The 228,217-nt window shown below is 60.5% G+C and carries 215 protein-coding genes, 2 tRNA genes and 3 pseudogenes (2 of these 220 running past the window's edge); 142 read left to right on the plus strand and 78 right to left on the minus strand.

The genetic code is table 11. The annotated features are described in order from the left end of the window. The 11 genes from arnC to AYR47_RS22500 all read left to right on the plus strand — a co-directional run. Positions 1 to 347, plus strand: partial view of an undecaprenyl-phosphate 4-deoxy-4-formamido-L-arabinose transferase gene (gene arnC / locus AYR47_RS22450; protein ID WP_061436935.1) — the final stretch only. Its footprint begins 679 nt before the window's first position; 347 of the gene's 1,026 nt are visible here — the last part of the coding sequence; its start codon lies beyond the left edge, outside the window; its stop codon occupies positions 345 to 347. A gap of 2 nt (positions 348 to 349) precedes the next feature. Then, positions 350 to 2,341: a bifunctional UDP-4-amino-4-deoxy-L-arabinose formyltransferase/UDP-glucuronic acid oxidase ArnA gene (gene arnA / locus AYR47_RS22455; protein WP_061436937.1), complete on the plus strand. Its 1,992-nt coding sequence runs from the start codon at positions 350 to 352 to the stop codon at positions 2,339 to 2,341. Beyond that, on the plus strand, positions 2,341 to 3,225 hold the full coding sequence (gene arnD, locus AYR47_RS22460) for a 4-deoxy-4-formamido-L-arabinose-phosphoundecaprenol deformylase (RefSeq protein WP_016974728.1): 885 nt from the start codon (positions 2,341 to 2,343) through the stop codon (positions 3,223 to 3,225). The genes arnA and arnD overlap by 1 nt, the downstream gene beginning before the upstream one ends. Continuing rightward, the gene (gene arnT, locus AYR47_RS22465) at positions 3,222 to 4,877 is read left to right on the plus strand and encodes a lipid IV(A) 4-amino-4-deoxy-L-arabinosyltransferase (protein ID WP_061436939.1); all 1,656 of its coding nucleotides are present in this window, start codon (positions 3,222 to 3,224) and stop codon (positions 4,875 to 4,877) included. The genes arnD and arnT overlap by 4 nt, the downstream gene beginning before the upstream one ends. Further along, positions 4,874 to 5,221, plus strand: a complete 348-nt coding sequence (gene arnE / locus AYR47_RS22470) for a 4-amino-4-deoxy-L-arabinose-phosphoundecaprenol flippase subunit ArnE (RefSeq protein WP_033902882.1) — start codon at positions 4,874 to 4,876, stop codon at positions 5,219 to 5,221. The genes arnT and arnE overlap by 4 nt, the downstream gene beginning before the upstream one ends. After that, positions 5,218 to 5,619: a 4-amino-4-deoxy-L-arabinose-phosphoundecaprenol flippase subunit ArnF gene (gene arnF, locus AYR47_RS22475; protein ID WP_061436941.1), complete on the plus strand. Its 402-nt coding sequence runs from the start codon at positions 5,218 to 5,220 to the stop codon at positions 5,617 to 5,619. The genes arnE and arnF overlap by 4 nt, the downstream gene beginning before the upstream one ends. Continuing rightward, positions 5,616 to 6,995: a UDP-glucose dehydrogenase family protein gene (locus AYR47_RS22480; RefSeq protein WP_016974732.1), complete on the plus strand. Its 1,380-nt coding sequence runs from the start codon at positions 5,616 to 5,618 to the stop codon at positions 6,993 to 6,995. Before arnF ends, AYR47_RS22480 begins: the two co-directional genes overlap by 4 nt. A gap of 3 nt (positions 6,996 to 6,998) precedes the next feature. After that, positions 6,999 to 8,621: an ArnT family glycosyltransferase gene (locus AYR47_RS22485; protein ID WP_033902885.1), complete on the plus strand. Its 1,623-nt coding sequence runs from the start codon at positions 6,999 to 7,001 to the stop codon at positions 8,619 to 8,621. Between the two features lie 172 nt (positions 8,622 to 8,793). Continuing rightward, a complete protein-coding gene (locus AYR47_RS22490) occupies positions 8,794 to 9,504 on the plus strand; it encodes an HPP family protein (RefSeq protein ID WP_033902886.1) in 711 nt (236 codons plus the stop codon). 141 nt (positions 9,505 to 9,645) lie between these two features. Continuing rightward, the gene (locus AYR47_RS22495) at positions 9,646 to 10,749 is read left to right on the plus strand and encodes an enoyl-CoA hydratase/isomerase family protein (protein ID WP_061436944.1); all 1,104 of its coding nucleotides are present in this window, start codon (positions 9,646 to 9,648) and stop codon (positions 10,747 to 10,749) included. A 3-nt stretch (positions 10,750 to 10,752) separates the two neighbouring features. Continuing rightward, a complete protein-coding gene (locus tag AYR47_RS22500; RefSeq protein WP_061436946.1) occupies positions 10,753 to 11,904 on the plus strand; it encodes an acyl-CoA dehydrogenase family protein in 1,152 nt (383 codons plus the stop codon). Positions 11,905 to 11,958: 54 nt separating this feature from the next. On the opposite strand, the gene AYR47_RS22505 is transcribed toward AYR47_RS22500, so the two are convergent. Genes AYR47_RS22505 through AYR47_RS22520 form a run of 4 tightly spaced genes read right to left on the minus strand, consistent with a single transcriptional unit; the run spans position 11,959 to position 15,845 of the window. After that, on the minus strand, positions 11,959 to 12,732 hold the full coding sequence (locus tag AYR47_RS22505) for an enoyl-CoA hydratase (RefSeq protein WP_061436948.1): 774 nt from the start codon (positions 12,730 to 12,732) through the stop codon (positions 11,959 to 11,961). An 11-nt stretch (positions 12,733 to 12,743) separates the two neighbouring features. Next, the gene (locus tag AYR47_RS22510; protein WP_061436950.1) at positions 12,744 to 13,871 is read right to left on the minus strand and encodes an acyl-CoA dehydrogenase; all 1,128 of its coding nucleotides are present in this window, start codon (positions 13,869 to 13,871) and stop codon (positions 12,744 to 12,746) included. Positions 13,872 to 13,880: 9 nt separating this feature from the next. Then, positions 13,881 to 15,065, minus strand: a complete 1,185-nt coding sequence (locus AYR47_RS22515) for an acetyl-CoA C-acyltransferase (protein ID WP_033902891.1) — start codon at positions 15,063 to 15,065, stop codon at positions 13,881 to 13,883. A 12-nt stretch (positions 15,066 to 15,077) separates the two neighbouring features. Continuing rightward, positions 15,078 to 15,845, minus strand: a complete 768-nt coding sequence (locus AYR47_RS22520) for an SDR family NAD(P)-dependent oxidoreductase (protein WP_033902892.1) — start codon at positions 15,843 to 15,845, stop codon at positions 15,078 to 15,080. Between the two features lie 200 nt (positions 15,846 to 16,045). Between AYR47_RS22520 and AYR47_RS22525 the strand changes: the two genes are divergently transcribed. From AYR47_RS22525 to AYR47_RS22545, 5 genes are all read left to right on the plus strand, one after another. Further along, entirely contained in the window at positions 16,046 to 16,939 is an 894-nt protein-coding gene (locus tag AYR47_RS22525) for a bestrophin family protein (protein ID WP_033902893.1), read from the plus strand. Positions 16,940 to 17,009: 70 nt separating this feature from the next. Beyond that, entirely contained in the window at positions 17,010 to 18,068 is a 1,059-nt protein-coding gene (locus AYR47_RS22530) for a tetratricopeptide repeat protein (protein WP_033902894.1), read from the plus strand. Positions 18,069 to 18,212: 144 nt separating this feature from the next. Further along, positions 18,213 to 19,712 carry an ATPase domain-containing protein gene (locus AYR47_RS22535; protein ID WP_061436952.1) on the plus strand — a complete coding sequence of 500 codons (1,500 nt, stop codon included), beginning with the start codon at positions 18,213 to 18,215 and terminating at the stop codon, positions 19,710 to 19,712. Continuing rightward, a complete protein-coding gene (locus tag AYR47_RS22540; RefSeq protein WP_061436954.1) occupies positions 19,712 to 21,382 on the plus strand; it encodes an ATP-binding protein in 1,671 nt (556 codons plus the stop codon). Before AYR47_RS22535 ends, AYR47_RS22540 begins: the two co-directional genes overlap by 1 nt. A 103-nt stretch (positions 21,383 to 21,485) precedes the next feature. Next, positions 21,486 to 26,168 carry a hypothetical protein gene (locus tag AYR47_RS22545; protein ID WP_061436956.1) on the plus strand — a complete coding sequence of 1,561 codons (4,683 nt, stop codon included), beginning with the start codon at positions 21,486 to 21,488 and terminating at the stop codon, positions 26,166 to 26,168. 36 nt (positions 26,169 to 26,204) lie between these two features. Here the strand turns inward: AYR47_RS22545 and AYR47_RS22550 are convergent, their stop codons facing one another. The 5 genes from AYR47_RS22550 to AYR47_RS22570 all read right to left on the minus strand — a co-directional run bounded on the left by AYR47_RS22550 (position 26,205) and on the right by AYR47_RS22570 (position 32,778). Further along, the gene (locus tag AYR47_RS22550) at positions 26,205 to 26,582 is read right to left on the minus strand and encodes a response regulator (protein ID WP_003217591.1); all 378 of its coding nucleotides are present in this window, start codon (positions 26,580 to 26,582) and stop codon (positions 26,205 to 26,207) included. Between the two features lie 78 nt (positions 26,583 to 26,660). After that, positions 26,661 to 27,854: a hybrid sensor histidine kinase/response regulator gene (locus tag AYR47_RS22555; protein WP_033902897.1), complete on the minus strand. Its 1,194-nt coding sequence runs from the start codon at positions 27,852 to 27,854 to the stop codon at positions 26,661 to 26,663. After that, a complete protein-coding gene (locus AYR47_RS22560) occupies positions 27,848 to 28,453 on the minus strand; it encodes a chemotaxis protein CheB (protein WP_033902898.1) in 606 nt (201 codons plus the stop codon). The genes AYR47_RS22555 and AYR47_RS22560 overlap by 7 nt, the downstream gene beginning before the upstream one ends. Beyond that, entirely contained in the window at positions 28,450 to 29,280 is an 831-nt protein-coding gene (locus tag AYR47_RS22565; RefSeq protein WP_012724198.1) for a CheR family methyltransferase, read from the minus strand. Before AYR47_RS22565 ends, AYR47_RS22560 begins: the two co-directional genes overlap by 4 nt. Beyond that, positions 29,281 to 32,778 (minus strand): response regulator, encoded by a 3,498-nt coding sequence (locus tag AYR47_RS22570; protein WP_061436958.1) that lies wholly within the window; start codon positions 32,776 to 32,778, stop codon positions 29,281 to 29,283. Positions 32,779 to 33,017: 239 nt separating this feature from the next. On the opposite strand from AYR47_RS22570, the gene AYR47_RS22575 reads away from it, so the two are divergent. The 13 genes from AYR47_RS22575 (at position 33,018) to AYR47_RS22635 (ending at position 47,979) form a co-directional block, all read left to right on the plus strand. Continuing rightward, the gene (locus AYR47_RS22575; protein WP_033902900.1) at positions 33,018 to 33,383 is read left to right on the plus strand and encodes a response regulator; all 366 of its coding nucleotides are present in this window, start codon (positions 33,018 to 33,020) and stop codon (positions 33,381 to 33,383) included. A 191-nt stretch (positions 33,384 to 33,574) separates the two neighbouring features. After that, positions 33,575 to 34,357 carry a hypothetical protein gene (locus tag AYR47_RS22580; RefSeq protein WP_061436960.1) on the plus strand — a complete coding sequence of 261 codons (783 nt, stop codon included), beginning with the start codon at positions 33,575 to 33,577 and terminating at the stop codon, positions 34,355 to 34,357. A gap of 63 nt (positions 34,358 to 34,420) precedes the next feature. Then, complete coding sequence (locus AYR47_RS22585; protein WP_061436962.1) at positions 34,421 to 35,821, plus strand: DUF1254 domain-containing protein; 1,401 nt, start codon at positions 34,421 to 34,423, stop codon at positions 35,819 to 35,821. Positions 35,822 to 35,919: 98 nt separating this feature from the next. Then, a complete protein-coding gene (locus AYR47_RS22590; RefSeq protein ID WP_420492074.1) occupies positions 35,920 to 36,942 on the plus strand; it encodes a hypothetical protein in 1,023 nt (340 codons plus the stop codon). Positions 36,943 to 36,954: 12 nt separating this feature from the next. Next, positions 36,955 to 37,929: an AAA family ATPase gene (locus tag AYR47_RS22595; RefSeq protein WP_061436963.1), complete on the plus strand. Its 975-nt coding sequence runs from the start codon at positions 36,955 to 36,957 to the stop codon at positions 37,927 to 37,929. Then, a complete protein-coding gene (locus AYR47_RS22600) occupies positions 37,926 to 38,849 on the plus strand; it encodes a DUF58 domain-containing protein (RefSeq protein ID WP_061436964.1) in 924 nt (307 codons plus the stop codon). Before AYR47_RS22595 ends, AYR47_RS22600 begins: the two co-directional genes overlap by 4 nt. Then, positions 38,846 to 39,301: a DUF4381 domain-containing protein gene (locus tag AYR47_RS22605; protein WP_061436965.1), complete on the plus strand. Its 456-nt coding sequence runs from the start codon at positions 38,846 to 38,848 to the stop codon at positions 39,299 to 39,301. Before AYR47_RS22600 ends, AYR47_RS22605 begins: the two co-directional genes overlap by 4 nt. Next, positions 39,288 to 40,280: a vWA domain-containing protein gene (locus AYR47_RS22610; protein ID WP_061449471.1), complete on the plus strand. Its 993-nt coding sequence runs from the start codon at positions 39,288 to 39,290 to the stop codon at positions 40,278 to 40,280. Before AYR47_RS22605 ends, AYR47_RS22610 begins: the two co-directional genes overlap by 14 nt. Further along, entirely contained in the window at positions 40,267 to 41,721 is a 1,455-nt protein-coding gene (locus AYR47_RS22615) for a vWA domain-containing protein (RefSeq protein ID WP_208603911.1), read from the plus strand. The genes AYR47_RS22610 and AYR47_RS22615 overlap by 14 nt, the downstream gene beginning before the upstream one ends. Continuing rightward, complete coding sequence (locus AYR47_RS22620; RefSeq protein ID WP_033902908.1) at positions 41,718 to 42,767, plus strand: BatD family protein; 1,050 nt, start codon at positions 41,718 to 41,720, stop codon at positions 42,765 to 42,767. Before AYR47_RS22615 ends, AYR47_RS22620 begins: the two co-directional genes overlap by 4 nt. After that, a complete protein-coding gene (locus tag AYR47_RS22625; protein WP_061436967.1) occupies positions 42,764 to 43,765 on the plus strand; it encodes an HAD family hydrolase in 1,002 nt (333 codons plus the stop codon). Before AYR47_RS22620 ends, AYR47_RS22625 begins: the two co-directional genes overlap by 4 nt. Before the next feature lie 76 nt (positions 43,766 to 43,841). After that, the gene (locus AYR47_RS22630) at positions 43,842 to 45,428 is read left to right on the plus strand and encodes an arylsulfatase (RefSeq protein WP_033902910.1); all 1,587 of its coding nucleotides are present in this window, start codon (positions 43,842 to 43,844) and stop codon (positions 45,426 to 45,428) included. 58 nt (positions 45,429 to 45,486) lie between these two features. Further along, on the plus strand, positions 45,487 to 47,979 hold the full coding sequence (locus AYR47_RS22635; RefSeq protein ID WP_061436969.1) for a fused MFS/spermidine synthase: 2,493 nt from the start codon (positions 45,487 to 45,489) through the stop codon (positions 47,977 to 47,979). Positions 47,980 to 48,022: 43 nt separating this feature from the next. Here the strand turns inward: AYR47_RS22635 and AYR47_RS22640 are convergent, their stop codons facing one another. Then, on the minus strand, positions 48,023 to 48,691 hold the full coding sequence (locus AYR47_RS22640) for a DUF3313 domain-containing protein (protein ID WP_033902912.1): 669 nt from the start codon (positions 48,689 to 48,691) through the stop codon (positions 48,023 to 48,025). 172 nt (positions 48,692 to 48,863) lie between these two features. Between AYR47_RS22640 and AYR47_RS22645 the strand changes: the two genes are divergently transcribed. Further along, on the plus strand, positions 48,864 to 51,056 hold the full coding sequence (locus AYR47_RS22645) for a tetratricopeptide repeat protein (RefSeq protein WP_061436971.1): 2,193 nt from the start codon (positions 48,864 to 48,866) through the stop codon (positions 51,054 to 51,056). 20 nt (positions 51,057 to 51,076) lie between these two features. Here the strand turns inward: AYR47_RS22645 and AYR47_RS22650 are convergent, their stop codons facing one another. Further along, positions 51,077 to 51,571, minus strand: coding sequence for a hypothetical protein (locus AYR47_RS22650; RefSeq protein ID WP_033902914.1), 495 nt, complete (start codon positions 51,569 to 51,571; stop codon positions 51,077 to 51,079). 166 nt (positions 51,572 to 51,737) lie between these two features. Here AYR47_RS22650 and ccoN point away from each other — a divergent pair, with 166 nt between their 5' ends. The 3 genes from ccoN (at position 51,738) to AYR47_RS22665 (ending at position 54,156) form a co-directional block, all read left to right on the plus strand. Then, the gene (ccoN, locus tag AYR47_RS22655) at positions 51,738 to 53,165 is read left to right on the plus strand and encodes a cytochrome-c oxidase, cbb3-type subunit I (protein WP_033902915.1); all 1,428 of its coding nucleotides are present in this window, start codon (positions 51,738 to 51,740) and stop codon (positions 53,163 to 53,165) included. A gap of 1 nt (position 53,166) precedes the next feature. Next, on the plus strand, positions 53,167 to 53,376 hold the full coding sequence (locus AYR47_RS22660; RefSeq protein WP_033902916.1) for a cbb3-type cytochrome c oxidase subunit 3: 210 nt from the start codon (positions 53,167 to 53,169) through the stop codon (positions 53,374 to 53,376). Between the two features lie 90 nt (positions 53,377 to 53,466). Beyond that, positions 53,467 to 54,156: an aspartate/glutamate racemase family protein gene (locus tag AYR47_RS22665; protein ID WP_061436974.1), complete on the plus strand. Its 690-nt coding sequence runs from the start codon at positions 53,467 to 53,469 to the stop codon at positions 54,154 to 54,156. Here AYR47_RS22665 and AYR47_RS22670 read toward each other — a convergent pair. The 4 genes from AYR47_RS22670 to AYR47_RS22685 form a co-directional block, all read right to left on the minus strand. Next, positions 54,153 to 54,665, minus strand: coding sequence for a GNAT family N-acetyltransferase (locus AYR47_RS22670; protein WP_038851527.1), 513 nt, complete (start codon positions 54,663 to 54,665; stop codon positions 54,153 to 54,155). The genes AYR47_RS22665 and AYR47_RS22670 overlap by 4 nt on opposite strands. Before the next feature lie 61 nt (positions 54,666 to 54,726). After that, positions 54,727 to 55,791, minus strand: coding sequence for a DUF1176 domain-containing protein (locus AYR47_RS22675; RefSeq protein ID WP_061436976.1), 1,065 nt, complete (start codon positions 55,789 to 55,791; stop codon positions 54,727 to 54,729). Between the two features lie 53 nt (positions 55,792 to 55,844). Further along, a complete protein-coding gene (locus AYR47_RS22680) occupies positions 55,845 to 56,984 on the minus strand; it encodes a glycerate kinase (RefSeq protein WP_061436978.1) in 1,140 nt (379 codons plus the stop codon). Between the two features lie 91 nt (positions 56,985 to 57,075). Next, a complete protein-coding gene (locus AYR47_RS22685) occupies positions 57,076 to 58,182 on the minus strand; it encodes a sugar diacid recognition domain-containing protein (RefSeq protein WP_033902921.1) in 1,107 nt (368 codons plus the stop codon). 162 nt (positions 58,183 to 58,344) lie between these two features. Between AYR47_RS22685 and AYR47_RS22690 the strand changes: the two genes are divergently transcribed. Beyond that, entirely contained in the window at positions 58,345 to 59,655 is a 1,311-nt protein-coding gene (locus AYR47_RS22690) for an MFS transporter (RefSeq protein ID WP_016974773.1), read from the plus strand. Between the two features lie 13 nt (positions 59,656 to 59,668). Here AYR47_RS22690 and AYR47_RS22695 read toward each other — a convergent pair whose 3' ends face one another. Next, the gene (locus AYR47_RS22695) at positions 59,669 to 60,373 is read right to left on the minus strand and encodes an SDR family oxidoreductase (protein ID WP_061436979.1); all 705 of its coding nucleotides are present in this window, start codon (positions 60,371 to 60,373) and stop codon (positions 59,669 to 59,671) included. 101 nt (positions 60,374 to 60,474) lie between these two features. Between AYR47_RS22695 and AYR47_RS22700 the strand changes: the two genes are divergently transcribed. From AYR47_RS22700 to rarD, 3 genes are all read left to right on the plus strand, one after another. After that, entirely contained in the window at positions 60,475 to 61,377 is a 903-nt protein-coding gene (locus tag AYR47_RS22700) for a LysR family transcriptional regulator (protein WP_061436981.1), read from the plus strand. A 79-nt stretch (positions 61,378 to 61,456) separates the two neighbouring features. After that, positions 61,457 to 62,467, plus strand: coding sequence for an aldo/keto reductase (locus AYR47_RS22705; RefSeq protein WP_033902924.1), 1,011 nt, complete (start codon positions 61,457 to 61,459; stop codon positions 62,465 to 62,467). 258 nt (positions 62,468 to 62,725) lie between these two features. Beyond that, positions 62,726 to 63,607: an EamA family transporter RarD gene (gene rarD, locus AYR47_RS22710; RefSeq protein WP_061449472.1), complete on the plus strand. Its 882-nt coding sequence runs from the start codon at positions 62,726 to 62,728 to the stop codon at positions 63,605 to 63,607. A gap of 55 nt (positions 63,608 to 63,662) precedes the next feature. Here rarD and hppD read toward each other — a convergent pair whose 3' ends face one another. Both hppD and AYR47_RS22720 read right to left on the minus strand, forming a co-directional pair. After that, the gene (gene hppD, locus AYR47_RS22715) at positions 63,663 to 64,739 is read right to left on the minus strand and encodes a 4-hydroxyphenylpyruvate dioxygenase (RefSeq protein ID WP_033902925.1); all 1,077 of its coding nucleotides are present in this window, start codon (positions 64,737 to 64,739) and stop codon (positions 63,663 to 63,665) included. A 245-nt stretch (positions 64,740 to 64,984) separates the two neighbouring features. Next, positions 64,985 to 65,908 carry a DMT family transporter gene (locus tag AYR47_RS22720; protein WP_156487822.1) on the minus strand — a complete coding sequence of 308 codons (924 nt, stop codon included), beginning with the start codon at positions 65,906 to 65,908 and terminating at the stop codon, positions 64,985 to 64,987. A 77-nt stretch (positions 65,909 to 65,985) separates the two neighbouring features. Between AYR47_RS22720 and AYR47_RS22725 the strand changes: the two genes are divergently transcribed. From AYR47_RS22725 to AYR47_RS22735, 3 genes are all read left to right on the plus strand, one after another. Beyond that, entirely contained in the window at positions 65,986 to 66,855 is an 870-nt protein-coding gene (locus AYR47_RS22725) for a LysR family transcriptional regulator (protein WP_061436983.1), read from the plus strand. A gap of 97 nt (positions 66,856 to 66,952) precedes the next feature. Beyond that, on the plus strand, positions 66,953 to 68,494 hold the full coding sequence (locus tag AYR47_RS22730; protein ID WP_061436985.1) for an EAL domain-containing protein: 1,542 nt from the start codon (positions 66,953 to 66,955) through the stop codon (positions 68,492 to 68,494). Between the two features lie 198 nt (positions 68,495 to 68,692). Next, positions 68,693 to 69,058: a histone-like nucleoid-structuring protein, MvaT/MvaU family gene (locus AYR47_RS22735; RefSeq protein ID WP_033902930.1), complete on the plus strand. Its 366-nt coding sequence runs from the start codon at positions 68,693 to 68,695 to the stop codon at positions 69,056 to 69,058. 112 nt (positions 69,059 to 69,170) lie between these two features. On the opposite strand, the gene AYR47_RS22740 is transcribed toward AYR47_RS22735, so the two are convergent. Further along, the gene (locus AYR47_RS22740) at positions 69,171 to 69,707 is read right to left on the minus strand and encodes a DUF4946 domain-containing protein (RefSeq protein ID WP_033903037.1); all 537 of its coding nucleotides are present in this window, start codon (positions 69,705 to 69,707) and stop codon (positions 69,171 to 69,173) included. 196 nt (positions 69,708 to 69,903) lie between these two features. On the opposite strand from AYR47_RS22740, the gene gloA reads away from it, so the two are divergent. Next, positions 69,904 to 70,425 (plus strand): lactoylglutathione lyase, encoded by a 522-nt coding sequence (gloA, locus tag AYR47_RS22745; RefSeq protein ID WP_016974784.1) that lies wholly within the window; start codon positions 69,904 to 69,906, stop codon positions 70,423 to 70,425. 50 nt (positions 70,426 to 70,475) lie between these two features. Here gloA and ahpF read toward each other — a convergent pair whose 3' ends face one another. From ahpF to AYR47_RS22760, 3 genes are all read right to left on the minus strand, one after another. Next, positions 70,476 to 72,041 carry an alkyl hydroperoxide reductase subunit F gene (ahpF, locus tag AYR47_RS22750; protein WP_061436987.1) on the minus strand — a complete coding sequence of 522 codons (1,566 nt, stop codon included), beginning with the start codon at positions 72,039 to 72,041 and terminating at the stop codon, positions 70,476 to 70,478. 129 nt (positions 72,042 to 72,170) lie between these two features. Then, positions 72,171 to 72,734, minus strand: coding sequence for an alkyl hydroperoxide reductase subunit C (gene ahpC / locus AYR47_RS22755; RefSeq protein ID WP_010210361.1), 564 nt, complete (start codon positions 72,732 to 72,734; stop codon positions 72,171 to 72,173). A 144-nt stretch (positions 72,735 to 72,878) separates the two neighbouring features. Next, the gene (locus tag AYR47_RS22760) at positions 72,879 to 73,805 is read right to left on the minus strand and encodes a site-specific integrase (RefSeq protein WP_061436989.1); all 927 of its coding nucleotides are present in this window, start codon (positions 73,803 to 73,805) and stop codon (positions 72,879 to 72,881) included. A gap of 170 nt (positions 73,806 to 73,975) precedes the next feature. Here AYR47_RS22760 and AYR47_RS22765 point away from each other — a divergent pair, with 170 nt between their 5' ends. Further along, positions 73,976 to 74,983 carry a DNA-binding protein gene (locus AYR47_RS22765; RefSeq protein WP_061436991.1) on the plus strand — a complete coding sequence of 336 codons (1,008 nt, stop codon included), beginning with the start codon at positions 73,976 to 73,978 and terminating at the stop codon, positions 74,981 to 74,983. On the opposite strand, the gene gorA is transcribed toward AYR47_RS22765, so the two are convergent. Next, positions 74,984 to 76,342 carry a glutathione-disulfide reductase gene (gene gorA / locus AYR47_RS22770; protein WP_061436993.1) on the minus strand — a complete coding sequence of 453 codons (1,359 nt, stop codon included), beginning with the start codon at positions 76,340 to 76,342 and terminating at the stop codon, positions 74,984 to 74,986. A gap of 105 nt (positions 76,343 to 76,447) precedes the next feature. After that, entirely contained in the window at positions 76,448 to 77,287 is an 840-nt protein-coding gene (gene galU, locus AYR47_RS22775; protein WP_028616217.1) for a UTP--glucose-1-phosphate uridylyltransferase GalU, read from the minus strand. A 307-nt stretch (positions 77,288 to 77,594) separates the two neighbouring features. Here galU and AYR47_RS22780 point away from each other — a divergent pair, with 307 nt between their 5' ends. The 11 genes from AYR47_RS22780 to AYR47_RS22830 all read left to right on the plus strand — a co-directional run bounded on the left by AYR47_RS22780 (position 77,595) and on the right by AYR47_RS22830 (position 86,412). Next, entirely contained in the window at positions 77,595 to 77,780 is a 186-nt protein-coding gene (locus tag AYR47_RS22780) for a hypothetical protein (RefSeq protein ID WP_033902935.1), read from the plus strand. 509 nt (positions 77,781 to 78,289) lie between these two features. Further along, the gene (locus AYR47_RS22785; protein WP_033902936.1) at positions 78,290 to 78,811 is read left to right on the plus strand and encodes a fimbrial protein; all 522 of its coding nucleotides are present in this window, start codon (positions 78,290 to 78,292) and stop codon (positions 78,809 to 78,811) included. Positions 78,812 to 78,861: 50 nt separating this feature from the next. Further along, positions 78,862 to 79,419 carry a fimbrial protein gene (locus AYR47_RS22790; RefSeq protein ID WP_033902937.1) on the plus strand — a complete coding sequence of 186 codons (558 nt, stop codon included), beginning with the start codon at positions 78,862 to 78,864 and terminating at the stop codon, positions 79,417 to 79,419. 19 nt (positions 79,420 to 79,438) lie between these two features. After that, complete coding sequence (locus AYR47_RS22795) at positions 79,439 to 82,042, plus strand: outer membrane usher protein (protein WP_082781527.1); 2,604 nt, start codon at positions 79,439 to 79,441, stop codon at positions 82,040 to 82,042. Beyond that, positions 82,039 to 82,797: a fimbria/pilus periplasmic chaperone gene (locus tag AYR47_RS22800; RefSeq protein WP_033902938.1), complete on the plus strand. Its 759-nt coding sequence runs from the start codon at positions 82,039 to 82,041 to the stop codon at positions 82,795 to 82,797. Before AYR47_RS22795 ends, AYR47_RS22800 begins: the two co-directional genes overlap by 4 nt. A gap of 21 nt (positions 82,798 to 82,818) precedes the next feature. Then, positions 82,819 to 83,391 carry a fimbrial protein gene (locus AYR47_RS22805; protein ID WP_033902939.1) on the plus strand — a complete coding sequence of 191 codons (573 nt, stop codon included), beginning with the start codon at positions 82,819 to 82,821 and terminating at the stop codon, positions 83,389 to 83,391. Between the two features lie 10 nt (positions 83,392 to 83,401). Continuing rightward, on the plus strand, positions 83,402 to 83,896 hold the full coding sequence (locus AYR47_RS22810; RefSeq protein WP_061436994.1) for a fimbrial protein: 495 nt from the start codon (positions 83,402 to 83,404) through the stop codon (positions 83,894 to 83,896). 13 nt (positions 83,897 to 83,909) lie between these two features. Then, entirely contained in the window at positions 83,910 to 84,389 is a 480-nt protein-coding gene (locus AYR47_RS22815) for a fimbrial protein (RefSeq protein WP_033902941.1), read from the plus strand. Between the two features lie 11 nt (positions 84,390 to 84,400). Further along, the gene (locus tag AYR47_RS22820) at positions 84,401 to 84,949 is read left to right on the plus strand and encodes a fimbrial protein (protein WP_033902942.1); all 549 of its coding nucleotides are present in this window, start codon (positions 84,401 to 84,403) and stop codon (positions 84,947 to 84,949) included. Positions 84,950 to 85,013: 64 nt separating this feature from the next. Continuing rightward, positions 85,014 to 85,985 (plus strand): fimbrial protein, encoded by a 972-nt coding sequence (locus AYR47_RS22825; protein ID WP_033902943.1) that lies wholly within the window; start codon positions 85,014 to 85,016, stop codon positions 85,983 to 85,985. 145 nt (positions 85,986 to 86,130) lie between these two features. Beyond that, on the plus strand, positions 86,131 to 86,412 hold the full coding sequence (locus AYR47_RS22830; protein ID WP_033902944.1) for a hypothetical protein: 282 nt from the start codon (positions 86,131 to 86,133) through the stop codon (positions 86,410 to 86,412). Between the two features lie 9 nt (positions 86,413 to 86,421). On the opposite strand, the gene AYR47_RS22835 is transcribed toward AYR47_RS22830, so the two are convergent. The 4 genes from AYR47_RS22835 to AYR47_RS22850 all read right to left on the minus strand — a co-directional run bounded on the left by AYR47_RS22835 (position 86,422) and on the right by AYR47_RS22850 (position 88,816). Further along, on the minus strand, positions 86,422 to 86,652 hold the full coding sequence (locus tag AYR47_RS22835; protein WP_038850956.1) for a hypothetical protein: 231 nt from the start codon (positions 86,650 to 86,652) through the stop codon (positions 86,422 to 86,424). Positions 86,653 to 86,728: 76 nt separating this feature from the next. Beyond that, positions 86,729 to 87,643: a c-type cytochrome gene (locus AYR47_RS22840; RefSeq protein WP_061436996.1), complete on the minus strand. Its 915-nt coding sequence runs from the start codon at positions 87,641 to 87,643 to the stop codon at positions 86,729 to 86,731. Then, positions 87,640 to 88,287, minus strand: coding sequence for a c-type cytochrome (locus AYR47_RS22845; protein ID WP_033902947.1), 648 nt, complete (start codon positions 88,285 to 88,287; stop codon positions 87,640 to 87,642). Before AYR47_RS22845 ends, AYR47_RS22840 begins: the two co-directional genes overlap by 4 nt. A 175-nt stretch (positions 88,288 to 88,462) precedes the next feature. Further along, on the minus strand, positions 88,463 to 88,816 hold the full coding sequence (locus tag AYR47_RS22850) for a hypothetical protein (RefSeq protein WP_033902948.1): 354 nt from the start codon (positions 88,814 to 88,816) through the stop codon (positions 88,463 to 88,465). 214 nt (positions 88,817 to 89,030) lie between these two features. On the opposite strand from AYR47_RS22850, the gene AYR47_RS22855 reads away from it, so the two are divergent. From AYR47_RS22855 to ada, 4 genes are all read left to right on the plus strand, one after another. Then, positions 89,031 to 89,333 carry a DUF1883 domain-containing protein gene (locus AYR47_RS22855; RefSeq protein WP_003191319.1) on the plus strand — a complete coding sequence of 101 codons (303 nt, stop codon included), beginning with the start codon at positions 89,031 to 89,033 and terminating at the stop codon, positions 89,331 to 89,333. Positions 89,334 to 89,358: 25 nt separating this feature from the next. Continuing rightward, complete coding sequence (locus AYR47_RS32730; RefSeq protein WP_016974793.1) at positions 89,359 to 89,526, plus strand: hypothetical protein; 168 nt, start codon at positions 89,359 to 89,361, stop codon at positions 89,524 to 89,526. A 4-nt stretch (positions 89,527 to 89,530) separates the two neighbouring features. After that, complete coding sequence (alkB, locus tag AYR47_RS22860) at positions 89,531 to 90,196, plus strand: DNA oxidative demethylase AlkB (protein ID WP_061436998.1); 666 nt, start codon at positions 89,531 to 89,533, stop codon at positions 90,194 to 90,196. Positions 90,197 to 90,271: 75 nt separating this feature from the next. Beyond that, positions 90,272 to 91,318 carry a bifunctional DNA-binding transcriptional regulator/O6-methylguanine-DNA methyltransferase Ada gene (gene ada, locus AYR47_RS22865; RefSeq protein WP_061437000.1) on the plus strand — a complete coding sequence of 349 codons (1,047 nt, stop codon included), beginning with the start codon at positions 90,272 to 90,274 and terminating at the stop codon, positions 91,316 to 91,318. Here ada and AYR47_RS22870 read toward each other — a convergent pair. After that, positions 91,315 to 91,893, minus strand: a complete 579-nt coding sequence (locus AYR47_RS22870; protein ID WP_033902951.1) for a CGNR zinc finger domain-containing protein — start codon at positions 91,891 to 91,893, stop codon at positions 91,315 to 91,317. The two genes, ada and AYR47_RS22870, sit on opposite strands and share 4 nt — an antisense overlap. Positions 91,894 to 92,066: 173 nt before the next feature. On the opposite strand from AYR47_RS22870, the gene AYR47_RS22875 reads away from it, so the two are divergent. The 8 genes from AYR47_RS22875 (at position 92,067) to AYR47_RS22910 (ending at position 100,391) form a co-directional block, all read left to right on the plus strand. Continuing rightward, positions 92,067 to 92,945 carry an alpha/beta fold hydrolase gene (locus tag AYR47_RS22875; RefSeq protein ID WP_208603912.1) on the plus strand — a complete coding sequence of 293 codons (879 nt, stop codon included), beginning with the start codon at positions 92,067 to 92,069 and terminating at the stop codon, positions 92,943 to 92,945. Between the two features lie 109 nt (positions 92,946 to 93,054). Continuing rightward, complete coding sequence (locus AYR47_RS22880) at positions 93,055 to 94,116, plus strand: NAD(P)H-dependent flavin oxidoreductase (protein WP_061437003.1); 1,062 nt, start codon at positions 93,055 to 93,057, stop codon at positions 94,114 to 94,116. Between the two features lie 113 nt (positions 94,117 to 94,229). Continuing rightward, positions 94,230 to 94,988: a molybdate ABC transporter substrate-binding protein gene (gene modA / locus AYR47_RS22885; protein ID WP_016974799.1), complete on the plus strand. Its 759-nt coding sequence runs from the start codon at positions 94,230 to 94,232 to the stop codon at positions 94,986 to 94,988. Then, the gene (gene modB, locus AYR47_RS22890; RefSeq protein ID WP_033902954.1) at positions 94,989 to 95,669 is read left to right on the plus strand and encodes a molybdate ABC transporter permease subunit; all 681 of its coding nucleotides are present in this window, start codon (positions 94,989 to 94,991) and stop codon (positions 95,667 to 95,669) included. Positions 95,670 to 95,674: 5 nt separating this feature from the next. Continuing rightward, positions 95,675 to 96,754, plus strand: a complete 1,080-nt coding sequence (modC, locus tag AYR47_RS22895) for a molybdenum ABC transporter ATP-binding protein (RefSeq protein WP_033903039.1) — start codon at positions 95,675 to 95,677, stop codon at positions 96,752 to 96,754. A 78-nt stretch (positions 96,755 to 96,832) separates the two neighbouring features. Continuing rightward, positions 96,833 to 97,870, plus strand: coding sequence for a DNA topoisomerase IB (locus AYR47_RS22900; RefSeq protein ID WP_061437005.1), 1,038 nt, complete (start codon positions 96,833 to 96,835; stop codon positions 97,868 to 97,870). Between the two features lie 124 nt (positions 97,871 to 97,994). After that, entirely contained in the window at positions 97,995 to 99,617 is a 1,623-nt protein-coding gene (locus tag AYR47_RS22905) for an ATP-binding cassette domain-containing protein (RefSeq protein WP_061437007.1), read from the plus strand. Positions 99,618 to 99,686: 69 nt separating this feature from the next. Continuing rightward, positions 99,687 to 100,391, plus strand: coding sequence for a YoaK family protein (locus AYR47_RS22910; RefSeq protein ID WP_033902957.1), 705 nt, complete (start codon positions 99,687 to 99,689; stop codon positions 100,389 to 100,391). Positions 100,392 to 100,537: 146 nt separating this feature from the next. Here AYR47_RS22910 and AYR47_RS22915 read toward each other — a convergent pair whose 3' ends face one another. From AYR47_RS22915 to AYR47_RS22930, 4 genes are all read right to left on the minus strand, one after another. Further along, positions 100,538 to 100,891 (minus strand): hypothetical protein, encoded by a 354-nt coding sequence (locus AYR47_RS22915; protein ID WP_061437008.1) that lies wholly within the window; start codon positions 100,889 to 100,891, stop codon positions 100,538 to 100,540. A 172-nt stretch (positions 100,892 to 101,063) separates the two neighbouring features. After that, a complete protein-coding gene (locus AYR47_RS22920) occupies positions 101,064 to 101,375 on the minus strand; it encodes an AzlD domain-containing protein (RefSeq protein WP_016974806.1) in 312 nt (103 codons plus the stop codon). Continuing rightward, a complete protein-coding gene (locus AYR47_RS22925) occupies positions 101,372 to 102,067 on the minus strand; it encodes an AzlC family ABC transporter permease (RefSeq protein WP_061437010.1) in 696 nt (231 codons plus the stop codon). The genes AYR47_RS22920 and AYR47_RS22925 overlap by 4 nt, the downstream gene beginning before the upstream one ends. Positions 102,068 to 102,138: 71 nt before the next feature. Further along, the gene (locus tag AYR47_RS22930) at positions 102,139 to 102,354 is read right to left on the minus strand and encodes a hypothetical protein (RefSeq protein ID WP_005788169.1); all 216 of its coding nucleotides are present in this window, start codon (positions 102,352 to 102,354) and stop codon (positions 102,139 to 102,141) included. A gap of 177 nt (positions 102,355 to 102,531) precedes the next feature. Here AYR47_RS22930 and AYR47_RS22935 point away from each other — a divergent pair, with 177 nt between their 5' ends. The 10 genes and pseudogenes from AYR47_RS22935 to AYR47_RS22980 all read left to right on the plus strand — a co-directional run bounded on the left by AYR47_RS22935 (position 102,532) and on the right by AYR47_RS22980 (position 111,706). Then, positions 102,532 to 102,888, plus strand: a complete 357-nt coding sequence (locus AYR47_RS22935; protein WP_033902961.1) for a metalloregulator ArsR/SmtB family transcription factor — start codon at positions 102,532 to 102,534, stop codon at positions 102,886 to 102,888. Positions 102,889 to 102,907: 19 nt separating this feature from the next. After that, a pseudogene (locus AYR47_RS22940) lies at positions 102,908 to 104,192 on the plus strand (arsenic transporter). A gap of 2 nt (positions 104,193 to 104,194) precedes the next feature. Continuing rightward, positions 104,195 to 104,665, plus strand: a complete 471-nt coding sequence (locus AYR47_RS22945) for an arsenate reductase ArsC (protein ID WP_033902963.1) — start codon at positions 104,195 to 104,197, stop codon at positions 104,663 to 104,665. Between the two features lie 11 nt (positions 104,666 to 104,676). Then, a complete protein-coding gene (arsH, locus tag AYR47_RS22950) occupies positions 104,677 to 105,363 on the plus strand; it encodes an arsenical resistance protein ArsH (protein ID WP_061437012.1) in 687 nt (228 codons plus the stop codon). 50 nt (positions 105,364 to 105,413) lie between these two features. Continuing rightward, positions 105,414 to 106,205 (plus strand): helix-turn-helix transcriptional regulator, encoded by a 792-nt coding sequence (locus AYR47_RS22955; protein ID WP_061437014.1) that lies wholly within the window; start codon positions 105,414 to 105,416, stop codon positions 106,203 to 106,205. 74 nt (positions 106,206 to 106,279) lie between these two features. Then, positions 106,280 to 106,891, plus strand: a complete 612-nt coding sequence (locus AYR47_RS22960) for a LysE family transporter (RefSeq protein ID WP_033902967.1) — start codon at positions 106,280 to 106,282, stop codon at positions 106,889 to 106,891. Between the two features lie 318 nt (positions 106,892 to 107,209). Then, on the plus strand, positions 107,210 to 107,503 hold the full coding sequence (locus AYR47_RS22965; protein WP_033902968.1) for a hypothetical protein: 294 nt from the start codon (positions 107,210 to 107,212) through the stop codon (positions 107,501 to 107,503). Positions 107,504 to 107,738: 235 nt separating this feature from the next. Further along, a complete protein-coding gene (gene mgtA, locus AYR47_RS22970) occupies positions 107,739 to 110,453 on the plus strand; it encodes a magnesium-translocating P-type ATPase (RefSeq protein WP_061437016.1) in 2,715 nt (904 codons plus the stop codon). A 65-nt stretch (positions 110,454 to 110,518) separates the two neighbouring features. Beyond that, positions 110,519 to 110,866 carry a DUF2493 domain-containing protein gene (locus AYR47_RS22975; RefSeq protein ID WP_025999705.1) on the plus strand — a complete coding sequence of 116 codons (348 nt, stop codon included), beginning with the start codon at positions 110,519 to 110,521 and terminating at the stop codon, positions 110,864 to 110,866. A gap of 18 nt (positions 110,867 to 110,884) precedes the next feature. Next, a complete protein-coding gene (locus tag AYR47_RS22980; RefSeq protein WP_033902970.1) occupies positions 110,885 to 111,706 on the plus strand; it encodes a hypothetical protein in 822 nt (273 codons plus the stop codon). Here AYR47_RS22980 and AYR47_RS22985 read toward each other — a convergent pair. Continuing rightward, positions 111,703 to 112,392: a tellurite resistance TerB family protein gene (locus tag AYR47_RS22985; protein WP_033902972.1), complete on the minus strand. Its 690-nt coding sequence runs from the start codon at positions 112,390 to 112,392 to the stop codon at positions 111,703 to 111,705. The two genes, AYR47_RS22980 and AYR47_RS22985, sit on opposite strands and share 4 nt — an antisense overlap. Before the next feature lie 125 nt (positions 112,393 to 112,517). Here AYR47_RS22985 and AYR47_RS22990 point away from each other — a divergent pair, with 125 nt between their 5' ends. After that, positions 112,518 to 113,045, plus strand: coding sequence for a DinB family protein (locus tag AYR47_RS22990; RefSeq protein ID WP_033902974.1), 528 nt, complete (start codon positions 112,518 to 112,520; stop codon positions 113,043 to 113,045). Here the strand turns inward: AYR47_RS22990 and AYR47_RS22995 are convergent. Continuing rightward, on the minus strand, positions 113,017 to 113,490 hold the full coding sequence (locus tag AYR47_RS22995) for a GFA family protein (protein WP_061437018.1): 474 nt from the start codon (positions 113,488 to 113,490) through the stop codon (positions 113,017 to 113,019). The genes AYR47_RS22990 and AYR47_RS22995 overlap by 29 nt on opposite strands. Before the next feature lie 195 nt (positions 113,491 to 113,685). Here AYR47_RS22995 and AYR47_RS23000 point away from each other — a divergent pair, with 195 nt between their 5' ends. Further along, positions 113,686 to 113,967: a hypothetical protein gene (locus tag AYR47_RS23000; RefSeq protein ID WP_061437020.1), complete on the plus strand. Its 282-nt coding sequence runs from the start codon at positions 113,686 to 113,688 to the stop codon at positions 113,965 to 113,967. Here the strand turns inward: AYR47_RS23000 and AYR47_RS23005 are convergent, their stop codons facing one another. The 4 genes from AYR47_RS23005 to AYR47_RS23020 form a co-directional block, all read right to left on the minus strand. Then, a complete protein-coding gene (locus AYR47_RS23005) occupies positions 113,968 to 114,615 on the minus strand; it encodes a DsbA family oxidoreductase (protein WP_061437022.1) in 648 nt (215 codons plus the stop codon). Between the two features lie 172 nt (positions 114,616 to 114,787). Further along, entirely contained in the window at positions 114,788 to 115,156 is a 369-nt protein-coding gene (locus AYR47_RS23010) for a hypothetical protein (RefSeq protein ID WP_061437024.1), read from the minus strand. 159 nt (positions 115,157 to 115,315) lie between these two features. Then, a complete protein-coding gene (locus AYR47_RS23015) occupies positions 115,316 to 116,761 on the minus strand; it encodes an MFS transporter (RefSeq protein ID WP_061437028.1) in 1,446 nt (481 codons plus the stop codon). Between the two features lie 84 nt (positions 116,762 to 116,845). Beyond that, positions 116,846 to 117,211, minus strand: coding sequence for a nuclear transport factor 2 family protein (locus AYR47_RS23020; RefSeq protein WP_237142500.1), 366 nt, complete (start codon positions 117,209 to 117,211; stop codon positions 116,846 to 116,848). Between the two features lie 234 nt (positions 117,212 to 117,445). On the opposite strand from AYR47_RS23020, the gene AYR47_RS23025 reads away from it, so the two are divergent. Beyond that, the gene (locus AYR47_RS23025; protein WP_061437030.1) at positions 117,446 to 118,300 is read left to right on the plus strand and encodes a LysR family transcriptional regulator; all 855 of its coding nucleotides are present in this window, start codon (positions 117,446 to 117,448) and stop codon (positions 118,298 to 118,300) included. A gap of 91 nt (positions 118,301 to 118,391) precedes the next feature. Here the strand turns inward: AYR47_RS23025 and AYR47_RS23030 are convergent. After that, a tRNA-Leu gene (locus tag AYR47_RS23030) sits at positions 118,392 to 118,478 on the minus strand. Between the two features lie 214 nt (positions 118,479 to 118,692). Between AYR47_RS23030 and AYR47_RS23035 the strand changes: the two genes are divergently transcribed. Then, the gene (locus AYR47_RS23035) at positions 118,693 to 119,043 is read left to right on the plus strand and encodes a DUF2388 domain-containing protein (RefSeq protein WP_061437031.1); all 351 of its coding nucleotides are present in this window, start codon (positions 118,693 to 118,695) and stop codon (positions 119,041 to 119,043) included. A gap of 17 nt (positions 119,044 to 119,060) precedes the next feature. On the opposite strand, the gene AYR47_RS23040 is transcribed toward AYR47_RS23035, so the two are convergent. Next, positions 119,061 to 119,390, minus strand: a complete 330-nt coding sequence (locus tag AYR47_RS23040) for a hypothetical protein (RefSeq protein ID WP_061437033.1) — start codon at positions 119,388 to 119,390, stop codon at positions 119,061 to 119,063. A 77-nt stretch (positions 119,391 to 119,467) separates the two neighbouring features. Between AYR47_RS23040 and AYR47_RS23045 the strand changes: the two genes are divergently transcribed. Continuing rightward, positions 119,468 to 120,073 carry a cysteine hydrolase gene (locus AYR47_RS23045; RefSeq protein WP_033902986.1) on the plus strand — a complete coding sequence of 202 codons (606 nt, stop codon included), beginning with the start codon at positions 119,468 to 119,470 and terminating at the stop codon, positions 120,071 to 120,073. 53 nt (positions 120,074 to 120,126) lie between these two features. On the opposite strand, the gene AYR47_RS23050 is transcribed toward AYR47_RS23045, so the two are convergent. From AYR47_RS23050 to pstS, 7 genes are all read right to left on the minus strand, one after another. After that, positions 120,127 to 120,543, minus strand: a complete 417-nt coding sequence (locus tag AYR47_RS23050; protein WP_061437035.1) for a hypothetical protein — start codon at positions 120,541 to 120,543, stop codon at positions 120,127 to 120,129. A 99-nt stretch (positions 120,544 to 120,642) separates the two neighbouring features. Continuing rightward, a complete protein-coding gene (locus AYR47_RS23055; protein WP_061437037.1) occupies positions 120,643 to 121,236 on the minus strand; it encodes a hypothetical protein in 594 nt (197 codons plus the stop codon). Then, positions 121,236 to 121,934 (minus strand): hypothetical protein, encoded by a 699-nt coding sequence (locus tag AYR47_RS23060; RefSeq protein ID WP_033902989.1) that lies wholly within the window; start codon positions 121,932 to 121,934, stop codon positions 121,236 to 121,238. Before AYR47_RS23060 ends, AYR47_RS23055 begins: the two co-directional genes overlap by 1 nt. Positions 121,935 to 121,961: 27 nt before the next feature. Continuing rightward, a complete protein-coding gene (gene pstB / locus AYR47_RS23065; protein ID WP_033902990.1) occupies positions 121,962 to 122,723 on the minus strand; it encodes a phosphate ABC transporter ATP-binding protein PstB in 762 nt (253 codons plus the stop codon). A 76-nt stretch (positions 122,724 to 122,799) separates the two neighbouring features. Next, positions 122,800 to 123,693 (minus strand): phosphate ABC transporter permease PstA, encoded by an 894-nt coding sequence (pstA, locus tag AYR47_RS23070; RefSeq protein ID WP_033902991.1) that lies wholly within the window; start codon positions 123,691 to 123,693, stop codon positions 122,800 to 122,802. Beyond that, positions 123,693 to 124,658: a phosphate ABC transporter permease subunit PstC gene (pstC, locus tag AYR47_RS23075; RefSeq protein ID WP_016978032.1), complete on the minus strand. Its 966-nt coding sequence runs from the start codon at positions 124,656 to 124,658 to the stop codon at positions 123,693 to 123,695. Before pstC ends, pstA begins: the two co-directional genes overlap by 1 nt. 73 nt (positions 124,659 to 124,731) lie before the next feature. After that, positions 124,732 to 125,760, minus strand: a complete 1,029-nt coding sequence (gene pstS / locus AYR47_RS23080) for a phosphate ABC transporter substrate-binding protein PstS (protein WP_016978033.1) — start codon at positions 125,758 to 125,760, stop codon at positions 124,732 to 124,734. A 186-nt stretch (positions 125,761 to 125,946) separates the two neighbouring features. Here pstS and ppk2 point away from each other — a divergent pair, with 186 nt between their 5' ends. After that, positions 125,947 to 126,864 carry a polyphosphate kinase 2 gene (ppk2, locus tag AYR47_RS23085; protein ID WP_025999860.1) on the plus strand — a complete coding sequence of 306 codons (918 nt, stop codon included), beginning with the start codon at positions 125,947 to 125,949 and terminating at the stop codon, positions 126,862 to 126,864. On the opposite strand, the gene AYR47_RS23090 is transcribed toward ppk2, so the two are convergent. The 4 genes from AYR47_RS23090 to AYR47_RS23105 form a co-directional block, all read right to left on the minus strand. After that, positions 126,861 to 127,979, minus strand: a complete 1,119-nt coding sequence (locus AYR47_RS23090; protein WP_156487823.1) for an acyl-CoA dehydrogenase family protein — start codon at positions 127,977 to 127,979, stop codon at positions 126,861 to 126,863. The two genes, ppk2 and AYR47_RS23090, sit on opposite strands and share 4 nt — an antisense overlap. A 13-nt stretch (positions 127,980 to 127,992) precedes the next feature. Beyond that, positions 127,993 to 128,667 (minus strand): GNAT family N-acetyltransferase, encoded by a 675-nt coding sequence (locus AYR47_RS23095; protein WP_208603913.1) that lies wholly within the window; start codon positions 128,665 to 128,667, stop codon positions 127,993 to 127,995. A 225-nt stretch (positions 128,668 to 128,892) separates the two neighbouring features. Further along, positions 128,893 to 130,956, minus strand: a complete 2,064-nt coding sequence (gene treS / locus AYR47_RS23100; RefSeq protein WP_061437043.1) for a maltose alpha-D-glucosyltransferase — start codon at positions 130,954 to 130,956, stop codon at positions 128,893 to 128,895. Positions 130,957 to 131,042: 86 nt separating this feature from the next. Continuing rightward, positions 131,043 to 131,801: an AraC family transcriptional regulator gene (locus tag AYR47_RS23105; RefSeq protein ID WP_033902995.1), complete on the minus strand. Its 759-nt coding sequence runs from the start codon at positions 131,799 to 131,801 to the stop codon at positions 131,043 to 131,045. Between the two features lie 186 nt (positions 131,802 to 131,987). Here AYR47_RS23105 and AYR47_RS23110 point away from each other — a divergent pair, with 186 nt between their 5' ends. The 12 genes from AYR47_RS23110 (at position 131,988) to AYR47_RS23165 (ending at position 150,440) form a co-directional block, all read left to right on the plus strand. After that, positions 131,988 to 133,607 (plus strand): APC family permease, encoded by a 1,620-nt coding sequence (locus AYR47_RS23110; protein ID WP_061437045.1) that lies wholly within the window; start codon positions 131,988 to 131,990, stop codon positions 133,605 to 133,607. Positions 133,608 to 133,621: 14 nt separating this feature from the next. Beyond that, positions 133,622 to 134,548 (plus strand): 4-hydroxyproline epimerase, encoded by a 927-nt coding sequence (locus tag AYR47_RS23115; RefSeq protein WP_061437047.1) that lies wholly within the window; start codon positions 133,622 to 133,624, stop codon positions 134,546 to 134,548. A gap of 42 nt (positions 134,549 to 134,590) precedes the next feature. After that, entirely contained in the window at positions 134,591 to 135,538 is a 948-nt protein-coding gene (locus AYR47_RS23120; protein ID WP_061437049.1) for a dihydrodipicolinate synthase family protein, read from the plus strand. A 61-nt stretch (positions 135,539 to 135,599) separates the two neighbouring features. Continuing rightward, positions 135,600 to 137,171 carry an aldehyde dehydrogenase (NADP(+)) gene (locus AYR47_RS23125; protein WP_061437051.1) on the plus strand — a complete coding sequence of 524 codons (1,572 nt, stop codon included), beginning with the start codon at positions 135,600 to 135,602 and terminating at the stop codon, positions 137,169 to 137,171. A 3-nt stretch (positions 137,172 to 137,174) separates the two neighbouring features. Next, positions 137,175 to 138,413, plus strand: coding sequence for an NAD(P)/FAD-dependent oxidoreductase (locus AYR47_RS23130; RefSeq protein WP_061437053.1), 1,239 nt, complete (start codon positions 137,175 to 137,177; stop codon positions 138,411 to 138,413). A gap of 234 nt (positions 138,414 to 138,647) precedes the next feature. Then, complete coding sequence (locus tag AYR47_RS23135; protein WP_237142501.1) at positions 138,648 to 141,275, plus strand: LuxR C-terminal-related transcriptional regulator; 2,628 nt, start codon at positions 138,648 to 138,650, stop codon at positions 141,273 to 141,275. A 165-nt stretch (positions 141,276 to 141,440) separates the two neighbouring features. After that, positions 141,441 to 143,519, plus strand: coding sequence for a hydantoinase/oxoprolinase family protein (locus tag AYR47_RS23140; RefSeq protein WP_061437055.1), 2,079 nt, complete (start codon positions 141,441 to 141,443; stop codon positions 143,517 to 143,519). Positions 143,520 to 143,531: 12 nt separating this feature from the next. Beyond that, positions 143,532 to 145,190, plus strand: coding sequence for a hydantoinase B/oxoprolinase family protein (locus AYR47_RS23145; protein ID WP_033903002.1), 1,659 nt, complete (start codon positions 143,532 to 143,534; stop codon positions 145,188 to 145,190). A 47-nt stretch (positions 145,191 to 145,237) separates the two neighbouring features. Continuing rightward, positions 145,238 to 146,128: a hypothetical protein gene (locus AYR47_RS23150; protein ID WP_033903003.1), complete on the plus strand. Its 891-nt coding sequence runs from the start codon at positions 145,238 to 145,240 to the stop codon at positions 146,126 to 146,128. Between the two features lie 32 nt (positions 146,129 to 146,160). Beyond that, on the plus strand, positions 146,161 to 146,979 hold the full coding sequence (locus AYR47_RS23155) for an aspartate/glutamate racemase family protein (RefSeq protein ID WP_033903004.1): 819 nt from the start codon (positions 146,161 to 146,163) through the stop codon (positions 146,977 to 146,979). Positions 146,980 to 146,999: 20 nt separating this feature from the next. Beyond that, positions 147,000 to 148,358, plus strand: coding sequence for an MFS transporter (locus AYR47_RS23160; RefSeq protein WP_033903005.1), 1,359 nt, complete (start codon positions 147,000 to 147,002; stop codon positions 148,356 to 148,358). A 150-nt stretch (positions 148,359 to 148,508) separates the two neighbouring features. Then, complete coding sequence (locus AYR47_RS23165; protein ID WP_061437057.1) at positions 148,509 to 150,440, plus strand: avidin/streptavidin family protein; 1,932 nt, start codon at positions 148,509 to 148,511, stop codon at positions 150,438 to 150,440. A gap of 72 nt (positions 150,441 to 150,512) precedes the next feature. Here AYR47_RS23165 and AYR47_RS23170 read toward each other — a convergent pair whose 3' ends face one another. From AYR47_RS23170 to AYR47_RS23185, 5 genes are all read right to left on the minus strand, one after another. After that, on the minus strand, positions 150,513 to 151,427 hold the full coding sequence (locus AYR47_RS23170) for an ADP-ribosylglycohydrolase family protein (protein WP_061437059.1): 915 nt from the start codon (positions 151,425 to 151,427) through the stop codon (positions 150,513 to 150,515). Between the two features lie 34 nt (positions 151,428 to 151,461). Further along, positions 151,462 to 152,469 (minus strand): GlxA family transcriptional regulator, encoded by a 1,008-nt coding sequence (locus AYR47_RS23175; protein WP_061437061.1) that lies wholly within the window; start codon positions 152,467 to 152,469, stop codon positions 151,462 to 151,464. Positions 152,470 to 152,783: 314 nt separating this feature from the next. Further along, positions 152,784 to 153,392 (minus strand): LysE family translocator, encoded by a 609-nt coding sequence (locus AYR47_RS23180; RefSeq protein ID WP_033903009.1) that lies wholly within the window; start codon positions 153,390 to 153,392, stop codon positions 152,784 to 152,786. 269 nt (positions 153,393 to 153,661) lie between these two features. Then, entirely contained in the window at positions 153,662 to 153,817 is a 156-nt protein-coding gene (locus tag AYR47_RS32735; RefSeq protein ID WP_167351267.1) for a hypothetical protein, read from the minus strand. Positions 153,818 to 153,940: 123 nt separating this feature from the next. Further along, positions 153,941 to 154,405, minus strand: a complete 465-nt coding sequence (locus AYR47_RS23185) for a hypothetical protein (protein WP_033903010.1) — start codon at positions 154,403 to 154,405, stop codon at positions 153,941 to 153,943. 237 nt (positions 154,406 to 154,642) lie between these two features. Here AYR47_RS23185 and AYR47_RS23190 point away from each other — a divergent pair, with 237 nt between their 5' ends. Then, complete coding sequence (locus AYR47_RS23190; RefSeq protein ID WP_061437064.1) at positions 154,643 to 155,443, plus strand: S1 family peptidase; 801 nt, start codon at positions 154,643 to 154,645, stop codon at positions 155,441 to 155,443. Positions 155,444 to 155,450: 7 nt separating this feature from the next. Here AYR47_RS23190 and AYR47_RS23195 read toward each other — a convergent pair whose 3' ends face one another. Next, positions 155,451 to 156,161 carry a CerR family C-terminal domain-containing protein gene (locus AYR47_RS23195; protein ID WP_061437066.1) on the minus strand — a complete coding sequence of 237 codons (711 nt, stop codon included), beginning with the start codon at positions 156,159 to 156,161 and terminating at the stop codon, positions 155,451 to 155,453. A 99-nt stretch (positions 156,162 to 156,260) separates the two neighbouring features. Between AYR47_RS23195 and AYR47_RS23200 the strand changes: the two genes are divergently transcribed. Genes AYR47_RS23200 through AYR47_RS23220 form a run of 5 tightly spaced genes read left to right on the plus strand, consistent with a single transcriptional unit; the run spans position 156,261 to position 161,174 of the window. Continuing rightward, positions 156,261 to 157,370 (plus strand): HlyD family secretion protein, encoded by a 1,110-nt coding sequence (locus AYR47_RS23200; RefSeq protein ID WP_061437069.1) that lies wholly within the window; start codon positions 156,261 to 156,263, stop codon positions 157,368 to 157,370. Next, positions 157,363 to 158,931: a DHA2 family efflux MFS transporter permease subunit gene (locus tag AYR47_RS23205; protein ID WP_082781529.1), complete on the plus strand. Its 1,569-nt coding sequence runs from the start codon at positions 157,363 to 157,365 to the stop codon at positions 158,929 to 158,931. Before AYR47_RS23200 ends, AYR47_RS23205 begins: the two co-directional genes overlap by 8 nt. Beyond that, positions 158,928 to 160,349, plus strand: a complete 1,422-nt coding sequence (locus tag AYR47_RS23210; protein ID WP_061437071.1) for an efflux transporter outer membrane subunit — start codon at positions 158,928 to 158,930, stop codon at positions 160,347 to 160,349. Before AYR47_RS23205 ends, AYR47_RS23210 begins: the two co-directional genes overlap by 4 nt. A gap of 39 nt (positions 160,350 to 160,388) precedes the next feature. Further along, entirely contained in the window at positions 160,389 to 160,919 is a 531-nt protein-coding gene (locus tag AYR47_RS23215; protein WP_061437075.1) for a GNAT family N-acetyltransferase, read from the plus strand. Next, a complete protein-coding gene (locus tag AYR47_RS23220; RefSeq protein WP_061437078.1) occupies positions 160,920 to 161,174 on the plus strand; it encodes a hypothetical protein in 255 nt (84 codons plus the stop codon). A gap of 38 nt (positions 161,175 to 161,212) precedes the next feature. Here AYR47_RS23220 and AYR47_RS23225 read toward each other — a convergent pair whose 3' ends face one another. The 3 genes from AYR47_RS23225 to pvdQ form a co-directional block, all read right to left on the minus strand. Beyond that, positions 161,213 to 161,410 carry a hypothetical protein gene (locus AYR47_RS23225; protein ID WP_038844587.1) on the minus strand — a complete coding sequence of 66 codons (198 nt, stop codon included), beginning with the start codon at positions 161,408 to 161,410 and terminating at the stop codon, positions 161,213 to 161,215. A gap of 208 nt (positions 161,411 to 161,618) precedes the next feature. Continuing rightward, positions 161,619 to 161,692, minus strand: a tRNA-Cys gene (locus AYR47_RS23230). Positions 161,693 to 161,904: 212 nt separating this feature from the next. Beyond that, positions 161,905 to 164,190: a bifunctional acylase PvdQ gene (pvdQ, locus tag AYR47_RS23235; protein WP_061437080.1), complete on the minus strand. Its 2,286-nt coding sequence runs from the start codon at positions 164,188 to 164,190 to the stop codon at positions 161,905 to 161,907. A gap of 237 nt (positions 164,191 to 164,427) precedes the next feature. Between pvdQ and AYR47_RS23240 the strand changes: the two genes are divergently transcribed. After that, positions 164,428 to 164,808, plus strand: a complete 381-nt coding sequence (locus tag AYR47_RS23240; protein ID WP_033903021.1) for a fe2+ zn2+ uptake regulation protein — start codon at positions 164,428 to 164,430, stop codon at positions 164,806 to 164,808. 6 nt (positions 164,809 to 164,814) lie between these two features. On the opposite strand, the gene AYR47_RS23245 is transcribed toward AYR47_RS23240, so the two are convergent. From AYR47_RS23245 to AYR47_RS23270, 6 genes and pseudogenes are all read right to left on the minus strand, one after another. Continuing rightward, positions 164,815 to 165,003, minus strand: a complete 189-nt coding sequence (locus tag AYR47_RS23245; RefSeq protein WP_010210250.1) for a hypothetical protein — start codon at positions 165,001 to 165,003, stop codon at positions 164,815 to 164,817. Between the two features lie 111 nt (positions 165,004 to 165,114). Beyond that, positions 165,115 to 165,861 (minus strand): ABC transporter permease, encoded by a 747-nt coding sequence (locus AYR47_RS23250; protein ID WP_420492075.1) that lies wholly within the window; start codon positions 165,859 to 165,861, stop codon positions 165,115 to 165,117. Positions 165,862 to 165,872: 11 nt separating this feature from the next. After that, a complete protein-coding gene (locus AYR47_RS23255) occupies positions 165,873 to 167,072 on the minus strand; it encodes an ABC transporter substrate-binding protein (protein WP_061437085.1) in 1,200 nt (399 codons plus the stop codon). Beyond that, positions 167,059 to 167,862, minus strand: a complete 804-nt coding sequence (locus tag AYR47_RS23260) for an ABC transporter ATP-binding protein (RefSeq protein WP_061437087.1) — start codon at positions 167,860 to 167,862, stop codon at positions 167,059 to 167,061. Before AYR47_RS23260 ends, AYR47_RS23255 begins: the two co-directional genes overlap by 14 nt. After that, positions 167,859 to 168,920 carry an acyl-CoA dehydrogenase family protein gene (locus tag AYR47_RS23265; protein ID WP_061437089.1) on the minus strand — a complete coding sequence of 354 codons (1,062 nt, stop codon included), beginning with the start codon at positions 168,918 to 168,920 and terminating at the stop codon, positions 167,859 to 167,861. Before AYR47_RS23265 ends, AYR47_RS23260 begins: the two co-directional genes overlap by 4 nt. A 33-nt stretch (positions 168,921 to 168,953) precedes the next feature. After that, positions 168,954 to 169,515 (minus strand): annotated as a pseudogene (locus AYR47_RS23270) (carboxymuconolactone decarboxylase family protein). 102 nt (positions 169,516 to 169,617) lie between these two features. Between AYR47_RS23270 and AYR47_RS23275 the strand changes: the two are divergent. Beyond that, a complete protein-coding gene (locus AYR47_RS23275) occupies positions 169,618 to 170,523 on the plus strand; it encodes an AraC family transcriptional regulator (RefSeq protein ID WP_033903026.1) in 906 nt (301 codons plus the stop codon). Here the strand turns inward: AYR47_RS23275 and AYR47_RS23280 are convergent. Continuing rightward, entirely contained in the window at positions 170,520 to 171,431 is a 912-nt protein-coding gene (locus AYR47_RS23280; protein WP_033903029.1) for a LysR family transcriptional regulator, read from the minus strand. The two genes, AYR47_RS23275 and AYR47_RS23280, sit on opposite strands and share 4 nt — an antisense overlap. Positions 171,432 to 171,549: 118 nt before the next feature. Here AYR47_RS23280 and AYR47_RS23285 point away from each other — a divergent pair, with 118 nt between their 5' ends. The 20 genes from AYR47_RS23285 (at position 171,550) to AYR47_RS23380 (ending at position 197,342) form a co-directional block, all read left to right on the plus strand. Then, a complete protein-coding gene (locus AYR47_RS23285) occupies positions 171,550 to 172,545 on the plus strand; it encodes an aldo/keto reductase (RefSeq protein WP_061437091.1) in 996 nt (331 codons plus the stop codon). 132 nt (positions 172,546 to 172,677) lie between these two features. Beyond that, entirely contained in the window at positions 172,678 to 174,672 is a 1,995-nt protein-coding gene (locus AYR47_RS23290; RefSeq protein WP_033903031.1) for a methyl-accepting chemotaxis protein, read from the plus strand. A gap of 81 nt (positions 174,673 to 174,753) precedes the next feature. Continuing rightward, positions 174,754 to 175,212, plus strand: a complete 459-nt coding sequence (locus tag AYR47_RS23295) for an SRPBCC family protein (RefSeq protein ID WP_033903032.1) — start codon at positions 174,754 to 174,756, stop codon at positions 175,210 to 175,212. A 97-nt stretch (positions 175,213 to 175,309) separates the two neighbouring features. Further along, the gene (locus AYR47_RS23300) at positions 175,310 to 175,756 is read left to right on the plus strand and encodes a DUF411 domain-containing protein (protein ID WP_061437093.1); all 447 of its coding nucleotides are present in this window, start codon (positions 175,310 to 175,312) and stop codon (positions 175,754 to 175,756) included. Further along, positions 175,753 to 176,196 (plus strand): YqaA family protein, encoded by a 444-nt coding sequence (locus AYR47_RS23305; RefSeq protein WP_061437094.1) that lies wholly within the window; start codon positions 175,753 to 175,755, stop codon positions 176,194 to 176,196. Before AYR47_RS23300 ends, AYR47_RS23305 begins: the two co-directional genes overlap by 4 nt. Positions 176,197 to 176,240: 44 nt before the next feature. Beyond that, positions 176,241 to 177,242, plus strand: coding sequence for an alpha/beta fold hydrolase (locus AYR47_RS23310; RefSeq protein WP_061437096.1), 1,002 nt, complete (start codon positions 176,241 to 176,243; stop codon positions 177,240 to 177,242). A gap of 26 nt (positions 177,243 to 177,268) precedes the next feature. Beyond that, on the plus strand, positions 177,269 to 178,222 hold the full coding sequence (locus tag AYR47_RS23315) for a D-2-hydroxyacid dehydrogenase family protein (protein ID WP_033901999.1): 954 nt from the start codon (positions 177,269 to 177,271) through the stop codon (positions 178,220 to 178,222). A gap of 522 nt (positions 178,223 to 178,744) precedes the next feature. Next, the gene (gene glgA, locus AYR47_RS23320) at positions 178,745 to 180,298 is read left to right on the plus strand and encodes a glycogen synthase GlgA (RefSeq protein WP_082781530.1); all 1,554 of its coding nucleotides are present in this window, start codon (positions 178,745 to 178,747) and stop codon (positions 180,296 to 180,298) included. Positions 180,299 to 180,318: 20 nt separating this feature from the next. Further along, positions 180,319 to 182,064, plus strand: coding sequence for a malto-oligosyltrehalose trehalohydrolase (treZ, locus tag AYR47_RS23325; protein WP_033896519.1), 1,746 nt, complete (start codon positions 180,319 to 180,321; stop codon positions 182,062 to 182,064). Then, a complete protein-coding gene (gene malQ / locus AYR47_RS23330) occupies positions 182,061 to 184,145 on the plus strand; it encodes a 4-alpha-glucanotransferase (protein ID WP_061437109.1) in 2,085 nt (694 codons plus the stop codon). Before treZ ends, malQ begins: the two co-directional genes overlap by 4 nt. Beyond that, the gene (locus AYR47_RS23335; RefSeq protein ID WP_061437111.1) at positions 184,142 to 186,877 is read left to right on the plus strand and encodes a malto-oligosyltrehalose synthase; all 2,736 of its coding nucleotides are present in this window, start codon (positions 184,142 to 184,144) and stop codon (positions 186,875 to 186,877) included. Before malQ ends, AYR47_RS23335 begins: the two co-directional genes overlap by 4 nt. A 24-nt stretch (positions 186,878 to 186,901) precedes the next feature. Further along, positions 186,902 to 187,174, plus strand: a complete 273-nt coding sequence (locus AYR47_RS23340; protein WP_033896523.1) for a DUF2934 domain-containing protein — start codon at positions 186,902 to 186,904, stop codon at positions 187,172 to 187,174. 119 nt (positions 187,175 to 187,293) lie between these two features. Beyond that, positions 187,294 to 189,453, plus strand: a complete 2,160-nt coding sequence (gene glgX, locus AYR47_RS23345) for a glycogen debranching protein GlgX (protein ID WP_061437113.1) — start codon at positions 187,294 to 187,296, stop codon at positions 189,451 to 189,453. A 1-nt stretch (position 189,454) separates the two neighbouring features. Then, on the plus strand, positions 189,455 to 190,453 hold the full coding sequence (locus AYR47_RS23350; protein ID WP_033896525.1) for an acyl-CoA dehydrogenase: 999 nt from the start codon (positions 189,455 to 189,457) through the stop codon (positions 190,451 to 190,453). Next, positions 190,450 to 191,208 (plus strand): PIG-L deacetylase family protein, encoded by a 759-nt coding sequence (locus tag AYR47_RS23355; RefSeq protein ID WP_061437115.1) that lies wholly within the window; start codon positions 190,450 to 190,452, stop codon positions 191,206 to 191,208. Before AYR47_RS23350 ends, AYR47_RS23355 begins: the two co-directional genes overlap by 4 nt. Then, positions 191,205 to 191,804 carry an SAM-dependent methyltransferase gene (locus AYR47_RS23360; protein WP_061437117.1) on the plus strand — a complete coding sequence of 200 codons (600 nt, stop codon included), beginning with the start codon at positions 191,205 to 191,207 and terminating at the stop codon, positions 191,802 to 191,804. The genes AYR47_RS23355 and AYR47_RS23360 overlap by 4 nt, the downstream gene beginning before the upstream one ends. Further along, positions 191,801 to 192,460: a glycosyltransferase gene (locus AYR47_RS23365; protein WP_033896529.1), complete on the plus strand. Its 660-nt coding sequence runs from the start codon at positions 191,801 to 191,803 to the stop codon at positions 192,458 to 192,460. Before AYR47_RS23360 ends, AYR47_RS23365 begins: the two co-directional genes overlap by 4 nt. A 179-nt stretch (positions 192,461 to 192,639) precedes the next feature. Continuing rightward, positions 192,640 to 193,401, plus strand: a complete 762-nt coding sequence (locus AYR47_RS23370) for a PIG-L deacetylase family protein (protein ID WP_033896531.1) — start codon at positions 192,640 to 192,642, stop codon at positions 193,399 to 193,401. A 248-nt stretch (positions 193,402 to 193,649) separates the two neighbouring features. Then, the gene (locus AYR47_RS23375) at positions 193,650 to 196,169 is read left to right on the plus strand and encodes an autotransporter family protein (RefSeq protein ID WP_061437119.1); all 2,520 of its coding nucleotides are present in this window, start codon (positions 193,650 to 193,652) and stop codon (positions 196,167 to 196,169) included. A gap of 138 nt (positions 196,170 to 196,307) precedes the next feature. Then, on the plus strand, positions 196,308 to 197,342 hold the full coding sequence (locus tag AYR47_RS23380) for an alpha/beta fold hydrolase (protein WP_061437121.1): 1,035 nt from the start codon (positions 196,308 to 196,310) through the stop codon (positions 197,340 to 197,342). Here AYR47_RS23380 and AYR47_RS23385 read toward each other — a convergent pair. Together AYR47_RS23385 and AYR47_RS23390 are read right to left on the minus strand one after the other, a co-directional pair. Then, positions 197,320 to 198,747, minus strand: coding sequence for an amino acid permease (locus AYR47_RS23385; RefSeq protein WP_061437123.1), 1,428 nt, complete (start codon positions 198,745 to 198,747; stop codon positions 197,320 to 197,322). The two genes, AYR47_RS23380 and AYR47_RS23385, sit on opposite strands and share 23 nt — an antisense overlap. A 58-nt stretch (positions 198,748 to 198,805) precedes the next feature. Further along, positions 198,806 to 199,840: a histone deacetylase family protein gene (locus tag AYR47_RS23390; RefSeq protein ID WP_061437126.1), complete on the minus strand. Its 1,035-nt coding sequence runs from the start codon at positions 199,838 to 199,840 to the stop codon at positions 198,806 to 198,808. Positions 199,841 to 199,961: 121 nt separating this feature from the next. Between AYR47_RS23390 and AYR47_RS23395 the strand changes: the two genes are divergently transcribed. The 4 genes from AYR47_RS23395 (at position 199,962) to AYR47_RS33200 (ending at position 205,308) form a co-directional block, all read left to right on the plus strand. Then, positions 199,962 to 200,459 (plus strand): Lrp/AsnC family transcriptional regulator, encoded by a 498-nt coding sequence (locus AYR47_RS23395; RefSeq protein ID WP_033896536.1) that lies wholly within the window; start codon positions 199,962 to 199,964, stop codon positions 200,457 to 200,459. A gap of 81 nt (positions 200,460 to 200,540) precedes the next feature. Continuing rightward, on the plus strand, positions 200,541 to 201,269 hold the full coding sequence (locus AYR47_RS23400; RefSeq protein ID WP_061437136.1) for a CPBP family intramembrane glutamic endopeptidase: 729 nt from the start codon (positions 200,541 to 200,543) through the stop codon (positions 201,267 to 201,269). Positions 201,270 to 201,479: 210 nt separating this feature from the next. Continuing rightward, positions 201,480 to 203,648: a TonB-dependent siderophore receptor gene (locus tag AYR47_RS23405; protein WP_061437138.1), complete on the plus strand. Its 2,169-nt coding sequence runs from the start codon at positions 201,480 to 201,482 to the stop codon at positions 203,646 to 203,648. A gap of 166 nt (positions 203,649 to 203,814) precedes the next feature. After that, positions 203,815 to 205,308, plus strand: coding sequence for a methyl-accepting chemotaxis protein (locus AYR47_RS33200; protein WP_061437140.1), 1,494 nt, complete (start codon positions 203,815 to 203,817; stop codon positions 205,306 to 205,308). On the opposite strand, the gene AYR47_RS23415 is transcribed toward AYR47_RS33200, so the two are convergent. Next, positions 205,305 to 206,069, minus strand: coding sequence for a sulfite exporter TauE/SafE family protein (locus AYR47_RS23415; RefSeq protein WP_156487824.1), 765 nt, complete (start codon positions 206,067 to 206,069; stop codon positions 205,305 to 205,307). The two genes, AYR47_RS33200 and AYR47_RS23415, sit on opposite strands and share 4 nt — an antisense overlap. An 85-nt stretch (positions 206,070 to 206,154) precedes the next feature. Between AYR47_RS23415 and pdxR the strand changes: the two genes are divergently transcribed. Beyond that, the gene (pdxR, locus tag AYR47_RS23420; protein ID WP_033896541.1) at positions 206,155 to 207,630 is read left to right on the plus strand and encodes a MocR-like pyridoxine biosynthesis transcription factor PdxR; all 1,476 of its coding nucleotides are present in this window, start codon (positions 206,155 to 206,157) and stop codon (positions 207,628 to 207,630) included. Here the strand turns inward: pdxR and AYR47_RS23425 are convergent. Further along, positions 207,614 to 208,279 carry a TIGR02466 family protein gene (locus tag AYR47_RS23425; protein WP_061437142.1) on the minus strand — a complete coding sequence of 222 codons (666 nt, stop codon included), beginning with the start codon at positions 208,277 to 208,279 and terminating at the stop codon, positions 207,614 to 207,616. The genes pdxR and AYR47_RS23425 overlap by 17 nt on opposite strands. A 246-nt stretch (positions 208,280 to 208,525) precedes the next feature. Here AYR47_RS23425 and AYR47_RS23430 point away from each other — a divergent pair, with 246 nt between their 5' ends. From AYR47_RS23430 to AYR47_RS23440, 3 genes are all read left to right on the plus strand, one after another. After that, entirely contained in the window at positions 208,526 to 209,863 is a 1,338-nt protein-coding gene (locus AYR47_RS23430; RefSeq protein WP_061437144.1) for an MFS transporter, read from the plus strand. Between the two features lie 71 nt (positions 209,864 to 209,934). Beyond that, a complete protein-coding gene (locus AYR47_RS23435; RefSeq protein WP_033896544.1) occupies positions 209,935 to 210,387 on the plus strand; it encodes a thiol-disulfide oxidoreductase DCC family protein in 453 nt (150 codons plus the stop codon). Next, positions 210,384 to 210,788, plus strand: a complete 405-nt coding sequence (locus AYR47_RS23440; RefSeq protein ID WP_061437146.1) for a DoxX-like family protein — start codon at positions 210,384 to 210,386, stop codon at positions 210,786 to 210,788. The genes AYR47_RS23435 and AYR47_RS23440 overlap by 4 nt, the downstream gene beginning before the upstream one ends. Here AYR47_RS23440 and AYR47_RS23445 read toward each other — a convergent pair. Next, the gene (locus tag AYR47_RS23445; RefSeq protein WP_033896546.1) at positions 210,742 to 211,860 is read right to left on the minus strand and encodes a saccharopine dehydrogenase family protein; all 1,119 of its coding nucleotides are present in this window, start codon (positions 211,858 to 211,860) and stop codon (positions 210,742 to 210,744) included. The genes AYR47_RS23440 and AYR47_RS23445 overlap by 47 nt on opposite strands. 80 nt (positions 211,861 to 211,940) lie before the next feature. Continuing rightward, positions 211,941 to 213,107, minus strand: a complete 1,167-nt coding sequence (locus tag AYR47_RS23450) for an MFS transporter (RefSeq protein WP_061437147.1) — start codon at positions 213,105 to 213,107, stop codon at positions 211,941 to 211,943. Positions 213,108 to 213,201: 94 nt separating this feature from the next. On the opposite strand from AYR47_RS23450, the gene AYR47_RS23455 reads away from it, so the two are divergent. After that, positions 213,202 to 214,095 (plus strand): LysR family transcriptional regulator, encoded by an 894-nt coding sequence (locus tag AYR47_RS23455; RefSeq protein WP_061437149.1) that lies wholly within the window; start codon positions 213,202 to 213,204, stop codon positions 214,093 to 214,095. 22 nt (positions 214,096 to 214,117) lie between these two features. Here the strand turns inward: AYR47_RS23455 and AYR47_RS23460 are convergent, their stop codons facing one another. Further along, positions 214,118 to 215,014, minus strand: coding sequence for a LysR family transcriptional regulator (locus AYR47_RS23460; protein WP_061437151.1), 897 nt, complete (start codon positions 215,012 to 215,014; stop codon positions 214,118 to 214,120). 152 nt (positions 215,015 to 215,166) lie between these two features. Between AYR47_RS23460 and AYR47_RS23465 the strand changes: the two genes are divergently transcribed. Beyond that, the gene (locus AYR47_RS23465; protein ID WP_033896550.1) at positions 215,167 to 215,820 is read left to right on the plus strand and encodes a hydrolase; all 654 of its coding nucleotides are present in this window, start codon (positions 215,167 to 215,169) and stop codon (positions 215,818 to 215,820) included. A 45-nt stretch (positions 215,821 to 215,865) separates the two neighbouring features. On the opposite strand, the gene AYR47_RS23470 is transcribed toward AYR47_RS23465, so the two are convergent. Then, positions 215,866 to 216,657, minus strand: coding sequence for an NAD(P)-binding domain-containing protein (locus tag AYR47_RS23470; RefSeq protein ID WP_061449477.1), 792 nt, complete (start codon positions 216,655 to 216,657; stop codon positions 215,866 to 215,868). Positions 216,658 to 216,774: 117 nt separating this feature from the next. Between AYR47_RS23470 and AYR47_RS23475 the strand changes: the two are divergent. The 6 genes and pseudogenes from AYR47_RS23475 (at position 216,775) to AYR47_RS23500 (ending at position 220,022) form a co-directional block, all read left to right on the plus strand. Then, positions 216,775 to 217,132, plus strand: a pseudogene (locus AYR47_RS23475) (VOC family protein). 44 nt (positions 217,133 to 217,176) lie between these two features. Continuing rightward, positions 217,177 to 217,815 (plus strand): hypothetical protein, encoded by a 639-nt coding sequence (locus AYR47_RS23480; protein ID WP_033896552.1) that lies wholly within the window; start codon positions 217,177 to 217,179, stop codon positions 217,813 to 217,815. 58 nt (positions 217,816 to 217,873) lie between these two features. Next, positions 217,874 to 218,422 (plus strand): ATP-binding protein, encoded by a 549-nt coding sequence (locus AYR47_RS23485; protein WP_061437154.1) that lies wholly within the window; start codon positions 217,874 to 217,876, stop codon positions 218,420 to 218,422. 66 nt (positions 218,423 to 218,488) lie between these two features. Further along, positions 218,489 to 219,109, plus strand: coding sequence for a LysE family translocator (locus AYR47_RS23490; RefSeq protein ID WP_061437156.1), 621 nt, complete (start codon positions 218,489 to 218,491; stop codon positions 219,107 to 219,109). Positions 219,110 to 219,112: 3 nt separating this feature from the next. Then, the gene (locus AYR47_RS23495) at positions 219,113 to 219,505 is read left to right on the plus strand and encodes an ester cyclase (protein WP_061437158.1); all 393 of its coding nucleotides are present in this window, start codon (positions 219,113 to 219,115) and stop codon (positions 219,503 to 219,505) included. 34 nt (positions 219,506 to 219,539) lie between these two features. Then, positions 219,540 to 220,022, plus strand: coding sequence for a VOC family protein (locus AYR47_RS23500; protein WP_033896558.1), 483 nt, complete (start codon positions 219,540 to 219,542; stop codon positions 220,020 to 220,022). Here the strand turns inward: AYR47_RS23500 and AYR47_RS23505 are convergent. After that, positions 220,019 to 220,915 (minus strand): SGNH/GDSL hydrolase family protein, encoded by an 897-nt coding sequence (locus AYR47_RS23505; protein WP_061437160.1) that lies wholly within the window; start codon positions 220,913 to 220,915, stop codon positions 220,019 to 220,021. The two genes, AYR47_RS23500 and AYR47_RS23505, sit on opposite strands and share 4 nt — an antisense overlap. A gap of 208 nt (positions 220,916 to 221,123) precedes the next feature. Between AYR47_RS23505 and AYR47_RS23510 the strand changes: the two genes are divergently transcribed. The 5 genes from AYR47_RS23510 to AYR47_RS23530 all read left to right on the plus strand — a co-directional run bounded on the left by AYR47_RS23510 (position 221,124) and on the right by AYR47_RS23530 (position 227,652). Beyond that, on the plus strand, positions 221,124 to 222,518 hold the full coding sequence (locus AYR47_RS23510; RefSeq protein ID WP_061437161.1) for a hypothetical protein: 1,395 nt from the start codon (positions 221,124 to 221,126) through the stop codon (positions 222,516 to 222,518). A gap of 307 nt (positions 222,519 to 222,825) precedes the next feature. Continuing rightward, positions 222,826 to 223,674 (plus strand): 4-hydroxy-tetrahydrodipicolinate synthase, encoded by an 849-nt coding sequence (gene dapA, locus AYR47_RS23515; protein WP_061437163.1) that lies wholly within the window; start codon positions 222,826 to 222,828, stop codon positions 223,672 to 223,674. Between the two features lie 125 nt (positions 223,675 to 223,799). Beyond that, complete coding sequence (locus tag AYR47_RS23520; RefSeq protein WP_082781531.1) at positions 223,800 to 224,972, plus strand: alpha/beta hydrolase; 1,173 nt, start codon at positions 223,800 to 223,802, stop codon at positions 224,970 to 224,972. 140 nt (positions 224,973 to 225,112) lie between these two features. Next, positions 225,113 to 226,489, plus strand: coding sequence for a pyridoxal-phosphate dependent enzyme (locus AYR47_RS23525; protein WP_061437166.1), 1,377 nt, complete (start codon positions 225,113 to 225,115; stop codon positions 226,487 to 226,489). After that, on the plus strand, positions 226,486 to 227,652 hold the full coding sequence (locus AYR47_RS23530) for a cystathionine gamma-synthase (RefSeq protein ID WP_033896563.1): 1,167 nt from the start codon (positions 226,486 to 226,488) through the stop codon (positions 227,650 to 227,652). The genes AYR47_RS23525 and AYR47_RS23530 overlap by 4 nt, the downstream gene beginning before the upstream one ends. A gap of 90 nt (positions 227,653 to 227,742) precedes the next feature. Here AYR47_RS23530 and AYR47_RS23535 read toward each other — a convergent pair whose 3' ends face one another. Beyond that, on the minus strand, positions 227,743 to 228,217 hold the 3' portion of the coding sequence (locus AYR47_RS23535) for an OsmC domain/YcaO domain-containing protein (protein ID WP_061437168.1). Its footprint extends 1,724 nt past the window's final position; only the last 475 of its 2,199 coding nucleotides appear in the window; its start codon lies beyond the right edge, outside the window; it ends in the stop codon at positions 227,743 to 227,745.

Consider the following 228,217-nt stretch of genomic DNA (forward strand, 5'->3'; position numbering starts at 1 on the left):
TGACCACCACCCCGCTGCGCCTGCTCTCCATCGTTGGCTTCAGCCTGGCGGCCTTGGGCATGCTGTTTGCCCTGGCGTTGATCGTCATGCGCCTGGCCTTTGGTGCCGACTGGGCCGGCGACGGCTTGTTTGTGCTGTTCGCGGTGCTGTTCGTGTTCACCGGCGGCCAGTTCATCGGCATGGGCCTCTTGGGTGAATACCTGGGCCGCATGTACAGCGATGTGCGCGCCCGCCCACGCTTCTTTATCGAAAAAGTGCTGCGCAACCAACCGGCAGCACCGGCTCCCGTGGTCGTCGTTGACGGCCTGGTGTCTTCCCATACCTCTACTTCTGCTGATCAGGTCTAAACATGAGTTCAAAAGCTGTTGTATTCGCGTACCACGACATTGGTTGTGCAGGCATTGAAGCGCTGCTCAACACCGGTTACGAAATTGCTGCTGTGTTCACCCATGCCGACGACCCGAAGGAAAACAACTTCTACGGTTCCGTTGCCCAACTGTGCGCACGCAACGGTATCCCGGTGCACGCGCCGGAAGACGCCAACCACCCGCTGTGGATCGAGCGCATCGCCAAGTTGAACCCGGACTACATTTTCTCGTTCTACTACCGCAACCTGCTGAGCGAACCCCTGCTGGCCACCGCCCGCAAAGGTGCATTCAACCTGCACGGCTCGCTGCTGCCCAAATACCGTGGCCGCGCCCCGGCCAACTGGGTGCTGGTCAACGGCGAAACCGAAACCGGCGTGACCCTGCACCGCATGGTCAAGCGTGCCGATGCCGGCGCGATCCTGGCCCAGCAGAAAGTCGTGATCGACCGCACGGATACCGGCCTGACCCTGCACGCCAAACTGCGCGAGGCCGCCAGCAACCTGCTGCGCGATGCCCTGCCGCAACTGGCCCAAGGCAAATTGGCTGAAACCGCCCAGGACGAAAGCCAGGCCACCTACTTCGGTCGCCGTACCGCTGCCGATGGCAAGCTGGAGTGGAAGAAACCGGCTGAAGAACTGTTCGACCTGGTGCGCGCCGTAACCCAACCCTATCCGGGCGCCTTCTGCGCGGTGGGCGAGCACAAGTTGATCGTGTGGCAAGCCGAAGTGGTCAAGGGCAACGAAGGCCTCGCGCCGGGTCGTGTGATCAGCGTCAACCCGCTGCGCATTGCCTGCGGTGAAGACTCCCTGGTGGTCAAGTTCGGCCAGCGCAACGACAACGGCCTGTACCTGGCCGGTCCTTCCCTGGCCAACGAATTGGGCCTGGTCGACGGTTCCGTGCTGCGTGGCGCCGAGTCCGGCCGCAAACCGCGCCGTACCCGCGTGCTGATCCTCGGCGTGAACGGCTTTATCGGTAACCACCTGTCCGAGCGCCTGCTGCGTGACGACCGCTACGAAGTGTACGGCCTGGACATCGGCTCCGACGCCATCGAGCGCCTGCGCAGCCACCCGAACTTCCATTACGTGGAAGGCGACATCAGCATCCACACCGAGTGGATCGAGTACCACATCAAGAAGTGCGACGTGGTCCTGCCGCTGGTGGCCATCGCCACCCCGATCGAATACACCCGTAACCCGCTGCGTGTGTTCGAGCTGGACTTCGAAGAAAACCTCAAGCTGGTGCGCTACTGCGTCAAGTACAACAAGCGCGTGATCTTCCCGTCGACCTCCGAAGTCTATGGCATGTGCCAGGACCAGTACTTCGACGAAGACACCTCCAACCTGGTGGTCGGCCCGGTCAACAAGCAACGCTGGATCTACTCGGTCTCCAAGCAACTGCTGGACCGTGTGATCTGGGCCTACGGCGCCAAAGGCCTGAACTTCACGCTGTTCCGTCCATTCAACTGGATGGGCCCGCGCCTCGACCGCCTGGATTCGGCGCGTATCGGCAGCTCCCGTGCGATCACCCAGTTGATCCTGAACTTGGTGGAAGGCACGCCGATCCGCCTGTTCGACGGCGGCGAGCAAAAACGCTGCTTCACCGACATCGCTGACGGTATCGAAGCCCTGGCGCGCATCATTGATAACGACAACGACGCGTGCAATGGCCAGATCATCAACATCGGTAACCCGGAAAACGAAGCCAGCATCCGTCAACTGGGTGAAGAGCTGCTGCGTCAGTTCGAAGCGCACCCGCTGCGTGGCAACTTCCCACCGTTCGCCGGTTTCCGCGATGTCGAGAGCAAGGCGTTCTACGGCACCGGTTACCAGGATGTGGCCCACCGCAAGCCAAGCATCGAAAACGCCAAGCGCCTGCTGAACTGGGAGCCGACCGTGGAGATGAGCGAAACCATCGGCAACACGCTGGACTTCTTCTTGCGCGAGGCCATGCTCGAAATCGCGGACAAGAAGTAATGCAGGCAGGTCTTCGCATTGACGTCGACACCTACCGCGGCACCCGTGAAGGTGTGCCACGGTTGCTCGAATCCCTGGATGAAGCGGGGGTTAAAGCGACGTTCTTCTTCAGTGTCGGGCCGGACAACATGGGGCGCCACTTGTGGCGTCTCATCCGCCCGCAGTTCCTGTGGAAGATGCTGCGTTCCAATGCCGTCGGCCTGTATGGCCTGGATATCTTGCTGGCTGGCACCGCCTGGCCAGGCAAGCCGATCGGCCGGGACCTGGGGCATTTGATGCGCCAGGCCAAGGCCGCCGGGCATGAGGTGGGCCTGCATGCGTGGGACCACCACGGCTGGCAGGCCAACACCGGGCGCTGGAGCGAGGCACAGCTGATCGAACAGATCCGCCGTGGCGTCGACACCTTGAATGACATTCTCGGCGAGCGCATCGACTGTTCGGCCGCCGCCGGTTGGCGTGCCGACGAGCGCGTGGTGCAAGCCAAGCAAGGCTTCAATTTCCGCTACAACAGTGATTGCCGGGGCACCAGCCTGTTTCGTCCAACCTTGGCCGATGGCAGTGCGGGCACCCCACAAATTCCGGTGGACCTGCCGACCTTCGACGAAGTCGTCGGGCCGGTGGTGGCTGCCAAAGACTTCAACACGTTCATCCTCGACCGCTTTGCCGCGTCGAAGCTCAACGTCTATACGATCCACGCAGAAGTAGAAGGGATTCTGATGGCCAATGATTTTCGCCAGTTGCTCGCCCAGGCAGGGCAGCGCGGCATCGACTTCAAACCGCTGGGCGACTTGCTGCCGGCCGACCTGACCACCCTGCCCCAGCAACAGCTGGTGCGCGGCGCCTTGCCCGGCCGCGAGGGTTGGCTCGGAGTGCAACAGGCATGATCCGCCGTTGGGCCCTGCCCCTGCTCCTGTTGGCGTTTGGCGTGTTTTACCTGTTGCCGCTTGCCACCCATGGCCTGTGGATTCCGGACGAAACGCGCTACGCGCAGATCAGCCAGGAAATGCTGCTGACCGGCAAGTGGGCGTCGCCGCACTTCATGGGCATTCGTTACTTTGAGAAACCGGCGGCGGGCTACTGGATGATCGCGCTGGGCCAGGCGATCTTCGGGCAGAACCTGTTCGGTGTGCGCTTTGCGTCGGCCTTGAGCACCGGCTTGAGCATTGTGCTGGTGTACCTGGTGTCACGCCGGCTGTGGAATGACCCGCAAAAAAGCCTGATCAGCACCGTGCTGTACATGAGTTTTGTCAGCGTGGCGGCCCTGGGCGGTTATGCCAACCTCGATCCGCAGTTCACCTTCTGGGTGAATCTGACCGGCGTGGCCCTGTGGTTTTGTTTCGACAGTGCCACCCGCAATGGGCGACTCGCTGCCTGGGCGCTGTTGGGGTTTGCCTGCGGCATGGGCTTTATGACCAAGGGTTTCCTGGCGTGGCTGCTCCCCGTATTGATCGCGCTGCCCTATGCGATCTGGCAAAAGCGTTTCCGTGAGCTGCTGGGTTATGGCCTGGTCGCTGTGGTTGTAGCAATTGTCGTCAGCCTGCCGTGGGCGCTGGCCGTGCACCTGCAAGAGCCCGACTACTGGAACTTCTTCTTCTGGCACGAGCATATCCAGCGCTTTGCCGGCGACGATGCGCAGCACGCCGAGCCGTTCTGGTATTACCTGCCGCTGCTGGTTGCGTTCTGCCTGCCGTGGGTGGCGTTGTTGCCGTCCACGCTCAAACAGGCTTGGCAGGACAAGCGCAGCGCAAAGATCGGTTTTGTGTTGCTGTGGCTGCTGATGCCCCTGGCGTTCTTCAGCCTGGCCAAGGGCAAGCTGCCCTCGTACATCGTGCCATGCCTGCTGCCGTTGGCGTTGTTGATGGGCAATACCCTGGCCGACAAATTGGCGCAGGGCCGTTATCGGGCATTGCGTATCAATGGCTGGCTGAACCTGATCATTGGCATAGTGGTGCTGCTGGCGCTGAGCTGGTTCCAACTGAAAAAGCCGGTGTACGAGCACGGGCAGGAAACCCTCAGCCTGGTGCTGGTGTTCACCTTCCTGTTTGCCTGGATCCTGGTCAACCTGTTGCAAGCCGCGCGACCTCTACGCCTGTGGGCCGCGCCGGTACTCGGCAGTTGGCTGATGGTGGCCTTGTTGCCTGCCGCATTGCCGCATTCGGTGGTCTACAACAAGACACCTGACCAATTCATCATCGATCACCTGCAGGAACTGCAGCCAGCCACGGCCCTGCTGAGCAATGACCTCGGCGCGGCGTCGGCCTTGTCTTGGCGCCTGGCACGCCCGGACGTGACGCTCTACAACACCGTCGGCGAAGTCAAATACGGCCTGGCCTACCCAGACGCCACGCATCACAAGATTGACACCACCCAAGTCCAGCAGTGGATGAGCGAGGCGCGCAAGCAAGGCCCGGTCGGTGTGGTGATGCGCGTCAAAGGTGACGATGAAATCGCTGAAGTGGCGCTGCTGCCCAATGACGGCAAGCGGTATGAGCAAGGCAATATCGTGATCCTGATCTTCCCGCAGGTGACGCCTTGATCACCCTGCTGCTGTTATTGGCCGCGTGCCTGCTGACCTGCATGGGCCAGGTGTCGCAGAAATTCGCCGTGGAAAGCTGGCGCGATGTGCCCCAGGGCTGGGCGCTGAAGCTGCGTTCGCCGTGGCTGTGGTCGGCGCTGATGTGCCTGGGCCTCGGCCTGCTGGTGTGGCTGCTGGTGTTGCAGCGCCTGGAAGTGGGCATCGCCTACCCCATGCTCAGCCTGAACTTTGTGCTGGTCACCCTGGTGGCGCGGTTTGTCTTTCATGAGCCCATCGACAGCCGTCATTGGCTGGGCGTGGCGCTGGTGATCGGTGGTGTCGTGTTGTTGGGGCGCCACGTATGAGCCGGGTCCAAGGTTTTGCCCTGGCGTTGGGCAGTGTCGGCCTGGTCAGTACTGCCCAGTTGGGCATGCGCTGGAGCATGACGCGCTTGCCGCTGCCCAATGAGTGGCTCAGTGCACAGATCGATCTCGGCGCCCTCGGCGTGGTGAGCCTGGCGATCCTTGCCTACGCGCTGTCGATGCTCTGCTGGCTCGGCGCGCTCAAGCACCTGCCGCTGGGCCGCGCCTATTCATTGTTGAGCATCAGCTACGCGCTGGTGTACCTGCTGGCGGCCAGCCTGCCGGTGTTCAACGAACACTTTTCCGTTTCAAAAACCCTGGGGGTGGCCTTGGTCATCCTCGGTGTGCTGGTTATCAACTCTCGTCGTGCTAGCGCTACAAGTCCCAGGAATGCCCCATGAAAATCAGTGTATTTGGTAGTGGTTACGTCGGTCTGGTGCAGGCCACCGTATTGGCCGAAGTCGGTCACGATGTCATCTGCATGGACGTTGACAAAAACAAGGTCGAATCTTTGCAGAAAGGCCATGTGACGATCTTCGAGCCGGGGCTGGCGGCGATGGTCAAGGAAAACCTGGAAAGCGGGCGACTGCACTTTACTTATGACGAGAAGCTCGCGGTCGAACACGGCGAAGTGCTGTTTATCGCCGTGGGCACGCCGTCGGACGAAGACGGCTCGGCTGACCTGAAGTACGTGCTGTCGGTGGGCGATGCGGTCGCTCGTCATCGCAAGGAGCCGGTGATCCTGGTGGAAAAATCCACTGTGCCTGTCGGTACCGGCGACACCCTGCGCGCGCATATCGAAAAAGCCCTGCACCTGGCGGGTCGTCACCTGGAGTTCGATATCGTCTCCAACCCGGAATTCCTCAAGGAAGGCTCGGCCGTGGCCGACTGCCGCCGCCCGGACCGCATCATCATCGGCTGCGAGCGCGAAGAAGTGCGCGAGGTGATGCGCGACCTGTACGCCCCGTTCAACCGCAACCACGACCGCATCATCTTCATGGACCTGCGCAGCGCCGAGCTGACCAAATACGCCGCCAACTGCATGCTGGCGACCAAGATCAGCTTCATCAACCAGATCGCCGAGCTGGCCGAACACCTGGGCGCGGACATCGAAGCCGTACGCCTGGGGATCGGTGCCGATTCGCGTATCGGCTACCACTTCATCTACCCCGGCTGCGGCTACGGTGGTTCGTGCTTCCCCAAGGACATGCGCGCCCTGATCCACAGCGCCAAGCAAGCCAACTGCTCCAGCGACCTATTGGAAGCAGTAGAAGCCATCAACCAGCGTCAGAAGAGCAAGTTGTTCGAACGTATCAACGCGTTCTTCAAGGGCGACCTGCGCGGCAAGACCTTTGCCCTGTGGGGCCTGGCGTTCAAGCCGAACACCGACGACATGCGCGATGCGCCGAGCCGCGTACTGATGGAAGCCTTGTGGGCGGCCGGCGCCAACGTGCGCGCGTTCGACCCCGAAGCCATGCAGGAAACCCAGCGCATCTACGGCGATGATCCACGGCTGATGCTGATGGGCACCCCGGAATCCACCCTGGGCGGCGCCGATGCGCTGATCGTCTGCACCGAATGGCAGCAGTTCAAGGCGCCGGACTTCGACCTGATCCACCAGCGCCTGAAAACCCCGGTGATCTTCGACGGCCGCAACCTCTACGACGGCGAGCGCCTGGCGCGCAAAGGCTTCCAGTACTACCCGATCGGCCGTGGCGACTCCTGCCAGTTGCCGATTCCGCAGCAGCAGTGGTTGCCGCAGGTCGTGGAAGCCTGAGACGTGAACAAAGATCGACCGCCCCTGTTAACCCCAACGATCCGCCGCCAATCCCTCGGTTTGGGATTGCTGGCGTTGTTGCTGTTCATCGCCGGCAGCTGGCACCAGGCGATTATCGGCTTCGATTCCCGCTTCGTGCTGTTCGCCCAGGAGATGCTGCGCCATGGGCCGGGATTCTTCCCGACCACCTACGGCCAGCCTTATGCGGATTACCTGGCCACGTCGACGCTGCTGACGTGGTTGTTGTCCTTGCCGTTCGGCCAAGTCACCAGCCTCACGGCCTGGTTGCCCACGGCGATGGCCTCGGCGGTGATCGTCATGCTGGTGTATCGCCTGACGGCGCCCTACTCCCAGCGCTGGGGCCTGCTGAGCATTGCGATCCTGTTGCTGAGCAGCACCTTCATCAGCGAAACCCGCGCGGTGTCCCTCGACCAGATGTTGGCCGCCATCGCCTTGGCGGTGTTCTACCTGGGGTATGCCCACGATCACTTTGGGGCCGGTAAACGCCTGCATTGGCTGTATCTGCTGCTGATTATCGGCTTTGCCGTGCGCGGGCCGATCGGCTTGGTCATTCCCACGGGCGTGTTGTGCAGCTATTACCTGATCAACCGCCAATGGCGGCAACTGTTCAGCTTCGGCTTGCTTGCACTGGCGTTGTTGGTGGCCTGTGTCGGCTTGCTATTGCTGATGGCCAAGCTGAGTGGCGGCGAGCCGTTCATGCAGGACGTAATTCGCATGCAGTTCCTCGGGCGCATGGACGGCAGCGAAGGTTCCAGCGGTGTGCTGTATTACTTCACCAGCTCCCTGGGCAACTATGCCCTGGCGTATCCGATGGCTGTGCTGGTGCTGTTAGCCATGCTGATCAGCGGGCGGCGGGCGCCTGGGCCAGCGTTGCAGCTGGTGTGGTACTGCGCGGCCGCCGGGTTGCTGGTGATGCTGGGCTTGTCGATTCCCCAGGCGAAAAAAGCGCGCTATGTGCTGCCGATGCTGCCCATGGCGGCGATGATTGCGGCGTATCCGTTCCAGGTTGCACACGGGCGGTTGTTTGCCGGGTTGCGCGGATTGATGCTGGGTATCTGGACGTTGTTGCCGACACTGTTGATCGCAGGGTTGCTGTTCGCACGGCCGCGTTATCCGGAACAGTTGAGCCATCTGGGCTGGGTATTTGGTGTGCTGGGTGGGCTGCAAGTCGTGGCACTGCTGGCGCTGCTCAAGACACAACTGCGTACGGTCGGACCGGCGTTTGCCGCGGTACTGGCCGTATGGGCCACCTACATCATGGTGGTCGAACCGCTGGAGCGCAGCGTCTACGACACCCGCACCTTTACTTTGCAAGTGCATGAACAGGTGATGCAGCAAAAGGCACCGGTGGTGTTGCACGGCCTGGGCAAAGACGCCAAGGCCATCAAGTACATGGTCAACCTCAATTGCGACCAGGTGCCGTTGTTCACTCAGCAGGCGGCCGACCTCAAGCCCCTCCAGGGGCCCGCGTGGCTGGTGATGAGCGAGGCAGACTATGAAGGCTTGACGGACCCACGCTTGCGTTCCATCACGCCGACCTTGGCCGGCGAATTTGATCGTAACCCTTATGTGCTGCTGCATTTGGAAAAAAGCCCACAACCCTGAGGCTCAACTTCATTTTTTTTGCACTCAACCTTCATTAATATGCATTGGCGCCCTGTTCACCGGGGCGGCACACTGCATGCGTTCCTTCCCCCAAATGTTGGAACTTTCAAAGGGCTTTTCCGGGCAACCAGACAAGCCTTTTTTTTGCCCGCTGTTTATGGATCCCCCTTCAATGCTCGCTCGCTGGTTCCCCGCTGCTATCAACACCCGCCCCACGGAATGGAGCCGTGCCGCCATCGGCATGGCCCTGGGCACGCTGTTCAGTGTCTGGCTGTGCTCACAAGTGTTTGGGATGGAGGTGGCGCTGCACCTGCTAGGCCCGCTTGGGGCTTCGGCGGTGTTGTTGTTCGCTGTTTCGTCCGGCGCCCTGGCGCAACCCTGGTCAATTATCGGCAGCTACCTGTGTGCCGGTGTCGTGGCGCTGCTGGTGGCTCGCGTCCTGGGCCCTTCATTGGGAGGCGCGTGCCTGGCGGCGGGCATGACCGTGGTGCTGATGTGCTGGCTTCGCTGCTTGCATCCGCCGGCCGGCGGCTTGGCCATGACGCTGGTGTTGGCCGACCCCGCCTCCGCCGCCCTCGGTTGGTATGAGTTGGGCGCGGTCTTGCTCGGTGCTGGCGCGCTGCTGGCCTGTGCGCTGGCTTACAACAACGCCACTCGCACGCGGTATCCCAAAGGCGCCGCTGAAGCTCCAACGCTTCCCTTGAATAACCCTGATGCCGCTCAAAACCCCGCCATTACTGCCGCCGATTTGAAGCTGGCGCTGGCCGACATGGAGCAGTTCTACGATGTGGAGCCCACGGAGCTGGAACAATTGATCCACGCCGCAGAAACCCACGCGCGACGCCGCAGCATTGGTGAAGTCCTGGCCAGCCGGGTGCCTTGAGCCCATCGTCCCCTCGCTGCATAAATGCAAAAACGACCTGCAGGATTCACGGTTGTACTGGGCAAATTTGCACTGGTACGATCACGAGAAGGTTCGTCCGCGAACATCTTGATAAAGAACAATAAAAGCAGGGAGTTATCGATGACTGCTCAGGTTTCATCCGAGGCAAGCCACGCAGAAACACTTCAGGACGAAGTCCTCGCCGAGGTCCGTAACCATATCGGCCACCTCACCCTCAATCGCCCCGCTGGCTTGAACGCCATTACCCTGAACATGGTGCGCAGCCTGGCGTCCCAACTGCAGGCCTGGGCCGATGACCCGCAGGTGTACGCCGTGGTCCTGCGCGGCGCCGGCGAAAAGGCCTTCTGTGCTGGAGGCGATATCCGTTCGCTGTACGACAGCTTCAAGAACGGCGATACGCTGCATCAGGACTTTTTCGTCGAGGAATACGCACTGGACCTGGCCATCCACCATTACCGCAAACCGGTACTGGCACTCATGGATGGATTTGTCCTGGGCGGCGGCATGGGCCTGGTGCAAGGCGCTGACTTGCGCGTGGTCACCGAGCGCAGCCGCCTGGCGATGCCGGAAGTGGCCATCGGTTACTTCCCTGATGTGGGCGGCAGCTACTTCCTGCCGCGCATTCCGGGTGAGCTGGGGATTTACCTGGGCGTCACCGGGGTGCAGATCCGCGCAGCCGACGCGCTCTACTGCGGTTTGGCGGATTGGTATCTGGAAAGCAACAAGCTGGCCGATCTGGACCAGAAGCTTGACCGCCTTCAGTGGCACGACTCGCCACTCAAGGACCTGCAAGGCGTGCTCGCCAAGCTGGCCGTGCAGCAACTCCCCGACGCACCGCTGGCCGCCTTGCGCACGGCCATCGACCATTTCTTCGCACTGCCGGATGTGCCGAGCATCGTCGAGCAGCTGCAGCAAGTCACCGTCGGCGACAGCCATGAATGGGCACTGAACACCGCCAACCTGATGCTGACCCGTTCGCCCCTGGCCATGGCTGTGACCCTGGAGATGCTGCGTCGCGGCCGGCGCCTGCCCCTTGAGCAATGTTTTGCCCTGGAATTGCACCTGGACCGCCAATGGTTCGAACGTGGCGACCTGATCGAAGGCGTGCGCGCCCTGATCATCGACAAGGACAAAGCCCCGCGCTGGAACCCACCCACCCTGCATGGACTGGCTCTCAGCCATGTAGAAAGCTTCTTTCATCACTTCGAGAAGGTTGCGAACTAAGCCATGCAAGACATTGAATACACTGAAGAACAAGTGATGATCCGCGACATGGCGCGCGACTTTGCCCGTGGCGAAATCGCGCCCTACGCCCAAGCGTGGGAAAAAGCGGGCTGGATCGACGATGCCCTGGTCGCCAAGATGGGCGAACTGGGCCTGCTGGGCATGGTGGTGCCGGAAGAATGGGGCGGCACCTATGTCGATTACGTCGCCTACGCCCTCGCCGTGGAGGAGATTTCTGCCGGCGACGGCGCCACGGGCGCGCTGATGAGTATCCATAATTCAGTGGGTTGTGGTCCGATCCTCAACTACGGCACAGAAGCGCAAAAGCAGACATGGTTGGCGGACCTCGCCAGCGGCCAGGCGATTGGCTGCTTCTGCCTCACCGAACCCCAAGCGGGTTCCGAAGCCCACAACCTGCGCACCCGCGCCGAGCTGCGCGATGGCCAGTGGGTGATCACCGGCGCCAAGCAATTCGTCAGCAACGGCAAGCGCGCCAAACTGGCGATCGTGTTTGCCGTGACCGACCCGGAACTGGGCAAAAAAGGCATCTCGGCGTTCCTGGTGCCCACCGCAACAGCGGGCTTCGTGGTGGACCGCACCGAACACAAGATGGGCATCCGCGCGTCCGACACCTGCGCCGTCACCCTCAACCAATGCACAGTGCCCGAGGCCAACCTGTTGGGTGAGCGCGGAAAAGGCCTGGCGATTGCCCTCTCCAACCTGGAAGGTGGACGCATCGGCATTGCCGCCCAGGCGCTGGGCATCGCCCGTGCCGCGTTTGAGGCAGCATTGGCGTATGCGCGTGATCGCGTGCAGTTCAACAAGGCGATCATCGAACACCAGAGTGTGGCCAACCTGCTGGCCGACATGCAGACCCAACTGAATGCCGCACGCTTGTTGATCCTGCATGCCGCGCGACTGCGCAGTGCCGGCAAACCGTGTTTGTCGGAAGCTTCCCAGGCCAAGCTGTTTGCCTCGGAAATGGCCGAGAAAGTCTGCTCCTCAGCGATGCAGATTCATGGCGGGTACGGCTATCTGGAGGATTATCCGGTGGAGCGTTACTACCGGGATGCGCGGATCACGCAGATTTACGAGGGGACCAGCGAGATTCAGCGGATGGTGATTGCTCGCGAACTGAAAAATTACCAGCTGTAACCTGACACGCTACACAACAACGGTGGGAGCTGGCTTGCCAGCTCCCACATGCGCTTACTTGTCCTTGAACTCCGGCGCACGCTTGGCCACAAACGCTGCCATACCTTCCTTCTGATCCTGCGTCGCAAACGCCGCATGGAACACCCGGCGCTCAAAACGTACGCCTTCCGACAGGCTCACTTCAAACGCACGGTTCACGCTTTCCTTGACCATCATGCTGATCGGCACCGACTTGCCGGCGATCAGGGTCGCCACTTTCAGCGCTTCTTCCAGCAGTTCATCGGCGGGCACGATCCGCGCGACAATCCCGCAGCGCTCCGCTTCTACGGCGTCGATAAAACGCCCGGTCAGGCACATTTCCATGGCCTTGGCCTTGCCCACGGCGCGGGTCAGGCGCTGGGTGCCGCCCATGCCCGGCAGTACGCCGAGGTTGATTTCCGGCTGGCCGAACTTGGCGCTGTCGCCGGCCAGTATGAAATCGCACATCAGCGCCAGCTCACAGCCGCCACCGAGGGCGAAGCCATTCACGGCGGCGATGATCGGCTTGCGGCGGTTGGCCACGCGGTCACTGTCGCTGAACAGGTCATCAAGGTAGATCTGCGGGTAGGTCAGCTCGGCCATTTCCTTGATGTCGGCACCGGCGGCGAAGGCTTTCTTGGAACCCGTCAGCACGATACAGCCGATTTCCGGGTTGGCTTCCAGGCCATCCAGCGCCTGGTTCAATTCGCTGACCAGTTGCGCATTCAGGGCGTTCAAGGCATGTGGGCGATTGAGGGTAATCAGCCCGACGCGGCCTTGGACGTCGAGCAAAATGGTTTCGTAACTCATGTATCGGCTCCTTAGAGATTGCGTGAGATGACCATGCGCTGGATATCGCTGGTGCCTTCGTAAATCTGGCAGACCCGCACGTCGCGGTAGATCCGCTCCAGGGGGAAGTCGCTCAGGTAACCGTAACCGCCCAGGGTTTGCAAGGCGGCCGAACAGACTTTCTCGGCCATTTCCGAGGCGAACAGCTTGGCCATCGAGGCTTCTACCAGGGCCGGCTTGCCGCTGTCACGCAGCGCAGCCGCGTAATGCACCATCTGCCGGGCGACCGCGATTTGCGTGGCCATGTCCGCCAGGCGGAAGGCCACGGCCTGGTGTTCAATGATCGGTTTGCCGAAGCTTTCACGCTCGCGGGCATAGTCGCGGGCCGCTTCAAAGGCGGCGCGGGCCATGCCCACCGCTTGTGACGCAATACCCACGCGGCCGCCCTCAAGGTTGGCCAGGGCAATCTTGTAGCCTTCGCCCTCCTCCCCGAGACGGTTGGCGACCGGAACCTTCACGTCTTCGAACAAAATCTGGCACGTATCGGACGCATGCTGGCCGAGCTTGTCTTCGACCCGCGCCACGCTGTACCCCGGCGAATCGGTCGGTACGATGAATGCGCTGATCCCACGCTTGCCCGCCGCAGGGTCGGTCACCGCAAATACAATCACCACCCCGGCGTTCTGCCCGGAGGTGATGAACTGCTTGCAGCCATTGAGTACGTAATGATCACCTTCCAGGCGCGCGCGGGTTTTCAAACTGCTGGCATCGGAACCCGCCTGGGGTTCGGTCAGCGCGAAGGCGCCGAGCATGGCGCCGCTGGCCAGGGGTTTGAGGAACTGTTCTTTCTGCTGGTCGTTGCCAAACTTGAGGATCGGCACGCAGCCTACCGAGTTGTGCACGCTCATGATGGTGGAGCAGGCGCCGTCACCGGCGGCGATTTCTTCCAGGGCCATGGCGTAGGCCAGGTAGCCGGTGTCGCAACCGCCCCACTGTTCCGGCACCAGCATACCGAAGAAGCCCAGCTCGGCCATTTCACCGATGGCTTCCTTGGGAAAGCGATGCTCGCGGTCCCATTCGGCGGCAAAGGGTTTCAGGCGTTCCTGGGCAAATTGCCGGGCGGCGTCGCTGATTTGCAGTTGTTCGTCATTGGGCAGCATGGTCAGTCCTTAGTACAGGCATTCAACGGCCATGGCCGTGGCTTCACCACCGCCGATACAGATGGCGGCGACGCCACGCTTGAGGCCGTTCTGGCGCAGGGCCGACAGCAGCGTCACCAGGATCCGCGCACCGGACGCACCGATCGGATGGCCCAAGGCACAGGCGCCGCCGTGGATATTGACCTTGGCGTGGGGGATTTCCAGCTTGCTCATGGTCACCAGGCTGACCACGGCGAAGGCTTCGTTGATCTCGAACAGATCCACTTCTTCCAGGTTCCAGCCGGTTTTGGTCATCAGCTTGCGGATAGCGCCCACCGGCGCCACCGGGAACAACCCTGGTTCATCGGCAAACGCCGCATGCCCATGAATCACGGCCAAAGGCTTGAGACCCCGTTTTTCAGCCTCGGACTGGCGCATCAGCAGCAAGGCTGCCGCGCCATCGGAAATCGAGCTGGCGTTGGCCGCCGTCACCGTGCCGCCTTCGCGGAACGCGGGTTTCAGGCTGCCGATCTTGTCCAGCTTGGCCTTGGGCGGTTGCTCATCATGCAGGATGGTTTTCTGTTCTTTGCCCACGGTGACCTGTACCGGAACGATCTCGGCGGCAAAATGGCCGTGGGAGATCGCTTCCTGCGCGCGGGTCAGGGACGCGATGGCGAACGCGTCCTGGGCCTCGCGGGTAAAACCGTTGTGCAGGGCGCAGTCCTCGGCAAAGGTGCCCATCAGGCGGCCTTTGTCGTAGGCATCTTCCAAGCCGTCGAGGAACATGTGGTCCAGCACCTTGCCGTGGCCCATGCGGTAGCCACTGCGCGCGCGGTCGAGCAGGTACGGCGCGTTGGACATGCTTTCCATGCCACCGGCTATCACCACGTCGACGCTGCCAGCCAGCAGCGAATCATGGGCCAGGATCGCGGCTTCCATGCCTGAGCCGCACATTTTGTTGAGGGTGGTGCAGCGCGTGGCTTTATCCAACCCTGCGCCTAACGCTGCCTGGCGTGCTGGCGCCTGGCCGAGGCCGGCAGGTAGTACGCAGCCAAACAGCACTTCATCTACGGCATCGGGAGCAATACCGGCACGTTCGACGGCGGCGCGGATCGCGGCAGAACCCAACTGCGGCGCAGTCAGGCCCTTGAGGTCGCCCTGGAAGCCACCCATGGGCGTGCGCACGGCGCTGACAATAACGATGGGATCGGTCATGGAAAATCCTCCTTATTTGGCTGCCATACGCAAGGCACCGTCGAGACGGATCACCTCGCCATTGAGCATGCTGTTTTCAATGATGTGCCGCACCAGCGCGGCGTATTCGGCGGGTTTGCCCAGGCGTGGCGGGAATGGCACGCCAGCCGCCAGGGAATCGCGGACTTCCGGGGTCATACCAGCCATCATCGGCGTCTCGAAAATGCCCGGCGCGATGGTCATGACGCGAATGCCAAACCGCGCCAGTTCGCGTGCGGCCGGCAGGGTGAGGCTGGCGATGGCGCCCTTGGACGCGGAATACGCGGCCTGGCCAATCTGACCGTCAAACGCGGCAACGGAGGCGGTATTGATGATCACACCGCGCTCGCCGTCGGGATTCGCCTCGGTGTCGGCAATGGCGGCGGCCGCCAGGCGCAGCAGGTTGAAGCTGCCGATCAGGTTGACGTTGATCACCTGGGCAAAGCTGGCCAGGCCGTGGGGGCCGTTCTTACCGAGGATTTTTTCGCCACGGACCACCCCGGCGCAGTTCACCAGCCCATGCAGCCCGCCAAACGCAGCAACGGTGGCCTGCACGGCGGCTTCGGCGGCCGCTTCCTGGCTGATGTCCGCCACGGCGCTGCGGGCATTCTCGCCCAGCTGCTGGGCCTTTGCGGCCACGGCCTCGGCGTTGAGGTCTACCAGCATGACCTTGGCGCCTGCCGCTACAAGCATTTCAGCGGTGGCCGCACCCAGGCCAGAGGCGCCGCCGCTGATCAGGAAGATCTTGTTTTCAATCTGCATTGTTATTCTCTTTAACAGTCCGAATCGTCGAAATAGTCGCCCCAGAGCGCCACTGCGGCAATGGTCAAAGCCCTCAACCTGCCTGACTGGTTTGGCCAGTCATCGACCGCGCCGATCAGCCGGTCAGCCCAAGCGATTGGACGGGCACACTGCAGGCTTCTACTCTGATGGGCTGCGCCACCCAAGAAGCCCGCCCCTGAATGATAGTCCGACCCAAACCCAACCTCCTGGGCATCCTGTTTTCCCTCAAGGGCTCGATTGCCAAGCGCATCGCCCTGCGCAGTTTGCTGGTCACCCTCTTGGCCTCGGTGATCGTGCTGGTGGAAACCCTGCACCCGGCGTACTTTTCCAAGGTCAATGCCACGCCGTTCACCTTGCTCGGCCTGTCGTTGTCGATCTTCATGAGTTTTCGCAACAACGCCTGCTATGACCGCTGGTGGGAGGGCCGCAAGCAACTGGGGCAGATGATCATCGACGTGCGCTCGTTGATTCGAGAAACCCAGGTGCTGCGCGATCCGGCCGAGCGTGCGGGTTTGCTGCGCAGCCTGTGTGGGTTTGCCCATGGTCTGGTCGCCCGGCTGCGTCATGAAGATGAAGCCCTGGCCATCAAGCCGTGGAGTCAGGTCCAGGCCAGCCACCCCAACTTGCCCGATAACGTGCTGCAACAGGTCGGCGCGCGGTTTTCCGTATTAGCCGAACAAGGCGTGATCAGCGAATGGCGCTACACCCAACTGGAGACGCGCCTGGTCAGCCTCAGCCAGGTGCAGGCGTCCTGCGAGCGGATCAAGAGCACGCCGCTGCCCTTCCCCTATACCTTGTTGCTGCATCGCACCATTTACCTGTTCTGTATCCTGCTGCCGTTTGCCATGGCCGAGCCGCTGGGCTGGCTGACGCCGGTGTTTACCGCCATTGTCAGCTACACGTTTTTCGGCCTCGATGAAATCGGTGATGACCTGGAAGACCCGTTCGGCTTTGACGAAAACGACCTGCCCTGCAATGCCCTCCTGCGAACCTTGGAGCGCGAAGTGTTGGCAGCCCTCGACGAAACCGACCTGCCGCCGCCCCTGGAGCCGGTGGAATACGTGCTGACCTGATGCGGGTTTGACACCTGCCGTGGTCTGACCGAAGCTGACGGCTTTGCTGCCCACGCTTTCGGACGCCTGCATGTCAAAGTCACGCCGTTACTCCATCGTCGGCCTGTGCGCCCTGCTGTTGATTGTGCTGATCACTTGGTATTTCTCTCGCTCCACCCCGGTGGCTGTAGCGCCCGCCATCGCCCATGGTTACTCCAAGGCCCTGAAACAGGCGCGTAACGGCGAACCGGGTGCCGCGCGTGTGCTGTACCAGCAACTGGGCCGGCCGGACCTGTCGCCCGGACGTCGCGCTGCGTTGCATGCTGAATTACCCAACTACCCCAGCCCCCAAGCGCTGAAGCTGGCAGACAAAGACCTGGCCAGCGAGTCGTCCCTGGTGCGCGAAGCCGCCATCCACAGCATTGTCGGCCTGGTGCCCACCGGTCAACGCACGCTGTTGCTCGGGCCGGTACTGGACGACCCCGAGCAGGACGTGCGGTTTGCCGCCGCCAATGCCCTGCTTGGCCTGTCGCCCGATACGTTGGGCTTGTACTTCGGGCCCTTGCAGCAGGTCCTCGATGAGTTCGTGAAGAAACTCAAGGCCCAGCCCGAATCGGCCGAAGGCTGGATTCAACTGGCGCGCCTGTACATCCACAGCGCCCTGTTGCCGGAGGCGCAAAATGCCCTGGAACAAGCCATGCGCCTGCAACCGGACAATCTGCAAGCGGTGGTGGCGCAGATTGAATTGCTGGATAAACAGGGCAAGACGGAAGAGTCCCGCCAGCTGCTGGCGCGCCAATTGGCCGCGCACCCTGAGTCAGCCTATCTGCAGCATGCCTTGGGCATGTGGCTGTTGCATCACGGCGAGCGGCCGTACGCGCTGCTCGGCCTGTCCAAGGCGGTGGAGCTGGAACCGGACAATCAGGATTACCGCTACGACCTCGCCACCACGCTGCATGCCCAGCAAGAGCTGGAAGCCGCCCAGCGCCAACTGGAGGAAATCATTCAGCGTCACCCCGCCAATCGCAAGGCCCGCGTGCTGCTGATCAATTACTGGAAGGAAAGCGGTCAGTTGCAGAACGTCCAGGTTCTGCTCGCGCAGCTTGAGCAACAGAATCCGGATGATCCGGCGTTGCAACAAGGTCTGTAGGTTCAGGCTAAAAACTTGTAAACCCAAGCCACCGTTGTACAAATTTTACGAAACGTTGAACCGCTAAAGGCCACTACGGTCAAGTAAATATGGCGCGCCAACACAGGTGCGCCCCTCTATTTGAACGTGACCTGAGGGCACTCCTTGTCTACATCCAATGAGCTGTTCAGTGAAAAGGCCGCCACCGGCATCGAAGGTCTGGATGACATTCTTTCCGGGGGGCTATCGCGCAGCCACCTGTTCCTGCTGGAAGGTGAACCAGGCACCGGTAAAACCACCGTCGCCCTGCATTTTCTGCAGGCGGGTGCGAAAAACGGTGAGACTTCGTTGTACATCACCTTGTCCGAGACCGAACGTGAACTGCGTCAAGGTGCCAAGTCCCACGGCTGGGACCTGGACGAGAATATCCATATCTTCGAACTGACCCCTCCGGAAAGCCTGCTCAACGCGGAACATCAGCAAAGCCTGCTGTATTCCTCTGACCTGGAATTGGGCGAAGCCACGCGGCAGATCTTCGAGGTGGTTGAGCGGGTCAAGCCGACCCGTGTGGTCGTCGACAGCCTCTCCGAAATCCGCCTGCTGGCGCAGAGCTCTTTGCGTTATCGGCGGCAGATCCTGGCGATCAAACATTACTTTGTGCGTTATGACGCCACCGTACTGCTGCTGGATGACCTGACCACCGAGTCCCTCGACAAGACCGTGCACAGCGTCGCCCACGGCGTGATTCGCCTGGAGGAGCTGACCCCCAACTACGGCGCCGAACGTCGCCGGGTACGGGTGGTGAAGTACCGCGGCCAAAAATACCGTGGCGGCTTCCATGACTTCACCATCATGCAAGGCGGCGTGCATGTGTTCCCGCGCCTGGTCGCGGCCGAGCATCGTGGTGGCTACAACCGCGAGACCCTCACCAGTGGCATCCGCGAGCTGGATTCGTTGTTGGGCGGTGGCATCGAGACCGGCTCTAGCAGCCTGATCCTGGGACCTGCCGGTACGGGCAAATCGCTGATCTCGATGATTTTCGCCGCCGCCGCCGTGGCCCGTGGCGAAAAGGCCGCGCTGTTTATTTTCGATGAAGAGCTGGGCCTGTTGTTCGAACGCATGAAGAACATGGGCATCGACCTGGCGGCCTTGCAAGCCACCGGCAACCTGCTGATCGAGCAAGTGGACGCCGCTGAACTGTCGCCCGGCGAGTTCTCCCACCGCGTCCGGCGTTGCGTCGATGATGGGGGCATCAAGACCGTGGTCATCGACAGTATCAACGGCTATCAGGCTGCAATGCCGGAAGAGAATGCGCTGATCCTGCACATGCACGAACTGCTGCTGTACCTCAACCGCCGTGGTGCCGCCACCTTCATGACCGTCGCCCAGCATGGCTTGGTGGGCGATATGCAGGCGCCGGTAGACATCACCTACCTGGCCGATACCGTGATCCTGCTGCGTTACTTTGAAGCGATCGGTGAAGTGCGCCGCGCCATCTCGATAATCAAAAAGCGTACTGGCTCCCATGAGTCGACAATCCGTGAATACCGCATCGGCAGCCGGGGCATGACCGTCGGCGAGCCTTTGAACAACTTCCAGGGGGTCCTGCGCGGCATTCCCACCTACATGGGCGCGGGCTCGCCCCTGCTTAAGGACATGGGCTAGTGGCGGCCGTTACGCCTGTCTCCGAGCGCGCGATCATCCTCGCGCCGTTGGGACGTGACAGCTCGCTTGCACTGATGATGCTCAATGAGGCCGGCTACAGCGGCATCATTGCCAGTGACCTGGGCATGCTGTGTGAGGCGTTGGAACACGGCAGCGGCTTGCTGATCATCGCCGCCGAAGCGCTGCGCGGCGCTGACCTGGACCCGTTGCTGGAGCATTTGCACCAACAACCCGCCTGGTCAGACTTGCCTATCGTTCTGATGACCCACCACGGCGGCAGCGAACAGAACGGTTCATCCCAGTTCAGCGGCTTGCTGGGCAACGTGACGTTCCTGGAGCGTCCGTTCCACCCTGTGACGCTGATCAGCCTGGTCAGCACCGCCCTGCGCGGGCGTCGTCGGCAATACGAAGCCCGCGACCGCCTGATCGACCTGAGTGAAAGCGAACTGCGCCTGCAGCGCACGCTGGAGACTCTGGAGCAACAGGTCGAGGAACGCACTGCCCAACTGCGCCACAACGAAGACGCCTTACGCCAGTCCCAGAAGATGGAAGCGGTCGGCCAGTTGACCGGCGGTATCGCCCATGACTTCAACAACATGCTCACCGGCATCATCGGCAGCCTGGAGCTGCTGCGCAGGCGCGTGTCCCGAGGCAAACTGGACGACCTCGACAGCCTGATCGACCTGGGCGTGACCTCGGCCAACCGTGCTGCGGGCCTGACTCACCGTTTGCTGGCGTTTTCCCGTCGCCAGTCCCTTGATTCCAAACCCGTGGAGATCAACCAACTGGTGACCTCGATGGGCGAATTGCTGCAACGCAGCATCAACGAGAGCATCGCCCTGGATATGCGTCTCACCGGCCAACTCTGGACCGCCGAGGCCGACCCCAATCAACTGGAAAGCGCCCTGCTCAACCTGGTGATCAATGCCCGTGACGCCATGCCCAGCGGCGGCAGCCTCACCGTGGAAACCACCAACCGCCACCTCGACAGCGTCTTCACGGCCGCCTATGGCACCTTGAAACCCGGTGACTACGTTGAACTGAGCGTCAGCGACACCGGCTGCGGCATTCCGGAAAGTGTGATGGGGCGCGTGTTCGATCCGTTCTTCACCACCAAGCCGATCGGCCAGGGCACGGGCCTGGGGTTGTCGATGATCTACGGGTTCGCCCGCCAGTCACATGGTCATGTCACCATTCACAGTGAAGTCGGCAAAGGCACGACAGTCAGCCTGTTTCTGCCTCGATTCATTGGGGAAGTCGTGGCCGATGTGGCGGCCGATGCAGCGCTGCTGCCCTTCGCCAATGCCGGAGAAACGGTACTGATCGTCGAGGACGACCCTGCGGTGCGTGTATTGGTCGGCTCAGTGCTTAAGGAGTTGGGCTATGGGTTTATCGAAGCGGGTGATGCTGATACAGCCGTGCCGATCATCGAGTCGGACCATCGCATCGACCTGATGATCAGCGATGTTGGCCTGCCGGGCATGAATGGCCGCCAACTGGCGGAAATCGGCCGGCAGATCCGGCCAGAGCTCAAGGTATTGTTCATCACCGGTTATGCCGAACATGCGGCGGTGCGGGGTGGGTTTCTGGATCCCGGCATGCAACTGATCACCAAGCCGTTCACGTTCGATTTGTTGACCGCGAAAGTTCGGGAAATGATCCAGCAATAAAACGTGATATGTCTGGCAACAGCTACACACATTAGGATTGGAATCGTTGTTGTGGTTATGAATACAAACACTCTGGTATTCATACATCCCGACGAGCGAACCTATGACCGTTGCCGGCCCAATCCATACAGCGCCCCGCCACCTGCCATTGACCCAATTTCAGCAGCGCCCCCTCACGCAAGCGCCCCTTGCTGCCAGTAGCCAACCCATAGAGTCTCCCCCGCCTCAAGGAAACACCCGCAGCCAAGGCGATCTGGAGCTGTCAAAACACTACGGAATAACGCTGGCCAAGTCCTTGGATGAACATGATCAAGACGGTCAGGTGTCGCCCATTCCAGCCAACTCGGCGTTCGGTCAATGGTGGGCGCAGCTGAGACGTGCGTTCCAGGCGCCCGATATCACGCAATGGATGAATGATCGCGGCATTGACCCAGATTCGGTGGAAATCAATCCAGGCGAGGGACAAGTCATGTTCCGGCTCAAACGCCTGCTGGACCCGCGGCAAGTCATACACACTGTAGGACAGGACGATGCGCAGTGGGCGGCCGCGAGCCGCCACCTCATGATGGCCGCACACGTTATTGCTGCCGGTTCGTATTTTGCGACATTCAAGCCGCCTCAGGCCAAGACCAGCAACATTGCACCGATGGTACTGATCGGTCATTTCTACAGAGAACGCAATGTTTCGCCTCTCCCAACACCCCAGGAGCGTGTCGCGGACTTTGCGGCCGGGAAAGGCTTTCCTGTGATCAACGATCCAGCGTTCGCAGAGCTGCGCGCCCAGCGCGACGAAGACACCTTGGCACAGCAAAAAGCCTTGCTGGGTAACGTGCACACCCGACGCAATGTCGCTGAAACATTGAAGACATTGCTCGCGGGACTGGAGTCGGGCACGGCTGAGATCTCGACCTATCTGACGGACTACCATGCATTGGTCCATCCCGACAGTGATTCTGAATATGCGGGCACCACACCCAGTCTCGAACAGATATTTATCAGTAATGGCTGGGATATTCCAACCGATCACGCCCAGTTGGAAAATGTTGTACAGGCGTTGATAACGCCATCCCCCGTACGTCCCGAGCATGACAACTACGCGGGTGCGCTCGACTGGCCGCTGCCCGCAGACAACCTCACACGGCTGGAACTAACGGCAGACCTGCGTCAGGGGGCCTTTGGCGATATCGACATTCCGCCATTCGCCAACGTGCTTGAATACCTGCTGGATAAGGCAGTCATCGCGCCTGAGGCGCTGAGCAATCCGCGTCAGTTGCTCGATCGCCTGATCAACTCGCCAAAAGGCCGTGCGCTGGGTCAAGCGATTCAAGCCCGGTTTATTAACAGATCCGTCAGCGGCAGTGCGAATGATTGGTTGCTGGCGGCCATGAGCGCCGATCCACAGCACGCGCAGCAAGGCGATAAACGCAATATCGCGGGGTTTTTGCTTACAGATGCCAGAAATGGTGCGTACACGGCCTCAGAGATTGTGCTGACACTGACTGATCACTTGCTTGACACCGGCAGGTCCTCTTCCTACGAAAAAGCTCAGCTTTTGGCACACCTGCTGCTGTCCTCTCAGGCCCCGGAGTTGCTGGTCAAGGGGATCCCCGATGCGGTGAAGTTCGGTACCCATAGCTGGGTCAGTTTCGCTACCGCAGTTTCACGCATCGAGGCGAGCGCGCCGGGGGCTACGGCGGCTATGACGTATGCGCAAGTGATGCTCGCCGCCGACATCGCGCCGATCAGCCTTGAGCAGCGCCAGGTCGAGTACCAGGCGCAACAACAGGCGCTGAAGGATTGGGCGGTCGTCAACGGGATGGAGTTTCCTGTGTCCGATGAGGCCATGCTGGCGGTGCGCAAGGCATTTGATCAACACATCAGCGAATTGAGTGCGGCGTCTGCCGCCCATTCGAGGGTAATGCCCGATGTGAAGCAAAAAGGATTGCAGGAACTGGCAAAGGCCTTTCCTGATATGGCGCCCACGCTCTTTGAGAAAAAGTGCATCGAGTTGAAACGTCAGCACCTGGATTTCCCCGGCCCCTACTCGTTGCTTGATCTGTATATGCACGACGGCGCGCAGGGGACGCCGGGTTTTTATGATGGGATTACGCGGGACACGGCCGACAGCGCAAACCCGTGGATCTCGACGTCAACCGATGTCGATCTCGACACAATACTGCCCGTTCTGATCGATCTTCCGCATTTGAAAAACGACTTCAGGGTCGCCTTCCCCCTTTACGCCGACGGCATCAACAAGAGCGTGGCGACCCAAGTCAAACAGCTTGTATCGACGCAAAGCCTGGAACACCGGCGCAACTTCGAGTTTGGCAAGATCACATTGGCCAAACAAGTCATCACCGAGCATGAGGCCTTCAGCCGCAACGTCGTGAAAAGCAGGACGACCGTGTCTGAGGGCCATAGCCTGCTGGTGAGGACCGAACGCGAGGGTAAGGTCAATATCTACGAAATAGATATCAAGCAGAACAAGATCCTCCACCGCGATGACTTGGGAGACTTTGATGTCTCGCAGCAAGAAGGATCTGTGACGTACCAGGGGGTTGTGCCCTCAGGCACCTATGACAGCGGCATTGCCGATGAAACCAAAGGTGCATCGGGCATACCCAATAGCTTCAGCAGTGACCGCACGTCCTACATTGCTGCAGCGATGGTGAAAGAGGTGAATATCGATGGCCTCAAGAAAGCCGCCCAAGGGCTGACCACATTCGATACTGAAGTGCCCTTTTACAAGACCGCCACTGAGTTCATGCTAAATTTGATTCCGCTGAGGTCCGCGATCAAAAACTTCAGTGAGGGTAACTACGGTGAAGGCATTATCGACCTGACCATGGACGCTTTCGGTTTCATGCTTGGGTTGGGGGCCGCAGCCAAAGGCGCCAAGGCCCTCCAGCTGGGTGCCTCTGTCGCCAGCAAAATCGCCCGAGGAACAAAAATTGTCGGGCGCGCAGCGATCAGTACGCTCAATCCTCTGGACGGCTTGGGTAATCTGGCGGTTCGATCAGCCAAGGCCGGAGCAAACGGCTCCGTCTATTCCTACCGTTGGCTACGCGGCAGTATCGACAGCTATGACCTGCTCAAGGCCAGCAAACGCTTCGACGCCAGTGCCATCGGGACATTCAAGCTGCAAGGTGCCGTTGTTGAAGGGCCCGCCGTGCTCAGCGGCGGTAAATGGCACGCTTTCGATACCGCCAGCGGGCAGGCGTTTGGCAAGTCGCTGGATGACTTCGTGCCCAGTGCACGACTGGAAACGAACCGTTTGGGAGGCTGGGAGACGACGAGGGATGTCAGCAAGCTCGATGACAATGTTGTAAACACTTGGAAAAAGGCTGTTCGTAAGCATCGCGAAGGAGACGAGAGGGAAGCATTTGAAAATGGCTACAGCTCTGGAACCCTGGCAAGTGTACCTAGGCTATCAAAGTCCTCAAAAATTGCGGACCTGATCAAGTTGGGCGGTAACCAAAACCTGACCGCCCTTCAGGCAGGTGTCTTGATGCGCAGATACGACGATCTCGCCTACGCGTTCGCTCATCGTGGTGTGGCCCGTTTCATCGACAATATAGAACCGCGCTTCGGCAGTGTGACGCCCATGCCGCAAGTGGTTTACTTCAGCCAGACATCCCAACTGTCCGAAGGACAATGCGCGGCACTGGCGCGCACATTCGCGAGCGCTATGGCCGAGGGCAAGGATCATCTGCTGATCAAGAACATGTACACCGCAGCGGCTTTTCCCACAGACCCCACTTCCCGACGGTTCATGGAATCGCTGCGCAAGCTTCAGGTCCAGGTAGGTGGCGAAACGGCCTTCCACGCCGGCAAAGTCCCTCGCTTGGAGACCTATCAAGAGATGGTAAAGGGATTGGCCGATTCCGCGGTTTCAAAGTCGGTGATGATTGACTCTCCGGGCCACGCAATGGCCGCCGGCGTCAAAATCGATGGCGATGTCAAAAGCTTTTACTTTTATGACCCCAACCACGGTGTCGCAACGTTTTCGAGCGCGGCGGACATGGAAGGAGGCCTCAAAAAGCTATTTCACGATAAAAAAATGAATGTGCAGTATAAAACCCACGCCAACGATTCAAACACACTGAAGTTCAAGGTATTTGATCATGACGATCAGTGGCAGCAGAAAAACAGCGTGTTCGGTCCGGAGTTCAAGAAACTGTATGAGGCGCAAATTATTCCGTCCGCCGCGCCGCATCCTCTCAGTCACCAGCAATTGAAGATGAACTGGGAGAAACTGCATGCAGACCCGGACAATCATGCGCTGAACTGTTATCAAGCGTCCCTGCGTGTCGGGCAGGCTGAAAAGACGCTCTCTCCCAAAGTATTCGATGCCGTTACCGACACAACGAACGGTAGTGACGGCATCAATTATTCAACCCGCTACCTTGAGCTCATGGAGGTCAAACCAGGCAACTTGAAAGATCAATTCAACCCGGCCGAGATTACCGAGTCTGGGTTTCTCAATTTCAAGCACTCCACACCCAATGGTCAGTTCGGTCATACCGTCTACATCCAGAAAACCAGTAGCAATGAGTTGATGCTGTTCAATACGAACAACCTGGACCTGGATGCGGCAATGGTGAGGAATGACAACCCGCCCCAGCTCAGTGGCGCAATGACGGTTTACAACCTTGGCAATGGCAAACACAAAGGCCTGCAGAACTTCATCGACGGATTTAATGGAAATGCAGGTTGGCAGTTCGCCTTTACCCCGGCCAGCGTGCTCAATGCCAACGTCAACAAACTAAAGCCATCACCCCTTTGAAAACAGCGGCGTCGCAACGGGAGGACGCCGCCTCTTTCAAGCCAACAACCGCTGGATATGCTCTTGCAGCGTATCCAGGTCAAACGGCTTGGCCAGGATCGGTGCATTGCGCGTGATCGGGCTGTTGCAGTCGAGGATTTCCTGGGGGTAACCGCTGATGAAGATCACTTTCAGCTCAGGGCGCAATTTGATCGCCGGCTCGGCGATCTGCACCCCGGAAATCCCGCCGGGCAGGCGGTAATCGGTGACCATCAGGTCCAGGTGCGGCTTGGTCGCGAGGATTTCGAAGGCCTGCTCCCCATCAATCGCCTTCAACACCCGATAGCCCAGGCCGGCCAGGTATTCACCCAGCACAAACATAATGGATTCGTCGTCCTCGACGATCAGAACGACATCTTGTGCATCTTCACTCATGGGAAGCCTTAGTCCGGTCAATTGCTGCAATTACGACCATGGGGTCACGCAGAGGTTGCGTCGAGGTGACGATTGAATTCATGCCGAGGCCTGCAACGGCAGGCATACCCGAAACAAGGCGCCCTCACCTATCTGGCTCTCTACTTCGATAGTGCCACCATGGGCCGCAACGATCTGCTCGGAAATGAACAGCCCGAGACCCAGGCCTGCAGCCACTTGGCTGGCGGACACGCGCTCAAACTGTTGAAAAATGCGCTTCTGGTTCTCTTCGCTGATGCCGATCCCATGGTCGCGCACTTCCACCCGTGCCTCGCCATGCTCGCTGTACACACGCACTTTTACCGGACTTTTGGCCCCGTAACGCAGTGCATTGGTCAGCAGGTTGGTCACCACTTGCTCGATACGGAACTCGTCCCAGTTGCCTTCGACCGGGCCGTCGGCGGCCAGTGTCATGGACGAATCCGCCGCAGCTACTTGAGGCGCAAAGTTTTCCACCAGGTTGCTCACCAACTGCGTCAGGTCGAAGCGCGCCGGACGTATCGACAGTTTGCCGGTGCGGATACGCGAGACATCGAGCATGTCTTCGATCAGGCGGATCAGGCTCTGGATCTGGCGCTCATCGCGGTCGACCATGGCGTGCATCTTGTCCAGGGTGAATGCGGCGGCGTTGTCACGGGCCAAGTGCATCTTGCGCAGCTGGGTTTCGAGAATGAGGCCGTTGAGGGGCGTACGCACTTCGTGGGCGACGATCGACATGAAGTCATCCCGCATGCGCACGGCCTGCTCCAACTCAGCCTGAGTGGCCTGCAGGCGCGTGAGCAGCAGTTCCTGCTCGCGGCGGCTGCGCTCAAGGGCTTCGACCTGTTGCTTCATGGCTTTGCTTTGGCGGAACAGGTCGACAAACACGTTGACCTTGCTTTTCACCGCATGGATATCCAACGGCTTGTGCAAAAAGTCTACCGCGCCGCTTTCATAGCCCTTGAAGGCGTAATTGAGCTCGCGGCCGGCGGCGCTGACGAACACAATCGGGATGTTCTTGGTCTTTTCGGTACCGCGCATCAATTCGGCCAGCTCGAAACCATTCATACCGGGCATCTGTACATCGAGAATCGCCATGGCGAACTCATGCTCCAGCAACAGGGACAAGGCTTCGTCGGCGCTCAATGCCTTGAACACCTGGCGGTCCTCGCGCTTGATCAGCGCTTCAAGGGCCAGCAGGTTTTCCGGCAGATCGTCGACGATCAGCAGTTTGGCCTGGACAGTACTTAACATGGGGAATATTCCAGGGAAGCCAGCAATGAGCCAATGTGGCTCAGCGTCAGAATGTGGTCGGGTGTGTGCAACGCCAAGGCTGCGCGGGGCATGACGGCAACGCGTGCTTCTGTGGGCTCTTGCACCACAGTGGTTCCACCGTGTTGCTTGACGTGAGCCAGGCCGCGCGCGCCGTCATGGTTGGCGCCGGTCAACAGAATGGCCAGCAGGCCCGTGCCGTAGGCATCGGCGGCGGATTCGAAGAGGAAATCAATCGCCGGCCGCGAATGGTGCACGCGGTCTTCCTGGCTCAGGGACAGGCTGCGGTCGTGTTCCACCGACAGGTGATAGCCAGGGCCGGCAAAATACAATGTGCCCGGCTTGATCACTTCCTTGTCACGGGCCTCCACTACAGGCATGGCCACGCGGCGGTCGAACACTTCGGCTAATTGGCTGCGACGCTCGTCCGGCAGGTGCAGGACGGTAATGATCGGCAAGCCAAAATCGGCGGGCAGCTCGGCGAATATCGTCAGCAACGCCTCCACGCCACCGGCGGAGGCGCCGATGACGATCGCTTCTATGCCCCGGACCGATGCCGGGCTGGCAGCCGCTTGATTCATAGTTTGCGGTAGATCCGTTCCTGTTTGACCAAGGGTTCGAACTGCTTGCCGTACGCGGAGAAATCCAAGGTCTCTTTGCTGCCCAGCACCAGGAAGCCGCGATGACACAGCGACTCATGGAACAATCCAAACGCACGATCTTGCAATTTTTTATTGAAATAAATCAGTACGTTACGGCACGAAATTAATTGAGTCTCTGAGAATACACTGTCGGTTGCCAAGCTGTGATCGGCAAAGGTGACATTCTCGCGCAGCGTTTTATCGAAGATCGCGTAATCGTAAGCCGCGGTGTAGTAGTCGGCAAATGAACGTTGCCCACCGGCCTGCTGATAGTTGGCGGTGTAGGCGCGTACGTTCTCCAGGGAGAAGATGCCCTGCTTGGCCTTGTCCAGCGACGCCGGGTTGATGTCGGTGGCGTAGATGATCGTACGCTCCAGCAAACCCTCCTCGCGCAGCAGGATCGCCATGGAGTACACCTCCTCGCCCGTGCTGCAGCCGGCGATCCAGATTTTGATCGACGGATAAGTCTTGAGCAGCGGCACCACTTCCTGGCGGATCGCCAGGAAGTGCGACGGGTCGCGGAACATCTCGCTCACTGGAATCGTCAAGAACTGCAACAACTGCATGAACGCCGCGGGGTCGTGCAGCACGCGCTCCTGCAAGGCGGAGATGGTCGCGCAATCAAACTGGCGCAGGGCGTGGGCCACGCGCCGCTTCACCGACGCCCCGGAGTAATCCCGGAAGTCGTAGCTGTACTTGAGGTAAATCGCCTCGATCAACAGGCGCAGCTCAATATCGCTGCTTTTTTCCAAAAAACTTCGCTCCACTTAAATGCGTTCCATCTTTGGCAACCAGACGCGAATCAGTGAGAACAGACGGTCAAGATCGATCGGCTTGGCCAGGTAATCATTGGAGCCCGCTGCCAGGCAGCGTTCCTGATCGTCCTTCATGGCCTTGGCCGTCACCGCAATGATCGGCAGCTTCTTCCAGCGCGGGTCCTGGCGGATCAAGGCAGTGGCCTCGTAACCGTCCATTTCCGGCATCATCACGTCCATCAACACCAGGTCGATATCATCGACTTCATTGAGTTTATCGATGGCTTCACGGCCGTTACGCCCGATCACCACCACGGCGCCTTTGTGCTCCAGGGCGCTGGTCAGGGCGAAGATGTTGCGTACATCGTCGTCCACCAGCAGGATTTTACGCCCCTCGAAGACCTTGTCGCGGCTGCGCGCGGTCTTGAGCATCTTCTGGCGGTCATGGGACAGCTGGGATTCGACTTTGTGCAGAAAGAGTGTGACTTCATCCAGCAGGCGCTCCGGCGAGCGGGCGCCCTTGATGATGATCGAGCGCGAATACTTGCGCAGCTCGGCCTCTTCATCGCGGGTCAGGTTGCGCCCGGTGTAGACGATCACCGGCGGGAACGAGCAGATATCTTCAGTCGCCATGCGCTTGAGCAGCTCGTTGCCGAGCATGTCCGGCAGCTTGAGGTCGATGATCATGCAGTCGTAGATATTCGTGCGCAGCAGGTCCAGGGCGGCCTGGGCGTAGCCGACGTCGGTGATCTCGATGTCATCGTCGCCGATCAGGCGGGCAATGCTGTCGCGCTGCAGGTCATCGTCTTCCACCAGCAGCACACGCTTGACCTTCTGGGTCAGCTTGGCTTCCAGGCGCGCAAACACGTCCTTGAGTTCTTCGCGGGTGGTCGGTTTGACCGCATAACCAATGGCGCCCATGTGCATGGCGGCTTCGACGCGGTCTTCCACGGAAATCACATGCACCGGGATGTGCCGGGTGTTGGCGTGTTCTTTCAGGCGTTGCAGCACCGTCAGCCCGGAATGGTCCGGCAGGCGCATGTCCAGCAGGATCGCGTCGGGGACGTATTCTTCGGCCAGGCTGTAGCCTTCGTCCGCGCCGTGGGCCACCAAGCAGTTGTAGCCCAGCTCGTGGGCCAGGTCGAAGAGGATGCGGGCGAAGTTGGGCTCGTCTTCCACTACCAGGATGCATCGCGTGGTGAAGGGTGCCTTGTCGCGGTCGTCGGCAAAGCGCGGGATCTGCTGGGTGTCGGCCACCGGCAATGGCGACACCTTCACGGGCGTCGGCGCAGGCGCCACCACGACTTGGCGCGGTTGCTCGATGGGGGCAGCGTCTTCTTCGCGCTCGACATACTGTTCCGGCAGGACCAGCGTGAAAATACTGCCTTTGCCTGGCTCGCTGGTCACGCTGATGTAGCCTCCCAGCAAGGTCGCCAAATCACGCGAAATCGACAGGCCGAGGCCCGTGCCGCCGTAGCGACGGTTGGTGGTGCCATCCGCTTGGCGGAAGGCTTCGAAGATGCTTTCCTGCTGGTCCGGCGCAATACCGATGCCGGAATCGCGCACGGTAAAGGCAATGCCCTCCCCCGGTGCACGGGACACCGACAGGCTGACTTCGCCCTGTTCGGTGAACTTGACCGCGTTGGACAGCAGGTTCTTGAGGATCTGCTCCAGGCGCTGGCGATCGGTGAACAGCATGCCCGGCGCGCCTGCCTGCACTTCCACTTGGAAGCCCAGCTTGCGATCCGCCGCCAGCGGTTCGAACATGCCACGCAGGCCATCGACCAGACGTGCCACGCTGGAATTTTCCGGACGCATTTCCAGCTTGCCGGCCTCGACCTTGGAGATATCCAGGATGTCGTTGATCAGGTTGAGCAGGTCATTGCCGGCGGAATAGATCGACTCGGCAAACTTGACCTGTTCGGCGCTGAGGTTTTCCTGGGGGTTCTCCGCCAGCAATTTGGCCAGGATCAGCGAGCTGTTCAGCGGTGTGCGCAGCTCATGGGACATGTTGGCGAGGAATTCGGACTTGTACTTGCTGGAACGTTGCAACTCGTCGGCACGGTCTTCCAGTTCGAGCTGCGCCTGGCTGAGTTCAGCGTTCTTGCGGTCCATGGCGTCGCGTTGCTGGGCCAGGGTTTCGGTCTGTTCGGCCAACTGCTCGTTGGTCTGCTCCAATTCGGCCTGTTGGGTTTCCAGGTGGGCCTGGGATTCCTTGAGGATGCGCGATTGTTCTTCAAGCTCTTCGTTGGCGGTCTTGAGTTCTTCTTGCTGCACTTGCAGCTCTTCGTTGAGCTGCTGAGTCTCGGCCAGCACTTCCTGCAGGCGCTGGCGATAACGGGCGGCTTCGATGGAGGTGCCGATATTCCCGGCGATCAGCTCCAGCAGCTCGACGTCACGTTCTTCCAGAGGACGCAGGAAGCCCAGTTCGATCACACCGTTGACGCGGTCATCGTCACTGGTCGGCATCACCAGCACGCTGCGGGTCGAACCTTCGCCCAGGCCGGAGCTGACCTTGAAGTAGTCCACCGGCACATCGTCCAGGCGAATCAGGCGATCCAGCTGGGCTGCTTGCCCAACGATGCCCTCGTCGCTGTAGATCGACTGTTCCTTCTGCTCCTGCTCGCGGGAGAAACCATAAGTGGCGACACGTTTGAGCCCGCCGTGCTCTTCACGCACGTACAGCGCGGCGACGGCTGAGCCCATGTACTGGGCAAAGAATTGCAGGATGTTGCGGCCCAGCATGTTCAGCGTGAGCTGGCCGAGCACTTGTTCTGCCAGTTCAGTCTGGCCGTTACGCAACCACGCTTGTTGCTCCAGGCGCCGTGCAATCTTCTGTTGCGACGCGAGGTTTGCGCTGTAACTCTCTGATAATGAAATTAAATTCTTACGCCCAATGTATGCCAGAAAACCACTCAGGCCGAGCACAAATGCCAGGTACAGGGTGACGCTGACCACGGTAGTGCGGGTGACTTCTTCATTGCGGGTGATGCGGAACTGCTGTTCCATCGCCACAGCGTCGTCGTATTCCTTGCGGATCTCGTCCGTCAGGCGCTTGCCACGACCCGCCTTGACTGCGCTGCGGTAGTCACCGCTCTCACGCTGCATATCAATCATCGACTGAGCGTATTTGTTCCACTCGATTTGCAGGGCTTCCAGGCGCTTTAAACGATCCACTTGCTGCGGGTTATCCGACACCAACTCCTGCAAATTACGCAAATCGGCAATGATGCGCGGCTTGGCCACCTCGTAAGGGTCGAGGAAATGCTCGTCACCGGTGATCAGGAAACCGCGCATGCCGGTCTCAAGGTCCACCGTCAGCTTGGACGACTCATTGAGGTTATTGATCACCCGGTCGGTGTGTTCGACCCACTGGATCACCGTCAACAGGTAGGTGATCAGGCAGACGAAAAACACCGCACTGAGCACGCCTACACCCAGGGGCAGCGCGACGTTTCGGCTCAGGAGGTTACGAAAGCTCTTTTCATCGACGGACGACGCAGGGGTCATGGGCATGCCTTGGCCAAGTGTGGAAAAACCGGGAGTTTGCCCCAAAGTGGCATCCAAGACCATTTTTCTGGAACGGTTTTGTACTGATTCCTACAAAAGAACAGGCTATTCTCCCTGGTCTTTTCTATCGCATTGTTTTTACGGCCCGCGGGAACTTGTCATGAGTGCGCGCTTACTCAAGGAAGAGGCCTGTCAGAACGGCCGCGTGTAAACCTCGCCTTTTTTGGGAATTCCATATTATGTCCGCAGTCACCTCCACCATCCTTGTCGTCGAAGACGATGCCATCGTGCGCATGCTGATCGTCGATGTCCTGGAGGAGTTGGAATTCAGTGTCTTGGAGGCTGCCGATGCTGAAGAAGCGCTGGCAGTGGTGCAAAACGCCGCTCAGGTGATCGACCTGATGATGACCGACGTCGGCCTGCCGGACATGGACGGCAAGCAACTGGCAACCAAAGTGCGTGAGTTGCGCCCTGCACTGCCCATCCTGTTCGCCAGCGGTTATGCCGAAAATATCGACGTGCCTGCCGGCATGCAGGTGATCGCCAAACCGTTCTCGATCGATCAATTACGCGACAAAGTCAAATCGATGCTGCCCACCGCCTGACCCCTCTTTCGTGCATGGCCGCCCAGCCAGGGCGGCCATTTGCCGCCTTTTACACACGTCTGAAACGTCCCTCCCCCCGCAACTAATTCGTTTGGATGGCTAGCGCGTCTGAATTTAGCTGCTAGCTTCAACCGACATGCCCTGTAGGTATTAATCACAAGGGATAGTCACCCAGGTATGGGGGAGCGCACATGTTAGGGTCACCGTACGCGTCGGCATTGATGCTGGCTGTTTTCGCACTGCCTGCCTTGGCGGATAACGCCGAGACGGCCAACAAGAGCAACAACCCCCTGAACCTCGCGCCAGGCGCCAACCTGCAGGACTACTACACGCCGCGCCTGTACGACAGCAACGCCCACACCAACGACCTGTTGTTGCGCGGCACCCTGCCGATTGCGCCGTCGGATTTCATCGGCGTGCCGCAACTGCTGCGCGCCACACTCCCCCTCAGCACCCGCCCCGATCCACATACCGGCTACAGCACAGGCATTGGCGACCTGAACCTGTTCGATATCTTCCTGCTCAAGACCGACGGCGTGCAGCTGGGCATTGGTCCGCAAATCACCGCCCCCACCGCCGAACATGACGAACTGGGCACCGGCAAATGGCAGGCCGGCCTGGCGGCAATCGCCATCGACGCTTCGCCCAGGGGATTATTGGGCGCGCTGGTGCAATACCAGAGCTCATTTGCCGGCGATCGCGACCGCCCGCACGTCGAGAGTGCAACTTTCCAGCCGTTTATCATTCATAACCTGCCGAAAGGCTGGTACCTGCGTTCCACGGGCACTTGGACCTTCGATTTGAAGAACGACACCCACTACATTCCCATCGGGTTTGGCGCGGGCAAGGCCTGGAAAGCCGGGAGCAACATCGTCAATGCCTTTGTCGAGCCACAGTGGACGGTAGCGCGCAAAGGTGACGGTTTGCCCCAGTTCACCTTGTTCGCAGGGATTAACGTGACGTTCGGCAAATAAACCGGTTAACTCGGCGGTTTCATCCCACGCCCTCAAAAAAGATCTCTGGAAGGACGCAACAACATGATTGGAAAACCGACGCGCCTGCTGTTGGCGAGCCTCTCGATACTCATGAGTACCGGCGCCTGGGCCGACTTCACGGCCACTCCGAGCGAGGCCCGGGCGATTGCCAAGGAAGCCTATCTGTATGGCTTTCCGGTGGTGGAAATGTACAAGACGCTCTACACCCAGGCCGTTGACAAGGGCGGTGCCAACTTCAAGGCGCCGTTCAACCAGATCGGCAACACCGCGCAAGTGTTCACCCCCAAGGACACGGCGTTCGTCACCCCCAACTCCGACACGCCCTACTCGTTCGTCTGGATGGACCTGCGCCGCGAACCCCTGGTGCTGACCCTGCCCAAGATCGAGGACAACCGCTACTACTCGGTGCAGTTGATCGACCTGTACACGCAAAACTTCGCTTACCTGGGCACCCGCAGTACCGGCAACAACGGCGGCCATTACATGATCGCAGGCCCGGACTGGAAGGGTCAGCAGCCCGTGGACGTGGATCGAGTGGTCTACAGTGAAAGCAATATCGCCTATGCCCTGTACCGCACGCAGTTGTTCGACGACAAAGACTTGGGCAAGGTCAAGCAGATCCAGAGCGGCTACAAAGTCCAGGCGCTGAGCAGTTATGTGAAGCAGGCCGCGCCGGCCAAGGCGCCAAAGATCGAATGGCCCAAGCCAATGGCGTCCATGACCGAAGGCCCGCAGCTGTTCCGCTACCTGAACTTCATGCTGACCTTCGCCGCGCCCCAGGACAGCGAAAAAGACCTGCTGGCGCGTTTCGCCAAGATCGGTATCGCCCCCGGTGCGCCGTTCAAGCTCAAGGGCTTGACCGCCGAACAACGCAAAGCCCTGGAAGACGGCATCTCCGATGCGCGCGCTGAGTTTGCGGCGTTCAAGAAGGATAAGGTCGACACCCACCAAGTCAGCAGCGGTGACCTGTTCGGCAGCCGGGATCGCCTGAAAAACAACTACTTGTACCGCTACGCCGGTGCCGACATGGGTATTTTCGGCAACTCCACCGATGAAGCCGCGTACCTCAGCTACTTCGTCGACAGCGAAGGCAAGCCGGCCAATGGCGCACGCCACAGCTACACCGTGCACTTTGCCAAGGACCAACTGCCGCCTGCCGACGCGTTCTGGTCGCTGACCATGTACGACGCCAAGACCAAGCTGCTGGTGCCCAATCACAAGAAACGCTACCTGATCAACTCGCGGATGTTGCCCAACCTCAAGCGTGATGCCGATGGCGGCCTGACCTTGGCCCTGCAACACCACGAGCCACCTAAAGCCGAACAGAGCAACTGGTTGCCGGCCCCACCGGGCCCGTTCTACGCGGTATTGCGCATTTACCTGCCCAAGCCTGAGGTCGGTAATGGTCAATGGAAACTGCCACCCTTGACCCCGCTCAAGTAACACCACGTGCCCGGCCGCAACAGGGTTAGGCCGGGCACGTAACCCCCTGATATCAGGCCGATACAAGGATGGATGACGCCATGATTTCACGTGCACGTATGCATGGGTTTTGCGCCGTGGGCATTCTTGCCAGCTGCGGCGTATCAGCCGCCGGGTTGCCGGAGCTAGGCAGCACGTCTAACGCGACCAAAGCTGATCCCGAAACCTGCCATCGCCTGCAACAGGACTTCGACATTGACCTCAAGCAAGTGGTCAAGGCCGGTTGCGACCCTTCGACCGAACAAATCGCCAAGCTGATGGACAACCCGGTGGGCAACCTGGTGCTGTTGTTCAACCAGTTCGACTACAGCGCCCTCAAAGGCCCGCACAGTAACGGCACGCGTTACCTGGGCAAATACAGCTTCATGCCGACCTTCCCGATTGCCCTGGGCGAGGACTGGAACCTGATCAACCGCCTGCCGGTGAGTTATGTGAGTGCGCCGGTCAACGCCAAGGTGGGCAACCTGATCGGCATGAGCCCCTACGGCGTGCTGACAGACCGCGACTTCCCGTCGGTGGTCAACGATCCATTCGACCGCACCTCAGGCTTTGGCGACCTGGCCTATGTGGGCGTGTTCTCGCCCAAGCAACCGGTGCGGTTTGCCAACGGCGGCAAGATGGTCTGGGGGTTTGGCCCGACGGCGATGTTCCCCACCGCTGAAAAGGACGTGCTGGGCACCGGCAAATACGCCCTGGGGCCGGCATTTGTCGCGGCATACCTCGGTGAAGACTGGACGCTCGGCGTCTTCCCCCAGCATTGGTGGTCGGTCGGCGGCGACGCCCAGCGCAAGGACGTGAGCCTGACCAACATCCAGTACTTCATCCAGCGCGCGATTCCCGGCCCCGGCCAGTGGCGGGTGGGCATGACGCCCAATATCACCGTGAACTGGAAGGCCGAAAGCGGCAACAAGGTCAACTTCCCCATCGGTATCGGCGCCGGGCGCATCGTCAATTTCGGCAAGTTGCCAGTGCGGATTTCCGGTGAAGTGCAGTACTCGGTGATTCACGCCGACGACCTGATCAGCAGCCGTTGGAACTTCCGCCTGTCGTTTATCCCGGTGATCCCTACTTTCATGCTGTGAACGAGGTGTGCAATGACCGCACTCAATGATTTGAACGCCCTGCAAGCGAGCATGGCCGAAAGCGTGCTCGGCCAGGACCAGGTGATCCGCCAGATCCTTCTCGGCCTGCTCGCCAACGGCCATCTGCTGCTGGAAAGCCTCCCTGGGCTGGCCAAAACCCGCACAGTCAAGGCCCTGGCCCGGCACCTGGACGCCAAGATGAGTCGCATCCAGTTCACTCCGGACCTGCTGCCCTCGGACATCACCGGCGCCGAAGTACTGCACCAGGTCGATGGCCAGAACCAGATCCGGTTCCAACCCGGCCCGCTGTTCGGCAACCTGATCCTCGCCGATGAAATCAACCGCGCACCGGCCAAGGTCCAGGCGGCCTTGCTGGAAGCCATGGAAGAACGGCAAATCACCGTGGCCGGCGCCAGTCACCCTCTGCCGGAACTGTTTATCGTGGTGGCCACGCAAAACCCCATCGAACAGGAAGGCACTTACCCACTGCCGGAAGCCCAGATGGACCGCTTTGTGATGAAGCTGTTGCTGGACTACCCCAGCGCCGCCAACGAAAGCCAGGTGTTGCGCCTGTTGCGCGAAGAAGAACAGGCGTCAGTTACCCAGGCGGTCCAGGGCTTTACCTTGGCGCAGGAGGTGATTTTTGCCGCACGCCAGGAAGTCAGCGCGATCCAGGTGTCGCCGGCCATCGACCGCTATCTGATCGATCTGATCAACGCCACCCGCCACCCCGCCGACTACGACGCCGACCTGGCGCGCTGGATCAGCCTCGGCGCCAGCCCCCGTGGCGGCATTGGCCTGGACCGCTGCGCGCGGGCCGATGCCTGGTTGCAAGGCCAGGCCTTTGTCACGCCGGACAACGTGCAGGCCGTCGCCCATCCGGTGCTGCGCCATCGCCTGCAATTGAGTTATGACGCGGTGGCGGATGGCGTGACGGCTGATCAGGTGCTTGACCGGCTGCTCAGCAAAGTGGCGATTCCCGCATGAACGCCGACGGGTTTGTCTACGTCAGCCTGGCGCAATTGATGGCCTTGCAGTTCCAGGCCCGCGACCTGAGCTTTGTCGCGCGTCAGCCCCAGGGCAGCATCCTGGCGGGTAACCATGCGTCACGCCTGCGCGGCCGAGGCCTGAATTTCGATGAGTTGCGCCGCTACCAGCCGGGCGATGACCTGCGTCATCTGGATTGGCGCGCGTCGCTGCGCACCGGCAAACCGGTGGTGCGCACCTTTACCGAAGAGCGCGACCGCCCGGCGCTGATCGTGGTGGACCAGCGCATGTCGATGTTTTTCGGCTCGGTGCGCAGCTTCAAATCCGCCGTCGCCGCAGAGTTGGGCGCGCTGGCGGCGTGGATGGTGTTTAACGCCGGGGATCGGGTCGGCGGCCTGGTGTTCAACGACCAGCGTGTCGACAGTGTGGCGCCCTTGCGCAGCCGCAAACGCGTGGAAGCCTTGTGCAGTCACATCGCTCAGCAAAATGCCGAGTTGACGGCGAGTAATCCCGACCATGAAGGCGATGGCCAGTTGGACAAGGTCTTGCAGCAATGCCTGGCCGTGGCCGGGCACGACCACCTGATCTGCCTGGTCAGCGATTTTGCCGGCGCCGGGCCGCGTACCTTGCAACTGATGCAGCAACTGTCAGCGCACAACGACGTGATCGCGTTGCAGGTGTATGACCCGTTGGCACTCAATGTGCCCAGCCGTGGACAGCTGCGGGTCACCCAGGGCCAGTTGCAGGTGGAACTGGCGGTGGACCAGCGGCAGGTGCGCCAACCCCTGGGGGATTTTCTCGGCGGACGCTTGAAGGATGTCGCTAACCTGCTGCGCCGCAGCCAAGTACCACTGCTGATGATCAGCACCGCCCTGCCCGCCGCCGATCAGTTGCGCAGTGAACTGGGGAAGCGTCGGTGAGCCGTCACGTGCCAAGCATCGAGCAACTCACGGAGTTGAGCTTGCCTGCGCCGGTCAGTTACTGGCCGCAGACCTGGGGCTGGGGCGTGTTGCTGGGCGTTGTGGTGCTGGCGTTGCTGGTGCTGGCAGGCCGCAAATGGTTGCGCTGGCGGCGTGATGCCTACCGGCGTGAAGCGCTGGTGCGGCTGGACACCTTGGAAGACCTGCGCGAGCTGCCCGAACTGCTCAAGCGCGTCGCGCTGTCGATGCCGCTCCCTGTGGAAGAACAGCAACGTATCCCGACCTTGCATGGCGCCGAGTGGCAAGCCTTCCTGCAACGCCACGCCAGAGGTCCGATTCCCGACGACCTCGCTCAACGGCTGGCCCAGATGGCCTACGGCACAGCGTCGCAGGACCCGCAACTGTTGGCCCAGTGCAAGGCCTGGGTGGAGCAACACCATGTGGCAGCTTGACTATCCCTGGCTGCTATTGATGCTGCCGATGCCGTGGTTGGCCTACCGCTACCTGCCGGTGTATCGCGAAGCGCGCAGTGCGGTGCGCGTGCCGTTTTTCGGCGGCATGCGCCAGGCGGTCGGTGAAGCGTCTAACCGCAGCGCCCGGACTCATCGCAGCCAGTTGCTGCTCAATCTGCTGGTGTGGGCGTTGCTGGTGCTGGCGGTCGCCCGGCCGGTCTGGGTGGAAAAACCCATCGAACGCCAACAACCGGTGCGCGACCTGATGCTGGCCATCGATATCTCCCAATCCATGGAAACCGAGGACTTTACCGACGCCAACGGCCACAAGATCGACCGCCTGGCCGCCGTCAAACAGGTGGTGCATGGCTTTATCCAGCAGCGCAAGAACGACCGTATCGGCCTGATCCTGTTCGGCAGCGGCGCCTACCCCCAGGCCCCCTTGACCCTCGACCATGCCAGCCTATCGCTGTTATTGGACGACAGCGGCATCGGCATGGCCGGGCCGAACACCGCTATCGGCGACGCCATTGGCCTTGGCCTCAAGCTGCTGGACCAGGCCCATGAACCGGAAAAAGTGCTGATCCTGCTCACCGATGGCAATGACACCAGCAGTGCAATCACTGCGGACCACGCCGCCGACATGGCCGCTGCCAAGGGCGTGATCATCCACACCATCGGCATCGGCGACCCGCAGGCCAGCGGCGAAGCCAAGGTCAACCTCAACGCCTTGCAAGACATTGCCAGCGCCACCGGCGGGCATTACTTCCGTGCCGAGGACCGCGACAGCCTGGATCAGGTCTACGCCACGCTCGACAGGATCACACCGCATCAGGTGAAAACCCTCAGCCATCAGCCCAAGCGCGACCTGTTCTGGTGGCCGCTGTGTGCCGCGCTGATCGTGTTGGTGGTGTATCACCTGATCGCCGCGATGTGGCCGCATCGATGGAAACGGGAGCGTGCTGATGGACTTCAGTGACCTCCACTTTCTGCGTCCTGCCTGGCTGTTGTTGACGATTATGGGCGTACTGCTGCCGTGGGTGTGGCAGCGCAGCCGTGATCTGCAGCGCCGCCTGCGCGGCACGATCGCCCCGCACCTGTTGCCGCATTTACTGCTCACGCCGAACGATCCCCATCGCCTGCGCCCGGTGCATTTAGCGAGTGCGTTGCTGGTCGTCGGTGCCTTCGCCGCTGCGGGACCGACCTGGCAGCAGGACCGCCCGGATTTCCTTGAGAACCGTGCACCGCTGATCATCGCCGTGGACCTGTCAGCGTCCATGGACACCGCCGATGTGCCGCCCACGCGCCTCACCGCCGCCAAACACAAGCTGCATGACCTGGTCGAGCGCCGCAAAGGCGCGCGCACCGCGTTGCTGGTCTACGCCGGCAGCGCCCATCTGGTGTTACCGCCCACCGATGATCCGGCCTTGCTCGATACCTTCATTCAGGCATTGGGCACCGACTTGATCAGCAAGAGCGGCAAGGATCTGGCCGGCGTGATCGAACAGGCCAAGCGCCTGTTGCAGCAATCGCCCGGCACCTTGCTGCTGGTGACGGATGGCGCCGATGTCGCCCAACTGCCCGCCCTCAAGGACAATGCGCTGCAAATCCTGATCCTGGCCCTTGGCAGCAGTCCTACGCTCAAGCCATTGGCCTCGGCCCTGAAGGCACCGCTGGGCAGCCTGACCCTGAATGACGATGATCTGGACTGGATCGAACTGCACGCCCAGCAGCACTTCCAGAACGTCGACGAGCAGCAACGTCTGTTGCAATGGAAAGACGCCGGCTATTGGCTGTGCTGGCCGTTACTGCTGTTGGCGTTGTTGAGTGTGCGCAAGGGCTGGAGCCTGAACTGGACGGCAGTGGTGCTGCTCGGCCTGCTGCTGCCGCCGACGCAAGCCGAGGCCAATCCGTTCATGACGCCCGATCAGCAAGGCCGCTGGGCCTTCGAGCACCATCATTACCCGCAGGCCGCCGCGTTGTTCGTCGACCCTTACTGGAAAGGCATCGCCGCCTACAACGCCGCCGATTACGAGCTGGCCCAAACCACCTTCGCCGCCCTGCATACCGCGCAAGCAGCGTTCTATCTGGGCAATATCCATGTGCGTCGCTTCAAGTTCGATGACGCCATCGCGGCCTATCAGCAAGCCTTGCGGTTGCAACCCGACTTCCCCGAAGCCACGGCCAACCTGGCCCTGGCGATTGCGCTGAAAACAGACACCGAAAGCGCGGCGAACAACACGCCGCAGGTCAAGCCGGATGAGATCAAGTTCGATAAAGCGCCGGGCAAGGGGCAGAGCAAAGCGATTCAGACCCAACAGGCGAATAATGACGCCCTGTGGTTGCAGAACCTGACCACGTCACCGGCCAACTTTCTGCGCCGCAAATTCAGCTTGCAAGACCAGGAGGCGCGACCATGAAGCGCTACTGGGGCGTGTTGCTGTTGGTGTCGGGGCCGTTATGGGCGGCCGAACCGCAATTACGGGTGAACGCGCAATTGATCCCCGGTGCATCAGTCGTCGTGGGCGAGCAGTTGCAGGTACAGGTGGATGTGCTGACGGATACCTGGTTCACCGCCGCCGCGACATTGCCGGACCTGAAACTGGCGGGCGCGCGCGTACAGCAACCGGGGGGCGAGGCCGAGCACACCACACAGGTGATCGACGGGCAAACCTTCTACGGGATGCGCTACGCCTACCTGATCACGCCGACGACGGCGCAACACTTCAGCGTGCCCGCGCTGACGGTGAGTGCCCAACCGGGCCAGGCCAGCGCGCCATTGAGTGCGCAGAGTGCGCCGCTGACCTTCGAGGCCGTCCAGCCGTCAGGGTTTGCGCCCGGCGAGCCCGTGTTGGTCGCCAGTGGCCTGCGCTTGAACCAGACACTTGCGGCCGGCGATCTCAAGGTTGGCGACAGCGTGACCCGTACAGTGACCCTTCAAGCCGACAACACGCCAGGGCTGTCGCTGCCACCGCCTGCTGCGGCTGACATCAGCGGGCTGCGCCGATACCCGCAGGCGCCTGCCATCAGCAACCTGGATGACGGACGCGGCACCGTCACCGGCGGCCAACGCATCGATCACTTGGTGTATCGCGTGGAAAAAGGCGGCCATTACACCCTGCCCGCCCTCCAGCTGAAATGGTGGGACAGCCGCAACCATCGCCTGCAAATCGCGCAGTTACCCGCGCTGACATTCAAGGCCCAGGCTACCCGCGCCTACACGCCGACCTTTTCCGTCACCGACGACCTCAAGGCGCTCGGGCAGCACGCACGCTGGCAGCTGTCGCGGCATTTGCTGGGATGGATGGCGGCCATCGTCGTGCTGGTGCTGGCGGCTTATCTGATCCGTACCCTATGGCCCCGCCTGCGGTCATTGTGGCGAAAGGCATGGCCAGCATTGCGCTGGGCCTGTCGTCAACTACGCTTGGTTCCACTGAACCCTCGTCACGAAAAGGACTTCCCATGACGTCGCTGCGTTCTGCCCTGCCCCTTCTCCTCCTCTTGAGCCTGCCTGCCCTGGCGGCCGATCCGCTGCCGTCATGGAACGAAGGCCCGAACAAAAAGCAGATCATTGAGTTCGTCCAGGTGGTGACCGCCGAAGGCTCCAAGGACTACGTGAAGCCCGCCGAACGCATCGCCGTGTTCGACAACGACGGCACGCTGTGGACCGAGCAACCGGCGTACTTCGAAGTGCTGTTCGCCTTTGACGAGGTCAAGCGCCTGGCGCCGCAGCATCCGGAATGGAAAACTACGCAGCCCTTCCAGGCCGTGCTCGAAGGCGACCACAAGGCCCTTGCCGCTGCCGGCATGGACGGCTTGTTGAAAATCATCGGCGCCACCCACACTGGGGTCAGCACCGAAGCCTTCATCGACAACGCCAGGAACTGGCTCAAGCAGGCCCGTCACCCCAAGACCGGCAAGCCGTTCGACCAGATGATCTACCAGCCCATGCTGGAAATGCTCGACTACCTGCGCAGTCAGCAATTCAAGACCTACATCGTCTCCGGGGGCGATACCGCCTTCATGCGCGCCTTCGCCGAAGAGGTGTATGGCGTGCCGCCTGAGCAGGTGATCGGCTCCAACTTCGTCACCCAACTCCAGCTCAAGGACGGCAAGCCGCAAGTGCTGCGCACCGCCAAGCTGGCACACAACGACGACGGCCCAGGCAAGCCGGAAAGCATCGACGCCATCATCGGGCGTCGGCCGATCCTGGCCTTCGGCAACTCCGACGGCGACCTGCAAATGCTGCAATGGACCGCCGCCGGCCCTGGCAAACGCTTGATGGGCCTGGTGCATCACACCGATGCCCAGCGCGAATGGGCCTACGACCGCAATTCTCAGGTGGGGCGCCTGGACAAGGCACTGGACCTGGCCAAGCAACAGCAGTGGACCGTGGTGGATATGGCAAGCGACTGGGGCCGTATCTATCCGTTCGATCCAGCTGTGCAAGTGAAGGTGCAATAAGAAAAGACGTCGCGATGGACTGTTAAAAACGTTGGTCGCAGGCAATGCGACTCAAGCCCTAAAAGGAGCAAGTCTTATGACTCGCATACGTAAGTGGCTGCCGAAACTCGCCCTGGTGGCGGTTTCGGTGATCGGCGCCTCGGCATCCGCCTGGGCGGCCGAAAAGCCGAATATCCTGGTGATCTTCGGCGATGACATCGGGCAAACCAATATCAGCGCCTATTCCATGGGCGTGGTTGGCTACAAGACCCCGAATATCGACCGTATCGCCAAAGAAGGCATGATGTTCACCGACTACTACGCGGAGAACAGCTGCACCGCGGGGCGTTCGTCCTTCATCACTGGCCAGACGCCGTTGCGCACGGGCCTGTCGAAGGTGGGCGCCCCCGGTGCATCGGTGGGTTTGCAAAAACGCGATATCACCATTGCCCAGGCGCTTAAATCCCTGGGGTATGCCACCGGGCAATTCGGCAAGAACCACTTGGGCGACAAGGACGAATACCTGCCGACCAACCACGGTTTCGACGAGTTTTTCGGCAACCTCTATCACCTCAACGCCGAGGAAGAGCCGGAACGTCCCTATTGGCCCAAGGACGATGCGGAGTTCGTCAAGGCTAACTCCCCGCGCGGGGTGATCCACAGCTTCGCCGATGGCAAGATCGAAGACACCGGCGCCTTGACCACCAAGCGCATGGAAACCATCGACGACGAAACCACCGCGGCGGCCCAGGCGTTCATCAAGAAACAAGCCGAAGCCAACAAACCGTTCTTCGTGTGGATGAACACCACGCGCATGCACTTGTTCACCCATGTACGCGAATCGATGAAGGGCCAGAGCGGCATGCCCGGCAACGAATACGCGGACGGCATGGTGGAGCACGACGGTGACGTGGGCAAACTCCTGCAAACCCTCGACGACCTGAAGATCGCCGACAACACCATCGTGGTCTACACCACCGATAACGGGCCGAACCAGTTCTCTTGGCCGGACGCGGCGACGACGCCGTTCCGTAACGAGAAGAACTCCAACTGGGAAGGTGCCTATCGAGTGCCGGCGATGATTCGTTGGCCGGGCAAGATCAAGCCCGCCGAGGTCTCCAACGAGATGTTCTCGGGCATGGACTGGTTCCCCACGCTGCTGGCCGCAGCCGGTGACAGTGACGTGAAAGGCAAGTTGCTCAAGGGCTGGGCTCCCGTGACCGGAGGCAGCAACTTCAAGGTGCATCTGGATGGGTTCAACCAACTGCCCTACCTGACCGGCCAAGAACCGAAGGGCGCACGCGACGAGTTCTACTACTTCAACGATGACGGGGTCTTGGTGTCCGCGCGTTTTGGCAACTGGAAGGCGGTGTATTGCGAACAGCGGGCACCGGGTGGGTTCAAGGTGTGGAGCGAGCCGTTCGTGTGCCTGCGGGTGCCGAAGATCCTCAACCTGCGCATGGACCCTTATGAGCGGGCTGATGTGGTCTCCGATCAGTATTACGACTGGAGCACCAAAAACGTCTATCTGGTCGCGGTGGCGGTGACCAAATCGGCCAAGTTCCTCGAAACCTTTATCGAGTACCCGCCCAGCCAGAAACCGGCCAGCTTCAGTATCGACCAGATTCGAGCGGGCGTGGATGCGAAGATTGCCGAGAAGATGAAAGCGCAACCTGCGCCATAGTGATCCAAGGCCGCCCACTCGGGCGGCCTTCTTTAGGGTTGATAGAAGGTTCATCGCAATGTTGTCACGCACCGCCAGCAAGCCCATTGAAACCACCGCAACCCTCTCGATCCTGATCCCCGCCCTCCTCCTGTTCCTCTCCGGCGGTGCGGCCTTGGTGTATCAGGTGCTATGGATCAAGCAACTGTCCCTGGTGGTGGGCGTCGAGGTGTATGCAATTACCGCTGGCATCAGTGCGTTTTTTGCCGGGCTGGCATTGGGCGGCTGGCTGTTCGGACGTTTGGCGGACCGCTTCGCGCGGCCGCTGTTGTTGTATGCAGGTCTGGAATTACTGGTTGCTTTGCTCGGGGTGGGCGCAACGCTGGCCCTGGGCGTGGCGGCCGAACCGTTTGCCTGGTTGGAACACCGCATTGGCCTGCTGGCCTGGGCGTTGCCGTTTGCCCTGGTCGGGCTGCCGGCGGTGTTGATGGGCGGCACGTTGCCGGTACTGGTGCGCTCGCTGGGCATCGACGCCAAGGGCTTGAGCCAGGCGGGTGGACGCCTCTACGCGGCCAACACCGCCGGGGCGATTGTCGGGACGTTGCTCACGGCATTTGTATTGATTGCCCAGTTTGGCGTGCGCAGCAGTGCGCTTGTGGCGGCGGCGTTGAATCTGCTCGCTGCGGTGGGGGCAGTGTTGGCGGTGCGTCATCAAGCGCCTGTTGAGATCGCGCCGGCGCGCCTTGTGCAACCGGCGCGACTGGCATTGGTGCTGTACGCCATCGCCGGTGGCGTTGCCCTCGGGTATGAAGTGGTGTGGTCGCAGTCCATCGTGCAATTCATGAGTACCCGCACGTATGCGTTCGCCGTGGTACTTGCCACCTACCTCACCGGGTTGTTCATCGGCAGCCAGTTGATGTCAGGTCGTGTAGAACGTCTTCGCGATCCCTGGGGCGTGTTCGGCCTGCTGATCGCGGGTGCAGGCTTGGTGGCGCTGCTGGAAATCGCCCTGTTGGGGCGCTGGCTGGTACTGCTGCAAACCCAGGCTGAAGCACTGGTGCTGGGCCTGGGCGCAAGCGAACTGCCGGGCATGAGCGCACGTTTTGCGGTGGCGGCACTGTGCATCGTGTTTGTGCCGACCTTGCTGCTGGGCGCAGCGTTTCCCGTGGCGTTGCGCTTGAGTGTGGGCAATCGGCATGTCGGCCGTGACGTCGGCGCGGTGGTGGCCTTCAACACCTTGGGCGGGATTATCGGGGTGATGCTGTGCGGCTTTGTGCTGATCCCGTGGTTGGGGTTGGTACGGACCTTGGGCGTGTTGGCGGTGGTGGCTGGCGTCGTGGGGTATCTGGCGGTACGCCGTGGCCAGGGTGTTAAAAAAGGTCGGCGGCAAGCGGTGATTGCACTGGGGTTGGTGTCGCTAGCGGTCGCACTGCTGACCCCAATGGATCGCTTGGCCAAATTGCTGCCTGGTGCACGCAACGCCAGCCTGGCGTTTTACCAGGAAGGCCGTGGCGCGACGGTGGCAGTCGTTACCCAGGGCCAAGGAGCGCGGGCGTTTCAGCGGCTGTATATCCAGGGCGTCTCCAACACGGGAGACGCCATGCCGTCGCTGCGTTATATGCGGGTCCAGGCGCTGTTGCCGCTGCTGATTCACAACGCCGAGCCCAAGTCTGCACTGGTGATCGGCTTCGGCACCGGCATCACGGCGGGTGCGCTATTGCGCTATCCAGGCCTGGAACATCGGGTGGTCGCTGAACTCCTGCCAGCGGTGGTGCAAGCCGCCCCCTTGTTCAAAGGCAACTTCAATGCCGCCAGCGATCCAGGCATCGACTTGCGCTTGCGCGACGGTCGCCAGGAACTGCTGCGCAACCCGCAAGCCTACGACCTGATCACCCTGGAACCCCCGCCACCCTCCGCTGCCGGCGTGGTGAACCTGTATTCCCAGGACTTCTATGACTTAGCGGCGACGCGCCTCGAGAAAAACGGCTTGCTCGCCCAATGGCTGCCGCTGCCGACGCAAAACATCGACGACTCCCGCGCCTTGGTGCGCAGCTTCCTCAACGTGTTCCCGTACGCGTCGCTGTGGACCAGCGAGTTCCATGAGATGCTGCTGGTGGGCTCCCTGGAGCCGATCACCCTGGATGTACAACGCATACGCCAACGATTTGAGGATCAGGGCGTGCGCAGCGCCCTGGCGGACGTGGGTATCGATTCGGCGGCGACTCTGCTGGCAACCTGGGTCACTGATCGCCAGGGCCTTGAACGATTTGCCGGGGATACGTTGCCGGTCACCGACGATCAACCGCGCATTGAGTACGCGCCGTGGGTGCGCAGCAAGGAAATCACCCGCGTACTGCCGGCCTTGCTCGATCTGCGCGTGCCCGTGCCGCTGATCCATGCGGATGAGACTTTCGCTCGCACACTGGCTGCCGAGCAGCAACGCCTGATGCAGTTCTACCGCGCCAGCCTGCATGCCTACGACGGCGACCGGGATGCCTGGGGGCGGGATATGCGAGAGGTCATACGCGGGGACGGCGCCAATCCCTATTTCCGTTGGTTTGGCGGTCAGTGAAGCGGTGGTGAGGGCGCGTAGGCCCTCACCTCTTAAGGACTTTCTAGTGTTTGAGCTTGACGTATGACTGATGCAAGTCCGACGCCCAGCCGTCGATCACGCTTTTCACATCGTCGGCCTTCATTACCTGGGACTCATTGGCCAGCGGCTTGCCAGTGCCTTTGCGCACCACCTGAGCGATCACCTTGCCGTTGGCGCCGTCGAGGAACTGCGCCTCGGTGCCCAGGGTGGTTTCCTGGTCACGATGGCCGGACGCGGTGCTGACCGTCGCGACGACCAGCGCTACGGGGATGTATTCATACGGAGCAAGGCCTTCGGTCTTGCTGCTCACGGCGGTGATCGCCGCCCGCACGACGATGACACCCGGCCCGGGCGCATTGGCCAGCGGCAAGGATTTTTCCAGCTCACGCTTGAGCGCCTGGTTGTAATAGGTGTTGATGCCGTTCAGGGTGCTTTCCGGGATTTTCGCGGTAGCCTGGGGCTTGGGGTAGAACTGGGTCGGTTCGACGAACACCGCGTGGTAGCGGCTGAGGTCCAGCTTGGGATCGACCCAACGCATCACCTCGGCTCCCGAAGGCGACTTGGCTTCCTTGAGTTGGCTGTAGTCGGAGAGAAAGCCGGAGTACTCATCCGGTGAAGTGACCTTGCTGGCACAACCTGCCATGGCGACCGACGCCACGCACAGCGTGCTGATCATTAGCCTTAGTTTCATCATTGAACTCCCTGGCGATCATCATCGAAACAGTGAGCTGTAGGTATAGCCAATCCTGGGGAATTAACCTCATTTGCGCGGCCTGTTTGACAGACCAGCACCCAGCGTCAAAGCTGCACAGAGCTTAAGCGCGCCAATAGAGCGTCCACGCATCAAGACAACGGAAGTCGGAATGCCCAAGCCAAAAAAACAACACGCCGCGCCCCACCGTGAATCACCCCGTCGCTACCTCTACCCCGTTTTGATTGTGTTGCTGTTGTTGGCCATGGCAGGGGTCTGGTTCTTCCTGCAGGCCAGTACGCCTCGGTTGCCGACGCCGGTGGTAGCCGCCAAGCCGGTGGTCATGCCCCCGGCCACCCTGGTCGATGAGCAACAGTGTCAAGGCTGCCACCAAGCCCAGGCCAAGGATTGGCAAGGCTCGCACCATCAACTGGCGATGCAATTGGCCACGCCGCAGACCGTGCCGGCGGACTTCAACGATGCGAGCTTTACCGGCGAAGGTGAGACCACGCGGTTCTTCCGCCGGGGCGATGATTTCTGGGTCAACACACCAGGCAGCGACGGCAAGCTGGCCGACTTCAAGGTGGCCTACACCTTTGGCATCGCACCGTTACAGCAATACCTGATCGACGTCGGAGGCGGTCGCCTGCAAGCCCTCGGCGTGGCTTGGGATACCCCACAAAACCGCTGGTTTCACCTGTATCCCGGCCAGGGCGTGAACTTCAAGAACCCGCTGCACTGGAGCAAACCCAGCCAGAACGCCAACTTCATGTGCGTGGAATGCCACACCACTGGCTACAAACGTAATTTCGATGCACAGAACAACACCTTCGACAGTCAATGGAACAGCCTCGGTGTCGGCTGCCAGGCGTGCCATGGCCCGGCGTCCAACCACCTGCAATGGGCCGCGAAAAAAGGCGACCTGCTGCACGCAGGCTTCGCCGTGGACCTCAAAGACAAGGACGCCACCGTCGAACTGGAAACCTGCGCCCGCTGCCATGCACGCCGTGCGCCCCTGGGCGATGGCTATACCGTGGGCAAACGCCTGATGGACGACTACCTGCCCAGCGTGCTGACCCGTGAGCTGTATGCCCTGGACGGCAAAATCAAGGATGAGGTGTTCGAACACGGCTCCTTCGCTCAAAGCAAAATGGCCGAGAAAGGCGTGCGTTGCAGCAACTGCCATAACCCCCACAGCAATGAACTCAAGGCGCCAGGCAATGCGGTGTGCCTGCAATGCCATAACACCGCCGGTAAAACCTCGATCACCACAGTGGATGGGCGCGGGCTACAGGCCAAAAACTACGATTCTCCTGAACACACCGGTAAACCGGGCGCGTTCTGCGTTGACTGCCATATGCCAGGCAAAGTCTATATGGGCAACGACTTGCGTCATGACCACAGCTTCAGCATCCCTGCCGGGGCAAGGGATGTACTCAAGGCACCCACTTACGCCGAGAGCATGGTGTTGATTCGCGGCGGCCAAACCGGTGCGGCCCAGGCGCTGTATGACCAACTGGCTCGCAACAATCTACCGGCCATCCAACGCGCGACGCTGTTGGTCGAACTGCCCAACTATCCCAGTGAACAGGCGTTGACACTGGCGACCAAGGACCTCCTCCACCCTGCCCCGCAAGTGCGGGAAAGTGCCGTGCGTGCCGTCAGCGCCCTGCTGCCGCCAGCGGAACGCGTCACCCTGTACGCGCCCTTGCTCAGGGATCCCGTGCGCGCCGTGCGGATCATTGCCGCGCGGGACTTGTTGAGTGTGCCCGGCCAAGGGCCCGCCTGGGACAGCGCCATCGCTGAATACGAACAGGTGCAATCAAGCCTGCTGGAGCGCGCCGAAGCCAACCTCAACCTGGCGATGCTCTACCAGGCCAGCGGCCGTGGCGACAAAGTGGAAGCGCAATTGCGCACGGCGCTGCTACGCGACCCGGATTTCTTCCCGGCGCTGGTCACCCTGGCGCAGTGGCTGGAAGCCAACGGCCGTACGCCAGAAGCACGCGGCCTGATTGCTGATGAGTTGGCCCGGCACCCAGACGCCGCACTGTTACAGCACACCCAGGGCTTGATGCTGATTCGCTCGGGCGACACGGCAAAAGCCATGCCCCACCTGCGCAACGCCGCCCGCCTGGAGCCTGCCAACGGTCAGTTCACCTTTGTGCTGGCGGTGGCGTTGCATGACAGCGGCCGTGTCGACGAAGCCTGCCAGCAACTGGAAAACCTGCTCAAGCGCCAGCCGTATCACCGTAATGCGCGGCTGTCGTTGATCCAGTACTACCTGGAAAACGGTCAGGAGCCCAAGGCGCAGGTAGTGATGCAACGTTGGAAAAAGCTCAACCCTGGTGATCCAGCGCTTAAATAAACTTGCCCACAACCGACAGTTCAGACACGTTCGCGTGGAATCAGGCTCTGCAACTGCGAGGCCAGGAAATTCGCGTCGAAGCCAAAGGTGTCCGGGTCTTTCAGGCCATTGGTCTTCTTCCACAACCAATCGTTTTTGTCCGCCGGCAGCACCAGCGAAACGCTGCCGTGGCGTGCAGCGGTCAAGCCCATGACCGATACGGAGATCAACCCGCCCACACCCATCACGTCCGGCACGAATTCCACCGGTTTACCGGTGATATTCACGGTTAGTTTCTCGGTCTTGAACGTCGATGTCTCCACCGGCACGCTGGGCCCGCTGGCGACATAGGCTTCACGATGCACCTCCAGCAAGCCGATCGTCTTCACCGGCGCAAGCCACTGCTCAATCTGGCCGAACAATTCATCGAGCTTTTGCGTCCAACGGGCTGACTGCACATCGAATTGCTGTTTTTTATGCGCTTCGCTGTCGGCGTAATGACGAAGCATCTCGCCCAGTTGCTGTACATCGTCCATTGCGGATTTCCTTGGGTGAGCCAGGTTGCGAAGCCTGATCATGGCAGATGCAGTCGTTCAACGTACGGCTTAAAACTGATCCGCAACAATGAGGTTTTACTGAGCCTGTTTTGTTTTGCCCACGCTTCCTACAGTGCCGCCACTTGGAACCGTGGGAGGACTGAGCATGAGCACAGCAACAATCGGGCAGGCCTATAACTATAAAGTCGTCCGCCAATTTGTTATCGCCACTATCGTCTGGGGCGTGGTGGGCATGGCCATGGGCGTGTGGATCGCCTCGCAACTGGTGTGGCCGGAAATGAACCTGGACCTGCCCTGGACCACCTTTGGCCGTTTGCGGCCCTTACACACCAGCCTGGTGATCTTCGGTTTTGCCGGCAGCGCGCAGTTTGCCGCCAGCTACTACGCGGTACAGCGCACCTGCCAGGTGCGCTTGTTTTCCGACAAGCTGGCAGCCTTTACCTTCTGGGGCTGGCAGTCAGTGATCGTGATCATGCTGATCAGCTTGCCGCTGGGCTACACCACCACCAAGGAATACGCCGAGATCGAGTTCTCCGGCGCGGTGTGGATGGCTGTGGTTTGGGTGGCCTATGCCATTGTGTTTTTCACCACCGTGGTGCGACGCAAAACCCAACATATTTACGTGGGCAACTGGTTTTTCGGCGCCTTTATCTTGGTGATCGCCATGTTGCACGTGGTCAACCACTTGGCGATCCCGGTGGATTGGTTCAAGTCGTACCCGGTGTATTCCGGGGCCACCGATGCGATGGTGCAGTGGTGGTACGGACACAACGCCGTAGGGTTTTTCCTGACCACCGGTTTTTTGGGGATGATGTATTACTTCGTGCCGAAACAAGTCGGACGCCCGGTGTACTCCTATCGTCTTTCCATCGTGCACTTCTGGGCGTTGATCACCCTGTATATCTGGGCTGGCCCGCATCACCTGCACTACACCGCCCTGCCGGATTGGGCGCAGTCATTGGGCATGGCCATGTCGCTGATTCTGCTGGCACCGAGCTGGGGCGGGATGATCAACGGCATGATGACCTTGTCCGGCGCCTGGCATAAGTTGCGCACCGACCCGATCCTGCGGTTCCTGGTGCTGTCCCTGGCGTTCTACGGCATGTCGACGTTCGAAGGGCCGATGATGGCGATCAAGACCGTCAACGCCCTGTCCCACTACACCGACTGGACCATCGGCCACGTACACGCCGGGGCCCTGGGATGGGTGGCGATGATCACCTTTGGCTCGCTGTACCACATGATCCCCAAAGTGTTCGGGCGCGAGCAGATGCACAGTGTGCCGCTGATCAACCTGCACTTCTGGCTCGCGACTATCGGCACCGTGCTGTACATCGCGTCGATGTGGGTCAACGGCATCACCCAAGGCCTGATGTGGCGGGCGGTCAACGATGACGGCACCCTCACCTATTCCTTTGTCGAAGCCTTGCAGGCCAGCCATCCGGGGTTTGTGGTGCGGTTTGCCGGGGGCGTGTTCTTTCTTACGGGGATGGTGCTGATGGCCTACAACACTTGGCGCACGGTGCGAGTCGCGGACGTGAAAATGGCGCAGCGCGATGCGCGGATCGCCTGAGATGTGGGGCCTGCTGATGGTGGTGTGCCTGTACGGCGCGGTGGAGTATTGCCTGCGCGGCCAGTCGGACAAAAGCCTGGACGACGCCAGCCTGATGCCCTTTGCCGATGACCCGGAGGTGGCGCGGCGCGTGGAGCGGGCGACCGGCAAGCGGATCAACGCGGTGGCACCGGAGGAAGCCAAGCCGGGTTGGATCAACCTGGACATGTGAAACTGCACCGGTCATTTCGCGGCCAACTGCGTATGACTAATCCCCGGCCGATGGGTAAGGTGAAGCGACTTTCGTTGTCAGGAGCATCGCATGCGCACCATCGGCCTTATCGGCGGCATGAGCTGGGAGTCCAGCGCCGAGTATTACCGCATCATCAACCAGCGCGTGCGCGACCAGCTCGGCCCGCTGCGCTCGGCGCAACTGTTGATGTACAGCGTGGATTTCGGCCCGGTGGAACAGGCCCAGCACGCCGGCCGTTGGGATGACGCCGCGCTGATCCTCGAAGATGCCGCGCGCCGTCTGCAAGCCGGTGGCGCCGAGTGTGTGGTTCTGTGTACCAACACCATGCATTTGGTAGCGCCGCGCATTGAAGCGGCGGTGTCGATTCCGTTCCTGCACATCGCCGATGCGGCAGGTGCAGCGGCAGTAGAGGCCGGCACGCTGACCGTCGGCCTGCTCGGCACCGCGTTTACCATGGAGCAGGACTTCCTCAAATCGCGCCTGGCGGCCCAGGGCCTGACCGTGCTGGTGCCCGAGGCGGACGAGCGCCAAGCCGTGCACCGGATTATCTATGAGGAGTTGTGCGTCGGCGTGATCAGCGATGCGTCACGCAAGGTCTACCAAGCGGTGATCGAGTCCCTGGCCGCACGCGGCGCCCAGGCGATCATCCTCGGTTGCACGGAAATCAGCCTGTTGATCAAGCCCGAGCACAGCGACCTGCCGCTGCTGGACACCACCGAGCTGCATGCGCAGGCTGCGGTGGCGTTTGCCCTGGGCTAAGCCGACTGGCGCAGGCGCGCCATGCTGACGGTGTCGACAAACTGGCCGTCACGCAGCGCGTAGTCGCGCAACACGCCTTCGACCTCAAAGCCGAACTTGCGGTACAGCCTCTGTGCCGCTTCGTTGTCGGCGTACACCGTGAGTTCCACCCGGCGCAGGTTCATCCAGTTGTCGGCCACGTCCAGCGCGGCCGTCAGCAGGCGCGAGCCAACCCCTTTGCCCTGCCACGCCGTGGCCACGCCCATGCCGAATGAACCGACATGGGCCTGGCGTACCCGCAGGTACTGTTCCAGGCCAAGCTGGCCGATCACCTCCCCCCCGTGCACGGCCACCAGTTGCAGGCGCCGCTCGTTGTCCTGGACCAGTTTATTACGCCACGCCTCGACCGACTGGAAAGGCATTTGCAGCACCTGACGGCACACGGCCGGTTCGTTATAGAGCGCAGCGACGCCTTCAAGGTGGGCCTCAGTGAAGCGCTGGATCACGATATGGGGTTCAGGTGTGTGCATTGCGTTTCATCCTTTGAAAAACAAGTGGCCGGCCAGTGTAGAGGCGCTGTGGGCCCGATGGCTAGGGTGCTGGCATGGTCGTCCACAACGCTGGCCAATCACCGTAGCCGACCCCGGTGCAGCGCGGCATTCTGTGGAACTCGCTGAGCTGGAAACGCTTGCCATCGAACACCCAGGAAGCCCCGCCGCCGCAATCACCGATCCCACGCTGCTTGTAGAAATAACTCAGGGTTCCGGACGCTTCGTCATACCCGACCGAGCCTTGCAGCGCGGCGTCTTCCAGGGGCAGCGGTTGCAGGTCCATTGGCGTTTGCTTGTAAGGCGCCTGGCGCTCACGGCTGCTCACATCGAACTCGCAGTTATAGGCCGCACAGTCATAACGCGTCACCGTCATGGCCTGTTGCGCTGTCAGCGCGCCAACTTTTGCCTCGGGCTCGCCTTCCTCAGGCTTCACGGCCTGCAAGGCAGCAGCCACCAGGCCAGCCTGCTCCTGGGCAGTCAGCGGCGGCGCCACTGCAAACTTGCGCAGCACCGGCGCCGGCACGCGTGGCGCAACCTCACTGGCGGCGCCCTTTCCGGGCCGTGCCAGAGCCGTCACGTTGTCCACACGGCCCTGCACGGCATCCATCAACAGCAACGAAGCACTCAGCCCGCTGAGCGACACATGTGCCGCCTCATCGCCCGGTAACTGCAAACGCTGGCCATTGCGCAAGCGTTGCAACCAGCGCCGCGCGGCCGCCTCCTCGATCACCCCGAAGGACTGCACCTCGGGGTCGCCGCCCTGGTCATCCAGCTCGACGTGCAAGTCCTGCGTCAGTTCCAGGCCCAGCGGCTTGCCATCCAGCAGTAAATCAGACAGGTCCACCTCCTCGCCTCGATGGTCAAAACGCAAACGCAGATAGCCTTGAGGACCGGCCTGGTGCCAGAGGTGCAAGGTCAGCGAGCTGTAATCCTCTTCATCGACGCCACTCGGCGCACTGAGGGCGTGGCAATTGCGCAAGTTGTCGCAACCGATGACCCACTGCTTGATCTCCCGCAGCAGCGGGACCGTTTCGGTAGGAGGTTGAGCGAAGGCTGGGGCGGTGGCGCCTGTCAGAAACAGAGCCAGGAGTGCGGGGCGCAGCATAGGGACTCTCCGTGTCGAAAAGGCGCGGATTGTCCCATGCCTGGGGTTTTACGTCAGCGCCGTGTTGCCACGCGCCATACCCGCGCAATATCCGCCGCCCGCTCCTGCAATAAACGCGGTGCCTCGCTGCATGCCTGTTCCAGGCTCATCGGGCCGCAAGGCAAGGCAAAGGCGGCGTCTACGCCGTGGGCGTACATCTGTTCGTAGCCATCACCCAAGGTGCCGGCAATCACGATCACCGGTACGTTGTGTTGTTGGGCAATGCGTGCCACGCCGAACGGGGTTTTTCCGCGCAGGGTCTGGGCGTCGAAGCGGCCTTCGCCGGTGATCACCAGGTCGGCGCCACGTACTGCTTCATCCAGGCCGACCAGCTCGGCCACCACGTCGACACCCGCGCGGAACTGCGCGCCCAGGAAGGCCTTGGCGGCGAAGCCCAGGCCGCCCGCTGCGCCGCTGCCAGGTTCGTCGCGTACATCGTTGGGCAGGACCTTGGCGCAGTGGTCGGCGAAGTGGCCCAGTGCAGCGTCCAGCTGTTGGACTTGCTCGGGGTTCGCGCCCTTTTGCGGGCCAAAAATCGCGGAGGCGCCGTGGGGGCCGCACAGCGGGTTGTTGACGTCGGCGGCGATTTCAAAGCGTACCTGGGCCAGGCGTGGGTCGAGGTTTTCAAGGTTGATCTGTGCCAGGCGGGCCAAGGCCAGGCCACCGGGCGGGAGTGCCTGGTGTTCGGCATCGAACAGTTGCACGCCGAGCGCCTGCATCGCCCCTGCGCCGCCATCGTTGGTGGCACTGCCGCCAATCGCCAGGATGATGCGCTGGGCGCCGGCATCCAGGGCGGCGCGGATCAGTTCGCCGGTGCCATAGGTGGTGGTTTTGCAGGCGTCGCGCTGGCCCGTTGGGACCAGTTGCAAACCGCTGGCTTCAGCCATTTCGATGATTGCGGTGTGGCTGTCGGCCAACCAGCCCCAATGCGCTTCAACTGCGACACCCAGCGGGCCGCGTACGGTGTGGTGAAGCAATTCGCCATTACAGGCGGCCAGCACCGAATCCACCGTACCTTCACCGCCATCCGCCATCGGGCACTGGATCAAATGCGCATCCGGCCAGACCTGGGCCAAGCCGGCCGCGATGGCCTGGGCGACGCCTTCGGCACTCAGGCTGTCCTTGAACGAGTCGGGGGCGATGATGATTTTCATGGGCTTTCTCCGGTTTTTATAACGCCCATGCTGCCAGTTGCCACGGCCGATGACGCCGGTCCGATGCACAAGTACCGCGGCGCTTTGTTGTTCATTCCGACAAAGGCTGGGGCAGCAGCTGTACGCCCAGGTAGAGCGCGAGCATGCCGTCCAGGGTCAAGGGGTCGACGCCACTGAGTTCGGCAATCCGTTCCATGCGGTAACGCAGGCTGTTGCGGTGAATACCCAGGGCATCGGCACAGGCCTGGCTTTGCCCGTCGTGTTCACACCAACTGCGCAATGTGGCTTGCAGCTGACCATTGCTGTCCTTGGCCAGCACTTTGCGCAAAGGGTTGAGCAGTTCGTCGAGCGCATCGTCATTGCGATGGCGCCAGAGCATCACGGGCAAGCGATAGCGATTGAGGGTCAACAGGCGCGACTGCGGCAGTACATCACGGCCATAGGCGAGCAGATCACCCACGCGTCGATAGCAACGGCGCAGCCCGGCCAGACCATCCGCTTGCCCGCCCACGGCGACACGCAGGATGTTCCAACCGAGACCTTCGAGTTTTTCCAGCAAACGCGGGTTGTCGACCGGCACTGCCGCTGGCCGGCACCACAGCAATGAGTATTGCGCCGAGCTGACACACCAGCTGTCCGGATAACGCGAGGTCAGCCAGGCACTCAGGGCTTCCGCCGATTGCCCTGCGCCCAGTTCAAACAGGTACGGCGTGCGTGCCAGTTGCGGCTTGAGCCCCAGTTGCTGCGCTTCGTCCACCAGGCGCGGCGAATCGCCAGCTTCCGCCAACAGCAAGGCCAGCAGATCATCACAACGCTGGCGCCGCCATTGTTGCTCGGCCTGCTGGTGGCGATGGCTGACCAGCATCTCGGCGGTCATGCGCACCAGTTCGGCGTAAGTGCGCAGGCCTTCGGGTTCGCCGGTGATGCCAAGCACGCCGATCAGGCGCCCGTCGTGCAGCAACGGCAGGTTGATGCCCGGTTGCACGCCCTTGAGGTGCTTGGCGGTCTGGCCATCAATTTCCACCACGCGACCATTGGCCAGCACCAGTTGTGCGCCTTCATGGCGGGTGTTGATGCGCTCGGGCTCGCCGCTGCCGAGAATCAGGCCTTGGCTGTCCATGACGTTGACGTTGTAGGGCAGGATCGCCATGGTCCGATCGACGATATCCTGCGCCAGGTCATGATCCAGCTCGAACATGGGGCTAAATTCCTTGAAAGCGATGGGTTGTTCATAGGCACAGCGCAAAGCCGGGTTCGCTGTGCGCAAGCACAAAGACAGCAGCCTGCCAGGTGGCCGAGACTCAGTGGGCGATCAACGTTACCCTCGCATCGCGAAAAATCATAATAAAGAGAGACTGCCATGTCACAGAGCGCCACGACCCCACTGGCCACCGATGACGATAAAAACGCCATCTACAAGCGCATTACCCTGCGCCTGATCCCCTTCATTTTCATCTGCTATCTGTTCAACTACCTCGACCGGGTAAACGTTGGCTTTGCCAAGTTGCAGATGCTCGATGCGTTGAAATTCAGCGAAACCGTATACGGCCTCGGTGCCGGGATCTTCTTCATCGGCTACGTGCTGTGTGGCGTACCGAGCAACCTGGCGCTGACCAAGTTCGGTCCACGGCGCTGGATTGCGTTGATGATGATCGTCTGGGGCACGCTGTCCACCTGCCTGCTGTTCGTCACCACGCCGACACACTTCTACACCTTGCGCCTATTCACCGGTGCCGCCGAAGCGGGCTTCTTCCCCGGCGTGGTGCTGTACCTCTCGCAGTGGTTCCCGACCTTCCGCCGTGGGCGGATCATGGCGCTGTTCATGTCGGCGATCCCGGTTTCCGGGTTGCTCGGCAGCCCGTTCTCCGGCTGGATCCTCAACCACTTCGCCGCTGGCCAAGGCGGCCTCGCGGGCTGGCAGTGGATGTTCCTGCTGCAAGGCATCCCGACCGTCGTGCTGGGCGCCCTCGCCTACTTCCTGCTCAGCGACAGCTTTGCCAACGCCAAGTGGCTCAAGCCCCACGAACGCGCAGTACTGGAAGCCGATCAGGCGACCGACCTGGCGAACAAGCCGAAGACCACCACCGATTCCCTCGCGGAGGTGTTCAAGAACCCTGCCATCTGGGCGTTCGGCCTGATCTACTTCTGCATCCAGAGCGGCGTGTACGCCATCAACTTCTGGCTGCCGTCGATCATCAAGAACCTGGGGTTCAGCGATAACCTGGTGATCGGCTGGCTGAGTGCGATCCCTTACCTGCTGGCGGCAGTCTTCATGTTGCTGGTGGGCCGCTCCGCCGACTTGCGCAAGGAGCGTCGCTGGCACTTGGTGGTGCCGATGCTGATGGGCGCTGTCGGCCTGGTGATCGCAGTGAACTTCGCGACCACACCGGCCATTGCAATCCTCGGCCTGACCATCGCCACCATGGGCGCCCTCACCGGCCTGCCGATGTTCTGGCCGGTGCCGACCGCCATGCTCAGTGCCGGCGCGGCGGCAGGTGGCCTGGCGTTGATCAACTCCATGGGCCAGATGGCCGGCTTCCTCAGCCCGTATATCGTCGGCTTTGTGAAGGATGCCACCGGGTCCACGGACGTGGCGTTGTACCTGCTGGCGGCGGTGATCGTGGCCGGTAGTGTGTTGGCGCTACGAATGACGCGCACCCTGAAGGCTTAAAACGCTCCAGCCATCAGAGCAGACCGCCGCCGTCGATATCAATGACGGCGCCGGTCATAAAGCCATTTTCCATGACCAGTACATACCCGGCCCCAACCTCCTCCGCCTGCCCCACTCGCCCCACCGGCAGCGCACCGCCGGCCTTGGCAAACATCGCCAAGCGCTGATCGTCTGCAAGCCCGGCATAGGCCGGCGTATCAATCACCCCCGGACTGATCGCATTGACCCGGCGTGGCGCCAGTTCCTTGGCCAATTGCTTGACCAGCGCTTCGGTCGCAGCGTTGATACCGGTCTTGATGAATTGCCCCGCCACGGATTTACGCCCCAATTGCCCGGAGGTCAGGCTGATACTGCCGTGCTCGCTCAAAAATGGCAGTGCCAACTGGATGGCCCGCAGTGAGCCCCACAGTTTTACGTTGAAGTTTTCCTGGGCTTCGCTCAGGTCGGTTTCGATCAAGGTCTTGGCGCGTACGCTCGGCCCCGAGGTGTAGACCAGGTGATCAAAGCGCCCCACCGTTTCGTACAGGCGTTGCAGGGAAGCTGCATCAGTGACGTCAACCGGCTCGCTGCGCAAGCCGTTTTCTACGCCGGGCACCAGGCGCCGCCCGGCCAACACCACCTGCGCACCCCGCGCGGCAGCAGCCTTAGCCACGGCGGCACCGATGCCGCTGCTGCCGCCGATCACGATGACGGTTTTGCCATTGAGGGAAGAAGTCATGGAAGAGATTCCTGATTGAGAAAGTGAGTGTTTATCTTCCCAGCTTGGCAATCCGCGAAAAATCCCGGTAAAACGACAAGATCTTTAAAGGATTTTTACAAATGAGCTCGATCCTCGATCTTGAAGTCTTCGTGCGCACCGCCGATACCGGTAGCTTGTCCGCCGCCGCCCGTGGCCTGGGCTTGACGCCGGCGGCAGCGAGCATCGCCCTCAAGCGCTTGGAAACCCGCCTGGGTATTCGCTTGCTGGCACGCTCCACGCGCAGCATGCGCCTGACCGAGGAAGGCCGGCGTTACCTCGACAGCGTGCGCGTGGCACTGGCAGCGCTGTCCGAAGGCGAACAAGCGCTCAAACAGCAAAGCCAGGGCTTGAGCGGGTTGCTGCAACTGGCCGCGCCGTCGGATTTCGGGCGCAATGTAGTGCTGGGCTGGCTGGACGAGTTCAAGGCGGAGCACCCGAATATCCGCCTGCAGTTGATGCTGAACGACAGCAATGCCGACCTGTTCCGCGAAACCGTGGACATCGCCCTGCGCTTTGGCGTGCCCCAGGACTCCAGCCTGGTTGCTTTGCCGATTGCCCCAGATCACCACCGCGTCGCCTGCGCCAGCCCCGCTTACCTGGCACGCCACGGCACACCGCGCGAGCCTATGGAATTGTCCGGACACAGTACGCTGCGGTACATGCGCCAGGGCCAGGTGAGTAAGACGTGGCGGTTTCGCCAGGGTGATCAGCTACAGGAGGTCGAGGTGTCAGGGGATTTCCTCAGCAACGACGGTGAAATCGTCCGCCGTTGGGCGCTTGGCGGGCATGGTATCGCCTACAAGGCCAGGCTCGACGTGATCGGCGATATCGCGGCCGGTCGACTGGTGCCGCTGTTTGAGGATTGGCAAGGCGAGCCTGCCCCGTTCAACCTGATGTGCCCTCACCGCCTGCAGGTGTCGGAACGGGTGAAGGTGCTGCATCGATTTCTACAGGCACGTTGCCAGGCGTTGCTGGGTTCATGAAGAAACGCGCGCGGGGCTTGTCCCAGAGCGGCTGAGTCTGGTATTGCAGGGGTACATTTCCCGCCTTGAGGAGTTATCCATGATTTACCGCACATTGGGCCAGTCCGGGTTGAAGGTCAGCGCCTTGACCCTGGGCACCATGATGTTTGGCGAACAGACCAACACCGAGGACTCGCTGCGCATCATCGACAAGGCCTGGGACCAGGGCATCAATTTTATCGACACGGCGGACGTCTACACCGGTGGGCGTTCCGAGGAAATCGTCGGCGAAGCCATTGTGCGCAATCGCCAGGATTGGGTGGTGGCATCCAAGGTCGGCATCGGCCCGGCGGACGGCTTGCCCAACCGCAGCGGCTTGAGCCGCAAGCGTATTTTCAATGCGCTGGAAGCCAGCCTGACACGCCTCGATACCGACTACCTGGACATTTACTACCTGCACCGCGAAGACCACAATACGCCGCTGGAAGTGACGGTGTCGGCGATTGGCGACCTGATCCGCCAGGGCAAGATCCGTTATTGGGGCCTGTCCAATTATCGTGGCTGGCGCATTGCCGAGGTGATTCGTGTGGCGGAGCGCCTGGGCGTCGACAAGCCGGTGATCAGCCAACCGCTTTACAACATCGTCAACCGCCAGGCCGAGGTGGAGCAGATTACCGCGGCAGCCGCCTACGGCCTCGGCGTGGTGCCTTACAGCCCACTGGCCCGCGGCGTGCTCAGCGGTAAATACGCCCCGGACGTTACCCCCGAGGCCGGCAGCCGCGCGGCGCGCCAGGACAAACGCATCCTGGAAACCGAATGGCGTGTGGAGTCGCTGCGCATCGCCCAGCAGATCCAGCAGTACACCCAAGGACGTGGCGTAGGGATTGTTGAGTTTGCGATTGCCTGGGTATTGAACAACTCGGCGGTCAGTTCGGCGATTGTCGGGCCGCGTACCGAGGCGCAATGGGACGCTTACATCGGCGCGCTGGAGGTGAAGATCAGCGCAGAAGATGAGGCGTTTATCGATTCGCTGGTGACGCCAGGGCATTCGTCCACGCCGGGGTTCAATGATGTCGGGCATTTTGTATCGGGGCGTGTGGCGCACCTTTAAGCCTGAAAAACTGGTGTGGCGAGGGAGCTTGCTCCCGCTGGGTCGCGAAGCGGCCCCGGCTTTTTTGAAAGACTGGGGCTGCTACGCAGTCCAGCGGGAGCAAGCTCCCTCGCCACAAGGTTTGATCTGAACCAGTACTCCGCGATAAGCCCTCTGAAAAACGCCCCAAAACAGCGCAACCTTCTCCCGCCAAAAAGCTCCATAATCCCCTCCTGAAATTCCCCTTCTTTTGTATCAATGGTTTTTCGCGAGGACAGTGTGTCTAAAGGTGTTGTTTTATCGGTCTTGGCCTCGGTGCTGTTTGCCGTGATGTATTACTTCACATCATTGCTCACGCCCTTGAGCGGGCTGGAAATTTTCGGCTGGCGCATGTTGCTGACCGTGCCGTGCATGACAATTTTCATGATCGTCAGCGGCGAATGGCGGCGCGTGTGGGAGTTGGTACAGCTGTTGGCGGCCAAGCCGCGTTTGATTGCGGGTGTGTTGTTGTCTTCCGCGTTGTTGGGCGTGCAATTGTGGCTGTTCATGTGGGCGCCGCTGAATGGGCGCAGCCTGGATGTGTCGGTGGGTTACTTCCTGTTGCCGCTGACCATGGTACTGACCGGGCGCCTGGTGTGGGGTGAACAGCTGTCCTACCTGCAACGGATCGCCGTGTTTTTTGCCGCCCTCGGTGTACTCAACGAGTTATACCAGGCTGGTGGATTCTCTTGGGCAACGCTGGTGGTGATCATTGGTTATCCGGTTTACTTCATCGTGCGCAAATACCTCAAGACCGACCATCTGGGCGGGCTTTGGCTGGATATGGCGCTGATGCTGCCGGTGGCCTGGTGGTTTGTGCAGAGTGGCGAGCAAGGCTTTGCGGTCATGGATGCCCACCCGAAACTGTACGCACTGATCCCGACGCTGGGGCTGATCAGTGCCTCGGCGCTGGTGAGCTACATCATCGCCAGCCGCTTGCTGGCGTTCAGCCTGTTCGGGTTGCTCAGCTACGTTGAGCCGGTCCTGCTGTTAGGCGTGGCGCTGATCTTGGGTGAAGGGATCAAGGGTGGCGAATGGTTCACCTACATCCCGATCTGGCTGGCGGTGATGGTGCTGGTGTTTGAAGGCTTCAAACACTTGGTGCGCCAACGCAAAGCCTGATGCGCAGGCAATAAAAAGCCCGGCCGGGGTCGCCCTCGGCCGGGCTTTTCTACGCTTAGTCGGCGGTCAATACACCACGACGCACCTGGTCGCGTTCGATGGACTCGAACAGCGCCTTGAAGTTGCCCTCGCCAAACCCATCATCGCCCTTGCGCTGGATGAATTCGAAGAACACCGGGCCCATCAGGGTTTCCGAGAAAATCTGCAGCAGCAGGCGCTTGTCGCCTTCCACCGAAGAACCGTCCAGCAGAATCCCGCGTGCCTGCAATTGATCCACCGGCTCGCCGTGGTTCGGCAGGCGGCCTTCGAGCATTTCGTAATAGGTGTCCGGCGGTGCGGTCATGAAGCGCATGCCGATCTTCTTCAACGCGTCCCAGGTCTTGACCAGGTCGTCGGTGAGGAACGCCACGTGCTGGATGCCTTCGCCGTTGAACTGCATCAGGAACTCTTCGATCTGCCCTGCGCCCTTGGACGACTCTTCGTTGAGCGGGATGCGGATCATGCCGTCCGGCGCGCTCATGGCCTTGGAGGTCAGGCCGGTGTATTCGCCCTTGATGTCGAAGTAGCGCGCTTCACGGAAGTTGAACAGTTTTTCGTAGAAGTTGGCCCAGTAGGCCATGCGACCGCGATAAACGTTGTGGGTCAGGTGGTCGATGACCTTGAGGTTTGCACCGACCGGGTTGCGCTCCACGCCTTCGAGGTATACGAAGTCGATGTCATAGATCGAGCTGCCTTCGCCAAAACGGTCGATCAGGTACAGCGGTGCACCGCCGATGCCCTTGATCGCCGGCAGGTTCAATTCCATCGGGCCAGTTTCGATATGGATCGGTTGGGCACCGAGTTCCAGGGCGCGGTTGTAGGCTTTTTGCGAGTCCTTGACGCGGAACGCCATGCCGCACACCGATGGGCCATGTTCGGCCGCAAAGTAGGAGGCGATGCTGTTGGGCTCGTTGTTGAGGATCAGGTTGATCTCGCCCTGGCGGTACAGGTGCACGTTCTTGGAGCGGTGGGTCGCGACTTTGGTAAAGCCCATGATCTCGAAGATCGGCTCCAGGGTGCCCGGCGTCGGCGACGCGAATTCGATGAATTCAAAGCCCATCAGGCCCATTGGGTTTTCGTATAGATCTGCCATGGTGGCACCTCATCATTCTTGTAATAGACACAGTATTAGTGGCGAGCAAGGATGAGGTTGCAGGGTGGCGCACAGGAAAGGCCTCGCACGCTGCGGGCGAGGAAGTCACCAAAGATGAGGGGGGAGCCGAGTAGCTTCATGGGGTCATCAGTCTCTGACGGCTTAGGCTTGCGTGAGCGCAAGTCCATATTCTTGTATGCGTAAATCGATTCTACACAGCGTAACCACGTTTGTCCGTACTCTTATCAAATCCCCATTGCCCTCGCGCGTGCAAGGGGTTTGTTGCACAGGTAGATGCCCAGCAGGATCAGCGCACCGCCGGTCAGCATGGAAAGGGTCAACTGTTCGTCCAGCAACAAGGCGCCACAGATCACCGCTGTCAGCGGATTCAGCGCGATGAAGACGCCGGAGCGCGTCGCGCCGATACGCCGGATGCCATCGTAGTAGCCGATATAGGCCAGCGCCGAACCCAGCACGCCGAGGTATATCAGGCTCAGCCCTTGCGCGAGATGCACGCGGCCCATCGCCTCCAGCGTAAAGCGCCCCATGACCAGTGTGGTGACGGTCAGCATGAGCGTGCCCAGCAGTATCGACCACGTAACCGTCTGCAGCGGCCCCAGGCTCTGATTCAAACCACGGGAAAACAGTGAGTAGATGCCCCACCCCGCGACACACCCGAATATCAGCACATCCCCACGCCAAGTGCTGGTTGCGTCGTTAAATACCTGGGGGTTGCGACTGACGATGACCACGGCGGCCCCCGCCAGACACAGCACGATCCCTGCGATTTTGCCGACACCGAGGCGCTCCTTGAACAACCACCAGGACGCCAGGCCGATCACCGCCGGGTTCAGCGCCACGATCAATGAAGCGCGCGACGCGTTGATGAACTGCAACCCGTAGAAGAAACACAGGTTGTAGAAAAAGATGCCGAAGAAACCCAGCATCGCCAGTTGCAGTAGCTGCCGAGGGTTTGGCCGGACCAACCGGATGCGTGCCAAGCCCAGGAAGGCCAGCAACGCCAGGCTGGCCAGCGCAAACCGCAGGCTGGCCGCCAGCAAAGGGTCGAGCGTCCCGCTCAGGTAGCGACCGGCCACAAAGGTGCCGCCCCAGATCATGGTGACGGCGGCCAGCTTCATATAAGTGATGCGATCTGAACTTGAATGCACGGGACAGGGCTCTGATGGCTTGAGATTGCCTGCATTCTTCTGGTAATACGGTGTCATCGTAAAATGAGTGATTACTCATGACCCTGACTCAACTCGAAATCTTCTCACTCGTTGCCGAGCTGCAAGGCTTTACCAGCGCCGCGCACCGCCTCGGCATCAGCCAATCAGCGGTCTCTCACGCCATCAAAGGCCTGGAGCAGGAACTGGGGGTGACGCTGTTCAGGCGCCATCAGGCTCAGGTCGAACTCAGCGACATCGGCACGCAGTTGCTGGGGCGTGCACGGGCGATGTTGGGGCTGGCCAACACGCTGCAACAGGAAGCGGCGGATGCGCGCGGCATGAAACGCGGGACACTGCGAATCGGCTCATTCGGCCCCACCTCCTCGACCTACTTGCTGCCGAAGATCCTCAACCGGTTCCGCCTGGAGTATCCGGGCATTGAAGTCCACGTGGACGAAGGACCCGACAGGCAGGTCATCCAATGGCTCGACGAACGCCGGATCGATGTTGGTTTCGTGGTGCTCGACCAGGAACGCTTCGACACTTTCCCACTGTTCGAGGACCAGATGGTCGCACTGCTGCCGGCCGAGCATAAGCTGGCTGCCCGTGAACACGTGAGCCTCAAGGATTTGTGCAGCGATCCTTTCGCGCTGACCGAGGCCGGCTCTACTGAATTGGTGATGCGCCTGTTCAACCAGGCGCGGCTGACCCCGAAGGTACGTTATCGCTGTTCGCAATTGCTGAGCACCCTGGAGACCGTCAGTCGGGGTGATGCGGTCAGCGTGGTGGCACAGGCCTCATTGCCGGCTGGACGCGATCCTCGGTATGTACAGCGCGCATTATCTCCCCGTGTGCTGCGCCAAGTTGGCCTCGCCGTGCTCGACCGACGCCAGTCTTCCCCTGCTGCACTCGCCTTTATTCGCATTGCCCAAGGCCTGGAGCTATAGCGGCGCATACTGGCCAAATGGCTAGGCTCGCGAGCTTATTTCAGTCGAGCCATCTATCATCGACTCAATCTGATCCCTGTAACAGGCCGTTCACCCCATGCCCCTGACCGTCAACGGCCCGCGAAAACGCGCCACTCGCTACTTGATCACCTCGCTGAGTGCGCTGCTGCCGATTGCGCTTGGGGTCGTGATCCTGCACTGGCAAGCCGAACGTACCTTGCAGCAAAGCACGGCCCAGACCGCCCAGGAGGCGGTGCGCCAATTCGACCTGATGCTCGACAACACCGCACTTGCCGCCAAGGCCTTGCTGCCACTGGCGGGGCAACCCTGTGATAACGGCGCACAACTGGCCCTGCGCGAACAAGTCACACGTCGCCCGTTTGTGCGTGCGACCACCCTGTCCTGGCAAAAAAACATCTATTGCAGCTCGTTGTTTGGCAGCAACTACGAATCGCCGGTCAACCCGGATGATTACGTAGATGGCCGCTTATGGCTGATGAACGGCAACCCGGTGACACCCGATACCGCGCTGCTGGTCTACCGGTTGGTTGAGGGCGACAAGGCGGCTTTTGCGTCGATTGATGGCTACCACCTGACCAACGCCCTGCGCCTGATCAGCCGATACGCCCACCTGGTGCTGCAAGTGGGCCCCAATTGGCTCGGGGCTGATGGCAAGGTGCATGACACTGCGGTGCCAGCGTTCGCAGTGGCCCACCATCACTTGGCGTCCGCACGCTATCACTACAGCGTCGACGCAGGCATGCCGTCCGGTGAAGTGTGGCGCTACATGCAGGCCCGATACCCGGCAATGTTCAGCCTGATCGTGTTTTTTGGCGTGCTGGCAGGCCTTTTGGCGCACTGGCTGCAAAAGCGCTCATCGGCACCGACTCACGAATTGCAGCGGGCATTGGGCGCCAATGAATTCATTCCGTATTTCCAACCGGTGGTCCGAGGCGATACTCGCGAGTGGGCGGGATGTGAAGTGCTGATGCGCTGGCAACACCCTAAAGAAGGCCTGGTACGCCCTGACCTGTTTATCCCCCTGGCCGAGCATTCGGGTCTGATCGTACCGATGACCCGCGCCCTGCTGCGCCAGACCGCCGCGCAACTGGCGCCCTATGCGGCGCGTTTCAGCCCTGGGTTTCATATCGGCGTGAATATCACCGCACGCCATTGCCAGGATTTGGCCTTGGTGGATGACTGCCGTGAGTTTCTGGCCGCCTTTCCCGTGGGCCAGGTGACGTTGGTGCTGGAGTTGACCGAGCGCGAGCTGATCGTGCCCACTGACATTACCCGCCAGCTGTTCGACGCCCTGCATCAACTGGGGGTAATGATCGCTATTGATGACTTCGGCACCGGCCACTCCAGCCTGGGCTATTTGCGTAACTTCAATGTCGACTACTTGAAGATCGACCAGAGTTTTGTCGCCATGATCGGTGCAGATGCACTCTCGCGGCATATTCTCGACAGCATCATTGAACTGTCCGGCAAACTCGATTTGGGCATTGTTGCAGAAGGTGTGGAAACGCCTGAACAGTCCGATTACCTGGCCGCTCAAGGCGTGGATTTCCTGCAGGGTTACCTGTTTGGAAAGCCTTTGCCGTGCGATGAATTTATTAAATCACTGGCCAGCCATTGAATAGCCATGCACTACCTGCTCTGAAATAATGTTATTTAGACAAAAGACATGATTTACTCGTAGCAAATTAACTACTACAATTTTTCCAGCCTGTGCAGAACTCGCGGGACGGCTTCTTTCTTGAGTCGCCTTAAAGCGCTTGGCTTATAGCTTTGTCTGCAGTTGATATCAGCCAAACACACTATTGGAGTACCTATTTTGTCCAGACTCGCCGAATTTCGCGCAGCCGAAAAAGCCCTTCAAGAGCAGCTTGCCCAGCTGGAATCCCTGAAGAACGACGCCGGCCTGAAGAAAGAAATCGAATTCGAAGAAAAGCTCCAGGGCCTGATGAAGACCTACGGCAAAGGCCTGCGCGACATCATTTCCATCCTTGATCCAAACCCGGGCAAGTCCAGTGCTACTGCCGTCAGCGCACCAAAACAGCGCCGCGCACGTGTGGTCAAGGTTTACCAGAACCCGCACACTGGTGAGCTGATCGAAACCAAAGGTGGCAACCACCGCGGCCTCAAGGCCTGGAAAGAACAGTACGGTGCAGCCACTGTAGATTCCTGGCTTCGCGGCTGATTGCACGGCACTAACAAAGAGCCCCGCTTATGCGGGGCTTTTTTAATTCTGCGGTTCGAAAGCGAACTTAAATAACGTTTCATTATGTTCACAATCGACAGGCATTACACACTTAAAGTTTCAGGCTATCGCGCACCGAACTGACCTCATCCTTGCTTGCTTCGTACGCCTCGGCCTGCCCTGCGTATGAAAAAACATAGGCCTTATCGGCATCAACCGCGCCCACCAATGTTTGCGAAAGCACGTGACGCCCATTTTCGGTTATCACACAAGTAGTTTCCAACGCCTCAAGACGGCTCAATGTTGTAGGGTGCATCTTGCTGCACACACTTTGATAACCGCCCTGGGCAAAATCTTTCTGGATGGACTTGCGCATCTCCAGCAATACACCTTGAAGATTAACCTTATGCCCCGCTTCAATCGGTGTACCGGTCAACTCCATTACCATCAAGGTCGTGCCATTTTCATCATTCTTGATTGCACGCTGGCGCGACACCGCCTGGGGTTTAACAGGTGCTTCATCATCCGGTACCACCTCTTCAACCTGCCAGCCACTGGGCCAGTGAATTTCGGGGTCCGCCGCCAGTACGCAGGAACTGCCGACCAACAAACACACAGCGCTCAACAGCGGTTTACGAAATGCGATCATTGCGAAAAATACCCAAGGTTCAAGCGTCAAAGTTTGAGCCCCGGCGCCCCTGTGTCGCAAGGCCTGCATGGGCTTTTTCATTTGGCGCCTGGGGCGAGCCTTGCGTATCATGGACCGGCTGCACGGATGCCAGCCGCAAGCCAAGGAACCGCTCACATTTCAGAGCTGCGTTTGCCCCATTTTTTCTGGAGGGCCCATGAGCCTGCACGAACTGAACACTTTCCCGGGCGTTACCGCCCAACCGGACACCGCCACCACGAACTTCGTGTTCAACCACACCATGCTGCGGGTCAAGGACATCACCAAGTCGCTGGACTTCTACACCCGCGTCCTGGGTTTTTCCCTGGTTGAAAAGCGCGACTTCCCGGAAGCCGAATTCAGCCTGTACTTCCTGGCCCTGGTGGACAAATCCCAGATCCCGGCCGATGCCGCCGAGCGCACCCAGTGGATGAAGTCGATCCCAGGCATCCTGGAGCTGACCCACAACCACGGCACCGAAAACGATGCCGACTTTGCCTACCACAACGGTAATACCGACCCGCGTGGCTTTGGCCATATCTGCATCTCGGTGCCGGATATCGTCGCTGCCTGCGAACGTTTCGAAGCCCTGGGCTGCGACTTCCAGAAGCGCCTGAGTGATGGCCGCATGAAGAGCCTGGCCTTCATCAAGGACCCGGACGCGTACTGGGTCGAGATTATCCAGCCCGCACCGCTGTAACGAAAAAACCCCATGATCACTCATGGGGTTTTTCATTTCCGGCTCCGGATTTACGCCGGGGCGGAAGTCCGGATCAAGTGATCGAAAGCGCTCAGGGAAGCCTTGGCGCCCTCGCCCACTGCAATCACGATCTGCTTGTACGGCACCGTCGTCACGTCGCCGGCGGCGAATACGCCTGGCAGTGAAGTCTCACCCCGCGCATCGACGATAATCTCGCCGCGTGGCGTCAGTTCCACGGTGCCTTTGAGCCAATCGGTGTTGGGCAGCAAACCGATCTGTACAAAGATCCCTTCCAGATCGATGGTCTTGAACTCGCCGCTGTCGCGATCCTTATACGCCAGGCCGGTGACTTTCTGGCCATCGCCTTTCACTTCGCTAGTCAACGCACTGGTGATCACGTCAACGTTCGGCAGGCTGTAGAGCTTGCGTTGCAGCACGGCGTCGGCGCGCAATTTGCTGTCGAACTCAAGCAAGGTCACGTGGCTGACGATACCGGCCAGGTCGATGGCCGCCTCAACGCCGGAGTTACCACCGCCGATCACCGCCACACGCTTGCCCTTGAACAGCGGACCGTCGCAGTGTGGGCAGAAGCACACGCCTTTAGCCTTGTATTCCTGCTCGCCCGGCACACCCATTTCGCGCCAGCGGGCGCCGGTGGCCAGGATCACGGTCTTGGACTTCAGGGTCGCACCGCTTTCAAAACGAATTTCGTGCAAGTCGCCGGCGTTTTTCGCAGGCACCAGGCTGCTGGCGCGCTGCAGGTTCATGATGTCCACGTCGTATTGACGCACGTGGGCTTCCAGTGCGCTGGCCAGTTTCGGCCCTTCGGTCTCTTGTACCGAGATGAAGTTCTCGATGGACATGGTGTCCAGCACTTGGCCGCCAAAACGCTCGGCAGCAACGCCGGTACGGATGCCTTTACGTGCAGCGTAGATCGCGGCCGCAGAACCGGCTGGGCCGCCGCCGACGACAAGTACATCAAAGGCGTCTTTGGCGCTGATTTTCTCGGCGGCTTTTTCAATGCCACTGGTGTCGAGCTTGGCAAGAATCTCTTCCAGGCCCATACGGCCCTGACCGAAGTTCACACCGTTCAAGTAAACACTCGGTACCGCCATGATCTGGCGCTCGTCGACTTCAGCCTGGAACAGCGCGCCGTCGATGGCGACGTGGCGGATGTTCGGGTTGAGCACGGCCATCAGGTTCAGCGCCTGGACCACGTCCGGGCAGTTCTGGCAGGACAGCGAGAAGTAAGTCTCGAAGCTGAACTCACCTTTGAGGGTGCGGATCTGTTCAATGACTTCGACACTGGCCTTCGACGGGTGGCCACCGACTTGCAGCAGGGCCAGCACCAACGAAGTGAATTCATGGCCCATCGGGATGCCGGCGAAACGCAGGCTGATCTCGGCACCTGGGCGGTTGATGGAGAACGACGGCTTGCGCGCATCATCACCATCGGTTTTCAGGGTAATCAGCGTCGTGAGGCTGACCACATCCTGCAAAAGGGCAAGCATTTCCTGGGATTTCGCACCGTCGTCGAGGGAGGCGACGATCTCGATCGGCTGGGTGACCCGTTCCAGGTATGACTTCAACTGAGCTTTAAGATTGGCGTCCAACATACGGGCGATTTCCTATAAATTTCGGTTTATTGCAGACAAAAAAACGCCCGAGCGAATCTCGCCCGGGCGTTTTGGGGGGCGGATGCAGCTTAATTCAGTGCGGAATACCGCCCTTGAGACTTCACAGACTTAGATCTTGCCGACCAGGTCCAGGGATGGAGCCAGGGTGGCTTCGCCTTCTTTCCACTTGGCTGGGCATACTTCGCCTGGGTGGGCAGCAACGTATTGAGCGGCCTTGATTTTGCGCAGCAGCTCGGAAGCGTCACGGCCAACACCGCCGTCGTTCAGCTCAACGATCTTGATCTGACCTTCTGGGTTGATCACGAAAGTACCGCGGTCTGCCAGGCCAGCTTCTTCGATCAGTACGTCGAAGTTGCGGGAGATGGTCAGGGTTGGGTCGCCGATCATGGTGTACTGGATCTTGCCGATGGCTGGCGAAGTGTTGTGCCAGGCAGCGTGGGCGAAGTGGGTGTCGGTGGAAACGCTGTAGATCTCGACGCCCAGCTTCTGGAATTCGGCGTAGTTGTCAGCCAGGTCTTCCAGCTCGGTTGGGCAAACGAAGGTGAAGTCGGCTGGGTAGAAGAACACAACGGACCACTTGCCTTTCAGGTCGGCGTCGGACACATCGACGAAGTTGCCGTTTTTGTAGGCGGTAGCTTTGAACGGTTTTACTTGGCTGTTGATGATAGGCATCGTTGACTCTCCGTCAGGTTTGTAGAAGGGCTTAGTAAGTTGATGAGGTGAATCCTACCCACTCTCTCGACCGATGGCTCATTGGCAAACCTGATGCTGACGATTGGTTTTCCCTATCAGGTGACTGTATTAATAGAAGAAATCTCAAAGCAGCGGTTGCGTCGCCAGGGTCATGCCAAGAAAGGGCGTCGCTTCAACATAGCGCATGGCGGATTTCATGTCGCTCCAGCCGACGTAACTCATCAATGACTTCAAATCCCAGCCACTGCGGTGAGCCCACGTGGCAAACCCACGGCGCAGCGAGTGACTGGTGTAGTGCTCGGCGGGGATGCCGGCGCGCCTCAGCGCCTGGCGCAGCAACGGGATCACACTGTTGGGGTGCAACCCCTCCTCCCCCAGGTTGCCCCAACGATCAATGCCGCGAAACACCGGGCCACGCACCAATGCCGAGGCGCTGAGCCATTCGCTGTAGGCCTGCACCGGGCACAGGCGCAGCAACGCCGGGGTGTGATAGGTCTTGCCGAGGTTGTCACGGTCGCTTTTGCTGCGCGGCAGATACAGGCTGATCCCGGCACCGGGCGTCGCCTGCACATGCTCAATCTCGAGCCGACACAGTTCATCGCTGCGAAAGCCGCGCCAGAAGCCCAGTAGAATCAGTGCAGTGTCGCGCTTGGCGCGCAGTAGCCGAGGCAAGTCGTGGGCCGCGTCTTTCGCCTCGTTTTCAAGGGAAGCCACCACCTGTTCAAGGTGTTTGAGTTGCAAGGGCTCGGCTTGCTTCTCCCGCACCGGGTGTACGGCACGGATGCCCTTCAGCACCTTACGCACCACCGGCGCCTTGGTCGGATCGGGAAAGCCCTGACTCGTATGCCACTGCGCCAGTGCCGAAAGCCGTAGCTTCAGCGTGTTGACCGCCAAGACGCCGGCATGTGCTACCAGATAACGCGCCACGCTGTCGCTGGTCGCGGGCAGGAACCCTCCCCAGCTCACTTCGAAATGCTCGATGGCCGCACGGTAACTGCGTCGCGTGTTATCGCGGGTGGCGGCGTTGAGGTAACGATCCAGATCGCTCATGAGAGGCCTATTCGTACTGCTGGCGGTGGCTTTCACGGGTCCAACCCGCATGACACGGGATAATACGCCAATATCCCATCTGTTAAATCATGAATTCAAACGATATTTTATTCATGATATAGTATGTATATACATAATACGTACCACAGTACTAAATCGACGGAGACCCCATGGCTCGCGGCGGCATTAATAAAGCGGTAGTTCAAACGGCACGCCTGGCGATCCTCGCTCGCGGCGAAAACCCCAGCATCGACGCTGTACGCATCGAAATGGGCAACACCGGCTCGAAAACCACGATTCATCGCTATCTGAAGGAGCTGGATGAGAGCGAAACCCGAGTCACCATCACCGAGGCCCCCATCGACGACGAGCTTGGCGAGCTGGTGGCGCGCCTGGCGCAACGCCTGAAGGACAAAGCCCAGGAGCCTATAGACCTGGCTTTGGCGCAGTTCGAGCAACAGAAAGGCGCCCTGCTCGCCCAGCTGGAGTCCCTTGATGAAACCCATGGTCAACTCAAGCAACAATTTGATATCCAGGCCGCCGCCCTGGCAGAAGAAAGCGCGGCCCTGCAAACCACCAGCACCAGCCTGCAGACCGAACAAACCCGTAACGCCGGGTTGAGCCAGGCGTGCAGTGATTACGAGCTACGGATCAACGACAAGGACGAGCAGATCCGTTCGCTGGAAGAAAAGCACCTGCACGCAAGGGACGCTTTGGAGCATTACCGTAATGCGATCAAGGAGCAGCGCGAGCAGGAACAGCGTCGCCATGAAGGCCAGTTGCAACAGGTACAGGCAGAATTGCGCCAGGCCCAGCAGAGCGCCATGGTGCGTCAGGATGAAATCACCCAGCTGCATCGCGACAACGAGCGGCTGCTGATCGAGCATCGGATGACATCGAAAGAGTTGACGGCGCTGCAGGAACAATCCCGCAAAGACCAGGCCCAGCAGCTCAAGCTGAGCGAACAGGTGAGCCTGATTGACAGCGAGCGCACCCTGCTTCAGGAGCGCCTGCGCGTTGCCGTGCTGGAAAGTCAGTCACGCCAGGAAGCGTTGACCGAACACCAGCACTCCAACAAAACCCTGGAATTGGAACTGATCAAAGCCCAGGCCAGTATCGAGGCATTGCGCCTGGCGGCCGCCGTTGCGAAGGCGCCAGAGGCAACGCCCGAGCGCTGATCAGCTCGCCACAGGCGTGCGCATGGTGACGAACTCTTCCGCCGCCGTAGGGTGCACGCCGATGGTGTCGTCGAAATGCTGCTTGGTCGCGCCCGCCTTGAGCGCGATCGCCAGGCCCTGGACGATCTCGCCAGCATCCGGGCCGACCATGTGGCAACCCAGCACCTGGTCGGTGTCAGCGTCGACCACCAGCTTCATCAGGGTTTTTTCCTGGCACTCGGTCAGGGTCAGCTTCATTGGCCGGAAACGGCTTTCGAAGATCTGCACTTTATGGCCCTTCTCTTTCGCCTCTTCTTCAGTCAGGCCAACCGTGCCGATGTTGGGCAGGCTGAACACCGCCGTCGGGATCATGGCGTAATCCACCGGACGATATTGCTCAGGCTTGAACAGCCGACGCGCCACGGCCATGCCTTCGGCCAGGGCCACCGGTGTCAGTTGCACACGACCAATCACGTCGCCGATGGCCAGGATTGACGATTCGGCGGTCTGGTACAGATCGTCCACTTCGACGAAACCACGCTTATCGAGCTTCACGCCGGTGTTTTCCAACCCAAGGTTGTCCAGCATCGGGCGGCGACCCGTGGCGTAGAACACACAGTCCGCTTCCAGCACGCGACCGTCTTTTAGCGTGGCTTTGAGGCTGCCATCGGCTTGCTTGTCGATACGCTCGATATCGGCATTGAATTGCAGGTCGAGGCCACGCTTGGTCAGCTCTTCTTTCAGATGTGTACGCACCGAACCGTCGAAGCCACGCAGGAACAAGTCACCGCGATACAGCAGGGTTGTCTGTGCGCCCAAGCCATGGAAAATCCCTGCGAACTCGACGGCAATATAGCCACCACCGACCACCAGTACACGCTTTGGTAATTCCTTGAGGAAGAACGCCTCATTGGAGCCGATAGCGTGTTCACGCCCTGGAATCTCCGGAATCTGCGGCCAGCCACCCGTCGCGATGAGGATGTGCTTGGCGGTAAAGCGCTCGCCATTGATCTCGACTTGATGCGCATCTACCAGGCGCGCATGCCCTTCATGCAGCGTCACACCACTGTTAACCAGCAGGTTGCGGTAGATGCCATTGAGGCGATTGATCTCGCGATCTTTATTGGCGATCAGAGTGGCCCAATCAAAATTCGCCTCGCCCAGTGACCAACCAAACCCGCTGGCCTGATCAAAATCCTCGGCAAAGTGTGCGCCATACACCAACAGTTTTTTCGGCACGCAGCCGACGTTGACGCAGGTACCACCCAGGTAGCGGCTTTCCGCCACGGCCACTTTGGCACCAAAGCCTGCGGCAAAACGCGCCGCACGAACACCGCCGGAACCGGCGCCAATCACATACAGGTCAAAATCGTAAGCCATTTCACTCTCCTCGGCAGGCAACCAGCATACCGACTTACATGGGGCTGAAAAACGAAAAAGCCACCCGAAGGTGGCTTTTTTGGAACAGGCCGCTTACAGCGTGAATCAGTAAGCCTTGCCAGTCTTGTAGAAGTGCTCGTAGCAGAAGTTGGTCGCCTCGATGTAGCCTTCAGCGCCACCGCAGTCGAAACGCTGGCCCTTGAACTTGTAGGCAATGACGCAGCCGTCTTTAGCTTGCTTGAGCAGAGCGTCGGTGATCTGGATTTCGCCGCCCTTGCCTGGCTCGGTTTCTTCGATCAACTTGAAGATGTCCGGGGTCAGGATGTAACGGCCGATGATCGCCAGGTTCGACGGGGCATCTTCCGGCGCTGGCTTTTCAACCATGTCACGTACGCGGATCAGGCCATCGCCGATTTCGTCGCCCGCGATCACGCCGTATTTGTTGGTTTCCTGTGGGTCCACTTCCTGGACTGCCACGATGGTGCAACGGTATTTCTTGTACAGATCAACCATCTGCTCCAGAACACCCTTGCCTTCCAGATTGACGCACAGGTCATCCGCCAGCACCACGGCGAACGGTTCGTCGCCGATCAGCGGGCGGCCAGTCAGGATGGCGTGGCCGAGGCCTTTCATCTGGGTCTGGCGGGTGTAAGAGAACGAGCACTCGTCCAGCAGCTTGCGGATGCCGACCAGGTATTTTTCCTTGTCGGTGCCCTTGATCTGGTTTTCCAGCTCATAGCTGATGTCAAAGTGGTCTTCCAGCGCGCGCTTACCACGGCCGGTCACGATGGAGATTTCGTTCAGACCGGCATCCAGTGCCTCTTCGACGCCGTACTGAATCAGTGGCTTGTTCACCACCGGCAGCATCTCTTTGGGCATGGCCTTGGTCGCTGGCAAGAAGCGAGTGCCGTAACCGGCTGCTGGGAACAAGCATTTCTTGATCATATGGGTCCTTACAAAGGGCTGTGCGTACGGAATTCGGCGCAGTCTAATCAGGCCGCAGTCACCTTACAATGGGTCCTGCTGGCGTTGCGATGTCATCATAGAGAAAAAATGTCGGCGTAAGTTCCGCTGGTCTCGCGAAGAGCCTCCACACCGGCACGGCAAAAACTGCCTGCACCTCAGGATTTCAAAGGGCTGCACCCTTTTTAGCACGCTTTTGCACCCAGGACACTGACCTAGAATAACCTGCGCGCACCTGCCGCATTTGGCGCTATCATTACGCCCTTGAATCACACCATGAGATTGATAGATGTCAGAACCAAAAGGCGTAAACGGCTACTTGATCACGAAGCGAGCGGACGGCTGGCACCTGATCAACTTCCACGGTGACAGCGTCGCCGGGGTCTTCCCCACCGAGAGCCAGGCGATCGCCGTGGCCGAAGTGTTTGTGGACGAAGCAGGCCATGCGTCGAGCAAACGACCGAAAACCAAGTAAGTTCTGCTGCCCTGTCATCAAGCCCCGTTCACCGGGGCTTTTTTGTGGGCGCTCATTTCATGCAAGCGGCCCGCTGAAACCGCGCCGTGGCCGTTACATAGCGACATCTATCGATGTTTGCATCATTAATCTCTGTAATTCTATTCTTACAGAAATCATAACGTTCAAAACACCCTCTCCCTTAATGATGGTAGTCCATCTCTTACAGCTAATTATTGTTTTTTGGCAAAATGCCATATCCCTCTTACACATCCTGACATAACCGGCTACGCAACTAGGCGAATCAGGCGACTTACTTTTGTCCACGCAAACCCAACAATGGCCTGAGTTCGAACGCCGCTGAAACTTGCAATGCAAATAGTTGGAAAAATCAAATTCCTCCTCACTGCAACTTGGTCGGCGTCGAACCAAGTTCCCTGCGTGCTTTACATGTCAGTAATGAACGGTAGGTGCACACCTGCCTGCGGGGTTTCTTTATGACGTTCATTAATATAGATGGGTCTTAGCTGATGAAAACTGAAATCAAAACTGCACTGTTGTCTATTGGGCTGCTGATGGGGTCGATGTCCGTCGCGCAAGCCGCAGATGGCACTATCACCTTCTTAGGATCGGTCCACTCAGGTGCTTGTTCTATCAAGCCAGACTCTGTCGATCAGTCCGTTCATCTGGGTGCAATCGCAAAACATCAATTGCAAACGGGAGGCAAGTCCGAAGCCCGCCGCGTATTGATCGAGCTTGAAGGTTGCGATCTCACCGGCCTGACCGACAACACCGTAACCACCACCTTCACGGCTGCGCCATCGTCCGTTGTTCCGGGTGCAATCGGCACCGTGGGTGGCGCGGGCAACATCGGCATCATGATGACCCACGGCAGCAAACTCGTTGAATTGGGTGTACCTACCACCCCTCAGGCCATCGTCGCTGGTGATAACACGTTGGAGTTCGGGGCCTACGTTCAAGGTGCAGCGACGGGCAACGTCGTGCCTGGCGATTTCAGTGCGACCACCAATTTCACCCTGGCTTATCAGTAAGCAATTCCCCCCCGCCACCAACGTGGCGGGGGAACTGATGGGAGATAACGGTGAAAACATTAATAAGCCTCGCAATTACCTCTTCGTTGGCGGTCATCAGCCCCGGGGTTGTCGCGAAGACATCCGGTCAGGGCGATGGAGTGGTCACGCTGGGTGGAGAAGTCATTGACTCGGCGTGCGGGCTGGAACTGGCGAGTGCCGACCAGTCCATCGAAATGCCACCCGAACCTATTGGCCGGCTTTTGCGCAACACGATCGGCGAGCCGCATCCCTTCCAACTGCGCCTGGTCAATTGCTCATTGACTCGCCCGGACCCTCTGCGCCCTGGGTTAACGCTGCCCGACTGGGAGCATCTGCGCGTGACATTTGACGGGGCCAGCGACCGGCAAGGCCGCTCATTCGCCGCCGCTGGGCTTTCCCAGGGGGTCGCATTTCATATCTGGGATTCGCTTGGCCAGGAGAGTGTTCCAGGTGAGCCGATGCCGCTGGTACCCCTGAATGAAGGCGACATGACCCTTCACTACACGGTCCGCCTGATCGGTAACGGATTGCAACTGATGCCTGGGGATCACCGCGCGGCAGTGCGGTTCAAGTTGGAATACTTCTGAACATTGATGGGTTGCTTTCATGTTGAATGCGTCGAAGATCAAACATTCGCTCTGCCCTACCCTGTTTGGAGGGTTGATATCCGTGGCGGGCACTGCATTGGGTGCAGGGGATATCGAGTTCAATACTGACGTTCTGGATCTGAGTGATCGCACTAATATTGACTTGTCCCAGTTTGCCCGCAGCGGCTTTATTCTGCCCGGCACTTATTCAATGGTGGTGCAACTAAACAACCAGCCACTGCCTGAACAATCCGTCGCATTTTACCCTCCCGATAACGATCCCAAAGGCAGTGAAGCCTGCTTGTCTCCCGCTATCGTGGAGCAATTGGGCCTGAAGGAATCCGGCGCCACTGAGTTGACTTGGTGGAAAGGCGGGGAATGCCTGGATATCCGGGCGCTGCCCGGCATGGAGGTAAGGGGTGACCTGACCACCAGCACGCTGAACATCAACCTGCCGCACGCTTACCTTGAGTACAGCGCGATCAACTGGGATCCGCCTTCACGTTGGGATGAAGGGATCCCTGGGCTGCTGCTCGACTACAACATGACGGCACAAACCAGCCACCAGAGGAATGACCGCACCCGCAACGACGTCAGCGGTAACGGCACGTTGGGAGCCAACGCCGGCGCTTGGCGCCTGAGGGCGGATTGGCAGGGCCGGGTCGACCAGGACCGCGAGGCGTCGGCCAGGCGTTCGCGTCTGGAATGGAGTCGTTACTATGCCTATCGCGCCATTCCATCGCTGAAGGCACGTCTGGTACTGGGAGAAAACTACCTGTATTCGGACCTGTTCGACAGCTTCCGTTTTACCGGCGCTGCACTCAACTCCGATCAGAGTCAACTGCCACCGAATCTGCGCGGTTATGCACCGGAGGTGGTCGGCGTCGCCAAGACCAATGCAAGAGTCATCATCAGCCAGCAGGGCCGCGTACTGTATGAAACCCTGGTGGCCGCGGGACCTTTTCGTATCCAGGACCTGAATGACGCGGTGAGCGGCAAGCTCGACGCGCGGGTAGAGGAACAGGATGGTTCGGTCCACACCTCCCAGATCGATACCGCTGGCGTACCTTACCTCACTCGCCCTGGCCACATCCGTTACAAGGTCGCGGCGGGACGACCGTCCAATCTTCAATATGGCGCGGATGGCGACTTCTTCACTACCGGGGAGTTCTCATGGGGCGTCAGCAATGGTTGGTCGCTGTTTGGCGGCGCAATTACCGATAACAACTACCGCGCGTTATCGGTTGGGGTAGGTCGTGACTTGTTGTCATTCGGCGCCCTCTCGCTGGATACAACCCAGGCCCAGGCCAATGTCTGGAATGACACACTGTCGGGCAAATCCTACCGCCTGCAATATTCGAAGCACTTCGAGCAGTACGACAGCCAGATAACCTTTGCTGGCTATCGGTTTTCTGAACAGAACTACTTGAGCATGAGCGAATACCTCGATGCGCGTCATTACGGCAGGAACGGTGAACTCGCCGGGCGCTACAGGTACGACGAATACACAGAAAGTTGGAAGCCTATTGGTGGCAGTAAAGCCTTGTATACCGCGACGATCAATAAGCAATTCCGCGATTTGGGCACCACCGTTTACTTGAGTTACAACAAACAGACTTATTGGGAACGCGCGGCCACGCAACGTTGGAACTTGGCGGTATCGCGTTACTTTAATCTTGGGACGGTCAAAAACATGAGCCTGTCCCTGAACATACACCGGACCCTGGACTACAACTACAAGGATAACGGCGTTGCATTGACCGTCAGCCTACCGTTGGGGAGGACCGGTACGTTGTCGATGGATGCCGATAGAACCCGTGGCGATAACGGTTTTTCAACGCGCTACAGTGATCGCCTGGATGAACGTAACGGCTACCAACTCAGTGCCAGTGACAAATCTGTCAGTGGTTACCTGAATCATATCGGTGACCAGGCGGACATCGATCTTGCGGCCAGTCAGCAAAGGGACGGCTACAGCACGTTGAGTGTGTCTGCGCGTGGCGGCGCTACGCTTACGCCCCAAGGGGCAGCCCTGCATCGGGCCAACAGCATGGGTGGCACTCGGCTGATGGTCGACACCGGCGGCGTGGCTGATGTTCCGGTGCGCGGTTACGGCGCACCGACACGCAGTAACGCCTTTGGCAAAGCAGTCATTTCCGACATTGGCAGCTATCAGCGGATGGCCGCGAGCGTCGACCTGGAAAGTTTGCCCAGCAATGTCGAAGCCACCCAATCCGTCACGCAACTCACACTGACCGAAGGCGCCATCGGCTATCGATCCTTGCCTGTGATTGCCGGCGAAAAAGCCATGGCTGTGCTGCGTCTGCCGGACGGCAGTGCACCGCCGTTCGGTGCGACGGTGAAGAACCTCAAACAACAAGACACCGGCATTGTGAATGATGGCGGCAACGTCTACCTGAGCGGTATCCAGCCTGGCGCTCAGATGACCGTCAGCTGGGGAGGTGCAGAGCGATGCACCCTCACCCTCCCTGCCGTGTTACCCGCTGATGCCTTGACTGACGCGCTGCAACTGGGCTGCCGAATGGTAGCCAATGATCAATCCCTGCCCGAGCAAGAAACGTTGACCGGGAAGCGTACCAATACGGAGAAAACATCCTCATGAAGCTGAATACGCGTCTTACCCAAGCCAGCGCGTGGCTGGCCCTGGTCTTGAGCCAGAGCTCCAACGCCGCGATTGGCCTGGATCGTACCCGAGTGATTTTTGATGGTGGCAAAGATGCCACCAGCGTAAGCATCACCAATAACAACACCCAGTTACCGTATCTGGCTCAGGGCTGGATCGAAGACGAAGCCGGTGAAAAAATCACCAGCCCCTTGATCGTGCTGCCGCCGGTCCAACGTGTGGAACCCGGCAAACAAAGCCAGGTAAAGGTTCAGGCGTTACCGGCGGCCAAATCGTTGCCCCAGGACCGAGAGACGGTCTACTACTTCAATTTGCGAGAAATTCCGCCACGCAGTGACAAAGCCAACACCCTGCAAATTGCGCTGCAGACCCGGATCAAACTGTTCTACCGGCCGCAAGCCATTGCGCCCAGCCAACAGGACTTGTCCACCCCCTGGCAGGAAAAACTCACCCTCACCCGCGATGGCGAGCGTTACCAGGTGAATAACCCGACGCCTTACTACGTGACGCTGGTGGATGCGCGCAGCACCAAGGACGGCAAGACCGTGTCGGGCTTCGAGCCACTGATGGTCCCACCAAAAGGCAAGTTGACCCTGGGCGTCACCGCCAAGGCGCTCGGCACCACCCCGCATCTGGCTTACGTAAATGATTACGGCGGACGTCCATTGATGGCCTTCACCTGCAGTGGCAACACCTGCACGGTGAATGCACAAACCTCCCCCTCAAATCAGTAGCACCAGCCGCTGGAGAACACCATGAAGTGGCACATTGTGAAGGGCTTAGGCGGACTGTTATTGGCCGCGCCATGGGTCGCACAGGCCGAGGACGTCGAGGGCATGAACGGGATGCTGAACATTTCCGGGAGCATGCATGAAATCCCCTGCGCGCTGGAGATGAATTCACTGCATCAAACCATCGACCTTGGCGCCGTATCAGCCAGCCAGCTGCAACGCCCCGGCGATCAAGCAAGGCCTGTGGCATTCCAATTGCGGTTTGCCGATTGCCAGCGCACCGCTGGCACCATCCGCAGCGAACGCACGGGCAACCTGACGTGGAGCGCCTTTCAACCGGTGCTGTCGGTCATGTTTGTTGCCCCTGCCGATGCCGATGACCCAAGGCTCGTCAAAGTGCAGGGCATAACAGGAATGGGCCTGCGCCTGGCCGACGCTCTGGGACGCGATGTACAGCTGGGATCGCGGGGTGAACCGCTGTTTTTGCCACTGGGCAGTAACACCCAGACCTGGACTGTTCAGCCCACACGCACCACCGCACCGCTGACCAGCGGCGCGTTTCGTGCCGTGGTGGATTTCAAGCTCAATTATGAGTAAGGGCGTGACAATGGCTAAGCCAACCGGCCCATGGGCCGTTCTTATCAGTGGCGGCCTGTTTTTGGCCGTCAGCCAGGGTGTCAAGGCCGACACCAACCTGACTATCCGTGCGGTGATTATCGCACCACCGCCCTGCGTGATTAACAGCGGCGCCACACTCGACGTGCCATTTGGTAATGACCTTCAGACCTCACGGGTTGACGGCATCAATTATCGTCGGGGGGTGCCTTACACCGTCACCTGCAATTCACCTGTCAGCAACGCGATGAAGCTGGAACTCAAGGGCACGGCCGCTGCGTTTGACAATCGTGTGCTGATGACCCGCAAACCGGACCTGGGGGTAAAGCTGTTCGTGAATGGCGCTGATTGGCCAATCAATACCCCCGTGAACTTTACCCACCCGAACTTTCCGGTGGTACAGGCGGTGCCGGTCAAACGCGCGGGCAGCACCTTGACCGGAGGGGCCTTTGATGCGGCCGCCACCCTGGTGGTCGATTATCAATGAAGAGGAATAATCAATGACTGGTTGGCAGCAGCGAGCGTTGCTCGCCTTGTGCTCCCTGGGCCTTTGCGGTGGCGCGATGGCGAACCTGACGTTCAGCGGAACGCTGAATGAACCACCGCCTTGCACCATTGATGCAGGCAACACGATTGAAGTCGACTTTGGCGATGTGGGCGTAAAGCGCGTAGACGGCGTGAAGTACCGCAAAGCGGTGCCTTACACCATCAACTGTGGCGCAGCCACCCTGCCCTGGGCGCTGAAGTTGAGTGTCAACGGCACGCCGACGGCATTTGATGGCGCGGCGGTGCAAACCAACGTATCGGCGCTGGGGATTCGGCTCTTCCAGAACAACGTGCCATTTCCACTCAATACGCCAATGGACATCGTCCTCTCGTCTCCGCCGAGATTGGAAGTGGTGCCCATCAAACAACCGGGCGCAACCCTGCCCCCCGCACCGTTTTCAGCAGTGGCCACGCTGTTGGCTGAATACGAGTAGGAGCCGCGTCGATGCGACATGAAATGGATCATAAACGAGGGGCATGCGCCTGGCTGGCGTTACTGCTGAGCTTCGGACTGACGCCCAATGCGGATGCTGCGGACAACCTTCGCTTCAAGGGCAACCTGGTGGAAGAGGCCTGCACGATCCGCCCAGGCGACGACGCAATCACCCTGGAACTCTGGGACGTGACCAGCAAGCACCTCTACCTCAATACGCGCACCCAGGGAAGGGGCTTCAAGGTGCACCTGGAGAACTGCGACACCACGATTGGTGACACGGTCACCATCCTGCTCGGTGGCACGGAAAACGTGAAGCTGCCGGGGTTGTTCGCACTGGACGGTGGCAGCGGCGCAACGGGAATCGGCCTTGGCATAGAGACACCGGACAACAAGCCTTTCCCCGTGAATACCGTCAGCGACAAACAGGTGTTGAGCACTGGCAGCAACGTCATCGAGCTCAAAGCCTATGTGCAGGGCGAGCCGGATGCGATCAGGGATCAGACCATCGGGCACGGCCGGTACACGGTGACCTCGACTTTTACGCTGGACTATCCGTAACAGTCCCAGACAAAACTCAAATCTCTCCTGAGTAATTCCAGTAGAGAGGCAACGAGAGATCAACATGAAACGACTTTATGGCGCCATGGTGCTGCTTGCCTTGGTGGGTATTACAACAAATGTGAACGCTGCCCAGTGCCGGGTCAATGGCGGCCCGTGGCAACAAGTGGACACTGGCGGCACGCTGCCCCTAGAGGTTCCCGTAACCGTCCAATTAGGTTCTGACACAAGCCGCATCCTTCTGGAAGGCGTAAGGCTTGAGTGCAGATTCACGCCTTATCCGGGTTGGCCATCCCATTACGAAGACTACTGGTCAACATCGGTCCTAGCCGGGCCAGCCTGGACACCCGGTCCTAAATTTGTCAACCAGGGTACAGGTTTAAGAATAAACGGGGGGTACTACAACACCCCAGTACCGACCAACATTCGAATTGCAACCATGCCCAATAACGCCATCGGTGTTGCCGTCAACGTGACGCCTTACATCCTGAATCGCAACGATCCGGCGAACCCGATCAACGTCGTCATAAATGACATCCTTGGCACGTTGCGCCTGAGCCAGACAAACAATTATGACTCAGGTAGGGCAGGTCTTTCGCTCGTATACAGGGCCGCCAACAATTTCTCCATCTCTCCCTCAACCTGCACGATCAACAATAACAACCCCATTGAGGTCAACTTTGGCAACGTCCACCAACGACAAATCGGTACGGATCCGCTGACAACGCCTATCCAGAGCAACCGCAGGCTCACCTACTCATGCCCGAACGCCGGGATCACCACGCCTATCACCATCACTTATAAAGGCAACGCGACGTCGTTCGACAACCGCCTGCTGCTGATGACCAACCCGAATGTCGGCACAGCGATGGTCCGGGCGGGGTCTGCGGTGGCTGTGAACGGCAGGTTCCTGACCCAGATCACCAACAGTGTCGGAGGGGATGACGTGACGTTTTCCCTGGTTCAGCGACCGGGCTCGCTGCCTGCCGCGGGGCCTGTGACTGGGAGCGGCGTACTCGTGATGGGAGTTCCGTGACACAGAAAAACCGCTGAGGGCAAGAGCGCGCAGTTGCGAAGTGTATTTCTGTGACTGCGCACAGTGTGGCATTTCGCTATAATTCTGCGCCAACGCCCCACGACCGTGTCAGCGTCCCCTCCCACACCCTCGACGATGAACCCCTATGAACAAGTTTCTGGCACTGACTGCAGTCCTGGCGCTCGCCGGGTGCACCACCACGTCTGACGTCTACCTGAAAAACGGTGAGCAAGGCCTGACCATCGACTGTTCCGGCGAGGCCAATTCCTGGGCCAGTTGCTACGAAAAGGCCGACGCCTCATGTGCCGGCACCGGCTACCGTATCGTCGGCACCGAAGGCACGCCGTCGCTCCAGGAAAGTGACAAGACCCTGGGCAAGGACGTGGGCAACTTCAAAAGCCGCAGTGTGGTCGTCGTGTGCAAGTGAGCGTCATGCTCACAGCTGAATATCGGCAAACTTGATACCCAGGCCCCGGATGGTCTCCACCAGGTCATCCAGCCGCTGGAACGACTCGACTTCGTCCTGATCGTCCACCAGGAAAAAACTGCGGCCGCCGCTTTTTTTGAAAAATACGATCCACTCGCCCAAGTCGGCCGGGTTCTGGATGATGTGCGTCGCTGATATCTGGCCTTCGGCCTGGCGAGCCCTGACGTGTTCACGCTTCATGAATAACTTCCCAAAAAGACAAATGCCGCACAGACCGAGGGTTTGCGCGGCATTTTTGCATTGATCGGGTAACAGTTTAACGGATGCCCTGCCCGATCAACACGCCTTCTACGGTTTGGCCGTAGAGATTGACGCCGTCATTGGCGTGGAACTTGAGCCGGGTTTTCTCCACGGAACCGTCAACCAGGCGCGGATCCTGCGGCCGTTCATGGCTGTTGACATAGGCGGCCACGTCCCAGGCTTGCTGGTCACTCAAACTACCGCCCTTGCCCAGCGGCATGTTGTGCTTGATGAAGGACGCCGCCGTATTGATGCGGTGCATGCCCGCGCCCCAGTTGTAGGAGTCTTTACCCCACAACGGCGGCATCACATAGTGGTCACCGACCTTCTGGCCCTGCCCTTCGGCGCCATGGCAGACAGCGCATTGGCCTTCATAAACCTGGGCGCCCTGCCTCAAGTCGTAACCCTTGGCCGGTTGCGCAACGTCCGGATAGCCGCGCCCCGGCAATTCAACACCCAGTGGCGCCTTGCTCGCCAACCAATAAGCGTAAACCGAGAGCGCGGTGATCTCGGGGCTATCTGCGGCTGGAGGTGTGCCGCCATTCATGCTGAACTGGAAGCAGCCCTGCAATCGCTCGGCAAAGGTGTTGACCTTGTCGTTTTTCTTCCGATAGGCCGGGTACATCGGGTAGGCAGCCCACAAGGGCGCCGAGTTGGCGAGGCGGCCCTGGTCCAGGTGGCAGTTGCTGCAGTTGAGTCCGTTACCGACATAGTTCGGCGCCAGACGTTTGGTATCCACGAACAGCGCGTAACCCTCCTTCACCAGCTTGCCGTAGGCGTTGTCGGGCAGTTCGCTTTCTTGAGGAGGCTGGAATGGGCTGGCCGCAGCGTGGCTGGCAGGTTGCAACTGCGATTGGTCCTCCATGGCGATCGTGGCGGCGTGGACCGAGGTTGGACCCAACAGGCCCAAGGCCAATATCAACGGGTTCATGGCTTGGCCTCCAGTTTCAGCGAGGCGAAATACTGGGCCACGCCCTGCACTTCTTCTGCCGTAAGGGACTTGGCGATGTGCCCCATCAAGTCATTCGGATCATTGTGGCGGGTGCCGCTTTGCCAAGCCGTCAACTGCGCTTCCAGGTAAGCGGCGGGTTGGCCGGCCAGGGGTGGGAACGCGTCGCCGACGCCTGTCCCTGCTGGGCCGTGGCAACTGGCGCACGCCGGAATCTGCCGCTCCCAGGCGCCCTGTTGTGCGAGCTTTTGGGCGGCGTTGATCGGCATTTCGCTGCGATAGACCACCTGGGGAACAGGAGCCGGCATTGCCGCCAGCACCTGGCTGACCGCCTCTATTTCGGCATCCGTGAGCGCATTCGCCAACGGTTGCATCACCGGATTCGTACGGCTGCCACTTTTAAAGTCTTCCAGCTGTTTGCGCACATACGTCGCGGGCAATCCCGCTAATCGGGGAAAGCCAGCTGCGGCCATCCCCGCGCCATCGGCACCATGACAGGCTATACAGGGCATGGCGCCCGGCTGCGAACCGCCCTCGGCAAAGATTTTTCTCCCCTCCAGCGCATGGGCATTGCCCAATAACAGCATCAGCGCACTGCCCATCAGTACTCGTTCCAGAGACATCATCACGGCTCCATTTTATAGTTATATGCTTAGACGCTTACGGCATAAGCCTACAAATGGTAGGGGAATGACCCCGTCGCGACAACTCCAAAAACACAGCGTAAAAAAAGCCCGGCATTACGCTTACGCGGCCAGGCTTTTTTATCGGATTGGAAGTCGCTGGGTTGAAGAGGCCAGATCAGCCGGAAATGCAGTCCTCGCCAGCCTTCTTCACATCACCCGGACGGATCGGCACATTGGACATGCTCTCGTAGAGCTTGATGCTGCTACCGCTGGAGCGCTCATCGATCTCGAAGATCGCTGAAGGGTCGGCGGAAAACTTCTGCGGCACAATCACCTGCACACCGCCATCCTTATGCGGTTCGATCTGCGACGGCCGACGGGTCGCAGAGAGTTTTTTCACCACACACGCGGCATATTCCTGGGGTTTCTTCCCGGAAATGACGGCCAGGGTCGGAGGGGTCTGCTTGATATCTGCAACCGAAGCACACCCACCAATCGCCAGGGCCAGAACCAACACACTCCACTTCATACACAAACCTCCGATAAAGACCCTACGACAGCGGGGATGGTAATTTTCTCCCGCCCACGTAGGATTTATCCCTGATAACTCGGTAAATAACTGTTTTAAATTGTCGACGTCATTGAAGACGGGCCGATAATAAACGCGCTGGGGCTGATAAACTCCATCTTAACCTACGTATCGTTCTGATTTTTCAGAAAAAGCCCTTCTGGAGCCCCCACCCATGAAATTCATCCACCAGCGTGAGCACCTCAACGAGGGCGACATTGTCGTCATCGAATGCTCGCAGACTTGTAATATTCGTCTGATGAGCGACGCGAATTTTCGTAGTTTCAAGAATGGCGGCCGTCATACCTATCACGGCGGTGCCTTCGATAAGTTTCCCGCCAAAATCACCGCACCGAGCACCGGGTTCTGGAACATTACCCTGGACGTCGTCACGCGCCGCGCCATCAGCGTGACCCGCAAACCCGCGTTGTCCCACAAGATCCGCATCGTGCGTCGCACCAGCTCCAAGCTGAGCTGATCCGCACACTTCACAGGAAATAGCCGTGAACACCACTACAAAATACGTGATCAAGTACAAGCTCAACGGCGAACGCCGTTTTGAGTTCGCCCAACTGCAGACCAACAGCGTAGAAGAAGCCAAACAAGCCCTGGCGAAAATTCACGATGCCAGTGATGAAATCACCGACATCAATGTGAGCAAGGCGCTGTAAGCCGATGCCCGGCCCCACCGCTGACCTGTTTGCCGACGACGCCCTGCAGCAACCCCCAGGGCGTGAGCAAATTGGCGAGCAGTCCTACGTATTACGGGGCTATGCCCTACCTTGGATTGAGCACGTTCTGCCAGAACTACGGCGTGTTCTGGCTCAATCACCGTTCCGGCAAATGGTCACACCCGGCGGCTTTACCATGTCGGCGGCATTGAGCAGTTGCGGCGACCTGGGCTGGACCACCGACACCTCCGGCTACCGCTACTCGCCGCTCGACCCGCGCAGCCAACAGCCATGGCCGCAGATGCCAGACGTTTTGCGTCAATTGGCGGTGCAGGCGGCGGCAGAGGCCGGCTTTCCCGACTTTGCCCCCGACGCCTGCCTGATCAACCGCTATGTGCCTGGCGCCAAGATGTCGCTGCACCAGGACAAAAACGAACGTCGCTATAGCGAGCCGGTTGTATCCGTGTCACTCGGCTTGCCGGCGATTTTCCTGTTTGGCGGACATGAGCGCAGTGACAAAACCCGCAAAGTCTCGCTGTTCCACGGCGACGTGGTGGTGTGGGGCGGCGTGGACCGCTTGCGCTTCCACGGGGTGATGCCGATCAAGGAAGGCGTACATCCGGTCATGGGCCCGCAACGCATCAACCTCACGTTTCGCGCCGCCGGCTGATTTGACCGCAAGCTTCAGAGTGCCAGGTGTGCATGGCGCGATTAGTCTGAATGGAATCCGTCAAGAGTACCGAGCATGACCAACGAACAAGACCCCCGCTGGGCGGCCATCCTCGCCCGAGACCCCAAGGCCGATACGTTGTTCGTCTATGGTGTAAAAACCACCGGTGTGTACTGCCGCGCCAGCAGCGTTTCACGCTTGCCACGCCCTGAAAACATCGAGTTCTTCGACACCCCCGCGCAGGCCGAGGCCGCCGGGTATCGCGCCAGCAAACGCGTAAGCGCAGACCAGACCCAGTTGGTTGCGCACCATGCGCAACTGGTGGCGGACGCGTGCCGGCATATCGAACAGGCGGACACTGCGCCCAGCCTGCATGTGCTGGCCACGCAAGCCAACCTGAGCCCGTTTCATTTTCATCGTGTGTTCAAAGCCGTCACCGGCCTGACCCCCAAGGGCTATGCCACTGCGCACCGTTCGCGCAAGGTACGCGATGGGCTCAAAGGCTCGCACTCGGTGACCGATGCCTTGTATGACGCAGGCTTCAACTCCAACAGCCGCTTTTATGAGTCGGCTGACCAGCTGCTTGGCATGAAACCCAGCGACTACAAAGCCGGAGGGACTAACTCGGCGATCCTGTTTGCCGTCGGGCAGTGCTCGCTGGGGGCGATTCTGGTGGCACAAAGTGCGCGTGGCGTGTGCGCGATTCTGCTGGGGGACGACCCTGACAAGCTGGTACGCGATCTTCAGGATCAATTTCCCAAGGCGGAACTGGTAGGCGCCGACCAGCGCTTCGAGCAGTTGGTCGCGCAGGTCGTGGGCTTTATCGAAGCGCCTGCGCTCGGCCTGGACCTGCCGTTGGACTTGCGCGGCACCGCATTTCAGGAGCGGGTGTGGCAAGCCTTGCGCGATATTCCAGCGGGAAGCACGGCCAGCTACGCGCAAATAGCCGCGCGAATCGGTGCGCCGAAGTCGTTCCGCGCGGTGGCTCAAGCCTGTGGCGCGAACAGCCTCGCGGTCGCCATTCCTTGCCACCGGGTGGTGCGCAGTAATGGCGACCTGTCGGGCTACCGCTGGGGTGTAGAACGTAAGCAGCAGTTGCTGGAGCGTGAGAGCAAGGCTTAACCCAACTTGCGCTTGCGAAACTCAGCAACTTTGTGTCGGTTGCCACACAGCGCCATGCTGCACCAACGGCGTTTATGCGCCTTGGTGCGGTCGTAGAACCACAACACGCATTCGGGATGTTCGCAGGTGCGGATCAGGTTGAAATCCCCGTCTACCAGCAAACGCGCTGCGGCTTCTGCAATCATCGAGAGAAATTGCTCCGGGGTCTGCTGCTTGCGCTGACGCTCAACGCGTAACTCCCCCGACGCCGGCCAAGCCAACTGCGGATGGCTGACGGCCTTGCGCAAAAAGCCATTCAGCGCGGCGGGATCGCCCCGCGTTCCCTCCTTGCGCGACTCCAGCAATACACGGATTACCTCGCGCAGTTCCCGGCCCACCCGAAGCAATGCGCCCGGTTCAAATGCAGGCACCTGCCCTTCCTTCACCCACTCCAGGCGCACCAGCCAACGCTCGACATCGGCATCGGACTGCCAGAAGTCGTGGGGTTGCGCGTCCACATTGGCGCGCGTGTTGAGCATGTCCAGCACCGGGTCATCGGCGAGGACATAAGGCTCAAGGGGGGCAGGGATAGTCATGGTCATTCCTCTTATAAGCGTCGACATAGTAACCGCTATCTAAGCACACGGATAGTTACACACGACAAAATTGAAACCTCTATAAATAGTTTGACAGGTTACTTATTTGAGCGCAGATTTTGAAAACGGTAACCCGTATATCCATCCAATCAAGTTACAAAGGCACCTTCATCATGACCACTCCAACCTCCGTCGTTCACTACCGCCATGTCGATGCCGACGGCGTAAGCATGTTCTACCGCGAAGCCGGCGACCCCTCGGCGCCGGTCATGTTGCTGCTGCATGGCTTCCCCAGTTCTTCGCATATGTACCGTGACCTGATCCCGTTGCTCGCTACGCGCTTTCGGGTAATCGCTCCGGATTTGCCGGGATTCGGTTTTACCGAGGTACCAGCCGAGCGCGACTACCACTACAGCTTCGATAACCTGGCGATCACCGTCGGGCATTTTGTCGACGCGCTGGAATTGACGCGGTACGCGTTGTACGTCTTCGACTACGGCGCACCCGTAGGTCTGCGCCTGGCAGTGGCACACCCTGAACGGGTCACCGCACTTGTCTCGCAAAACGGTAACGCCTACCTGGAAGGCCTGGGGGATGCCTGGGCACCGATTCGCGCCTATTGGGCCGAACCAAGCCAGGCCAACCGCGAGGTGATCCGCAATGCGGTCATCAGCCTTGAAGGCACGCGCTACCAATACCTGCACGGTGTCCATCAGCCCGAACTGGTTGCGCCGGAGTCCTACATGCTCGACGTACTGCTCATGCAGCGCCCCGGCAATGACGAGATCCAGTTGGACCTGTTCCTCGACTATCGCAACAACCTGACGCTGTACCCGGCGTTCCAGGCCTTCTTCAGGGCCAAACAGGTGCCGACGCTGGTGATCTGGGGCCAGAACGATCCGTTCTTCATCCCACCAGGGGCTCACGCCTACCAGACCGACAACCCGAACGCGGTGGTGGAACTGCTCGACACCGGCCACTTCGCCCTGGAAACCCATGCGGCCCACATCGCCGAACGGATTCACGCGGTACTGGGCGACGCCATCAACTGATGGCACACCACGAAACGTGCCGTTCGTCCAGTGAATAAAACAGAGTGGCCGGGGCACATGGGCCCTGTTAAAACAGCGTAAAGCCTCACTAACGCTGGAGAGACATCCCATGAGCACCTGGCCAGACACCCGCATTATCGACCTGCTGGGGATCGAACTGCCCATCATCCAGGCGCCCATGGCCGTGGGTACGACCACGGCCATGGTCATCGAGGCCAGTAAAGCCGGGGCGCTGGGCTCATTGCCGGCGGCTGCACTGAGCCTCGCGCAATTGCGCGAAGCCCTGGCCGCCATCCGTGAGGCCAGCCCGCGCCCGATCAACGTCAACTTCTTCTGCCACCAACCGCCAGCCCCCGACGCTGCGCGTGATCGGCGCTGGAAGGACTTGCTGGAACCCTACTACCGCGAATTGGGTGCCGATTTTGAAGCGCCGACGCCTGTGTCCAACCGCGAACCGTTTAACGAAGCGGCTTGCCAAGTCATCGAGGAATTCTGTCCCGAAGTCGTCAGTTTTCACTTCGGCCTGCCGGAAAAAGCCCTGCTGGATCGGGTAAAAGCCACAGGCGCGAAGGTGTTGTCCTCGGCCACCACGGTGGAAGAAGCGATCTGGCTGGAGCAGCACGGCTGCGACGCAATCATCGCCATGGGCAGTGAAGCGGGCGGCCATCGTGGCTTGTTTCTCAGCGATGACCTCAATACCCAGATAGGCCTGTTCGCCCTGCTGCCGCAAGTGGTTGACGCCGTGAGCGTGCCGGTGATTGCCGCCGGGGGAATCGGTGACGCACGCGGAATTGTCGCGGCCTTTGCCCTGGGCGCCTCGGCGGTGCAAATCGGTACGGCTTACCTGTTTACACCTGAAGCCAATGTCACCCCTTCGCACCACCACGCACTGCGCCATGCCCAGGCCAGCGAAACCGCACTGACCAACCTGTTCACCGGTCGCCCGGCACGGGGCATCGTCAACCGTGTGATGCGTGAGTTGGGCGCAATCAACCCAGCAGCTCCGGCCTTCCCCACCTCCGGCGGCGCGTTGATACCGCTCAAAGCCAAGGATGAAGCAGGTTTCAGTAACCTGTGGTCTGGCCAGGCACTGCGCCTGGGCAAAGACACCACCACCTATGAGTTGACGCGTGAACTGGCGCAGCAGGCGCTGGCCAAACTCAACCCATAGAACCTGTGGCAACTTTGCACTGTACCGGCAATGGCCAACCGCTATATATTCCCATACATAGCGGTTAAGCCTTCTACCTATAACAAGCCGTACACCCTCAAAGGAGCTGCTTCATGACGATTCACGCCTCACGCCTGGCCATCCTGGTCGCTGCCCTCGCCTTCGGTTCGGCCCACGCCGATGAAGTCCAGGTGGCCGTCGCCGCCAACTTCACCGCACCGATCCAGGCGATTGCCGCCGATTTCGAAAAAGACACCGGCCACAAACTGGTCGCAGCCTACGGTGCCACCGGCCAGTTCTACACCCAGATCAAGAATGGCGCGCCGTTCGAAGTGTTCCTGAGCGCCGACGACACCACCCCGCAAAAGCTCGAAACCGAAGGCGACACCGTCAAAGGCTCGCGCTTCACCTACGCCGTCGGCACCCTGGCGCTGTGGTCGGCCAAGGAAGGTTACGTCGACGCCAAAGGTGAAGTGCTGAAGAAAAACGAGTTCAAGCACCTGTCGATTGCCAACCCGAAAGCCGCGCCATACGGCCTCGCCGCTACCCAAGTACTGGCCAAGGAAGGGCTGACCGAGAAGGTCAAAGACAAGATCGTCGAAGGCCAGAACATCACCCAGGCCTACCAGTTCGTGTCCACCGGCAACGCCGAGCTGGGCTTTGTGGCCTTGTCGCAGATCTACAAAGACGGCAAAGTCACCAGCGGTTCAGCGTGGATCGTTCCAGCAGCCATGCACGACCCGATCAAACAAGACGCAGTGATCCTCAACAAGGGCAAGGACAGTGCTGCTGCCAAGGCACTGGTTGACTACCTCAAGGGGCCTAAAGCTGCTGCTGTCATCAAGTCCTATGGTTACGAGCTGGCCAAGTAAATGCCGTTATCGAGTGCCGATTTTTCCGCTATCTGGTTGACCATCAAACTGGCGTCACTGACTACCGTGATCCTGCTGGTCATCGGCACTCCGATTGCCCTGTGGTTGTCGCGCACCCGCTCCTGGTGGCGCGGCCCCATTGGCGCCATCGTCGCGTTGCCGTTGGTGTTGCCACCGACGGTGATCGGTTTCTACCTGCTGTTGACCATGGGCCCTAATGGCTACTTCGGCCAGTTCACCCAATGGCTGGGCCTGGGCACCCTCACCTTCAGCTTCGCCGGGCTGGTCATTGGCTCGGTGATCTATTCCATGCCGTTTGTGGTGCAGCCGTTGCAAAACGCCTTCTCCGCCATCGGCACACGCCCGCTGGAAGTGGCCGCGACCTTGCGGGCCAATCCTTGGGACACATTCTTCACAGTGATTTTGCCCCTGGCGCGGCCAGGGTTTATCACCGCCTCCATCCTGGGTTTTGCGCACACCGTCGGAGAATTCGGCGTGGTGCTGATGATCGGCGGCAACATCCCGGACAAGACCCGGGTGGTGTCCGTGCAAATCTACGACCACGTGGAAGCCATGGAATATGCTCAGGCCCACTGGCTGGCCGGCTCGATGGTGGTGTTCGCGTTCCTGGTGTTGCTGGCGCTGTATTCCAGCCGTAAAACCAAGATGGGCTGGAGTTGATGTCGATGATTGATGTACGCCTGAAACTTGAGTACTCGGGCTTTGCCCTGGATGTGGACTTGCACTTGCCCGGTCGCGGTGTGACGGCGCTGTATGGGCATTCCGGTTCCGGCAAGACCACGTGCCTGCGTTGCATCGCCGGGCTGGAGCGCGCCGAAGACGGTTTTATCCAGATCAATGATGAAGTCTGGCAAGACAGTCGCAACAGGTTGTTCGTACCGCCCCATAAACGCGCGCTGGGCTACGTGTTTCAGGAGGCCAGCCTGTTCCCTCATCTGTCGGTGCGGGCCAACCTGGAGTTCGGCCTCAAGCGCATTCCTCGTCAGCAGCGCCGTGTGGATATGGCCCATGCCACCGAGTTGCTGGGCATCGGCCACCTGCTCGATCGCCATCCCCAGCACCTTTCCGGCGGTGAGCGCCAGCGCATCGGCATCGCCCGCGCCTTGCTCACCAGCCCCAGTCTGTTGTTGATGGACGAACCCCTGGCAGCCCTCGACAGCCAGCGCAAAAGCGAGATCCTGCCGTACCTCGAACGCCTGCACGATGAACTGGATATCCCGGTGCTGTACGTCAGCCATGCCCAGGATGAAGTAGCGCGCCTGGCCGACCACATCGTCTTGCTCAGCGACGGCAAGGCCCTGGCCAGCGGCCCCATCGGCGAAACCCTGGCGCGGCTCGACCTGCCCCTGGCGCTGGGTGACGATGCAGGGGTGGTGATCAACGGCGCGGTCAGCGCCTACGACGACCACTATCAGTTGCTCACCCTGCAACTGCCTGCCAGCGCCTTGCACATGCGTGTGGCCCATGCACCGCTGGCCGTGGGCAAAGCGTTGCGTATCAAGGTGCAAGCGCGGGATGTGAGCCTCAGCCTGCAAGCGGAGGAGCACAGCAGCATCCTCAACCGCTTGCCGGTGACGGTTACCCAGGAGATTTCGGCGGACAATAACGCCCACGTGCTGGTGCGACTGGACGCGGGTGGGACGCCGTTGCTGGCGCGCATCACGCGGTTCTCCCGCGACCAACTGCAACTGCACCCCGGCCAGAGTCTCTGGGCGCAAATCAAGGCCGTCGCGGTGTTGGCGTAAGCAACCTTTTGGCACGACCGCACACCGCTGCGGTCCATCAGACATACCGGCCTGATTTGTTGCCAAGGAACCCGCCTCATGTCCGACTCTGCGCTACCCCGCGACCTGCATTACGTTGACGACACCCAGCCCGGCATCCGCCGCAAGACGCTGCGGGGCAAGTTCCAGTATTTCGACCCCAAGGGTGAGCGCATCCACGACGCCGACGAGATCAAGCGCCTGAACGCCCTCGCCGTCCCGCCGGCTTACACTGACGTGTGGATCTGCGCCGACCCGCGCGGCCACCTGCAGGCCACCGGCCGCGACGCCCGTGGACGCAAGCAATACCGTTATCACCCGCGCTGGCGCGAAGTGCGGGACACCGACAAGTACTCGCGGCTGCAGGAATTTGGCAGTGCACTGCCGAAATTGCGCAAACAGCTCGAAGCGCAAATCGCCGAACCCGGATTTACCCGCGAAAAGGTGCTGGCCACCGTGGTGACGCTGCTCGACGCTACGCTGATCCGCGTCGGTAATACCCAGTACGCCCGCGACAACAAGTCCTATGGATTGACCACCCTGCGCACCCGCCATGTGGATGTCAAAGGCAGCGAAATCAAGTTCCAGTTTCGCGGCAAGAGCGGCGTCGAGCACCAAATCAGCGTTAAAGACCGGCGACTGGCAACCGTGGTCAAACGCTGCCTGGAATTGCCGGGCCAGAACCTGTTCCAGTACCTCGATGAAGACGGCGAGCGGCACACCGTCAGCTCCCACGACGTGAATGACTATCTGCACAGCCTCACCGGCGCCGATTTCACCGCCAAGGACTACCGCACCTGGGCCGGCACTGCCATGGCGCTGGCCGTGTTGCGGGAGTTGGAGTGGCAGCCTGAGTCCGATGCCAAAAGGCATGTTGTGTCGATGGTCAAGGATGTCGCCAAACAGCTTGGCAACACCCCAGCGGTGTGCCGCAAGTGCTACATCCACCCTGCCGTGCTGGAGCATTTCAGCCTCGGCGAACTCTCCAAGCTGCCCAAGCCGCGCATCCGCAAAGGGCTCAAGGCCGAAGAAGTGGCCTTGGCGATGTTTCTTGAGCAACTGGCGGCGCACTTGCCGAAAAAAGCCAAGACGGGTTAGGCTTTGCCTCCCTTCTGATCCGCAGGACGACCGCCGACGTGAACCACTAAGCCTTCCAAAATGTATCTGCAACGAGCCGCCTGGCGCGCTTGTTGGCCTGTCCGACATTTTTTTGGAGGTGCTGATGACTGACGTCAACCGGCTGCCCGTCCTTGTTTCCCTGCAACACTTGAGTTTCCAGTTCGCCAATGGCGAGACCTTGCTGGATGACCTGACCCTGTCCATCGATCACACACCCACCGGCATTGTGGGGCGCAATGGTCGCGGCAAAAGCATTCTCGCCCGGTTGATCGCGGGGCTGCTGCCACCCTCCTCCGGATCGCTGAATGGCCCTGGCCGTGTGATCTACGTGGCGCAGAGCATCACGGTTGCGCCAGGGGAGACGGTCGCCGATCTCACCGGGACCGCAGTGATATTGGCCGCCCTTGAACGCATGGTTCGAGGCGCCGCACGGATCGAAGATCTGGAGTTGATCGACGACCGTTGGGACCTGGCCGAGCGTTTGCGCAGCGCCCTGGATGGCGCGGGGCTGGCGCAGCTGTCCTTTGATACCCCTGCCGACCAACTCAGCGGCGGCCAGTTGGCCAGAGTCGCGATCATCGGTGCGCTGCTGGCCGCGCCGCCGTTGCTGGTGCTCGATGAGCCCACCAACCACCTCGACAGCGATGGTCGCGCCTGGCTGCTGCGTGTGCTCGACGCTTGGCGGGATGGCCTGGTGGTGGTCAGCCATGATCGGCAATTGCTCAACGCCATGGCGCGCATCATTGAACTGTCGCCCCTCGGCGTAAACGTCTATGGCGGCAACTACGATGCCTATCGGCTGCAGCGTGATGCCGAACAACAGGCCGCCAGCGCCGCGCTCGACCATGCACGCCTGGAGCGCAGTCGCGAACGGCGGCGGCTGCAAAAAGACCACGACAGCCTGCAACGCAATGCCGCGCGCTCACGCAAGCATGCAGAAACCGCCAACGTCGACCGCTTCACCAAGGCGCGCTGGAAAGGTGCCGCCACCGAGATCGTCAGCACCGTGCGTAGCGCGCATTGGCAACATAAACACGAACTGGATGCCCAGGTGCGCCAGGCTTATGAACGGGTCGAAGATGAAACGCCGACCTTGTTGGCATTGCCCGCCTCAGCGGTGCCCAACGGGCGACAGGTGCTGTCGTTGGTGGACGCACAGTTACCGTGGCTGCCGTCGACCTGTCTGAATGTGCATCTTGCAGGTCCGGTGCGCGTCGCCGTACGTGGGCCCAACGGCTGCGGCAAGTCCACGTTGCTGAAGGTACTGGCCGGTCAATGGCAGGTCGTCGCGGGTGAATGCAACCTGCCTCTGCCCTGCGCCTACATCGATCAACACCTTGCGTTGCTGGACGATCAACGCTCCATCGTTGAACAGCTCAACCTGCTCGATACACCCCTGGCCGAAGCCGAACTGCGCACGCGCCTGGCGTTGCTGCAACTGGATGCCTTGCGCGTCACCCAACCCACCGGGCAACTCAGCGGCGGCGAACGCTTGAAAGCCGCGATGGCGATTGCCTTGTGGCGCGAAGTACCGGCGCAACTGCTGTTACTGGACGAACCGACCAACCATTTGGACCTGGAGTCGGTGATGGCTTTCGAGCAAGCGCTGCAAGGTTTCAATGGGGCGATGGTGGTGGTGTCCCATGACGCGACGTTCCTCCAATCGATCAAGCCCACCCATTTCCTGGATTGGCACGACACAGGTTGGTCGCTGGAGCCTGTCTGAGGTCATTGCACCGACGCGTAAAGCGTCCTACGGTAGTGGCCGGATAATCTCATCGAGGAACCCGACCCTATGCTGCCATCGCCTCGCAAGCCTTACGCCAATGCTGCACTCGCCCACCGACAGCGTTGGCGTGGCCGGGTCGGGCTGATGCTGGTGGCCAGTCTTTCAGTTCTGGCGGGGATGACCGATGCCATCGGCTTCATGGCGAGCGGCGACTTCGTTTCATTCATGAGCGGCAACACCACGCGCCTGGCGGTGGCGATCAGCGCGGGTGATCTTGGGCTGACCGGGCGGCTGTTGTTGCTAGTAGCAACATTTGTGGTCGGTAACGCACTGGGTGTGCTGGTCAGTCGACTCAGCCGTCGTCATGCCCTGCCTTTGCTGCTGTGTATTGCGGCGTTGTTGTGCGGTGCGGCATGGCTGCCTTTCGCTGACACACTGCTCGCGCTGCTGGCGGCAATCATTGCGATGGGCATGCTGAATGCGGCTGTGGAAGAGGTCAACGGACTCCCCGTAGGGCTGACCTACGTCACTGGCGCGCTGTCACGCTTTGGTCGTGGGCTGGGACGCTGGTTGCTCGGAGAACGACGCACGGGCTGGCGCGTGCAGTTGATCCCATGGACCGGCATGTTCGTGGGCGCGGTGATTGGCGCATTGCTGGAGCAGCAGATGGGCTTGAAGGCGCTGATGGTCAGCGGCGTGTTGGCGGGTTTGTTGGGGTTGCTGTCACTGAAGATTCCCCGTCGCTGGCACCTGGGTTACATGCCGCGTTGAAGAAAAGGAGGGATGCTCGCCCGACGTTTAGGCCTCGACGTCCGTGTACTGGTAAAGAGCCATCATGTCGGGCGAGCGGGTGAATCATAAGCTAATGCCGGGCGGCTGTCGTGCCAGGCATTTCCTAAATCGACTAAGGCAATGGATTACAGGCAGGTCGCGAGTGCAGCCAAACGACGCTTGGCGGGCATATTGTCTTCTGCGGCGTAGTACTTGATGGAGGAGCCGGCACCCGCGCTTTGCACGTCGACGAAGTAATCGCCAGCGGTGGTGTAGACGGTGTAGCCGCCCGCCGCGATCGGCTCCTTGAAGCCACCGGCATCAACGCCGAACACGCTTTCGTCCTGCCAGCCGAACTGCACGCATTCGGCAACAACCAGGGTGGCCTTATCCGAAGCCAGGGTCTTGTAGGGCGTGCCTGCGCGCGCTTCTTTCATCTTCGAACCCGCGCAACCGGCCAGGGCCGCCAATACCAGTGCGCCAATTACCACCTTGTGCATGCCATTGCTCCGTTGGAAAAAAACGCGACTGTACCATTGCCACAGTCTCTACTGACGGCTGTATGAACTTTGTTTCACTGTAAAGAGAGCAGGCGCCGCCTATAGTGGCGACGCTCATTTTTAGAAGTCTCCCTTCGGCCCGCTCTCCCGCGGGCTTTTTTTCGCCTGGGTTTTAGAGCAACCAGCGGAACAGATAGAACAACGCCATGCTCAGCAACACCGTGACCAGCACATTTCTCGTCCAGAACATCAACGCCACTGCGCTGATACCCGCCAACAGGTAGGGGTTGGCCGGACTGAGATTCAGATGATGGTCCGCCAGGAAAATGATCGGCCCGCAAATCGCCGTGAGCATGCCGGGCACGGCAAACCCAAGAAACTCCCGCGCGCCACGGTTGAGGCGCACCGGCAGGCGCGGCTCGATAAACAGGTAACGGTTGAGAAAAACCGCCAGGCCCATTATCACAATCATCAGGAAGATCATGGCTGCCCTACTCCCAATCGCTTGCAGGCGTAACCCGCGCTCATGCCCAACAGGCCGGACACCACCACCGCCGATTCCCAGTGCAGGAAGCTCAACCACACCGAAAACAGCAGTGAGACCGCCACGCAGACCACCGTGGGAATATCCCGCACCACCGGCGTGATCAACGCGATGAAGGTGGCGGCAATGGAAAACTCCAGCCCCAGTTGATCAAGGCCGGGAATGCTTTTGCCGAGCACAATGCCCGCCAGGGTGAACAGGTTCCAGGCGATGTAGAACGTCAGCCCGACGCCTAGCGCATACCAACGGTTAAAGGTCTCGCGGTCGTAGTGGTTGACCAGTGCGAAGAATTCGTCGGTCAACAGAAAGCCCAGGCTGATACGCCAGCGGGTCTTGAGGGGAGAAAGGATTGGCCGCAGGTGCATGCCATACAGCAGATGCTGGGAGGTCAGCAGCAAGGTGGTCAGCACGATGGAAATCAGGCTGGCGCCAGTCTTGACCATCCCAATGGCAACCAGTTGCGCCGCACCGGCAAACACGATGGCGGATAAGCCCTGGGCTTCCAACGGGCTGAATTGCGCATCGATGGCCATGGAACCGGCCAGCAGGCCCCAAGGCGCGCAGGCCAGGGACAAGGGAATAACGGCAATGGCGCCGCGAGCAAAGGCGTAATGAGGTAAGGCAGTAGGCATGGAAACGGCTCATCGACAGACAGTCGACAAGCATGCCAGCGCAACAACGAGCTTGTCTTGAACGATCTTGCTCAGGCGAGCCTGACCGACACCTGCTCCACCGAATCACGCGCTTCGCGCAACTCATAGGCATCCTGGTTGAGCCTGTGAATGGTATTGAGCAGACGCTGGCGCAGCACTTCATCGCCGAGTTTTTCGACGGCGCGCATCAGGTCGAACGCAGCGGTTTCGTTATTTTCCGCGACGGAATCGAGGGTCTTGCGCAGGTTGCGAGTGGCACGGGTCACGCGGGGTCTTCCTTCATCAGCAATGGGCAGGCACTTTAGGACATTCGTGTTTCATTTTAATTTCAAACACTTGTGGCGGATTTCAAGGCATTTGATCCATATCAATTGAAACAGGGTTTGACTGATACATATGGAAATACGTATATTCGGATAACCATATATATAAAGGCCTTGGCCATGTCGGACTCCCTCTCCCCGCCCACCCTCTTCAAATGCCTGGCCGATGCCACCCGTGCCCGCCTGACATTACTGATCCTGCGTGAAGGCGAACTTTGCGTGTGCGAACTGATCCATGCCTTGGACGACAGCCAGCCGAAAATCTCCCGGCACCTGGCGCAACTGCGCAGTTGCGGGTTGCTGCAGGACCGTCGTCAGGGTCAGTGGATCTACTACCGCATCAACCCCGCGTTGCCCGAGTGGGTGACGCAGGTGCTGCACACCACCTTGCAAGCCAACCAGCCATGGTTGCACAGCGACGCACAGCGTCTGGATGCAATGGGCGACAGACCACAACGGGCCAGCACTTGCTGCTGAGCCATCGGAGCCTTTATTCATGCTTGTCGCAATTGCCATTTTTATCTTCACCATCGTCCTGGTCATCTGGCAACCCAAGGGTCTGGGCGTTGGCTGGAGCGCCACGATGGGCGCGATCCTGGCCCTGGCCTGCGGCGTGATCAGCCTGGCTGACATTCCGGTGGTGTGGCACATCATCTGGAATGCTACGGGGACCTTTGTCGCGCTGATCATCATCAGCCTGTTGCTTGACGAAGCCGGCTTCTTCGCCTGGACCGCACTCCACGTCGCACGCTGGGGACGTGGACGAGGCCGACGCTTGTTTGCCTATATGGTGCTGCTCGGCGCCTTGGTCTCGGCGCTGTTCGCCAACGACGGCGCGGCACTGATCCTCACGCCCATCGTAATGTCGATGCTGCTGGCGCTGCGCTTTTCTCCGGCGGCCACCCTGGCGTTCGTCATGGGCGCAGGTTTTATCGCCGACACGGCGAGCCTGCCGCTGGTGGTGTCGAACCTGGTGAATATCGTCTCGGCGGATTACTTCAAGATCGGCTTCAACGAATACGCCGCCGTGATGGTCCCAGTGAACTTCGTCAGCGTTGCGGCCACACTGGCGGTGCTGCTGTGGTTCTTTCGTCGTGATATTCCGCAGACCTACGACCCGGGCCGACCTCGCAGACCCTGCCAGTGCCATCCACGACCGCGCGACGTTCCGCGCCGGCTGGTGGGTGCTCGGCATCCTGCTAGTGGGCTGCTTTGCCCTGGAACCACTGGGTATCCCGATCAGCGCGATTTCCGCCGTGTGCGCCGTGCTCCTGCTGGTGATCGCCGCCAAGGGCCACAAGATCTCCACGCGTAAAGTGCTCAAAGAAGCACCCTGGCAGATCGTGATCTTTTCCCTCGGCATGTACCTGGTGGTCTACGGCTTGCGTAACGCCGGCCTCACCACCTACCTGGCCACCTGGCTCGACACTTTCGCCACTTACGGCGTGTGGGGCGCGGCCATGGGCACCGGCGTGCTGACGGCACTGCTGTCATCGGCGATGAACAACCTGCCGACCGTGTTGATCGGCGCGCTGTCCATCGAGTCCAGCCATGCCGTGGGCGTGGTCAAGGACGCGATGATCTACGCCAACGTGATCGGCAGCGACCTGGGCCCGAAAATCACCCCTATCGGCAGCCTCGCTACCTTGCTGTGGCTGCACATCCTGGCGCGCAAAGGCATCACCATCACCTGGGGCTACTACTTCAAGGTCGGCATTGTGCTGACCTTGCCGGTGCTGTTGATCACCCTCGCCGCCCTTGCCTTGCGACTGAGTATCTAACGATGAAAGTCCTGTTCATGTGTACCGCCAACAGCTGCCGCAGCATCTTGTCCGAAGCGATGTTCAATCACCTGGCGCCGGAAGGTTTCGAGGCGATCAGCTCCGGCAGCTTTCCCAAGGGCCAGGTCCTGCCGCGCAGCCTGAGCACCTTGCAGGCCGCCGGCATCAGCACCGACGGCTTGTACAGCAAGGGCAACGACGCGTTCGAAGACAGCCCGCCGGACGTGGTGATTACCGTATGCGACAAGGCCGCCGGCGAAGCGTGCCCGGTGTATTTCGGGCCAGCGGTAAAAGCGCACTGGGGGTTGGAAGACCCATCGGATGTACAGGGCGACGATGCGAGAGTGCAGGCGGCATTCGACGCCACGCTGAAGACCATTGCCACTCGCTGCCGGGCGTTTTTTATCCTGCCGTTTGCCGAACTCAGCCCAACTGAACTCAAGGCAGAACTCGCTCGAATTGCCGAGCTGTAATCGGAGGCCCCATGACCACCCTGCCCAACCTGGACCTGTCGCTGTTCCCGTCAAACGCGGACGGCTCGTCCCAACCACCGCGTATCCTGCTGCTCTACGGATCGACCCGAGAGCGCTCGTTCAGCCGCCTGCTGGTGGAAGAAGCCGCGCGCCTGTTGCAGCACTTCGGCGCGCAAACGCGCATCTTCAACCCCAGCGGTTTACCACTGCCGGATGACGCCCCCAGCGATCACCCCAAGGTACAAGAACTGCTGGAACTGATGCAGTGGTCTGAAGGCCAGGTGTGGTGCTCGCCCGAGCGCCACGGTTCAATGTCAGCGGTGTTCAAGGCACAGCTCGACTGGGTGCCGCTGGCCCTTGGCGCGGTGCGCCCGACCCAAGGTAAAACCCTGGCGGTGATGCAGGTGTCCGGCGGCTCCCAGTCCTTCAATACGGTTAATCAGTTGCGCGTGCTGGGGCGCTGGATGCGCATGTTCACCATCCCCAATCAATCCTCGGTGCCCAAGGCCTTCATGGAGTTCGACGATCAGGACCGCATGAAACCTTCCATCCTGTACGACCGCGTGGTCGATGTAATGGAGGAACTGGTGAAGTTCACCTTGCTGCTGCGCGAACGCCCGGACCTGGTAGACCGCTATTCGGAGCGCAAGGAAAGCGCCGACGAACTCTCGCAGCGTGTCAATCAACGGTCGATTTGAGCCCGCTTGCCAGCGTATGCTCGTGCCTGTCTCCTGACCGAGTTGAATCGATGAGCGCCGTGCGACACGCCTGGCTGGGCCACTATGAAATCAGCAGCACCGCCTGCACCGGCCTGACCTTTGCCCGCCATAGCCATGATGAATGCGTGATCGGCGTGAACCTGCTGGGCGAAGAGAAAGTCTGGCTCGACCGTCGGGAATTCAACGCCGGGCCCGGCTCCATCACCTTGTACAACCCCGGCCAGATTCAGGGCGGCGGCGCGGCGGACGGCGCGCCCTGGCACTTTGTGAGCCTGTACGCCACGGCGGATCAATTAGCGGCGGACGTTGGGCTGGGGCACTTGGAGTTTGATCGTTCACTGTGCTTCCAACCCGACCTTGCGCTGCGACTGGCGCCGGCGATCAAGGGCGCGTTGAGTAACGACACGCTGGTTCGCGAACTGAATGAAGAGGCGTTGGTGCTGCTGTTGGGGGAAGTGGTGAATATCAGCGGTGTGCGTCTGCCAGGCAGCACCGGCACCGGCAAGCCTCTGATCAGTCGCGCCCAGGAACTGCTTTCCGAGCAACTGCATCAACCCTTGACGCTGGACCACCTTGGCGCTGAAGTGGGCCTCTCCAAATTCCACCTGCTGCGCGCCTTCCAGAAAGAAACCGGGCTGACGCCCCGTGAGTGGGCCATGCAACTGCGCACGCGCCGCGCCAAGGGCCTATTGCGCAACGGCATGGCCGCTTCCGAGGTCGCTCATCAGCTGGGCTTTGCCGATCAAAGCCACCTCAATCGGCACTTTCGCTCCGCCTACGGCATCACGCCGGGCCTTTATCAAAACGCTGTTAAACGCTGAACAGCGCAATCTGGTCCAAGACACCGCCTCGGCTCATCCTCACACTGCCTGCCATCTCTTGAAGGAATGTGGGCATGTTGACGATCTTCTTTTACGCAGTGGTATTCGGTTTTGTGTTCTGCCTCTCACCCGGCGCGGTGTTGGCAGAGACTTTGCGCCGTGGCTTGCTGCACGGCTTCACACCGGCCCTGCTGGTGCAGTTTGGCTCACTGGTGGGCGATGCGGTGTGGGCAGTGATCGGCCTGACCGGGATCGCTTTGCTGATCCAACATGATGCCGTGCGCGTGCCGCTGACGGTGGTCTGTGCGGTGTACCTGGCCTGGCTCGGCATTCGCAGCCTGATCGACGCCTGGAAGCTACCTGAGTCAGACGATGCACCCGCCAGCACTCGGCAAAACGCACTGGCCACCGGGGCGGCGATCTCCCTGGCCAACCCGAAAAACATTGTTTACTGGGGCGCGTTGGGCAGCGCGTTGTCGGGCATCGTCGGCACCACGCCCAGCCACGGGCAGACGCTGATGTTCTTTGCTGGGTTCATGCTCGCGTCGGTGTTGTCGTGCTTTCTGATCGCGGGGCTGGTCAATATGTTGCGCCAGAACGCGTCACCGTTGTGGCAACGTATCAGTTATGGCACCTGTGGCGTGGTATTGATCTATCTGGCCGTTCTGGCCGCACAGGGTATCTAAAGTTATATACCCACTAACTTTCGAATGCCGATTATCTGAATGAACTCTGAACACCGGACAATTTAATTAATCATGCGTTGACATTTTGTAACCGTCTGAGTAGATTGCCCGTGCCTGCAACTGGGGCCTTTTTTAAACCTCACAAAAGAAGCCAATGGACACAGTATCTAGTCGCTGTCCGAGCACCGCTTACGCGGGCATCGGGCGCCAAACCCAGAATATGACAGGACTCGCCTCCCCGGTCCGGTAAGCTGCGCTAGAGCTCGATGCTCCACCGTAACTGCCTCGCCGGTCGCCTGTCCGGTCCCGAGGTGTGTTATGACCTTCCAAGCCTTTGTTTTGCCTGATGTACGCACACTAGCGGCCGCCCTGCGCGCCAAGCTGTGCCGTGAGCCCGTAGGCTTTTCCCCTACCCGCTCAGCGTTTGCTGCACCCTCCCCTCAAGTGCGCCCGGCCTACCCGCTGGCGCATTGGCGTATCTGCCCGGAAAGCGGCCAACTGGTGCAGCACTGGGATCACGCCGACCCTCAAGACCCGCAGAGACCCAAGGTTTCCAGCCTGGCACAGGCCAGCTTGATGCTCGGTCTTTATGTGAGCGCTCGCGCCGCCTGACCCGGCTGGAAACAGCAACTTCCTGATCCCTATTCTGGAGTTCTTTATGAACACGTCCAGTAGTAGCCCGCTGCGCGCTAGTTAACTAACGCGCTGTAAGCGGGCGATATAGAAGTTATGTGAACACCTTATTTAAACCGATCGCGAAGTTAGCGACTCGGCATGCTTTCGCTCGCCTGTCTTCAGGTAAGTACTGGGTATGTTTTGTCGAAAATTGGCGACAGGAGTACAGACAATGAGCGCCGTAAAAAACCCGCCTCTGCACAAAAAGAATGGCACCGACGCCGACACCAAACTGTCGATGCGTGCCGCCCGCGAAGCCCACAACGGCCTGTCGGCCACCCTGGCGAACGTACGTGCCACCCAGGACGGCTTGACCGAACTGGACGCCTCCGCTCGCCTGCAACGCGAAGGCTACAACGAAGTCGCCCACGACAAGCCGCCTCACGCCATCGTCCAGTTCCTGCAGGCACTGAATAACCCCTTTATCTACGTGCTGCTGACACTGGCCGGTATCAGTTTCTTCACCGACTGCTGGCTGCCGATGCAGGAAGGCGAAGACGCCGACCCGACCAAAGTCATCATCATCATGACCATGGTGCTGCTCAGCAGCCTGTTGCGCTTCTGGCAGGAACACCGTTCGGCTAAATCTGCCGAAGCCCTGAAAGCCATGGTTCGCACCACGGCCACCGTGTTGCGCCGTGAGCAGGTAGGTTCGCAACCGACCCTGCGCGAAGTGCCGATGCGCGAATTGGTGGCCGGCGATATCGTGCAGCTGTCGGCCGGCGACATGATCCCGGCGGACATCCGCCTGATCGAATCCCGCGACCTGTTCATCAGCCAGGCCGTGCTGACCGGCGAAGCCTTGCCGGTGGAAAAGTACGACACCCTGGGTAATGTCACGCAGAAATCCGCCGGACCGGTGGTGGCCGACCAGGGCAACCTGCTGGACCTGCCGAACATTTGCTTCATGGGCACCAACGTGGTCAGTGGCCGTGCAAAAGCGGTGGTAGTCGCCACCGGGCCGCGCACCTACTTTGGCTCCCTGGCCAAGGCAATTGTCGGTTCGCGGGTGCAAACCGCGTTCGACCGCGGGGTAAACAGCGTCAGCTGGTTGCTGATCCGTTTCATGCTGGTGATGGTGCCGATCGTGTTCCTGCTCAACGGCTTCTCCAAGGGCGACTGGGGCGATGCCTTCCTGTTTGCCCTGGCGGTGGCCGTCGGCCTCACCCCGGAAATGCTGCCGATGATCGTCAGCGCCAACCTGGCCAAGGGCGCCACCGCCATGGCCAAGCGCAAAGTGGTGGTCAAGCGCCTCAACGCAATCCAGAACTTTGGTTCGATGGACGTGCTGTGCACCGACAAGACCGGCACCCTGACCCAGGACAAGATCATCCTCGAACATCACGTCAACGCCTTTGGTCAACGTGATGATGCGGTGCTGTCCCTGGCCTGGCTCAACAGCCATCACCAGAGCGGCATGAAGAACCTGATGGACCAGGCGGTGGTGGAGTTTTCGGAGCAGAACCCGAAGTTCAAGGTGCCGTTCGCCTACAGCAAGATCGATGAATTGCCGTTCGACTTCGTGCGTCGTCGCCTGTCGATCGTGGTCAAGGATGCCGCCGACGACCAACTGCTGGTGTGCAAAGGCGCTGTGGAAGAGATGCTGAGCATTTCCACTCACGTCATGGAGGCCGGCGCCGCCGTGCCGCTGGATGATCGTCGCCGTGAAGAACTGCTCGCGATTGCCAACGACTATAACGAAGACGGGTTCCGTGTGCTGGTGGTCGCCACCCGCCACATTCCTAAATCCATGGCACGTCAGCAGTACACCACTGCCGATGAGCGCAACCTGGTGATCCAGGGCTTCCTGACCTTCCTTGATCCACCGAAGGAAACTGCCGGCCCTGCGATTGCGGCACTGCAACAGATCGGCGTGGCGATCAAGGTACTGACCGGCGACAACGCCGTGGTCACCAGCAAGATCTGCCGCCAGGTCGGTCTCGATCCAGGCCAGCCGCTGCTGGGGGCTGAAATCGAAGCCATGGACGACGCCACGCTGCTGCGCCGTGTGGAAGAACGCACCGTGTTCGCCAAGCTGACACCGCTGCAGAAGTCACGCGTGCTCAAGGCGCTGCAAGCCAACGGCCACACTGTGGGTTTCCTGGGTGATGGGATCAACGATGCACCGGCACTGCGCGACGCCGACGTGGGTATCTCGGTCGACACGGCCACCGATATCGCCAAGGAATCGGCCGACATCATCCTGCTGGAAAAGAGCCTGATGGTGCTGGAAGAAGGCGTGCTCAAGGGCCGCGAAACCTTCGGTAATATCATGAAGTACCTGAACATGACCGCCAGCTCCAACTTCGGCAACGTGTTCTCGGTGCTGGTGGCCAGTGCATTCATCCCATTCCTGCCGATGCTGTCGATTCACCTGTTGCTGCAGAACCTGATGTACGACATCTCCCAGCTGGCTTTGCCGTGGGACAAGATGGACAAGGAGTACCTGGCCAAGCCGCGTAAGTGGGATGCGAAGAACATCGGCCGGTTCATGATCTGGATCGGGCCGACCTCGTCGATCTTCGACATCACCACCTTTGCGCTGATGTGGTTCGTGTTCGCGGCCAACAGTGTGGAAGTGCAGACCCTGTTCCAGTCCGGCTGGTTCATCGAGGGGCTGCTCTCGCAAACCCTGGTCGTGCACATGCTGCGGACCCGCAAGATCCCGTTCTTCCAGAGCACCGCCGCGTGGCCGGTGTTGATGATGACCTGTGTGGTGATCGTGCTGGGGATCTACGTGCCGTTCTCGCCACTGGGCACCCTGGTCGGCCTGCAACCGCTGCCGCTGGCGTACTTCCCATGGCTGGTGGGCACCCTGCTCAGCTACTGCTGCGTGGCCCAACTGATGAAGACGATCTACATCCGCCGCTTCAAGCAGTGGTACTGATCTCCCCCGCCGTTTAAACGGTGGCGGTCGCCCGGCCGCCACCGTGCAACACAAGGAATCACCTTATGCGCGTCTTGATCTGTGCAGGTCGTCATTACGCCGACACCAAAATGTCCCGCCAAGTGCTGGACGCTTACCACCGCCTGCGCCCGGTGCAGGTATTGATCCACGGCGGCAACCAATTTCTCGGCAGCGACGTCGAGGAATGGGCGCGGGAATTGGGCATCGACGTGGTGCGCTACCCGCCCAACTGGCAACGCCACGGCAAGCAGGCGGAACGCCAGCGCAACCATTTCATGCTGACCGACAGCCGCCCAGACGTGGTCATCGCCCTGCCCGGCGGGGACGACACCTCTGAGCTGGTCTGCCAGGCCAAAGCCAGCGGCATTTCGGTGCTGACCGTAGAAAGCTGAATTCATGCGAGGTGCATCATGCACAAAAAACACACCCCACCACGCCAGGACGGGTTCGCCAAATACCGTGCGCGTCACTACCGAGATGCGCGTCATACTCTGTTGTTGCTGCCACCGGCCAAGCGTCGCGCGTTGCAACGTAACCTGATCTTTATCGGGCTGACCCTGGGCATCCTGTTGGCGATTGCCTTGCTGTCCAAGGCCAATGCGGCCGGTGGTTCGTACGTGGTCGATGACGGCGCGATCAATGCGCCGGGCGAATGCAATGTGGACGCCTGGCACACCGCCAACCGCCACGATGGCAGTACCCACACTGAAACGCTGTCGCCCGCCTGCACCTTTGCTGCGTTGCCTTCGGTGCAATGGGGCGCAGCCCTGTCCCGTGCCACCAGCGCAGACAAGGGCGAAACCCAAGTGAATCCACAGCTCAAGGCGCAAGTATGGTCGCGGGAAGATCTGGGGCTGGAAATGGCCGTGTCGGCCGGTGCGCACTTTGCACACGACCGTCAGCACGGCTTCGATGGCGCCGACTTCAATATCCCGTTGACGTGGCAACCGCTGGAACCCTTGCGGTTGAACCTGAATGCCGGTTGGTCCCACGCCTACAACGATGGCGACCAAAAACACCGTCTGACCTGGGGCACCGGCCTTGAGTACCACTTGGCCCATTCGTTGACCGTGATCGCCGAACGTTACGGCCAGGATGGCGGCGACCAGGCATGGCAGGCCGGGCCGAGGTTTCATTTCGGCGAGTTTGTCGACGTGGACCTGGTGGTCGGGCGCAGCCTGATCGGTGAGCGCGCGCAATGGCTCACCACCGGTGCCACGCTGCGATTCTAGGACTTGGCTTGTTGTTCCAGGTGCAGTTGCAATTGCGGGTCGATGTGCAACTGCCCCGCCAGGTCATCCAGATAGTTACGCTCGGCGTCCTGCTGATCGTCCACCAACATCACACTGGCCAGGTACACCTCGGCCGCCACAGCCGGGTCGCTGGCGAACTCGGCGAAATCCGCGGCATCCAAGGGCTTGGCGACTTCGGCGTCGAGCCACTGTTGCAGTTGCGGGTCGTCGGTATGGCGGCCCAGCTCACTGGAAATCAGCGCCTGTTCTTGCTCATCAATGCGCCCATCGGCTTTCGCGGCGGCAATCAAGGCACGTAATACCGCATGGCTGTGGGCTTCGGCTGCGGGGCCGTCGAGCTGGTCTACTGTCTGGAAGGCTTGCTGCGGCGCAGTGGCCTGCTGGCGTTGCCAGGCTTGGTAGGCCTGGAATGCCGCCATACCGAGTGAGGCCAACGCAGCGTAGTTCATCCCGCCGGAACGCCCTTGAGCGGGACGAGTGCCCGTGGCGCCACCCAACATGCCACCCAGCCCTCCCAATAAACCACCCAGACCGCCACCGGCTGATGCATTGCCTGTGCCGGCGCCCTTCAGTAACCCACCAAGCAGTCCACCCAGTCCGCCGGATGACGCACTGCCGCCTTGCCCGGCGCGCAGGAGTTGTTCGAGTAAATCGCTGGTGTTCATGGTGTCACCCTCCGAGGGCGCAGTGTTGGCGTCTATCAACCATAGCCCGACCTTGCCGGAACACCATGACCGCCGGGCGGTCCCGGCCTATCATGACGCTATCGCGACTTCGAGAGAAAACCCAAGTGAACCGGACTGAGCACATCGCACTGATGGCGAATTACAACCAGTGGATGAACCGCAAGCTCTATGACGCGGCCCTGACATTGACGGACGCGGAGCTGGCGATGGACCGACAGGCGTTTTTCGGCTCGATCCTCGGCACCCTGAACCACCTGGTGCTGGGCGATAGCGTCTGGCTCAAGCGTTTTGCGCAGCATCCAGCAGGCTTTTCAGCACTGGCTCCGATGCAGGCTGTTGCTACGCCTGCTGATCTCAAGCATCTGGCCTTCGCGGATATACGCGAGCTGGCAACCTATCGCACCTGGCTGGATCAATTGATCGTCGATTGGAGCCACACCGTGCAGGAGACCGACCTGGACCATCGCCTGCATTACAGCAACATGCGCGGCGTCACGGCCGATAAGGACTTCTTCAGCCTGCTCGTACACTTCTTCAATCACCAAACCCACCACCGGGGCCAGGCCACGACCTTGCTGACCCAGGCAGGCTTGGATGTGGGCACTACGGACTTGCTGGCGCTGATCGACTGAACTCGGCGTAGGCCTGCATCAAGCGCGCAAATTCCTGAGGCTCGGGCAGCTGCGCAAAGCTTTCCACCGCCGGAGTGGAGGCCCAAGGCAGCTTCTCGCGAGTCCAGGTCTCCATGTAAGGCACGTAACCGCTGGCGTTATCCAGCAAGGCGGCGCGCACGTTGACGAACTCATCGATGCCGTGGGGCCGCGTGAACAACCAGCTCATGCAATGGGGGCAGAAATAGTGGCGATCCACGCCCTGCATACCGCCGATCACAGGGCAACCCTGGATGACCGTGAAACCGCTGGCGGGAATCAATGCGCTCAGTGAGAACGCACTGGAAGACATCTTCTGGCAGCCGGTACAGTGGCAAGCCATGGTGATCACCGGGGCGGCACTCACGCTGAAGCGCACACGCTCACAACGGCAACTGCCCTCGTATGGCAGGGTCTCGACGCTCATCATTGCTTCCTTATTCTTGATGGGTGGCCTGGCAGGTTAGCTTCAGGTGCCAGGCTTGAACAGGCCTGTAGCCAAAACCGAACGCTGTCTCATCGTTGGGGTCGTAACCCTAGGTGTCGAGGTTTTTACACCCCGCCCTCCCCGCGCGCATTGTGGGTCTGCCGATGCGCGTACCCCCAAGAAGGAGACGCTGACATGGTCATTCACTTCAAGGTTGCAGGTCACTTGGCCTGTGGCCACCACGGCACCAACCTCCCCTCCAGCACCGAGCTGAACCGGGTCAAATGCCGTACCTGTCGCAATACCGAAGCCTATAAAGAAGCGCGCCGCACCCAGCGCAACGCCGCCCGCCGCGCCAATCGAAAAGCCAAGACTCAGACCCACGTTGACTGGCGCAGCGCGTGGACGCAGCGTCTTACCGACTTGCCTGGTTTGCAGCGTTTGCCACGCGGGTTCAGCGGTCAGCCGTTCGTGTAATCACGGCGCAACCGCTACTTGCCTGATGGCTTGTTCGTATTCCTCGACGGACTGTGAGCCAGCCACCAGGTGACGCCCATTCAGTACCATGGCCGGGACAGCGTTGATCCCGCGCCTGCGGTAAAAATCTTCAAGCTCACGGACTTCAACGGCGAACTCCCCACTGTCCAGCACCCCTTGAGCGCGTGCCGTGGAGAGCCCCGCCTCACCAGCAAGACGCACTAAGGTGTCGCGGCTGCTGATATTCTCCCCATCACTGAAATGCGCCTTGAACAGAATGTGCTTCAGTGCAACTTGGCGACCCTGCGCCACCGACCAATACAACAGACGGTGGGCGTCAAAGGAGTTGTAGAAGTGCGTACGCTTCGCCAAGTCGAACGTGAAGCCCAAGGCGTTACCGCGGTCGATCACCATGACATTACGCGCGGCGACTTCGGCAAAGGTGCGGCCATATTTACGCATCATGTGTTCGACAGCGTTTTCGCCCTCAGGCGGCATGTCCGGGTTCAGCTCGAAGGGTTTGAAGGTCAGCTCCACGGCAACTTCGCCCGCCAGGTTCGCGATGGCCTGTTGCAGCGCCACAGCGCCGAGTGCACACCAAGGGCACATCACATCCGACACGAAGTCGATGCTGACAGGGCGAGTCACGATAGGGACTCCAACAGGTTATTGCGCCATTCGATGGTATTGAACAAGGGCATCAGTAATTCTCCAATTCGCGCCCTGCCGGGATGACAGAGCGGCGAATGGGAAGAACTCTAGGAGGTTGTACCGGATGAATAAATACAGGGGCAGGCACTTCATTTGTACTTCAGTGTAATCAGTTTGCCGATTGCTTAAAGGCCACGCTGCGATTGGTTAATATGCTTTCCAAATTGGCGGGCTCTACACTCACATGGGTTTTGCGCCTGATCTCTTCCAACCCCAGCTCTATCCGATAGTTGCAAAGATGATCAAAAAGCCTGTCGTGAGTTTCCGAAATCGCCGCCCCTTCATTTTTCGCGAACAGGATGTGAAGTACGGCCATCAAGGGGAGTGACAGGCACTCATCTGAATCATTTTCGAAAAAATCCTCCATCTGCGCGGATAACACCTCCAGCCACTGGTCGCTCAAGTTACAAGGCAGGGTCGACTCCGGCCCGTTTTGCATGACCTCTTTAGAGAATGATTTGAGCAGATCTTCACTCATGAGCAGTACCCTCATTTACCTATCTGGAGCCCAAGATTTAACAACTCGGCAGAGGTCATTTGGAAGCAAAGTCAGCGTCTGAAGCGTCCTGATTTCTTGAGTGCTTTTTCGTACAGGCCTCGACGAATTCTTGAAGTCACAGCTAACTACTTGTTGAATTTACCTGACATGGCGGGGTGTGTAGGCGGCGGATCGCCAAGCGAGCGTAACGCCCAAGCCGGCACCAGCGGCCAGGCAAACGGCAATGCACAGGTTCGCAACGATGAAGGCGTGGGTGATCGCGGCTGGATCGGTGCGCGAACCGAGAACGGTATAGAACACCCCGCCAATTACGGCGACGCTGAGGGCCGTGCTGACTTGCAGGGTCGAACTGGCGATGCCGGCAATCATGCCCGAATAGGCCGGCGCAACGCTGCCGGTGACCATGCGCATCAACGTCGGCAGGGCCAGCCCTTGCCCCAGGCCAATCACAAACAGAGTCGCTCCCAGCCCCACCGGCGCCAGTGGCGCACCGACGGGTGTCGCAGCGATGAGCCAGACCAGCGCAAGCAACCCGATGGACTCCAGCGCCATGCCGAGCGGATTGACATAGCCGCCGAGTATGCGCCGCCCCAACGGGGTCAACAGGGGGCCGACCAGGAACCCTGCGCCAAATGGCAGGAACACCAAGCCGGCGCTCAGCGCAGAGGTGTGCAACGCCTGCTGCAGGTATACCGAAAACAACAGAAAGAACACGCCAATTGAGTAAAACAGCAATGCAACCAGCAGTGCGCGGCCCAACTTGGGGGCGGTCAACGCGGCGGGCGCAATCAGCGGCACGCCGCCGGAACGGCTCAGGTGAGTTTCATAGCGCCAGAACAACCGCGCCAATACCGGTACGGCAAGCAGCGACAACCAAGACCACCACGGCCAGCCTGCTTCCCTGCCCACGGTCAACGGTACGATGAGCGCGCCGAGGCAGGCAACCGACAACGCCATGCCGCCGAGGTCCAATTGCGTGGTATGACGCAATTTCACGTCCTTCAGCAGGGGAATGCCAAACAGCAAGACCAGCGCCGCCACCGGCAAGTTGACCAGGAAAATCGCCCGCCAGCCCAAACCCATGGGATCGAGGGAAATCAAGATGCCGCCCAGTGTCTGGCCGATCACGGAGGCCAGGCCGAAGACAGCACCATATAAGCTGAGCGCCAGCGGCTTTTCCGACTCGGGAAAAATCGCCTGCACCGACGCCAGCGCCTGCGGGGCCATGACGGCGGCCGTGACGCCCTGCAAGGCGCGTCCGGCGACCAACACCCATGGCGACCCGGCAAAACCGCACAGCACCGAGGCGGCCGCAAAACCCACCAGGCCGCAAAGAAACACGCGGCCTCTTCCGTAGAGGTCCCCAAGCCGCCCTCCGGTGATCAGTGTCACTGCATACAGCGCGGCATACGAGGAAATGACTAGCTGCTCGGCGGAGGCCGAGCCGCCCAACGCGTCGCGGATCGACGGCAGTGCGACATTGACGATAAAAAAATCCAGCGGCGGCAGGAACGCGCCGACCAGCAAAACCGCAAACATCGCCCAGCGGCGTGGGTCAGACTGGGAAATAGCAGTGTGCAACATGGACATACTCCCTACACAATCAATCGAGGCCGGGCTCTGCGTCATCCGCCCAATCAACGGCGCGCATCCCAAACGGCTGCGGGTTCAAATACCGCCGAACGCTTCCGAACCCGCGATGGGCTTCCAGTTTTCCAGTGGCGTCAAAAAGTGCAGTTCAAAGCGTCGTGCCGTAAACAGCCATTGGCTTTCGCGTCGTTCGAAGCAATCGTGATAAAGGCCGCTCACCTGCACCGGACCTTTTTCGATGTCATGAAACAAGCAGTCAGCTGCGACGGTTGCCGTGGCGACATCACCCTCGATACGAATCAGCGGGTTGGCCATCCAATGGTGCATGTGGGGCATCTTTCGCCAGTTGTTGTGTGCCATCGCGACAATACCCTCCGGGCCAGCGCCTTCGCCGAAGCCTGGCAGGTCCAGAACAGCGTCGGCATGCCAGATCGTGCGTAACAAGTCAGGGCCAAGCGATCAAACGCGTTGGCGTAGGCAGAGATGAGTGATTCGATGGCCGCACGGCTTTCCAGGGCCTCCAGTCGAGCGGCCAGGGTTTCAAGGTTCATGCGGGTGTCCTTCTGTGGGTGCAGGAGTCAAGCCTGAAACGGCTTGCCCGCCATTGTGCGAGCCCAGGGGTTGCCGCGGGACTGCCATTACTGCATCTTCACTGTTCACTTTTGTACGGGGTAAACCATGGAATGGAATGACTTGCGCGTCTTCCTGTCCATCGCACGCGGCGGTTCGCTGGGTGCCGCCGCCAAGCTGTTGGGCGTCAGCCATCCCACCGTGGGGCGACGCCTGCACGTGTTGGAGCAGGCCGGTGGCGAGGTGTTTTTCCGCCGCACGGCGTCAGGGTTGGTATTGACCGACAGCGGTGAACGCATTTTCGAACTGGCACAGGAAATGGAACGTAACGCGCTGGCAATCGAGCGACGCATCGCGGGCGAAAGCGCCCAGCTTGAAGGCCAGTTGCGGATCTCATCGGCGGACTGGTTCGCCAGTTATGTGCTAGGCCCCGTCCTGGGTGAACTCGCCCGGCGCCATCCCTTGATCGTGCCCGAGGTGATTGCAGGGCATCGCTTGTTCGATCTGACGCGCAGAGAAGCGGATATCGCATTCAGGATCGTCCCGTTCACCGAGCCCGACATCGTCCAACGACGGCTCGTTACGCTGAGCTACGGGCTGTACATGAGTGCCCAGGCGTCATTCCCACTGCAAACGGATGGTGAAGGCCTCGGACTGATCACCATGAACACTGCACAGGCGCATTATCCCGACGTCCTCTGGTTACAGGCGTCGTATCCGCGAGCCAGAACCGTGTTTACCAGCAGCAGCCGTACGGTTCAGGCGCAGATGTGTGGGCTCGGCCTAGGCGTAGCCGTGCTGCCCCGCGCACTGGGTGATCAATTGCCCGCGCTAAAACGAGTAGACACCGGCGAGGCGCCACCGGGCCGGGACATCTGGATGGGCTATCACCACGATATGCGACAGATGGACCGTCTTCGCGCGCTCGCCGACTTGGCAGACGAGATGATTGGGAGTGCCTGAGAAAGGACTCCCCGTGAAAACAAAAAAACCTGCACAAGGCAGGTTCTCTGTGGGTTTCAGCGACTTCCTGGAATGTCGTGAAACCAAATGATGGTGCCCGAACCCGGAATCGAACCGGGACGCCCTTACGAGCGGGGGATTTTAAGTCCCATGCGTCTACCAGTTTCGCCATTCGGGCGGCAGCGCGTGTTGCAGGGTTGGGAATATATAGATCCAGTCGCTTTGATGCAAGGTCGAAGGGCTGCTTTCTTGCCTCAGGAAGCCAGCAAAAAAGCTTGCTAGATCAGTGAGCTAGGCAAGCATCTGGAGGAAAGCCCGCAAACTCATCCAACGCGATGAGCCCCCTACTCTGTTATCGTGGCGCCCTCCCAACGCAATGGACACACCGCAGAATGGACTCATGGAAGAGAGTGGTAATCGCCGCACTGGCATTGTTCGGCAATCCAGTCGCCACCGCTGAAAACAACAACCCATTTCAAGCCGCGCTCATGATCACTTCGGTTGCGCCCTTTATACTTGTCTCTGGCGCCACGGCCTTGACCTCTGCCATTCCCGACCTGTTCAAGTCATCCAAAAGTGATGCACTTGCGTTTATCGGCTCAGAGGGTGAGATCCGTGGCGCGCAGTTTGAGCAGGCGTCGCGCTTCTACCGGTCAAGTTATAGCGCGCCGCTGATGTCTGACATGCAATTGGCCCAGGCCATTGCCACCTTGAATAGCGATTTAGGCGATGTCGGCCGATGAGACCTGCCTCCCGGTAACTACTCGGCGACAGTTTCTGCCGCTGGCGCTGGTTTCTTGAGCGCCAGCGCCGGGTCAGACACCTCGACCCAGCCCTTCTTCACATACTCAGCGGCGACGATTTTACGGATCAGGAAACAGTAGAGGATGGGCAGCCCGGCAATGGGAATCGCCGCCCAGGGCGGGCCTGCGAGAAAACCCAGCCCTAATGCCATAGCCCAGATCAGCAGGTGGCGCCAAAGGCCTGCGAAGAGCAGGTAGAGCGGGCCGAGAAACAAGACTGCCAATACCTGGAACGCATCGACTTCTTCGACCTGGTCACTCTCTGGATGTTTGAAATAGCGGGTCATTGCACTGTCCTTGTGGGGGATAATTCAGTGAATATACTCTGAAGGGTCAATCCCGTGACACCTCTCGGAGCCTCATCATGAATCCAAACGCCACCGCTCTTGTTCTGATCGAGTTCCAAAACGATTTCACCACCGCAGGTGGCGTGTTTCATGACGCCGTCAAAGACGTCATGCACCAGTCCGACATGCTGGCCAACACCGCAACGACCGTGCAACAGGCACGCGCGCTGGGCGTGAAGATCATTCACCTGCCGATCCAGTTCACTGAGGGCTACCCGGAACTGACGACGCGTGACTATGGAATCTTGAAGGGCGTTGCCGATGGCGCTGCTTTTCTTTCCGGCAGCTGGGGCGCCGAGATTACCGAGGCCATCAGCCGTGAAACCGGCGATATCCTCGTGGAAGGCAAGCGGGGGCTGGATGGCTTTGCCACCACCGGCCTGGACCTGGTACTGCGCAACAACGGCATCCAGAACCTGGTGGTGGCGGGATTCCTGACCAACTGCTGCGTCGAAGGCACCGTTCGATCAGGTTATGAGAAGGGTTATAACGTGGTGACGCTGGCCGACTGCACGGCAACGTTCACCGATGAACAGCAAAAAGCGGCTGAAAACTTCACGCTGTCGATGTTTTCGAAGGTGTTGCGGCATACCGAGTTTCTCGGTGCGTTGAGCGCCAAATAAGTAAAAAAGGGGGCGGCTGATTAATCAGCCGCCCCCTTTTTTTGCTTGCCCCATCAGGGCGTCTTGTTCAAATGGTCGATAACGGAAGCGCTTTTCCCTGTTTCGACATCACGGATATCGAAACTCCAGCGGTTCGACGACACGTTGCCGTAAAGACCATAGGTGCGACCACCCGCCAGTTCAACCGTCATTGCCAGGGGCGCTGTCTGGGCCTGCGCAGAGATGAACCGGGTGACTTGAAGTCTGTGCACCCCAGCTCCCAAGCGGTATTCGTTCTGGCGACTCAGCCAATAAAGGGTCTGATCGTCATCGATCTTGAATATCGTCAGGTGCTTATCGAACTGCTGGATGGTGGCGACTTGGTCGACCGGCTTGCCTTCTGCACTGTTGTGTTCGTAATGAATGCAGCCGGTCAGGGTCAGGCTGAACAACATCATCGCGAATAAGCGCAAAACAACATCATGTCGCATCGGTGGCCCTCCAAGGCTCAAGCACGGGGCGTGATGCTAATGGCATCCAGCCCCAGCAGCAACCTTCGCTGCACCTTGGTTTGCACAGGGTTCCGGCTTTTAGCCGTTCAACGTCAACCCTGGATAAGTCCGAACGGGCAGCTTGTGCCGCTGCGGTTGTTGCCGCGCCAGTTGCACCTGAACCTGTGCCACAGCCTCCAGCACACGTTGTGCCCATTGCTCGTCTTCCGGGTCAACCACTACCACGCGAAACCCGTGGTCGAAACCTTCAAGCTGCACGCCTTCGGAATCATCGACATGCAAGTCGATATCGAAAGCCGGTGGGAATTTTGACGGGGTGCTCGTCAGCCCACGGTCGGTCAGGGCCTGGCTATGTCGCACACTGTTGACCACGCCATCGACATGGATGCCATACAGCAACAACCAACGTCGGATGTAGGACGGCGTGCGGCCGGATGAGGTATAGACCCAGACGCTGCAACCCTGGCGACGCAGCTCACGGGTCAGAGAACGGGTGCCGCAGCGCAAGGGCTCACCCAACCAACGGTGCACACACGCCGGCAAGCGGCTGTGCTCGGTTGCACTGTGGTGCAGCTGACAGGCCAGTGTGTCGTCGATGTCGAACGAAATACGGATTCGCTGACGCTTGATGAACACACGCTTGATCGTGTCGAGCACTGGGTACCTTCCCATCATTGGCCCCCCTGGTGGGCGGGCGCTGGTGTGTCGCTCAGGAAAAACTCGGTTGGATCTGGAGCGTTATCTTCCAGGAACGCTGCGTATTTTTTCTTGATCTTGGGCAATTCGTACAACGCCATTACGCCATGCTTCGCGGAGTTGCGTATCACCGAGGACGGGTTGAAATAGCCCTCGGCGTTGTCCAGCGTCAGCACAAACGGTGGCAACCCCTCACGCATCAGCAGATAGCTGACGATCAGCGACCCACTGCGGTGATTGCCTTCAATGAACAACTGCGGCTTGCTCAGGACCCGCACGTAGACACCGGCTGCTCGCTTCCATACGGATTCGTTATGGTGCTTGCAATACCAGTTATACAAATCCTTGATGCCACCTTCGACATTGTTGAAAAAGTGCACTTCGGTCGCCGCCAGGTGCTGCGCGTATTCCTGCCGGCGCACCGGGTCTTTGCCACAGAGCACCGTGGCATTGATCTCCAGCATCAGATTCAATTGCTGGAGGTCGAACAGGTCGACACCGCGCGCAACATAGTCGTCAATCAGGGCATAACCTTCAAGCACATTCTGCAGCACTTCGTCTGTCAGCGGGTCGCGTGGCTCGGTAAAGTCCTGGCTAAGCTGGGCAAAACGGCCCTGTACCTTGCGCAGGGCGCGTTCAATCGCGGCCAGATCAAGACGACGTGTTGCAGTCATTGGCAATCCTGAAAAACGATGCATGGGTCAGCTGAATTTGCCGCTGATGTAGTCCCCGGTCATTTGCTCACGCGGGTTTTCGAAGATCTGCGCGGTGGCGCCCATTTCCACCAGATAACCGGTGCGGGTGCCCTGGGAGATGTCCACCGAGAAAAACGCGGTGGTATCGGCCACACGGATCGCCTGCTGCATGTTGTGGGTGACCAGCGCGATGGTGTAATCCTTTTTCAACTCGACCATCAGCTCTTCGACACGACGGGTGGCGATGGGGTCGAGCGCCGAGCAAGGTTCGTCCAACAACAGCACTTCCGGCTCGGTGGCAATTGCGCGAGCAATACACAGACGTTGCTGCTGGCCGCCGGAGAGCGACAGGCCGCTGACCTTGAGCTTGTCCTTGACTTCATCCCACAACGCGGCGCCTTGCAGCGCGTGCTTGACGCGATCACCCAAGTCGCCTTTGTAGCGGTTCAGGCGCAGGCCAAAGGCCACGTTGTCAAAGATGCTCATCGAAAACGGGTTCGGCTGCTGGAACACCATGCCGATGTAACGGCGTACGACGACGGGATCAACGCCCTTGCCGTACACGTCCTGGCCGAGGAAATGCACGTGGCCTTCGAAGCGGAAGCCTTTGACCAGGTCGTTCATGCGGTTGAGGCTACGCAGCACAGTCGATTTGCCGCAGCCGGACGGGCCGATGAAGCCGGTAATCTTGTTTTTCTCGATTGGCACATGGCTATCACGCACCGCCATGAAGTTGCCGTAGAAAATCTTGTCCAGCTTGCAGTCCATGACCACTGGCGCCTGGGTGACAAACGGAGCGGCTTTTTGCGCAGTTGAGACGTTCAAAATTCAGGTGCTCCCGTTCTTAGTACTTGGGCTTGCCGAAAATACGGCTCACGATATTCACGACCAGCACGATCATTACCAGCACCAACGAGGCCGCCCAGGCGAGCTCAAGCTGGTTGTCGAAAGGCATGCCGGAGAAGTTGTAAATCAACACGGCCAGGGACGCCGTCGGATTCATGACCGCCAGGCTGCCGTCGTGGTAGATCCAGTAGTTACTGAACAGCGCGGTGAACAACAGCGGTGCGGTTTCGCCGGCAGCACGTGCGACTGCGAGCATCACGCCGGTCAGGATCGCGGGCATGCCGGTAGGCAAGACGATTTTCCAGATCACCTGCGAACGGGTGCAGCCCATGCCGTAGGCCGCGTCCTTCATGATCTTGGGCACCATCTTCATCGACTCTTCAGCCGTCAGCACCACGATCGGCAGCATCAGTACCGCCAATGCCACGCCACCTGCTGGAGCCGAGTAAGTCCCGGTCGTCATCACCACCAGGGCGTAGGCAAACACACCCGCCAGGATCGATGGCAAACCGGTAAGCATCTTGGCGGCGAAGCGCGAAGCGTTCGCCAACTTGCTGTCCGGGCCCAGTTCAGCGAGGAAAACCGCAGCCAGAATGCCGACCGGCACGGCGATGGCGGCAGCGATACCGACCATCACGAACGTACCGGCCATGGCGTTACCGAAGCCACCGCCGGTCTCGAAACCGGTGGGCGGCAGTTCAGTGAACACTTCCAGGCTCAGGCGTGCGCCACCGCGGGTGATCAGCATGTAGAGCACGGAAATCAGCGGCACGCTGGCCAGCAACGCGCCGAACCACACCAGGGTGGTCAGCACCAGGCTGCGCAAGGCACGGCCTTCGAACCGGCGTTGCAGGCTCGGCATGGCGGTGATGGGCGTAGAGAGATCAGTCATTACTTGGTACCCCGCTGGGCGTAGACCATGATCATCGAACCGATGATGTTCACCAGCAGCGTGATAAACATCAGGACCAGTGCGGCGTACATCAACACTTCGATCTCGTTCGGGCCGGCTTCGGGGAAGTTCAGCGCCAACAAGGCGGCCAGGGTGTTGGCCGGTGCAAACAACGAAAGCGAGATGTTGTTCGCGTTACCCACCAACATGGCCAGGGCCATGGTTTCACCCAAGGCGCGACCCAGGCCGAGTACCAGCGAACCAAAGATACCGGTCGCGGCAGAGGGCACCATTACCTTGAGAATCGCTTCCCAGTGAGTGGTGCCCATACCGTAGGCGGCTTGCTTGGTTTTCATCGGCACACCGGTGAGGGCGTCCTGAGACACGGCGGCAATGGTTGGCAAAATCATGATTGCCAGCACCAGCGCCGCTGGCAGCAGGCCCGGCCCGCTGAGGGACGTGCCGAAAAACGGAATCCAGCCCAGTTCAGTGTTCAGCCACGCAGTCAGCGGGCGGATAGCCGGGATCACTACATAAATGCCCCAGAGGCCGTAGACCACGCTGGGAATGGCGGCGAGCAATTCAACGATGGTGCGAAACACCGCCGCGAGTTTTGCCGGCAGGAAATCCTGGGTGAGAAAAATCGCCATGCTGACGCCGAAAAAGCCTGCGATCAGCAACGCGATAAGGGCGCTGTAAAGCGTGCCCCAAATAGCTGGCAGAATGCCGTACTTGCCTTGGTTAACGTCCCAGACACTGCCGAACAGCACATCAAAACCGTGCTTTTCCATGCCGGGAAGTGCCTTGCGCCCTACTTCGAAGACCAGCGCGAAAACCAGCGCCAGCACCAGCACTACGCCTATGCGTGCAAGTGCACGGAAGGTGCGGTCAACCAGGAAATCCTTCGTAGAAGGTGGCTGGCACGCAGAATCCGGGTTAACCGGTACGACAAAAGGTGTGTTCATTGGCTATTTCCGGAACAAGGGGGAAACGCTCCCGGCATGGCTGACAACCCATGCCGAGAGCGGCCTGGCGGCCTTACTGGATGTTGGCGGAAGCTTTGCGAACTTGATCGACAACCGATGGAGGCAGTGGGATGTAGCCCATCGAGTCGGCGATTTTCTGACCTTCGGTCAGGCTGTACTCGACCATTTCACGCATGGCCTTGGCTTTGGCTGGGTTGCCGTTGTCCTTGCGGAAGATCATCCAGGTGTAGGAAGTGATCGGGTAGGACTTGGCACCATCCGGATCCGGCAGCCAGGCCACCAGGCTTTCCGGCATTTTCACCGCCGCCAGGGCTTCGGCGCCGCTTTCGGCGTTAGGTACAACGTATTTGCCGGCCTTGTTCTGCAGCTGGGCAAAGTCAACCTTGGCCAGTTTGGCGAAGCCGTATTCGATGTAGCCAATCGCGCCTGGGGTCTGACGCACAGTGGCGGTCACACCGTCGTTTTTCGGCGATTTGATGAACTTGTCGCTGGCTGGCCAGTTGACGGTGTTGCCTTCGCCCAGGTCTTTCTGGAACTCAGGGTTGATCGCGGCCAAGTGCTTGGTGAACACCGCGGTGGTGCCGCTGGAGTCTGCACGCACGACAACAGTGATCGGCATGTCAGGCAGTTTCAGGCCTGGGTTGGCGGCGGCGATCTTGGGATCGTTCCACTTGGTGATCTTGCCCAGGAAGATGTTGGAGTACACATCGCGTGGCAATTTGAGTTCTTTAGGATTGCCCGGCAGGTTGAACGCCAACACGATTTCCCCAGCGGTCATCGGCAGCAGTTGCGCGCCTTCGGCCACCTTGGCGATGTCTTCGTCTTTCATGGCCGAGTCGCTGGCGGCGAAGTCGACGGTTTTGTTCAGGAAGTCCTGTACACCCGCACCGCTACCTTTGGATTGGTAATCAACGGTGACACCCTCGGTTTTCTTGCTGAAATCCTTGAACCAGGTGAGGTAGATCGGGGCTGGGAAACTCGCACCGGAACCGGTGAGGCGGATGCTCTCGGCAGCAAACACCGAGGTGGCACTGAGAGAAACCGCAACGGCGAGTGCAGCAGACTTCATCAGACGTTTCATTCAGGAAAATCCTTGTGAATTACGGGCTCGGGAACTCTGCAACATTCTTGTTACGGTTTTATGAACGTGGAGTGGTAAAACGCCTGGTTGTCCCCCTCTCCCACCGCAATCACGGTATTTGATGTCATTGGTTAGTAACAAAATGCGACTAAGACTTTGCCATCCCCCACCACGCGAGTTCCACCCATGTCCTCAATAGAAGATGCCTTGATGCAGCGCATCCATCGTGAATTGCTGGATCACAGTGACGAAGAGCTGGAACTGGAATTATCCGAAGATGGGCACGACCTCAACGCGCTGTTTGACGAGCACGTCGGTGAAAGCGCCGAAAAAGCCGCGCGCAGGATTTATTTCAGCGAACTGTTCCGCCTGCAGGGCGAACTGGTGAAATTGCAGAGTTGGGTGGTCAAGACCGGTCACAAAGTGGTGATCCTGTTCGAAGGGCGCGATGCTGCCGGCAAAGGCGGTGTGATCAAACGCATCACCCAGCGCCTGAACCCGAGGGTCTGCCGAGTGGCCGCCCTGCCCGCGCCGAATGACCGAGAACAGACTCAGTGGTATTTCCAGCGCTACGTTTCACACCTGCCGGCCGCCGGCGAAATCGTGCTGTTCGACCGCAGCTGGTACAACCGCGCTGGCGTCGAGCAGGTCATGGGGTTCTGCAACGCGGACCAGTACGAAGAGTTCTTCCGCACCGTGCCGGAGTTCGAGCGCATGCTCGCCCGTTCCGGCATTCAGTTGATCAAGTATTGGTTTTCCATTTCCGACCAGGAACAGCACCTGCGCTTTCTTAGCCGTATTCACGACCCGCTCAAGCAATGGAAGCTCAGCCCCATGGACCTGGAGTCGCGTCGGCGCTGGGAGGCCTATACCAAGGCCAAGGAAATCATGCTCGAACGCACCCACATCGCCGAAGCGCCGTGGTGGGTGGTGCAGGCGGATGACAAGAAAAAAGCCCGGCTCAACTGCATCCACCACCTGCTCGGGCAGATGCCATATGAAGAAGTCGAGCTGCCGGTGATCGAACTGCCGCAGCGGGTGCGGCAGGAGGACTACTCCCGTAGCCCGACGCCACCGGAACTCATCGTGCCGCAACTCTATTAACTGAGCTGCTCACACAGGAACGGCACACTGGCGAGCCGTGAAGTGGGGTGAAACGCCAGTACCCGCGTCGCCACCAACAGGTAAGCGACTTCCTCGGAGGACATGAACGCCATGCCACCGAGGATTTCGAAGGCGCGGGTACTGATGCGGTTGATCGCCTCTTGCACCGCAAACCGCGTGGCTTGCGCGCGTGCCAGGTCTGCGCGCAGGAACCGGTTCTGGTCGATGGCAACCGCCAGGCCGCGTATCGCCATCGTGGCGCCCTGCAGATCAATCAGCAGCATTGCGCGATCATCCTGCGAGCCTTTGTTGCACGCCAATGCCCTCGACGCCAACGCAGACGCCATGCCCAGGTAGGACGCCGACGCAAGCAGCTGGAACCAGATCGCAAACAAGTGTTCACCCGTGCCCTGCTGCACATCGTCCAGCTGGTTATCCACGGCCTTGCTGAAATACATCAACGCCTCTGGCACCAACAGCTTGTCGAAGATCACTTCATGGCTGTCGGCGGCCTGCAAATGCGGCACCGACCAGAACTTTTTCCGCTGGATATTCGGATCACCCGCCAACCCCAGGCCGATGCCGATATGGGTCTGGCCTTGCGGGTCGACGTAGTTGACGCCAAAGGTGATCGCGTCAAAGTGATGGGTCATCGTGCACGGCTTCTTGCTGCCGCTCACCCAATAACCCGCGGCTGTTTTTTCTACGGACAGCGTGGACTCCAGGATATTGGCGTGTGCCCGCCCCTCGGCAAAACCCGAGGCGACCAACAGGTTGTCGCGAGCGACCACGCCAAGCATTCCCTGGATATCGGGAAAGAAGCGACTCGCCGCCATCATGCCGGCCACCGTGTGATGGTGCATGGTCATCATCACGGCCAATGAAGGGCAATGGGCGCCAACCCAGGTGTGTACCTGGGCCAGGTTGACTGCGCTGATCCCTCCACCGCCAAGTTCCTTGGCGATGGAAAGTCCTGGCGCGCCGACTGTTTTAAATAACGTGGCCAGTTGTTTAGACTCGCCACGTTCAAGTTCAATCAGTGAGGCCGCTTCAAGAACAGGCACCAGCTCAGGAATATAGGCTAAAGCGGTATCTCTTTCTTCACTTAGAAACATAATAAACAAACCCTTATGACTGTTTAGGCTTCAAGTAATGTCGCGCATAACGACTGTCCAACTTCGACAGCGGCAATAACATAAAGAAGTCCGCGACATTGAATTCCTTATCCCAGGCCGGAGCACCACAGACCCAGCCACCACTGCGTAAATAACCTTTGAGCAACGGGGGTACGCGCGGCACATGTCCGGGCTCGAACGCTTCCAGGGGAAAAGGGATATGGGGCGTTACGCGATAGTCGGCGGGCGCTCGATTTTCTGCGGTAAAGCCTCGATACAACGCCGCCGCATCATGGCCACCATCGGACAGGCTCACGCTCGCGCAACCCATCAGATGGTCACAGCCCTGGCTCTCCATGTACCTCGCAAGACCTGACCACAACAGCATGATCACACTGCCGCTGCGGTATTCGGGGTGGACACAGGCATGCCCGGCTTCAACGGTCCTGGGGCGCAATGACGCCAGCCCACTGAGGTCGAACTCCCTCTCAGAGTAGTAGTGCCCCATGCGCTGTGCAGCGGCCGGGCCCATCAGGCGGTAGGTGCCCACCACGGCTGAAGTCTTGGCGTCGCGGACCAGTAAGTGGTCGCAGTAGTCGTCAAACTCGTCAGTATTCAACGCCTCAGGGTTTGCAAGTTCAGACCATTTAAAAGTTTCGGTAAAGACACGATAACGCAGGCGTTGCACCTCACGTATTTCTTCTTGCCGAGTGGCGAGACTGACCACTAACCCTGCACGCGGAAGTTGTGCAGTTGAATGTTCTTCACTGGATACCGACGGAGATCGCATTCCTGTTCCTTTGAGTCGCCATACGCGTAAGAGGCAAGTAGTGAGCAGGACACTAACATGCGACTTTATGCAGGCAACGTAAGGAAACTCCGAAACAAGTTGCGATCTTTATGGTGGGTAAAGTTACTGTGGTGAACTACTCACCACCCGCAACGCCAACCCCTCATACGCATCCAGGGTAATGGTGAATTCCCCCTCCGCCGTCAGGTCGCCTTCCACACGCTCATTGATGATGTCCACTACCATCCCGGCAGCAATATCCGATAGATGCAGGGTTTCAGTGATCGGCGTGGCACCAAAATTCAGTGCAGTGATTTGCGTGCCTTTGCCGGCCGGCAATTCATGCACCATTACCAGCAGTGCCGAGTTTTCAACCTCCGGCACCAGAATCTGGCGGCTGGCGGCGATGTCATAGGCACGGCGCACCGCGAGGATTTTCTGCAGTTGCGAAGAAAAGGATTCGGGGTCCTGCAACTGGCTGTTCAAGCTGCCGTAAAGGCTTTTCGAGCGTGGCATGTGGCCAGCCGAAAGCGCTGCGTCCGGGTTCAAATCCACCAGGTCATACGCGCCGCGATGAATCCAACGGGTGTCGCCATCCTGCATCAAGTGCTCGACCTCTTCGGCCGCTAGCGGCAGCGCGCCCACCAAGTCCCAACCCGACAAGGCAAACACCCCAGGCTGCATGGCGTTGTACATCACCAGCAGCAAATGGATCTGGCGGATCTGCCGGATGTCAGCTTCGGTGATCGCCTCCAGATCACGAATGCCCAGCGCCGCCGTGATGATGCTGGCCGTGGTGCACGACACGCCATTGGTCACAAACTTGAGGTTATACGGCGCATGCTCACCGGCCAGGCGCTCGTACATCTGCTCGCGAATGTGCTCGCGCAGGATATTGCCGGGAAAGGTCTGGCCCTGGTACAGGAAGGTGTCATGGGCGTGTAACGTCCAGAAGTGCACCAACTCCAGGGTCAGCTCATCGTGGTTCTGCAACGCATGGATCAGCGAACCGGGGTCGATACCTTGGCGGTGCATTTCACGCAACATCAGGCGCAGGAACTCGGCGTCGCCCATTAGCAGTGCATGCTGGTACGCCGGACGGGTGATGAAGTCATAGGACAGGTCGGCGCCACCATGGGACATGGAAGCGATGTCATCCACGGTGAGGTTCAACTCCTGGAAACTGAAACCGCCGGCCTTGCGAATCGCGCCGCCGAGCAACTGGTTGCCGGTGATCGACAGCGGATGGCTCTCGGACCAGGCCGTGCCGTCCAGCTTGCGCTCCACACCAAGAAAACCGTTGGCGTCCAGGCGCAGGATCTTCGCGCCCATCACGTCGATGGCGTGCAGCGCATCACCGATGATCATCTGCTGCGCGGCAAAGGTCGGGTCCAGCCAATTCAGCGATGGCTGGCCTTCCTTGAAGTAATGCAGGTACACCCAGCGACGCGGCTTGCCATCCACACCGAGCACCACGTCTGTCGCGCTCCAGTCGGTTTCCTTGACGCCGGGCTCGAAGAAGATCACCCGCTGCAACTGGCCGACGATGTAGTGTTTGTCACGCAACGCATCGACCTGGACGGGGCTGAGGTTTTGCGCGTCACGGCCCTCAGCGACGTCGGGCAGCAGCGCCCAGTCCTCCTCGCGGATTTCGACCATGTGGTACAGGCCGGGATAGTCCTCGTAGGCCATCTCGGCCAGCCGGAAATCCGCGCCCTTGCCGGTGTGGGACGGGATCACATCGTCGATGATCACCGCATTGTGCGCCGCCGCCATGCGCGTCAACGCCTGCAACTGCGCCTCGGTGCCCAACTCCGGGTCGATCTCGAAGCTGATGCGGTCGAAATTGCCGTCGATGGTCGGTGTGTGCTGCGTGCCCTTCAGGCCGCCGGACTTCTTCAATGGGCCATTGTGGATGCCCTGGATGCCAATCTTCGACAACGCCTGCCACAGCGCCTCATCCCCCAGCGCCTCCAGCACCGTGCCGCCCTCACGGGTCACAATCGAGGCCGGGTACGCGGTAAACCACACGGACGACAGGGCCGAAGCATCACGGGGCCGCGTCTGCGCGTACGGCTGCTGCCACAACCGGCCCTGGCCCGAATAGAGCTTGGCGCGCTGGCGTGCCGCGTGCAGCATCGATTGTTCCACCAGCCAGCTCACATGGTTGTTTTCAGCCGCCGTCATATGCCTGATCCCTGTTGTCGTCCAAAGGTTGCTCGTAAGCATAGGAGCCACAACCGGGGCCATTCGTTGCATTGCAATGTGGGCGACTACGCCAGCTGCCGATACTGCCTCGGCGTAAACCCCGTCGACGCCTTGAATTGGCGGGTAAACGCACTGTGGTCGGTATACCCGCATTGCAGCGCCACTTCGGTGATCGGCAGGTCGGTGTGCAACAGCCGGTGCGCCTGCTCCAGCCGTACCTTCTGGATCATCTGCCGTGGCGTGAGGTGGAACACGCGCTTGCAGTAGCGCTCCAACTGCGCCACTGAAATGCCGGCGATCCGGGTCAGTTCACCCAGGGTCACGCGGCGGTTGAAGTGTGCGCGGATATGGGCGTCCACGGCGGCCAGGCGCTGGTACGCCGGGTGGCTTTCACTGGCGGTTTGCAGGTCGACCGAGATACCCGCCAGGCCGATGATCGCCCCTGTGTGGCTGTACAGCGGCCACTTGTGGGTCAGGCACCAGCCGGGTTCGCGGGTGCCGTACAAGTGCAGTTCCAGCTGATCTTCCAGCACAAAGCCCTGCTCCAGCACGCGCCGGTCCTGTTCGGTGTAGCCCGGCCCCAACTGCGCGGGGAAGACTTCGGCACTGGTCTTGCCCAGCAGCGGTTGCAGTTGCTTGAGGCCGCAGCGCTGCACCAGGGTGCGGTTGGCGAGCACATAGCGGGCCTGGGTGTCCTTGATGAAAATCGCGGCATTGGGGATCACGTCCAGCATCGGCAATAGCTGCGCGACACTGCCCAATAACTGTTCGATGTCTTGGGGGTTGCTCCCTTGGCAAAGGGTCGCAAACGCGTTCTGCAGCATGACGGTTGATCCCCGCTGGTGGCCTGACGGATAGCAGATTGCCCGATGCCCGGAGCCCTGTCGAGCCACTAAAACTGTGCTGATTTCGTCATCAATGCCGGCAAAAAACATCAATCGCGCCGCCGTTCAGGCGTTCACTGTATGGCCACTGCATGCCTATCCAATAACTCACAAGAAGGCGACGCTATGTCAGCTCAAGGCAAGTTCAAGAAACAGCTTTCCCTGATGGACCTGACCTTTATCGGGTTGGGTGCCATCTTTGGTTCGGGCTGGTTGTTTGCAGCCAGCCACGTATCTGCAATCGCAGGCCCAGCGGGCATCATTTCCTGGCTCATCGGCGGTTTCGCGGTGCTGCTGCTGGGCATTGTGTACTGCGAATTGGGCGCCGCATTGCCCCGCGCCGGCGGCGTGGTGCGCTACCCGGTCTACTCCCATGGCCCACTGCTGGGCTACCTGATGGGCTTCATCACCCTGATCGCGTTTTCCAGCCTGGTGGCCATCGAAGTGGTCGCCTCGCGCCAGTATGCGGCGGCGTGGTTTCCAGAGCTGACCAAGACCGGTTCCAGCGACCCGACTACCCTCGGCTGGCTGGTGCAATTCGCCCTGCTGTGCCTGTTCTTCGTGCTCAATTACCGCAGCGTGAAAACCTTCGCCATCGCCAATAACCTAGTCAGCGTCTTCAAGTTCATCGTGCCACTGTTGGTGATCGGTGTGCTGTTCACCTTCTTCAAACCGGCGAACTTCCAGGTGCAGGGTTTTGCGCCGTTCGGGCTGTCGGGCATCGAGATGGCGGTGTCGGCCGGTGGGGTGATTTTTGCCTACCTGGGCCTGACGCCGATCATCTCGGTGGCCAGTGAAGTGAAGAACCCGCAGCGCACGATTCCGATTGCCTTGATCCTTTCGGTGTTGTTGTCGACCGCCATCTACGTGCTGCTGCAAACCGCCTTCCTCGGTGGCGTGCCCACGGAAATGCTCGCCAATGGCTGGGCCGGGATCAGCAAGGAACTGGCGCTGCCTTATCGGGATATCGCCCTGGCGCTGGGCGTGGGTTGGTTGGCCTACCTGGTGGTGGCCGACGCGGTGATCTCACCCAGTGGCTGCGGCAATATCTACATGAACGCCACCCCTCGCGTGGTGTATGGCTGGGCGCAGACCGGCACGTTCTTCAAGATTTTCACGCGTATCGATGAGAAGTCCGGCATTCCACGCCCGGCGCTGTGGCTGACCTTTGGTTTGTCGGTGTTCTGGACCCTACCGTTTCCGTCCTGGGAAGCACTGATCAATGTGGTGTCTGCGGCGCTGATCCTCAGCTATGCCGTGGCCCCAGTGACTGTTGCCGCGCTGCGTCGCAATGCAACGCAGATGGCGCGGCCGTTCCGGGTCAAGGGCATGGCGGTGCTGGGTCCGCTGTCGTTCATCATCGCCGCGCTGATCGTGTACTGGTCCGGCTGGAGCACGGTGTCCTGGCTGCTCGGCCTGCAGATCCTCATGTTCGTGGTGTACCTGCTGTGCGCACGCTGGGTGCCGACTGCGCACCTCAATATCAAACAACAAGTGCGCTCGTCTGCCTGGCTGATCGGCTTCTATGCGGTGACCATCCTGCTGTCCAAGCTTGGCAGTTTTGGCGGCATCGGCGTGATCAGCCACCCGCTCGACACGATTGTCGTCGCCGTTTGCGCACTCGGCATTTACTACTGGGGCGCCGCCACTGGCGTACCGGCTCACCTGGTACGGCTGGAACACGAAGCCGATGAAAGCGAAGCGGTCGATGAACCTCACGCCCCGCTGACACCCGCGACTTACTGATTCAGGAGCCTTTTATGAAGCGACTGCATGTGATCGACTCCCACACCGGCGGCGAACCGACGCGCCTGGTCATGAGCGGTTTCCCGGCGCTGAGCGGCGCCACGATTGCCGATCAATTGCACAGCCTGCGCACCGAGCATGATCACTGGCGCCGTGCCTGCCTGCTGGAGCCGCGCGGCAACGATGTATTGGTCGGCGCGCTGTATTGCGAGCCCGTCACGCCGGGCGCGGTCTGTGGCGTGATCTTCTTCAACAACGCCGGTTACCTCGGCATGTGCGGCCACGGCACCATCGGCCTGGTCGCGTCGCTGCACCACTTGGGGCGCATCCAGCCCGGCGTGCACGCCATCGACACGCCTGTCGGTCCAGTGGAGGCCACGCTGCACACAGACGGCAGCGTGACGCTGTGCAATGTGCCCGCCTACCGGCTGCGCAAACAGGTGCCAGTGGAGGTGCCAGGGCATGGCGTGGTCTACGGCGATATCGCCTGGGGCGGCAACTGGTTTTTCCTGGTGTCGGACCATGGCCAACGCTTGCAGATGGACAACGTGGATGCGCTTACCGATTACACCTGGGCGATGCTCAAGGCCCTGGAGGATCAAGGCATTCACGGTGCGGATGGCGCGCTGATCGACCACATCGAACTGTTCGCCGATGACGACCTTGCCGACAGCCGCAACTTCGTGATGTGCCCCGGCAAGGCCTACGACCGCTCGCCCTGCGGCACCGGCACCAGCGCCAAGCTGGCCTGCCTGGCCGCCGATGAAAAACTCAAGCCCGGTGAAACCTGGACCCAAGCCAGCATCACCGGCAGCCAATTCGAAGGCCGCTATGAATGGGACGGCGAGCGCGTGCGGCCCTTCATCACCGGCAGCGCCTACATGACCGCCGACAGCACCTTACTGATCGACGAGCGCGACCCGTTTGCCTGGGGCATCTAAGCCCTTCCCTGTTTGTACTGAACGTTCCAAGGAGTTAGAACAATGAGCGACAACATCTTCACCGGCTGCATCCCCGCCCTGATGACCCCGTGCACCGCCGAGCGCAAACCGGACTTCGACGCCCTGGTCGCCAAAGGCCGGGAATTGATCGATATCGGCATGAGCGCCGTGGTGTACTGCGGCTCCATGGGCGACTGGCCGTTGCTCACCGAGGCCGAACGCCAGGAAGGCGTGGCACGCCTGGTGGCGGCCGGTGTACCGACCATCGTCGGCACCGGTGCGGTCAACAGCCGTGAAGCCGTGGCCCATGCCGCCCACGCCGCCAAAGTCGGCGCCCATGGCCTGATGGTGATTCCGCGCGTACTGTCCCGTGGTGCCTCCGCTACCGCACAGAAGGCGCACTTCTCGGCCATCCTCAAGGCTGCGCCAAACCTGCCTGCGGTGATCTACAACAGCCCCTACTACGGCTTCGCCACCCGCGCTGACCTGTTTTTTGAACTGCGCCGCGAACACCCGAACCTGATTGGCTTCAAGGAATTTGGCGGCGGCGCCGACCTGCGCTACGCCGCCGAACACATCACCTCCCAGGACGATAATGTGACCTTGATGGTCGGCGTGGACACCCAGGTGGTGCACGGCTTCGTCAACTGCAACGCCACCGGCGCCATCACCGGTATCGGCAACGCCCTGCCTCGGGAAGTGCTGCAACTGGTGGCCTTGAGCAAAAAAGCCGCCAAGGGCGATGCCAAGGCCCGTCGCCAGGCCCGAGAGCTGGAGGCCGCGCTGGCAGTACTGTCGTCCTTCGACGAAGGCTGCGACCTGGTGCTGTATTACAAGCACTTGATGGTACTTAACGGTGACAAAGGCTACGCCCTGCACTTCAATGAAACGGATGTGCTCAGCGACGCCCAGCGCCGTTATGCCGAGAACCAGTACGCACTGTTCCGCCAGTGGTACGCCAACTGGTCGGCGGAACAGAACGTCGCCTGACCCCCTTGCGCGCCGCTGCGGTTCTCGCAGCGGCCAACCCCTTTTCTAGCAGGACGACCCCATGACTCTGACGGGCAAAATGCTGATCGGTCAGCAACTCATTTCCGGAAACCGCGAGGCGATCCGGGCGATCAATCCCGCCACCGATACCCCCATGGAACCGGCCTATCCAGGCGGCGACGGCGAACAGGTGGCCCAGGCGTGTGCCTTGGCGTGGGCGGCGTTTGATAAGTACCGCGAAACGTCGCTGGAGGCGCGTGCCAGCTTTCTTGAAGCCATCGCCACGCAGATCGAAGCCCTGGGTGATGAGCTGATCGAACGTGCCGTTGCCGAAACCGGCCTGCCCCACGCGCGCATCCAAGGCGAACGCGGGCGCACCTGCGGCCAACTGCGCACCTTTGCTCGCACCGTACGCGCCGGGGAATGGCTGGATGTGCGGGTGGACCCTTCACAGCCGCAACGCCAGCCACTGCCTCGTCCAGACCTGCGCCAGCGCCATATCGCGCTGGGCCCGGTGGCCGTGTTCGGTGCGAGCAATTTCCCCCTGGCGTTTTCCGTAGCCGGTGGCGACACCGCCTCCGCGCTGGCCGCCGGTTGCCCAGTGGTGGTCAAGGCCCATGGCGCGCATCCGGGCACCAGTGAACTGGTGGGCCGGGCGGTGGCGCAGGCAGTCAAGGCTTGTGGCTTGCCCGAAGGCGTGTTTTCGCTGTTGTACGGTTCGGGACGCGAGGTGGGGATTGCGCTGGTCACCGATCCGCGCATCAAGGCGGTTGGTTTCACCGGCTCGCGCAGCGGTGGCGTGGCGTTGACCCAAGCGGCGCAGGCCCGGCCCGAGCCGATTCCGGTGTATGCGGAGATGAGTTCGATCAATCCGGTGTATCTGTTCCCAGCCGCACTCACCACACGCGGTGAAGCGTTGGCGAAAGGCTTTGTGGCGTCGCTGACTCAGGGTGCCGGGCAGTTTTGCACCAACCCAGGTTTGGTGATCGCCGTACAAGGGCCCGCGCTGGATCGTTTTATCGGCACGGCCAGTGAAATGCTGCCCAACTGTGCAGCGCAGACCATGCTGACCCCCGGCATTTTCAGTGCCTTCGATGCAGGCGTGGCCGCACTGACAGAACACGCCAAGGTGGCGGCAAAAGGGTTGCCAGCAGAAGGCCCCAACAGAGGCCAAGCCCACCTGTTCGTGACTCAGGCCAAGGATTTTTTAGCCAATGAACACCTGCAAGCCGAAGTCTTCGGCGCCGCTTCATTGATCGTCGTATGCGCCAATAACCAAGAGATGCATCAGGTTTCCGAGCACTTGGAGGGCCAACTGACCGCCACCTTACAGATGGATGACGAAGATCTGCCAAGCGCCAAAGCCCTGCTGCCGTTGCTTGAGCGCAAGGCCGGGCGCCTGCTGGTCAATGGTTGGCCGACGGGTGTGGAAGTCTGTGATGCCATGGTGCATGGCGGCCCCTTCCCCGCCACGTCAGACTCGCGCAGCACCTCGGTGGGCACGGCGGCGATCCAACGGTTTTTGCGACCGGTGTGTTATCAGGACTTCCCCGATGCGCTGTTGCCTGCTGCACTCCAGCACGGCAACCCGTTGCTGCTGCGGCGCCTGCTCGATGGCCAGAGGGAGGCGTAGGCCATGTCCGATGCGGATATCGTCGTGGTCGGCGCCGGCATTATCGGCGTCGCCTGCGCGCTGCAACTGGCGCGTCAGGGCCAGCAAGTGCGGGTAGTCGACCCGCAGGAACCCGGCATGGGCGCGTCCTATGGCAACGCCGGGCACTTGGCGACCGAACAGGTGTTCCCCATTGCCGACCTGTCGATCCTCAAGCGCTTGCCCGGCATGCTGCTGGACCCCATGGGCCCGCTGCGCCTGGATTGGAAATACCTGCCGCGCGCCCTGCCCTGGTTCGTGCGCTTGTTGCTGAACCTGCGCCCAGCGAGTTACCAGCGCACGGTCGCGGGTATCCGTACGCTCAATGAAGGTAGCCTGGGTGCGTGGCAGCGCCTGCTGCACAGCATCGGGCAGCCGGAGTTGTTGCGCGAGGACGGCTCGCTGCTGGTGTTTGAGCGGGCGGAATCACGGGAAGCCCTCAATGCCTTGCAGCAGCGCATGCAACAGCAGCAAGTGCCGGTCACGTTCTGGTCCGGCGATGCCATACGCCAGGCTGCACCGCAGTTGAGCGACAACATTCAGGGCGGGCTGTTTTTCCCCGGCACCGGGCACTTTATTGATCCTTACCACGTGGTCTGCGAACTGGTGCGTGCGGCCAAGGCCAGCGGCGTGCAGTTTCTTAAACGCCACGTGCTGGATGGCCGCGTCGACGCACAAGGCGTTTCACTCACCACTGACCAGGGACCGCTGTCCGCGCGCCAGGTGCTGATCGCCTGCGGCGCCCACTCGGCCAAACTGACCGCCGCCCTGACCGGCAAAAAAGTCCCGCTGGACACGGAGCGCGGCTACCACCTGATGCTGCCCCATGAACACCATCGCCTGCCGTTTGCCGTCACTTCCCTGGAACGAAAATTCATCATGACCCCCATGACCGACGGCCTGCGCCTGGCCGGCACGGTGGAATTCGCCGGCCTCGATCGCCCGGCGAATATGCAGCGCGCCTGGCAGTTGCATCGGTTGAGCCAGGGGTTGTTTCGCGAGGACCTGAGTGCAGAAGGTGCAACTTCGTGGATGGGGTTCCGGCCGTCGTTGCCGGATTCATTGCCCGTGATTGATCGGGTGTGTGATGGGAAGGTGCTGCTTGCGTTTGGGCATCAGCATCTGGGGTTGACGCAGGCGGCGGTGACGGCGGAATGGGTTGGGGAGTTGGCATTACCAACGAATAAGCCGACGCCCATACAGTATCGACTGAGCCGATTTTAACGAATGAATGAAGAATCAGAGACGTCCTACATGACGCGTAGGACATACTCTATCGTTTTAATGAGTACCTCTGAAAGGCGGATTTCAGCGGGTTATAACGCATTGACGATGCGCTTCCCCAAGGAACGGGCTCGCTGGTCTTTGGGCTCATAAACATTACGTGACGATTCTGCGCTTTATCGCCGAAACACAGCTGTTAAATCAGAAGCGGCCCCTCCGGATGAGACCGCGACCGTGAAAAAACAACTATCGACTGCCACAGTGAGCGGTTGGTGCTGGGTTGGCAAACTGACACCGCCGTTGTTACTGCTGACATCCTTGCCTCGACAGCCGCTGCTTGATGCGTTCCATGCACGAATCAAAGGTCCATTGACTCTGGTGGTCGCACCCGCTGGGTACGGCAAGACGACGCTCCTCATGCAGTGGCGTCAATCCCTTTTATCAACTGCGAGGCCCGCCGTCATTGCCTGGCTTTCATTGGATGAGGCCGACAGTGACCCCAATCGCTTCCTGTCGTATCTAATCCTTACGCTGGACCGTGCAGGGCTTGATCTTGGACATTTGGTGCGGCTTGCTCACGACCAGTCACTGGATGCTCAACCGCACCGCACGATTACTGCCCTGCTCCACGCAATTGCCAGGGAAAATAGACAGGTCACGTTGTTTCTTGACGATTATCACGTGGCGGCTACCCCGCAACTCAACGTCATCGTACAGGCTCTGCTTGAACAGGCTGCCCCGTGGATGGAATGGGTGGTGGCTGTACGCATTCGCCCTGACTGGCCGCTGACGCAATGGAAGGCCAATGGTTGGGTGCACGAAGTCTCGGCACACGCCTTGATGCTTACGAAGGCAGAAACCGCAGCCATACTAGGGCCCGATATTCCGCCCGCCGAACTCGCTCACCTACATGATAAAACCGAAGGCTGGGCAGTAGCCGTGCAGCTGGCACGCCTGTGGCGGACCAACGGCGATACTTCGTTGAATAGCCTCGCTGCGTTCTCGGGACGCGTCACCGATATTGCTGATTACCTGACGGGACAAGTGGTGCAACGCTTATCCGCAGTGTGCCAGGCTTTTTTGCGCGACATGGCGCTTCTGGAGCGCTTCAACGCCGAGTTGGCCGATTCGGTACGTGAACGTCACGACAGCGCACAGTTACTGAGGCAACTGGCCCACCTCGATGCTCTATTGGTGCCGTTGGATGCCAGCCGTCAGTGGTTTCGCTTCCACCGGTTGCTGCAGGACTTTCTCAAACAGAGCATTGATGCAAGTGCCGCGCGGGACATTCACTATGCAGCAGCACAATGGTTGGCTGAAGAAAAGGACTGGATTCAGGCGGTCGCTTATGCGCTACGTGCCCGTGATACGCGACTGGCAGTGGATCTGGTCGTACGTGCCGGCAGCTGGAAAGTAGTGCTTTTCCACGGTATTCGTTACGCCCAAAGCCTGCTGCAGCAGTTTGACAAACAAACCCTGGGGGCCGAGCCGGATCTTCTATTGCTCCAAGCGTACTTGCACGCCAAGCTAGGCGAGCACGCGCTTGCAGGCCAATCACTCGGCCTCGTCCAAGACAGAACCCGCAATGATCAACGTCTGGCAGGCGACTTTCATGTGGTTCAGACCCTCGCTTGCGCCTATGTGGACTGCTTTGATCTACCTCAATACGACGGCATCCCAAGCGAAAACCTGCTGGCCATCGGCACACTTGAGTGTGTACATGCCTTGCAGGCATTGACCGAGGGCCAACTGCCGCTGGCCCTGCGGATCATTCGTTCGGCACACATCAAGATGCGTCTGATCGCCTGCCCGCGGGGTGAAAACTATTGCCGGGTTCATGAGGCACAGGTGCTGGCACTGGCGGGTGATATTCCGGCGTCAGCGCAGATGGTTGAAAATGCATTGGTCGTCGCCGTCAACCAGTTCGGCAACGAAAGCTCAGTACGGGCGCTGGTAGGTTGTCTCAAGGCACAGCACCTGTATTGGCAAGGTGACTGGACCGAGGTCATGCCTTGGGTGCGTGATGGCTGGACCTCTCTGGAACACACCGATGGTTGGCTGGACATCGCGGCAGGGACTGCTGAGGTGGCTTGGCGCACAGTGCTGCGAACCCAAGGCATGCAGCCGGCGCTGCTCGAGCTGGAGCATGTGTCACAGCTCGCCATTGCGCGAAATTGGCGAAGGCTGGAGCAATTGGTTGGAGCCTGGCGTGTGGATCTTCTGGTGCAAGCAGGATTTCTGTCTCAGGCCCGTCAAGAATCATTGGCTGCGCACCTGGAAAGTGCCGCGGACAACGCCCAGGACTGGCGCAACCAAGAAGCATCAATGCTGGCATTGGCCAAACTGCAGTTTGCAACAGGCGCTTCCAGTGCGGCGCTCAACCGACTCGTACAAGGAGCACGCAGCTTGCAGCACAGCGGCTTGCAAATGCCTGCGTGGCGCCTGCAGGTACTGACACTGACGGCGTTTGGCAAGGGGCATGCTATCGAGCACGACGCCACGCTTGCATCAATTCCTGAACAGCTATTACCAGGCCTGTTACTGGAGGCCGGGCCCTGTTTGCTGCCTGCATTGGAAGCCTGTGTCGATATCAATGGACGCCTGACCGCAATCATCACTCGGCTGCGCGGTTGGCGTGCCCATCCCGTTCGCTCACGCATGCCCTTTAGCGCAAAGGAGACGCAAATCCTGTCTCTGCTCGTCGAAGGTCAAACTAACAAAGCGATTGCCCAGGGTATGGATATTTCCGAAAACACCGTGAAATTCCACCTCAAACACATATTTTCCAAACTGCGCGTCGATAACCGGACATCAGCCATAGCGGCGGCTTTGCGACTTGGCGTAGTGGGTCCCCCGCATTAGTCACCAACCTACCCGGATGGGTAGTCGCTATGCGCCCTGCCGCCCAGACCTACCCGCGCCGCGCATAGCCGTCAGCTGACGGCCCGCCCTAGCATCCATGAACACCAGCGAGAAGCCCTCTTCTGGCTAAAAAAACTCAAATACAGCAGGAGATGCCCTGTGGGAATGGACGGCAAAACAGTGCGTGTAGCCACCGACGTCGGCGGTACTTTCACCGACCTTGTGTACTTCGAAAACGATCCCGCCACCGGTGAACAGCAGATTCGTACCGCCAAAGTCGACACCACTCCGCCGAACTTTGCGCAAGGTGTACTCAACGTTATCCGTAAAGCCGACGTCGACTTGAGCACCGTGGATTTCCTGGCCCACGGCACCACGGTGGTGATCAATGCGCTGACCGAGCGCCGGGGGGTCAAGACCGGATTGATCACCACCCAAGGCTTTCGAGATGTGCTGGAAATCGCCCGCGCCAATCGCCCGGATTACTTCAACCTCAAATGGGTCAAACCTGCGCCCTTTGTGCCGCGCTACTTGCGCCGCGAAGTATCCGGACGTCTGCACACCAACGGACAAGAGCGGGAACCTCTGGATCTCTCACAAATCAGCGGGATACTCGACGCTTTCCGCGCCGACGGCGTAGAAGCCATAGCAATCTGCCTGCTGCATGCCTACGCCAACCCCGTCCATGAACAAGCGGTTCTGGCGCTGATACGCGAGCTCTGGCCAGACGTCTCTGTAGTCGCTTCCCATCAGATCACCCGCGAATGGCGCGAGTATGAACGCTCAAGCACTACCGTGCTGTCAGCCTACGTTCAGCCCATTGCTGCACGCTACCTCGACGATCTGGCAAACGGTTTGCGCGAAGGCGGCTACAAAGCCCCGCTGTACATCATGCAGTCCAACTGTGGCGTCGACAGTGTGCAGCACGCCAGGGATATTCCGATCACCATGGTCGAATCCGGTCCAGCCAGTGGTTTCTGGGCGGCGGCCGAACTGGGACGAATGATCAACGAGCCTAACGTGTTAGGGCTGGATATTGGCGGAACAACGGCAAAATGCGCCTTGATCCGCAACGGGCAAGTGACGATCAAGACCGATTACTGGATTGAGCGCAACCGCACCAACGCTGGCTACCCGATAATGGTGCCCGTGGTCGACCTGGTGGAAATTGGCAATGGTGGTGGATCCATCGCCTGGGTCGACGATTTCGACAAGCTGCACGTCGGGCCTCAGTCTGCTGGCGCTACGCCAGGGCCCGCGGCCTACGGCAACGGTGGGACGCAAATTACTACGACCGACGCCAACTTGATGCTTGGGCGCATCAATCCGGATTACTTCTGCGGCGGCAACGTGAAGGCTGACCTGCCAGCGGTATCGCAGGGCCTGAACGCTCTAAGCCAGCGCCTGCAATTGTCGGCGGATGAGGTGGCGCGCGGCATCGTGCGGTTGGCCAACGACAATATGGTCAATGCGTTGAAGCTGGTTTCGCTGAGCCGTGGGCACGACCCACGAGAGCTGACGTTGATGGCGTTTGGTGGCGGTGGCGCTATGCACGCTGTGGCCTTGGCCCAGGAGCTAGGCGTCAAGAAGGTCATCGTGCCGCGCAGCGCTTCGGTGTTTTCCGCCTGGGGAATGACGCTCTCGGATTTGCGCCGTGACCTGTTTATCAATCGCTTTGTGGAAACCTCAGACTGCAACACGCTTGAGCAAGCGCAGCAGTTTCTCGAAGGACTGATGCACTCCGCCCGTGAGCAATTCGTCGCAGAATCAATTCCCCCGCAGCACGTCGAGCTCCACGTGCACTGCAAACTGCGTTACCAGAATCAGGAGCACTCCGTCGAGGTACTGCTCAACCCACACGAGCGTCTGAACGCAGATTGGGCAGTCATCGAGCAACGCTTTCATGGCGCTTACGAGCAGCACTACACCTACCGTCTGGAAGCCCCGCTGGAGATCATCGGTTTCCACCTGATTGCCGTCGCCCAGATCGGCAAGCTACAGCCGCAGGCACAACCCATCAGCGGTCGACCGGTAAGCGAAGCCTGTAAAGGAATGCGGTTGGTGGACTACGCCCAGGAGGGTATCCACGAAGCATTCCTCTACGACTACGACTTACTTGAGCCCCAAATGACCTTTTCGGGTCCGGCCATCGTTGAGGACGCCGGCACCACGGTGGTGGTGCACCCCGGAAACCGGGTGCACGTGGATCGCCTTGGCAACCTGCACATCATGATCAACGGCTGAAGGAGCATTGCTATGAATACCCTCGACATCTTCACCCGCGACATCATCCAGAACTCACTCCAGGCGATTGCCGACGAGATGTTCAGCGCAATGCGTAACGCTGCGATGAGCCCGGTGATCTATGAAGTGCTGGACATGGGCACAGGCATCACCGACGCCCAAGGCGAGATCGCCAGTTCGGGTGCAGGCATTCCGGCATTTGTGGGCGTACTGGACAAGGCGGTAAAAAAAATCCTGCTGCATCATCCCCAGACCAGCGACATCGAGGATGGCGATGTTTTCATCAGCAACGACCCCCACGACGGCGCTGTTACCCATCTGAACGACGTAGTGCTGGCCATGCCCGTATTTGCCAACGGCCAGTTGGTCGCCTGGACCGCCAACATAGCCCATTGGAACGATGTCGGCGGCAGAGTACCCGGCTCGCTCTCCACAGACGCCACGGATATCTTTCAAGAAGGCCTGCGTCTGGCGTCGGTCAAGCTGATCAGCAAAGGGCAACCAATCCGCTCGGTATTACAGATTTTACACGCCAACACGCGCATGCCGGACTTTATGGAGGGTGACCTGTGGGCCGGCGTGGCCGCCGTGCGTAACGGTGCGAAGCGTTTGCGCGAATTGAACGACAAGTACGGCAGCGCACTGTTTTTGCTAGCGATGAAAGACTTCATGGACCTGGGCGAGAAGGTCTCGCTCAAGGCGCTGGCTACATTGCCTGCCGGCCAGTTCAGCCTAGAGGAAGTGCAAGACGATGGCAGCGTGTTCAAGGTGCGCATCGATATCCGCGACACCGAACTGGTGATTGATCTGCGCGAAAACCCCGACCAATGCCTTGGGCCGACCAACTTGAGCCGCGACGGTGCAGTGGTTGCGGCGCAGATGGCTTTCAAGGCACTCACCGCCCCCCAAGGTATTACCAATGGCGGCACCTTTCGCCCCCTCAGAGTGCTGACTCGACCCGGCTCATTGTTCGATGCCCAATTGCCGGCCGCTGAAGGCTTCTATTTCGAGAACCTGATTCGGGTTCATGACCTGATCCTGTGCTGCCTGGCACAGCAGTTCCCGGACCGTTTGCCTGCCGGCAATTTCGCCTCGGTGTGTGCCACGATCATTGGCGGCGTTCACCCGGAAACAGGGCGCATGTTCACTTTGGTTGAGCCGGAAATCGGCGGCTGGGGCGCCGATTCTAGTCGCGACGGCAACAATGCCGTGTATTCCGGACTGCATGGAGAAACCTACAACTGCCCTGTTGAAGTCTGTGAGGCGCGCTATGGGCTGTATGTCGAACAGCTTGCGCTGAATGACGAACCGGGTGGGCATGGCCAGTTCCGTGGCGGCCGTGGCATCTGTATCGACTATCGGATTCTCGCGGATGGCAGCTTCATGACCTGCGGCTATACCCGCTCGGTCATACCGCCTTGGGGACTGGAGCAAGGTGCAGAAGGAACACCCAATTACGTAGAAGTCGTCAGCAAGGATGGCGAGCGCCAGCGCTACAGCATGGCCAGCGGTATCACCTTGAATGCCGGTGATCTGGTCAAGGTGCGCACCGGTGCAGGCGGCGGTTATGGCTGCGCGCGCCAACGTGATCCAGCCGCAGTACGCGATGATCTGAAGAACGGTTATGTCGATGCCGCATCCGCACATTCAGTGTACGGCCTGACGATCTGACACGGACCTTCAGCCCTCAAGAACAACAACAAAAAGAGAGCATTACCATGAACCTGAATCACTCATCTCGTCTATGGGTAGCGCCCACGCTTGCCTGTTTTTTGGGTATCACCGCCCCGGCACAAGGCGAACAATTCATCGGTTTCGCCCAACCAGGCGAACCAGGGAAGTGGGCGTTGGAATCGTTCCCTGTGTTCAGTCGGACCACGAATGGCGACGTGCGCGCAGGCAGCAATACGGTACTGGCGTACTTCTCCGAAACCGGGTTTACCGGAACGCAGCGCGACCAGCTGCAGTTTTGGGTCGGTGCCGACGCCGGCTATACCGGCAGCAACGCCTCTCGCAACAACGGTGCCTGGGGAGTTGCCTCGCCAAACCTGGGCCTGGCCTATTACTACAACGTGGTTGAACCCACCAGTGCGTATGGCGCTGACGACTTCACCACCTTCTGGGTTAACCCTACGCTTTCTCTGGAGTTTCCCAACGGTAACGATGAGGGGTCTGGTTACGGTGCCTTTGCCAACCGCTACGGGGCCAGCTTCAGCGTGGCCAATTACCTGCGCGTCGGACGGTTTGCTGCCACGTTTACCCCCGTTGGCATCCACTACGCCTCGCGCAACCGCCACAGCACCGACCTGGGCGATGGCAACCCGGTCAACCTGCGTGGCGGTATCAGTTTCTGGCTGGCGGACATTGCCGCCGGATATCTGGTGACCGATGACTTATGGCTTGGCCTGCATCACTCCTACCACATCAACAACCGCTCGGCGTCGGATTTCAAAGAGTCCCGTGAAGGCAAGATCGGCCCAGCGATGACCTACACAGGCTTTTCCAAACAGAAGTTCTATCTGTCGGCAAACCTGAACTTCGATTACTACCACAGCGACAACCTGCCCTATTCCAATAGCTTGACCATGGCCCTGGTGAAGTTTTTCTAGGGCCATTCAGCCCATCTATCGAGGAATACCGTATGGACAGCAACTTCCACATCGCGCCGCAAGACATGCCAGTAACCGTGCGCTGGCTCAACCCTATTGGTTGCCCGACATTCGATGAGCCAATTGCTCACCTGTTGCACAGCATCAAACAGCCTTCCACCCAGGTGGAAGTGGTGTCTTTTGACATGCCCCACAGCCCTACTCACTTGGAATATCGCGCTTACGAGGCGCTCACCTACGAACGCACCGTGCGCATCGCCCGCGATTGCGCACGGGAGGGTGTGGACGCCTTGGTGCTTGGCTGTTTTTACGACCCGGCATTGGAAGATGCCCGAGAAATTTCCGGAGAAACGCTAGTGGTTGCGCCCTGTCAGGCGAGCTTGCAAGTGGTAGAACACCTGGCGAACCGTTTTTCGATCATTGTTGGCCGCACTAAGTGGATCGAACAGATGCGTGCCCGCGTGCAAGGCTACGGCGCGGGCGACCGGTTAGCGTCGTTGAGGCCGCTGGGCATGGGCGTAGATGAGTTCCAGCTAGATCACGCCGTGACCCGCCGCAAGATCATCGAACAGGCCCATCGCGCCGTTGAAGACGATGGCGCCGAGGCAATCATCCTGGGCTGCACCATCGAATTTGGTTTCTTCGAGGAGGTACAGCGTGAAGTTGGCGTGCCCGTGATAGACCCGGTGGTGGCGGCCTTTAAAGTGGCCGAATCCATGGCAGGCATGAAGCGCAGATTTGGTTGGCGACCGAGTCGGGTAGGCAGCTGCGAGCCCCCTCCAGAAGCTGAGATTCAACGATTTGGTCTGTTCCAGGGCCCTGCGCCCATTGGCAACCGTATAAAAGCCTGACTTCCAAAAGGATAGCCGCCATGAGTGATAGACCCTCCACGTTCCACCCGGAACAATCCATACCGGGGGCAGGTGCGCGCAGTCACAACGTAGGGGATGTCTTTAAGGACGTCCCCCTGACGCGCACGCACCTGCAATGCTGCCTGGTGTTGTTTTTTGTGTTTGCGATTGAAGCGTGGGAGATGATGATCATCGTCTACACCTCACCCTTGATTGCAGCCGAGTTTTCCCTGGATGCACTTGCCGTAGGCCACCTGATCAGCGCCATGTTCATCGGCATGCTGGTGGGGGCGCTGGCGTGGGGCAAAGTGGCCGAACGTATCGGCCGCAAGCGCGCGATTGTCTGGAGCCTGGGCAGCTATGGCGTGATCTCCCTGGCAAGCGCGTTTGCGCCTGACTATTCGACGCTGTACGCCCTCCGTTTGCTCTCCGGCGTCGCTGCAGTCGGAATGATGGTGGTGACGTTTGCTCACTTTCAGGAGCTGTTGCCTGTTCGCCACCGCGGTGCGTTGACGGTGTTTCTCGCTTCTGGCTGGCCGATCGGAATGCTACTCGCACTGGGCGCCACGGTGTGGCTGCTCCCTTACGGATGGCGGGCGATTATCGTGTTGAGTTCACTCGGTGGCTTATGGGCAATTGCGGTGGCACGCTGGGTGCCAGAATCACCGTATTGGCTTGCGTCGATGGGTAGACAAGCAGACGCCAGAGCGACAATTGATACGCTGAGTCAAGGCAAGGTGCAACTTCCGGAAAGTTGTACATTACAAGTGGATCGCAGCGTATCGGGCAGCCAACGAGAGTTGTTCAGCCGCGCACTGCTCAAAGTCAGCCTGCTGCAGATTACCGTCAACTTCACATTTTCCTGGGGGTATTGGGGCTTGCAGACCTGGTTGCCCACATTGCTCCAGCAGCGTGGGCTGAGCCTGCCTCAAAGCTACGGTTTTATTGCCCTGTCTGCACTGTGCATGATTCCAGGATATGTCGCCGCATCATATCTGACGGGACGTTTCGGGCGTAAAAAAGTCATCGTCGCCTTTATCAGCGCATCCGTGCTGGCAGGCTACGGCTTCGCCAATGCACACACCCTCGAAATGCTCTACGTGAGCAACTTTGCCCTGGCATTTTTCAGCCTGGGTGCTTGGGGCGTATGGGGAGCCTGGATCGGTGAGTTGTACCCCACACCACTGCGCACGGTCGGCTACGGCTGGGCTATTTTCGCGCAACGCGTGGCAAATGTGCTGGCTCCATCGCTGATCGGAGCGCTGATTGCCCTTGGATCATCGTTCAACCTGACGACCACTATCATCAATGCGTTTCTACTGGTCACGGTAATACTCGTCGTATTCATCCCCGAAACAGAGGGCAAAGCATTGAGCTAGTGCCGTCTTGCCTGATTGCCGAGTCCGACGGATCTCATCGTCGGCATCTGGCAGCCATCGGCCCCAAAGTCAGGCTGAATAGGAAATCGCACATTGCAGGGTTCCTGACGTGGTTCAGGGGCCTGCATGCCTTTCAAGGATGGAGTTGTCATGGACAGTAAAGAACCAGTACCAAGCAAACTGATATTCCCTATGCAACGGGGACCTTTTCAGAATAATGGGGCCTCGCCCTGGTATTGCACTATCAGACTCGGTACGCCCGCCCAGTCGCTCAAGTTTTCCCTCGACTCGGGCACTAATATGAGTTGGGTCACCTCGACCCTTTGTCCTGCCGAACAGTGTGTGCATTCTGGAGGTGGCCGTTTTGATATCGAGGCTTCCAGCACCTTTGCTTTTACTGACTGCGTGCGTCGGCCCTACAGTTTTGGGCCGTGGGGCACGATGCAGGTGGAGTCAGCCTCAGACATACTGACCTTGCCTAACGATGCACGCCTCGACAGCGAACTTTTTCTTGCAGCGGCGTACGAGGGTGACCAATTCAAGGCGCTGGACTGGGATGGGGGCCTGGGCCTGCCGTGCAGCAGCGCCTATGTGGAGGGCCGCAGCTCATTTGTGTTCCAGACGTTAATGCGCGAAGGCCAACTTGACCCCGCCCAGCCTTTCGTCGCGTTTGACTGGGATGCAGTGAGACACAGTGGAAGCTGTCAAATGGGTGCTATCGACCCATCTAAAGCACAAGGCCCCCACCTGTTCTTACCCTGGTCTGTTTATAACGCGTTACCTGGAGTGGAATACATCTGGTCAACCGAATTGAAATCCTATTCAGTCGGTTCAGAAAAACTGCGTTCCAATATCAAGTTCGCTCTCGACTCTGGCTCATCGCAGTTCAAAGGTGACTCTGCGCTCATGCGCGAAACACTTGCTCGTATCGCTCAAGGCAACCAACCTGACATCCTGCTGGAGTTCGCGGACGGGCAAATGACGCTTGGCAGCGACCTCTATAACTGCCGGGTTGAAGCAGGGCCGCAACAGGGCCAAACAGTTCCTCAGTTCGCACCACTGGGCCTGACCGATCTGGTATTGGTAGGTTCGTTGGTCATGGAGTACTGCTACACCCTCTATGAGTATCAAGTGGTGAAATGCAATCGCGAGGTTTATTCACTGGCGCCTGTGGGAGTCTGGCTATTCAATCGCCCGGAAGGTCCACAGATCATTACGCGGTCTTCGTCGAAGCCCTTCATGCCTGGCGCGAGGGCGGTAGGCGACAGAAAGCTCACCCTGCCGGGCCCCGCTTTCGAAACGGCCACGGTCGCTGGAGCCTGGCGAAACGACTATGGCTCGGTGATGACTCTGGCAGTGGCAGGGCAGCAAATCACCGGCACTTATCGATCTTCGACCGGCTCAACGGGTGAGTATTCAGTCATAGGATGCCTATCAGGCTCAGACGCCTCACGCGCTAAAACTCAGCCGCTGGCTATGGCGATTGAATGGCATGACCTTGGCGACGGAACCCAGGACCCCAGTTGGAACTGGGCCTCGGGTTTAAGTGGACAGCTGAGTGTGACGGACCAAGGCGATGTGCTCACATTGAATCACGTGCTGGTCGCGACCAGCGACTTTGCGGAGTTGGCTCGTCAGGGCAATTATATCGACAAGTTGGTTTACAGGCGGCTCGAACCGCAAGCCCCTAGCAGGCCGAATGCCAACATCGAACCCTTGTCCATTGAAAACAACTTGGCTGGGCAGTGGGTCGCGGCTGAAGGATCTTCGTTAGTACTGAGTGTTCACAGCGACAGCAAAAAGCGCTTTGGTATTGTCCAGGGTTCCTTCAAAGGTCGGGAGGCCAGCGCCGAGGTCACTGGCTTCACTGATATCAATGCGTTGCAGAGTACAATCTCGCTTCAATCCGTTAGCCTTACCGTCGCCATCCATCATGACAACACAGTTTGCACACTGATTGGCACCTTAGATTTGGTGGCCGACATACTGAGCCTGCTGATACTGACTAGCTCGGCTATCGCTCCCGGACAGGCTTACTTGGCGACACAGATTTCATCTCTGCATTTCAAGCGGATTTCATGAGTAAGGCGCTAATTCTCGGCCTCTTCGGTGAGTGGCTATAAGGCTGCTCCGCAGCCTGCTCGCTACAGGAAGCTAGTTGTTCTCTGCAGCGGATTTGAGCAATGCATCAGCCATATCCTCAATATCATTACGCATGCAAAGCTTCTCCAGCCAGCCCTGCGGAATACCTTGCACACCATAATGCGCACCGGCCAATTGACCAACAATGGCGGCCGTGGTGTCGGCGTCGTCGCCCAGGTTAGCGGCCGCCAACACGGCATCGGCGAAGTTGCCTGTTTGCAGTACGCACCACAGCGCAGCCTCTAATGACGCCACGGCGTAACCGGTGCCGTTGATCTGCGCACGGGTCTTGTTGCAATACTCTCCTTGGGCAATCGCCACGACTTGGGGTGCGCAAAGGCCGGCGCATGAGACGCTTAACAGGTCGTCTTTCGTCGCGCCATTCAGGGCATTACTGATCGCCCGTGCCAGCACCACGCAGCACTCGATTGCCTCTTGAGCGCCATGCGTCGTACGAGAACTTTGACGGGAAAAATCGTCGATTTGGTGAACGTCAGGGAAGTAAAACAACACAATCGGCGCGAGACGCATCAGCGAGCCATTGCCGGCGGAAAAAGGATCGGTAGGACCTGCAAACGGATCACCGTGTGCCTCATAAGCGGTCAGCGCCGAACGCACCGTCATGCCGATATCAAAGCATTCGCCCGTGGAGCTCAAGTAGCCCCACTTCCACCAGTTCAAATACCGGCCCATCTGGTCGGCTGCGTCGAATCCACCTTTGCGCAGCAGACTTTCGGCCAAACACAGCGCCATTGAGGTGTCATCCGTCCATTGGCCCGGCTTCAGGCTAAACGGACCTCCACCCACCATGTCGATGAGCGGTGTGAATGTGCCGCGAGGCATGAATTCAACTGTCGTGCCCACTGCATCGCCGCACGCCAGGCCCAGCAAACTACCGCGATAACGATCCAACAGCGTCAGAGGCATAATCCTTCCTTGAAAAAGTCAGTCAGTCACCACTTTACTTGACCAACCGCTTCTCCTTGGAGGGGCGATATCCGAAATACGAGCTATAGCATTTGCTGAAATGACTTGGCGACACAAACCCACACGCCACCAGCACCTCCACCTGAGACAACTCGGTGTGCTGCAACAACCTCCGCGCTTCGGTCACGCGCAGCTCCATGTAGTAACGCTGCGGCGTGGTGCCCAGCTGTTCCTTGAACAAGCGCTCCAACTGGCGCCGGGAACGGCCGGCGTAGACGGCGAGCTGGTCCAGCTCCAGGGGCTCTTCGAGGTTGGCGTCCATCAGCTTCACCACTTCACGCAGGGGCGCGCTGACGCTGACGTTTTCGGTGGGTTTGATGCGCCGATAGCGCGACTCTTCAAAGGCCAGGATGTCTTCGATCCCTTCGACCAGTGCCTTGTCATGCAAGCCCTTGATCCAGTCCAGCGCCATGTGGAAGGCACCGGACGGACTTGAGGCAGTCAGGCGGTCGCGGTCGATCACGTAGGGTTCGCTGGTGACGTGGGTAGCCTTGGACACTTCTGCCAGTGCCGGGCGATGTTCCGGGTGGATGGCACAACGATAGCCTTGCAACAGACCGGCACGGCCAAGGAACCAGGCGCCATTCCACAGCCCCGCGAGGTTGATGCCCTGTTCAGCGGCCGTGCGCAGCAGATGGATGAAGTCTTCGCTGGCCTTGAGTTCCGTGCGAAAACCGCCGCAGATCACCAGCATCTCCAGGTCTTGCAGCGCTGCCACGTCCAGGCGTGCATCCGGGCGGATCACCAGGCCAAGGTCGCTGATGACTTCGCCATCGTCACAGCCGAACGTACGCGCGGCGAACAGCTCGGGACGCAGCAGGTTGGCGGTGACGAACGTGTCCAGGGTCTGGGTGAAGGCCGGCAGTGAGAAATGTTCGAGCAACAGGAAGCCGACGCGGGTGACCGCCGCCGGCTCCGAGGTTTCGTTGAGGTAACGCAGGTTCTTGCCTTTCATGCCGCCGCTGAATTGACGTCTTTCCATCGAGGGTTTGCCCACTCTTATTGTTGATGCCATGGGCGTCATCTTAGGGGCAAATGCGTTGGCTGTCTCAGGCCCTGATCTTGAAAAAACCACAAGCGACCAAAGCCCCCGGCTAAACAGGGCCAGTCGCATCTGATACGGTTTTTTCTTTGCTATCTGCGTCTGTATCGAAACGCCGCCTGGGCGGACAATAGCGCCACCCCTACTCCCTTCCCTCTGGAGGCCTTATGACCAAGATGGCACTTTTCCTGTTCGGCTTTTTGGTGTTGACCATCGGCATCGGCCTGCTGGCGACCATCTCGCCGGTCTGACAGTCAGCCGGCGAACAGCATCGGGTACAACGACAGCACCAGCAACGCCGCCATCGACCCGTTGAACAGCCGCAACCAGCGCGGCTCACGCAACACATTGCGCAAGCCGCTGCCGCATCCGACCCACACACAGACGCTGGGCAGGTTGACCACGGCAAACACCAGCGCAATCACCAGCACATTGGTGACATAACCTTCGGCCGGCGTATAGGTAGTGATCGCCCCCAGCGCCATGATCCAGGCCTTGGGGTTCACCCACTGGAACGCCGCCGCGCCGAGGAAGGTCATGGGCTTGCCCTGCACATCAGGGTTGTCGGACATGCCGCCCGCCGTTGCGATCTTCCACGCCAGGTACAACAGGTAGGCCGCGCCCACGTAACGCAGCACTGTGTACGCCCACGGAAATATCTTGAACACCTCGCCCAGCCCCAGGCCCACTGAAATCACCAGCAGCATGAAGCCGATGCTGATCCCCAGCGCATGGGGCATCGACCGGCGGAACCCGAAGTTCACGCCCGAAGCGAGCAACATGGTGTTATTGGGCCCCGGCGTGATCGAGGACACGAAGGCGAACAGCACAAAGGCTGACAACAGGCTGGTAGACATGAACATGATGCGGCATCCAAACGCAGAGGTATGCCAGCGACAGTAGAGGGTAATGCGCCGCCCCGCCCCGTACAGCCAAGGTGCGATTGAGGCATACACTTTTTTGCCACGATTTTCACAAAGCTTTCACAGGCAGGCGCCTAGGGTGACTCCAGCTCCTAATGAACATCCTTTTTAGCCCGCGCTCCCCACGCGGGCTTTTCTTTGCCTGGCATTTGTCACGGGCAAAAAAAGAGGCAAGCCATTGCGCATGGCTTGCCTCTCACATCTGCCCGTTAGCGCGGGCCGCCGCCTGGCCCACCGCCCTGGCCGTGTCCGCCACCGTGACCACCGCCACCACCACCTCCCGGTGGCATGAACATCCAGCAGCCCGACAGGGTCGACAACAGCGCGACAACCACCGCTGCCTTGGTTAGATAACTCAACTTCATGACCACACTCTCTTACTTGACGAGATTGACTTCTCGCAAGGTAAGACAGCGCCAACTCAAGTGCGTCACGGCTATCGTGTAACCTGATGGTAGGGTTTGTAAGCCAGGTGGTACAAGGTGCCGTCAGTTCTGCGGACGTTGCTTGGTGGAGTCCAGTTCGGCTTTTTTACCGGTGCTGATTTCAGTGATTTGCGCCGACTTGGCGATCGCAAAATCGAAGGTATCCTGCATCTTGGCAATGGCATCGGTGGCGGTGCCCTTCAGCCCGCCGTTGGCCGCCCAGTCGAAGTTCCACACGCCCGAGAGATTATCGGCGCCGGGTACGTCATGGGTTTCGATGGCGGTGAATACATCGGGGTGACGCTCCATGTACTTGGCCGCATCAGAGACCTCAGCCGGCACTTTGCCGGAGGCATTGTTGGCCAGTTGGGTCAGTTCCTGCTTGGTGATGGCCGACTTGCCGGTCTGGCGCATGTAGTCGGCAATGACCTTGCTGGACTTGGCGATGTTCAACTTGTCGTCGAACACCGAAGGTGATGCTTTAGGCGTATTTGCCCCGCTGCCGGCGGGCGTTACGGTAGTAGACATCGGCGCTGCTCCCCTGGTGGAACGAATGAAGTCGTCGTGCTGACGACAGCCCGAAGCGGACGTTAGCATGGGCAATGGGCCATTAATCCTGCGCTTCACAACAATTCACAAGGAGCCGCGACATCACTCCAAGCGCCATTGCGAAAGATCACTCAACTTTCTCGGCCTCTTCTGATTTCCCGCGCATCTACGCCTATGCGCTACTTGGGCACTTCACAACCACCCATGGAAGTCGCCATGCTCAACCGAAGCCGTTGCCTTGCGTTAACACTGATGGACCGTTTCCTGCGCGGCATTTGGGCCATCGCCATTCTGATGTTCCCGATGTTCGCAGCGGCAGTTGTAGGCGGCGCCGATGCGACGGATGGCCGCTACCCGTTTATGGCGACGCTGCAATTCAAGGCGTCCGGCGAGACCCCGCTTGAGCGCCATGGTTGCGGCGCTGCGCTGGTCGCGCCTGACTGGGTGCTGACCGCTGCACACTGCCTGGTAAACACCCAGCCGTCAGACGTAGAAGTGATCCTGGGGCGCACCCAACTGAGCAATACCTTGCAAGGGCAGACAGTGGGTGTAAAACGCATTGCCCTCCATCCTGAATTCCTCCGCTCGTTGACCCTCGATGTCGCACTCCTCAAACTTGACCGCACCATCACCGGCATTCAGGCCATTGCTATTGTGACGCGCGGGGAAACGCTAGAGGAGCGCATCAAGCGTCCGACAGTCCTCGGCTGGGGCAACACGGCGCGCAGCCCGGCGCCAGATGTACGCCCGGACCACCTGCAACGCGCACGATTGCCCAGAATGCCGGACACCCAATGCTCGTCACTCGCGCCGACCGTGAACCTGCAGAACACCTTTTGTATCGGGGCTGACGGTTTGATACCGGACAGCGGCGACTCGGGCAGCCCCGTCTTTGTAAAAACTGCCAAGCGAGGTTTTGTGCAACTGGGCGTTGTCAGCCAAGGGGTCCTGATTGCCCGGTTGTCCAACCCAAAGATTGCTGATTTTATTCGCGAGACGCTGAACGAATCGCCGTGAACGAGCGCTACTTCGTGGTCTGATCCCGCTGCCGTGCCAGCCCCTCCAGCGTAAACCGCGCCTGGGTCAGCACCACCTGGCGCACCAGCTCCATTTCCTTCTGATTCACCTCAGTCCAGTTCAACGCCGCCAGCAACTTGGGCTTTTGCACGCGAAATGCGAGTCCTTGGGTGAACAGCGCCATGGAATGGATCACTGTGCGTTCATCCTCTACCGCAAAACCGGACAGGCGCGCGATCAGCAACCGAATCACTCGGCCGATGCGCGCCTTGAAATGCTCATCGAACGCCCGTGTCGCGCTGGGCGGGCACAACCCGGCCTGGTGGCGATCCATGAATGCACGCCAGACCGTGGTTTGCGGGCTGTCCTGGATGGTCGAAACCACCGTACCCAAAATGCCCAAAGAGGCATCGATCAGCGCGTTGTCACCTGAATCGGAGTCCGCCAGCGCGCTTTCTGCAGCCTCCACGGACGGCGACATCTTGCCCCACAACAGCGTGATCAAGTGTTCGACACACGCCAGGTACACGCCTTCCTTGCCATCGAAGTAGTACTGGATCGCGGGGGCGTTGACGCCGGCGGCGGTGGCGATATCGCGGGTCGACGCGCCATCGTAGCCACGCTCGCCAAACACCCCGACCGCCGCCTCGATGATACGTGCCCGGGTTTCTTCGCCGCGCTGGTAGCCACCCTCGGCAGCCGGTTTATGTCGTGCCATGTGCAACTCCATTCGAATACCGGACCAAAATATACCAGTTGACAAAAATTCGCGAAAAAAGGAATTTATTCCACCTGTTATAAATCTGGAGTGACCTCGATGTCGGCTGCACCTCCCTCCCCTCAGGTCATGCCTGAAGAAACCGTTAACGGTCAACGCGGCAAGGCCCGTCGCATCCTGCTTTCACTGGCCGGCATCGCCGTGCTGGTGGGTGTTTCGTGGGCCGCCTGGTGGTGGATCACCGGGCGTTTTATCGAGACCACCGACGACGCCTACTTGCAAGCCGACAGCATCAGCGTGGCGCCCAAGATCAACGGCTACGTGGCCGAGGTGCTGGTGAGCGACAACCAGAACGTCAAGCGCGGCGATGTGCTGGTACGCCTGGATGCGCGCAAATACCAGGCGGTGAGTGACGAAGCGTCGGCCACCATCGCCGCACGCAATGCCGACTTCGCCAAGGCCCAGGCCGATCTGGTGCAACAGGACTCGACCATCGCCGAAGCCCGCGCTCAATTGCAGGGCGCCGAAGCCGATGCGCGACACGCCCAGACCGAAGTGGCCCGTTACGCACCGCTGGCCCGCTCCGGTGCCGAACCGGAAGAGCGCCTGGCCCAATTGAACAACCAACTGGCCCAAGCCCGCAGCACCGTGGCGGCCAAACAGGCGGCGCTGCGCTCCAGCCAGACTCGCTACGGCACGCTGCAAGCCCAGCTCAAGCAAGCCCAGGCGCAACTGGGCGTGGCCAAGGCCAGCGAAGCACAAAGCCAACTGGACGTGGACGACGCCGTGATCCGCAGCCCGCTTGACGGTCGCGTGGCCGACCGTGGCGTGCGTGTGGGCCAGTACGTACAGCCCGGTACGCGTCTGCTGACCGTGGTGCCGATCAGCGCGATCTACCTGACCGCCAACTACAAGGAAACCCAGATCGGCGCCATGCGCCCCGGCCAGACGGTTACCGTGCACGTGGACGCCCTGCCCGGCCGCGACCTGCAAGGCCACATCGACAGCCTGGCCCCCGGCACCGGCGCGCAGTTCGCCTTGCTGCCACCGTCGAACGCCACCGGTAACTTCACCAAGATCGTACAACGCGTGCCGGTGCGCATTGCTCTGGACGTGCCGGACGACCTGCGTGCGGCGTTGATGCCTGGCTTGTCGGCCACCGTGGAAGTCGACACGCGCACCCACGCTGCGGATGCCAATCATGGCTGAGGCGATCATGGCCGGGGTGGCTGCCGAGAAACCGCGCAACGCCTCGCTGACCGACTGGATCGCCGTCGCCGCCGGGGCATTGGGCGCGTTGCTCGCCACTCTCGACGTGTCGATCACCAACTCGGCCTTGCCGCAGATCCAGGGCCAGATCGGCGCCACCGGCACCGAAGGCACCTGGATCGCCACCGGCTACCTGATGTCGGAAATCGTCATGATCCCCCTCGCCGCCTGGCTGACACGGGTGTTCGGCCTGCGCCGGTTCTTGATCGGCACAGCGCTGATGTTCACCCTGTTTTCGATGTTCTGCGGCCTGTCCACCAGCCTCGGCGCGATGATCGCCGGGCGCATCGGCCAGGGCTTTGCCGGTGGCGCGATGATCCCCACCGCGCAGACCATCGTGCGCACCCGCCTGCCGCCCCACCAACTGGCCATCGGCACGACGATGTTCGGCATGACGGTGATCCTCGGCCCGTTGCTCGGCCCTGTGATCGGCGGCTGGTTGACGGAAAACATCAATTGGCGCTGGTGCTTCTTTCTCAACCTGCCCATCAGCATCGCCCTGATCACCCTGCTGATCACCGGGTTGCCCAGTGAGCGCATGAACCTGCAACGCTTTATCAGCGCTGACTGGCTGGGCATTCTCGGCCTGGCGATGGGCTTGAGTTCGCTCACCGTGGTGCTTGAAGAAGGTCAGCGTGAGCATTGGTTCGATTCGCTGCTGATTGTGTGGCTGAGCATCGCCACGGTGACCGGATTTTTCCTGATCGCCGTGGGGCAATTCCGGTCGAGTACGCCGATCCTGCGCCTGCCACTGGTGCTCAACAAAAGCTTTGGCAGTGTGTTGCTGATTGGTACGGCCGTGGGCGCAGGACTGTATGGCACGGCGTACCTGGTACCGCAGTTCCTCGGCATTCTGTCCGGTTACAACGCGCAACAGTCCGGCTCGATCATGTTGCTGTCGGGCATTCCCGCCTTCCTGCTGATGCCGATCCTGCCGAGGATGCTCGGCCGCTATGACTTGCGTTGGATGGTAGGCGCCGGCCTGTTGCTGTATTGGGCCAGCTGTTTCGTCGACACCCAGTTGACCGCCGACAGCGTCGGGCATGACTTCATCTGGTCGCAGCTATTGCGCGGCTTCGGGCAGATCCTGGTGATGATGCCCCTCAGCCAATTGTCTATGCGTTCGGTCGAGACCAAGGACGCCGGGGACGCGGCCGGGCTCTACAACATGTCACGCAACCTCGGCGGCACCATCGGCCTGGCGCTGCTCGGGGTATTGATGGACCGGCGCAGCCACTTCCATGACGACAGGCTGCGTGAAGGCATCTTGGCCAACAGCCAACTCGCCCAGGACCATATGGCCAGCAACACCGCCAGCTACCTGGCGCAAACCGGCGATGCCTCCAGCGCCCCGTTGCAAGCGATGGCCCAGTTGGCCAACGACATCGCACGACAAGCCTCGGTCATGGCCTACAACGACGCCTTCTACGTACTGGGGCTTGCCATGCTGGCGTGCCTGCCCCTGATCTTCATCCTCAAAAAGCGCACGGTACAGCCATGATTGCTCGCACCCTTCCCCTGCTCCTGACCGTTGGCCTGCTGTCCGCCTGCACCGTGGGGCCGGATTACCCAGGCGCGCCGGATGCGGCGCCGAAAACCCTGGCCGCCGGGCGATTACCTCACGCCGACAACCAAGCACCCAGTGCACCGACTGTGGCGCAGTGGTGGCGAACGCTGAATGACCCGCAGCTCAATGAACTGGTTGACATGGCGCTGAAAAACAGCCCCGACATCGCCACCGCCCAGGCGCGCTTGAAGCAATCCCGCGCCAGCCTCAGCGGTGCCCGCGCCGACGCCCTGCCCAAGGTCACCGGCGACGCCGCGATGTTGAAACTGCGCTCACCCGACACCTCCGCATTGGGTGGCAGCGGTGGCGGCGGCCGTGGCCCGTTGACGCTCTACCTCGCCGGCTTCGATGCCAGCTGGGAAGCCGACCTGTTCGGCGGCACCCGCCGCGCAGTCGAAGCGGCGCAAGCGGAAGCCGACGCGGCCCAAGCCCAACTGGCCGACGCCCAGGTGCAACTGTCGGCCGAAGTGGTCCAGGCCTACACCGACCTGCGCGACCAGCAAGCACGATTAGCGTTGGTTGAAGCCAGCGTCGACATCGAAAACCAGGCCCTCGACCTGACCCAGCAGCGTCGCAGTCGCGGCGTGGCCTCCCAACTGCAACTCGAACAAGTCCTCACGCAGGCAGAAAACACCCAGGCCCAACGCCTGCCATTGCAAGCTGCCATCGTTGAATCCCTGGACCAACTCGGCTTGCTCTGCGGCCTGGAACCCGGCGAGCTGGACGGCCGCCTCGCCACCGCCCAGGCCCTGCCCGCCATTCCCAGCGCGGTGCCCGTGGCAGACCCCGCCGCCCTCCTCAAGGCCCGTCCCGACATCCGCGTGGCCGAACGCAAACTGGCCTCCAGCAACGCCCAGATCGGCGAAAAAACCGCCGACTGGTTTCCCAAGCTCAGCCTGATGGGTGACCTGTCATTCTCCGCCAGCGACCCCGGCCACCTCGCCCGCAAGACCAACGGCAGTTGGTTGATCCTGCCACGCCTGACCTGGAACGCCCTGGACTTCGGTCGCGTTGCCGCCAGCGTCAAAGGCGCCGAAGCCGGTCACGACGAAGCGCTCGCGCAGTACAAAAGTGTGGTGTTGAGTGCACTGCGTGATGCCGATGTCGCCCTGGCTCGATACGGTCACCAGCGCCAGAACGTGGTGCTGCTGCGCAGTGTGGAAGCCTCGGCCGTGCGTGCGGCAGACCTGACCCGCCAGCGTTATCGAGCGGGCACGGCCAGCACCCTGGATTGGCTGGATGCAGAGCGCACGCGGTATCAGGCTCAGGAAAGCCGGATCTCGGGGGATGCGGAGTTGCTGAAGGATTTTGCTTCGTTGCACAAGGCATTGGGGCTGGGCTGGACGTTGTGACACACTTCTTAGCACAGCGCCGCCAGACACGAGGGAACCATGCTCCGTATTCATCAAGCGACCCCAGCCGACCTTGAAGCCCTGCGCGAAGTCGGCTGTACCACCTATCGAGAACACTTTGCGCAGATCTGGTCGCCTGCTGGCTTGCAGGCGTTCCTGGATCGGGACTTTTCCCACGAAGCGCTGCGCCAATCACTCGAAACATCCGACAGCCCTCTATGGCTGCTCGCGTCGGATGACAACGCGCAAGTCGTCGGCCTGGCAAAGGTCAACTGGTCGGCACCGGCGCCCATAACAGGTGAAGTTGGCGCAGAACTGCGCAAGATCTACTTTCTCAAACCCGCCGCCGGGCGCGGGTATGGGAAGCGATTTATGCAGTTCATTTGCGACCAGGCTGTAGAGCGTGGTGAGCGCTCGCTGTGGCTGACAGTGCTCAAGTCCAATCCCGATGCACGACGGTTTTATGAGGCGTTTGGGTTCAAGTGGATCGGAGAAATCCCGTTCAAGACGGACCTGGCGGAAATTGGAATGGACGTGATGGGGCTTGAACTCAAGCGGCGAGGAGCCTGAATGGATGAGTTGATAAAAGGCCTCGACGGGCCCAGGACGGCGCAGCAGGAATTGTTCTACGACCTGGAAGATGCGGCGGCGGTGATTGGGTGGTCGGTGGTGGAGCTGACCACGTTGGCAGCCAGCGGCAGGACGCCGGATGAGGCGGTGGCATTGATGAAGATTTGCGCGTTGCTGGCGGCGCAGCAGGAGAAATTGCGGGTGTATGCAGGTGAGGTCAAAGACCAGAGGATCGTCAGGTCTCAGGTCCTATAAGCCCGACGCAGCGGTCGGGCTCATGGAATTACAAATGTTCAGTTATCGGGATGCTCGCTCGCCACTGAATCAGCAGCGTCTACATCCGACATGTCCTCTTCAAGAGGCGCGTCATCGTCCGGCGGCAACGGAACACTCTCCTCATCGCGCTTCGGATCGTGCCCTGTCTCATTGTCGGTGCCGCGGGTTACATCCTGCTGAGAAATATTCCCAGGGGCATTTTCATTGATTTCCATGCTGGCTCTCCGTTCTTACGCTCGGGATATCGGCGCTTAAACATGGGATCAGGCAGTGGTCAGCGAGTGCGATGTACTGGACGAACGGCAGAAAGCCTTACGCAATGGCAAGGCGTTTCAGAGTCAACTCCTAACGCGCCAGACTTCCAAAACTTTTTCAAAGCCAATAAAAAACCCCGTAGACGTTAATCTACGGGGTTTCTAAGAGTGGAGGCCGAGGTCGGAATCGAACCGGCGTAGGCGGATTTGCAATCCGCTGCATAACCATTTTGCTACTCGGCCTCAAACGATCAATGTCCTGACTGCTGACACTCACCGCATAAAAACTTGAGTGGGTTATGAAACCCTGCCTCTACTCTAACTCATTGAAAACATTGAAGTTTTTAATGCTTCGTTGCGTTCGATGGGCGCCATTATGTACGTATTTGCCAAAGCGTGCAACCCCTTGATTTCAAAAATATTTCGTATTGGCATCAAGGGGTTGCGCACCTGCCCTACTCCTTGATGCGCAACTGTTGATAGTGCGGGTCGGCCTTGATTTGGGCTTCGGTGAAGGGCAATGGGCTGAGTTTTTTCTGGGAGAAGGCTTGGGTCTGGTCCTTGGCGTGTTTGGACGCTGGGTTGCTGGACTCGGAGAACGCGAGTACGCCTTGGGCATGGGGCCCCTGGTCGTCGAAGGTGACGATTTGCAGGTAGCTGGTGCCGCTGACCACTTCACGCTTGCCGTCGGCGCGGGGCACGGTTTGCATGGCGTTGTAGATTCCCAGCTCTTGCGGGCCGCCGTGGATCGGGGTTTGGCCGGAGACTTGGACGTCGCCCCAGGTGCTGTTGGCGGTGAGGCCGAGTTTGGCGACGTCGGCGGTGGACGCCAGCATGGCGTCGCGCAGGGCTTTGGCGACATCCGCGCGTTCGATGGACAGGCCGCGTGGCGTGGTGAGGGGCTGGGCCGGGTCGAAGGCGACGCGCCAGGCGTCGGGGATTTGCTGCAGGTGTTGCACCAGGTTGATGAAGTGCATCAGGCCGATGCCGCTGTCGAGGTTGGCGCGCTGGTCCCAGTTTTTCAAGTCGGTGCACAGGGGCTGCAGCGCAGTGGCGTCCGCGCCGAGGTGTTTGGCGCAGAATGCGAGCAGGTCGGGCATGACTTGGCCCGCCAGGTACACCTCGTTGTCCATCACCATGTTTTGCAGGTCGGTGACACCGATCGGTTTGTCCAGGGATTGCAGGCGTTGCAAGGCAAAACGCGCGCGCGGGCCGAGGCCGATATGGTCCTGGCTGATCACTGGGGAGAAGCCGGTGAGCGGCGCCTTGGGGTTGGCCAGCCAGGCCGAGTCGTTGGAGTGCTGCACGTAGTCGGTGCGTTGCAGTTGCGGCAGTTGCTCGGCCGGAAAAATGCCGGCCTGGGCTGCGCGCGGGTCAATGTCCCAGGCGCAGGCGCTGTGGGCGCCGTCGAGCATGATCATCTGCAGGCCTGCACGGGGGTCGCTGCATTGCGCGAGTTTGGCCGCGCTGACGTTGGGCACCACCGACTGGTTCATATACAGGCTCTGGCCTTGGTCATCGGCGGCCAGGGTGTTGACCCACGGAATACCTTGCAGAGTGTGCACCGAGGTTTTCAGTTGATCGAGGCTGCCCGCGCGGTTCATCGCGTACCACTGTTGCAGCACACGGTCGTTGCCCAGGTTGGCGTCACGCAGGCTGAAGGCGTAGCGGTTGTCCCAGTCGAGCTTGCCCGGCCATTGCACCACCGGGCCGAATTGCGAGCTATAGACGGTGTGCGACTGACCCTTGAGGCTGCCATCGGCTTGTTTGACCTGCACCGTCACCGTGGTTTTATCCAGGGCGACGGATTTGCCATCAAGCAGGTAGCGCGTGGAATCCTTAGGGTCCAGGGTCAGGCGGTACAGGGTGAAGTGTTTGGACGTGTCCACGGTGTGGGTCCACGCCACATGCTGATTGAAGCCAATATTGATCACCGGCAGGCCCGGCAGCGCCGCGCCCATCACATCCAACTGGCCGGGGATGGTCAGGTGCATCTCATAAAAACGCATGCCGCCCACCCACGGGAAGTGCGGGTTGGCCAGCAGCATGCCGCGCCCGTTGAACGAGCGATCACGGCCGACCGCCACGGCGTTACTGCCGCGATCAAAGGCGAAGCGCTGCTGGTTGGCGGCGGCCAGTTCAAAGGCTTTCGAGCCGGTCTGTACACGGGCTGTGGCTTGGGGCGGCGTCGCACCCACCAAGGCTTCAGCGAATTGGCCGACACCGCCCTCCACCAATAACCTACGGGTCAGCTTGACCAAGTCTTCAGCCACCAATGGCCGCACCCACGCCGCCTGGCACTGCGCCGGAGCGCCCTGCTCTTTCAGGTAACGGTTGTAGCCGGCCACATAACCTTGGATACGTTGCTGGATCTGCGGGCTTTGCGCCTTCCAGAACGAGGCGACCGATTCCGGCGTGTTCAGCCACGTGAAAAACACGTCACTGGCCAGGTTGTTACGCTCTTCCAGGGTCGCCTGCTCGGGGCCGAAGAACTTGGCGCGCTCGCCATTCACGGTGACCACTTCATTGGCCAGCAGGCACAGGTTGTCCTGGGCGTAGGCGTAGCCGATGCCGAACCCCAGGCCACGCTCATCGTTGGCGCGGATGTGCGGTACGCCGTAACTGGTGCGCCGGATATCCGCCGACGCTTGCGTCACCGGTTCCCGCGCCGAGGCGGCCAGGCTCAACCCCAGCAACATGCCCGCCACACCTACCCTGGACAACCCATTGGAAATAATCACGCAAACTCCACCGTCAGATTTAACCGCCTCACAAGGGGTAATAACCCCACCGTAAGAACGCAAACCACCAGGAATAATTTAGCGCGACGGCACGTTTATTTAAGGCAGAGCGGATGTGACAAAACAGATACCGACAAAATTTCTACATCCGGCACTTCATGATTTTGCTCGCTCGTTCGTCTTATTAACTAAGAGCGCTCATTTTTTCCTGATCAGGCTCTGATAAGGAGTTTTTGCATGTACAACCCGCAAGTGCCCACGGATGGACATTCACCGGCTGCCGAGGCCAGTTTCGGCAACGGCGCACAAGCGTTCGGCAAAACGCCCGAACAGCAAGGCAACCAGCGTATCCGCCACCTGCTCAAGTGTTTTGGCTTGCGCACCAGCCTGATCCGGCTGAAGGTCATCGACGCCCTGCTCACTGCCGCCGACAACCAGCGCACCCTCGGGGTACGCGGCGTGCACAGCCATCTGCTGGAGCTGGGCATTCCGTTGTCGTTTCTCAGCGTGCGCGAGGTGCTCAAGCGCCTGTGCAGCGAGGGCGTGATCACCCTCAATGCGGATAAAAGCTACAGCCTCCATGAAGAGGCTGCCAAGGTGCTCGAAGGTCGCGCCTGATCGCCCTTAGAGCTTGACCTTGCGGCGCATGATGCCGTTGATCACCACCACGACCACTGCGACGGCAATGGCGATGGTCTGGAACGTCTTCTCACTGATAACCCCGGTGTTCTGCAAGTAGGACAGGCCAAACATCGTCGCCAGTACGGCCAGGGCAATCAGAATCGAATATTTCAAACGTTGCTTTTGTGTCATGACGGGTTCCCGAACCTGAAAAATAAAGCGTCGAACCTGCCCTGCGCGCAAGGGCGAACAGGTCCGACAGGCGCTCATGTTACAGGCGATGAAAAACTTTGGCTCGACCAATCAGCCGGCGTGCACCCAACGCTGGTGCAGCCAGCGCGCCAAGGCATCCAGCGCAAAGCCCAGCAACCCGATCAACAACACCATCGCCATCAGCTCCGAATAGGCCAGCCGATCACGGGTGTCGAGGATGTAATAGCCCAGCCCGGCACTGACCCCGAGCATTTCGCACGGCACCAGCACGATCCACAAAATGCCGATGGCCAAACGCACGCCGGTCAGCACATGCCCGACCACACCGGGAATGATCACCCGGCGCAAGGTCTCCCAGCGCGTCGCACTCAGGCTGCTGCTCAGCTGTAGCCAGCGTGGGTCCAACTGGCGTACGCCGGCCGCGGTGTTGAGCATGATCGGCCACACGGCGGCAAACGCCAGCAGGAAATAGATCGGCTGGTCCCCTACCCCCATCAGCATCACCACGATGGGCATCCACGACAGCGGCGAGATCATGCGCAGGAACTGAAAGGCCGGCGTGGTCGCCGCATCCAGCGTGCGCGAACGGCCCACCAGCAGCCCCAACGGAACGCCGACCAACAAGGCCAGGAACAACCCGACAAAGATGCGCTTCAGGCTCACCGCAATATGCACATACAGCTCACCGCGTCCCAGCAATTCCCACAGGCTACCGAAGGTGGCGGCCAGGGAAAAACGCGCAGACAATCCATCCGTCGCGCCAAACACCTTCACCCCCAGCCACCAAAGCAACAGCAACCCCGCCAAGCCACTCAACCCGAGCAACCAGCCCGGGATTTCACGGTTGTTCAAACGCCGATCTCCTCATGCCGCGCATAGCCGTCCGGCAAGCCAAAGGTCTTCATGCCGCCCACGGCCTCGATGGCATTGCGCACGAAACGGTCGTCCACCAGGTCCTTGGCGACGAACGCCGGGTCGAGGTCAGCGAGGAATTTCTTGTCGCCCTCGATCAAGGTGTCTTTCAGGCGCCGCACCAGTTCCTCGGTGTAGCTGGGGAATGGGTAAGGCTGGAAGTCGATGCGGTGTTCATCCCAATTCCCGTGCTGGATCGCACCGTCTGCCAGGTAGGCGGCACGGTCGGCGGCAGCCGGCGCCAACACCTTGCTCAATACCGGCTCGGCATGCGGGGTGTAGCGGTTCGGGCCGTCCTTGGACAGCAGCTTCACCGCTTCTTCGCGGTTGTCGCGGGTCCAGACCTGCGCCTTGACGATGGCGTTCACCACCTTCTGCGACCACTCCGGGCGATTGATCAGGTCGTGTTCGTGCATGAACACCACGCAGCACGCGTGGTTGCGCCACACGTCGCCGGTAAAGCGCTGCACGCGGCCAACCTTGAGGTTTTCCGCCAGGGCATTGAACGGCTCAGCGACGATGTAACCGTCGATGCGCTGGCTGGCCAGGGCCGGTGGCATGTCCGAAGGTGGCAACACGATCAGGTTGACCTCATTGGCCGCAATCGCACTGCCCGCCGCCCGCGCCACTGGCGTGAGGCCGTTGTCACGGAACAGTTGCTGCACCACCACGTTATGGATCGAGTACCAGAACGGAATCGCCACTGATTTGCCGCCCAGTTGCTTCACATCGGTGATGCCCGGCGCCACGGTCAGGCCGGAGCCGCCCACATGGTTCCACGCCACCACCTTGGCCGGCACCTTGCTGCCATAACGTGCCCACACGGTCATCGGCGACAGCAGGTGAATCACATTGACCTGGCCCGAGATAAACGCCTCGATCACCTGCGCCCAACTGCGCAGCAACACCGGGCGTTCGGCCTTGATGCCTTCGGCTTCGAACAGGCCGTTGTTGTGCGCCACCAGCAGCGGCGTGGCGTCGGTTATCGGCAGGTAGCCGATGCGTACCGGTGCATCCGGCTCGCTGGCGGCGCGGGCTTGCAAGCTGCTGAGCAGCGGCAAGGCACCGGCGGCGCTGAGTACGGCGGAAAGTTTGAGAAAGTCGCGGCGCGAATGGGTCAGGTCATCCAGGCACATGGGCAGGCTCCAGCAGATCAAGGGGGTTGGTTTGAGGGCGGCTCGCCTGCCGTAGGGTTTTAAGGATGTCGATACGCAGCGCGCCGATGGCTTCCACCTGTTCTTCGCGGGGTTGCGGCAGGTCGATCAGCCATTCGCCCAACGTCCGCGCCGGGCGGTTACCCAGTAGCAGGATGCGGTCGGACAGCAGCAGCGCTTCGTCAATGTCATGGGTGATCAGCACTGCCGCCGAGCCTTGCTCGCGGTTGACCTTGAGCAACAGGTGCTGCATATCGGCGCGGGTTACTTCGTCCAGGGCGCCGAAGGGTTCATCCAGCAACAGCACCTGGGGCTGGCGTGCCAGGCAGCGGGCCAATGCCGTGCGCTGGGCCATGCCGCCGGACAACTGCGCCGGGAAGTGCTGCCCCGCATGCTCCAGGCCGACGGCGGCGATGGCATGGTCGACGCGCTGGCGGCGCTCGTCAGCGCTCAGATGGGGTTGCCGGGCGAAATCCAGGCCGAAGGCAACGTTCTTATCCAGGTTCAGCCAGGGCAGCAGGCTCGGGTCCTGGAAGGCTACCGCCACGCGTGGATGAGGACCGTTCAACGGCTCGCCCAGCACGCGCACACTGCCGCCCTGCGGTGCCTGCAAACCGGCGAGGACGCGCAACAGGCTGGACTTGCCCACCCCGCTGGGACCGAGGATCGACACCACTTCACCGGGTTGCAAGTGCAGGTCGAAGTGCTGCAACACCGGCCCGCTGGCATAGCCCAGGCAAATCCCCTGGGCACTCAATACGGCCGCTGTCATAGGTTGGCCTGCCGCTGCAGTTCGGTACGCAATTGCACCAGGCTTGGCGTCACGATCGGCACAAACGCCGATTCACGCCAACGTCGTGCGAAACCACTGCCGTGGGCGGTGAGATAAGCCTTGCCGCCGCTGGCCTGCAACTCCAGCTGCACGGCGCTGGCGGCGGTCTCCGCCAGGGCGATGCGCAGCTTGAACAACGGCACCGGTTCGGCGGCAAAACGCCCTGCCAACAGGCCACTTTTCAAGTCGTTGACCAAATGGTCCAGGGTCACGCGCAGGGTTTCCAACTCTTCGCGCAGCACCGTGCGGGTCGCGCCCAGGTGGTTGGCGACTTCCGCCAGGGAACGACGCGCCAACCCGATGGACATCCCGCACTGCAGGCCCAGGAACGCCGGGCGCACCGCCGGCAGGAATTTGCGCGCGTCTTCGTGCAGCAGCCAGTCGCGACTCAGCTCCACGCGTTCCAGATCCAGGGCCGCCGTATTGCTTGACTGCAAGCCGAGCAATTCCAGGTCGCGAGAACGCTGCAAACCCGCCACCGAGTCCGGAATCGCCAGGATAAACGGCGCACCACCGCCCGCGTGCTCAATGGCCGCTGCCGCGACAAAACCGTTCTTGCGCAGGTTGGTCACCCAGTGCAGGCGGCCGTTGAGGGTCCAGCCTTCGTTGGACGGTTCGGCGCTGATCTGCAGCGACTCGATGCCCGACAAGAACTTCATCGCGTTGGACAGCCCCGTCGCCCCCGCCAGCTTGCCGCTGAGCAAATCGGGCAGCAGCTGTTCACGCAGCCGCGCATTGGGACTCTGCAGCAGATACTCGATAAACGAGCGCTGGCCCCAGCACACGAATGCCGCCGCCAGGGAATGGCTGGCAACGTTGGCGATGGCCTCTACGGCGCCCGCCACGTCACTGCCCAGGCCGCCCAGATGAGTCGGCACGCCGATGCGTAATACGTTGGCCTCTGCCAGCCGTGGCAGCACTTCCTGTGGATCGCAACTGCCCACGTCCAAGGCTTGCGCCTGGATGTCGAGCCAACGGCTCAAGATGGGGTCAAGCATTCCTGTTTCTCCTTTACAGCAGGTGGGCCAACTTCAACTTGCGGGCTTTTCCCAACGGTATTGCGCCAGCTCCGGGTTCAGTGGAGTACGAGCAAACACGTTAGCGAAGTTGCACAAGGTTGCCAGGCTGACGCCCAGAATCACTTCCAGGGCCTGGCCTTCGGTGTAACCGGCGGCGCGGAATGCGTCATAGCCCGCATCGCTCACATCACCCCGGGTGGCGATCACTTCGCGGGTGAAGGCCGCCAGGGTTTCATAACGGGCATCGGGCAGCTCGCCACGTTGACGCAGGGCTTCGATGACGCTTTCCGGCAACTTGGCTTTGTTACGCGCGACGGCGGTGTGGCCGGCCACGCAGAAATCGCAACCGTGAGTGGTGGCGGCAATCAGTTGCACCACTTCGCGGTCGGGCCAGGCCCAGTTCAGATTTGGCGTTCAAAGCGGAGACGGTGATGTAGGTTTCCAACGCGGCGGGCGCATTGGCCAGCACTGCCAGTAGATTGGGAATGAAGCCCGAGCCTTTCAGTGCGTTTTCCAGCAAAGGCTTGGCCGCTTCCGGCGCAGTTTCAGGGGTGAGCAAGGGTACACGGGACATGGAGGGGTCTCCTGATGAGTTCGTGTACCCAGTCTGTTGGTTATAAAAAATCGCCTCAATAGTCTAAAGTAGCGATTACTTGCTCTTGAGTCTTTCCATTAGATGAATTCGTCCAGTGCACTTGTCGATTGGTTATTAGACAGCCTCGAACTCGACACCAGCCTGTTCCATGTGGGTCGTTATTGCGGCGACTGGCATGCGAGCACCCATGGCCTGGCGAGCGCGAGTTTTCACCTGATTGTGCAGGGCCAGTGCTGGCTGCATATCGACGGCGACGCCACGCCTCATCGCCTCGATAACGGCGATGCGGTGTTCCTGCTGCGCGACCTGGAATATCGCCTCTCCGGCGAGCCCACGGCGGTGGGTGCGCAGGAATGCCCGCGTGTGCCAATGGTGCCCCTGGAAAGCGCCGCCCACGATGGCGTCGGCCTGGTGTGCGGGTTCTTTCACTTCCAGTCCGGTCTGTCGGCGATGATCGTCGACACCCTGCCCGCGTGGATCATCCTGCGGGCGGGCGATCCCTCACTGACTGCCGCGCGCAACCTGTTCGAACTGATCCTGCAAGAATGCCAGCGCCTGCCTGCGCCCTCTTCGGCCTTGCTTGAACGGCTTTGCCACTTGCTGTTTCTGTATGTACTGCGCCAACAGGTGCTGGACAACAGCGAACTGGGCGGCCTGGCGGCACTGGGTCGGCAGCCGGCGTTTGCCGGTTTGCTGGAACAGCTGATCGCGCACCCGGCCGATGCCTGGACCCTGGAAAGCATGGCCGCTTGCACCGGGCTGTCGCGTTCGGCGTTTTTCAAGCGCTTCAATGAACTGTGCGGGCAGTCACCGGGGCAAGTGCTGCTGATGATGCGCATACGCCATGCCTGCCAGTTGTTCAAGCAGGACCAGACGGTGGCGGATGTCGCGCTGGCCGTGGGTTATCAGTCGGTGGCGGCGTTTACCCGGGCGTTTCACAAGGTGACGGGGCAGCAGCCTGGGGCCTATCGCAAGGCACAGGCTTAGCGGCGCAAGCCGGTGCCGGGAGCGGCGCAGAGTTCGACCAGCCAGTCCACAAACACGCGTACGCGCTGGGACAGTTGGCGGTGCGGAGGATACAGCGCCGTCAAGGCCATGGACGGCACGCCAAACCGGGGCAGCACTTCCACCAGCGTGCCTTGGGCCAGTCGCTGCCTGGCGTGATAGTACGGCGCCTGGATCAACCCATAGCCCGCTTCGCAAGCGCAGAAGTAGCCGTCGGCGCTGTTGACCGCGACCACCTTTGGCAGGTTGAGCGTACGCAACTGGGAGGCGAGTAGAAACTCCAAGCCAAACCGTTTGCCGCTGGCGGCCGAGACGTATTCGACCATCTGATGGTGGGCCAAGTCGTCGAGCGTTTCGGGCACCCCCATACGCTCAAGGTAAGCGGGGCTGGCCAGGGTGATTTGATCCATCATCGCCAGCGGCCGCGCCACCAGCGAATCATCCAGCGCGAGGCCACCGCGCAGCACACAATCGACGCCTTCACGGATCAGGTCAACCGGCCGGTCATTCAAGCCGATTTCCAATTCAATCTGCGGATACAGTGCGGTGAACGTGGGCAGTGCGGGTATCACCAGAAAACGGCCGATGCCCGACGGCATATCAATGCTCAACGTGCCGCGTGGGTTCTGCCGACTGGCGGAAAACACCGCTTCAGTTTCCTCAAGGTCCGACAGCAATTGCACGCAGCGCTGGTAATACGCAGCGCCATCCAATGTAGGGCTGACCTGCCGCGTGGTGCGTTGCAACAGTTGCACGCCAAGGTGCGCCTCCAACTGCTTGATCAGTACGGTCACCGAGGCGCGGGGCAGTTGCAGGCTGTCGGCGGCCTTGGCAAAGCCCCGCAGTTCGACGATCCGGGTGAACACGCGCATCGCGTTGAAACGGTCCAAGCGTCGGCTCCTTGAGCTGATTATTTAGAAATACCGAATAGTGTTAGTGCTTTTAGCCGGTTTATCCCGATTTTGTCGAGCGTGACAATGCAGGCCTTCCCAACCAGGAGCTCTCCCCATGCACACTCGTCCACTCGGTAACAACGGCCCACTCGTCTCCGCCATCGGCCTCGGCTGCATGGGCATGAGCGATTTCTACACGCCCGGCAGCGACACCCGGGAAGCCACCGCGACCCTGCACCGCGCGCTGGAACTTGGTATCAACTTTCTGGATACCGCCGACATCTACGGCCCGCATACCAATGAAGCACTGATCGGCAAAGCCATTGCCGGCAAACGCGACCAGGTGTTCCTGGCCAGCAAGTTCGGCATCGTGCGCGACCCGGCCAACCCGGCGCTGCGTGGCGTCAACGGGCGTCCCGAGTACATCCGCAAGGCGATTGACGGCACGCTGCAACGCCTCGGCGTGGACACCCTGGACCTGTATTACCAGCATCGTATCGACCCGCAGGTTGCCATCGAAGAAACCGTCGGCGCCATGGCCGAGTTGGTGCAACAGGGCAAGGTGCGTTATCTGGGCTTGAGCGAAGCGTCCGCCGCCACCCTGGAGCGTGCCCACAAGGTGCATCCGATCAGCGCCCTGCAAAGCGAATATTCGCTGTGGAGCCGTGATCAGGAACACAACGGCTGTCTTGCCGCCTGCCAGCGCCTCGGCATTGCCTTTGTACCTTATAGCCCTCTGGGGCGGGGCTTCCTGACCGGCGCCCTGCAAAGCCCGGATGACTTCAGTGCAGATGACTATCGCCGCTTCAGCCCGCGGTTCCAGGGGGAGAACTTCGGCAAAAACCTGGAACTGGTGAAGCAGGTGCAGGCACTGGCCGCCGACAAAGACGTGAGCGCCGGGCAACTCGCACTGGCCTGGGTGTTGGCGCAAGGTAACTTCATCATTCCGATTCCTGGCACCAAGCAGCGCAAGTACTTGGAAGAGAATGTGGCCGCCCTCGCGATCCACCTCAACCCGGCCGAATTGGCGGCGCTGGAAGCGATCTTCCCCGTCGAAGCAACCGCCGGCCTGCGTTACCCGGAAGCAGTGATGGCCATGCTGGATATCTAAGCCAAGGAGCGCCCTCAACGGGCGCTTTTTTTCTTGTACGATCGTACCTAAAGCTCCTCCTCGCCAAGCCGATATCCCGACGAAGCTCTAACAATGCCACGTCGGTCATAAACGCTTCGTAAGGACGACCCCATGCCCCCACTGCGCTCCATCCAAGCCCGCTATACCCTGTTCCTGGTGCTGTTCGTCCTGGTGTTATTTGTGTTGACCGTAGTGGGTATCGGCCAGTTAGTCGCGCCCACGTTGCGTCACACCGAAGAACAGGTGGTGCTCAACCGCATCGCCGAGGTGGCGGAACAGATCCAGGGCGAGCTAAACAAGGTTCAGTCCCAGCAACGCAGCATCACCCAGACGGTCCCGTTGCTCGACAGCGATGCCATCGACAAGGTCCTGCCTGGCCTGGTCGACCAGTATGGCGAGCTGAAAGTCTTCGGCGGCGGGATCTGGCCGTTGCCCAACCAGCGCACACCGGGGCGTAACAAGCACAGCACGTTCTGGCACCGCGATGCCTCGGGCAAACTGGCCGTCAACACCTTCTGGAACAGCGACCCTGCGCCCAACTATTACGACCAGAGCTGGTACAAAGGCGGCCTGGCCTCCCCGCGTGGGCAATGCGCTTGGGCCGCCGCCTATAAGGACGACGCCAGCCAGGAGCCGCGCACCAATTGCGCCATGGCGATCCAGCGCGACGGCGTGCCCTACGGCGTCGCCACCATCGACGTGACCCTGGGTTTCTTCAATGACCTGGTGGCCAGCAAAGAAAAAGACATCGGCGGGCAAATGCTGATCGTCGAGGGCGACGGCAAGATCATCAGCAACAGTTCGCGGATCAGTGGTCCGGTGGTGTTGAAAAACATCAGCGAACTTGCCGGAACCTCGGCGTTTGCTGCCCAAATCAGCAAGGCCCTGGTTAATCGAGACCAAGCGCTGCAACGCGGCGAATTCGACAACCAGGGCGTGGCCAGCACCTTCTATATGCGCCCGATCGCAGGCACACCGTGGTTCCTCGCCACCGCCCTGCCCACCTCTCTGATCACCGCCCAACGCGATGACGTACTCGGCACCCTGGCCCTGCTGCAAATCCCCATGGTGTTGTTGCTGGTGCTGCTCGCGGTGTATGCGATCCGCCAATTGGTGCAGCGCATGAAGTCACTCAAAGCCAATATCGACGCACTGTCTGCCGGCGATGCCGACCTGACGCGACGCATCACCATCCGTGCCGAAGACGAGTTGGGCGCGATTGGCCATTCGGTGAACCGTTTTATCGTCTACCTGCAGAACATGATCGGTGAAGTGACCCAGGCCACCGGCGCCATGTCGTCGAGCCTGGAGCAACTGCAGCGGACCTCGGCGCACACCAACCAGATCCTGGTGCGGCATGCCTCGGAGACCGATCAGACGGTCACCGCCATCACCGAAATGAGCTCCACCGCCGACACCGTTGCGCAAAACGCCGCCGAAACCGCCGCATTCACCCAGCGCGCCAATGAGCATGCCGATCGTTCCCGCGTGGTGGTGGGCGAAGCCTCCACCAGTGTCAGCGCCTTGATCGGCGAAGTGTCCAGCGCCACCCACAGCGTGGAAAACATGCGCCAGGACGCCGCACGCATCACCGAAACCCTTGGCGTAATCGGTGCGATTGCCGGCCAGACCAACCTGCTCGCCCTCAACGCGGCAATTGAAGCCGCACGCGCCGGCGAGCAAGGCCGGGGCTTTGCGGTGGTGGCCGATGAAGTGCGTGCGCTGGCGGCACGCACCCAGGCCAGCACCTCGCAGATCAACGACATGCTCACGCGCTTGACCGCTGGCGTCAGTTCCTCGGTGGCCGCCATGGAAAACACCCAGGCCAGTTGCCAGTCGGCGGCGGATGCCACGGCACGGGTAAACACCGGCCTGGATGAAATGGCCGGTTCGGTTAGCCATATCAACAACCTCAGCACCCAGATCGCCACAGCGGCCGAGCAGCAGAGCGCGGTGACCGAGGAGATCAACCGCAGCATGGTGCAGATCCGACAAATGGTCGAAGAGCTGGTACAGAGCGGCCATGCCACTGAAACCAATACCCAAAGCCTGCTGGAGGCGAATGGCCGGGTGATCGCGTTGATGGGTCGATTCAAGGTGCAGTGATAAACGGCTGAAACACTCCCGTGCAATGTGCGGGAGTGGGACTATTCTGACAGTTCCTAGTCGCAACACAGGAGGTGTGCCATGCGAGCTGCCGAGCAGTCGGTCCGTTTGGAGCGGATCAGTCAGGAACGCTTTATCCGAGCGCCTATCGAAGCCGTCTACGACTATGTGACCCAACCGGATCGCTGGCACGAATGGCATCCCACGTCCCTCAGTGCCGACACCGGCACCACCGGTTCACTGCCTGCCGGTGCACGGTTTACCGAGTTCATCGACCTGCTGGGGGTGCGTGTCCCCATGAGTTACCGCGTGCAGATCGCCCGGCGCCCTGGCGAATTCAAGACGGTGTTCACCTCCCTGGCCGTGGATGGCTCCATTCACTACTTCCTGCTGCCCCATCAGGGCGGCACGCTGTTCAAGCGGGTGCTGACCTACGAAACCGAGCTGCAACTGGCCACTTTACATGAGCGCATGATCGAGTTGTCGACCATTGCCCTGGACCAGTTGAAACATCGCCTGGAAAACCCACCCTTCGTATAATTTGGAAACATTCCCAACCGGTAGGAGCTGGCTTGCCCGCGATGACGGCGTCATGATCGCCGCCATCCCGACGGCCCTCTCCTACACGCGAGTTCCTATGAAAACCACATTGCGCTTGGCCTTATTGTCAGCCCTGTTCACCACCACCCTGGCCCAGGCTGCCGACCTGATTCCCATCGACGTGCACCGCGACGCCAACTGCGGTTGCTGCAAAAAGTGGATCAGCCACCTGGAAAGCAATGGTTTCAAGGTCAATGACCACGTCGAAGCCGACATGAGCGCCGTCAAACAACGCCTGGGCGTGGCGCCGCGCCTGGGTTCGTGCCACACCGCCGTGATTGACGGCAAGTTCGTCGAAGGCCACGTGCCCGCCGAGCAAGTGCTGGCCTTGCGTAAACGCGATGACCTGTTGGGCTTGGCCGCGCCGGGCATGCCCATGGGCTCACCGGGCATGGAAGTCGAAGGCCGCAGCGAGGCCTATCAAGTCATCGGCCTGACCCGTGCAGGCAAAGATGTGGTGGTGGCTGAATACCCGGCGCAATGATCGCCGGCTACCTGGGGCTATTTTTCGCGGCGTTTGGCGCCGCAACACTGCTGCCACTTCAATCCGAAGCCGTGCTTGTCGGTCTGCTGCTCAGCGGGCATTACAGCCTCTGGCTGCTGCTGGGCGTGGCCACATTGGGCAATGTGCTGGGCTCGGTGGTCAATTGGTGGCTCGGACGCTGGGTCGAGCATTTCAAGGGGCGACGCTGGTTTCCCGTCAGTGACAAGCAGTTGGACAAGGCTCGTAACCATTACCAGCGCTGGGGCCATTGGACGTTGTTGCTCAGTTGGATGCCGATCATCGGTGACCCGCTGACCTTGGTGGCCGGGGTGATGCGTGAGCCGTTGTGGCGATTCCTGCTGTTGGTGACTTTAGCCAAAAGCGTCCGTTATGGGGTACTCGCTGCCGTGACCTTGCACTGGGTGTTAATCCCCAGTTAATCGTCCCGCAACAGCATCCGAGCACCCTTCTCGGAGCCTTGCCAATGCCCCTGATCCGCGCTTTTTGCATCACCGGCCTGCTCGCCGTCAGCACCGCACCCGCCTTTGCCGCCAGCTACGGTCCAGAGCTGCAAGGCTTTGAATACCCCTACCCACTCAAGCATTTCGAATTCCAATCCCAGGGCAAATCCCTGCAGATGGGGTATATGGACGTGCCCGCCAAAGGACAGGCCAACGGCCGCAGCGTGGTGTTGATGCACGGCAAGAACTTCTGCGGTGCCACCTGGGAAGGTTCGATCAAGGCGTTGAGCGATGCCGGTTACCGAGTGATCGCGCCGGACCAGATTGGTTTTTGCAGCTCCAGCAAGCCCGATCATTATCAATACAGTTTCCAGCAGTTGGCGACCAACACCCATCAACTGCTGGAAAAACTCGGCATTCAAAAGGCCACCATCATCGGCCATTCCACCGGTGGCATGCTCGCCACGCGTTACGCGCTGATGTACCCCGAGCAGACCGAACAGTTGGCAATGGTCAACCCGATTGGCCTGGAAGACTGGAAGGCACTGGGCGTGCCCTCGCTCACCGTCGACCAATGGTATGCACGTGAGCTGAACGTCAGCGCCGACGGCATTCGCAAATACCAGCTCAACACCTATTACGTCGGGCGCTGGAAACCCGAGTACGAGCGTTGGGTAGACATGTACGCCGGCCTGAGCAACGGCCCAGGGCATACCCTGGTCGCATGGAACTCGGCGTTGATTTACGACATGATCTTCACCCAGCCGGTGTACTACGAGTTCAAGAACCTGCAAATGCCCACGCTGCTGCTGATCGGCACGTCCGATAACACCGCCATCGGCAAGGACATTGCGCCGCCGGCAGTCAAGGTCAAGCTCGGCGACTACGCCGTGCTGGGCAAGCAAGTGGCCAAGTTGATTCCCCATGCAACCCTGGTGGAGTTCCCGGGTCTGGGGCATGCACCGCAGATGGAGGAACCGGCCCAGTTTCATCAGGCGCTGTTGCAGGGTTTAAACGCCCTTTAATTCAACCTTTTTCGAGGCACTCGTGAATGTCGGTACAGATCGCAGTCATTGATGATTGGCAGAACGTGGCCAGTGGCGTGGTGGATTGGTCAGTGCTTGAGGCCGTGGGCCAGGTGCATTTCCTGCACGATTACCCGGCGGACACCGCCACCATGATCGAACGTCTGCGGGGCTTCGAGGTGATTTGCGTGATGCGCGAACGCTCCACTTTCGACAAGGCTCTGCTGCAAGGTTTGCCAAAGCTCAAGCTGCTGGTAACGGGCGGCATGCGCAACGCGGCCATCGACATTCCTGCGGCGAAGGCGCTGGGCATTACGGTCTGCGGCACTGACAGCTATAAACACGCCGCACCGGAATTGACCTGGGCTCTAATCATGGCGTCCACCCGCAATCTGCTGGCCGAGGCCAATTCCTTGCGCGCCGGCCACTGGCAGATTGGCCTGGGCGGCGATCTGCATGGCAAGACCCTGGGTATTCTCGGCCTGGGCAGCATTGGCCAGAAAGTCGCGCAGTTTGCCCAGGTGTTCGGCATGCGGGTGATTGCCTGGAGTGAAAACCTCACGCCGGAACGCGCGGCGGAATCGGGCGTGACCTGGGTCAGCAAGCAGGCGTTGTTTGAACAGGCGGATATTCTTACCGTTCATCTGGTGCTTAGCGACCGCAGCCGTGGGCTGGTGGACGCCGAGGCACTGGGGTGGATGAAACCCAGCGCGCACTTGGTCAACACCGCACGTGGCCCGATTGTGGATGAGTCGGCGCTGGTACAGGCATTGGAAAACGGACGCCTGGCGGGAGCCGCGCTGGATGTGTACGCCGAGGAACCGTTGCCGGCGGATCACCCGTTCCGCCGCCTGCCGAACGTACTGGCGACGCCGCACGTGGGGTATGTGAGCGAACAGAATTACCAACAGTTCTACGGCCAGATGATCGAAGACATTCAAGCGTGGGCCAAGGGAGCGCCCATTCGCGTGCTGGGCTGACGCACTCTTTCGGAGCATTCGCACTTTTTTGGCGAGCGGGCTTGTTGCGGCGAGCGGGCTTGCCCCGCGTTGGAGCGCGAAGCGCTCCCAAATAACCAATCGCGAATAAGCGGGGCCGCTACGCAGCCCAACGCGGGGCAAGCCCGCTCGCCACAGGAAGCTTGCTCGCCACAGACCCCGCGTCAACCTGACATAAGGTTACAAGTTTTTTGTCCTACAAAATTTCCGCAGAAAGCCTACAAGCTCTAGGATCTGTCCTAGACTCATGACCGATGGGTCCGTTCGAAAACAAAAACCCCGCAAAAAATCGAAACTTTCCAACTCTGCCGTAGGTCCAGTTTTAAGGTAAGGCGAGCACCCGCGGTTCACGCGAAATGCCCGTCCATCCAATCTTTTTTGGCTAACCGTGCAACTGGCATACGCCTTGCCAGTTTGTACAGTGCTTGTGCGCCTGGCCGCAGGATGTGGCCATCGGAGCTAATGGCAGCGGGCCATTAGCCGACCAACATGTGGGAGAGAACTATGATCAGTGCCGCTGTAGATATTCAGGGAGAGCGTGTCAGTCAGCCGGTAGGGGGACCTTCGTTGGTCGACCTGCCCACCACTGTGCGGCCGATCGTGAGTCAGAATCCTAATCGCAAGAAAGTCCTGTTCGTGACCTCCGAATTTGCCGATCTGGTGAAAACCGGCGGCCTGGGCGATGTGTCCGCGGCCCTGCCCCGCGCCATGGCCCACCTGCACGATGTGCGGGTGCTGATTCCCGGTTACCCGCAGGTGATGGAAAGCGATAACCCGATCCATATCATCGGCGAGCTGGGTGGCCACGCCGCGCTGCCGCCGTGCAAGATCGGGCGCATGGACCTCAAGGACGGCCTGGTCATCTATGTGTTGATCTGCCCCGAATTGTACGAGCGTGAAGGCACGCCCTACGGCGCCAATAACGGCCGCGACTGGCCGGACAACCATATCCGTTTCGCCCGCCTGGGCCTGGCTGCCGCCGACATGGCCGCCAACCTCGCGCAGATCCACTGGTGCCCGGACCTGGTGCACGCCCACGACTGGCCCGCTGGCCTGGCGCCGGCGTATATGCACTGGCGTGGGTCACGCACGCCGACGCTGTTCACCATTCATAACCTGGCCTATCAGGGCGTGATCAGTTTGGCTTCCACGCCGGAACTGGGCATTCCACCCCACGCCCTGCAGCAGGAAGGCATGGAGTTCTACGGCAAGATGTCGTACCTCAAGGCCGGCATGGCGTATTCCAGCCACATCACCACGGTGAGCGCCACCTACGCCCGGGAAATCACCACCCCGGAATTCGGCTGCGGCCTGGATGGCTTTCTTGCCAGCAAGACCCAGCAAGGCTTGCTCAGCGGCATTCCCAACGGCATTGAAGACAGCTGGGAAACCTCCACCGACCCGCACCTGACCCACAACTTCAACATCGGCGACTGGGAAGGCAAAGCGGTAAACGCCAGCCAGGTGCGCGAGCTGTTCGGCCTGAATGAATCCACCGGCCCGCTGTTCGCCGTGGTCTCGCGCCTGGTGTTCCAGAAAGGCCTGGACCTGACCGAAGCCGTCGCCAGCTTTATCGTCGAGCAAGGTGGGCAGATCGCAATCATCGGTCGCGGCGAGCCGGAAGAAGAAAACGCCATGCGTGAATTGGCGCTGCGTTTCCCCGGCCAGATCGGTGTGCGCATCGGCTTCAACGAGACCGACGCACGGCGCATGTTCGCTGGCAGTGACTTTTTGCTCATGCCGTCGCGCTACGAGCCGTGCGGCCTGAGCCAGATGTACGCCCAGCGCTTCGGCTCGCTGCCCGTCGCGCGCAATACCGGTGGCTTGGCTGACACCATCGAAAATGGCGTGACCGGCTTTCTGTTCAATGAGTCCACGGTCGACAGCTACAAAGAAGCCTTGAGCCGCGCGTTCAAGGTGTTTGCCTACCCTGGCCTGCTCAATGCCATGCGCTGCCGGGCGATGACGCAACCGTTCAACTGGAGCCAGGCGGTGGAACCCTACGCCGAGCTGTATGAGCAACTTGTGGCCAAGGCCTTGGGGAAATCCGCTAAATAATCAACGGGAGGTCTCTATAGATGCCGTTACGGACTCTGGAAACCTGGCCCCACGGCGCAATCATGCTGGACGCGCAACACACGCGTTTTGCCTTGTGGGCGCCAGACGCGTTTTATGTCAGCGTTGAATTGGAAAATGGCAAGTCCGTCGCCATGCTGCCCCAGGCAGATGGCTGGTTTGAAACCGAAATAGCGTGCCCGGCGGGCACGCGCTACCGCTTCAATATCGATGGGGAGATGGATGTTCCCGACCCTGCCTCCAGGGCACAGGCCTCGGATGTGCATGGCTGGAGCCTGGTGGTCGACCCCCTCGTTTATCAATGGCGCCACAGCCAGTGGCAGGGCCGTCCCTGGCACGAAGCCGTCATCTATGAACTGCACGTCGGCGCGATGGGTGGCTATGCCGGCGTCGAGAAGCACCTGCCGCGCCTGGCCGAGCTGGGCGTGACCGCGATTGAATTGATGCCGCTCGCGCAGTTCCCCGGCGAACGCAACTGGGGCTATGACGGTGTCCTGCCCTACGCGCCCCAAGCCTCCTACGGCACGCCCGATCAACTCAAGCACCTGATCGACAGCGCCCACGAACAGGGCCTGGCGGTGATTCTCGATGTGGTCTACAACCACTTCGGCCCCGACGGCAACTACCTCGGCCAATACGCCAAAGGCTTCTTCCAGGAAGACGTGCACACCCCATGGGGCGCCGGTATCGACTTTGACCGGCGTGAAGTGCGGGATTTCTTCCTCGATAACGCCTTGATGTGGCTGCTCGAATACCGTTTTGACGGCCTGCGCCTGGACGCGGTACACGCCATCGACAACCCGGACTTTCTGAAACAACTGGCGCACCGGGTTCGCGAGCAAGTCGACACCGGTCGACACGTCTGGCTGATGCTGGAAAACGAGCTCAATCAGGCCAGCCTCCTGCAGCACGATTTTGACGCGCAATGGAATGATGACTTTCATAACGTCCTGCACGTATTGCTGACCGGCGAAACCGACGCCTACTACAGTGACTTTGCCGAAGAGCCTACCGCCAAACTGGCGCGCTGCCTGGGCGAAGGCTTCATCTACCAGGGGCACACCACCCGGCATGGCCATGAACGCGGCGAACCCAGCGGGCACCTGCCGCCGAGCGCGTTTGTGACGTTTTTGCAGAACCATGACCAGATCGGCAACCGCGCCCTGGGCGAGCGCCTGCATCAACTCTGCTCGCCCCCGGCTTTAGAGGCGGCGACAGCCCTGCTGCTGCTCTCGCCGATGATCCCGATGATGTTCATGGGCGACGAGGTCAACGCCAGCGAACCGTTCCTGTTTTTCACTGACCATCATGGCGAACTGGCGCAAGCCGTGCGCGAAGGTCGGCGTAACGAATTCGCCGACTTTGCTGCGTTCCACGACCCTGAGCGACGTGAACGCATTCCTGACCCCAATGCCCTGGAGACCTTTCAGCAATCGTCCCCGGCCTTTGCAGACCATCCGCATGCCCAGCTCTACCGCCAACTACTGAACCTGCGCCACCAGCATATCGTGCCGCACTTGCCCGGCAGCCTTGCCTTGGGCGCGCAGGTGCTGGCGGAAGGTGCCGTGAGCGCCCGCTGGCACCTGGGCAACGGCAGCCTGTTGCAGATCGATCTCAACCTGAGTGCCGCGCCGCTGGATTACCCGGCGACCGGCGCCGTCCTTTTCGAAACGCCTGCCAACCTCGGCGCCCAGCTGCCGGCGTACAGCGCACGCGTTACCCTATCCCCTGTTGGAGAGCACCCTTGAGCGAAGCGAACCTGGAAATCCTCGCCAGCCGAGCGGGCCTGGCCGTCGATTGGATCGACGCAAACGGCCGCCCGCAACGTGTGAAACCCGACGCCCTGCGCGCCGTTCTCAAAGGCCTGGGCCACCCGGCCGACAGCGATGCCGAGATCGACGCCAGCCTGCTCGAACTGGAACAGGCACAACACGACAAACACCTGCCACCCTTGATGACCATCGACAGCGGCGAAGGCCTGGACCTGGCCCGTTACTTTGAGCCGGACACCCTGTGCCGGGTCAGCCTGGAAGATGGCGAAACCCTCGACTTGCGCCTGGATGGCGACGCCGTATTACCCGGCGTCATCGCCCTCGGTTACCACCAGGTGCATATCGCCGAGCAGACCTTCACTTTGGCCGTCGCCCCCACCCACTGCTACAGCGTGGCCGAGGCCGTCGACAGCCGCCCCGCTCGCGCCTGGGGCCTCAGCGCGCAACTGTATAGCCTGCGCCGCCTGGGTGATGGCGGCTTTGGCGACACCCTGGCCCTGGAACACTTGGCCCGTTCGGCCGCCGAGCGCGGTGCCGACGCCCTGGCCATCAGCCCGATGCACGCCATGTTCAGCGCCGACACCGAGCGCTACAGCCCGTATTCGCCGTCGAGTCGTTTGTTCCTCAACAGCTTGTACGCCTCGCCCGGTTGCATTCTAGGGGAGCGCGAGGTGCGCAACGCCATCGAAGCCCTCGGCCTGACTGACGAGCTGCACGATCTGGAACAACACAGCCTGATCGACTGGCCGAGAGCCGCCAAGGCCAAGCAGCGTCTAATGCGGGCGCTGTATGAGGACTTCCGCCACGGCCAGCATCCACAACACGCCGACTTCCTGAGTTTCCGCCAAGCCGGTGGTGAAGCGCTGGAAAATCACTGCCGCTTCGAAGCCGTGCAGGCCGTGCGCGCCGCCAAGGGGGAAGACCTCAACTGGCGCCACTGGCCAGAAGACTGGCGCAACCCGCAGAGCCCGACACTCGCAGCATTTGCCGCAGAAAACCCGGATGAGATCGGCTACTTCGCCTTTAGCCAATGGCTGATCGCCCGTTGCCTGGAACGCGCGCAACAAGCGGCCCGTGGCAGCGGCATGGGCGTCGGCTTGATTGCCGACCTGGCCGTGGGCGCTGACGGCGGTGGCAGCCAAGCATGGAGCCGTCAGGACGAGCTGCTCGCGGACCTGACCGTGGGCGCGCCACCCGACATTCTCAATCGCGCAGGTCAGGGCTGGGGCATCTCCGCGTTCTCGCCTGAAGGCCTCAAGCGCAACGGCTTCCGTGCCTTTATCGAAATGCTGCGCGCGAACTTCGCCCATGCCGGTGGCCTGCGTATCGACCATGTGATGGGCCTGCAACGCCTGTGGGTGATCCCCATGGACGCTTCGCCGCGTGAAGGCGCCTACCTGTATTACCCGGTGGAAGATCTGTTGCGCCTGCTGGCCCTGGAATCCCATCGCCACCACGCCATCGTGCTCGGTGAAGACCTGGGCACGGTGCCGGACGGCCTGCGCGAAAAACTCATCGCTCGCTCGATCCTCGGCATGCGCGTGTTGCTGTTCGAGCAAAACCACGAGGGCCAATTCAAGCCGATCCTCGACTGGCCGGACAATGCCCTGGCCACCACCAGCACCCACGACTTGCCGACGCTCAACGGCTGGTGGCACAGCCGCGATATCGAGTGGAACATCCAGCTCGGCCTGATCGACGCGCCCACCGCGGAGCAATGGAGCGAACACCGCCTGCGCGAACGCCAGGCACTGCGCCAGGCCTTGAGCCAGGACCCGCAGAACTTCGTTGAAGAAATCCGCAATGAAACCGACCACATGATCGACGCCAGCGTGCGCTACCTCGGCCATACCCGTGCGCCGTTGGTGCTGTTGCCGTTGGAAGATGCGCTCGGCGTCGAGGAGCAGGCCAACCTGCCCGGTACCACCGACACCCACCCCAATTGGCGCCGCCGCTTTGTGGGGGAGGCCTCCAGCCTGCTCGACAATGCCGGTGCCGCCCGCCGCCTCGAACTGTTGGCCGTCGCGCGCAACCAAGCCTATGAGCGTGACCGATGAACGCACTGCCCCTGCGCGCGACCCAGCGCCTGCAATTCCATAAAGGTTTTACCCTGGATGACGCGGTGCCGCTGGTGCCCTACTTCGCCCGCCTCGGCATCAGCCACCTATACGCTTCGCCGCTGCTCAGCGCCCGCGCCGGGTCCATGCACGGCTACGACGTGGTCGACCCCACCCGCGTCAACCCGGAACTGGGGGGCGAAGCTGCCTTGCGCCGCCTGGTTGCCGCCTTGCGTGAACACGGGATGGGCCTGATCCTGGATATCGTCTCCAACCATATGGCCGTCGGTGGTGCGGATAACCCTTGGTGGCTGGACCTGCTGGAATGGGGGCGCATGAGCCCCTACAGCGAGTTCTTCGATATCCAGTGGCATTCACCCGACCCCTTGCTCAAAGGCCAGTTGCTGATGCCGTTCCTCGGCAGCGATTACGGCGAAGCCTTGCAGAGCGGCAGCGTGAGCCTGAAGTTCGATGCCACCCATGGAGCGTTCTATGTTGAGCATTACGAGCATCGCTTTCCGATCTGCCCACGGGACTACGCGACGATCCTGGGCAGCGATGAATTACTCAAGCCATTGTCCGACCGTTTCAGCGCCCTGGCCTATCAGGACGACGCTTACCATGAAGCCGCCTGGCTCAAACAGGCCCTGGCCGAACGGGCCACTGAGGACGAAGTGCGCCAGGCCATCGACGCACAACTGGCGAGCTTCGACTTCGACCGCCTGCACCAACTGCTTGAACAACAGGCTTACCGCCTCGCCAGCTGGCGCACCGCCGCGGACGATATCAACTGGCGGCGCTTCTTCGATGTCAATGAACTGGGCGGCCTACGCGTAGAACGCACGGCGGTGTTCGAGGCCACCCATGGCAAGATTTTCGAACTGATCAGCGAAGGCTTGGTGGATGGCCTGCGTATCGACCATATCGACGGCCTGGCCGACCCGCGCGGGTATTGCCGCAAGCTGCGGCGCCGGGTGGATTCGTTGTCACCGCAGCGGCATCTGCCGATCTTCGTGGAAAAAATCCTCGGCGAAGGCGAAACCCTGCGCGAAGACTGGCAAGTGGACGGCACCACCGGCTACGAATTCATGAACCAGCTGTCGCTGCTGCAACATCACCCCGACGGCTTTGAGCCATTGGCCCAATTGTGGACCCGTCACAGCGAACGGCCTTCGGCGTTCATCGAGGAGGCGCGGCTGGCACGTCAGCAAATCCTTAACGGTTCCCTCGGCGGCGACTTTGAAAGTGTGGCCCAAGCCCTGCTGCAAGTAGCCCGCGACGATGTGATGACCCGCGACCTGACCCTAGGCGCCATCCGCCGCGCCTTGCAGGAGCTGATCGTGCACTTCCCGGTGTACCGCACCTACATCAGCGCACGTGGCCGCAGCGACGCCGACGACCAGGTGTTCCAACACGCCATGGACGGCGCGCGCACCACCTTGGGCGAAGGCGACTGGCCCGTACTCGATCACCTGGAAAAATGGCTGGGCGGCCAGCCCTGGCGCAATCGCCCGGTGGGCCGCGAACGCAAGATCCTCAAGCACGCTTGCGTGCGTTTCCAGCAACTGACCTCCCCCGCTGCCGCCAAGGCCGTGGAAGACACTGCGTTCTATCGCTCGGCGGTATTGCTGTCGCGCAATGACGTGGGCTTCAGCACCGAACAGTTCAGCGCGCCATTGGCCGACTTCCATGCCGTCAACCAGCAGCGCTTGCAGACCTTCCCCGACAACCTGCTGGCCACCGCCACCCATGACCACAAGCGCGGCGAGGACACCCGCGCGCGCCTGGCGGTGTTGAGTGAATGCGCGCCGTGGTTTGTTGAGCAGGTGGAACACTGGCGCACCCTGGCCGCCCCGTTACGGACCGACACTGCGCCCTCACCGGGTGATGAATTGATCCTCTATCAAGTCTTGCTCGGCAGTTGGCCGCTGGATCAGGGCACCGACTTTGACGGCTACCAGCAGCGCCTGTGGCAGTGGCAACAAAAGGCCCTGCGCGAAGCCAAGTTGCAGAGCAGCTGGAGCGCGCCCAACGAAGCCTATGAACAAGGTGTCGAAGCATTCCTTTCACGGCTATTGCTCAGTGAAGAAGGCCACGCACTACGCACCGCCATTGGCAATGCCGCTCAGGCGATTGCCCCGGCCGGCGCGCTGAATGGCCTGGCGCAATCCTTGCTTCGCATGACCGTACCGGGTGTACCGGACTTGTACCAGGGCGATGAGTTCTGGGACTTCAGCCTGGTCGACCCGGACAACCGCCGCCCGGTGGATTACAGCGCACGGCAACAGGCGCTGGCGACCCCACCGGACATCGGCGAACTGTTGTTCAACTGGCGCGACGGGCGTATCAAACAGGCGTTGATTGCCCAGGTGCTGGCCTTGCGCAAGGCCCAGCCTGACCTGTTCCGCAGCGGCACCTACACGCCGCTGGAAGTGGTCGGCGCACACGCCGAACGGGTGGTCGCATTCAGCCGCGAACATCACGGTAAACGCTTGCTGATGGTGGTGCCACGCTGGCCCCATTACCTGCTTGAAAACGGTGTGCATCCCCAGATCAACGCGCAGGTTTGGGGCGATACACGGGTGAAATTACCGTTCGCCGCCACAACGCAAAACTGGAAGGGACTTTTTCATACAGGCGCAGTCACACCAGACAAGGAGCTGTTGGTTAGCGCTGCCCTGGGGGATTTCCCGGTCAATGTCTTTATCAATCCTGATGATCAAGAAAGCTGAAAATTTTCTGTGAGGAGCATTGTGATGAGTACTGAAGACAAACGCATACGCGAACTGGCGCATCAGATCTGGGAGTCCGAGGGCAAACCCCATGGTGAAGATGCACGCCACTGGGAGATGGCGCGCAAACTGGCAGAAGCCGAAGCGCTGACGCCGAGCAAGCCCAAGGCAGCCGCCAAGCCCAAGGCCAGCGCCCCCAAGCCGCCGGCGAAAGCCAAACCCGCGGCACCTGCGGCCAGCAAGCCGGCGCCACCGGCCGCTAAAAAACCACCGGCGCCCAAAAAGCCCAAGCCTTGACCCCTCGCCTCTTGTCGGCGCTGTCGGCAAGAGGTGATTTCACCTTCCAGACTCTCAGCTGAAATTTCGTCAGCACGGCCGCGTTCGGCCCGAAAAAAGACCCTTGCAGGAGCAACTCAATGAGCAAACCCGATAAAACCCCTTCGACGCCGGGCAGCGAGCCGTCGCGGATTCGTGAAGGTTTGCCCTTCCCCCTCGGCGCCACCTGGGACGGCCTGGGTGTCAACTTTGCCTTGTTCTCGGCCAACGCGACCAAGGTCGAACTGTGCCTGTTCGATGATTCCGGCGAAGTCGAGCTGGAGCGCATCGAACTGCCCGAATACACCGACGAAACCTTCCATGGCTACCTGCCCGACGCCCATCCAGGGCTGATTTACGGCTATCGCGTATACGGTGCGTATGACCCCGCCAACGGCCACCGTTTCAACCACAACAAATTGCTGATCGACCCCTACGCCAAGCAATTGGTGGGCGAGCTGAAATGGTCCGAGGCGTTGTTCGGCTACACCATCGGCCACCCGGACGACGACCTCAGTTTCGATGAACGCGACAGCGCACCCTTCGTGCCCAAATGCAAAGTCATTGACCCGGCACACACCTGGGGCAACGACCAGCCGGTGCGCGTGCCGTGGGATCGCACCATCATCTACGAGACCCATCTGCGCGGCATCAGCATGCGCCACCCTTCCGTGGGCGAATCCGTGCGCGGCACCTGCGCCGGCTTGATGGAAGACGACGTGCTCAAGCACATCCGCCAGTTGGGCGTGTCGTCGGTCGAGCTGCTGCCCGTGCATGCCTTCGTCAATGACCAGCACTTGCTGCAAAAAGGCATGACCAACTATTGGGGCTACAACAGCATCGCGTTTTTCGCCCCCGACCCGCGCTACCTGGCCAGCGGCAAGATCGCCGAGTTCAAGGAGATGGTCGCGCACCTGCATGAGCAGAAGCTCGAGGTGATCCTCGACGTGGTCTACAACCACACTGCCGAAGGCAACGAGCGCGGCCCGACCCTGTCCATGCGTGGTATCGACAACGCTTCCTACTATCGGCTGATGCCGGATGACAAGCGTTTCTACATCAACGATTCCGGCACCGGCAACACCCTGGACTTGAGCCATCCGTGCGTATTGCAGATGGTCACCGACTCCCTGCGTTACTGGGCCAATGAGATGCACGTCGACGGGTTCCGCTTCGACTTGGCAACCATTCTTGGCCGTTACCGCGATGGTTTCGACGAGCGCCACAGCTTCCTCGTTGCCTGCCGCCAGGACCCGGTATTGCGCCAGCTCAAACTGATCGCCGAACCCTGGGACTGCGGCCCCGGCGGCTATCAGGTGGGCAACTTCCCACCGGGCTGGGTCGAATGGAACGACCGCTTCCGCGACACCGTGCGGGCCTTCTGGAAAGGCGATGACGGCCAACTGGCGGACTTTGCCGGGCGCATGACCGCCTCCGGCGAGATGTTCAACCATCGTGGCCGCCGTCCTTACAGTTCGGTGAACTTCATCACCGCCCACGACGGTTTCACCCTGCACGATCTGGTGTCCTACAACGACAAGCACAACGAGGCCAACGACGAAAACAACCAGGACGGCAGCAATAACAACCTGTCCTGGAACCATGGCGTCGAAGGGCCGACCGACGACCCGGAAATCAACGCGCTGCGCCTGCGTCAGATGCGCAACTTCTTCGCCACTTTGCTGTTGGCCCAAGGTACGCCGATGATCGTGGCCGGTGATGAGTTCGCCCGCACCCAGCACGGCAACAACAACGCCTATTGCCAGGACAGCGAGATCGGCTGGGTCAACTGGGACCTGGATGATGACGGCAAAGCCCTGCTCAAGTTTGTGAAACGCTTGATCAAATTGCGCCTGGCCTACCCGATCCTGCGTCGTGGCCGCTTCCTGGTAGGCGACTACAACGAAGACATTGGCGTGAAGGACGTCACCTGGCTCGCGCCGGATGGCAATGAGATGACCACCGAACAGTGGCAAGACAGTCATGGCCGCTGCCTGGGCATGTTGATGGATGGCCGCGCCCAGGAAACCGGGATTCGTCGTGCCGGCGCCGATGCGACGTTGTTGCTGGTGGTCAATGCCCACCACGACATGGTCAATTTCCGCCTGCCGCCGGTGCCCGAGGGCGAGTTCTGGACTTGCATGCTCGACACCAACTCCCCGGCAGTCCGTGGCCAGGAACGCTTTGATTTCGATCATGAGTACGCGGTGACTGGCCGCTCGCTGCTGCTGTTCGAATTGCAGCGTGAAGACGAGGTGTGAAATGGCACTGCATGGATTCCTTCAAGGCTACCGGGGCTATGCGGACACGCAAGCCCTGGGCGCGGCCCTGAAGGCGCTTCAGGAGGAAGGCCTGGACCAACTGCCCTTGCCGGGCAGCGGTCAGACATTGGCGCGGTTCAGCCGCTTGGCACAGGTGGCAGGCCATGACCTGCGCCTGTGCAAGTTGTTCGAAGGCCACACCGACGCCTTGGCGATCATCGCCGAACTCAACAGTCCGTTGCCGCCCTTGGGCAGCATTTGGGGCATGTGGGCGGCGGAGCCACCCACCGCCAAGGTACGCGTCTTCAACGACGGCCAGCGTTTGAAGGTGCAAGGGCGTAAAGCCTGGTGTTCCGGTGCGGCGGTGGTCAGCCATGGCTTGCTGACGGCCTGGGACGAAGAAGACCGCCAGCAACTGGTGGCAGTGCCTATGGATCAACCGGGCGTCGTCGTCACGGACGAAGGCTGGAACGCCGTGGGCATGGCCGCCACCGGCAGTGTGGAAATCGTGTTTGACCAGGCCTGGGGGCTGGCCGTGGGCGGACCCGGTGATTACCTGGCTCGGCCCGGATTCTGGCAAGGCGGCATTGGCATTGCTGCCTGCTGGTATGGCGCGGCGCAACGCCTGGCGGAAGTCTTGCGTGAGCAGTGCAGCAAACGCCCCGAACCCCACGCCCTCGCCCACCTCGGCGCAGTCGACAGCGCACTCAACAGCGCCGCCTGTGTACTGCGCGCCAGCGCGGAACAGGTCGATCGAGAACCCAGGGCCAATGCCAGGGAGTTGGCGCAACAGACTCGGGCGTGCATCGAAGACACCGTCGAACAGGTGATGCGCCACGTGGGTCGGGCCGTCGGTGCGGGGCCCTATTGCAAGGATCCGCATTTCGCCCAGTTGATGGCGGACTTGCCGGTGTATATGCGCCAGAGTCACGCCGAACGCGACTTGGCCGGCCTTGGCGAGTTGGTCGCCGGCGAACCCACAGGGAGGTGGCAGTTATGAAACCCAATCCAATCGTTGGCCAAGGCACGCCGCTGCATCGCTGGCAGGCGTCGCCGAAGATGGCCGAGCTGCCGCCGATCAGCGTTGAGCAGTTGGTGCCCGAAGGCTATCGGGCGGTGATCGTCGCCCCCCATCCGGATGATGAAGTGTTGGGGTGTGGTGGCTTGATGCAGGGGCTCGCGGCACTCGGCCGGGCCATCCAGCTGATTTCAGTCACCGATGGCAGCGCCAGTCATCCGGGCTCGCGGCGTTGGCCGGTTGAGCGTTTGAGTGTGGTGCGCCCGCAGGAATCGGCCCAGGCCCTGCATCGTCTTGGCTTGCCGCTGCACAGCCTGAAATGGCTGCGGGCCGGGTTTGCCGACAGTCAGGTGGCGGCGCGGGAAGATGAACTCGCGGCGTTCATCCAGCGTTACCTCAAACCCACCGACGTGGTGTTTACCACTTGGCGCGAAGATGGGCATTGCGACCACGAAGCCGTCGGTCGTGCCAGCGCCAAGGCAGCCTCGGCTGTAGGCGCAACCCTGTACGAACTGCCGGTATGGACCTGGCACTGGGCAACGCCCGAAGACAACCAAGTGCCCTGGCATCGCGCCCGCAAGATCCCATTGACCTGTGAAGCGGTCGCCCGCAAACGCCACGCCATCCATGCCTTCGCCAGCCAGTTGGAGGGCGACCCGCAGATCGGCCTGGCGCCGGTACTGGCACCCTACGTGGTGGAGCGCCTGCTGCAGCCCTTCGAAGTGGTATTCGTATGAGCGTAGCTACGCCGTATTTCGACCAATTGTTCGCCGAAAATGATGACCCCTGGGCCTTTCGCCAACGCTGGTACGAACGCCGTAAACGCGCGTTGACCCTGGCCCTACTCACACGACCACGTTATGCCTCGGCGTTCGAGCCCGGATGCGCCAATGGCGAGCTGAGCTTCGAACTGGCGCCCCGCTGTGACCGCCTGCTGTGCTGCGACACGGCTTCGGCCGCCGTAGCCTTGGCGCGCAGTCGTTTGCAGGGCTTTCCCCAGGCTCAGGTGCAGCAAAGCCGCTTGCCCGAACAGTGGCCCACGGGCCGGTTCGAGCTAATTGTATTGAGCGAGCTGTGTTACTACCTCGATGCCGACGACCTGTGCCGGTTGATCGAACGCGTGCGCACCTCGTTGACCGACGACGGCCAGGTGCTGGCCTGCCATTGGCGCCCGCCTATCGAAGGTTGCCCGCAAACGGCCGAGCAGGTGCATGCCCTGCTTCAGGAGCGGCTGGATATGCCTCGCGTGACCAGCCACCACGAACACGACTTCCTGCTCGACCTGTGGAGCCGCGACGGCACTTCGGTCGCCACCCTTGAGGGCCTGCGATGATCGGCATTCTGATCCCGGTACACAACGAAGAGGCCCTGCTGGGCGACTGCCTGAGAGCGGCACTGATCGCGGCCAGTCATCCGGGTTTATTCGGCGAAGCCGTGACTGTCTTGGTGGTACTCGACAGTTGCAGCGATGCAAGTGCCGCCATTGCCCAGGCCTATCCCGTGCAATGGCTTGAAGCCCAGGCACGCAATGTCGGGCATGTTCGAGGCGTGGGTGCGCGGCATCTGCTCAACCAGGGCGCCCGCTGGATTTCGTGCACCGATGCCGACAGCCGCGTGGCGCCTGATTGGCTGGTGGCCCAGTTGGCACTGGGGGCCGACGCAGTATGCGGCACCGTCACCGTGGACGCCTGGAGCGAAGGCTTCGACCCGGCTGCGCAGATTCGCTACAACCAGGGTTACGAGGCGCGAGACGGCCATCGACACATCCATGGTGCCAACTTGGGCGTGAGCGCAGGCGCTTATGTGCGCGCGGGTGGTTTCGAGCCCCTGGCGTGCCATGAGGATGTGCAACTGGTGCGTAACCTGGAGCTGTGCGGCGCCTCCATCGCCTGGAGCCACAGCCCGCAAGTGATCACCAGTGCGCGCCTGGATGCTCGCGCACAGGGCGGTTTCGGCGATTACTTGAAGAGCTTGATGCACGCCACTTGAAAAAAACGACGTTGCCGAATGTAAAACCGACCAATCCTTGTCTATGCTGATGACGCCTTGCTGGCGTTCCAGGGTTGGGGCGTCATGCAGCCACTGCGGCGGAGCCTGTGGTGGATAAAAGAGTGTCGTCCCGTCAACGGGCCACGACCCAGCATCAATCGACAAGGATGTGACACCCCATGAAGCTTGCTTCCTTAAGCGACGGCCGTAGCGGCCCTGCGCAAATCTGGAACAGCGCCCCGCAGCTGGCGCAAATTCCCCCGATCACCTCGTCCTCACTGGTGCCGCCTGGCGCACGCGTGGTCATCATCGCGCCCCACCCCGGCGACGAAGTGCTGGCCTGCGGGGGCCTGCTGCAACTGCTCAGTACCTTGGAGCATCCCCTGCAACTCATCTCCATCACGGATGGCAGCGCCAGTCACCCAGGGTCCAACGTCTGGCCGGCCAGCCGCCTGAGCGTGGTGCGGCCCCAGGAAAGCGTCGAGGCCATGCGCCGCCTGGGCATGCCCCTGCACAGTTTGAAGTGGATCCGCGGTGGGTTCTGTGACGACGCCCTCGCCAGCCGCGAGCCGCAACTGAGCCAATTCATTGCACGCTACTTGCTACCGGGCGATGTGGTGTTCAGCACGTGGCGTAACGACGGCAATGACGATCACGACACTGTTGGCCGTGCCAGCGCCAATGCCTGCTGCCTGGTGGGCGCGCAACTGTATGAGCTACCTATCTGGGCCTGGCACTGGCCTGCCCGCGAAGGCGCGATCATCCCCTGGCAACGGGCACGCAAGGTGCGGCTGGACACCTGGACCGTGGCGCGCAAGCTTCACGCCGCCCATGCCTATGCCAGCCAATTGGCCGGCGACCCGGCCATCGGTCTGGCGCCCATGCTGGCCCAGGTGCTGCTGGAGAGAATGCGCGAACCCTATGAGATCGTGCTGTCGTAGTGCCCAACTCGTCCATACCTGTCAGTTCTCACAGTAGCGGCTCGGGGAATGTGTGGCTAAAGTGAAAAAGCGCTGCACCGGTTCAGGTGCAGTCGAGAAAGCCATGCCAACCCTTTGCATTGGCCGGTGTTTTCAGAAACAGGTAACCCGCTGTCCCTGATCCGTATCGCGCGTCACGTTGTCATGGTCTGGCCCGCACCGGCTTTTGCAGGTGCCGGGGCAACGCTCCCCTCGAACGAGGACGGATCATGCGCGCACAGACACTTGCCTGGATTTATCTTTTCGCCCTGACGGCGTGGCCGCTTGCCTCTTATGGAGCCTGCACCGTAAACATTACCGCCGGCAACGACACCTCCACCTGCACTAGCGCAACGGCGCCAGGCTTTACCGACACGGGCGGCAGTAACACGCTCGACATCACCGCGACGGGGCGGATTTCGGGCAACGTGACCTTTGGTGCCGGCAATGATCTTGTGGACGTGAACGGGCCCAGCGCGGGGATCGATGGCAACCTCGACCAAGGCGACGGCGCCAATATCTTCAGGCTCAACCTCGGAAGTATTACCGGCTCGGTGACACAAGGCGCGGGCACGGACGTTGTGCAGATATCGGGGGGGCAGGCCGGGGCGGTGCGCCAAGGCGTCGGCATCGACAACTTCTCCATGAGCGGCGGCACCCTCTTGCTGCTGGAGCAAGGCGACGGCCTGGACGATTTCTTCATGAGCGGCGGTACGATCACCGGGGCATTCGAAGACGGAGACCGCGCCAAGATGACCGGCGGCAGCATTGGCCGCGTCGATATGAAACTCGATAACAACGTCTTTGATATGTCGGGCGGGCGCATCATCGGCAACCTGGTGACGGGGTTTGGCAACGACACCATCCTGATCTCGGGCACAGCGTTCGTGGGTGGCAATATCAGTGTCAGCGGCGGCGATGATCACGTGACCGTGTCGGGTGGCGAAGTCAATGGGCAGATTCTGCTCAGTTTTGGCGACGACAGCTTCATCTGGACGGGCGGCAACCTGCATTCGTCCGTGCTGATGGGCGCGGGTGACGATACGGCATTGCTGAAAAACCTGGTCAATTCGCAACTGGCGGCAGCACAACTGATCGATGGCGGCCTGGGTAACGATACGCTGACCCTGGACAACACTCAGGCGGGTAATCCGAGCCTGCTTCCAAATTGGGAAACCCTGCAGCTGGACAACGGTTCACAGCTGACATTGGGCGGCACCTTGACCCTGGGTGACAGCGGTACAGGCACGGGTGTGCTGAATGTGGATGGCACCAGTGAACTGCTAGTGGGCACGGGGCTGATCACCTCATTCACCGCCGGACAACGGGTCGACGTCAACAACAGCGGTGTCATCAACATGACCACAGGCAGTTCAAGCACCAACGACACCCTGATCATCAATGGCAACTACACCGGTAACGCAGGTGTGCTCGCACTGCAAACAGCACTAGGCAATGACAGTTCTGCCAGCGACAGACTGATCGTCAACCAGGGCGTAATCAGCGGCACGACAGCCATCCAAATCACTAACCTGGGAGGCATCGGCGCCGCCACGACTGCGGACGGTATCAGAGTGGTCGACGCACAAAATGGGGCAACCAGCGCCAGCACTGCGTTTTCATTGAACGGGACAGCGGCGGCAGGCCCTTACAACTATTACCTGTATCACGGCGGGGTCAGTGCAGGCACCCAGGACAGTTGGTTCCTGCGCTCGGAAGCCCCCGTGGAAGCGCCGGTTACCCCGCTGCCCGCGCCGGGCAGTCCGCCGCTGCCAACCGCAACGATCCGGCCAGTGCCCTTCATTCGCCAGGAAGTCTCACTCGCTGCAACGGTCTACCCGGCGGCCCAGCACCTGGTACGCAATGCACTCGGGACGTTTCACGAGCGCTTGGGTGAACAAGGCCGGCAGCGAGAAACGGGGGCATTCCCGACGGGTTGGGCACGGGTCTACGGCGGCAGTAGCCGTCAGGCGTTTGCCGGGGATTTAAACACCTCGCTGGATAGCTCGATCAATGGCTATCAAGTCGGCACGTCCCTTGTATCAAGGACCACCGAGGCCGGAGCTACCCAGCATCTGGGCGTTTTGGCAGGGCAGAGCCGACTCAGGGGCAAGGTCAAAGGGCTCATCGATGGCCAGCCTGACCGGGAAGCCGGCGACACCACCTTACGCGGCGCCAGCCTGGGGCTGTCCGCGACCCACATCTGGCAGAACAATGCCTATGCGGACGTGGTCTTGATGGGCACCCGGCTCAGTGGCAACAACGAGTCGGACCGAGGCATAAAGATGAAGACCCAGGGCCACGATCTGGCGCTGTCGGTAGAGGTCGGTAAACCGTTTGCGATCACCCCGACCTGGAACATCGAACCTCAGTTACAAATGATCTGGAACCGCACCCGGCTCGATAGCCAGAGGGACCTGTTCTCCAAGGTGTCCTATGACACGGATTCACAGCTCACCGCCCGTGTGGGCGTGCGCGCCAGTGGCAACTACCTCGTTCACAACCTGCCCGTCAGCCCCTACGTTCGGGCAAACGTCTGGCATAGCCCGCAAGGCAAAAGCACGGTGACCTTCAACACCGTGGATTTTGCTACCGAACAAAAATCCACCACGTTGGATCTCAGCCTTGGCGCAACCGCCGCGATTGCACCCGGCGTTGACCTCTACGCAGAAGTGAGCCACAGCCAGAACCTCGATAGCCTTGACCTTAGCGGCACACGGGGCACGCTCGGGTTGAGGGTGGATTTCTAGGCCGGGGTTTGTATCGCAGTGTGTACAGGGCCCGTCGCGATACACCGTCTTTAACTCAACGCACTTCCTGAAACAGGCCAGATACAGCGCAGCGTTCAACTGGGCTCCAGGCACACATCCAGCCACAGGAGGCTCGCCATGCACGCTCAGTTGAATCGCCGCTTCAAACGCCACGCCCTTTCCCTGGTCTTTGCCCTGCTGCCGCTGGGCGCAATAAGCGTGGCCCACGCTGAAATGCCCGAAGCGCCCACTCGGGCCGTCGCCAGCAGCCAAACTGCCTTCGGCGCACTCAAGCACGTCAAGGCCGGTCTGCTGGACGTGGCCTACGCTGAAGTCGGCCCGGCCACGGGACCGGCGGTGATCCTGCTGCACGGCTGGCCCTATGACATCGACAGCTACGCCCAGGTCGCCCCACTGCTGGCAGCCAAGGGTTATCGCGTATTGATCCCCTACGCCCGGGGTTACGGCGACACCCATTTCCTTTCGGATAAAACCCTGCGCAACGGCCAACCGGCGGCACTGGCCAGTGACGTGATCGACTTCATGGACGCGCTGAAGATCAAGCAAGCCGTACTGGGCGGCTACGACTGGGGCGCACGTTCGGCGGACATCGTTTCGGCGTTGTGGCCGGAGCGGGTCAAGGCGCTGGTGTCGGTCAGCGGTTACCTGATCGGCAACCAGGCGGCGGGCAAGAATCCTTTGCCGCCCAAGGCCGAACTGCAATGGTGGTATCAGTTCTACTTCGCCACCGAGCGCGGTGCCGCCGGTTACCAGAAAAACACCCATGACTTCGCCAAGCTGATCTGGCAACTGGCGTCGCCGCAATGGAAGTTCGACGATGCCACCTTTGACCGCAGCGCCAAGGGCCTGGAGAACCCGGACCACGTCGCGATCACCGTGTTCAATTACCGCTGGCGCCTGGGCCTGGTCCAGGGTGAAACACAGTACGACCCACTGGAGCAGAAACTCGCCCAGGCACCGTCAATTGGCGTGCCGACCATCACCCTCGAAGGCGACGCCAACGGCGCGCCGCACCCGCAGCCTGAAGATTACGCCAAACGTTTTACCGGTAAATATGAGTTCCGTCTGATCAATGGCGACGTGGGCCACAACCTGCCCCAGGAAGCGCCCGAGGCGTTTGCCAAGGCGGTCATTGATGCGGATCACTTGTGACCGAGTGCAGCGTCTTCATCCAATGGCCGCCCTTGAAGCGTGAAAATGGGTAGGCAATCCCCAGCCAGATAAACCAGGCCGGCATCACGCACAGCGCCAAGCGTGTATCCGGCCGCAACGCCAGCAGACCCAGCACAAACGCGAGGAAACCCAGGGAAAACCAGGCCATCGTCACGCCACCGGGCATCTTGTAGGTGGACTTGGCATGCAGATCCGGACGTTTCTTGCGGTAGGCGATGTAGGACGCCAGGATTGTCGACCAGGTGAAAATCACCAGGATCGCCGATACCGTCGACACGATGGTGAAGGCGGTCATCACCTCCGGCACCACAAACAGCAACACTAGCCCCAGCAGCATCAGCAGCGTCGTAAACGCCAGGCTGATAAACGGCACGCTGCTCTTCGACAAGCGCCGAAAAATTCCCGGTGCATCCCCCAGGTCAGCCAGGCCGAACAACATACGGCTGGCGGAAAACACCCCGCTGTTGGCCGACGACGCCGCCGAGGTCAGCACCACGAAATTGACAATGCCCGCCGCCGCCGGAAAACCCGCCACCAGGAACAACTCAACGAACGGGCTTTTGCTCGGCGAGACTTGCTGCCATGAGGTCACCGCGATGATGCACGCCAGGGCCAGCACGTAAAACAGGATGATACGCAGCGGAATCGAATTGATCGCCTTGGGCAGCGTCTTCTCCGGCGCGCGGGTTTCGGCGGCAGCGGTGCCGATCAACTCGGTACCGGCAAAAGAAAAAATCGCCATCTGGAACCCGGCGAAGAAACCGAACAAACCATTGGGGAACGCGGCCTGTTTGTCCAATAAATGGGTCAGCGACGCAGTGACTCCCGTGGGCGAGACAAACGAACTGGCAATCAGCACCACACTCACACCGATCAAGGTCAGCACGGCAATGAGCTTGATGATCGCGAACCAGAATTCCACTTCGCCAAACAACTTGACCGTCAGCACATTCAACGCGAACAGCGTGAGCAGCATGCCCACTGCCGGCATCCAGGCTGGCACATGGGGAAACCAGTACTGGAAGAAGCCACCGACCACCACCGCATCCCCCACCACCGCCACGCTCCAGCTCAACCAATATGACCAGCCGAGAAAGAACGCCGCACGCGGCCCCAGGTAGGCGCCGGCAAAGTCGGCGAAGCTTTTGAAGTTCAGGTTGGACAGCAGCAGTTCGCCCATGGCGCGCATCACGAAATACACGAACAGCCCGATGATCATGTAGATCAGGATGATCGAAGTGCCGGACAGCGCAATGATCTTGCCGGAGCCCATGAACAGGCCGGTGCCGATTGCACCGCCCATGGCCATCAATTGGATATGGCGGTTGCTCAGGGTGCGTTGCAACGCAGGCTTTTCATAAAGCCCGGACGTGGTTGTTTTCATCACAAAACCTCTTGTTATGTTTTTGAGTTTTGGCAGAAGAAAAGTCGACGGGTTGTTGTTATTGGCTGTTGCTTTCGAAACCGTGCAGCACGTTGACGGCGTTGATGCCGATTTCATCGACCATGTAGCCGCCTTCCATCACGAACAGAGTGGGCACGCCGACGCTGGCAATGATTTCGCCCATGCCGAGGAAGTCCTGGCTGTCGAGGAGGAAGTGGCTGATGGGGTCGTCCTTGAAGGTATCGACCCCCAGGGAGATCACCAGCACCTCGGGCGCGAAGTCGCGCAGTTGCTGGCACGCATTGATCAAGGCGATTTGGTAGTGCGCCCAGGTGGTGTTTTTCGGCAACGGATAATTCAGGTTGAAGCCCTCCCCAGCGCCCGCACCGCGTTCACTGGCCGCACCGGAAAAGTACGGGTAAGAGACTGCCGGGTCGCCATGCAGGGAGATGAACAGCACGTCTGGGCGGTCGTAGAAAATGTTCTGCGTGCCGTTGCCGTGGTGGAAATCCACATCCAGTATCGCCACGCGCTTGGCGCCTTGGGTAATGGCTTGCTCGGCGGCAATCGCGGCGTTGTTGAGGTAGCAATAACCGCCCATGTATTCGCGGGCTGCGTGGTGGCCCGGCGGGCGGCACAGGGCGAAGGCGCTGTGATGGCCCTCGTCGATCAGCGCCAGGCCGGTCAAGGCGATGTCCGCGCTGGTTTTGACCGCCTCCCAGGTGGTGCGGGTAATCGGCGAGCCGGCGTCCATCGCGTAGAAACCAAGCTTGCCGTCGATGAACTCCGGGACTTGATGGTTCGCCAAGTCACGCACCGGCCACACCAGGGGCAACGCGTCATGGCTGCGGCCAATGGCGGTCCATTCGGCCCAGGCGGTTTCGAGGAACGCTACGTAGCGCTCGCTGTGGGCATTGACGTAACAGGCCCGATCGAAGCGGCGCGGTGTGACGATATCGCCCAGGCCCACCTGCCTGACCCGGTCACGCACCGTGTCGGCGCGGCTCGGTTGTTCGAATGAAGGTTTGAGCACGCCGTCCTTCAGTTCAGTGCCGTGGTGCAAACGGTGGGCTTCGCTAAAAACAGTCAACATGGGTGGGCATCCGCCAGTAAAAGACAGGGTCTATTTTGTTCTGGCAACCTGGGGTTTTCTTTGCTTTTACTTACGGCACTGTTAGTTTTATCGGGAATATTTACCTCTGTGGCGCACAATTATGAAAAATAAAACCAGACAGGTCGCTCTTGATGACACCGATCTCGCCATCCTCGCTTTGTTGCAGGAAGACGCCAGTATTTCCAACGCGCAGTTGAGCGAACGCCTGTCACTGAGTCTCACCCCCTGCTGGCGTCGGCGCAAACGCCTGGAGGAAGAAGGCGTGATCAAGGATTACCAGGCCAACCTCGACCGCAAGATGCTCGGACTGGACATCATGGCGTTCGTCCATGTGCGTTTCGCGATCCACACCGATCACGCGCCGGATGCGTTTGAAGCCGTGGTGAAGGAGCTGCCGCAGGTGCTGTCCTGCCACAAGATCACCGGGGATGCGGATTACCTGTTGCAGGTCCTCGCGCAAGACCTGGACAGCTACAGCGAGTTTGTCGAGAGCGTGTTGCGACGGCAGTTGGGGATTGCGTCGATTCAGTCGAGTCTGGCGCTGAGGGAAGTCAAGGCGACCAGTCGGGTGGCGATTCCACAAGGCGAGACCCCATAAGCAGGTGCCGGTAAATAACAGGTGCGTCCTTTCGTCAAGTTGATGGCAAAATGCCCTTTTTCCCGCACTCATGGAGCGATTGTGACGCTAGTTCTTGCTACCCCTGACACCACCCTCCCCTCAGATCTCCCAGCGCAGTTCCGCTTCTTTAAACGCCTCGGGATGTTCGTACTGGCGGCACTGATCTTTGTGCTGGCCCCGGTACCCGGATTCCTGCTGGTGCCGCCAGCGATGCAGAGCTACCTCATGTTTGCCATCACCAGTGGTCCGATCGCGTTATTGCTGTCCGCCCTGTTCGTTGTGCAACACCGAAAAAACCTGTCCGCAACGTTTTACGGTCACCACATCCGTCAGACATTACGTCTCGGCGCCATAGGCCTTATCGGCGCCTATTTGCTCAGCGGATTGCTCGTCATTGTGATGGGGCAGCCGCGAGAAGCGTTTATGGCGGACCTGCTGAGTGGCCTGACGCAGGGACAGATTCTGTTCAAATTGGCCTCCTTGCTGATCCTTCCGGCCATTGCCGAAGAGTTGATGATTCGTCACTACCTGCTGCGCCTGTTTCCCTACCAGCGCAGCGTGATCTGGAAATGGATAGCGGTGGTCGCTACTTCGCTGTTGTTCGCCATCATCCATACCCAGTACGACAGTTGGACCACCCTGGCACTGATCTTTGTCGTGGGCTGCCTGTTTGCATGGGTGCGAATTGTCAGTGGTGGTTTGCTGGTGCCCATCCTGCTGCACATGCTGGCCGAAGTGGTTGCGGCAAGCCTGGATTGGACCTGGGCTTGGGCTGGTTTTTACAGTTGAGTCAACCCAACACATGCTTTGGGCGCACGGCCAATGTGTGCGCCCATACTCGTAGTTAGTGGCAAAACGCCGCGCCTCTAGATGTGAAAAAATCATTAACCAATTCTCTTTTAAGGCTTTTTCCCACACGTTCAATCTGCCACACTGATGCGAATAATTATCAACACCTTTATTATTCGCCAGGGACGGCATTCGGGGAGAGTCAGTTCCATGTCTGTGCAACAACACGGCGGCAAAGGTTTTTCACCCAGTCTGATGGCGTTGGCGGTCTGTCTTGCAAGTTCACCTGCGGCCTTTGCCGCCGAGACCCAGGCACCCGCCGCTACCCTTGAACTGGGGGCCACGCAAATCTCCGGCGAAGCGCAACTGGGCGAAACCACCGAAGGCACGCAGTCCTACACCACCGGCGCGATGAAAACCGCGACCAAGCTGCCGTTGACCATGCGTGAAACCCCGCAGGCCGTTACCGTCATTACGCGCCAACGCATGGATGATCAGGCGATGACCAGCATCAATGATGTGGTCAAAGCCACGCCCGGTCTGTTCCTCAACTTCTCCAGCGGTCCTGGCCGGCAGTCCTATACGTCCCGCGGTTTCGACATCGACAACCTGATGTACGACGGCATCCCCACCGGCTATAACGGCGTCTCCGTAGGCTCTCAGCCGAACCTGGCGATGTTCGATCGCGTCGAGATCGTGCGCGGCGCCACTGGCCTGATAACCGGCGCGGGTAACCCTTCGGCGGCCATCAACCTGGTACGCAAGCGGCCACTGGACGAACAAAAAGTCACCCTCACCGGCGCCGCCGGCAGTTGGGACGACTACCGTGGCGAACTCGACGCCTCCAGCCCCCTCAACGACAGTGGCACCTGGCGCGGCCGGGTCGTCACGTCCTACCGCGATGCCAACAGTTTCATCGACAACGCCGAGGAATATCACGGCCTGTTCTATGCCGTCACCGAAGCCGACCTGAGCGAAGACACCACCCTGACGCTCGGTTTCTCGAACCAGAAAGACAAGACCAACTACTTCTGGGGTTCGTCGATGGTCGGCCAGGATGGTCATCACCTGAACCTGCCACGGTCCTACAATCCAGGCACTGACTGGGAGAACAAAGACCAGGAGGTCAACACGGTATTCGCTGAACTGCGCCAGCAACTGGCCAACGACTGGAAACTGCAAGTCAACGCCAACTACGCCGAACAGAACGCATTGTTCTCCGGCTCGTACCAGTCACGCTGGGTCAATAACACGCTGGCGCGCACCGTCTACCAGGCGGCCTACGATGAAAACCAGGCAGGCGTCGACGCCTTCGCCAGCGGCCCCTTCCAAGCGTTCGGACGTACCCATGAACTGGTCGTGGGCGCCAGCCGACGCATCTACGACATGACCACCCACAACTACAGCCCCTACAACCTCAACTGGCCGCTCGCCGCGGGCAAACCGGACTTCGTCCACACCACCAATGACCGTGATGTCACCACCCAGGATGGTGTCTACATCACCACGCGCCTGAACCTGGCCGACCCTTTGAAGCTCATCCTCGGCGGGCGCCTGGACTGGTATGACTACGATGCCCATGGCGGTGCCGACAACTCCGGCGACTACAAGGTCACGCGTAACCTCACCCGCTACGCCGGCCTGATCTACGACCTGGACGACCATCACTCGGTGTATGTCAGCTACAGCGACATCTTTACGCCGCAAAGCGCCAAGGACACCTCCGGCAACCCCGTCAAGCCGATTGTCGGCAAGAACTATGAAGTGGGCATCAAGGGCGAATACCTCGGCGGTGCGCTGAATGCGAGCGTGGCGCTGTTCCGCGTCGACCAGGAAAACCGCGCAGTGGATGTGGTCGTGCCTAACTGTCCGCAGGCCAGCTGCTCCGAAGCCTCAGGCGAAATCCGCAGCCAGGGTATCGACTTCGAACTGCAAGGCGCCCTGACCGAGAACTGGCAGGTCGGCGGTGGCTACACCTACGCGCGTACCCACACCATCAAGGATCAAGCCAACCCGCAGAACGTCAACCAGCAGTTCGACACCGACACCCCGGAACACCTGTTCAAACTGACCACTAACTACCACTTCCAGGGCGCCCTGCAAAAACTCCGCGTGGGCGGCAACGTCTCCTGGCAGAGCCGCATGTACAACGACTTCAAAGTCGCGGACGGCAGCACCTACCGCCTCAAGCAAGGCGCCTACGCCGTCACCGACCTGATGGCCGGTTACCAGGTCAACCAGCACCTTGACCTGCAACTCAACGCCAACAACATCTTTGACCGTCGCTACTACCAGTCCATCTCCAACTCCGTGAGCTATGGCGGTGATTCCTACGGCACGCCCCGCAACATGATGCTGACTGCCAAATACAGCTTCTGATCGCGATCCGATCAACGGCTACCCGCCCGGGTAGCCGTTCCTCAAGTCCCTCCCCCGCAAGCCGATAACCGTTTGGCATCACTGAATCCTATAAAAACCAAAAACACCTGATTCGCTCCACCCTGCCCTCACTTTGATTCGGCCAGACCACAGGGAGTAAGTGTGAATGCCCACCCGCGCGCGTTTTTTCGAGCACTACCGCAAAGCCGACCGCATCATGCTGGCGTTGATCTGGCTGATGTTTCTGTTTTCCCTGGGCTTGGCCTTCTGGCACGACACCTTGATGCAAGCCGCCATAATCGGCGGCGGCACCAGCGTGGTGCTCACGGCGCTGTACCGTGCCATAGGCGGCACCCGCGTGATGCGCTGCGCCCTCGGCGCAGGCCTCATGGTGATGGCGGCGCTGCACATCAACCAGGCCCAGGGCGTGATCGAATCGCACTTCGGGATTTTCGCGCTGTTGGCGGTGCTGACGTTTTATCGTGACTGGCTGCCGATCCTGGTCGCGGCCGCCACCATCGCCGTGCATCACGTGGTGTTCCATGCCCTGCAACACCAAGGCTTCCCGGTGTTTGTGATGGAACATCACGGCGGCTGGACCATGGTGTTCGTCCACGCGTTCTACGTGGTGATGGAAACCGTCGCCCTGCTCTACCTGGCCGTACACAGCCAGGCTGAAGCGGTCGAAAGCCAGGAAATGCTGGAGAAGATGCGCGCGGTCACCTCCCAATTCAGCGCGCAGACCACCCAAGGTGACGGCAAGGTGCATGTGTCCCTGGCCAAGCGTTTCGACCACTTCCTGCAACAGATCACCCACCTGATCGACGGTGTCGCCCGCGACTCCCACGGCCTCGGCCAACTCGGCCAGGCACTGGCCAGCGCCAGCGGCACCCTGGAAAAAGGCGCACGGCACCAGTTGGCGGAAATCACCCAGATGACCGGCTCGATGCAGCGCATGGAAGACGCCATGGGCCACATCGCCGTGCACGTCGAGCAAGCGGTGGATCACGCCGGCAAGGCCAGCCAACAGATCCTGCGCGGCCAGGAAAGCGTCAGCCGTGCCCAACAGGAAATCACCCAGTTGGCCTCGCGCCTCAACGGCACCCATGAAACCGTGCAGGGCCTGGCCGTGCAAGCCGAGCAGATCGGCAGCGTGCTTGAAGTGATCAACAGCATCGCCAACCAGACCAACCTGCTCGCCCTCAACGCCGCCATCGAAGCCGCCCGCGCCGGCGAGCAAGGCCGTGGCTTCGCCGTGGTCGCCGACGAAGTGCGCAGCCTGGCGCAGCGCACGGCGGTGTCCACCCAGGAAATCAAAACCATCATCGAAGGCCTGCAACACGGCAGCCGCCAGGCCGTCGAAGCCATGCACGACAGCCGCCAAGGCGTGGAGCGTTGCGTGGAAGACAGCCAGGTCGCCGTCGACATGCTGCGCGCCGTGGGCAACGACATTGCGCACATCGACGACCTGAACGGCCGGATCGTGACCACCACCCGCGAGCAGACCACCGCTAACCTGGAGATTGTCGGGCGGTTGCAGTCGGTGCAGAGCATTGCGCAAAGCACCGCCAACGATGTGGAAACCCTGGCGCGCAGCAGTGAGCAGCTACCGCCGATTGCGGTGCGGTTGGATGCGTTGGGACGCAGGTTCCACCCCTAGGCCCAGTAGCCGCCAATCCCATCCCACAGCAGCTTCAGCGCGGTGACGATCAGCAAGCCATAGCAGGCGCGATAGAGTTGGCGCTGATCCAACCGCGCATGCAGCCGCCAGCCCAGCCACACGCCACTGGGCACGGCGAACAGACAGATAAGTGCCAGGCCCAACACGTTGCCGGTCGGCCTGGCAAGGATCAACCAGGGAATCGCCTTGAGCACATTGCCCACGGTGAAAAACAGGCTGGTGGTCCCGGCGTAAAGCTGTTTGCTCAGGCCAAGCGGCAGCAGATACATCGCCAACGGTGGCCCACCGGAATGCGCAACCATGGTGGTGATTCCCGAGGTGACCCCGGCGGCCAAGGCCTTCGGTGTTGAACGCGGCTTCACACTGACGCTGCCCCCGGCCTTGAACCACAGGCCGACAAACACCAGCGTGACCGCTGCCATCACGATGGCTATCGCTCGGTGATCCAGCACGCGAAAAAGCAGGTAGCCAACGCCAATTCCGACCACCAACCCAGGCACCAATACCTTGAGGTCTGGCTTTGACCAGGTTGACGGCTTCCAATAGCGCAGGCCGAACAGGTCCATGGCGATGAACAACGGCGCCAGCAAGCCGCCAGCAGTGATCGGATCCATCACCAGCGACAGCAGCGGAATTCCGACGATGGCAAAGCCGCCGCCGAAGGCGCCTTTCATAAAGCAGATCAAAAAGACCCCGGCAAAGGTCACCAGAATCGTCGTGGTTGTCAGCTCAAGTTCCATGGTGTGCATTCATTTCGCAGCGAAGAGACGTCATAATCTCGCGCATCACCGGCACCGCAAAAAGTACCAGTTTTGAGGTTTTTCCATGGGCCAGTTGTCGAACCCCAGGCGCGGCGCGGAACGCCGCCTCTACACCCAGCTGCGAGCGCAGATAGAGGACGGCACCCTGGTGCCCGACGCCAAGCTGCCCTCCACCCGTGCCATGGCGCAGACGCTAGGGGTCTCGCGCACCACGGTCACCGCCGCCTACGAGCAATTGGCTGCCGAAGGGTTTGTGGTGACCGCCGTGGGCAAGGCCGCCAGGGTTGCAGCCGTTGCCGTTGCGCGCCCTGTCGTTGCCCTGGTGTCCCCGAAGAGCCCGCCACCGGCACTGTCGCGTTATGGGCAGCGGGTTGCCGCCCTCACGCCCTATCACATGGCCTCGCCCTCCGCGCACATCGACTTTCGATACGGAGCAGTCGCATCGCGGGACTTTCCGTCACTGGGCTGGAACCGCGCCTATCGTGCCGAACTGACCAAGCGCCAACCCACCCGGTCTTACGGCCAAGCCCAAGGCGAAGCCGCTTTGCGCCAGGCGTTGCAAGGCTATCTGCGCCGCGCCCGTGGCTTGACCTGCGATGCCGAGCAGATAGTGGTGGTGCACGGCTCCCAGCAAGGGCTCGACCTGTGTGCCCGCTTGCTGCTCAACCCTGACGACGCCTTCATCTTCGAAGATCCCGGCTACCGCATGGCCCGCTATTGCTTCGAGGCGACCGGCGCAACGGCATTGCCCATCCCTGTGGACGCCTCCGGTTTGCAGGCACAGCTGTTGCCGGATAACCCGCGCGCGCGGTTGGCCTACGTCACCCCGTCGCACCAATTCCCGATCGGCGCCGTGCTGTCCATCGCGCGACGCGTCGAACTGCTCAACTGGGCAAACCGCCATCGCGCGTGGATCATCGAGGACGATTACGGTGGCGAGTTCCGTTACGGCCAGCGTCCCATCGACGCCTTGCAATCGATGGATGCCGAGGCGCGCGTGATCTATGTCGGCACCTTTTCCAAAGCACTTTCACCCCAGTTGAGGCTCGGTTACCTGGTGCTGCCGCGCGAACTGGTAGGCGTGTTTCGCGAGGCCAAGCGGTTGACCGATCGCAACGAACCCCGTTGGGAGCAAAACGTGCTGGCCTCGTTGATCGACAGCGGCGCCTACGAGCGCCACCTACGACGCTTGCGCCGCGACAACGAAGGCCGTCGAAAGGCCCTGCTGGACGCCGTCGACCGCCACCTGCCGGGTCTGGGAAAACTGGAGGGTATGGCCGCCGGGTTGCATGGCGTCTTGTTGTTGCCCGACCTGCACGCTCGGGATGAACACGCATTGCAGGCGATGGCGCTTGAGCGCGGGATCGGTGTTTATCCGCTATCCCCCCTGTTCACTACGCAGGGTGAACGACCGGCAAGCCTGATACTCGGCTATGCCGGGCTTACCGTGCAGCAGATTGATGAAGGCATCCGGATACTTGCGCCAGTGATTCGAGAAGTTATGGGTGCAGCCCGTGCGCCGCTCACACCCCAAAATTGAACGCGATCGAGATCCTTGGCCGCGCGCCCTCAAAGCGTCGTACCGAGTGCATCAACCAGGACGGAAACATGATCAATGTCCCGCTGCTGGCGACACAGATGCTGCTGAAACCGGCAGTCAGGCAATCCTCGACCCGCATGCGCAAGGCGGGATTGTAAGTCGAGGCGACCATGCCCCGTGGATCGACGAATTCCAGATCGCCGCCGACGGTGGCGTCCTCTTCACGCCCCCCCGCATCGACCCAGTAAACACCCGACCAAAATGCGCCAGGGTGCCCATGCAGCGCATTGCTGTGGCCCGCCTCGTTCACATTGGCCCACGCGTTGAGTTTCCACTCGAAACCGGGCTCGGTTAGTCCGAAGCCTTCGTGATGAACGGCGGTCAGCTCAGTGGCAAACCGCGTAGCGAACGCCACCAACGCGCTGCAGGCATCCCCACCCCATGCCTGAAAATCGTTCGCGGACTGCCAACCGCCATCGTTGCTGCGCTGGGCACCAGACTGGTCCTGCGCCATGCGCTGTGTGACCAGCGCTTTGAGCTCAGTGTTGAGCGTATCTGCATTGGGGTATTGGATGCTGGCCAAAGGCGTTGTGAACAGCCGCCGGATGTTGATCAGCTCCGGATTCAACAGATTGTCGCTCGACTGCATGGGTTACTCATCATGTTTTACCAGTAGCCACAAACCATACCGGCATCATCGATTCGGCGATGTAAACCATTGTTAAAGTCTTAACGACAGTTGCGCACAAGCGCCCCGCCTCACCTGGCCCAAATCCTGCCTTCACCACCTCCAGCAAGTCGCTGCTGACTACGCGGACGACTCTTTTGGGCCCCGTCGCCCAACAGCCTGCCCCGATAATCAGTTATCCCCGCACCTATCCCGAGGCCTCCCCCCATGACGAGCCCATCCACCGAACAGGTCAGCCCTCAGACCTTGCGAAAGGTCATTATCGCCGCCGGCATCGGTAACTTTGTCGAGTGGTTCGACTTCGCCGTCTACGGTTTCCTCGCCACCACCATCGCGCAGCAATTCTTCCCCAGCGGCGATGCCAGCGCCGCGTTGCTCAAGACCTTCGCCGTGTTTGCCGTGGCGTTTGCCTTCCGCCCCCTGGGCGGGATTTTCTTCGGCATGCTCGGTGACCGCATCGGCCGCAAACGTACGCTGGCCATGACGATCCTGTTGATGGCCGGCGCCACTACGCTGATCGGCCTGCTCCCCACCTACGCCGCTATCGGCGTAGCGGCGCCGATTCTGTTGTCGCTGATCCGCTGCGCCCAGGGTTTCTCTGCCGGGGGCGAATACGCCGGGGCCTGTGCCTATCTGATGGAGCACGCGCCCAGTGACAAACGCGCGTGGTACGGCAGCTTCGTGCCGGTGTCGACGTTTTCCGCCTTCGCCGCCGCCGCGGTGGTGGCGTATGCGCTGGAAGCGTCGTTGTCCGCCGAGGCCATGGGCAGTTGGGGCTGGCGCCTGCCATTCCTGATCGCCGCGCCGCTGGGATTGGTGGGGCTTTACCTGCGCTGGAAGCTGGACGAGACGCCCGCTTTCCAGGCGGTGAAAGAGGAGCACACCGTGGCCCACTCCCCGCTCAAGGAAACCCTGCGCAACCATGGTGCGGCGATCTGCTGCCTGGGCGCTTTTGTGTCACTGACGGCGCTGTCGTTTTATATGTTCACCACTTACTTCGCGACCTACCTGCAAGTGGCCGGCGGCTTGAGTCGGGCGATGGCGTTGCTGGTGTCGCTGATTGCGTTGATCTTCGCGGCGGCGATCTGCCCACTGGCGGGGTTGTATTCGGATCGAGTCGGCCGTCGTGTCACCGTGATGACCGCCTGTGTGTTGTTGATGGTGGTGGTGTATCCGTCGTTCCTGATGGCCAGCTCCGGCTCGTTCGCGGCCTCCATCGTCGGCGTGATGCTGCTGGCGGTAGGGGCCGTGCTGTGTGGCGTGGTCACGGCCGCCTTGCTGTCGGAAACCTTTCCGACCCGCACGCGCTACACCGCCTCGGCGATCACCTACAACCTGGCCTACACGATCTTCGGCGGCACCGCGCCGTTGATGGCGACCTGGTTGATCAGCACCACGGGCAGCAATCTGTCACCGGCGTTCTACCTGATTGCCGTGGCGTTGCTGGCGTTGGCAGGTGGGTTGGCGTTGCCGGAGACGTCGAGGATTTCCTTGCATGACGTGGGGCCGGAGGACAAAAGCGCCGCGCCGTTGCTATCAAGGTAAACGGAGCGAGGGTGGAAGCCGCTGAACGCAGGTATGATCCAGGCTAAACCGGCCCGATTGGACCCACCCTGATGCCCGTATCCCAAACCCGCCCTTCCCCCGCGCCGTTGCTCAAACCTGGCGAAACCGTGGTGCTGTTCGATGGCGTGTGCAAGTTGTGCAATGGTTGGGCGAGGTTCCTGATCCGTCATGACCGCCAACAACGCATACGCTTGGCGGCGGTGCAATCCCCCGAGGGCCAGGCGTTGCTGGCCTGGGCGGGATTGCCCCTGGATCAGTTCGACACCCTGGCGGTCATTCGTAACCACCACTACTGGGTGCGTTCGGACGCCGTGTTCGAAATCATTGCGCAACTGCCTGCCGCGTGGCGGCCATTGCTGTTGTTGCGCATCATCCCGCGCGGGCTGCGGGATTGGGCTTACGACCGCATCGCACGCAATCGCTATCGGATTTTCGGGCGGTACGACACGTGCCTGTTGCCGCATCCAGACCATGAGCAGCGTTTCTTGAAGGCACCGCTATGACTCCCTTGGTGCGCATCAACTGGATCGCCCGATTCGGGCTGGCGTTCATGTTTGCCTACCATGGGCTGGTGCCGAAGCTGCTGTGGCTAAGCCAGGGCGAGCGGGTAATGATTGAGGCGCATGGCATCGAACAGGTGCAGCTGTTCGCCACGCTGGCCGGAATTGGGGAGATCGTCCTGGCGCTATGGATCGTGCTTTCAGCGCGCAGTATCTGGCCCATTGCAGTGGCTGCGGCGGCGCTGTCGGGCCTGCTGGTGGATGTGGCGATTGTCAGCCCGGCGATGCTCAGGGAGGCATTCAACCCTGTGTCGCTCAACGTGGCCGGGGTGGCGTTGTGTGCGGTGGCGTGGTGCGCTAGTCCGAGAACCGTACAGAGAGACTCAGGTTCGCCGGGTCGTTGATGGCGGCCATGTACTCGTCGACGGTAATCTCACCAACGCACGGTCGCGCGCCGGGTTCGGGCCGGTAGCCCTGGGCGATCTTGACCGCCAGCGCAACAGCAGCGCAGCTGGGGATTTCCGGGCCTTTGTCATTCAAGGCCGTCAATTGCACGGCCAGTGACAAAGGCTGGCCGTCAGCCCCCACGCCCTGCACATCGATGTACATCGCGCTTTTACCATCGCCAAACCGTTCAAACCAAGTGCCCAACCGATGCAGCCGCGCGGCCCAAGTGACAGGGTCACGCACGATCCCCAGCCGCCGAGCCTGGGCCAGCAACCCGTTGGCGACGCCACCCAGTTTGAGCCCCGCGCCCGCCTTGAAGCGCAAGGTGTGGGCGCCGTAGCGGCTGGCGAAAATATCCATGTCCGGCACGTCCACATTGGCCAGCACTCGCGTGCCCAGTCCAGGCATTTTGCGCAGCGTCAGGTCCTGCCAACCCAGCACTTCGTGTACCTGGCCATTCCTGAGTTGCTTGATCGGTTTGCCCGCGTAGGCCAGCACCCCTTCGATCGTCGACAGGCCCGGCATCTTGGCCGAAGAGGAAATGCCATGCTCGATCGAGTCGATGCGCGTAAAACGCGACCGGTACTGGTCGATGAGCGCAGATGACAATGTCGGCACCGAACTGCAACCACTGAGGATGGCCACGCCCGCCTGCTTGGCCTGCGCATCCAGCACGCCCACGCCATTGACGAAGGTGCGGCAGTCGGACAGGTCGCAGTAGTTAACACCCGCCTCGATGCAGCTCAGGGCAACCGCATAGGACTGCCCCTGGAACGGGCCGCCGGTATGAATCACTAACTGGATGCGCTCGGACTGTAAAACACCCGCGAATCCGGCCCCCATGGCATCGCCACACCAGCCTTCGCACGCCGTGCCGGGCTGCGCGTTCAACGCGTCGAGCTTGCGCTGCAACTTGTGTGGATCACGGCCCGAGATCACCAGCTCAATGCCCGGTGCTACCGCCAGATGTCGGCACACGATACTGCCGAAATTGCCGTAGCCGCCGATCACCATCACCCTGAGTGCCATGCCCGTCTTCCCTGAACCATCGATCGTATGCTGCGCCTGCAACAGGCTGGCAGCTGAGGCGGCCAACGATACTCGATTTCCTAAACCGCCGCAGCCATGCGGGTTCTGGTACTCCAGGCAAAGCTCACGACCATCAGCAGCCCCAAGCCCGCCATCGCGGCGCCGGCCAGGGAAATCGCCGGGTAGCCCAGCCCTGCGTTGATCACTGCACCACCTACTGCTGCGCCAATCGCGTTACCGAAGTTGAAGGCGCCGATGTTTACGGCCGAGGCCAGGTTCGGCGCATCCTTGGCCGCTTCCATCACGCGCATCTGCAACGGCGGCACGACGGCGAAGCTGGCGATACCCCAGATAAGGATGCTCACCGCAGCCGGAATCGGCCAACGCATCAAGAACGCAAAGGCCAGCAGGACCAGGATCAGTGCGCTCAGCGAGACTATCAGGGTCCGGTCGATCGAACGGTCTGCCGCCTTGCCGCCCCACATATTGCCCAGGGTCAGCCCGACGCCAAACAGCACCAGCATGGCCGTGATAAAGGGGGTAGACGCGTGGGTCTCATTGCTCAGGATCGGCGCGATATAGGTAAACACGGTGAACATCGCCCCCGAACCCACCACGGTCAGGGCCAGCGCCGCCAGTACCGAACCACGCCCCAACACCTTGATTTCGGCCAGCACACCGTCGCTTTTCGGCAGTGGTAGGTTAGGCAGCGCGAACCACAGCGCGACCATGGTCACCAGGCCCAACCCGCCAATGCCCCAGAACGCCGTACGCCAGCCAAGCAGCTCACCAAACCAGGTCGCCAGCGGCACACCGCCAATGGTCGCCAGGGTCAGGCCCATAAACATTGCGGCGACGGCTCCGGCGCGCTTGTCCGGCGCGACCACGCTGGCGGCGACGATGGAGCCGACGCCAAAAAACGCGCCGTGGTTAAGCGAAGTGATGACGCGGGCGATCAACAGGTCGTAATAGCCGGTGGCAAGCGCCGACATCACGTTACCCAGGGTGAAAATGGCCATGAGCCCCACCAGCAGGTAGCGCCGGGGAATCTTGCCGGTGGTCAAGATCATCAGGGGCGCGCCGAGCAATACCCCCAGGGCATAGGCGCTGACCAACAGCCCTGCGGTGGGAATGGACACGCCAAGGTCATTGGCGATGGTGGGCAACATGCCCATGGGCGCGAACTCAGTGACACCAATGCCAAAGGCACCGACGGCAAGGGCTACAAGGGGTGGATTGATACGCATGGAAGACTCCTCATTTATGCCGCAAATGCTACGATCAACGCTTTAACGGCACTAGACCGTTTAATTGGCAATCACCTTTGCGCACGAGGCAAAAATGGATTTCAACGGCAGGTCGGGCGAGATGGCGGTATTCGCGATGGTGGCTCAGGAAGGCAGCCTGTCGGCGGCGGCGCGGGCGTTACGCCTGACGCCTTCGGCCGTCAGCCGCGTCATCGCACGCACGGAACAGCGCCTGGGCACCCGCCTGCTGATTCGCACGACCCGCGCCCTAGCCTTTACGGCCGAAGGCGAGGTGTACCTTCGCGGCGCCCGGCGCATCCTGGCCGACATGGACGAAGTCGAGGAAGCCATCGCCGACCAGGGCGCGCCCAAAGGCCGGCTACGGGTCAGTGCTGCCCTGGGCCACGGTCGCATGGCCATCGTGCCCTTGGTGGCGGCATTCAGCGCCCGCTACCCGAACATTGTGGTGGATTTGACCTTGGGCGACGAAGTGGTCGACATCCTGGGCGGCCAAGCGGACGTGGCGATCCGCTTTGGCGACCTGCCAGACAGCCCGCTGACAGCGCGCCGCATCGGTGATACCGGCCAGGCGCTGGTGGCGTCGCCTGCGTACCTCCACCAACACGGCACACCGCTGGAACCGAACGACTTGCTGCGACACAACTGCCTGCGTTTCAACTTCCGCCGTGCCCAATCCGACTGGCCCTTCGCCCGTGACGGCCGGGAGTTTTCGCTGAAGATCAACGGCAATATCGAATGCAGCAGTGGCGAAGCGCTCGCGCAACTGGCGCGACTGGGCGCCGGTATCGCACGCATCGGCGAATTCACGGTGGCAGAAGACCTGCAACGCGGTGACCTGGTGCGCCTGCTGGAAGCCTGGAACCCCGGCGACAGGGAGCCGATCCACGTGGTGTTTGTCGGCGGTGCGAGCATGCCGGCGCGGATCCGCGTGTTTGTGGACTTTTTGCTGGAGCACCATCGGCTGTAAACCACGCCTGGCGCCAGCGTTGTCACCTGGCGACGTCACCCGCAAAGTGCGGAGACGTACCGAAATACTCGATCAAAAGTTCGGTGAGAACCCGAATCTTCTGGGCCGGATGCTGACCTGCAGGACGGACCATGTAGGCACCCGCCGACGGGGGTGGATACGCCGTCATGATCGGCACCAGCGCACCGCTGGCCAGGCTGACATGGGTGAGGCAATCGGGCAGGTACGCGACGCCCAGCCCGGCTACAGCGGCAGCCACCAACGCCACACCGCTGTCCGCCTTGAAGCGCCCCTGGGGACGCACTGCAACGACCTTGTCGCCATCCAGAAATTGCCAGGCTTCGGTGCTCTGCATCAGGGCTTGATGGGCGATCAGTTCCTCCGGCTTCTGCGGGGCACCATGGGCTTTGATATAGCCCGGACTCGCAACCAGTTTGCCCTTGATCGGGCCAATGCAGCGTGCAATCAGATTGGAGTCCTGCAGGTAGCCGACCCGTATCGCACAGTCGTAACCCTCCGCGATCAGGTCAACAAAGCGATCGCTGTAGCAGGTCTGGATATGCAGTTGCGGGTGTCGTCGTGCCATTTCTGCCAGCACGGGGGCGAAATGGGTGGGGCCGAAAGACAGCGGCGCGGCCACTCGCAGGCGGCCTCGCAACGCACCGTCGGGCAGGATCGCTTCCCTGGCAACGTCTATTTCCGCACAGACCCTGGCGGCATAGTCGCGGAACGTGGCGCCAGCCTCAGTCAGTGCGGCCCCGCGCGTAGACCGGGCCAGCAACTGCACGCCAAGTTCTGCTTCCAGGCGCGCCAGCCTGCGACTGACGATTGACTTGGACACGCCAAGCCTCACCGCAGCAGGCGAAACGCCCCCCGCATCGGCAACCGCCACGAAGGTCTGAAGTTCTTCGATATCCAAATCAGTGTTCCCCTTTGAGCGACACAGTTAACCACTGCACGCGACTACCGCATTGAGTGTGGGAAAAGCACAGTGCTGTCCACAAGCAATGCGCCCACCTGCGCACTGCTTGATAGCTGATCCCGCTCACAACGACAACAAAGGATGTATGAATGACTTTTCGTAACGGCATTGACTCGCTGCTTCGCCCGGAAGATTCGGTACTCGTTCTGATTGACCATCAGCCTTACCAACTCACCAACCTGAACAGCCATGAGCCGCAGATGGTGGTCAACAATGCCACGGCGCTGGCCAAAGCCGCCAAGGCCTTCAACGTACCCACCATCCTGACCAGCGTAATCGCCGAACGTGGCGGTTTCATCTTCCCGCAAATCACCGATGTGTTCCCCGGCCAAACCGTCATCGACCGCACGTTCATCAACACCTGGGAAGATCAGGCCGTGGTGGACGCGGTAAAAGCCACTGGCCGCAAGCAACTGGTCATCGCGGGCCTGTGGACTGAAATCTGCGTGGCCATGCCGGTGATCCAAGCCCTCGGCGAAGGCTGGGACGTGACCGTGATCACCGACGCCTCGGGCGCTGTTTCCGTCGAGGCCCATCAGGTAGCGATCCAGCGCATGATTGCGGCCGGCGCGAACATGATGACCTGGCTGGCGATTGCCGCAGAATGGCAGCGCGACTGGGCGCGCAGCGAAACAGCGGGCGCACTGACGGAGGTGCTTCAGCAGCATGCCGCGGGTAGCGGCATTGCGTACCTGTGGGAGCAGCAATTGCTCAACACACCCGTGCCGGCTGTCGCGGGGTAATTAGAACGGGGATGAAGCGACGCTCGCGCGATGCTTCATCCCCGCTCACTGTTCCTTCGCCAAGCCTGTCGGCAGCGGCTTGTGCAGGCGTTCAAGCACTTCATCAGCCGCCTCTGTCCATGCCTGGGACGCTCGGTTATTCCTGAGCACCTCCAGCCCGGCCGCCGTAAAGGTGCCGGGCGTGGCAATGGCCATACCCAACGCTTCGAGACTGGCCGTTGGCTGATGGCGGGCGCTGGCCAGGCAGTCTTGCAGGTTGCCCATCACCAGTTGGGCGGCCTGATCCTTGGACAGGCCTTTATCGGTGAACCACTGCTGAAGATCACTCAGGAAGAAATAGAACCAACCGTTCATGCAAGCCGCGACGGTGGCCAGTTCGAACGCCTCTTCCTGATCCAATACAACCAAGGAACCGAGCGCGCCCAGCAGCGTTGCATGGGGCTCGCCACCCGGCGTGACCACCACGGTTGTCTGGTTGATCTGGGCAGCATAGGACAGCATCGCGCGCACCACCCGCGCCTGCGGGAACCGGCGTTGCAACTCGGCCAGCTTCAATCCCGCCACCAGCGATACCAGCGTTTGCTCAGGTCTGAGCTGCACTTCATTCGAAAGCTGATCGACCACCTCCGGGCGCACGCCCAGCACCAACAAATCCGCCCCATCGACCACCTGTTGATTGTCAGCCATCACCTCGCAGTCCCATTGCGCACTGAGTTGCTGCGCACGTTCGTGGTTGCGCGGGGACAGCAGCACCCGCTCGCCAAAGCCGCTGCGCCGCAGGCCGATCACCACCTTTTCCGTCAGTTCACCGACGCCCAGGATTCCAATGTTCAGCACGCTGTCCACTCCGATCAATTCTGTAGTCGACTGCATCATAGGCATGATTGCCGTCTTCATGCAGGCGGACGTTCACGCTACACTCGCCGCTCGAAAAGATCAGCCAGGGAGGCAAGCATGAGCACTCAAGGTAAAGACCGGCAAATCGACAACATCGAATTCAACGTCAGCGATATTGCCCGCAGCAAAACATTCTACGGCGGCGCGTTCGGTTGGACGTTTGTCGATTACGGCCCCACCTATACCGAGTTCAGCGATGGGCGTCTGACTGGCGGGTTCACCACGGGGGAGCCGGTTCGGGCCGGGTGGCCCGTTAGTTATTTTGTACGCCGATGATCTCGATGCCACGCAGCAGCGACTCAAAGCCCTCGGGGCTGTCATCACCCGTGAGACATTTTCGTTCCCGGGTGGACGCAGGTTCCACTTCACCGATCCGGATGGCTATGAACTGGCGGTTTGGAACGCTGATCAATAGGTCTCCCCCTCAAGCCCCACCCTCACAGGATATGAAGGTTACCCATGCGTTCTCTCTTTCCCCTGGCGCTCAGCTTGACGCTTATCGGCTGCGCCACCACCAAAACCGACGTGCGCAACGAAGCGCAGATCAGCCAATACGACCCGGCCAACTCGGCCCGAATCCGCCTGATCACGGGTGACACCACCAATGCGGGATTCCTCAGTGGCCAGACCTGCGAAGCGTTTTACAACGGGTCCCTGCTGACCAAAACACCTGAAGAAGCCGGATGGCAAAAAGCGCATATCGACTCGGCGGGCCTCTACCCTTTCAGAGCCACCGACAGCCAGAACAGCGTGATTGGCATGCCTGCCAGCAAGGCGAGCAAAGCCATCAACCAGTCGCCCAAAGTGTTTGACGAGCACGTTATTGCGGCGGGTAAACCCTTTATTGCAGGGTTCGCCATGGGCGGTTCACAAATGTCCTGCTTTCCCGCGCCTGTCACACTCGTCCCCGAGCCCGGCAAAGACTATGAAATGGAACTGCAGATGGTCAAAATCAGCACATTCAAGGCAGGTTGCGTGATTGCCGTTCGCCAACTCTCCGTTCAGGGCAACAACACGGTTGAAACACCGCTCAGGCCGCAGGTGTGTGCCAAAACCCCTTCGGGTTGGTACACCGTCACCCCGACACCTTTGCCCTGAACTGCCTGGGCAGGACATCTCCCTGACCTGGGACCCGGCGTGTATTCATGGAGGAAAAATGCGGATCTACATCACAGGTGCATCCTGCGCAGGCGTCACCACGCTGGGTCACAACCTCGCCATACGGCTGGGTCTACGACAAGTCGACGTCGATGACTTTTACTGGATGCCCACAAACCCTCCCTTCACAACCAAGCGACCTCCCGCTGAGCGCGTGTCATTGATGCAGCAAGCATGCGGTGACGACGGCTGGGTGCTGAGTGGTTCCTGCATGGTCTGGGGCGATGCGCTGATTGCTGATGCCGACCTGATTGTCTTTGTGGTCACACCCACGCCCGTTCGCCTCGAACGCCTGGCTGCCCGCGAGAAGGCGCGTTTTGGCGAGCGGATCGCACCCGGTGGTGATATGCACGCAATACACGTGGGCTTTCGGGAATGGGCTTCGCAGTATGACGACCCGGATTTCTCGGGCCGCAACCGGGCGTGGCATGAGGCGTGGCTGTCACAGCAGACGGCTCCGGTCTTAAGGATTGACGGGATGCGCAGTGCTGAACAGATGGCCGCTGATGGCGCAAACGCCGCGATGGCTCACAACACGAACGACTGAGGCTGTCCAACGACCTCCACTCCCCTTATCCTCACACCTCCCCGCCCCCGCGAACCCGGAGCCGCCATGGACCTCGCCACCCTCGCCCTTTTCCTCCCCGCCTGCTTCGCCCTGAACATGGCGCCGGGCCCGAACAACCTGCTGTCCGTGAGCAACTCCACCCGCTACGGCTACCGCACCTCGTGCCTGGCCGGTATCGGCCGCTTGCTGGCCTTTGCCGGCATGATCGCCCTCGCCTCTGCCGGCTTGGCGGTGGTGCTGCAAACATCGGAGCTGTTGTTCTACGGGATCAAGATTCTGGGCGCGGCGTATCTGTTTTATCTGGCGTTTCAGTTGTGGCGGGCTAATCCGGAGGCCGAGGCAGATTCGGCCACAGCCAAGGTAGGATTGTGGGCGTTGGCGCGGCAGGAGTTCTTAGTGGCGGCGGGCAATCCGAAGGCAATCCTGATCTTCACCGCCTTCCTGCCGCAATTCGTGGTGCCCGGCGAGCCCATCACCCCGCAATTCGCGCTGCTCGGCGCGATGTTCCTGGTGCTGGAGTGGATCGCCATCAGCGCCTACGCCTATATGGGCCTGCATATGCGGCGCTGGTTTGCCGAGCCGCGGGGCAAGCGGATTTTCAATCGGTGCTGCGCGGGGTTGTTGTCGGCGGCGGCGACGGTGTTGTTGATGGCACGCAGGGCTTGAGACATGACTAGAAACGAACTCGCCGCCTTTTACCAAGGCTATATCGACTGCCTGAACCGTCAGGATTGGGAGCACCTGGGTGATTTCGTGCACCCGGACGTAACCTACAACGCCGAACGAGTCGGCCTCGCCGGCTACCGCGCCATGCTGGAACGGGATTTTCGCGAGATACCGGACCTGGTGTTCCGGATCCAGCTGCTGGTGGCCGATCCGCCGACGGTTGCCAGCCGCCTGAATTTCAGTGTGACGCCCAGGGGCGAGTTCTTCGGGCTGCCGATCAATGGGCGCACGGTGACGTTCGACGAAAATGTGTTCTACGAAGTGGTGGACGGTAAATTTGTCCACGTGTGGTCGGTTATCGACAAGGGGGCCATCGAGCAGCAACTGGCCGTCTAGACTCTACACGGCCCTTTTCCTGTGGAGACCGATCATGAAAAGCAAGAACACCCTCTGCCTCTGGTACAACGGCACCGCCCTGGAGGCCGCCACCTTCTACGCCATGACCTTCCCCGACAGCAAGGTGAACGCCGTGCACCTGGCGCCCGGTGATTACCCGTCCGGCAAACAAGGCGACGTGTTGACCGTGGACTTCACCGTGTTGGGCATCCATTGCATTGGCCTCAACGGTGGGCCGATCTTCCCCCATACCGAGGCGTTTTCATTCCAGGTTGCCACTGATGACCAAGCCGAGACGGATCGTTACTGGAACGCCATCGTCGGCAACGGCGGCCAGGAAAGCGCCTGCGGCTGGTGCAAGGACAAATGGGGGGTGTCGTGGCAGATCTCACCGCGCGTGCTGACCGACGCGGTCACCCACCCCGACCCGGCCGTCGCCAAGCGCGCCTTTGACGCGATGATGACCATGAAGAAGATCGACATCGCCGCCATTGAAGCGGCGGTGGCCGCTGGCTAAGGCAACGCCTTGAGCATGGCCTTTGCCGCCAGGGCGTGGACCTTGCGGGTGGGGTGCCATTCGTCCCAGTAGTAATGGCTATCGGGGCTGGCGCACGCCGGTTTCACGTCGGGGTAGGTGGGCTGGCATGGCGTGTCCATATCCGTGAACCCATTGGCTGGGGGATTGGCGCGTAGCGCGTCGCTGAACGCCAAATGGTCGAAGTAAGTGACCTTCGCCCCGCCGATCTGCGCCAACGCGGCCGGCAGCTTCTGTGCGAGCAACTGCTGGTAGTGCTTGGCGTTGTCGATCTGGTTGCCCTGCACCACTGCAGGCACATGGCTGAGGTCCGTGGTGCCCACCACCATCACGTGCCTGGCCCCCGCTGCCACCAGTTGCTCGGTGGCATTGCGGATGTTGGCCAGGCTGGATTCGCTCAGGGCTTCGATGGTTTCAGGATGGGAGAAGTCGGCCCATTCGAAAAAATCGTTGGCCGAGATGAAAATGAAATACAGCGCCTTGGGATCGGCCTTGTGAGACTTTGCGGCCTGCAAATGCTCGGTAACCTGGCCCAGCACGCCGGTGTCCTGGGTCGGCATCATCCACGTGTAGTAGTTGCCGTGGCCACTTTTGGCGCCGCCCACCGCGTAGTCGGTCAGCGGTGTTTTTAATGCCTGGGCCAGGCCTTCAACGGCGGTTGGGCCATTGCTCCAGCGCCCCTTCCAGTACAGCGAGCCGGGCAGTGCCTGGGCGTCCTTGACCTTCTGCGCGGCAAGCCTTGTGGTGAGCGCGTCGCCCGCGCCATTGTCGGAGTAGCTGTCGCCAAAGGCATACAGGTGATCGTAGGTCGAGGCGCCAAAGGCGGTCGACACAGACAGGGTCAGCAAGGCGGCCAAACACGCGCGTCGGATCATCGAGGTTCTCCCGGAAGGTGCGAATAGACTACCGGCTGGTTGAAAGCACGGCAGGACGATTGCGACGCGCACATATCCGGCGACGGCTACACCCTTGCTGTGCCGGGGCTTGCGACCAGGTTTGGCGCTCCACCAGCAACATCCGGCTAAAGATCCGGCCGCGCCTGCCGTCACCCTTAAATCCCTGAATGGACTCAATGAGGCTCCTGTGCGCTTTATCACTCCCCTTTTGCTGATCGGTGGCATCGCCACCCTGGCCGGTTGCGCCACCCAGAAAGCCAAGATCGATCAAATGTTTGCCCTGGCCCTGAGCCAGCCTCTGGTTGAGAACAGTATCGTGCGCGAAGGCGATACGTTGAGCTTCGAGGTGCTGATGCCCACGCTCCCAAACAACCCCGTGCGTCGCACCCTGCAATTTGAGGCCGCGTGTTCTTCCACCCAGTTGCACCTGCTGTACATGGACGCGGTCAAGCGCCTGTATCCAGGCAGCGTAGGCCGCTACGCTAGCGCGCAAAAGCTGTCGCCGGAGTTGCACGCAACCCTGGCCACCAACCAGACGTTCGTACGCGCCTGTGCCGAAACGCCAAAGCCCGACTGGCGCCTGGTACAGGCTAATGAGCGTGGCGATCAGGTGTTGATCGACGCCAACAGCATCAAGACCGTCAACGGCGAAACGCGCTTTTGGGCGGCCTTCGATAACCCGACAGTGCTCAACGACCTACCGTACAACGCCCCTTACGCGCAAAAACGCGAACGCTTCGCGGTGTCGTGCAAGAACGGCACCTACATGGAATTGGCCGGCTACGACATCGACGCCAACAACCGCGTCAGCGACGGCCGTGTCGACAGCTTCCCCACGCCACAGAACATCGCCGGCAGCAATGCCGACTATGCGTTGCTGTTCAACAACGTTTGTACCAGCCCGGAAAAGATCGCCACATTGCCTGCTTTCAAGCCCCGCATGAAGGCACCGACCACCATCGCCCTGACGTCGGTGCAACCCGCAGTGCTGGCGGCCATCACGCAGTTGAACCTGGACAAGCCCGCCCATTCGTTCAAGTACGTACAGTTTGTCGGCACCAGCAACTACCGCGGCAAGACCAGCGATAACAAAAGCACTCAGTTCGTCAGCCAGGATGCGCCGAGCGGGCAACTGGCCCTGGCGACGCGTGGCGACGGCTATGAAAGCCAGGCGGTGAGCTGGCGTAACTTGTTCCACTTGGTGTCGAAAGCCACCTACGGCGGCTCAGGCATGGCAGAAAGCTCGACCCTGACCCAGCTGAGTTTCACCGGTAACTGGAAGGCCTTGCCCCTGGGCGAAACGGTGACCTATACCACCGCACGCTCCAGCCTCAACAGCCTGATTGGCAGCAGCAACTCGTCACTCACCACGCGTTGCCAGGTTGAACGTGAACTGCAAGCCAGTGAACTCAACGCGAAACTGTCGGGCACCGCCAAGGCCTTGTCCTGCCGCAGCGACGGTGACAAGTACAACCGTGTGAACCACCTGTACTTCCTGGCCGACTACGCCTACTTCTTTGAATCGAGCACCGACAAGAACGAGTTTTTCTACTCCGACTCGCGTATCGATAGATTCGAGTAAGCCCCGTTCGAGTAAGCCCCGTTGACACACTCTGTAATCTTCCATGAAGATGGAGGCCTTATTCAGGGTGTGTCATCTCATGACTGCAACGTCTTCCGTTAACCTTTCCGTCATTGGCTCCGTTGCCAAGGCGCAAGGTTGCGTTGCGCACGCCCTCAAATCGAAGAAACAGTCGCTCATGTGACCGGGGCGCGCTGTCCCGTCAGATGAGCTGACAGGACATTGAGCGCGACGGCCTTCCTCCCTTGCACAATTCCCTCTGCCCTTCTGACGGTGACTCCAGCGGTCAATCATCAGGAGAAAGTGCATGTCATCGTTTCAAGGTATCTGGGTTCCCGTGGTCACGCCGTTCCAGGACGGCGCCATCGATTTCATCAGTCTGCATCGCCTGGTCAGCCATCTGCTGGACAAGCACGTGGCCGGGATCATGGTGTGCACCACCACTGGAGAAGCGGCGTCGCTGAGTCGCCAGGAACAGTTGGCGGTGCTCGATGCCGTGTTGCAATGGGTGCCGGCAAACCGTGTGGTGATGGGCCTGGCGGGCTACAACCAGATTGAGCTGTTGCACTTCCAGCGCGAAATCCTGCAACGCCCGGTCGCCGGTTTGCTGGTGCCGGCGCCCAGCTACATCCGCCCGTCCCAGGCTGGCCTGGAAGCGTTCTTCCGCACCGTGGCAGATGCGTCCAGCGTGCCGATCATTCTGTATGACATCCCCTACCGCACCGGGTCGACCTTTGAGCAGGCCACGTTGCTCAACATCGTCGCCCATGAGCGGATCGTCGCGATCAAGGACTGTGGCGGCAACCTGGGCAATACCCTGGCGCTGCTGGCCAGTGGCAACGTGACGGTGTTGTGCGGCGAGGATATCCAGATCTTCAACGCCCTGTGCCTGGGCGCGACCGGGGCGATTGCGGCGTCGGCCCATGTACACACCGAACGGTTTGTGGCGCTGTGGCAGCAGGTGCGGGACAACCAGCTGTCGGAGGCGCGGAAGACGTTTTTCCAGTTGCTGCCCTTGATCAACACGCTGTTCATGGAGCCCAACCCGGCGCCGGTTAAAGCGGCCCTGGCGTTGCAGGGGTTGATCAGCAGCGAGTTGCGCGCGCCAATGCAGCGCGCCAGCGATGCGGTTGTCACCCGGCTGACGCAGTTATAGGAACCGGCTGACAGAGGCGATCTGATCGCCTCACACAGCCGTTACCAATGGTCATATTTTTGGTTGGCGATAGCGCAGACGGCCGCGTAAGGTCGGCTGCACGTTGCATCGGTCAGGGGATCTGGATGAAATCACTGCGTTTTCTGATACTGCTCAGCCTGGCGGGTTGCTCTGCCCACTCGGCAGTACTGCCGTCACCCGCGCCTGACAGTTTTGAACACTACCGCCAGCAAACCCTGTTGGACCTTGAGCGCGACCGACGCTTTCAAGATACGGACCACAGCTTGGAGCTGGACTGGAATGCGCCGCGTGAATGGGTCGCGCAAACGCCCAATGGCCACGGCGTTTTGTTGGTGCACGGCCTGGGCGATTCGCCGGGTTCTTTCAGCGATATTGGCGCGCATCTGGCCTCGCGGGGCTATCGAGTACGCACGCTGTTGCTGCCAGGGCATGGCACGCAACCGTCGGACATGCTGGACGTCGACATCGAGGATTGGCGCCGAACTGTGGCGCAACAAGTGGAGCTGCTGCGGCGAGAGACGGACCAGGTCTACCTGGGTGGTTTCTCCACCGGCGCCAACCTGGTGCTGGAGTACGCCATGGACAATCCAGACATTGCCGGGCTGTTGATGTTTTCCCCGGCGTTCAAGGCCCGTAATCGCTATATCTGGCTGCTGCCCTGGCTGGCCCACATCAAGCCATGGCTACGTGACCCTGACGGTCCGCGGCAGCAACAAACACCGTTGCGCTACCAGAATGTGCCTACCAATGGCTTTGCCCAGTTCTACCAGACCAGCAAATCGGTCATCGACAAGTTGGAAGAGCGGCCGTTTGATCGGCCCGTGCTGATCGTCAGCGCGGCCCATGACTCAGTGGTGGATGTGGAGTTTGTACGGCAGAGCTTCGCTGAGCGCTTCACCCACCCGGCCTCACGCATGATCTGGTACGGCGAGCCCGCCACATCACCGCAATTACCGCGTTTGCTGGTGCGCACTGACCACCTGCCGGCCCAACAGGTCAGTCGGTTCTCCCACATGGGCGTGCTGTTCGCACCCGACAACCCCTTGTACGGGCACGGCGGCAGCCAGCGCGTGTGCCTGAACGGCCAGACCGATGAGGACTTTGCGCGTTGCCGCGCAGGCGAACCCGTGTGGTACTCGGACTGGGGCTATCGCGAATCGGGCAAAGTGCATGCGCGGCTTACCTTCAACCCGTATTTCGATTGGCAGGCCCAGGTCATGGACCAGGTGATGCAAGCGTCGTCACCAGCATTGACCCAGCGGCAAAAGCAACCCTGAAGGCCAATGCGCCAAAAAAAGATAAACAGCGGACTCCCCGGTTGCGAGCGCTGCGATCCAGGCCTATGGTCGAAGGCACACTTTGCATTTTGTTGCATTTTTGCGGTCCACCCCGACGCCAACTCGCACCAGGTGACACCATGCCCAGCCCTTCCCGCCCCGCCGTCCTGGAACTGATCGGCAATACGCCGCTGGTTCGGGTCAGCCGGTTCGATACCGGCCCCTGTACGTTGTTTCTCAAGCTTGAATCCCAGAACCCCGGTGGCTCCATCAAGGACCGCATCGGCCTGGCCATGATCGACGCCGCCGAACGCGACGGCCGCTTGCGCCCCGGCGGCACCATTATTGAAGCCACCGCTGGCAACACCGGCCTGGGCCTGGCGCTGGTCGGTCGGGCCAAGGGCTACCGGGTGGTGCTGGTGGTGCCCGACAAGATGTCCACGGAAAAAGTACTGCACCTCAAGGCCATGGGCGCCGAGGTACATATCACCCGCTCCGACGTGGGCAAGGGCCACCCCGAGTATTATCAGGACGTGGCCGCGCGCCTGGCCAAGGACATTCCGGGCTCGTTCTTCGCCGACCAATTCAACAACCCAGCCAACCCCCTGGCCCATGAAACCAGCACCGCGCCGGAAATCTGGGCACAGACCCAGCATGATCTGGACGCCATCGTCGTAGGCGTCGGCTCAGCCGGTACCCTCACCGGCCTGACGCGCTTCTTCAAGCGCGTACAACCCGAACTGGCGATGGTGCTGGCCGACCCGGTGGGCTCGGTGATGGCCGAATACAGCCGCAGTGGCAAGATGGAAACGCCGGGGTCCTGGGCGGTGGAAGGCATTGGCGAAGACTTCATTCCGTCGATTGCCGACCTGTCCAGCGTGCGTCAGGCCTACTCCATCAGCGACGAAGAAAGCTTCGACCACGCCCGGCAGTTGCTCAAGGCAGAGGGCATTCTCGGTGGTTCATCCACCGGCACCCTGCTGGCTGCGGCCCTGCGATACTGCCGCGAACAGACCACGCCCAAACGCGTGGTCACCTTTGTCTGTGACACCGGCACCCGTTACCTGTCGAAGGTCTACAACGACCAGTGGATGAACGACGCCGGCCTTTTGCACTACAAGCACTACGACGACCTGCGCGACCTGATCGCGCGGCGCTTCGAAGACGGTCGTGTGATCAGCGTGAGCCCCGACGACACCTTGCTCACCGCGTTCCAGCGCATGCGCCTGGCGGATGTATCGCAGCTGCCAGTGTTGGTGGACGGTCAGAAGCTGGTGGGTGTCATCGATGAATCCGACATCCTGCTGGGCCTGCACCAGGACGCCACGCATTTCTCCATGATTGTCTCCAGCGCCATGACCAATACCCTGCAAACCCTGTCCCCCAGCGCCAGCCTCGCGCAACTGCAGGCGGAGCTGGATCGCGGCCTGGTCGCCATTATTGCCGACGCCACAGGCTTCCACGGCCTGATTACCCGCGTCGACCTGCTCAACCACCTACGGAGATCCCTTGCATGAGCCCATCCGACAAAAGCGCCTTTGCCACCCGTGTGATCCATGCAGGACAGTCCCCCGACCCGACCACGGGCGCGCTGATGCCGCCGATCTACGCCAACTCCACCTACCTGCAAGACAGCCCCGGCGTACATAAAGGCTTCGACTACGGCCGCTCCCACAACCCCACGCGGTTTGCCCTGGAGCGCTGCGTGGCGGACCTGGAAGGCGGCAGCCAGGCATTTGCCTTCGCTTCCGGGCTGGCGGCGATTTCGACGGTGTTGGAGTTGCTGGATGCCGGCGCCCATATCGTCTCCGGCAATGATTTGTATGGCGGCACCTTCCGGCTGTTCGACAAAGTGCGCCAACGCAGCGCCGGGCACCGCTTCAGCTTTGTCGACCTGAGTGACTTGTCGGCCTTTGAAGCGAGCCTGCAGGACGACACGCGCATGGTCTGGGTCGAGACCCCCAGCAACCCGCTGCTGAGCCTCACAGACCTGAGCGCCATCGCCCGAATCTGCCGCGATCGCGGCATCATTTGCGTGGCCGACAACACCTTCGCCAGCCCTTGGATCCAGCGCCCACTGGAACTGGGCTTTGATGTGGTGGTGCATTCCACCACCAAATACCTCAATGGCCACTCCGATGTCATCGGCGGCATCGCCATTGTCGGCGACAACCCCGAACTGGCGGAGCGCCTGGGCTTTTTGCAAAACTCGGTGGGCGCCATCGCCGGGCCATTCGACGCGTTCCTCACCCTGCGCGGCGTGAAGACCCTGGCGTTGCGCATGGAGCGCCATTGCAGCAACGCCCTCGACCTGGCCACCTGGTTGGAGCAACAACCGCAAGTGGCACGGGTTTATTACCCAGGCCTCAAGTCCCATCCGCAGCATGAACTGGCGCGCAAACAGATGCGTGGGTTTGGCGGGATGATTTCGATTGACCTGAACAGCGACCTGGCCGGCGCCACGCGCTTCCTGGAAAACGTCAAGATCTTCGCCCTGGCCGAAAGTCTTGGCGGTGTGGAAAGCCTGATCGAACACCCGGCGATCATGACCCATGCGAGCATCCCGGCGGCAACGCGGGCGCAGCTGGGGATTGGGGATGGGTTGGTGCGGTTGTCGGTGGGGGTTGAGGATGTGGAGGATCTGCGGGCGGATTTGGCCCAGGCGTTATTACGCATCTAAATAGGTTGGCTTGGCCTGTGCACCGTGCAGGCCGTTGTGGCGAGCGGGCTTGCCCCGCTCGCCACAACAAGCCCCCCAGAGGGATTGGTGTCAGTTTGTGGTGATATTGGCCCGCGCCGCATGCAGCTTCTTGTAGCTGTCAATCAAGCGCAAATGCCGGTCCAGCCCTTCCAGCTTCATGCTGGTCGGCGTCAAGCCATAGAAACGCACATCACCCTGCACCGAGCCAATCACCGCATCCATCCGCTCATTACCAAACATGCGACGGAAGTTGGCTTCGTAGTCGGCCAGTTCCAGGTCGTCGTCCAACTCCATCTCCAGCACCGCATTCATCGCCTGGTAGAACAGGCCACGTTCAGCAGTGTTGTCGTTGTACTGCAGGAACATCTCCACGCACTCCTTGGCCTCTTCATATTGCTGCAAGGCCAGGAAGATCAGCAGTTTCAACTCCAGGATGGTCAGTTGACCCCAGGCGGTGTTGTCATCGAACTCGATGCCGATCAGGGTGGTGATATCGGTGTAGTCGTCAAGCTCGCTTTCGATCAGGCGCTCGACCAAGGCTTGC

Source organism: Pseudomonas azotoformans (assembly GCF_001579805.1).
GTDB lineage: Bacteria > Pseudomonadota > Gammaproteobacteria > Pseudomonadales > Pseudomonadaceae > Aquipseudomonas > Aquipseudomonas azotoformans_A.

Excerpts from the sequence above, each read along its gene's own strand:
- AYR47_RS23025 (WP_061437030.1), top strand. The coding sequence starts at position 117,446 with ATGGAATGGAATGACTTGCGCGTCTTCCTGTCCATCGCACGCGGCGGT.
- AYR47_RS22725 (WP_061436983.1), top strand. The coding sequence starts at position 65,986 with ATGACCCTGACTCAACTCGAAATCTTCTCACTCGTTGCCGAGCTGCAA.
- arsH (WP_061437012.1), top strand. The coding sequence starts at position 104,677 with ATGACCACCCTGCCCAACCTGGACCTGTCGCTGTTCCCGTCAAACGCG.
- AYR47_RS23015 (WP_061437028.1), bottom strand. The coding sequence starts at position 116,761 with ATGTTGCACACTGCTATTTCCCAGTCTGACCCACGCCGCTGGGCGATG.
- AYR47_RS22985 (WP_033902972.1), bottom strand. The coding sequence starts at position 112,392 with ATGAACACCAGCGATTTACTCGAACAACTCCTGCGCGCCGGGCAAGGC.
- AYR47_RS22965 (WP_033902968.1), top strand. The coding sequence starts at position 107,210 with ATGACCTTCCAAGCCTTTGTTTTGCCTGATGTACGCACACTAGCGGCC.
- AYR47_RS22590 (WP_420492074.1), top strand. The coding sequence starts at position 35,920 with ATGCATGGGTTTTGCGCCGTGGGCATTCTTGCCAGCTGCGGCGTATCA.
- AYR47_RS22665 (WP_061436974.1), top strand. The coding sequence starts at position 53,467 with ATGCGCACCATCGGCCTTATCGGCGGCATGAGCTGGGAGTCCAGCGCC.
- AYR47_RS23055 (WP_061437037.1), bottom strand. The coding sequence starts at position 121,236 with ATGGGAAGGTACCCAGTGCTCGACACGATCAAGCGTGTGTTCATCAAG.
- AYR47_RS22875 (WP_208603912.1), top strand. The coding sequence starts at position 92,067 with ATGACCACTCCAACCTCCGTCGTTCACTACCGCCATGTCGATGCCGAC.
- AYR47_RS22495 (WP_061436944.1), top strand. The coding sequence starts at position 9,646 with ATGACTGCTCAGGTTTCATCCGAGGCAAGCCACGCAGAAACACTTCAG.
- AYR47_RS23240 (WP_033903021.1), top strand. The coding sequence starts at position 164,428 with ATGTACAACCCGCAAGTGCCCACGGATGGACATTCACCGGCTGCCGAG.
- AYR47_RS23290 (WP_033903031.1), top strand. The coding sequence starts at position 172,678 with ATGCCCCCACTGCGCTCCATCCAAGCCCGCTATACCCTGTTCCTGGTG.
- AYR47_RS22620 (WP_033902908.1), top strand. The coding sequence starts at position 41,718 with ATGAAGCGCTACTGGGGCGTGTTGCTGTTGGTGTCGGGGCCGTTATGG.
- AYR47_RS23505 (WP_061437160.1), bottom strand. The coding sequence starts at position 220,915 with ATGATCCGACGCGCGTGTTTGGCCGCCTTGCTGACCCTGTCTGTGTCG.
- AYR47_RS23305 (WP_061437094.1), top strand. The coding sequence starts at position 175,753 with ATGATCGCCGGCTACCTGGGGCTATTTTTCGCGGCGTTTGGCGCCGCA.
- AYR47_RS23365 (WP_033896529.1), top strand. The coding sequence starts at position 191,801 with ATGATCGGCATTCTGATCCCGGTACACAACGAAGAGGCCCTGCTGGGC.
- AYR47_RS23375 (WP_061437119.1), top strand. The coding sequence starts at position 193,650 with ATGCGCGCACAGACACTTGCCTGGATTTATCTTTTCGCCCTGACGGCG.
- dapA (WP_061437163.1), top strand. The coding sequence starts at position 222,826 with ATGTCATCGTTTCAAGGTATCTGGGTTCCCGTGGTCACGCCGTTCCAG.
- AYR47_RS23040 (WP_061437033.1), bottom strand. The coding sequence starts at position 119,390 with ATGACCCGCTATTTCAAACATCCAGAGAGTGACCAGGTCGAAGAAGTC.
- pstS (WP_016978033.1), bottom strand. The coding sequence starts at position 125,760 with ATGAAACGTCTGATGAAGTCTGCTGCACTCGCCGTTGCGGTTTCTCTC.
- AYR47_RS22740 (WP_033903037.1), bottom strand. The coding sequence starts at position 69,707 with ATGATCGCATTTCGTAAACCGCTGTTGAGCGCTGTGTGTTTGTTGGTC.
- AYR47_RS22780 (WP_033902935.1), top strand. The coding sequence starts at position 77,595 with ATGTCAGAACCAAAAGGCGTAAACGGCTACTTGATCACGAAGCGAGCG.
- AYR47_RS22545 (WP_061436956.1), top strand. The coding sequence starts at position 21,486 with ATGACCGTTGCCGGCCCAATCCATACAGCGCCCCGCCACCTGCCATTG.
- ccoN (WP_033902915.1), top strand. The coding sequence starts at position 51,738 with ATGAGCACAGCAACAATCGGGCAGGCCTATAACTATAAAGTCGTCCGC.
- AYR47_RS23160 (WP_033903005.1), top strand. The coding sequence starts at position 147,000 with ATGAGTGATAGACCCTCCACGTTCCACCCGGAACAATCCATACCGGGG.
- AYR47_RS23465 (WP_033896550.1), top strand. The coding sequence starts at position 215,167 with ATGACTTTTCGTAACGGCATTGACTCGCTGCTTCGCCCGGAAGATTCG.
- AYR47_RS22555 (WP_033902897.1), bottom strand. The coding sequence starts at position 27,854 with ATGTTAAGTACTGTCCAGGCCAAACTGCTGATCGTCGACGATCTGCCG.
- AYR47_RS22840 (WP_061436996.1), bottom strand. The coding sequence starts at position 87,643 with ATGAACCCGTTGATATTGGCCTTGGGCCTGTTGGGTCCAACCTCGGTC.
- AYR47_RS23435 (WP_033896544.1), top strand. The coding sequence starts at position 209,935 with ATGCCCGTATCCCAAACCCGCCCTTCCCCCGCGCCGTTGCTCAAACCT.
- AYR47_RS22705 (WP_033902924.1), top strand. The coding sequence starts at position 61,457 with ATGATTTACCGCACATTGGGCCAGTCCGGGTTGAAGGTCAGCGCCTTG.
- AYR47_RS23390 (WP_061437126.1), bottom strand. The coding sequence starts at position 199,840 with ATGTTGACTGTTTTTAGCGAAGCCCACCGTTTGCACCACGGCACTGAA.
- AYR47_RS23495 (WP_061437158.1), top strand. The coding sequence starts at position 219,113 with ATGACTAGAAACGAACTCGCCGCCTTTTACCAAGGCTATATCGACTGC.
- AYR47_RS22850 (WP_033902948.1), bottom strand. The coding sequence starts at position 88,816 with ATGAAGTGGAGTGTGTTGGTTCTGGCCCTGGCGATTGGTGGGTGTGCT.
- gloA (WP_016974784.1), top strand. The coding sequence starts at position 69,904 with ATGAGCCTGCACGAACTGAACACTTTCCCGGGCGTTACCGCCCAACCG.
- treS (WP_061437043.1), bottom strand. The coding sequence starts at position 130,956 with ATGACGGCGGCTGAAAACAACCATGTGAGCTGGCTGGTGGAACAATCG.
- AYR47_RS22925 (WP_061437010.1), bottom strand. The coding sequence starts at position 102,067 with ATGCCTACTGCCTTACCTCATTACGCCTTTGCTCGCGGCGCCATTGCC.
- AYR47_RS22975 (WP_025999705.1), top strand. The coding sequence starts at position 110,519 with ATGCGCGTCTTGATCTGTGCAGGTCGTCATTACGCCGACACCAAAATG.
- AYR47_RS23035 (WP_061437031.1), top strand. The coding sequence starts at position 118,693 with ATGGACTCATGGAAGAGAGTGGTAATCGCCGCACTGGCATTGTTCGGC.
- pstC (WP_016978032.1), bottom strand. The coding sequence starts at position 124,658 with ATGAACACACCTTTTGTCGTACCGGTTAACCCGGATTCTGCGTGCCAG.
- AYR47_RS23010 (WP_061437024.1), bottom strand. The coding sequence starts at position 115,156 with ATGAGTGAAGATCTGCTCAAATCATTCTCTAAAGAGGTCATGCAAAAC.
- AYR47_RS22855 (WP_003191319.1), top strand. The coding sequence starts at position 89,031 with ATGAAATTCATCCACCAGCGTGAGCACCTCAACGAGGGCGACATTGTC.
- modC (WP_033903039.1), top strand. The coding sequence starts at position 95,675 with ATGATTGATGTACGCCTGAAACTTGAGTACTCGGGCTTTGCCCTGGAT.
- alkB (WP_061436998.1), top strand. The coding sequence starts at position 89,531 with ATGCCCGGCCCCACCGCTGACCTGTTTGCCGACGACGCCCTGCAGCAA.
- AYR47_RS22810 (WP_061436994.1), top strand. The coding sequence starts at position 83,402 with ATGGCTAAGCCAACCGGCCCATGGGCCGTTCTTATCAGTGGCGGCCTG.
- gorA (WP_061436993.1), bottom strand. The coding sequence starts at position 76,342 with ATGGCTTACGATTTTGACCTGTATGTGATTGGCGCCGGTTCCGGCGGT.
- AYR47_RS22695 (WP_061436979.1), bottom strand. The coding sequence starts at position 60,373 with ATGACTTCTTCCCTCAATGGCAAAACCGTCATCGTGATCGGCGGCAGC.
- AYR47_RS22835 (WP_038850956.1), bottom strand. The coding sequence starts at position 86,652 with ATGAAGCGTGAACACGTCAGGGCTCGCCAGGCCGAAGGCCAGATATCA.
- arnT (WP_061436939.1), top strand. The coding sequence starts at position 3,222 with ATGATCCGCCGTTGGGCCCTGCCCCTGCTCCTGTTGGCGTTTGGCGTG.
- AYR47_RS23120 (WP_061437049.1), top strand. The coding sequence starts at position 134,591 with ATGAGCGACAACATCTTCACCGGCTGCATCCCCGCCCTGATGACCCCG.
- AYR47_RS23155 (WP_033903004.1), top strand. The coding sequence starts at position 146,161 with ATGGACAGCAACTTCCACATCGCGCCGCAAGACATGCCAGTAACCGTG.
- AYR47_RS22905 (WP_061437007.1), top strand. The coding sequence starts at position 97,995 with ATGACTGACGTCAACCGGCTGCCCGTCCTTGTTTCCCTGCAACACTTG.
- AYR47_RS23255 (WP_061437085.1), bottom strand. The coding sequence starts at position 167,072 with ATGTGCCTGGATGACCTGACCCATTCGCGCCGCGACTTTCTCAAACTT.
- AYR47_RS22955 (WP_061437014.1), top strand. The coding sequence starts at position 105,414 with ATGAGCGCCGTGCGACACGCCTGGCTGGGCCACTATGAAATCAGCAGC.
- ahpF (WP_061436987.1), bottom strand. The coding sequence starts at position 72,041 with ATGTTGGACGCCAATCTTAAAGCTCAGTTGAAGTCATACCTGGAACGG.
- AYR47_RS22520 (WP_033902892.1), bottom strand. The coding sequence starts at position 15,845 with ATGCAGATTGAAAACAAGATCTTCCTGATCAGCGGCGGCGCCTCTGGC.
- AYR47_RS22670 (WP_038851527.1), bottom strand. The coding sequence starts at position 54,665 with ATGCACACACCTGAACCCCATATCGTGATCCAGCGCTTCACTGAGGCC.
- AYR47_RS22685 (WP_033902921.1), bottom strand. The coding sequence starts at position 58,182 with ATGTTCGAGCTGGATCATGACCTGGCGCAGGATATCGTCGATCGGACC.
- AYR47_RS22820 (WP_033902942.1), top strand. The coding sequence starts at position 84,401 with ATGCGACATGAAATGGATCATAAACGAGGGGCATGCGCCTGGCTGGCG.
- AYR47_RS22625 (WP_061436967.1), top strand. The coding sequence starts at position 42,764 with ATGACGTCGCTGCGTTCTGCCCTGCCCCTTCTCCTCCTCTTGAGCCTG.
- AYR47_RS22795 (WP_082781527.1), top strand. The coding sequence starts at position 79,439 with ATGTTGAATGCGTCGAAGATCAAACATTCGCTCTGCCCTACCCTGTTT.
- AYR47_RS22530 (WP_033902894.1), top strand. The coding sequence starts at position 17,010 with ATGTCAAAGTCACGCCGTTACTCCATCGTCGGCCTGTGCGCCCTGCTG.
- AYR47_RS22610 (WP_061449471.1), top strand. The coding sequence starts at position 39,288 with ATGTGGCAGCTTGACTATCCCTGGCTGCTATTGATGCTGCCGATGCCG.
- AYR47_RS22825 (WP_033902943.1), top strand. The coding sequence starts at position 85,014 with ATGAAACGACTTTATGGCGCCATGGTGCTGCTTGCCTTGGTGGGTATT.
- AYR47_RS23045 (WP_033902986.1), top strand. The coding sequence starts at position 119,468 with ATGAATCCAAACGCCACCGCTCTTGTTCTGATCGAGTTCCAAAACGAT.
- AYR47_RS22935 (WP_033902961.1), top strand. The coding sequence starts at position 102,532 with ATGTCGGACTCCCTCTCCCCGCCCACCCTCTTCAAATGCCTGGCCGAT.
- AYR47_RS23525 (WP_061437166.1), top strand. The coding sequence starts at position 225,113 with ATGCCCAGCCCTTCCCGCCCCGCCGTCCTGGAACTGATCGGCAATACG.
- AYR47_RS23220 (WP_061437078.1), top strand. The coding sequence starts at position 160,920 with ATGGATGAGTTGATAAAAGGCCTCGACGGGCCCAGGACGGCGCAGCAG.
- AYR47_RS23440 (WP_061437146.1), top strand. The coding sequence starts at position 210,384 with ATGACTCCCTTGGTGCGCATCAACTGGATCGCCCGATTCGGGCTGGCG.
- AYR47_RS22815 (WP_033902941.1), top strand. The coding sequence starts at position 83,910 with ATGACTGGTTGGCAGCAGCGAGCGTTGCTCGCCTTGTGCTCCCTGGGC.
- AYR47_RS22830 (WP_033902944.1), top strand. The coding sequence starts at position 86,131 with ATGAACAAGTTTCTGGCACTGACTGCAGTCCTGGCGCTCGCCGGGTGC.
- AYR47_RS23485 (WP_061437154.1), top strand. The coding sequence starts at position 217,874 with ATGCGGATCTACATCACAGGTGCATCCTGCGCAGGCGTCACCACGCTG.
- AYR47_RS22575 (WP_033902900.1), top strand. The coding sequence starts at position 33,018 with ATGTCCGCAGTCACCTCCACCATCCTTGTCGTCGAAGACGATGCCATC.
- AYR47_RS23275 (WP_033903026.1), top strand. The coding sequence starts at position 169,618 with ATGAATTCGTCCAGTGCACTTGTCGATTGGTTATTAGACAGCCTCGAA.
- AYR47_RS23450 (WP_061437147.1), bottom strand. The coding sequence starts at position 213,107 with ATGCGTATCAATCCACCCCTTGTAGCCCTTGCCGTCGGTGCCTTTGGC.
- AYR47_RS23295 (WP_033903032.1), top strand. The coding sequence starts at position 174,754 with ATGCGAGCTGCCGAGCAGTCGGTCCGTTTGGAGCGGATCAGTCAGGAA.
- AYR47_RS23125 (WP_061437051.1), top strand. The coding sequence starts at position 135,600 with ATGACTCTGACGGGCAAAATGCTGATCGGTCAGCAACTCATTTCCGGA.
- AYR47_RS23110 (WP_061437045.1), top strand. The coding sequence starts at position 131,988 with ATGTCAGCTCAAGGCAAGTTCAAGAAACAGCTTTCCCTGATGGACCTG.
- AYR47_RS23000 (WP_061437020.1), top strand. The coding sequence starts at position 113,686 with ATGGTCATTCACTTCAAGGTTGCAGGTCACTTGGCCTGTGGCCACCAC.
- AYR47_RS23360 (WP_061437117.1), top strand. The coding sequence starts at position 191,205 with ATGAGCGTAGCTACGCCGTATTTCGACCAATTGTTCGCCGAAAATGAT.
- AYR47_RS32735 (WP_167351267.1), bottom strand. The coding sequence starts at position 153,817 with ATGAAGTTGAGTTATCTAACCAAGGCAGCGGTGGTTGTCGCGCTGTTG.
- AYR47_RS23175 (WP_061437061.1), bottom strand. The coding sequence starts at position 152,469 with ATGGAAAGACGTCAATTCAGCGGCGGCATGAAAGGCAAGAACCTGCGT.
- modA (WP_016974799.1), top strand. The coding sequence starts at position 94,230 with ATGACGATTCACGCCTCACGCCTGGCCATCCTGGTCGCTGCCCTCGCC.
- AYR47_RS23370 (WP_033896531.1), top strand. The coding sequence starts at position 192,640 with ATGAAGCTTGCTTCCTTAAGCGACGGCCGTAGCGGCCCTGCGCAAATC.
- galU (WP_028616217.1), bottom strand. The coding sequence starts at position 77,287 with ATGATCAAGAAATGCTTGTTCCCAGCAGCCGGTTACGGCACTCGCTTC.
- AYR47_RS23415 (WP_156487824.1), bottom strand. The coding sequence starts at position 206,069 with ATGGAACTTGAGCTGACAACCACGACGATTCTGGTGACCTTTGCCGGG.
- AYR47_RS23310 (WP_061437096.1), top strand. The coding sequence starts at position 176,241 with ATGCCCCTGATCCGCGCTTTTTGCATCACCGGCCTGCTCGCCGTCAGC.
- AYR47_RS22980 (WP_033902970.1), top strand. The coding sequence starts at position 110,885 with ATGCACAAAAAACACACCCCACCACGCCAGGACGGGTTCGCCAAATAC.
- AYR47_RS23285 (WP_061437091.1), top strand. The coding sequence starts at position 171,550 with ATGCACACTCGTCCACTCGGTAACAACGGCCCACTCGTCTCCGCCATC.
- pdxR (WP_033896541.1), top strand. The coding sequence starts at position 206,155 with ATGGGCCAGTTGTCGAACCCCAGGCGCGGCGCGGAACGCCGCCTCTAC.
- AYR47_RS22870 (WP_033902951.1), bottom strand. The coding sequence starts at position 91,893 with ATGACTATCCCTGCCCCCCTTGAGCCTTATGTCCTCGCCGATGACCCG.
- AYR47_RS22700 (WP_061436981.1), top strand. The coding sequence starts at position 60,475 with ATGAGCTCGATCCTCGATCTTGAAGTCTTCGTGCGCACCGCCGATACC.
- AYR47_RS22960 (WP_033902967.1), top strand. The coding sequence starts at position 106,280 with ATGTTGACGATCTTCTTTTACGCAGTGGTATTCGGTTTTGTGTTCTGC.
- AYR47_RS23480 (WP_033896552.1), top strand. The coding sequence starts at position 217,177 with ATGCGTTCTCTCTTTCCCCTGGCGCTCAGCTTGACGCTTATCGGCTGC.
- AYR47_RS23185 (WP_033903010.1), bottom strand. The coding sequence starts at position 154,405 with ATGTCTACTACCGTAACGCCCGCCGGCAGCGGGGCAAATACGCCTAAA.
- arnA (WP_061436937.1), top strand. The coding sequence starts at position 350 with ATGAGTTCAAAAGCTGTTGTATTCGCGTACCACGACATTGGTTGTGCA.
- AYR47_RS23130 (WP_061437053.1), top strand. The coding sequence starts at position 137,175 with ATGTCCGATGCGGATATCGTCGTGGTCGGCGCCGGCATTATCGGCGTC.
- AYR47_RS23260 (WP_061437087.1), bottom strand. The coding sequence starts at position 167,862 with ATGACAGCGGCCGTATTGAGTGCCCAGGGGATTTGCCTGGGCTATGCC.
- AYR47_RS23455 (WP_061437149.1), top strand. The coding sequence starts at position 213,202 with ATGGATTTCAACGGCAGGTCGGGCGAGATGGCGGTATTCGCGATGGTG.
- AYR47_RS23350 (WP_033896525.1), top strand. The coding sequence starts at position 189,455 with ATGGCACTGCATGGATTCCTTCAAGGCTACCGGGGCTATGCGGACACG.
- AYR47_RS22690 (WP_016974773.1), top strand. The coding sequence starts at position 58,345 with ATGTCACAGAGCGCCACGACCCCACTGGCCACCGATGACGATAAAAAC.
- AYR47_RS23150 (WP_033903003.1), top strand. The coding sequence starts at position 145,238 with ATGAACCTGAATCACTCATCTCGTCTATGGGTAGCGCCCACGCTTGCC.
- AYR47_RS23090 (WP_156487823.1), bottom strand. The coding sequence starts at position 127,979 with ATGTTTCTAAGTGAAGAAAGAGATACCGCTTTAGCCTATATTCCTGAG.
- AYR47_RS23335 (WP_061437111.1), top strand. The coding sequence starts at position 184,142 with ATGAACGCACTGCCCCTGCGCGCGACCCAGCGCCTGCAATTCCATAAA.
- AYR47_RS22570 (WP_061436958.1), bottom strand. The coding sequence starts at position 32,778 with ATGACCCCTGCGTCGTCCGTCGATGAAAAGAGCTTTCGTAACCTCCTG.
- ppk2 (WP_025999860.1), top strand. The coding sequence starts at position 125,947 with ATGTCCTCAATAGAAGATGCCTTGATGCAGCGCATCCATCGTGAATTG.
- AYR47_RS22800 (WP_033902938.1), top strand. The coding sequence starts at position 82,039 with ATGAAGCTGAATACGCGTCTTACCCAAGCCAGCGCGTGGCTGGCCCTG.
- treZ (WP_033896519.1), top strand. The coding sequence starts at position 180,319 with ATGCCGTTACGGACTCTGGAAACCTGGCCCCACGGCGCAATCATGCTG.
- AYR47_RS23115 (WP_061437047.1), top strand. The coding sequence starts at position 133,622 with ATGAAGCGACTGCATGTGATCGACTCCCACACCGGCGGCGAACCGACG.
- AYR47_RS23060 (WP_033902989.1), bottom strand. The coding sequence starts at position 121,934 with ATGACTGCAACACGTCGTCTTGATCTGGCCGCGATTGAACGCGCCCTG.
- AYR47_RS22560 (WP_033902898.1), bottom strand. The coding sequence starts at position 28,453 with ATGAATCAAGCGGCTGCCAGCCCGGCATCGGTCCGGGGCATAGAAGCG.
- AYR47_RS22525 (WP_033902893.1), top strand. The coding sequence starts at position 16,046 with ATGATAGTCCGACCCAAACCCAACCTCCTGGGCATCCTGTTTTCCCTC.
- AYR47_RS23265 (WP_061437089.1), bottom strand. The coding sequence starts at position 168,920 with ATGCTTGACCCCATCTTGAGCCGTTGGCTCGACATCCAGGCGCAAGCC.
- AYR47_RS22760 (WP_061436989.1), bottom strand. The coding sequence starts at position 73,805 with ATGAGCGATCTGGATCGTTACCTCAACGCCGCCACCCGCGATAACACG.
- AYR47_RS22500 (WP_061436946.1), top strand. The coding sequence starts at position 10,753 with ATGCAAGACATTGAATACACTGAAGAACAAGTGATGATCCGCGACATG.
- AYR47_RS22490 (WP_033902886.1), top strand. The coding sequence starts at position 8,794 with ATGCTCGCTCGCTGGTTCCCCGCTGCTATCAACACCCGCCCCACGGAA.
- AYR47_RS22510 (WP_061436950.1), bottom strand. The coding sequence starts at position 13,871 with ATGCTGCCCAATGACGAACAACTGCAAATCAGCGACGCCGCCCGGCAA.
- AYR47_RS23425 (WP_061437142.1), bottom strand. The coding sequence starts at position 208,279 with ATGCAGTCGAGCGACAATCTGTTGAATCCGGAGCTGATCAACATCCGG.
- AYR47_RS22635 (WP_061436969.1), top strand. The coding sequence starts at position 45,487 with ATGTTGTCACGCACCGCCAGCAAGCCCATTGAAACCACCGCAACCCTC.
- AYR47_RS23385 (WP_061437123.1), bottom strand. The coding sequence starts at position 198,747 with ATGAAAACAACCACGTCCGGGCTTTATGAAAAGCCTGCGTTGCAACGC.
- AYR47_RS22630 (WP_033902910.1), top strand. The coding sequence starts at position 43,842 with ATGACTCGCATACGTAAGTGGCTGCCGAAACTCGCCCTGGTGGCGGTT.
- AYR47_RS23395 (WP_033896536.1), top strand. The coding sequence starts at position 199,962 with ATGAAAAATAAAACCAGACAGGTCGCTCTTGATGACACCGATCTCGCC.
- AYR47_RS23215 (WP_061437075.1), top strand. The coding sequence starts at position 160,389 with ATGCTCCGTATTCATCAAGCGACCCCAGCCGACCTTGAAGCCCTGCGC.
- AYR47_RS23340 (WP_033896523.1), top strand. The coding sequence starts at position 186,902 with ATGAGTACTGAAGACAAACGCATACGCGAACTGGCGCATCAGATCTGG.
- AYR47_RS23190 (WP_061437064.1), top strand. The coding sequence starts at position 154,643 with ATGCTCAACCGAAGCCGTTGCCTTGCGTTAACACTGATGGACCGTTTC.
- AYR47_RS23445 (WP_033896546.1), bottom strand. The coding sequence starts at position 211,860 with ATGGCACTCAGGGTGATGGTGATCGGCGGCTACGGCAATTTCGGCAGT.
- AYR47_RS22505 (WP_061436948.1), bottom strand. The coding sequence starts at position 12,732 with ATGAGTTACGAAACCATTTTGCTCGACGTCCAAGGCCGCGTCGGGCTG.
- AYR47_RS22910 (WP_033902957.1), top strand. The coding sequence starts at position 99,687 with ATGCTGCCATCGCCTCGCAAGCCTTACGCCAATGCTGCACTCGCCCAC.
- AYR47_RS22880 (WP_061437003.1), top strand. The coding sequence starts at position 93,055 with ATGAGCACCTGGCCAGACACCCGCATTATCGACCTGCTGGGGATCGAA.
- AYR47_RS22945 (WP_033902963.1), top strand. The coding sequence starts at position 104,195 with ATGAAAGTCCTGTTCATGTGTACCGCCAACAGCTGCCGCAGCATCTTG.
- AYR47_RS22920 (WP_016974806.1), bottom strand. The coding sequence starts at position 101,375 with ATGATCTTCCTGATGATTGTGATAATGGGCCTGGCGGTTTTTCTCAAC.
- AYR47_RS23225 (WP_038844587.1), bottom strand. The coding sequence starts at position 161,410 with ATGGAAATCAATGAAAATGCCCCTGGGAATATTTCTCAGCAGGATGTA.
- AYR47_RS23145 (WP_033903002.1), top strand. The coding sequence starts at position 143,532 with ATGAATACCCTCGACATCTTCACCCGCGACATCATCCAGAACTCACTC.
- AYR47_RS23245 (WP_010210250.1), bottom strand. The coding sequence starts at position 165,003 with ATGACACAAAAGCAACGTTTGAAATATTCGATTCTGATTGCCCTGGCC.
- AYR47_RS23195 (WP_061437066.1), bottom strand. The coding sequence starts at position 156,161 with ATGGCACGACATAAACCGGCTGCCGAGGGTGGCTACCAGCGCGGCGAA.
- mgtA (WP_061437016.1), top strand. The coding sequence starts at position 107,739 with ATGAGCGCCGTAAAAAACCCGCCTCTGCACAAAAAGAATGGCACCGAC.
- AYR47_RS22585 (WP_061436962.1), top strand. The coding sequence starts at position 34,421 with ATGATTGGAAAACCGACGCGCCTGCTGTTGGCGAGCCTCTCGATACTC.
- AYR47_RS23490 (WP_061437156.1), top strand. The coding sequence starts at position 218,489 with ATGGACCTCGCCACCCTCGCCCTTTTCCTCCCCGCCTGCTTCGCCCTG.
- AYR47_RS23430 (WP_061437144.1), top strand. The coding sequence starts at position 208,526 with ATGACGAGCCCATCCACCGAACAGGTCAGCCCTCAGACCTTGCGAAAG.
- AYR47_RS23315 (WP_033901999.1), top strand. The coding sequence starts at position 177,269 with ATGTCGGTACAGATCGCAGTCATTGATGATTGGCAGAACGTGGCCAGT.
- AYR47_RS22785 (WP_033902936.1), top strand. The coding sequence starts at position 78,290 with ATGAAAACTGAAATCAAAACTGCACTGTTGTCTATTGGGCTGCTGATG.
- AYR47_RS22580 (WP_061436960.1), top strand. The coding sequence starts at position 33,575 with ATGTTAGGGTCACCGTACGCGTCGGCATTGATGCTGGCTGTTTTCGCA.
- AYR47_RS23140 (WP_061437055.1), top strand. The coding sequence starts at position 141,441 with ATGGACGGCAAAACAGTGCGTGTAGCCACCGACGTCGGCGGTACTTTC.
- AYR47_RS22550 (WP_003217591.1), bottom strand. The coding sequence starts at position 26,582 with ATGAGTGAAGATGCACAAGATGTCGTTCTGATCGTCGAGGACGACGAA.
- AYR47_RS23405 (WP_061437138.1), top strand. The coding sequence starts at position 201,480 with ATGTCTGTGCAACAACACGGCGGCAAAGGTTTTTCACCCAGTCTGATG.
- AYR47_RS33200 (WP_061437140.1), top strand. The coding sequence starts at position 203,815 with ATGCCCACCCGCGCGCGTTTTTTCGAGCACTACCGCAAAGCCGACCGC.
- AYR47_RS23500 (WP_033896558.1), top strand. The coding sequence starts at position 219,540 with ATGAAAAGCAAGAACACCCTCTGCCTCTGGTACAACGGCACCGCCCTG.
- AYR47_RS22900 (WP_061437005.1), top strand. The coding sequence starts at position 96,833 with ATGTCCGACTCTGCGCTACCCCGCGACCTGCATTACGTTGACGACACC.
- AYR47_RS23200 (WP_061437069.1), top strand. The coding sequence starts at position 156,261 with ATGTCGGCTGCACCTCCCTCCCCTCAGGTCATGCCTGAAGAAACCGTT.
- AYR47_RS23300 (WP_061437093.1), top strand. The coding sequence starts at position 175,310 with ATGAAAACCACATTGCGCTTGGCCTTATTGTCAGCCCTGTTCACCACC.
- AYR47_RS22615 (WP_208603911.1), top strand. The coding sequence starts at position 40,267 with ATGGACTTCAGTGACCTCCACTTTCTGCGTCCTGCCTGGCTGTTGTTG.
- ada (WP_061437000.1), top strand. The coding sequence starts at position 90,272 with ATGACCAACGAACAAGACCCCCGCTGGGCGGCCATCCTCGCCCGAGAC.
- AYR47_RS22675 (WP_061436976.1), bottom strand. The coding sequence starts at position 55,791 with ATGCTGCGCCCCGCACTCCTGGCTCTGTTTCTGACAGGCGCCACCGCC.
- AYR47_RS23165 (WP_061437057.1), top strand. The coding sequence starts at position 148,509 with ATGGACAGTAAAGAACCAGTACCAAGCAAACTGATATTCCCTATGCAA.
- AYR47_RS22600 (WP_061436964.1), top strand. The coding sequence starts at position 37,926 with ATGAACGCCGACGGGTTTGTCTACGTCAGCCTGGCGCAATTGATGGCC.
- AYR47_RS22805 (WP_033902939.1), top strand. The coding sequence starts at position 82,819 with ATGAAGTGGCACATTGTGAAGGGCTTAGGCGGACTGTTATTGGCCGCG.
- AYR47_RS23355 (WP_061437115.1), top strand. The coding sequence starts at position 190,450 with ATGAAACCCAATCCAATCGTTGGCCAAGGCACGCCGCTGCATCGCTGG.
- AYR47_RS22765 (WP_061436991.1), top strand. The coding sequence starts at position 73,976 with ATGGCTCGCGGCGGCATTAATAAAGCGGTAGTTCAAACGGCACGCCTG.
- hppD (WP_033902925.1), bottom strand. The coding sequence starts at position 64,739 with ATGGCAGATCTATACGAAAACCCAATGGGCCTGATGGGCTTTGAATTC.
- AYR47_RS22640 (WP_033902912.1), bottom strand. The coding sequence starts at position 48,691 with ATGAAACTAAGGCTAATGATCAGCACGCTGTGCGTGGCGTCGGTCGCC.
- AYR47_RS22595 (WP_061436963.1), top strand. The coding sequence starts at position 36,955 with ATGACCGCACTCAATGATTTGAACGCCCTGCAAGCGAGCATGGCCGAA.
- AYR47_RS22915 (WP_061437008.1), bottom strand. The coding sequence starts at position 100,891 with ATGCACAAGGTGGTAATTGGCGCACTGGTATTGGCGGCCCTGGCCGGT.
- glgA (WP_082781530.1), top strand. The coding sequence starts at position 178,745 with ATGATCAGTGCCGCTGTAGATATTCAGGGAGAGCGTGTCAGTCAGCCG.
- AYR47_RS22680 (WP_061436978.1), bottom strand. The coding sequence starts at position 56,984 with ATGAAAATCATCATCGCCCCCGACTCGTTCAAGGACAGCCTGAGTGCC.
- AYR47_RS23180 (WP_033903009.1), bottom strand. The coding sequence starts at position 153,392 with ATGTTCATGTCTACCAGCCTGTTGTCAGCCTTTGTGCTGTTCGCCTTC.
- ahpC (WP_010210361.1), bottom strand. The coding sequence starts at position 72,734 with ATGCCTATCATCAACAGCCAAGTAAAACCGTTCAAAGCTACCGCCTAC.
- AYR47_RS22995 (WP_061437018.1), bottom strand. The coding sequence starts at position 113,490 with ATGAGCGTCGAGACCCTGCCATACGAGGGCAGTTGCCGTTGTGAGCGT.
- AYR47_RS22845 (WP_033902947.1), bottom strand. The coding sequence starts at position 88,287 with ATGATGTCTCTGGAACGAGTACTGATGGGCAGTGCGCTGATGCTGTTA.
- AYR47_RS23210 (WP_061437071.1), top strand. The coding sequence starts at position 158,928 with ATGATTGCTCGCACCCTTCCCCTGCTCCTGACCGTTGGCCTGCTGTCC.
- AYR47_RS23105 (WP_033902995.1), bottom strand. The coding sequence starts at position 131,801 with ATGCTGCAGAACGCGTTTGCGACCCTTTGCCAAGGGAGCAACCCCCAA.
- AYR47_RS22515 (WP_033902891.1), bottom strand. The coding sequence starts at position 15,065 with ATGACCGATCCCATCGTTATTGTCAGCGCCGTGCGCACGCCCATGGGT.
- glgX (WP_061437113.1), top strand. The coding sequence starts at position 187,294 with ATGAGCAAACCCGATAAAACCCCTTCGACGCCGGGCAGCGAGCCGTCG.
- modB (WP_033902954.1), top strand. The coding sequence starts at position 94,989 with ATGCCGTTATCGAGTGCCGATTTTTCCGCTATCTGGTTGACCATCAAA.
- AYR47_RS23050 (WP_061437035.1), bottom strand. The coding sequence starts at position 120,543 with ATGCGACATGATGTTGTTTTGCGCTTATTCGCGATGATGTTGTTCAGC.
- pstA (WP_033902991.1), bottom strand. The coding sequence starts at position 123,693 with ATGACTGATCTCTCTACGCCCATCACCGCCATGCCGAGCCTGCAACGC.
- arnF (WP_061436941.1), top strand. The coding sequence starts at position 5,218 with ATGAGCCGGGTCCAAGGTTTTGCCCTGGCGTTGGGCAGTGTCGGCCTG.
- AYR47_RS23520 (WP_082781531.1), top strand. The coding sequence starts at position 223,800 with ATGAAATCACTGCGTTTTCTGATACTGCTCAGCCTGGCGGGTTGCTCT.
- AYR47_RS22660 (WP_033902916.1), top strand. The coding sequence starts at position 53,167 with ATGTGGGGCCTGCTGATGGTGGTGTGCCTGTACGGCGCGGTGGAGTAT.
- pstB (WP_033902990.1), bottom strand. The coding sequence starts at position 122,723 with ATGGACTGCAAGCTGGACAAGATTTTCTACGGCAACTTCATGGCGGTG.
- AYR47_RS22480 (WP_016974732.1), top strand. The coding sequence starts at position 5,616 with ATGAAAATCAGTGTATTTGGTAGTGGTTACGTCGGTCTGGTGCAGGCC.
- AYR47_RS22645 (WP_061436971.1), top strand. The coding sequence starts at position 48,864 with ATGCCCAAGCCAAAAAAACAACACGCCGCGCCCCACCGTGAATCACCC.
- AYR47_RS23530 (WP_033896563.1), top strand. The coding sequence starts at position 226,486 with ATGAGCCCATCCGACAAAAGCGCCTTTGCCACCCGTGTGATCCATGCA.
- AYR47_RS22730 (WP_061436985.1), top strand. The coding sequence starts at position 66,953 with ATGCCCCTGACCGTCAACGGCCCGCGAAAACGCGCCACTCGCTACTTG.
- AYR47_RS23205 (WP_082781529.1), top strand. The coding sequence starts at position 157,363 with ATGGCTGAGGCGATCATGGCCGGGGTGGCTGCCGAGAAACCGCGCAAC.
- AYR47_RS22650 (WP_033902914.1), bottom strand. The coding sequence starts at position 51,571 with ATGGACGATGTACAGCAACTGGGCGAGATGCTTCGTCATTACGCCGAC.
- arnD (WP_016974728.1), top strand. The coding sequence starts at position 2,341 with ATGCAGGCAGGTCTTCGCATTGACGTCGACACCTACCGCGGCACCCGT.
- AYR47_RS23380 (WP_061437121.1), top strand. The coding sequence starts at position 196,308 with ATGCACGCTCAGTTGAATCGCCGCTTCAAACGCCACGCCCTTTCCCTG.
- AYR47_RS23170 (WP_061437059.1), bottom strand. The coding sequence starts at position 151,427 with ATGCCTCTGACGCTGTTGGATCGTTATCGCGGTAGTTTGCTGGGCCTG.